The organism is Hahella sp. NS-SX17 (assembly GCF_057367735.1).
This window is the reverse complement of record NZ_CM170632.1, coordinates 1,490,427-1,721,112: the sequence shown is the minus strand read 5'-3', so window position 1 is coordinate 1,721,112 and position 230,686 is coordinate 1,490,427. Positions and strand designations below refer to the sequence as shown.

Sequence of the window (230,686 nt, the reverse complement as noted above, 5' to 3'; positions counted from 1 at the left end):
GTTGGATATGGTGCAATATGTTGAAGAGCCGTACTTTGCCCAGGTATTTGAGCATGCCATGTTCTCAATAAAACTGGTTCCTCCCAGCGGCGAAGCCTGCCCACCAATTTCTATGAAGTGGTTCTAACAAAAAGGACATCCCACACCACTTTTGGCCACGCCAATAAAACTGATCCAAATCACAGCGCTAAAAAGCGGTCAGTGCTACCTTTCCCGCTTATACAAACAAGGAAAACAATAACAATGATAAACGCACATACGCCGCCCCAAAATAGTTAGCCACTTAGTACTCTTGGCTCAAAAAACTGATATCCTTCTCATAACAAATGCATATTTAATGCATAAATACTTATTTTCGCGCCATTAATTCCACATTTAAATTTTACAGACGCATAGAATTAACAATCCGCATTTAGTACGGATGAAGTTAAAAATAACCATGGTATGTTATAGCCCGTCAAAATTTACATAAAATATATTTTGCAATTAAAGGGAGTTATTGTGATTTATTCTTTTTCGTCACTACCAGAAGAAAAAACAGAGGTAGGCGGCAAGGCTTATATGCTGGCGATGATGACGCAAATGGGAATACGCGTCCCCGAAGGTTTTATCTTGGACGCCAAACCCAGCCAGGAAGAGCTTGCAAGCATTCACCAAACGCTGGGAGATCAGTTTTGCGTCGCCGTACGCAGCTCCGCAACCGGAGAGGATTCCAAAGAACACAGCTTCGCCGGACAAAATTCCACGTTTCTATTTATCAGAACTCGGGAAGACCTGGTCACCGCCATTAACAACTGCTTTGACTCTATCCTCAAAGAGTCTTCCACCACTTATCGCAAACACTTCCTCGGCTCCGCCAAAGCCGTCCCCATGAATGTCGTAATCCAACAAATGATCGACGCAAAATACGCTGGCGTCTTCTTCACCAAAGATCCCAGAAATGAAGACAAAGGCTGGCTGCTGGAATATATCAGCGGCGTGGGAGAAGACCTTGTCTCCGGCAAAAAGACGCCCAGGCAGATTCACGAAAATAGCGGCAGCGACGACATCAAACCAGAACAGGTCGAGGAAATCGTCAACGTTTCCCGGCAGCTGGAAGATAAGTACCATCAGGACTTCGATATCGAGTGGGCGATTGACGATAAAGGCGTCGTCTACCTGCTGCAAGCGCGCCCCATTACCGCCAAGAACTCCATTTCACAGATCAAAAAGTTCGGTCTGGAAGAACTGGAGCGCCTGAAAACCCAATACAGCAAAGACACTACCTGGGACGGGCAAACCTTCGCCGAGCTTTCGATCAACCCCAGCATTTTCTCCAGCGAGCTTTGGAGCGACTCATTCAAGAAAAACGCCGCCTTCGACAAAGCGCTGCAGAAGATCGGCTATCTGGGCTTTCGCGACATGAAAGAAGGCGAGTCAATTCTGGATAACGTCTTCGGCAAGAATTACGTCAACCTCACCCGACTGGCGCCGCTCTATTTTGGGCCCATGCCCTACTCCATCGAGCCGCTGCCCAGGCCTCATCTGAAGTTCCATGTCTCCAAGATCAACCTGAAGACCATTCTCTACACTCCCAAAACCGTGTTCAAAATGGTCTCGGCGGGTCTGAGCGTGAACACTCACAGGAAGGAGTTCATCAATCTCGCCAGCAAGGATCTGATAAGTTTTTCCACCGTCATGGACAGGCCTAACGACCTGAGCTACTACCAGTCCTGGAGCGACGACGACCTGAAAGGCCGCTTGTTGAAAGAGATGATTGTTTTCACACGGGATACGTTGGTCTGGCCCTACATTCTGATTTCCCTGACCGAGACCACGATTCAAACCCTGCACTCCCTGCTGGCGAACATCTTCAACGATCAAAAAGCGGCGGAGCTGATACGTCAGTGGACCGGCAACGGCATTAGAACCGAAACCTTTGAGATGGGCCGCTATTTCAAAAAGGCCTGCGCCAAGCCCGAGTTGCGGGGCATGTTTCTGGAGAAATACGGCCATCGCGGCCCCGGTGAGTTGGACCTGATATCCAAACGCTGGATCGAACTGGGCGAAGACGCTTTTTACGATCTCAGCGTGGAGGATTATGAGAAGGGCAAAAACAACCACACCTTTATCGACGTCGAAGAAGAAATAAACCAGTTTAAAACCTTCAAGAAGACCCTGGTTCTGGAAGAATGGCAGCTTCTGAAAGATCTGCTGGAGCTGCGGGAAAAATGGAAAATGGCGATCCTCAAACCCTTCGCCCATTTCCGCTATATCCTGCTGGAATTCGGCAAGCGCTATGAGTTGCCTTCCAATGATATTTTCTGGCTGAACACGGAAGAAATCATTCGCTTCGATAGAGCGGCGTATGCGTCACGCATTGAAGAACGCAAACTCAAATCCAAACTGTTCAAGCATTTCAATTTTTCCGCCGTCACCTCCATTCAGGAAATCGAGAATGTCCTGAATAACCGGCAACCACAGAACGATAACCTGAAGGGCGAAGGCATCTCTCCCGGGCTGGTCAAAGGCGAAGTGCTGGTTATCAACGATCCGAACAAATGGAAGAACATCAAGTGGCCGGCGAACCCGATTGTGGTGGCGGAATCCACTGATCCGGGCTGGACGCCGATCTTCACCAAAGCCAAAGGCATTATTGTTTCAAAAGGCGGCGTGCTGTCGCACTGCGCCATTGTTGCGAGAGAAATGGGAATTCCTGCTGTCAGTGGAATCATCAACTGCCATAACAAATTTAAAGGAGGAGAGAATGTTTGGCTTGACGGAAATGATGGAACTATCCGCATCATCTAATACCCTCAGCGAAGGTTATCAATACGCTATAGTTCCGACGGTATTATTGCCTCTGGCATTTTTGGGAACCGCCCTCAGCGTCGTCGCCACCTTCATTGCAGGGATGTTCGGCGTGAAGCTGAAAGCCGAAGGCCCCAAAAAGCTGCTGGAGCTGCTGCTCAAGCCGAAAGTGCTGTTGGCCGCCGCTGTGCTGAATCTGGCGATTTACGGCGGCTACCTTGGCGTTGATTATGTGAAAAACGGCCCCGTGCCGCAGGCGGTGCAGAAGTTCGCCAACTCGGACACCACCTATCACCAGAAAGCCAAACAGGGCGACCGGGCGCTTTGGAAGCAATCCCTGGAAGGCGAAGGAATATTCGCACGGGGAACCATCGTCAACGGCGAGCTGTTCTTCGGCACCAATGAGGGGTACCTGTACGTCGCTGACGCCGATACCGGCACAATCAAAAACAAACTGTTCTTCGGCAAGTTTCTCTCTCCCAGTCCCACTCTGTATAAGGGCTTTCTGTATTTCGGAGAAGGCTTGCATCAGTCTCACAGTATGGGCGTGTATAAGTTCGACCCTGAGAAAAAGCAGGTTGTTTCGCACTTCAGGACCAACGGTCACACAGAAATTTTTCCCGTATTCGCCAGTAGCGATGGCAAGGATTACCTGCTGCAGACCGCAGGTGAAGACGGCCTTTACGCCATTAATCCAGACACGATGGAGAAGTTCTGGCAGTTCAAAGGCGGTCACATGGACGGTTTCGCTCTGGTGCAAGGCGACTACGTCTATATCGGCAGCGGCATTCCCAGAGAGGGGTTCAGCATAAACAGACCATTCGCGTACAAATTGAACTTGAAAGACGGTTCTATCGTCTGGAAAAAAGAGCTGCCCCTATCCGCCTGGTATGGCCCCGTTCAAGTTCAAGATAATGTCTGCTTTATTCAGGGCGAAATTCATATCGACACCCATGTGGGCGGGCTGTCCTGCTTCACAAAAGCCGGAGAAAGAGCGCACTCTCTCGTTATCAATTACCCCGTGGTGGGCAAACCCATCGTTAAAAACGACACCATCTACTTCAATGACTACTACGGCAATCTTTACGCCTGGAACGCCATCAACAACAAACTCAAATGGGAAATCGAATCGGAAATCAAAAAAGGCACCTACTCCTCCCTGCAATTTTATAACGATAAGGAAATCATCTACGCCAAGCTCACCGGCGGCGTCCTCATCATCAACATGGAAAGCGGCGAAGTCCGGGAAAACGTCGACTTCGCCCAAGACGAACTCATCTACGCAGACCCCCTCGTCAAAGACGACGCCTTCTACCTGTTTGGGATGAAGGGGAGCATTTATAAGTCGGCGAAGATCTAACCCTCTATCTGGAGGAGCTTGACCTGCAAGCTCCTCTTGTCTGCCGACTTGACACTAATCCATTGATTTAAAGACTATTAACGCTCCTTTCATATTTTCTCCGAATAAAACAAGGAGCCGTTTTGACCAAACTTCATAAAGGCATATCACAGGAAGAGTTCGAGAACGGGTATTACTACGCCACGGAATTAAAACAGTTCGCCCAATCTCTGGGGATCAAAACCGGCTCGTTACGCAAGAACGAAATTGAGCAGCATATTAAATCTCACTTGTTCGGGGCCGTTCAGGGTGAGCTGCCAAAAAACGTCGCTAATCGGCAGACCAGCGGCGCTCGCGATAAATTGGCGGCTAACTCCTTCGTCGTTAACTATGTCAGCGACAAAGCCACCAAAGCATTTTTGCGCGAGGAAATCGCCAAGCGCGACCCGCAACTAAAAGACAAATCCGGTCAGTGGTATTGGCTGAACGACTGGCGCAAGGCGCAAATTGGCGCCAACCAGCGCATCACTTATCAGGATCTGGTGGATAAGCTATTTGAGTTAATGACCACACCCGGAAAACTGCCGCGCATTCCTTCCACACGATTCAACAATTTCATCACAGACTTCCTGGCGGACCCGGTGAACGCCAGCGCCACGCGCGCGGACGCCATGGCGGCCTGGGAAACGCTCAAAGCTCTGCCCGCCCGGAAGACGTATCAGGCCTATAAACAGCGCAAAGGTTAAACGCTTCGGCGGCCCGGTGCGAAAGTAACTATCCTGAATAAAGTCCAACCCGCATAGCCAAGGTGAAACAGACGCCCAGGAGGCGCGATGAGTAATCTGACCAAACAGAACGAATATGAATGTGACGTCAAAGACTGTTGCGGCGCTATCCAGTTGATTATCGAGCCCAGGGAAAAAGATCTCGGCGGCTTTTCGGTGCGCAGGACATTGCCTACCGCCAAGCGCAAAATGGTGGGGCCGTGGGTCTTCTTCGATCATATGGGGCCGGCCAACTTCCCCGCAGGGGACGGCGTCAACGTCCGTCCACATCCCCATATTGGCATCGCTACTGTGACCTATCTGTTTGACGGCGAGATACTGCATCGGGATTCTCTGGGAAGCGTTCAGCCAATCCTGCCTGGAGATATAAATCTCATGGTCGCAGGTCGAGGCATCGTCCATTCAGAGCGCGAAAGACCGGAAATTCGCAACAAGGATCATAGCGTACACGGACTGCAACTTTGGCTTGCGCTGCCAGAAGACCAAGAGGAAATCGAGCCGGCTTTTTACCATTATCCCGGCGCAAGTATTCCGCTGGTCACCGTGGACGGCGTCGACGTGCGGGTAATGATGGGAAGCGCATGCGGCGTCGCCTCCCCGGTAAAAGTATTTGCAGAAACCTTATATCTGGCAGCTCACCTGCAACCGGGACAAACCTTCAAACTGCCACAGACGGAAGAACGCGCCGTCTACGTGGCGCAGGGCGAATTGAAAGCCAGGGACAACCTGCTTCCACAATACGCCATGGCGTTCTTCTCCAACGAACCCGACGTCACCCTGGAAGCGACTCAGGACACTCGTCTTGTTCTTATCGGCGGCGAATCTTTCAATAAACGCTTCATCGACTGGAACTTCGTTTCCAGCCGCAAAGAGCGTATTGAACAAGCTAAACAGGACTGGAAAAGCGGACGTTTTCCGAAGGTTCCAGGAGATGAAGATGAATTTATTCCTTTGCCGGAATAGCAAGAAAATAAACTCCGCGGCGTTATAAATTCGCTGCTTTTAGTTCATCAGGAATACGCCACTTCGATCCTTCAGGCTCAGCGCTTTCCTGTGGCGGTTGATAGGGGATCAAGTTGGTAGCGAAATCATTATTGAGTAGGCGCTTTTCAATAGCTTTCAGTAGCCTAAACGCTTTCTTTTGATGACTGTCATCGATGTCTTTCTCTGATGCATACTGGGTGAAATAGTCAGGCGCAAAACCCCAATAGATTTGCAAGGCGCTACCACGGTCCAGCTTCTCGTCTTTAATCAGTCTGGCGAGTTTCCTGTAACCCAACTCTTCTTCCGTATCCCAGTCAATCTCATCAAGCCGCCCCTGCAAGCCATAACAAGGCTGCGAGTGCAGCTGAACAAGTTCCACGATATCAATCCCGAACTCGTCCCTGAGAATTTCCGCCGCCACAAGTGCGGCTTCCGCCTTGCCGCCAATCTCCTTTCTTACTTTGGGTTTGGCTTCCTCCCAAAGATAATCCACGTCGAGCGCTATCGGACCTGGATAACCGTACTTTTTCTGTGTTTCTACAGACCAGATCAAGTAGCTTCGCGCATCTGGATATTTGCTTTTTACGCTAGGGCCTGTTGACGTTTCACATCGGCAGCCATAAATACCCACAAGCCATGGCTACCATACTTTCATAGTTTCTCTTCAACTTGTCATATCTCGTCGCGATGGCCCGGTACTGTTTGAGTCGGGCGAAGGCATTTTCCACCAAATGGCGATACTTGTATAAACCCCAATCCATATCGTCATTACCTTTGACAGAGTTTCGCTTTCTCGGTATCACGGCCCTGGCCCCCTTCCTTTCGATCTGTGCCCGCACTCGTTCACTATCGTAGCCTTTGTCTCCGACAATCGCCTCTGACGAGGGAAGCTTTTCAATCAACTCCGCCGCTGCTGTGCAGTCATTGACCTCGCCTCCAGTGATCTCAAATTCCACTGGAAGACCATAGGCATCCACGGCCAGATGCACTTTCGTGGTATTGCCCGCCCGACTCTTTCCAATCGCCTGAGGCTCTTCCGTACAGGCTCCTGCGCTGTGCTGATGGGCCTTCACATAGCTGCCATCAATGAACCCCCATTCCAAATCCGGCTCGCGGACCAAGCTCCGGAAGATCCTCAACCACTTGCCTTGGGTAGACCAGGAATTGAATTTTTTGAACACCGAATTCCAGTCTCCAAACTGCCCTGGCAAGTCTCGCCAGGGACACCCCGTCCGCATTCGGTACAACATGCCTTCCACCATCATTCGTAGTGTGGGCTTGTTATAGATTCGCTCTTGCAGCATGATCTCTTTCAGCTTCGACCAAAGCTCGTCACTGAGCATCAATCGGGGCATCGCAAACTCGTTTTGTTGTTGGTGTGGGAACCGCAATATGACGAGTTTGCGCCTATCTATCACCTATGACGAAACGTCAACACGCCCTAGGGTTTAGCTTTTCATAGCTTGATATTCGGCTTCGTAAAGAGTGCCTGACCCTGTCAAACCAAGCGTTGGCTTCTGGAGAGTAATCGTTATTCATAAGCACCTTAATCAAGCTATTTTCGGAGGATTAAACCTACTCTATCTCAAACGAATAATTGAAGTCAGCACGCCCGTTTGTAGATACTCAAAACGCCCTTCAAAACGCAATCCTTTATACAAGGCGGGAGTAAGATCCTGGTCCAGTTCGATTTGGAAGCTCCCTTTCCGCTCGTCAATAAACACCATATTGGCCGCGTCAAAACCAAAGTAATATCCCACGTCTGAATACAGCGATTTAAACAGGCTTTCTTTTGCCGAAAAGATCAGGGTGAGCATACGCGGATCAGGATGAGAAGCGCCGCCGACAAACTGGTAATCCGCATCGATGAGAATAGATCCGACAATATCTCCCGCCACTTTCTCGCTGAGCATATTCTCTACATCAATACCCACGCTTTTTACCCGATCACTATCAGCCACAGCGCAAATAGCCATGTCCTGCGCATGACTGATTGATCCGGTGAAGGACTCAGGCCAAACAGGCGCGCGGTTCTCGCCAATCCCGACAGAAAGATCAGTCGCCCCTGACGCCATCAACGCTCGCCGCGCCACATAACGTCCCGCAACAAACTCGGCTCTGCGTTTCGCCACCGCCCGATCCATTGAATCAGGCAAATCCGTCCCAAGAAGATGGTTCACCATGTCATCTGAATAGCGATCCACGGAAAACTCACATTGAAAGCATACCCCTGGAAACCCGGGAATTTTTCGCTCAGAGAGATGCTTGATGTACAGGTCAGTTGAATCGCTCAACACGCGGTCGTCCACTTCCGTGCCCCTTGGCCATACAAAAGCGCCATGATACTAGCCGACTCCATTCATAGCGACTTTCGTTAACGCGACCGGGAAAAACAAGTTGGCCAAGAATTAATCCATATAGCCTAACCCCCATGCCCAATTTCAGAAATCGGTAAATCGAATAGAATTTCATCCAATTTTCCTTAGGGATGAGGCGCCGAACCTGCACAGCCAAGAGCTACCACTGCAATCCCCCCACGGCTGTCTCATCATCTTGTTAATCTTTTGTTTTTATTGATACTTAACAGGAATGTTTGCAGATGAGTTTTGACAGTCAAGCCCGCTTCGGCATCACCCCTTTCGCTCCACAGAAACCCTTGAGACAAGGTGGTCAGCAAGGTGAATTCATAATCTTCAGCAAAGAGACTAACGGCTCGGTTGGACGAAAGGTATTCATTCATACAGGCATAGCTCCCAGCTTCATAGCATTCATTAATCCAACCACTTTTGAAGGAAAAGAAATAATAAAGCATATTACCGAGCTAAGAGGGGTTGCTGGTGGGTTACAAAGTTGCAACAACCTTAATAATGCTTTTGAGCACTTAAGCTTAATTAAGCACGTACAAATCTGCTATAAAATCATTCAAGGTGGAGAAGTCAGCGCAGGCGTATATATCACAGATATTCGCTCCACATTCTCACAAGATCGAAACGCCTGTGGACTTTACTCAGTAAGAAAGGTAGCTGGTTCCGATAAAATATCAGCAACTCCTCGTAATGCAAATTATATAAAGAGCGACTTTAGGTTTGCAGCCATTAATTCTGGGAACAAGCCACTTGAAAATGCTATTGACGAAATATATACAGACTTACTCCCTAAAGATGGCTGGGCAGGTGATAGAAAGTTTTCCTTATTCTACAATCCAAGCCATTTAGTCAACGACCTTGGCGTATGGGTTACTCCAGCACAAAAAAGTCACAATCCAGAAGAAGCGGCTAGAAAGCTTGCAGAAGTATTTATTGAAACTTCAAAACATAGAAAAATAATGGGCGAAAAAGAAAGACTTCGCTGGTTTATTGTCGGAAACGGAATAAAGTTACTGGAAAGAGCTCTGAATAGCGTTCCAGCTGAGCTTTCCGGCAGAAAAGACTTACTAGAGTTACACGCATTTCAAATTGTAGACCCTACCAACGACCCAGGAAGCGTATTAAGGCGGCTGAGCTACTTAGGAGCGGCATTTAGTGACACTCCCGTTAACGCCACGGAGAAAATGTCCAGAGCTGGAGCCATATCTATGGCTATATCACGCAGAAATATATCAAACGAAATAAAGGATCTGGGAAAAAGTCAAAACAAGAACTATAGTGAAGCTGCGAACAAGTTTTTACGTAATACTGAAGATGCCTCAAAAGCGTTTAGCAAAGCCCATACCTCAATGCATACTCCTAGGCATTACACTTTCACAGATATAATCAATCAAGCTAGTGGAATTTACCGATGGTAAACTTAGGTCCCATTACTGGCCCCAGCTACGATAGCTCTCCTATTGTAAATTTTGACCTTTCAGGTACGACGCTAACGCTCAGATTGCCAGAACACCAGCAAGACAATGCTTCATATTTAGCTGCACAAAGTATAGATATTTTTGATACGCAGCTATTTGAGTCATATGAAGAAATGGGTTTCCAATCATTTAGCCTTGCCCGTTCCGCATGGGACTATAACTTTGATAACAACGGGTTAAAGGCCGGCAGCTTTATGTTTTATCTAAGCCTATGGAATGTCTTTACCGATAAAAACCAGCTATCAAGTCTGATAGAAAAGACAGATTATGAGAAGTGGCTTTTAGCCTATTTCAAGGGAGTATATGAAAGCCATGTAGAAGATTCAGACGAAGAAGACGCTACTTTTTGGTGTCCATCGCACAATGAAGATTTGCATATCTTCAAGAAAAATAAAATAACATGGTGGAAAGGTCGCTTCGGTAGTCCCGACATGGACCGCATGTACTACTGGATCAGCACACCAATAACAAAGGAACATTGCCTATTCCTAATTGTTACGATGTCTGGTTTTGTAGAAGACCATATAGCCCCGAAGGAAGAAGTGGACAAAATGCTGGATGGCTATATTGATGACTTCCTCGAACACTTCCACATCCAATACACTCCGGAAACCTTAGCGGAAATGGAGCTATACAAATAGCTCCGCAACGCCACTCAATAGGATGATGAAGTGCTGAATACGTCACAGATATTTGGGCCAGACTATAACGACTGTCCTTTAGTAAGCTTTAGCTTAGCTGACAGTCTGATTACGCTTCGTCTACCTTCGAATGAGTTGAAATCCCCTTCTGTTTTAGCGCCATCAGAAGTGGACACTAAAAACCCTGAAATTTATACGTCAGGAGGGGCTAAAGGCAGTCTCAAGTTTCTATTCCTGGTAAAGCAAGGCTGGTTCTATAAGCTAGCGGGGAGTCCGTTTAATGCTGGCACCCTCAACTTTAGTTTAAAGTTGTCTGAAGTGTCGCTTGATAAGGAAACAGGCGACTCATTACTCTCTCCTGCTGCGTTTGATCAATGGCTGGTTAACTTATTTAGAGATGACTTCGCGCCTCTTGATAAGGACAAACTGGAAGAGCTGACCCTGTATAAGATTGAGCCCAGCCCCGAGCACATGTGGGTTTATCCCAAAAGCAAATCCGATTTCAATCGCTTTCAATTAAACCATTCTCTGTGGCGCTATGCCCAGGCGGGACATCCAAGTGTGAAGCCACACCCATTTTGCTTGGCGACGCCATTAAGCAACAAGCACGCCCTCACTTTAGGGTTCAGCTTTGGCGGATTTTCATTACCCAATGGGAACATGATAGATAACTATAACGATCTTCTACTTTCTTATATCAAAGACTTCCTAGAACACTTCCACATCCAATATTCCCCAGAAACTCTGGCGGAAATGGAGCAGTACAAGTAATTTCAAACGGCGCATTGCTTGATGCGCCGTTTTTCTTTCCTCTCATTACTCGCTCATTGCTACCTCCGCAATCCCTGCCATCTCCCGCCCCCCAGTCCCAGCTCACTTAACCTTTAGTCCGACAGGGTTAATGCTTAGATCATATGTCTAATTATCCGGACAGTTAGCGGGCTTTATAGTGCTTCGACAGCTATTATTTAATCAGGCGACTACTACGTTGATACTTAGAGCATTGCCTGACGTTTTTGAGCAGTTAACAAGGGTAAAGCCATGTCATCGCAAACGACGGATAAACGACAACTGACGCTGCAGTTTCTCGCGGAGCCCACTGACGTCAACTTTGGCGGCAAAGTGCACGGTGGTGTGGTGATGAAATGGATCGACCTCGCCGGCTACGCCTGCGCAGCGGGATGGAGCGGACGTTATTGCGTGACCGCTTATGTGGGCGGCATCCGCTTTATTTGCCCTATCCATATCGGCATGTTGGTGGAAGTGCAGGCCAAGGTGATTTACACCGGCCAGAGCAGCATGCACCTCGCTATCGACGTTTACTGCCGTGACCCCATTGAACAAGAACGCAAGAAAGCCACGCACTGCATCATGATCTTCGTCGCCATTGATCGTGACGGCAAACCAGTGAGAGTGCCGACGTGGGAGCCGAAAACCAAGAAAGACGTCAAGCTGCGCGACTACGCTCTGAAGCTGATGAGTCTGCGCCAGGAAATCGACGAGGAAATGAAGGATTACTTCAACGAGTAACCGCACCGCTCACCACAAGCAGGCCGCTTTGTTATCAGAGACGACCTGCTCGTTGACCAAAAGCTAAAGCAAGCTCTACAAACCCTAACACTTTCGCCTCAATTTTGCTGTTTCGGTCCCCTCGGTTTTCCACTAATATGCCCGCCCGGGCCACACTCCGTCGCAAATTTTGAAACAGGCCGGCCTGTCTGGGTTTGGGCCTCGTTCCATGTTGCGACGCAGGGCTTTGACAAAACATCTTCAACGTCAATATCGCTTAATTTCTCGACAGTTTCGCAAAAATCAAGTATGGATGAGGACTTATCGGCCAAGCATGGCGGGTGGTCGCCACCGAAACAGGAGTTTAAAGACAAAGGGTACACTGACGCGGAATACCGGATTCGGTAGAAAGGTGTTTGTACGTGGTTTCTCAAAACACTTTGCACGAGATTTAAGATGTCATTTGTTATACGGTCCAGCGCCTGTTATCTCCCTCAGGGCAAGGTTTCAGCGGAAGAACTGGATCAACGTTTAAGCCTGGATCCTGGAACCTGCCGTAGACGCTACGGCGTGGATTACCGCCATTACGCCTCCCCGAGCGAAACCGCTCTGTTTATGGGAGCGGAAGCCGCCAGGGCGGCCCTGGACAGAGCAGAATTACAGTGGGCGGACATCGACTTGCTGGTTTGCGCCAGCGGCACCTCCCATCAGGCCCTTCCCTACAACGCCGCCGGAGTGCTGGCGGAGCTGCAGATCGCTGAACCTCTGGCCACAATGGACGTCAACGCCAGTTGCCTGTCATTTCTGGCGGCGCTGGAGTTCAGTCACTGCGCCATCGCCAGCGGTCGCTACCGACGGGTGCTGATCGTCTCCAGCGAAGTGGCCAAAATCGGCGTCCAGGACGTCAAACCTGAAACCGCCACCCTGTTCGCAGACGGCGCCGCCGCCTTTGTACTGGAAGCCTCCAAGAACAGCGCAGGGTTGCTCACCAGTCTGTTTCAGACTTACCCAGAGGGATATTCCCTGTGCCAGATTCGCGCTGGCGGCAGCGGCTTACATCCCACTCGCAACCCAATGGAGGCTGTCGCCGAGGGCAGCTACTTCGAAATGCACGGCAAAGCGCTCTACAAAATGGTTTCCAAACTCGCGCCGGACTTCATCCGCCAGGGCCTGGGAAAAGCGCAGCTGACACTCTCCGACATCGCCCATATCGTACCGCACCAGGCGAGCCACGCCGGCTTGGCGCATTTAGTTCACCGGCTCGGTTTGGATAACGACAAGGTGGTCAACCTGTTTGCGACCATGGGCAACCAAGTCGCTGCGTCTTTACCTATCGCCTTGGACCATCTGCTTCGCAACAAACGCGTCGCCCGCGGCGAGCAGGTGATGTTGTTCGGCTCGGCGGCGGGCCTGTCGCTGGGGCTGGGAGTGTTGAGCCTGTGAAGATTCTGGTGACCGGCGGCACCGGCATGTTAGGCCAGTCTATCGTGCGCAACTATCAGGGCCGCTTCGATATCCGTTTTATGGGCCGGAATCAAACTCTGGGAGCGCGCATCGCCTCGGAAACCGGCGCTGAGTTTTCTCCAGCGGCCCTGCAACAGCAAGCGCTTCTGCATCAAGCCTGCAAAGGCGTGGACGCAGTGATTCACTGCGCGGCGTTATCGAGCCCCTGGGGAGCGCGCGAGGAGTTCGAAACAGCGAATGTCGACGGAACCATTAATATCCTGGCGGCGGCGGAAGCCAACGGCGTGCGGAAGTTCGTGCACATCTCCACCCCCAGCCTGTATTTCCAGTTCTGTGACGCCCAGAATATTCCAGAAACCCAGCCTCTTGGCCCACGTTTCTGTAATGACTACGCCGCCACCAAAGCCCGTGCGGAGCATCTTGTTACCGCCAGTCCGCTGCATACGGTCATCCTGCGTCCACGAGGCATATTCGGCCCCCATGACAACGCCATTCTGCCCCGGATTATCGGCGCTGTGCGCAAAGGCGTTCTCTGGCTGCCTTCCGGCCGTAATCCAGAAATAGACCTTACCTATGTAGACAACGTGGCTGACGCCGCGATGCTGGCGTTGCAACAACCGGTTGAACGCGGCGCCGTCTTCAACATCAGCAACGGCGAGCCAGTGCGCCTACTGGATGTACTAACTCAGCTATTCATCGCCATGGGCCGTCCCACGCCGATCAAAACGCTGCCTTATGGGGCGCTGGCGCCGGTGATCGCCGGCGCCGAGTGGCTGCGCGCCCATCTGCCGGGACGGCCAGAACCCAAGTTGACCCGCTACAGCGCGGGCCTGTTTCACTATCATCAAACCCTGGATATTTCCAAAGCGCGGTCCCAGCTTGGCTATGCGCCCGCCGTATCCATTGCTGAAGGAATTGAGCGCTATGTCCACTGGCGTCAGAGTCAGGCTGTTTGAGGCCGGTCATTGCGTCCATCCCGGCTTTATGGTGAAACCGGGGCTGGGCTTGGCTCCGCGTAAATTTCCCGCCGGCGTCGCCTTGATCGAGCACCCCCAGGAAGGCGTACTGCTGTTCGACACGGGCTACCATCAACGTTTTTCTCAATGCACGCAGCATTACCCTGAGCGCTTTTATGCGCTGGCGACACCCTGTTCGCTGCAACAGGGCGAGAGCCTGAAAGAACAGCTTGCGACTCAGAATATTGCTGCCGATCAGGTCAAACATGTGGTGCTGTCCCACTTTCACGCCGACCACATCGCTGGCGTCTGCGACTTTGAAAAGGCGACCCTGCACTGCCATCCCGCCGGCCATCGCTTTTTGACGCAAACCGGACGACTGCGTCGATTACGCAAAGGCTATCTGAAGGACTTACTGCCCGCCCAGGCGGAAGCACGCCTGTCATTCACGGAGAGTTTTCCGTTGGATCTGGGCGATATCCTGGACATGCCGGCGCAACCTCTCGGGTTGGGCGCCCGCGATCTGTTCGGCGATCAAACGCTGTATCTGGTCGCCCTGCCCGGTCACGCCGCCGGCCAGATGGGATTACTCGTTCGTTTGCAGGACAAGTTCCTGTTTCTACTCGCGGACGCCTGTTGGCTGGTGGACAATCTGCGCGACGGCGTGGATCAACATTGGCTGGCGAACATCATCTGCGACGACCGCAAGGCCTATCGCGACACGCTGCAAAAATTGCGTCGCTGCTATCGCGACATGGCGGATAAAGTCATATTCGCGCCGTCCCATTGCCAGGACACGCTTGGCTCACTGATACAACAAGGCTGGCTCAGTTAAGGCCCATTGATGGAAAAGCTCATCATACTCCGCCACTTTATCGCCAGTCGCTATCGACGCTTTCAGTCTCGAGAGCAGCTGGAGTCCTGGCAAACGCGGCGACTGCGTCGCCATCTGGACTGGGTATGTCGCCATGCGCCATTCTATCAGGGGTATTTAGGCAAGCCGCTGCAGGATTTTCCCATCATGTCCAAAGCGTTGATGATGGACAACTTCGGTCAGTTGAATACACGCGGCTTGCAGCGGGACCATCTGTTCGACATCGCCCTTGAAGCGGAGCAAAGTCGGGACTTCAGCCGATCGCAATTGGGCGACGTCACCGTAGGACTTTCCTCCGGCACGTCCGGCCGACGCGGACTGTTTCTGGCCTCCCGCGCGGAACGTCTGGAATGGGCTGGCGTCATCTTCGCCAAACTCCTGCCGAGCCTGTTGGGACGTCATCGCATCGCACTGTTGTTACGGGCGGACAGTCCGCTGTATCAGACCGTCAATCGAGGGCGCATTCAGTTTCACTATGCCGACCTGACGCAGCCGCAGGAACAATGGCTGGCGGCGCTAGAAGCCTTTCAACCCACCCTGCTGGTTGGCAGCGCCCAAGCGTTGCAGCTATGTGCGCAGTATGGTGAAAGGCTGCAACCGCAATTAATCATTTCCGGCGCGGAAGTGCTCACGCCTTCCGACAGAGCACTGCTGCAAAAACGGTTCGCCTGTCCGATCAAAGAGATTTACCAATGTACGGAAGGTTTCCTCGCCTGCACACAACAGGATGGCGTCTTGCGGTGGAACGAAGATTTTGTCCATATCGAGCCGCATTGGCTGAATCCGGAGAAGACGCACTTTTCCCCCACCGTCACCGACTTCCGCCGCCGCACCCAGCCGATTATTCGTTACCGGCTGGACGACGTGATCGAGGCCAGCGATGAGCCCGGCGTGTTTCGCGCCCTACGCAGCATCGGCGGCCGTACCGGCGATGTACTGCAACTGCCGGGGGCGTCTTCCACGGTGACGGTTTTACCTGACTTATTGTATCGCGCCGCCGCCTTGGCCAGCCCAGAGCCTTTGGACTACCGCATCAGCCAGATTGAGGCCACGCGGTTACGCATTGAAAGCGACCGCCGCCACGTTGATATAGAGCAGGCCATACGCGCCGCACTGACAAAGTTGGGCGTAATCGAAGCGCTCAGTTTTGAACACAGTCCGCGTCCACAATGGACGCCCTCACAGAAACAACGCAGAGTAATCAATTTATGGTCGTCCTGATCACTGGCGCCCGCGCGCCTGTCGCGCTGGATTGGGCCCGCATCGCGATTAAATCCGGTCATCAGGTCTGGCTCGCGGATAACCTGCGCTGGCCCTTGGGGCGTTACCTGCAAGGGGTGCAGGGCTACCTGCGTCTGCCGCCGCCCAAAGGCGATCTGAGCGCTTACGCACGCGAGCTGGAGCGTCTGCTGCGGGAACATAAAGTCGATCTGCTGATCCCTACCTGCGAAGAAATTTTTTATCTGGCCCAGGCGCGTCCCCATGTGCAGGCTGACGCTCATTGGTTTATGCCGGAAACAGAACTGCTTTTTCGCCTACACAGCAAGCTGGACAGTCTGTCGATCATGCACGGACTTGGGGAAGTACAAGCGCCGGAAACCCATCTGCGTTGCAGCCCCGATGAGATAGAGAACAATCCCGACACGATCCTGAAACCCGTGTACTCCCGTTTCGGCCGCCAGGTAATTCGCAATCCGCATCAGGCGGCGCTTACGCCCTCGCAGATCAGCGCCGCCCGCCCTTGGGTGCAGCAGCGCAAAATTGTTGGCCAGGCGATCTGCAACTACGCGCTTTTCGATCAGGGCAAGCTGATCGCGCATCAGGCCTATCTACCGGAATACTGCTTTAATCAGGCCGCCGCCAGTTACTTTGAGCCCTATACGGACCCGCGTCTGGAAGAGTTCGCCCGCCAGTTTGGGCAAAGCACGGGGTATCACGGACAGGCCGCGTTTGATTTCATTGAGGAGGCTGGCCAGTTGTTCGTACTGGAGTGCAACCCGCGCGCCACCAGTGGACTGCATTTGTTGCGGCAGACCCTGCGCATTGATGAACAGGGGGGCATGGAACACACACCCGCTCCGACGCAGCCTTTTCGAATCGGCGCCACGCTGCCTCTGTTTTTTGGCGCGCCGTCGCTACTGCAAGGCAAGTTCGGTCGTTTGCTGCATGACTACCGCCGCGCCCAGGACGCTCTCGCCGATGAGCAGACGCCCTTACTGCAACGTGCGCAATGGCTGGCGCTGACGGAGATGTTTTATCGCTCCGCCCGTTTCCGTCGCCCGTTGACTGACGCCAGCACTTTCGATATTGAGTGGGACGGCCCTGACGCCAATGTCGACGCAGACCCTGCGCAGGACGCCTCATGCTAGAGGCCAATGAGCTGCATCGCCGCTTCGTCGAGCTGATGCAGCAACCCGGACTGATCCGCAATCTCACTACGGATATTGTCGCCTACGAACAAAACGGTGTGGTGGCGCCCGCCAGCGTCAATGACTACCACCCGCAAAACTGTTACGTGGTTTCGCCGCTGACGCAGATTATCTATTACGCCCGCGATGAGTTGCCGAAAGTGGAGTCGGCGCTGTTACGTTATGTCTGCTTCGGCCTCACGCATTTGCTGGAGTGGCCGTTCAGGCTGGCGCGTGTGGATCGATTGCAGGTGCTCAACAATCAATGTCTCTCCACTAATTTTTACAGCGCCAACTGGCGCGAGCTGAACCTACGCGCACTTCGCGAGCAAGCTCTGCGTCGCTTTCCCAAACATGCGCTGATGTTGCGCTCGCTGAATGCGCGACAGCACCCCGACATCATCGCACAGGCGCGCCAGGACGACTGGTTGCCGATTATTAGTCGTCAGGTGTATTTATTTCTTGACCGCGAACACTGGTGGAACCGCAACAACACCCGCGCGGATGATCGTCTGCTGCGCCAGCCCGGCTGGTCGTTCAAAGAGTTGGACCCGGATGACGAAACGCAGATGGCGCGGGCGGAGCAGCTTTACAACCAGCTCTATCTGGAGAAGTACAGCCTCCATAATGTGCGCTTTAGCGCCGACTATCTCAGCGCCTTCAGTCGCAGTGGTTTGCTGAAACTGTTCGGCCTGTTTCATCAGGATGAGCTGTTGGGCGTGGCGGGCCTGTTCGGCGTCGACCAAACCCTGACTGCGCCCGTAGTCGGTTATGACACCCGCTTGCCCGCAAAAATGGCGCTATACCGGCGCATCATGGCGTTCGTGATCCGCTACGCCATGGACAACAATCTGGAACTCAATCTCAGCTCCGGCGCGCCGGACTTCAAAAAGCTGCGAGGGGCTGAAGCGGCGATCGAATACAGTTATGTTTACGTCGCTCATCTTGGGCCTTATCAGCGCGCAGTTTGGCGCGGCTTGTCTCTGCTGACGGAGAAACTCTATCGCCCCATTCTGGAGAAGTTCGAGTTATGAGCGCGCCTGAGGGTTTTCCTTATTCCGGCGTCACTGACGGCTGGTTCCCTTTGCTGCCTGCGGTGAAGTTGCGCAACAAGCCGATAGCGACGAGTTTACTGGGAGAAGCGTTGGTCCTGGCGCGACTGGAAGGCAAAGCCTGCGCATTTCAGGACCGTTGCCCCCATCGTTTGATCCCGTTGTCGCAAGGAAATATCTGCAACAATCGCCTGGCCTGTCGTTATCACGGTTGGGAATTCGACGCAACGGGACGCCTGCGCCACACTCCCGGATCATCGGAATGCGGCGCGCGCGCAACCTTGCAAAGCTATGCTCTGCAGGAGCGGGACGGATTGATATGGTGCAGCTTGAAACCTGCGTCAGCCCAATCTCTGGCCGGCTTTTCCGAGCTGCCCGGCTATGTCTGGACCCAGGCTTATCGCCGCATCCACTGCAGCCTGTTTCACACCATTGAGAATTTTCTCGACCCCTGCCATACCCCTTATATCCATCAAGGCTTGCTGCGCAGTCAGGGGCCTCAGCAAATGCGAATCGAACAGACAGTCTGCGTTGATGGCTTTGAAACCCATTATGCGCTGACGCAAAAGCAGAATGGCTGGATCAACCGGCTGTTCGATCCGGGGGTGGATCAGAACATCGCACGCTTCAAACTTCCCGGTCTGGTGGAACTGGACTATCTCAAAAACGGGCGCCTGCTGTTTCGCTCCGCCCTCTACTTTGTCCCCCACAGCACTGACGTTACCGGTATTTTCGTCAGGCTATACGCTCCCCGTTCGTGGGCGCCCGCCGCACTGCGTTTTGCGCTGTTCAAGCCCTTCGTTCACACGCTTTATGTCCAGGACAAACAGATCCTGGAGCAACAGCAACTCGCGCAACAGACCTATGGCGAGCGCTATCTCTTTTCCCACACGGATGTGGCGGCGCGACCTTTGTGGGCGCTGCTGCATGGCCAGTCTCCCAGCCCCTCCGCAATAAAAGAGTTGAACTTCCAGACGACTCCCTGATCCAAACAACCGTGATCATTGAATAACCTTAACTATCTAATTTCCGCGTGGAGAATTAGCCTGAATTTCGCGGTAATTGCGCAAAAAGACGGGCGTCAAACAAGGGAGATAAAAAGGATGAACTACGATAAGCAGCTGATTATTGTGTTGTTAACTGAGCCCAAGGATAACCTGCGATCTTTCGGGAACAATCTCTATCGAAAACACCCTGACAAATCGGAACTGGTGGAATATGACGTGGCGACCAAAACCCATGTCGTCATCAATAGCGCAAACCTGGGCGCACTGACGGAGAATTCACGTATTCAGATCGTCGGACACGGCGACTTGAACGGTGTGACCTGCGCTGGGAAATACGGCAAAGCGCTGGCGACGTTCATCGCCAATAAAGCCGCGCCGGGGCTGAAGCAAATCAAGAAAATCAGTCTGACCGTGTGTTACGCCGCCGGCAACGCCACCCAGCCCAACTTCGATCCCGTCAACAGCTTCGCGGCGTCGTTTCATAACTTTCTGAAGCAGGAACACGGGGTCATAGCAAATGTCACCGCCCGTCCGGCGACCATGATCGTCAACGCACAGGGGCAGAAGGAAACCCGCTTTAACTACGGCGGATTTGGAGAGCGTTACCAGCATCAAGGCGATAACACCAAATACCTGTTTTCATGGGACGGCGGAAAACAGGTGATTACCAACCTGAGGGAGCCGGCGGATATGATGGAAATTTGTTGAGTCGTTTCTGGTTATTCTCATCAGAACAGTTCAGCCTGCTCAAACTGATTCAGCTTGTCGTCTCTGACGGTAGTATTGATCGGCTGAATAGCATCGCTGCTTTTGTTGGTTGCGGCGCCGATTGAAGGATTAATAGGTATGACTTCCCAATCGCTCAAATCGCGCGGAACCAGCATGGCGCGAACTTCACTCAACGGCGTCGCAGGATCAACCCAGGCGTCGAACTGATCCGGCGATAACAGCGCCGGCATTCTGTCATGGAGCCAGCGGATGGAGTCGCTGGCTTCGGTAGTGATAATGGCGCAGGTCTCCAGATAGTGCTCTTCCTTCAGCCAGACATCCCAAAGTGCGGCGAAATAACAGTTCCCAGAGGGGGGCTTGAGATAGTAGGGCTGCTTAACGCCCTTCTCGGTGCGCCACTCGATAAATCCCGACGCAGGCATAACGCCGCGACGGTATTTAAACGGCCCGCTGAACGCGCGACTTTTCTCCAGCGTTTCCGCCCGGGCATTGAACATGCTGAACTTATTGGAAATTTCCGACGCCCAATTGGGCGTCAACCACCAGCGCATCTCCCGCAAATAGCGCTTGCCGCCTTCCTGAATCGCCACCATCACCGCTTCCGTCGGCGCAATATTAAACATATCGCCAAACCAGCGTTTGCGCAGGCCGGTGGCGTCAAAACCAAAACTTTCCATCGCCGCAACAATTTCAGCGGACGTGGTGGCGTTGAATCTGCCGCACATTGAGTAAGAACTCCTTGTTGGGACTATCCGACAATCGCTCTCCTCAACACAAAGGGAGCAAAATAAATGCTTGAGCTACCTATAACCAAGGTTATTTAAGCCAGGGCAATAACAGCATGGAAAATATAAAGACGATAAAACCTAATACAGCTACGGCAAAAACCCAAGGCTTTACAGACGTCTCAGTGTTTTTGACATACTTTATCTCCTTCCCTGAGACGCTTTTATCCGGCCCCATCCTCCAAAATACAAACAAAATAATTCCGAAAGAGATGATGAGTAAGTAGGCCTTACTTATATATTTCTCAGCAGCCAGATTGATCCAGGGAATAGTCACGAAATATATCAGCAACGCCATCTTGCGTTTGTTGTACTGATGAGGATCAACCACCTTGTCTTCTATTCGAAGGTGCGCACGACAAGCTGGACAGTGGAATGACATGACTTTCCACCACTTTACTTCGATGTTCGCGCCACATTGCGGACACGGGAGGACCTTCATTCACCGCCCCTTCTATCTCTATTACAAGGTCCCATTCAATTTAGCCGCCGCCGTCATAAACACCCCCAGAAAATACATATTGCCGAGTTTAAATTCCCGGTCGAGCCACTTGAGAAACAACCCGACCAGCACAAGGCACGCAGGAAGAATAACGACCCCCGCCAGGAATTTAGAACCTGCGACGGCAAGTATATAATTTGCGTCCTCCGCCCCCCAGGCGACCCTGCATGCCCATGCCAAGGGGAGAGTATGTACGCCAAGCAATAGGATGATTATGAACAGGGGAACATCTGATTCGAATAGCTTTTTGAGCATTCACATCCTCTATTTGTAACGAAATCGCTGATTTTGGTTTAACGTTATTTAGGCCACCAACAACCCCATCAACCACTCCCGAAATTTCTTCACTTTCGGCCAGTCCGCCCGTTCATAAGGGGTGGCGAAGTAGTAGGTGAAGGGAGCGGGAATCGGGTCTGCGTCCAGGGCGATGAGGCTACCGTTGGCGATGGCGTCGGCGACGATGTAGGTGCGGCCGAGCGCTATGCCCTGGCCCGCCTGGGCGGCTTGCAGCACCAGTTCCGTGCGACTGAAATAGATTATATCTTCGCCGACGTCGATGCCTGTACGTCGCGACCATTGCGCCCAACTTTTCATGCAGTTATCCGAGCCGTCATTGGCCGTAGCCAATAAGGTGGCCTGACGCAACATTTCAGCAGCGCTGATATCAGGATACTGCTGAAGCAGCAGAGGGCTGCAAACCGGGAAGATTCGCTCTGTTCCCAGCGCCTGACTGAAAAAACCGCTTGGCGGCGCGGAGGCGAATCGCAGCATGACGTCCGCATCGCTTGATCCTGCGGGACGAATGCTCTCTTCCGTATTCAAATACACGCGAATACCAGGGTGCAATTTGTGAAATTCCGGCAGCCTGGGCAACAGCCAGTACATCCCGAAGGTGGAGAAGGTTTCCACTCGCAGCACGCCCTTTTCCCGTTCGCTATGAATCTGGTCCAGGGCGCCTTTGATCTCGCCAAGCGCCTTACGAACGCCCAACAGCAAACGCTCTCCCTGAGGGGTAAATCGCATGCGTCGTGTGGTTCTCTCCAACAGAGGAAAGCCTAGCTGAGTCTCCATACGCTTGATGCTCTGGCTGATGGCGCTCTGGCTGACGCCCATGGCGGAGGCGGCGGCGGTGAAGCTTTGCTGCTCCGCAATCGCCTCCAGATACAGCAGGTCGGCAAGAAGTTGTTTATCCATCATCAAGAGTCTCAGATTCGATCAAAGCGCCACTCATCATTTATAAGTTGCACTAACAAGTATATCGTTCGATACGGCAGACAGTTCGTCTCATAATCCTCTCAAAACCTGTCAATAAAGCGCAAACGTTTTATTGATCATAACGTCTATAGCGGAGGCGAACCTATGAATCAATCAGTCAAATTAATAAGTTCCTTCGTCGATAACGGCATCGGCGGCAACCCTGCCGGAGTGGTGCTTGAAGCAGGCGGGCTGGCTGAAGCGGACATGCAAAGCATCGCCAGCGCCGCCGGTTACCCTGAGACCGCGTTTTTATCGAACTCGGAAATCGCCACAGTGAAGCTGGATTTCTTCACCCCCACCAAGCGTATCGCTCACTGCGGACACGCCACGGTCGCCGCCTTTTCCGTGCTCGCGCAGCAGGGTAAGGTCGCTCAGGGCAGACACAGTAAAGAAACTGTCGATGGTCTGCGCAATATCCGGGTGGAAGGCGACAAAGCCTATCTGGAGCAAATTCGTCGCCATGTGACGCCGATTACAGCGGAGCAACAGGAAGCCGCCGCCCACGCCCTGGGACTGCAGATGGAGCAGTTAAACGCGCTGGCGACGCCCCATGTGGTCAATGTCGGCGTCTCGTTTCTGGTGATCGCCCTGCCGACCATGTCTGATCTGCGTAATCTGACGCCGAATATGGAGAGCATCTCCGCCTTAAGCGAAGCGCTAGGACTTATCGGTTTCTATGTCATCAGCCCGGAGACGGAAGTGAGCGGACGCACTATCAGCGCCCGCATGTTCGCCCCCTACTTCGGCATCGAGGAAGAGTCCGCCACCGGCATGGGCGCCGGCTGCGCCTCAGTTTATCTGTATGAAGTTCTGGGCCAGAAAAGCGAGCATTACCTCATTGAACAGGGCCGCTTGATGACGCCTCGCTCCCCCAGCCTGATAGAGGCGGAACTGGAAGTCACTGGCGGCTTGCCGCACCGCCTGTGGATCGGCGGCGTCGCTAAAATCATGGAGAGCTGAGTTATGTTGGATGCACTGCTCTCCGCCGAACTGGCGCAGGTTTGCATGATTGCGGTGTTTATGGCGATCAGCCCCGGCGCGGATTTCGCCATGATCACCCGCAACAGCCTGTTCTACTCCCGTCGCGCCGGCCTGTTGGCGGCGCTCGGCGTCGCCAGCGCCACCTGGGTGCATACCGCTTACACCCTCGCAGGACTGGTAGTGCTAATGGCGAGTTCAGTCTGGGTATTTACGGCAGTGAAGTGGATGGGCGGGCTTTATCTGATTTATATCGGCTGGAAGACCTGGAAAAGTCGTCTGGAGATACCTCAGCAAAATGCCCATCCAGACAGCGCAAAATCAGATTGGGCGTATTTCCGGCAAGGCTTCATCACCAACGCCACTAACCCCAAAACCACCCTTTTCTACCTGAGCATCTTCACTCAGGTAGTGAACCCGGACACGTCACTGGCGGTGCAATTGCTTTATGGACTGATCATCAGCCTGGCGCACGGTCTCTGGTTCTCAGCGTTAGCGATCGGTATTACGCACCAGCGTGTGTTAGAGAAATTGCGGGCAGGCGGACGCCATATCGGCCGCGCGCTGGGCGGCGCGCTCATGGCGATGGGCGTAGGCCTGATGGCGTCTCACCGGTAAGCCGTCTCTATCAACCCGGGTGGACAGCTCGGCTGTCCTCCGGCGCCTGCCCCCGGTCCATCATGCCGTAGTCTCTGACCACCGCAGCGACCCGCAGTCGATAATCCGAGAACACATCCGCACGACCACACTGCTGCGCCATACGGTGCTCCACCTGATTGCGCCAGGCTTTCACCGCCTCTTCATCCCGCCAGAAAGACAGGGACAATAGTTTTTCCGGTTGGCTCAGGCTTTGAAAACGCTCAATGGAAATAAATCCGTCGATGGTCTCCAGGAGTGGTTTAAGATCCGCGGCAAGGCGCAAATACTGGGCTTTTCGATCCAGCCTGGGCTCCAGCTCGAAAATAACCGCAAACATCAGCCCACCTTCCCCAGCGCCTGAGCGCTCAACTTCAACAAGGTATCCGGCGCCGCTGTGAGAAACGTCCGACGCTCCTGCAGGATAAACTTATGTCGCTGAGCGAACTGGAAGTTTTCCCGCCCCACAGAATCGCTTTTCAGGCGGGTCCGGTAGGCTTCGTAGGCGGCCAGACTCTCAAAACCAATCAGTCCGTAGGCGACGTAGTTGGTCCCTTCGTGGGGAAGGAAATAGCCGATCAGCTCCCCGCCGCACTCTGGGATGATGCGCCCCCAGTTTTGCGCATAGGTTCGGAATGCGTCCAACTGGAACGGATCGATGTTGTATTCAATAAAGCAGATCAGATTCATGGTCGTTGTCTCTCTTTAGGATTTCCGGCAGTCTAACCGCACCAGAAAACCATGCTTCGACGTTCATCTAAATGTCAGTGGTCCTCATCATGTCGAACGAACCGCACCTCAACCAAGCCCCGAATAAAACCCCGGCGCCGGACTTAGCCCAGGTTCCAGACATAACAAAAATATCGGCCCTTATTGGCGACGCCGCCCGCGCCAACATGCTTATCGCCTTGCTGGGAGGTAAAGCCCTGACGGCGACGGAACTGGCGGCTGAAGCGGACATCACCGCCGCCACCGCCAGCAGTCATCTGAAAAAGCTGACGGACGCCCATTTGGTGATCGCGCAGAAGCAAGGGCGTCATAAATACTTCCAGTTACGCAGCCACGAGATCGCCGAGCTCCTGGAAACGCTGCTGAATGTTTCCGCTGCCGTGGACCATAGTCGCACTCTTACCGGACCGAAAGATCCCGCGCTGCGGTATGCCCGCGTCTGTTACGACCACTTGGCGGGGGAGATCGGCGTCAGCCTGCTCGACGGCCTCAAAAGCAGTGGCGTATTGATCGAACAGGATCAGCAACTGCTCCTGACGCCAAGCGGTCGCAATCTGTTTAACGCATTAGGCGCGGATGTCAGCGGCCTAGAGAAACTGCGTAGACCAGTATGTAAAAACTGTTTGGACTGGAGCGAACGTCGACATCACCTGGCGGGCTCACTTGGGCAATGGGTTCTACAGGATATTCTTAATCGGGGCTGGGCCCGTAAAGATCTGGATTCACGGGCCATCCGGTTTACCCCCGGCGGCCTGCAAGCCTTACGCAAGCGCTACGCGCTGACAAATCAACCTGCCTAAGTGTTCATCCTGGCACAAAGCTTGTAGCAGCTTAAGTGATAATCACATTCATACAAGCCATAGGGAGAAACGCCATGAGCAAGCCAACCAAGGAAAAAGACCCGGATAAAACACCAGATAACGCTGAAAACGACATCGTAGACGAAGTCTCCGATCAGTCTTTCCCCGCCAGCGATCCGCCCTCTTTCACGCCGGTGGATCACTCTGGACCGCCTCAGCATGAAGAAGAGGATAAAGAGAAATCCAAGAAGAAAAAGTCCACGGCGAATGCCGCCGAGTCCTGATGTTCCCACTACGACTGAATTGTAATTCTTACATACATGATCATGAATGATAGAAAAGTCGCTGGAGACGGACCTTGCAAGGTCCGTCCCAGGAGCCAGGGATACGCGGTGTTTTTCATAGTCAGTAGATCGTGATGCTTCTGGGCATCTCCATATAGTTATTGCTTTCAACCGCTTCGGATATCGCATTGTTGGGGTCGACAATAAATCCGAGCCAGTAGGTTCCCGGCGCCACCGTGGTGGGGATATACAAGGTGCGGCTGAATGTGCCGGTGAAGCCTTGAGACCCCCAGGCGCCGTAGTTGGAGCCCAGATAGATGTCTCCCGTACTGATGTAATCATTGGTGGAGAGATAGAAGTTAATATCAAACGTCTTGGTCGCCGTGCTTTGGTTGCTGAACGTGAACTGGATAGTGACGTTCGAGCCGCGATAGGCGTATGTCGGACTGGACACCAGCCCCGATGTGCCTGTACCAGTGCGTTTAAATGCCGAGCCGGCGATATCGGTTTCCGTGGTGCTGTCAGGGTATATCACTCTGGAACCCAGACGATCATCCGCCAGGGGGTCCCATTCCTTGTAGTGGCCCAGCGGGCCGCTGTTCGGGTAATAGGAGTTCATAGTGGCCATCCAGCGGTCTTCATGCAGTAGACCCAGAGCATGTCCAAGCTCGTGCAGAGCAACGCTTTCAAAGCTGAAGGGCGATCCCAGATTAGAATAATTCAGGCTGCCCAGGTTCCAACTGATATTGCTGTTGAAACCGATATCAGTCTCGTCAATACCGTACTGATAACCGAACAGCCAGTAGCAGTGGTAACGGGTCAGGGTCACCGCCAAAGTGCCGCCTCCCAGACTGTTATCCAGATAGACTTCATTACGCCCGTTATTATCGTTATGACTGCCATCCGTATCGCGATTGACGTAGTACAGAAAGCGGGAGCCTTTGACGTTATTCCAATGCCACATGGCGTTCTGCAGCCGCGAATCCCAAGTACTGCCGGCTGGGAATGAAGTGGTGCTGATATACATCGTGGTTTGGTTGGCGTTCCACTTGATCGCATTACCGTCGCAAGTGCGGTAGGTGTAGGCTCCTGCGAAAGGGGTCGCAAAACATAGCGTCGCCAGCAGGATCAGCCGGGCGTCGCTCAGCCCCGATAGAAGTTTGTGAATAGCTTGACGATACATAGAAAGTCCTCCTTCTAAACGTACCTGTCTTCGAATAGCCGCTCGTGACTGGTTAGCGCGTTAACGCATTATCAGTCCCGGTCCATGGACGAGCTTGCCCCTTGATGGGTTCTGCGGGGCAATGCGGAGACGGCGGATTCATCGTTCATGCTGCCGGCGGACGCGCCGGAACCTGCATCGCGGCCTTTACGTTCAAGCGCCTGCCCTACTTTTACAGAACGCAGCTCCTGAGCGAATGCGCGCGATTGCGCTTGCTGCCGCAACATGCCAAGAAAACGGTCTGCGCTCATGGGCGCGCCTTTTATCTCCTGGGGCGCCAGCATGGCCTCACCGCCGTCAGAATGACCAACGCTGGCTTTAGCCGGAGCGCTGCTGGAAGTGGTCAAATGAGCTGACCCGGCGATTTCCGCGCGCTGCGCGTGGCGGTTCGCTTTCAGAACCTCACCTTTCTCACCGACGCCATAAACCTCATTACCCACATCATCAGTGACAATAGCCGCGCCACGCTCATTGTTTTGCAGACGGAAAACACCCTGCCCCCATCCAACCAGAGGCACCATACGCTGACCATTGCCTTCGACAAACAGCACCACACGCTCACCGGCGCTGAATTCAGGGCTGCCTTCGACATGCAGACCATGGCGGCCGTCATACCCGCCGCTCATCATCAGGGTGAGTTCATTGTCGTGATAGACCCCTGCCAGAGTCTCAACGTCCGCCAGGCGGACATAGGTGTACAACTGCCGGTCCTCAGCCCGTTGCGATACCACTTCCTTCACGGTTCCAACCACAATGCCCTGCGCCTCAGCGACCAACGAATTAAAGTCTTTGTAGATTAACGTCGTCGCCTGGGCGCTGGCCGCCAGCATCAACACCGCCAGCCATGGAAGGAGCAACAGACCCGCACCTGAATTTAGGAGTAATTTCTTCATTTCCAATCTCCTTTTTAAGAAATGAGGTGGGAGTGTTTTACAGAGGGTGGACACCCTCAAAGGTGATAATAACTCCCGTATAAACCTTGAAAAGTGCAAAAATTTTGGCGCCCCTGAGCTTTTCCGACAGACGCAATGGCTACTCAACCAAGCTTTTTGAAGTGGTATTGCACCAGTTGGCGGGAGATGCCCAGCAGGCGCCCAAGCCCTTTCTTGGAGCCAGTGATGGCTGTCGCCATTTCAAAAATCAGCGTCTCGATTTCCGCGGTGAGTTTTTTCAAGTCCAGTTCGTTGTAGTCGCTGTATAACAAAGGACTGACAATGCGATTGATACTGGAAGCCAAGGAGGCGGGAGCAGTCACTGTTTGCAGCACCGCCAGCTCAAACGTACCTAAATCAAAGGGTTTGTCGATGACGTAGGAAAAACCGCAACGCATCGCCTGCACGGTATCGGCGCGGGAGGCGTCAGGGGCGATGCCAAGGATAAAAGGCGCGGCGGGAATCAGCTCCGCATCGCCAAGCAGCGGGATAATGTTACCCCCTTCAAGAACGAAATCAATCACCGCCAGTACCGGGCGCCACTCCAGTATTTCCCGGCGGGTTTGCTCTACCGATGCGGAGGTGTGTATGTCCGCATGAGGCGCCATTTGCGCCAGAGTATGCCGCAGCCTGGCGCGTAAAGTCGGACTCTCCTCGGCCAACAATATTCGATTGATTCGCACACTCAGCGTCATCCCAGCCGCTCCTGCCAAAAGCAATGGACTCAGCGGAAAAAAAGCGATCAACCTGTCCCTGTTAACGCCGGGCCTCCCTGTCGCATCCGGAGAGCGCCGCACAACTGTATCTTGGTTACATACCGGTATATCGGTTACACAACGATATATCTGCGGAGCCGCCTCTCCGTTTCGTATAAAATTCGAAATCGCTTACAGGCTTCCCCTCATTTCCAGTCTACGACTGCGCGCCCCTGCATGGACATCCCGCGTTATGGGTAAACGTTGGTTTAGCCACAGCCTCATGCCGAAGCTACTGCCGACTTGCCGGTTTTGTGCGACATAACGTCATTTACTGCTTCCTGTTCAGAGAATGATCCGTAAAATAGCTGTCTTTTCATTCTTGCGCGCGAAGAGAGGTTTTCAGAGCAGCATGAGTCTAATCGGAATAGATCTTGGCACCACTAACAGTCTTATCGCTCATTGGGGCGAGCAAGGCGTGGAAATCATCCCCAACCGCCTGGGCTCAAATCTGACGCCTTCAGCAGTCAGCCTCGACGCCGACGGCGCCGTCATCGTCGGTCAGCCCGCGAAAGACCGTCTGGTCACTCACCCGGATTTGAGCGTCGCCTCTTTCAAACGCAGAATGGGAACCAACGCCACCTACACGCTGGGCAAACAGAGCTTCCGCCCGGAAGAACTTTCCGCGCTGGTGTTGAAACAACTTAAAGAAGACGCGGAAGCCTATTTGAACGCCCCGGTCACTGAAGCCGTCATCAGCGTTCCCGCCTACTTCAACGACAATCAGCGCTCCGCCACCAAGCGCGCGGCTGAACTGGCCGGCCTGAAAGTAGAGCGTCTGATCAATGAGCCGACAGCGGCCGCCGTCGCTTACGGTCTGCATGACCGCGCGGAAGACTGTCATTACCTGATCATTGACCTTGGCGGCGGCACGTTTGATGTATCCGTCCTGGAGTTTTTCGACGGCGTCATGGAAGTACACGCCTCCGCCGGAGACAACTATCTGGGCGGCGATGACTTCTCGGAAATGCTGGTTAACGATTTCTGCAAGACGCACAGCCTCAACATTAAGAAACTGAGCGGCCAGGAAGTGAACCGGATTGAATCCGCCATGGACCGCATCAAACACCGGCTGACCCGCGAGGAAGCCGCCGACGCCGTCATTCAGATCAACGGCAAAGAACTGAATTACCGGATTACGCGCGCTCAATTCGAGGACCTGGCGGCGCCCTTGCTGCATCGATTGAGAAAGCCTATCGAGCGCGCCCTGCGCGATTCCAAGTTGACGCCTTCCGACATCAACGAGGTGATTCTGGTGGGCGGAGCCACCCGCATGCCGGTGATCCGCAGTCTGGTGTCGCGCATATTACGTCGCTTCCCCCTCAGTCATCTGAACCCTGATGAAGTGGTCTGCCATGGCGCCGCCGTTCAAGCCGCCCTGAAGAGCAAACATCAGGCTTTGGACGATGTCGTGCTGACGGATGTTGCGCCCTACACCCTTGGCATCGGCATCTCAATGGCGGTGGAGCGCGGTCAATATGAAAACGGCCACTTCCTGCCCATCATCGAGCGCAACTCCGTCGTGCCCATCAGTCGCATGGAAGTCGTGCATACGCTGCAAGATAAGCAGACCCAACTGGAGGTTGAGATTTACCAGGGCGAAAGCCGTCTCGTTAAGAACAACATTCTACTGGGTAACCTGATGGTGAAAGTTCCGCCTAAAAAAGCGGGCGAAGAGGCGGTGCAAGTCAGATTCACTTACGACGTAAACGGCATTCTGGAAGTCCTGGTGAAGGTGCTGTCTACAGGGGAAGACTATCGAGCGGTCATTGAAAACTCCCCCGGACAAATGTCAGAAAAAGAAATAGAAGCCAGCCTGGAAAAATTAGCCGCGTTGAAAGTCCATCCGCGGGATCAGGCGCAGAATATCGCCCTGCTGGCGCGCGCGGAGCGCTTGTACGAAGAGTCTCTCGGCGACTTGCGCCACACCGTCGCGGACCTGGTCAGACAATTTGAACGCGCGCTGGACACCCAAGATCAAAAACATGCGGAAGAGGCGCGCGAGCAACTGGAAAACATCCTCAGTCGCATCGAAGAAGAGGTTAACCCGCTATGATCTGCTGGGCGGTTCTGGGCATAGAGGCCACACAGGACAAGAAAAGCATCAAGCGCGCCTACGCAAAGCTGCTCAAACAGATAGACGTTTCGCAGGAGCCTGATAGATTTCAGCAACTGCGCGAAGCCTATGATGATGCGCTGTACTACGCGGAAAGCAGCGCAGCGGGCATGGTAGAGACTCGTGAGATGGCAGCTGGATACGCCGACGAATACAGCGCCGACGTCCATCGCCAGACTTCAGTGGAGCCTCAGACGACGGAGCCGACCCAGGACGTCGTCAAGCCGGACAAAACGCATACAGCTTCAGTGGAATCACCGCCCTCATCGCCTCCACAGGAGGTCGAACCGGAATTTGATCCATACAGAGAAGCCCAGTTTATCATGGAGCGCGTGGAGGCGGTTTTCGATAACCCCCAGGCGCGCAAAGACACCGCGCAATGGCGGGAAGCCTTGAGCGTGGACGCAATCGAAGATTTCGAAGTCCGCAACATCGTGCGCTACCACATGTTTTCCTTCGTCGTCTCGAAACTGGATGTCGGCGACTGGAACGCTATTTCCAAAAAGCCGATCACCAGCGATGTGATTCAGTATTTAAATCATGTCTTCCACTGGACTGACTCGGAGCTTGAGCTCTCTCAACACTTCGAGCCTCAGGAGATCAACATGGTGATGTACGAAATACACGGTTTCAAAGGCCTGGCGCTGGACAGGGAGTCCAACGTTGAAAAGCCGCCCCGTCCGATTTGGATGCAGGTTCTCGGCTGGCTGATCGTTATCGGCTGCTTCACTTCTATTTTCGGCATGTTCACCAAGTAAACCACCACTCCTATGCGCGCAGCCGTCCGCAAGCAACGCCGACGGCGCGTGTATGCGCCTCAGAGACACTCACCGACAAGCGTTGAACACGACGCCTTTCGCGCCCGGAAAACCCGGCATACATCCCAGCGTCAATGCATCCTACAACTGTAGGATTATCACGCCGGCGGATGTCAACGAGAATAGTTTCACCTTCGCCTTCACGCAGCGATTGGCGTACGTGAAATAAGCGAAGGGGATAGGACATCCGACAGGAAATTATTCAATATGGAAATAGGGCATATATCATGAATAATAAAACTTTGATCAAGGCATTGACCCTCTCGCTTCCGGCGCTTATCAGCCCCGATGTATTCGGCTTGACCCATTGCGCCAGCGACTTTCAGTTCTCCAGGGATCACAATCTTCCAGATAATGTGGTTTCCCTTCAAATCAGCGCCTCCGAGTTTAGCGCTCTGGCTTCCAAAGACGCGAGAGGCGCGGTGCTTTCAGATATCAACAATAAAGTCTACGAGTGCTTTCAAGACCGTTTTCACTTTATCAATGTAATCAGAAACCTGGATCGAAATGTAAGTGATGGGGCCAATCAGACCAACTACCATCGGCTTGGCGATTCGAACTCTCAACTCGCAACCATTTTTTACCCTAATCGCAGCAACATCGCTTATGGCGCCAGCCTCCATGAAATCGGACATACTTGGTCTAACCACATAGTTGAAGCCAACGATCTGCAAGGCAAATCCGTAGGCAGGCACTGGGGTCTCTCAGACGCTAATGGCGCAGTTGGCGGTTTCGACCCGGACAAACTCACATTCTCATCAGGCGTATATCGCTATGCCGGCTCCAGCATAAACACCCAGTGGGGAACTAACGCCATTCCTTACTCTGAACTTGAGCTGTACATGATGGGCATATCGGAAAAAACCGCCATCGCGCCTCTCAATGTCTACAAAAATCCCCGTGATGTCTCTGTTGGCGCCGACACCATCACCTTCAAGGCCGACAAGCACGTTTACTCTGTCGAGGACATTGAAGAGTTAGCGTTCAGCAACGTCAATGGATTTACAGGATCAAGCGCCAATACATCGTTCAGGTCCATTCATATCGTCGCCACCACCAGCCCACTGACTCAATCAGAATGGGAAGAAGTCAGCACTCAGGTAAGCTGGTTCACTCATCCCGGGGATGACGGCATATTCGCCGATCAACTGGGTGATAGCGCAGTTGAAAGACTCCATAACTTTTGGGAAGCCACCAAAGGAAAAGGGAGAATTAACGCGGGCGACTTAACGGGTTTTCTGCTTGGCCCGGGTGAGACCAACCTTCCTCGAACGTCTCGCAAACCGGTCAATGTATGTTGGACAGGGAACACGAGTGAATATGACGCCTACATCAATGAATCCCTGAGCGAGTTAAATCAAAACTATAACCAGAGGTACGGCTTCAGGCTGGGCTGTGGTCTTGACGGCGACTCATTCGGAGTACTGGAAATCAATGCTGGAGATTCATTTCAGGTATCCCAGGCCACCATGGATAAGGTCAGCATCATCACCAACACAACTAACCCTGGTTGCACTCAAAAATGTTACAAAAATCAGGTGAAAGAACTCATTTTTAAAGGCCTTTCACTTATAGGTTTACTTAAAAATGAAGCGCCTGAAAAAGTGGCCGCCAAGCACTACCACAGTTGCCAGTTAAAAGATGACAACTCTGTTGTGTGCTGGGGAAGCAACTCATTCGGCGGAGCGGATGCGCCTTCAGAGCGCTTCAAGCAGGTGACCGTCGGTAACTTTCACTCTTGCGGAATTAAGTTAAATAACGAAGTGCAATGCTGGGGTTATAACGGTAACGGCCAAACTCAGCCCACTCAGGACGCTTATAAACAAATTATAGGCGGCGACTACGCGACTTGCGGCATTAATAACGATAACGAGACTGTTTGCTGGGGAAGACTAAGTTACCTGCCGCCGCAGAAAACTAAAGTGAAGCAGCTAAAACTGGGCTCTTATCATAGTTGCGCCATTATGTTAGATGACTCTATTCAGTGCTGGGGAAGCAATTCAAGCGGTTCCGCAACGCCACCTGCCGGTAGGTTCTCCAAGCTCAGTACAAACTACTCTCAGAACTGCGCAGTAAGCTTTGAAGGGATAGTCAAATGCTGGGGGCAGAACAATTACGGCCAGACTAACGCCCCAGCCGGAAACTTCGTCGACGTCACCATGGGTTGGGGACACGCATGCGCACTTCGCGCCGACGGCGCCATCAATTGCTGGGGCTTAAATGAAGACGGCCAGGCAACGCCGCCAAACCAGAAGTTCGCGGAAATTCATGCAGGCATGCGACACACCTGTGGCGTAACGTCTGAAAACACAGTCCAATGCTGGGGCAGAAATGCTGATGGAGAGACTGACGTTCCGCTTTAGCGCATAAACACCTTCTCACTCAAAAAAGAAGATCAGTAATAGATGCGGCTGATCTTCTCAAAACAATCCACAATGGAGAACAAGAAGTTGCAACTAATACGGAACATTAGCCTGCTTATCGCCAGCGTCACCATCACGTCGGGATCAATGGCGGCGGAATTAGGCGATGAAGTAAAACTGGTGGATATCACCAGCCAGAGCGTTCTCAGGCACAGTGGTTATTGGCTGTGGCGAACCCCATTGCCGGCTGGCGCCAGTGAGCTGGATATTCAGGACGCCACGTTTGTGTTGAAGGCTGGCCTGGCGGAAAGCAGTTGCTACTCATTTGAGTCAAAAAACTACCCGAATCATTTCATCCGTCACACCGGATCAAGATTGCGTATCTCGCAGAGCGATAACTCACGACTATTCCGAGCAGACGCCACATTTTGCTTTGATTCCGACCAAACCCTCAGCGCGTTTAATTATCCCGACAGCAAGCTGATGGTAAATCGTAATAACGAAGTATGGATCTCCAGCGACTATAGCCGCAGCTCACTCCTTCGGTTAAAAGAAAACCGGGAGTCGCAAGCCTGTTGGAACGGCGTGACCAGCCAGTTCAATAACGCGTCCGGCAATGACGCCCTTCACCAGGCTTGTCAGGCCCAATTCGGCGCAGGCGCCGCCTTGACGACCACCACCGACGCCTCTTCATACTCCTGCGCGACGCCAAGTGGCGCGACGCAATCGATCAACTATCAGCCTTGCTCCTCCCGCTTGTCCGGGTTTCTCTTGCAGGCAGGATGGCGCTCTTACTCGTATCTGGACGATATGTCCAACGATGACATACGCAACACCCTGGTGACAGAGCTATACAAACGCAGCGCCGATGATGTCGTCAGCCTGCAGCGGCGCAGTGACGAAGACCTCATCGCACGTGGTGAAACCTACCTGTCCCTGCTGAACAACGTTGGCTATGGCGACAAAGCCAGAATTGAGCTGCTCACCACTGACCAACAGAATCAGGAGCTCAGCGGCGACCAGGCCAGCTATCTTGCGCAATACCTGCCCATCGCCAGAGTATCGCAACTACCCCTGGCGCAACGTCAGGCTCTGATCCGCGATAACCTGCCGATCTGGATATTGCATGGCTCCGAGGATTACTATCCGAAGGCTTTTCAGCAATATTTATCCGCAGACGTGAAATACGGTCGCGCTGAAGGCAATTACTACGATTTGCGCGCCTGGAAGGACAAACGCCATCACGACAAAAGTGGCTCGGAGAACTCTGTCAGGCCCAATGAAAACAAAATTACCCCCAGTATTTTCGTGGACCGAATGGGGGATAGAGGCGACGTCAATGTCTCTTCCATGGCGCCCCAGGCCGCCCCCACCTATGTGACCTACTTGGAAACTCACAGTGGCGAGATCTGGATCAGATATTTCCTGTTCGCGGGATATAACGATACCTCCGCCACCAACCCAGGCAGCGCGCTGGCGGGTAATCACTTTGCTGACTGGGGGCATATTTCCATCAAGTTAACGAATCAGGGCGGACAATACCTTCCAGCTGAATACTACTTCTCGGCTCACGCAGGCGGCGAGCGTTTCGCGGCGAATGACGGCCGGCTGACCTTTTACGAGGCCAACCTGAACGCAAACTCGCCATCATTGAAAGAAGTGAGCTTCGCCGCGGCGACTCAAAGCAGGCAGCGTCACGTTGGCGTTTATCTCGCGCTGGGAACCCATGAGGCCTATGCCCAGGCGGGCAACCACAGCTTCCTGGATGGGGCCAGCACATTTTGGGATATTACACAGTTCGGCTCCCTCATTATTCCATTCGCCGAAACATTGCCCAATAACTCAAGGCACTCCTATCATCCTTACCCGTCCTGGGATATGGGCAGCCCGATCAGCAACCCTTATTTTCAGACTCGCTCAATGACGCCAGAGCAGGCTCAAATTCATTGGCTACAAATGGTTCCAGAAGCCATATTCGGCTCCAATGACCCCAGCCATCAGGATAGCTTAATGCAGATATTCACTACGAAATATAAGCCGAGCGAAAACGAAAGCAGCCGTAGAGCCATCAGATACAGCGGCCAGAATCACGGGCTGCTTACAGATAGCGGAAACTTTACGGCGAAGAATCCCATTGAAAAGATTTTTGAATGGGGCGGTAATTTCAATAACTAAGACGTTTTCATAACTCCTGGTTCGCCATTAGCTCCCTGAGCCAGCCTTGCAGTGGAGCTAATCGGCGCTTTTTTGAACTACCTTTGCTTCTCCTGTGACGCAACTTCCTGCGTCCAGCGATCCAACAGGCGCTGCCGGTTTCTCCCCGCCCACTCGAAATCCAGTGGCAGCAGTTTTACATCCTGCAATTTAATCTGTTGGCTTTGCTCGCCATACAACGTGCTGTAGGTAGGTATGCGATCGCTGCCCGCGCTTTTTATTAACGACTGCCCCTCCCAGGAAAGCGCAAAGTCGATAAACGCCTGCGCCTTCTGCAAATCCTGGCCGTCGTGTTTGATGATGCTCAGTCCGCCAATTTCATATCCCACGCCTTCAGGAGGAACAATAAACGCCACATCGCCGTCCTCAATGGACTTCACGACCTCATGGTAAAAAGTAATGACGATGCCGATCTGCCCGGTCGAAACGCGATAGGTCTGTCCTTTGCCGTAAAACTCCACGTTCTGATGCAATGCTTTGAAGTAATCGAAGGCGGCGTCTTCTCCCATCAGCGCGACCATGCTGATCAAAGTGGTGAACGCCGTGCCTGAAACCAGAGGGCTTTTCATCCCGATCATGTCACGATACACAGGGTCTGCAAGGTCCTTCCATGTTTTAGGAATCGGCGCGCCCCTCTCCTGCAGGAAGGGTTTGCTCACGACAATTCCCAGAATGCCGCCATACAATCCATTCACCGTTCCCTCCATAAAGGGGCCGCCCAACAAAGGCTCCAGTTTCGTCGTTTCCGGCGAGACATAGGGGACCAGATACCCTTCCGCGCCAGCCTGGATATGCGACCCCAGACTGCCGCCGAACCAGATATCGCCATTACCGGCATGCTGCTCATATTGCAGTCTGGCCATCGCCGCGCCGCTGCCGCGCATCTCAATGATTTCCACTGGTATTCCCGTTTGCCGGGTGAACGCATAACTCACCACGTTTGGGTATTCGGACAGCACGCTATATAAAATCAGAGGCTTGGTCGCAGAACCGGTCTGGCTTGTAACTTCAACAGGAAGGTCGGCGCCTTGCGCGAATGACAGCGGCGCGAGTATAACAGAGAGGGAAAGCAGTCGCCGGAAATGGCGACATCGGTTGGCGAAATCCATTGCATAACCACGTGTATCAACCGTCGAAACTTAACGCTTCCAGAGAGGCTCCAGAAACAACATCCGCCGCTTTCTGCAATACAAATCAGACAGTTAAATGCTGACGCAACAGCAAAAAATACGGGTAAGAAAGGGTAAGGCGCCGGAAAACAGGTTGTCAAAAAGAGGAAAGTGAAAAGGCCAAGCGGTTCTCAATCAATAATGATGCCCCGCTTTTTCGCCGTCATCACCGCCTGCGTGCGGTTCTCCACGCCAAGGTGATCAATAATGTCGGAGACATACTGCCGAACGGTAATATCGGAAATGCCGAGGTTCCTGGCGATTTCCTTATTCGACAGGCCCTGAGTCAGGTACTCCAGAGTTTCAAGATGACGGGGCGAAAACGATGGCAGTTGATCCTGACACTGCGTTACTGTCACCAGCTCTCCGCGCAGTATCGCCAATAAGCCTTCCTGCATTTCATGTTTTTTGGCGGATTTGGCGATAAATCCATTCACCCCCAGCGCCATCACGTTCTGCACGTTAGGCCCCATTTCCAAGGCGGAAACAACCACTATCGGCAACAGCGGATATGCGCCGCGCAACTGCTTCACGCCATCCAGACGTTGCGTGCCGGGCAGTTGAATATCCAGAATCAACAGGGACAGATCCGGGTGCAATATGAGTTGCTCGCTCGCCGTATAGAAGTCAGACGCCTCCACGATCGTGGCGTCCGGAAATATTTCCATGACCAAATGCCGCAAGCCGTCTCGATACAAGTCATGATCTTCGGCGATGAGTATTTTTGAAGCCATCATCAGGTGTGTTCTCAATAGTCCCTTAGCAGGTAGTTACCCGGCGCACGCTCCCCGCCAGGCACAATGCGCGCAGCCTAGTCTAGACCCCGCTCGATTCCTATCCTGCAAATGTAGGATATCCCGCCTGCGCCGAGGAAATCAGTAAAGCGTCTACGGCGTTTCTTATTAAACCGATCAACCCGTAATGGTGTTTATACGCTTTCTGATTGCCGCTGGTTTTGCGCATGCATCAACAAGGATCGCAACTGGGCTGGCGCGACGGGTTTGTAGAGCATTAGCAATCCCATCTTTGCTGCTTCCTGCATGCGCGCCACGGAGGTGTCTCCTGTGATCAATGCGGGCGTAAACGGCGTTTGCAGCCGCTGCGACATCAGCTCAATCGCGGCCAGGCCGCTCTCGCCATTCGCCAACTCCACATCCGCCAGCAGCAGACTCGGCGCGCTGGAGAGCCTGTCCAGTTTATCGTCTAATTCCGCCAGGCTCCGCGCCAGCACAACGTCACAGCCCCACCCTGTCAGCAACGCTTCCATCGCCTGTAGTATCTCCTGATCATCATCCAACACTATGACCAATTGTCGCCCAGGAACGCTCGCCACTTCGGTCTGCGCTTCAACAAGCGTCATTTCCGGTCTGGCGACCCGCGGCGCTTCAAGAGTGAAGATAGAGCCTTTGCCTGATTCCGATTGCAGACTCAACGGGAGCTCCAGTAATTTCGCGGTTTTCTCCACAATGGATAAGCCCAGCCCCAACCCATTGCTGCGCCTATCCAATTGCACAAATGCTTTGAAAACCTCCTGCTGTTGCTCTCGCGTCATGCCCACGCCGTTGTCGCACACCTGAATGAGCAGCCTGCCGCCCCTGCGTCGACACCCCATCAGCACCTTGCCGCCCTCGGCATATCGCAAGGCATTGGTGAGCAGGTTGCGCAGCATGCGCTCCAGCAACAGGGAATCCGTATGGATATAGGCGCCGCAATGTGCGACGCGCAGCCGGACGCCCTGGGCTTTCGCCTGAGCGCGGTACTCGCCCTCCAGTGTGGTGAGCAGAGAGTCTACGCAAAACGTCTCTTTATTCACCGTCACCGCGCAGGCCTCCAGTCGGGCCATGTCCATCAGGGCGTTAAACAGCTTGGTCAGGGAGTCGTGGGACGACTTGAGTCTTCGCATGTGTTTGGCGCCGGTGGCGTCCTCGACATAAGGCTCCAGCGCCGAGATAAACAGTCCCATGGCGTGCAGAGGCTGACGCAAGTCGTGACTGGCTGCGGCCAGAAAGCGGGACTTCGCCTGATTGGACGCCTCCTCCGACAGCATCGCTTCCCGCATCGCATAAAAGTAGCGCTCTATGCGACGGATTTCATCCTGATGCTCGACGGGGTCTCGCCTCGCGCCTTGTTGCTCCAGCAGCTCATCGCCCAGCAATGTCAGTTGTTTGATCGGCTGCGTGATGACGCCGGAATAGTGCCAGGCGACGGCGCCGATGATAAAGATCACGCCAATCACGATAGCCAGCCCAACGCCCAGCGTGGCGTACATCTCATTAAAGATGGGTTGGCTGGGTATCTCCGTCACCAGCGCCCAGGTTTCGCCATAAACATCCACCGGCGTGGAAACCGCAAGCACCTGGGCGCCATCATAAGACGCATACGCTTGTCGCGCGCTCAGTCCCGCCAAGGCTGACTCAATGGCCGGGTTATCGATGCCGTCCGGGCGCCCGCTTATCCGCGTCAAGGCGGAGTGCAGCCGATGATCCGGCGCAACCAGATAGGTTTCGCTGAGGCCAGCCAGATGCGAAAACCCGCCAAGCAACCGGCACACACTTTCATTGCTGTACTGCATCACTACAACGCCAGCCAGCTCGCCGAATTCAAACAAGGGCTTGGCGACATAGTTCACCAAGTGATCACGGCCTGGATAGGGATAAAAGCCGGTAAATACGCTGTCCGTGGCGAGGCTTTCGCTGTCAGCGGTTACTTTCTCGAACATGCTCGCCAAACCGGCGTCAGCGCCGGATGAGTATCTCCCCGATTTAAGATCTTCACCAAAATAGACGCCTTTATTCACCGAGTAGGCCACCCGGCCGCGCCGCTCAATCAAATACATGTCATCAATGGCGAAACGTTCGCTGAACGAACGCAGCCGGGTATGAAAATCGGCGTGGATATTATCGTAGTACGCACGGCGAATAAGGTTGTTTTCAGAACGGGATGACGCCAGCGCGCCAGTATGACCAGAAAATAAAGACTGAAGGCTCGCTGCGCGTTCATTGTCCAGCTTGGTCAAATGCATCGCGCCAATACTGAACTCTTTCAGGTAATGCAGCGCAGGCGTGTTATTTTCGGACATGGCATGGCTGGAGACTTCCCCTACAAACACCTGGGCGGTCGCCATGCGTTCTTTAAACAACTCCGCCACCTGATTACGCTTAACGTCTTGAACAGACGCCAAATGCTCGTACCCCTGCGCCGTCATGCTTTCCGAGAAGGTAAACGCCAGGATCGCCGCAAATAACAACAACGGCAGCACACTCAGGCTAAGGCAGATCAGGATAAGCTTGCTGCGTACGCTCAGGTTTCGCCGAGCAATCAAAGGAAACGCCATCCCAAGCCTACAGCGCCTTGCGCCGCAGACTGGCGCGCGGGATCAGGACTACGGAAAAGGGGGGACATCTCTGTACAAATGAAATGAGTGGCGTCTCTCAACATCTTAAAACTAGTCCATTGTAGTGGTGCGCGCGGTTCCTGCGCTGTTCGACGCAACCAGGATCGACAATCAGACAGACTGTCAGACCATAGCGCCTATCGAATTGATCTTAATCGTTTTTTCTCGCCTCCGGCAACATACCGGCGCCCATGGTGTGACCGGTTATGACAAGTACGCTTTATAATTTTGCAGATAGAACGTCGTCATGCAGGAATCCGATACGGGAAAGCGCTCCGCATTCAATGTATACAGGACATCCGCTATCAGGGAAGGCGCGATGGACATGGTGTGGCCGGTGCTGCGATAGGGTTCCGCACAAGTCAGGGCAAGCAACGCTAGCAGACGCTGCTCTGTCGCCTGGCGAGGGACAGGGTTAGCGAAAAAGAGACCACAGATGGCAGACAGGAACGCGCCCTCTTTTTCAAACAAATTGATGAAGTAGGGTTCGTCCTGATTCTTGCTCTTATTTTTCGCCTCGGCCAGTAGATCGCTGATCACGCCGATTAGTGCGTCATCTATCTGCGGTCGGGCGGCCGCCAGCGCACTTTCATATTTACCAATCAGGTCGGCATGCAGAATCGGTCGGTCTGACCCGGTATACAGGTAGTGGTCAGCGACCTTTTGCAGCAATGCGTCAAAGTCGGACAGGTCCTGCTCGTCCACGGTGATAACTTGAGAAGGTTCGAACACTTTATCGAACAGGTCGTCAGCGATGGTTTGTTTGGCCAGAGCCACACTCTCCGCTTCATCCAAGTCCCAACTCGCCGCGACAAACGCCACAAAGTCATCGACTGTGTTCATCGTGCGCAACTCCGCGCTGACGTCTTTCAGAGCCTCGACGTGCGCCTCAAGGTAGAGATCAGGCAGGAGCGTGAGAAGACGCTCGGCGGTTTCCCGCTCATCCGTTCCTGCATCCGCGTCTTCCGACACATCAAAATAGTCACGACAGAGTTCGTTAAACAATACGCTGAATTCTCCCAGCTCATCATTGCCTTCCGCCCGAATGGAAAAGTCGTCCACATTGAATTTACGTCCGCCAAAACCCAGTAAATCTGCGGCGGAGTGACTTTCACTTTCGGTAAAAGCCTGATAGCCAGCCAGATTATTTACGCCAACCACACAGTAATAGTGATGTATGCGCACATCGATAATGAACGCGTAGATATCTTCGTTATAAGGCGACGGTTTGATTCTTGCGATCAAGTCCAACAAATATCCGCGCAACGCCTGCCGATAGTTTTGCATTGTTTCGCGCAACGCCTGTTCGCTTTGCATGAGTCGCCTCTATAAGTTTCATCTATGCCCTATCGGGCCTTTGCGGAGAATACCGGCTCATCAATAAAAGTGCCTTTGCACTTGGGACATTTGCCTGGCTTTTTGACCCGGGAGCGATCTTCGAATACGTAGTCGCACTTGCCGCAACGGGCAGGTTCAATGTTCAGAGAGCCCGTCTTCTGCAAATGCTCCAGATGACCATAAATCTCCTTTTCGGATTTTCCTATCAGCTTTGATAAGGAGCCGACAGTAAAAGCGCCGTCCTGCAACACGGACATCAGTTCCTGTCTGACCGTTTCATTACGTTCTTGTGGAATGGGGGTCTTTGATTTCATTGGTTCCATGCATTTATTAGCCAAATTCCACTGCGTCCGTCATAAAGTGCAATAAGTCTGTCATGACTTGCGCGGGAACTCAGCGGGCTCAAGTGAGCAATAGCGAATTAGAGAGGCCGTTACTTGGCCTTACCGGCTTCCAGTATCGGCAACCCTGCTTCGGTAGGAATATAAATCCGTTCGCCTTTTCCGTCCTGCAAGCCTTTAATCCAGACGTAGCGCAGATAGGCTTCATTGTCTTTCAGTGATGCGCCGATGATTTTGTTGGCTTCGGCGGCGGCTTTGGCTCTTTCAATATCCGCCTGACCTTCGGCTTTGGCGCGCGCAATCATCGCCTTACCTTCCGCTTCCGCCAACGTGACCTGAGCTTTCGCCTGCAAAAGCGACGCCTGTTCCTTGGCTTTGGCTTCTTCGATCAGGATCTTCTTGGTCCATTCCGCTTCCCGCAGCGCGGCTACGCCGTCCGCCTCCATTTTGTAGATTTTGTATTTTGGCCATCCCCATAGCGCCAGAAGAATGAACGCCACAAATGCCACAGCCAAAAATATCAGAGATCCTAACGCCAGTGCTTGTCGGTTTTGATACATCTTAAAACTCAAGTTCAAAAAGATTTAGGCGTCATGTTAAACAGGAATCAGTCCACGGCCAAATATTTCAGCTCCGCGTATGAGTAGTAGGTTCCACGACCGCCTGTATGGTCGATCCAAACGCCGTCTCCGACTGAATCAAACTCAATGGTGAAACCTGAGCCTTCCGCGCCGTTAACCTGAAGGAGTCCGGTGGCAGGCGCATGGTCAACAACACCCGACACTTGCTGTCTAGTCATAACGCTAAACCTCTTGTCATCAATCATTGAACCGCTGACATAATAGGACTGGCTGTAATTGTATTCGCCATATTCTATGTTCATCGATATTTTGATATCACCGATAGTGACGCTCTTGCCAGTATAGTGGTCACGCAAACTTACACTTCCACTCGTGTTGGAGTTACTCCTTGAGCCATGATCATAAGTGTTGCCAGCAGTCGATAAGGCGCCATTCAAGGTAAAATCGCCGTCGTCACTACAGTTATCAAATGCAAAGGTTCCCGAAAAAGCAGTTGAGACGCCACCGTCGTTTGATATTGAGGTCATATCCATAGTGACCATACCGTTATATTCGCAACTAACAGATAAACCGCCTCCAGTTGTATTGCGCTCAAAACGCCCATCGTCAAGCGCCTCAAAGTACTTCTTTTGCACAGGAATGGCTGCAAAATCAGACGCATCATCAATACCGCTCTCTAAACCACCAGTAAAATCAGCGGCAACTACAATAGCGGCTATCTTCGGCGCGTTTTCACTATTAATTACCAAGGTGTCAGCAGGCTGACTGTTACTGGAGCCGCCACCTCCGCCACAACCAAATAACGAAACAGAGAGCGTAAAAAGGCTGCAAGCTAAAACTTGTTTATTCATAGTTATATCTCTAGAACTCTTGGATTCTTCCACATTGAATTAAAAGATGTGAGAGCTAACAAGAAGGTGGTCAACTCTCATGCCAAGCATTCTAAACAGATACCAAATCGATAAACAAACCTTATAAATAACCCTTGTTCAGCTTACATTCAGATTGCTTTATTAATGTATATACAACACTAACAAACACATTACATTTAGCCTATCAATCTTTCATGAATAATAGAAATAAATGGCTACTCCGCCAAAAAATGACAGTAGCTTCATTCCCAAGAAGCCCAGATACTGAGCCACCCCAACGCCGCCCCGGGTCTTTACCAAGTAGTACGGTAAAGTAAACGGCCACAGAAAGAATATGAATGCATGAAACTCGAATGGCGCTTTAAAGTATTGTCTCTTTGGGTCCTTGGATACCCAAAGAGCAACTAGCGATGCAAACACCAGGCTCCACACAGTGTCTGTTGAGTCCGAGACATCAGCGCCTTGCAGATTCAGATATGCTTGAAACAGCGCGTATAGAACTGATAAGGCAATCAGCAGCGCTAATATCATGTTGTGGATTTTTTTCATTAGACTTCCTGCACGTCTTTAATCCGATCCGTCCCCAGGAGGCGCTCCTACTGGAGTATTCCCACTTGGAGAAAAGCCTCTGGTGCTGACCTTAAAGTCCAAATCGCCAGCGAAAAAACGTTCCGCCAACTCTTTTCGAACTCTCCCGTATTCCAGTGCTGGAAAGTGCTCAGCGAAAACCACTTCAATACTTTCCTGAGCGGCAAACAGCGCGACAGCGTAATGGGTATACTTGCCAGACAAGCCGTATCTGGAAATCGCTGTCGTAATCTGTCCATATGTATATTGAGGACCGCCGCCATAATCCTTACACAATATGGACGGCAGCACCCGCAAGTATTTATTCAGCGCACGATTCTTAAAAAAACTGCTTAACATATTAATCCTTTGGAAGACCAACCTGTTCGAATTATTACTGGATAGCTTCAGCATAATATTTAAGCGCGGACAGTCTACGTTTTGCGCTACGACCAAAGACGACATTGATCACCAGCGTCACAATAGGCCTCAGCCATGTTGGCGCGCCAACAATGCTATATTTGAACGTCACTCTACTGCTTACAGGCGATATTTGCTGGAACGACCAGGAGCCTGCGAATTTTGCAAACGCCCAGGGGCCGTGCACCATTTTTATCGCGACAACGGATGGGCGTTTATAAGAGACATACTCCACGGTCATGGAGAAACCGTTTTTCGCAACGATTTCAAGCTGCAATCCCTTTGCAGGCTGTGTCCCATTTATAAAGCGATAAGATTCTGGAAACGGGTCCCACGCCAGGCGTTTACTGTAATCCTGACTGAGATCAAACAGCATCTCGGGAGACGCCTTTATTTCCAAACTCCGCTCGATCATATTTCACCGCACAAGATTGATGCGTACAGCCCGCTGCTCACCCGTCGCGTCATCGCCTTCCCGGCAATTTTCCTCTGGTCGCAAGCAGCTGTCTCATTTAAAGTAGGAGCGCTTTCCATCATCTCGATAGACTCCTGGCGTCAAAGAGACTCTAGGGAGCGCGTAGTTGTCCACCTGGTGTGGCGAGTGTCGTACGTATAACTATTAATCCTATAGCTTTCAAGAAGATTACTCCTTTAATCAGGCTAAAATCCGAAAAATGGAGCCGCCATGGACGATCAATGGATAAATAGAGAGGAATACCCTTTCGCATCGCACTTTATTGAGCTCGGACCAGGACGTATGCATTACGTCGATGAAGGTCAGGGCAAGCCTATTGTCATGCTGCATGGCAATCCCACTTGGTCCTTTCTCTATCGCAACATGATCAAAGGTTTATCCGGACAGTTTCGCTGCATCGTCCCGGATCACATTGGTTTCGGCCTCTCCGACAAACCTCAGAACTGGTCTTACCTGCCTAAAGACCACGCCAAAAATCTGGAGACGTTGATTGCAAGACTGAACCTGCAGGACGTCACGCTGGTGGTGCAGGACTGGGGTGGTCCTATCGGCCTTTCCTACGCGCTGAATAACCCGCACAACGTACGCCGTCTGGTGATAATGAACACCTGGATGTGGTCCACTCACGGCGACGTCAAGTATGAGACTTTCAGCGCATTGATGGGGGGCTTCCTGGGGCGGCTCATGATCAAGCGCTTCAATGTTTTTGTCAGCGTATTGCTGAAGCAGGCGGTGCAAAAAAAGCTAAGCCCCAATATCTACAAACACTATGCGGAGCCGCTGAAAAATCCCGCAGAGCGTAAAGGTTGCTGGGTATTCCCCAAGCAGATCATCAAAGCGGACGAATGGTTGGAAGAACTCTGGGAGAAGCGCGCCAACATCGCGGATATTCCCGCATTGCTCCTATGGGGCATGAAAGACTTCGCCTTTCAGGAGAGGGAGCTGCGTACATGGATGCAGTTGCTCACCCACCACACTGCGGTGACTTTCGATGACGCCGGCCATTTCCTGCCCGAGGACAAAGGAACGGAAGTCTGCCCGCTCATTGCCGATTTTTTGCGGGATGCGGAGCCAACATTTCTCCGTGAAGCCAGCGCGCCAGCGCCGGCGATCTAAGCCGTAATGCAGAGAAACCGGAGTCAGGGCGGATCTCGCCCTGACTACCCGCGCTTGCCCTGCAATGCTTTTTCCAGTCGATCACAAACCGCCTCCAGCACTGTCACGCGGGCATGACGTTTACTGTTGGCGGGAACCAGGGTCCAGGGCGCATAGTCCGTACTGGTGCGCATAATCATTTCATGAGCCGCCTGCTCATAGGCGGGCCATTTTTCCCGATTCCGCCAATCTTCATCTGTTATTTTATAGCGCTTACGAGGCGTCGCCTTCCGCTCTTCAAAACGACTCAGCTGCTCTTCCTGATCGATATGCAGCCAGAACTTCAGCAAGACATTGCCGTGATCGCAAAGCTGTTCTTCAAAATCATTGATTTCGGTGTATGCGCGCCGCCATTCGTCAATGGTAGCGAAACCTTCCACACGCTCAACCAGCACCCGGCCATACCAGCTGCGATCATAAATCGTGGCGCGTCCGGCTCGTGGTACATGCCTCCAAAAGCGCCAGAGGTAATGATGCGCCTTTTCTTCATCTGTTGGGGCGGCGATGGAGATGACGCGGGCGATGCGGGCGTCGACCGCCTCCATAATGCGTCGGATGGCGCCGCCTTTACCCGCCGCATCCCAGCCTTCAAACAGCATCACCGTGGAAACGCCCTGATGGTAAGCGCGCCAGCTCAGGCTGTTTAAGCGCGCCTGCGCCAGCTCCAGACGAGTATCGTATTCTTCCCGCGAAAGGTCTGCGCTCAGGTCGACCTGGGACAAGACCGTCTCGCTTGGAAAATCGCCGGGGGGCTTCTTGGGAGTGGCGTTTTTTATGGTTTCGAGATCTTCTTGTTTCTCCGCCAGACGCTTTTCAAGCGCCTGCAAAATGTTTTTCGCCACCATGATATTACGAAAATAGTCGTCCTCGGACTCCACCACAATCCAGGGAGTGTCCGCCTGATCTGTCAGGCGCACTGCGCGCTCGGCGGCTTTGATGTAGTCGGAGTAGCGCGCATGAAGAGCCTCGTCTAACTCGGACACCTGCCAGCGGCCATGTTTATCCTTTTTCAGTTCTTTAAATTTACGCCTCTGATAGGCTTTGGAGGTGTGCAGCCAGAATTTCAGAATCAAAGCGCCGTCCTGGGCCAACATGCTTTCCAGGCGATTAATGCGCAGCATATGGCTGTCGAAGTCCGCTTTGCTTTGCTTTTCAAGAGCGCGTGTGATCAGTTCACCGGTGTACCAGGAGCCGTAGAACAGGCCGACGCGGCCGCGGGCGGGAAAGGTGCGCCAGTAACGCCAGAAACGGGGACGCTCCGCTTCCTCATCGGTTTTTGGGCCAAATCCGGTGACTTCGAGGCCACGGGTGTCCAGCCATTGATTCAGCAGGTTGACCACTTCGCCTTTGCAGGTGTTATCGACGCCTTCCAGCAGTATGTAAACCGGAATCCCCGCATTCACGAGGGCGAATTGGGCGAATAGCAGCCTGTCTCTGTAATACGAGGCCTGTTTCTTGTAGTCCTTCTTATCCAGCTTGCGCCCCAGCTCAACTGCTTCAAACATACCACAACCCTCTGATTCCCATACTCTTTACGACGCATAAAGGCCGTCGCCTATGTGTCCTTTAACTATAGTGGATTCAGGGACAGGGAGTCGAAAAAGTCTGCATTCAGGTGGAGGTCGCATTCAGCGGTTCCTCGGTCTGCGTCTGAGGCGGAGCCTCAGATGAAGCCGACTCGGGAGGGCCAAATAACGTCCTTAATCTGCCCCCCGGAGTGAGCCCGGAATCGCACGCGTCACGCCACATGTCACGCCACTCATGAAACGTCAAAAAGAGGGGATTGTGACTGTGCACTGGTTTCACAGTCCCATACTCACAGGGCAAATCATCTTTCTCCGCGACAAAGGTTCCAAACACTTTGTCCCAAACAATGAGAATGCCGGCGAAGTTCTTGTCAATGTATTCCGGATTGCGGGCATGGTGCACCCGGTGATGAGAAGGGGTGTTGAAAACCGTCTCCAACCAGCTCAAGCGGCGCACTGCCTGGGTATGGATAAAAAACTGGAACGCCAGACTCAGCATCACCATCGTCACGGCCTGCTGCGGCGTGAAGCCGACCAATATTATCGGCAGCCAGAACAGCCACATGCCGGAAATCGGATAGGTCAGGCTCTGACGAAATGCAGTGGAAAGGTTAAGGCTCTCGGAGGAATGGTGTACGACATGGGACGCCCACATCCAACGAATGCGATGACTGCCGCGGTGAAACCAGTAGTAACAAAAATCCTGCAGTAAAAACAGCAGAATAAAACTCCACCAGGCAGCGGGAATATCAAACAGGCGCAATGAGAAGACCGCGTCGTAAACATAAATCAGTACGATGGCGGCCACCGCTTCAGACCCCTCATGCATCAGCGCCAACACGGCGTTACTGAGCGTATCCGGCCAAGTATATCGCGCGGTCGGAAAACTCGCGCCCCGGTCTCGCAGATACCAGGCCTCCCAGGCGATAAACCCGAGGAAAACCGGCGCTAACGCCAGCAACAAATATTGAAGTTCAAACTGCATCCGAACACTCCGTTAGGTCCATACATATCCGGCTTGCGCCAGTCTGGACATTTTCAGTTGCGGAGACAGTTTGATTATAGATGTTTCACGCCTGGGTTATTGGCCTGAGGCGACAGCAAACAGTCGTGACTGGTCAACGCGGGATGAGCGAAGCGCGCGACAAGGGCGCGCTACCCTTGCCGCTCCATCACAATATCCTGGCTCGCCGTCCAGTCTGCGACCGAGCCGCCGCCCAGGGCCACCGCCATCAGGTCCGGGAACTGGTCCGGCGTACAAGCGAAGGTGGGCACGTCCAGACTGGCGAACTGTTGCGCCAGACGCTTGTCGAAATACGGCGCGCCGTCATCATTGAGCGCCAGCAAAGTAATGACATTTACGCCCGCGTTTTTCAGCTCCGCCACCCGCTGCACCAGTTGCTTCTGGTCGCCGCCTTCATACAGGTCGGTGATCAGGATGAACGACGTGTCCTGTGGCTTGGTGATTTGCTGCTGGCAATAAGTGACGGCTTTGTTGATATCCGTGCCGCCGCCCAACTGCACGCCAAACAAAACATCCACCGGGTCCTGCAGTTTTTCCGTCAGATCCACCACTGCCGTATCAAACACCACCAGCTGGGTTTTCAATGCAGGAATAGACGCCATCACCGCCGCAAAAATACTGGCGTAGATCACGCTCGACGCCATAGAGCCGGACTGGTCCACACACAGCATCACTTCCTTGAGCGCACTCGGTTGCTTACGGCCGTAGCCGATCAAACGCTCCGGCACGATGGTGCGATACTCCGGCTGATAGTGCTTGAGATTCGCCCGAATGGTGCGCGCCCAGTCGATATCCGCGTGACGCGGACGCTGCTTGCGCATGGCGCGATTAAGGCTGCCGCGAATGGCTTGCTCGGTGCTGCTCTGCAACTTGCGCATCAACTCTTCGACAATCTTGCGCACGACTTGCCGCGCCGTTTCCTTGGAGCGTTCCGGAATCAGATGCCCCAGGGACATCAAATTGGCCACCAGATGAATATCCGGCTGCACCGCTTCCAGCATCTCCGGCTCCAGCAACATGCGCTCCAGATTCAGTCGCTCGAACGCGTCCTTCTGCATCACCCGCACGACGGAGCTGGGAAAACGCTCGCGAATATCTCCCAGCCAACGCGCCACCTTCGGCGCGGACGAGGATAAATCCGCGCCACGTTCGTCGTCAGAACCATACAGCGCATTGAGAATCTGGTCCAGCTGCATATCCTCGGCGCTCATCGAGGCGTTGTCCTGATTATCGCCGCCCAGCAACAACCGCCAGCGTCTTTCTCGTTCGGAAAGCAGAGTCATGAGGATGAGTTCTCCGTGTCGTTATGGGCGCCGATGCCAAGCAGGGTTTCCAGCAAAGGCAGCATGGCGTTCACCCGGCTGTAGTCAAAATCAGGGTCAGCAATAATCCCTGCGGCGGTCGCCGTGGTGGAGCGAGATTTACGCTTCAGGTTCGCCCGCTCGCCATCGGCGAAGCTGGAGAAAGTCCGCCGCAACAACGGCAGCAACAGCATGAAGCGTTCTTCCGTCAGAGCGCATAAATAGGCGTCCAGCACCGACCATAGACGATCATCATGGATGAGCAGCAGACCAGAGCCTTCCAACAGCCCTTCAATCCAGGCCGCTGCGTGAGAAGGCTCTTCCGCGGCGGACAGCGCAAAGGACAGCGCATTCGCCGCTTCGTCGCCACTGATCTGATCCGCCCCCAGCAGCAATCGATAACAGCGCCCCAGAATTACGCCGTTCACCTCAGTTTGCCTCGCCAGACGCCACAACTCACGCCACCACTCGCTCAATCGGTCCGCATCCGCATAGAGCTTAAGCGCATCCGTCATATCCGCGATCAATTTTGCGTGCACTTTAGCGGCGTCCTCATCCACATTGCGGCACTGATACACCAGCCCAACATTGATACGGGCGCAGAAGCCTTCGATGACATGGTGCAATATCGACGTATCCGCACCGCGCACGTCGCCGTAGCGCACGATGTTCACCAGTCGCGGCAGCGCCGCCATCAGCTGATCCACATCACTGACCGTCGCCGCCTGCTGTTGCAGGACCACAATCGCATCCTGAATCGCTTCAGGCAGGTCCGCCAACAACAGCCGATCCACCCAGGCGGTGATATCGCTTAATTTACTGGCGTTGCGCAGCTGTTCCAGAGCGTATCCCATGGCGGCGGTAGCAATGTTATTGCCCCACAGGCTCTGTTCGATCAAGCTGAGCTCAAACTCCGGCTGCCATTGCAGACGCCAGATTTCTTTAAATGTGCCCTTGCCGCTGCGGTCGCTGACCAGACGCGCCCACTTCACTCCCAGCAAATTGAGCCGATGAAATAAAGCCGAGCGCAGTTTGCCGTTGTCTTTACGCAAATCCAGTTCAAGATCTTCCTCGACCGTGGACACTTTCAGACGCAGTGATTTCTGTTGCGCCTGCAAGTCCGCCTGCAACGGCGTCTTGGGCAAGTTTTCCGGCACAACGCCGATGCGGTCGCCCACCAGCAATTTACGCTGCAGCAACGCCAGAGGAGCCGCATCGCCAAAGCAGAACAAGGTCTGGATGGTTTCATTCATCTCATCAAGACTGGGCTGCGGCTTCTCCCGCAGAGCCGCCAGTGTATCCGCCATGCGCACCGCTTCTATTACACTGGAAGGCGCCACATCAAAGCCCTGCTCGCGCAGCTCCCGCGCCGCCCGCGTCAGCCAGGAAGCGGATACGCCATCGCGCACTGGGTCGCCGTTTGCAGCGCTGCGCACCGCGTAACGCCAGATATGCTCGTACCAGCCCGGCGCATCCACGCCCGCGCCGTAGCCGCTGCGGTAACTGATCCGATCATAGGTCCAGGGTATCCAGGTGGCGTTCAGCTTGATTTTAGGCAGCCCCTTGATCAGCGCATTGTCGTCCTTGATCGCAACTTTTTTCACCAGCGCCGGTACGTGCCAGGCGCCGCAAATCACCGCGATGCGTTTAAAGCCTTCTTTCTCGGCCTTGCGCACCATCGAGCGCATCCAGGCCTCGCGGCGCGCTTCACGATCACTGAGTTTTTGTGCGGAGGCTTCCGCGCGCAACGCTCCCATGGCGTCCGCAATCGCAGCAAACACTTCAGCGCCCTGGCTGTGCTGCTCCACCACGTGTTCCCACCAGCGTTCGCCGTCGGTGAATCCCGCCGCGGCCGCCAGCGCGTCCAGCGGATCGCCGCTGAGAGTCAATGAGTCAATACTTGTCTCACTGTCTTTTTCAGAGCAGCCGTTCTCGTCAGTCAGGGCTTCCGCCGCCAGCGCATCAGTGTCCGCCTCATTCTGTCCCGCAAGGCTTTCATCCAGCGCCTCTGCGCTTTGTTGCTGCGCCATCTCCCGCTCGGCCGCTTCCGCAGCCGCCGCGGCTTCTTGTCGAGCTTGCCGAGCGAGAGCAAGACTATGGACCTGCGGCAAATCAAAGAAACGCAACGGCAGGTTGTTGCGTCGCGCAAAATGCATGGCCCGCCATTCCGGCGAAAATTCCGTGAACGGATAGAACACACTGTCGCGGTAGTCATCCCCTGCATAAATCAACTGCGCCACCGGCGGCTGCAATTGCTCACTGTGAAGATGCTCCAGCAGCGGTTCCGCTTCCTGGGGCCCTTCCACCAACAGGATCTCCGGCTGAAAGTCCGCCAGCGCTCTCAGCATACTGGCGGTGGAGCCGGGTCCATGATGGCGAATGCCCAGGTATAAAATCTTGTCGTTGATAAGCATGATTCGCTTGTCGCCCTTTTTTGACGCGCATCCTTGAATAGCAACTCTTCCAACACCGCAAATAGCAACGTTAGTTTATGGCGCGCGTTCGTCAGATCCGATATTTCAGCTCAGTTCGCGACAGGCGCGATACACGTCTTTCCAGCCGTCGCGCTCTTTCACCACCGTTTCCAGATACTCACGCCAAACCACTGCATCCTGCACAGGATCTTTCACCACAGCGCCAATCAAACCTGATGCGAGATCTGAAGCCGATAGCTCGCCATCGCCAAAGTGATGGGCCAGACTGAGGCCACTGTTCATGACCGAGATCGCTTCAGCGGTGCTAAGCGTGGCGCTGGGAGACTTCAGCTTTTCCTTGCCATCCAGGGTCTTGCCCTCGCGCAGTTCGCGGAAAATCGTTACAACGCGCTGAATCTCCGCAATGGCGTTAACTTCCACGGGTAATTCCAGAGCGCGTCCCATATCGCTGACGCGCTTGGAGACGATATTTACTTCTTCTTCAATGGTGGCGGGAGTAGGCAGAATCACGGTATTGAAGCGGCGCTTGAGGGCGCTGGACAGTTCGTTGACGCCACGGTCGCGGTTGTTGGCGGTGGCGATGACGTTGAAGCCGCGCACCGCCTGCACTTCATCATTCAGCTCAGCGATGGGCAGGTGTTTTTCCGACAGCACCGTAATCAGGGTGTCCTGCACGTCAGACGGAATCCGCGTCAGCTCCTCAATGCGACAGATTTTACCCTGCGACATGGCGCGCATCAGCGGCGACTCCACCAGCGCATCCCGGCTGGGGCCGTGCGCTAACAACTGTGCGTAGTTCCAGCCATAACGCATGGCTTCTTCACTGGTGCCGGCCGTGCCCTGCACCACCATGGTGGAATCGCCGGAGATAGCCGCCGCCAGGTGCTCAGAGACCCAGGATTTCGCCGTACCGGGCACACCGTATAGCAGTAGCGCGCGATCGGTTGTCAGCGTCGCCACAGCGATTTCCATCAGCCTGCGGGAACCGATGTACTTGGGCGTCACTTCAAAGCCGTTATCCAGCTTTCCGCCCATCAGATAAGTGCAGACCGCCCAGGGGGACAGCGCCCAGCTCGCGGGACGCTGACGCTTGTCCACTTCACGCAATGCTTCCAGTTCCTGCTGGAACAGTTGTTCCGCGTGCTGTCTTAAAATAGCTTGTTCGGTCATGACTGTAGCTCCTTATGGAATTCAACGCGGTTCTTGTACACCGCCAGCAAAGGGTTGGTTCGGTCGTCTTGCAACGGCTCCAGCAGGGAGCGAATTTTCTCGTAAGAAGTTAGCGAAAACTGATAAGCCAGTTGATCAATTGTCTGGTGTGCATCGTAGTACCAGCTTTCGCCTTCAATGATCTTCGCGCGAATCATGTCCGCAATGGCTTCGGACAGCCTGGGTGTGAGCGAAGAGAATGCTTTAAGTTGATACAGCACCGGCAGCCAGAACTGACTGTCTCTCTTCATCGCCGCCTGCAGCGCCGGCAGTATCAGCGGCTCGACCTTTTCGGCGGCGAAGCCGGCGGCCAGTCCGCCCAGATATTCGGTGCGCTCCACTTCAGACAGCGCAGGAAACAGCGTCTCAAAATACGCCACGTCGCCATGCAACATGGCGCCTTCAGACAACGCCAACAGCGCCGCATCCGCGTAGTCGCTGCGACGATACAAATCTATCGTCTGGTCCAGGGACGTCTGCAGAATCTCAGCGCTGGCGCGCGGCGGCAGCAAAGCCAGCACCTGATAAAACCAGCCCGCCCGCTTACCCACCTTGGTGCGATTCGGCAAGTGCGCCAGATCGTCTTTGAGGCCCCACTTTTCCCATGACTTATCGAACTCTTTGGGCGGCTCGATGTTTAACTGGGATTTCTTTAACAAGGCCTTTTTTAACTGCAACGACTTCGCCAGCCACTCCCGTAAGGGGACCAGCACTGACTCTTCGCCGAGCTGCGCCAAATACCGGGTCGCCTGATAGCGCACCGCCAGACTGCGATCATCCGCGCAGGCAGTTAGAAAAGCGGTGTCACTAGGACTCAGACCAACTTTCATAACCTCCAGCAACACGGCGCGCTCCTTGGCGGGTTCGTCTTTCCAGATCGCGCTCAATTGATCCAAAGCTTCGCCTGGATCATTCTCGCGCAAGCGACGAAAGGCATCCGTTCTGGCCACGCCGCTGAGATGGGCCAGCTCTTCCGGAGCAGGCGCGTCACTGCACAACGTTTTCCACTTGGGATTCAGTCCGCACAGCCAGCGTCCGCGCTCGCCCATGACATGACGCAGGCTGACCTGCAGTCTGCTCTGGCCCAGCGCAGCGTCGAATAAATCCGGCAACGCCGCTGGCGGCGACACGCGCCCGGCGTCAGTCAAAGCAGCCAGGTATTCCGCCAGCAAACGCGCGTCTTTCGTGCGCAAAGCTGCGCGCAGCAGTTCTTCCGCACGCATGCTGCATTGCTCGACGCTTTCATGCTGAGCTGGCTCCAGCGTTAGAGCATGCTGATGTGATTGTCCAACCAGACGCGTAAAGTTAAACATAACGGCCGCTTTCAACAGGCGACGCTCCGCTGGCTCCTGCGCCATTTTATCCAGCGCCGCGCCCAGTTCCGCCGATGGCGCAGCCCAAGGCGCGTCCTGAGCGTCGCAGCCCAATATCAGGCGTCTAACGCTATCGTTCCATTCCTGCATGATGAATCCTGACTTGCGTGAAGTTTTCTGATAGATCCAACGACTCAGGCGCCGCTTACGCAGCAAGCGCCTGACGCGAGGTTAAGTCGAAGTATTGACGTTCAGCCCATACGCCGAGCGGATTGAAACGGTCGCCGCACCACTCGCCAACAACGCGTACGGGGTGTCCGCCGCTGACCGCGAGCAGTTTCCAGACATCACCGTCAGGCTCGGCCAGAGGGACGGCTTTACCACCGGCGTCGACCAGCCAGAAAGCATCGTCCTGGCGCCAGGGGACCACGGCGTCGACGATGAAGGGATAAGGACCAACCCAGGGATTCCGTGCGAGTAATTGTTCATACTGGTTGAACATCGCGTCCAGACTTGTCCCGGCGGGGGTCGCATGCGTATCGCCGACATGCTCCGGCGACAAAGTGGCGGCGTCCGCAAATATCGCCCGCAACGGTGAACCGGAGGGATAAAAGTGGGCTTTCCCCCGGATCAATTGTCCGCCGCGCCATCCCATCACCAGGCTGGCGCGCTGAGTTTCGTGCGCAAAATTAACCACCTTGGCCATGCGCCCGGATTCCAGTCCCACCAAATGAATAACCTGCATCACCAGCCGGTCTTCCTGGGTCTGACTGTGAGACAGCGCCAGCCAGACATCCTCCACCGGCGGCAGCGCAAGCAGATCATCCTGGCTCCATGGCCATCCGACCTGCGTGCGAATGTCCGCCTGCAGATCCTCCGCCAACTGGTCCATTCTACCGTAGGCGCTTAACAGCAAATACAAACGGCTGAGCGCCGCCGCCAGTTCCGACATCCGGTCGCCAGTGATGGCCAGGGAGGCCAACTGACGCACATGATTGGCCAGTCCCGGCGCCTGCGCGTCCACCATGCGCGACTCCAGATTTTTCCAGTACTGGTAATTCTTGTTCTGCAGGTCCGCAAGACCGGTGCGGGCTACGTCTTCAGCCCACAAGGTCAACTCATCCACCCCGGCGCTGACTTTTAGTTCGCGCTGCTCTTTACGCTTTTCCTGCGCGGCGACGTCCACGGGCTTTTTATTCTGCGCGCGCTCTACTTTTTTCTGCTCTCGATCAGCGCGGCTTTCTAGCCACTCAGCCACCCAATCGGGCGCGTCTTGCTGGCGGGTGAAACCATTTTGTTGCTGAGCGTACAGCAGAAACAACGCGAGCCCATGCTTACAGGGAAATTTTCGGCTCGGGCAAGAGCATTTAAATGCAGGACCCGACAGATCAATGCGGGATTGATAAGGCTTCGATCCGCTTCCCTGACAATGTCCCCAGATGGCGTCATCGTTATATTCCAATAACGGCCATTTGCTTGTGCTGGTGAGTTTCTGTGCGGCTTTGACTGAGGCGCTATCCGGCGCCATGGCGATAATTTGTTCTTGATTCCAGGACACGAATTACAACTTTCCAGTATGGGTGGTTGATTAGTGACGAGCGGCGGCTTATTTAAAACAGAATCGGCGGTATTTGTATAGGGCCGTCATTCATAATTCATATTTGCGCTCCACATACAAAGCCTGGTTAGAATATGTTCGGCCGTGAACGCACAAAAACACAAACTCGTTCCAACATGCAGCTCAAAGACGCACCATGATTATTCGAGACAGTCAGATTTCCGCCGCCTATCTCCGCGGACTGGTGGATTATCTCATTATGAAGCGACAGGATACGTCTTTATTCTTACAATCCTTCCAGATATCCGAAAGCGAAATTGGCGAGGCGCAGCAACGGCTGCCGACCCGTTTGTTCGGCGCCATGCTGGAAGCCGCCAGCGCGCTGTTGAATGACGAAAGCATCGGGCTGCATGTCGGCGAACAGATCAAACCCGGGCAATACGGCGTGCTTGGACTCAGCGTCATGAATTGCAAAACGCTACGGGAGGCCATCGTACGGCATGAGCGCTATGAACGCCTGGTATGCGACGTCGGCCATACCACTTACCGTCATTCCGGCGACGAAGTAATTCTGAGCTGGGACAGTTGTTCGCCGGATCTGTCGCGCCACATCGCGGAAGAGAATATCGCCAGTTGGACTACATTCGCCCGCTGGATAACCGGCGCGGACATTTCTCCAACGCTCATCCGCTTTCAGCACCCGCGCCCATCCGACGTTCGGGAATATGAGCGCCTGTTCCAGTGCCCTCTGCAATTCTCCTGCGACAACATTGAAGTCCGTTTTCCCGCCGCTTATCTGGACCTGCCTTTGCGCCAGCACGACCCCGCCATGTTGGCGCTGCTGGACGAATACGCTGACCGGTTACTGTTGAAGCTCAACCCGGAAGCGGACTTCAGCGATAAAGTAAAAGCGGCGCTAACCGATTTGCTGCAGGCTGGGGATATCAGCCTGAAAAAAACGGCGCAAACGCTGGGATTGTCGGAAAGAGCGCTACAGCGGCGGCTGCAGGAAGAAGGGCGCAGCTATCAGCAAATCCTGGACGAGACGCGTCGGGAGTTAGCGATACGGCAAATCGGAGATCGACGTCTGGACTTGTCTGAAATTACTTTCTTTCTCGGCTTCGCTGATCAAAGCGCCTTCCAGCGGGCGTTCAAACGCTGGACCGGGAGGACGCCAGGTCAGTATCGCCGCGAAAAGGAGCTTGCGGGTTAGTCGCCAAGGCCGCTAATGATAACTGATGCGATGCGCATCCAGACGCACGTCTTTCACTCTGCGTCCCAGAGTATCCACTTCGCCGTTATAACGCTCTTCGCCGGTGGAGGAAAACTCAAACGTATAGGCCCGCGCCAAACGCATGGCGCCGCGCGCATCCCGCTGAAAACTCAACTTGCGCAGCGCTACGCTGCCGTCAAGAAATTGCAGATCAAGCTCCTGGCATTGACGCCGAGCGGCGACAAGGGCGATCTCCCGCACCTTCAACGCCTCCCACCACCCCCAGAGCGCGACGGCGCAAAGCGTCAGCCAGAACAAATCGATCAATTGCAGATTCATAAGGTTTCCATCTTTACTATGGAGATATTAATCAGGCAGGCAAAAAGCTTCCTTCTAATTGCCTGCAACGACAGGGCCCGCACATATCAGGCCTTGTCTCCCGCGGCTAACCGCGCAGGCGTATCCATGCGCCTGATTATTAACATGGCGGCATCATCGCCATGTTAATAATTCTCATCATAACGACTTTGCCGTGGAGGACGCCAACCGCCTGGAGCGCTTTGGAGACAGATCACGAAGTTTGAGTAACGACGCAGATTGTTTTTGGGGGCGGGTCAGGCGGAGGTCAAGTGCATCAGCAAATATTCGCCAGTAGGCAAATCCACGCCGCGCTCAATTTCCCGCCAGCCCCGGCGGCGATAAAAAGCAACCGCCGACTCGTTTTGGGCGGCGACTTTCAGCTGCAACGGCGAGGCATAGCGCTGGCGACAAAACTCCAGCAGCGCCGTGCCGACGCCGCGATTTTTATAAGGTTTATCCACATACAGGTTGTGAATGAAACTCTCCGGTTTCCAGATCGAGACAAACCCGATCGCTGCGCCCTCATGAGCGGCGACATACACCTCCTCATCTCGAACGCTCCCGAGAAAATCATGGATCGAGAACATATCAGCTTCAATCCAGTAAAACGTCTCCTTGCGCGACTCAAAAAATATCCTGCTCAAGTCAGGAGTGTCCGCCGCCGTCGCAGCGCGGATGACCAGCTCATTCAGCTTCATCGGATACCAGTTACTCAAACTCTTTCAAACCGTCAACATGGTTCCAGAGCCTCTGAACGAATGCAATGTCGAATCCCCTCTTTTCCCGCATCTCAAAAGTCCGCCGCCTTCCTCTCGCAAGCCGTAATATTCAAAGCCCATCATCGACGTTGGGGATAACCGCTCCGGCGTTAGAAATATTTTTTAATAAATTATTTGTTGACAACCAGTAACAAAGCTATAGACTCACGAAAAGGTAGAAAGTAAGCCTATAGTTTTATTTAACACTCCGCTCGATGTTTTATTCATAATCTTCGTCCTGTAGTTTTAAATTCCAGTCTTGTTTTTCCACTTTAAAACCGCCCGCAAGGCACATTTTTTATTCATTAATTTCAGGAAATTTTTATGTCCGAAGCAGTTAAAGGCACTGTTAAATGGTTCAATGAAACTAAAGGTTTTGGTTTTATTCAACAAGAATCCGGCCCAGACGTATTTGCACACTTCAGCGCTATCGTCAGCAACGGTTTCAAGACCCTGACGGAAGGTCAGCAAGTTGAGTTCACTGTAACTCAAGGGCCAAAAGGGCCACAGGCGGCGAATATTGTCTGCCTGTAAGCTGCAGTAATCGGAGCTATCGGAAATATTATTTCTGTTAGCCCTTTTGCTCGATGCAAGTCCGAGGCGCATATATTGTCGTCTCGGCTGCTTCAGCTTAATTTATGCTTACTTCGCTTTTATCAGCAAAAAGTTAAACTGCCTTTCGTCACCGCCTTCCGTACTCTTATCTGTAAGCGCCTATCGCTTATTTCTAAATTATTTAAAGCATTACCAGCCCATATATCTTGTCGAGTTTTATCTGAACTACACTGAAGCCTCTCTTCATATACTATCCAGAGCAAGTTATCGGCTGTCTTTTCCAAAGAGGAAACATCATGAGCACAGCCTCAATAACTGCAATTAGCGCCCAAGACGCGCAAAAATACGACAATCCAATCCCTAACCGCGACTTCATTCTCAGCGTTCTCAGCCAGAACGGCGGACGACTCAACCGTGAGCAGCTGGCTGAACATCTTGAGTTAAGCAGCGCTCAGGATCTTGAAGCGCTCAGACGCCGCTTGCGAGCGATGGAGCGTGACGGACAGATAACTTTCGACCGCGGAGATTACACGCCAGTCAATCAAAGTGAGTTGATCTGCGGACGTGTCATCGGCCGTCGTGAAGGACACGGATTTCTGGCCAGGGATGAAGGGGGCGATGATTTACTTCTGAGCAAAAGCCAGATGCGCAAAGCGCTGGACGGCGACCGTGTTCAGGTCCGCATCTGCGGCGTTGACCATCGCGGACGCCAGGAAGCTCAGATCATCAAGGTGCTGGAGCACAACACAACGCAGCTGGTGGGGCGCCTGAGCACGAAATCCGGCGATTGCATGCTGATCCCGGATAACGACCGCATCTGCAATGAGATCAGTATTACGCCGGAAAGCGTCGGTGACGCCATTGATGGCCAGTACGTGGTGGTGAATATCATCAAATACGCCAGAAATCGCTCTCCCATGCTTACCGAGGTGGTCGAACTGCTTGGCGACGCCATGGCGCCAGGTATGGAAATCGATGTCGCTATTCGTAATCACGACATTCCCTTCACTTGGCCCCGGGAAACTCTGCAGGCGGCGAAACAGTTGGGGACGGAAGTAGCGGAGGAAGACAAATTGCACCGCTACGATCTGCGGCAGGTTCCTCTGGTAACCATCGATGGCGAGGATTCCAAGGATTTTGACGATGCGCTTTTCTGCCAACCGCGCAGCAATGGCGGATGGCGTCTGTTTGTCGCCATCGCCGACGTATCCCACTATGTAACGCCAGGCGGTCCACTGGATGTCGAAGCCCAGAAACGGGGGACATCCGTTTACTTTCCAGGGCGCGTAGAACCGATGTTGCCTGCCGCCATTTCCGATGGCCTCTGCTCGTTGAACCCTAACGTGGACCGCTTGGCCATGATCTGCGAAATGTTCATCGACGCAGCAGGGAACCTCGGCAAATACCAGTTCTATGAGGGAATTATGCGTTCACACGCCCGCCTGACCTATACGGAGGTCGGCGCATTGCTGGAGCAGCCAGAGTCCAGACTTGGACAACAAGTCCAGCAACGCTATACAGACCTGGTTCCGCATCTGCAGGCCTTACATAAGCTGTATGGGGCTCTGCGCCAGGCTCGCAGTAAACGCGGCGCGATTGACTTTGAAACCACGGAAAGCAAGTTTCAATTCGACGCCAACCGCAAAATCAGCCGGATTGACCCGGTAGTACGCAACGACGCCCACAAGCTGGTGGAAGAATGCATGCTGTGCGCCAACGTCGCGACGGCGCGCTTCCTGCAAAAGCTCAAGCTCCCGGCTCTGTATCGGGTTCATCAAGGCCCGTTGCAGAAAAAACTGGAAAGTCTGCGCGCGTTTCTCGGGGAGCTGGGACTGTCCCTGGGCGGCGGCAAGCGTCCAACCGCCAGTCACTACCGCAACCTGTTGAACAGCATTAACGAGCGTCCGGATGCGGAAGTCATTCAATCCATCATGCTGAGATCGTTGAGCCAGGCGGAATATAGTCCGGAAAACCTTGGCCACTTCGGGCTGGCTTACTCCGCCTATGCTCATTTTACGTCGCCGATCCGGCGTTATTCCGATCTGTTGACGCACCGCGCCATTCGCTCGGTGATTCGGGGCGAAGAAAGCGGGGGTAAACTCAAACGCGCACTCAAATCCTTAACCGGGCTGGGCTCCGATCCAGTGCGGCGCGTTCACAGCGCCGCGCCGTTGACGCCGACTCAAAGTTACCCCTACAGCGCGCAGGACATGGTGAAGCTGGGCGAGCAGTGCTCCCTCACGTCGCGCCGGGCTGATATGGCCAGCTGGGATGTGGAAGCCTGGCTCAAGTGCGAATACATGCAGGATCGCATTGGCGACACCTTTGTCGGAACCGTTTGCGGCGTGACTAATTTCGGTCTTTTCGTAGAGTTGAAAGAGGTCATGGTCGAAGGCTTGATTCATGTATCATCGCTAGCGGGCGACTATTATCAATTCGACGCCGCCAAACAGCGGTTGACCGGTGAGCGCAGTAAAAAGAGCTATGGTTTGGGAGACGCCATCCAGGTGCGAGTGGTCCGCGTAGACCTGGAGCAGCGCAGAATAGAACTTGAAATGGTCAGCCAGGAGCAAGAAGGAAACAGAAAGAGCGCCTCCGGCAAAAAGCGCCGCAGCAAAGACAGAGCTCCCGGACGACGCTCAGGAAAAGCAAAGTCCGGCGGCCAGTATTCGAAAAAGCTTCCCGCCGCAGAGAAAGCGCACTAAACCCAGGTTAATTACATAACAAAGCGCTCAAGATAGGCTGATGGAAAATTGATTGATGAAGGATAAATTCAATGACATTGACCGAAATCGCCAACGCTTATTTTACCGACCTGGACGTTAACCCGAATCGCCCTGTTCTGGAACTGATCCGCGATATGCAGAGCCGGCATATCGCCAAACACAGCTTCAATAATCTGTCGGTGGCGCTGTCCCAGGACATCCCGATAGACAGCGAGTCCGTATTCAACAAGATCGTGCGTCAGGGCTTCGGCGGTTATTGCTTCGAGCATAACAAGCTGACTTTCGACGCGCTATCCGCGCTCGACCTGGATGTACGCATCCTGCTGGCGCGCGTGGTCTATAACTCAGACAACGACGTTCCTCGCACTCACCGCATCACTTTACTTACCCTGGAAGACGCCCAGTACATCGTCGATACCGGTTTCGGTCATTTTGGGGCGCGTTTTCCCATCAAACTCGAAGAAGGCCTGGAGCAGGACCTGGGCGACGCCGTCTATCGCATCGTCAAAAATGCGCGGGGCGATTACTGCTATCAGATTCTGAAAGAGGGAGAGTTTTTCACCCTATATACTTTTGACCTGGGGCGTTATAGCGAAGCGGACTGCCTCACCGGACACTTCTACTCTCACAAACACCCCAACGCCGCCTTCCTGCACAATCTGGTGGTTTGCCGCAAGTACTTCAATGACGTGCACTCATTGCGCAACGGCGAGTTGCATCGCATGCGCAACGGCGAAACCACCATTGAGCCGGTCGCTGACGCAGAGACGCTGCACCATCATCTGACGCAGACATTCGAATTGAATGTGGACGCCGCTGTTTCGGAGTTTCTGTTCAATAAATTTATCGCCGGAAAGTCCGCCTGAGCGCGGACATTCTCCCACATCGCACGAACCTCTTGTTTTTACCCTGATTTTATTTACTAAAGTGGATTCGACTTATGCACGCGCTCGCCAAAGATACGCTGACGCTGTTGCTGTGGGTGGCGCTGATGGCGTCCTCCTTTGTGGTGTCAGCCGACCTGCCCCAATACGCCAGCCCCATCGCCGGAACGGAATTGCGTTTTATTCTCGCGACATTGCTGTTGGCGCCGTTGACGCTGTCCCGTTACCCCTTATTCAGCGATCTTGGTCTGCTGCTGCGTTATGGCGTGATCAGCCTTTTTCTGGTGCTGTTCTTTATCGGACTGTTTGAAGCGTTAAAGACCACTACGGCGCTCAACACTTCCGTTATATACACACTGGTTCCCCTGATGAGCGTGACGATCAGCCGTTTGCTCCTGGGCGCCGCCGTCAATGGCGTCATGCTATGCGGTTTTATTCTAGGCGCAGGCGGCGCACTGTGGGTATTGCTCGCAACGCATGGCGACAGCGCGGACAGCCTCGCCTGGAACGACGGCGACGCTCTATTTCTTCTCGCCTGCGCCAGCCTCGCGCTGCACGTCACACTCGTCAAGAAATGGGGCTCCAATACGCCCCCCATGCAGGGCGCGTTCTACATCATGATGATGGGGGCGATTCTGATGGCGCCGGTTATGGTTCTGGCCGGAGAGGTTGAGCAGGTCGCCTGGAGCGAGTTTGATTTCTGGCGGGTGCTGCTGTATCTGACGTTGTTCGCCACCATCGCCACGTTTTATCTGCAGCAACATTTGGTGCAAAAAGTCGGCCCTAATCGCTTGCTGGCGTTCAGTTATTTGATCCCCACATTCGTCGCCGCCGGACAGGGTTTCATGCAAGGTCCGGAGCTGTGGTACAGTCTGCCGGGCGTCGCTCTGACGCTGCTCGCCCTGCTGCTGATCTCCGGCGTCTGGGCGCCAGCGGCGCGCAAGGTCCATGTCGGCGACACACAGACACAGTAATGCAGTGGTGAGGGGATACGGATGAATCAGCGCGAGATTGAGCGGAGTTTCCTGGACTTTTTGAAGCAATCATACGGCTTGATTGACGCCGACGACTTGGCGGATCTCGGCCTCAAAGGTGAGATCCACTGCTACCGCAAAGGCGAACTGTTGATCCAGCAAGGATGTCCTGCGCCCAAACTGTTCTATTTCGCCAAAGGCTTCGCCCGATACATCTGCGTATCGCCTGAAGGCAAGGAGTTTACTCAGTCCTTCGCCTGTTCGCCCAATATCGCCGGCTCCACTCGCGCCATGGTGCGCGGCGCGCCTGCGCTGTTCAGCATTGAGGCGTTGGACGATGTGCTTTGTCTGGAGTTCGACTGGAGCCATTTCAGCCAGAGCCTGTTGCGTTTTCCAGGTCTGCTCGCCACCTACACTAAAATGCTGGAAGCGCTGTTCATCGGCAAGGAAGAACGAATTTACGGCTTTGTGCAATTGACGGCGGAGCAGCGCTACCTCAACTTCCTGGAGCAGAACCCACAGCTTAAAAACAAAATCCCCCTGCAATACATTGCTTCCTATATCGGCATCACGCCGGTAGCGCTCAGCCGCATCCGCAAGAAGCTGCGCCTCGACTAGGCGCCAACCGACTCGCTGACAGCGCTTCGAATTTGAAAGCAATCATTAGAGTGCAGACGACGGCCTCCATTGCTAAATTCTCCGCCATCAGGTAGACCTTAACCAAGGAGCGCCATCATGAACGCATCGTCAAAGCCCACTCAGATTGACGCCATATTAACTGATCCCCGTTGGCGCGCACTGCTGGCGCGCGACGCTCAGGCGGACGGCAGTTTCTACTATTCGGTGAAAACCACTGGCGTCTACTGTCGTCCGTCCTGCGCCGCCAGAACGCCGCGTCCGGAGAATGTGCGTTTTTATGACAGCCTTGAGGAGGCGGAACAAGCGGGTTTCCGTCCTTGCCGACGCTGCCGCCCCGACGCGCCGTCGCTGGCCGCGCGGCAAGCGGAGAAAATCGCCGCGGCCTGTCGCTTGATCGCCAGCTCGGAAAGCTTCCCCAGCCTGGAGGAACTGGCGCAATCCGCAGGCATGAGCAAATTTCACTTTCATCGCGTATTCAAGCAAGTCACCGGCCTCACCCCGCGTAACTATGCCGCCGCACAGCGTAAGCAGCGTCTTGCCGCCACGCTGCAGCGAAGCGGGTCCGTGACGGACGCCATTTACGACGCCGGTTACAACTCTAATGGCCACTTCTATGGAGAGTCAGATCAGGTTTTGGGCATGACGCCAGGCGACTATCGTCGCGGGGGAGCCAATGCAGAAATCCGCTTCGCAGTGGGCGAGTGCGCGCTGGGTTCCATCCTGGTGGCGCAAAGCGCCCGCGGCGTATGCGCCATTCTACTGGGTGACGACCCGGAAGCCCTGGTGCATGAAATACAGGACCGCTTTCCCAAAGCGCGCCTGATTGGCGGCGACGCCGACTTCGAGCGCTTAATCGCCAAAGTCGTGGGATTTGTGGAAGCGCCTCAGATCGGTCTTGACCTGCCTCTGGACGTGCGCGGAACTGCTTTTCAGCAAAGGGTGTGGCGCGCGCTACAGGAGATTCCCTCAGGCGCGACCGCCAGCTATGCCGATATCGCCCAAAAAATTGACGCTCCCAAGTCGGTCCGAGCCGTGGCGCAAGCCTGCGCCGCCAACATGCTGGCCGTTGCGATTCCCTGCCATCGTGTCGTGCGCAGCAACGGCGCGCTCTCAGGCTATCGCTGGGGCGTCGAGAGGAAGCAGGCGCTGCTGGAGCGGGAGGCGCAGGAATGAGCGGCGATACAGGCGCAGCAAAAACGCAGCCCTCCAGGCAAAGCCTGTCCGCGCGTCTGCAAAGCTATGATTGGAAGCGCGCCGAGCATGAGTTAAACGCCCGGGGAGCCACCATAATTAACGGACTACTGGACGCTCAGGAGTGCGCAGCGCTGATCTCTCTGTATAACGCAGAGGAGCTTTATCGCAGCAAAGTGGTCATGACTCGCCACGGCTTTGGACAAGGCGAATACCAGTATTTCCGTTATCCCCTGCCCCATCTGGTCTCAGAGCTGCGCGCATTGACTTATCCCTACCTTGCGCCTGTGGCGAACCAATGGAACGCCGCTATGAATCAGGATATTCGCTATCCCGAAGCGCACGAAGACTTTATCGCACGCTGTCACGCAGCTGGGCAGACCCGCCCTACACCGCTGATCCTTAAATACCAGGCGGACGACTACAACTGCCTGCATCAGGACTTATACGGCGAGCATGTTTTCCCTCTGCAACTGGCGGTGCAGCTATCTGAGCCAGACGAAGACTTCTGCGGCGGAGAGTTTGTATTGACGGAACAGCGGCCGCGAATGCAGTCCCGCGCAGAAGTCATTCCGCTACGCCGGGGAGATGCGGTAATCTTTGCTGTGCATCATCGCCCAAAGCAAGGCGCTCGCGGAATCTATCGCGTCAACATGCGCCATGGCGTCAGCCGGGTGCGCTCCGGCAGGCGGTATGCGTTAGGGGTGATTTTTCATGACGCCAGATAACTGGCGGAAAGCCAGTTTACCCATAAGCCGCTGAAGATTCATTCATGTCTACTCATACAGAGCTTTATCAATTCCTCGCCGACGCAGTGCTGGTGCTGCATGTGTTTGTGGCCGCTTTTGTCGTCGGCGGCCTGATTTTGATTCTTATCGGCAACTGGCTGCGTTGGCGCTGGGTGAATGACTGGTGGTTCCGAATCGCTCATCTGACAGCGATAGCAGTCATTGTTGCGGAGTCCTGGCTAGGCGTCGCCTGTCCCCTCACCACCCTTGAAGTCTGGTTGCGGGAGCAAGCTAATGTTGGCGCGTACCACGGCGGTTTTATCGAGTATTGGTTCCAGCGCTTGCTCTTCTATGATGCGCCGTCCTGGGCTTTTACACTGGCTTATTCCCTCTTCGGCCTGGCCGTGGCGGCCTCTTGGGTGTATTTTCCTCCTGGAGCCAAACTCCATACGCAGCACCGCTCTCACTGAGGCAAAGTCAGGCGTCAGAATAATTGGCGCCTCTCTCCAACTCTCGTTTTTTCATCGCTCATGCAGGATGAGCGCATCCGACACAGGCTTGGGAACTTTCCCAGCCTCAGGTTTTCCAGACAGTCGCGTCAGGTTACTTTACAACCAGCTCAAATACACATCGCCCAAAAGCTGACAATGACTCGATTTATAAAGACCCTGTGCACTCTGGCTTGAGACTTGCTGCTTGTAACAGTTCATCACATTAGCAGTGGAAGTACGTGATTATAAAAATCAGGGCGCCACTCGCTGTACCCAGGCGCTGCTCCGACAAGATCTACCAAGGAGAAGGGATATATGGTGGACAAGAAGCGCACGATTTCCTTCCTGTATATTGCAGCTCATTTTTTTGTATTTGTGATTGGCTGTCTGTTAATCCAGACATCCTTCGCACAAGAGGATGGCGACGTATGGCCCACGCCGAACGGGTTCTCCGCCCCCTCGATGCTGTTGACTCGCAGCTCACCGTTCGATCCTCCGGACACTGACAGTTTCGTCGCCGACGACGGACCCGGCCTGGATACCGGCTGCACCTTCAACAACAGCCCCGAACATCCGCTCATGATTGATGTCATGATCGACGTCTCGGTGGGCCCTGTGGACGGCGACGGCTATCTGATCGACCCGGCGCCGCTGATCGCACAAGGTGTGATTCCCGCCACCGTGGACATCATCATGCCCGCCTTTGATGTGGACTATAACGGCTCACCGCCTCCGGAGCGGGACGAGGTTGTCTTCAACGGAACCAGTCTGGGACTGTTGACCGGCGACAACAATGTCTGGAAGTTGAGCACCTTCACGGTAGGCGTCGAGAATATTAAGTTCCCGGCGCCGCCCGCGCCTGGCTCCCCCCCTGCTCCTCGCGCCAATCGCGTCCAGATCAATGTCGACACGCTAAGCACTGGACGCTGGTGCACCGCTATCGACTGGGTTGCGTTAATACTGCCGGTAGAGCCAAAAATTGCGTTGACGCTGGAGCCCACGGATTCCAATCCGGTACGCGTCAATAACCTCGCCTCCAACGATTTGATTGATGTGATCTACCAACAATCCAGCGACGCCAGCTGTAATCTGACGGAAGTGATCGGCCCGAAGGATGACTATCCCTTCTCCGGTCCGGTGGAATCCGGCTGGTTCGGCTCCGGCGAAGTCAAGATACGCACCCGCCTGGAGGCCTGTCCGACAGGCAGTCTGCCGTCGGACGCGGAAGTTGAGGCCTCATGGACTATCGTCGGCACAACGTTGCACGGAACAGAAGTATGGACCGGGCCCGAGGGCGATATGACGCTGGCCATGCCTGACGTCATCGGCAGCTATGACGTTGAGTTTGAGTACAAGGTGGACGGCGACTCTCTGCCGACAATTACCCGCAAGCTCTATGTCACCAAAACGACGCCGATAACCGCCGGAGCCCCCCGCATATCCTGGTACGAAAACGCTACTGACTGGGCCAGCGGCCTGATTGACGAGGCCGACGTACTGGAGCACTTGCTCAGCGGCGGTTACGCCTACGGCGGCCTGAACTGGCGCTACGGCTACAGCTTCGGCTCCGCTGTTAAATGCCACTGGACCCAACTCAGCGCCGACCCGATTACTTGTGACTACTCCGATTGTTATGTATTCAGCGATGTGTTTGAAAACATGGCGGCCACGCTGGGAATAGGCGGCCTCAGCGCCATACGCACTGATGGGCGCGGCAATGGCTTCGTCACCACCGGCGCGCCGTCCCTGGATCCCGCTTTTACCGGTAGCGCCAGGCCTTTCGCCGGCGGTGGTTATGATAAGTATGAGTTCTCCAGCCATAGCCTGCGCAAACGCGGATTCTTTTTCCCCGACTACTATGACGCCACCTTCAACGGCATTTACTCGGCTGTGGATGAGTTCATCCTCTGGAATCACAACGGCGCCGTCGATTACGACGCAGACGGCGGGTATCTGGAAACCTACGAAGGGGCCAAGGTGTATCCTGTGCCCGGCGCGAACTCTTACGACTCCTGGGGCGACTTCAAATACAAAGCGCCAGCGCCGTTCGCCTTACTCGCCTCAGCCAGCACCGATCAGGGGGTAATGATGATAGAGCCTGATCTAAGCATTCCCGGCGATGTCGTTTACGTAACGCCGGACTCCAACAGCGATGGCGCTTATGAAGCGTTAATCGCCCAAGTACGCGTGGATGTCATGCGTGCAGACGTCTATCTGGTGATGGCGACGCTGAATAAAAACGGCGAGGTAATCGCCAATATGCCTGAGTTCGAATCAATGAAGTTTACTCAGGACACTGTCGGCGACGCGCCGGGACAATATACCGCCGAGTTGAAGTTTTCCGGCGAGCAGATTCTGCGCGCGGCGAAAGACGGTCCTTACGAGATCAAAGTAATCGCTTTTGCGGAAGGCTCTACGCCTGTGCAGACGACACTGCCGACTCCCGCATACGCCTACACTCAGTTCGGTGAAAAAGGCTCCTACCTGACTGATATGACCGACACGGCGGTGGATACCGACAGCGACGCCCGTTATGACTACCTGGAGGCCGTCGTACAGGCGAAAGTCGCCGTGGCGGGCGAATACATACTGCAAGGAACCCTGATGAAGGCAGGAAAAACCGTCGCCAACACGACGGAGCGCTTCGCTCTGGACAGCGGTTCACACAGCCTGGCCTTACGCTTCTCCGGCTCCACCATATTCCGTTCCGGCGAAGATGGGCCCTACGAGCTGGTGGTTGGCCTGTTTAACTCAGATGGAGAACGTCAGGCGGATATAGGCGCCCTGACCCAGGCTTACCATCACGGTCAGTTCGAAGGACTGCTGGATATCACGGGAGGACTTTCCGACCAAGGCGTGGACACCAATGGCAATGGACTGTTCGAGCAATTGAAAGTTCAGTTCAGCGCCGAACTCAGAGCCGCAGGAACGTTCCTGGTGTCGGCTGCGCTGCGCAACGCCTCGGGTCCCTTGGCGGTCTACATGGATGAAGTCAAGACATTCAGCCGCGGAGAACAAACCGTCACGCTGAATTTCTCCGGTCCCGAAATCAACCAGCTGCAATTAGATGGGCCGTATTTCGTCAGAGTCACGTTGCGCCATCCGGATACGCAGAAGATCGTCGATCAGGCCTCTCACAAAGATGCAACAGCGCCCTACAGTCATAGCGATTTCGAGCCTATCTCAACTCCCGGCGCCATCGTGCTGACCGGCGCCTCCAGCGACGCTGGCGTCGATAACAACGGCAACGGGCTCTTTGACTTACTGCGCATCAGGGTTAGAGTCTCCCTCGCCCGCTCCGACGTTTACACTTGGAGCGCAAGACTGGTGGACGTCAAAGGTAATGAAATCGGCTTTAACGCACAAACCGGCGCGCTCAACAAGGGAGAATCAGAAATTGAGTTCAATTTCGCAGGTCTCCCCATTGGTCAAAACGGCATCGCCGGCCCTTACTATGTCCGCGGTCTACTGATGTACGGCTCCAGCGGCGGCAATCTGGTGGCCAGCAATGTCGCGGCGACTAAAGGCTACGCCGCCAGTGAGTTCGAGGGCTACGTCGGTCCCGTTAAAGGCGATATCGATGGCGACGACGATGTGGACCGGGATGATCTGGACGCCGTTGTCGCCGCTCGCAACACGCCCGCGTCAGGGAGCGACGATCCCAGGGACCTGGACGGCGACGGCATGATCACCAGTCTTGACGCGCGCCAATTGCGGCTGCTTTGCACCCGGCCTTATTGCGCGACGCATTAAGCGCTCTCGTGGTTTTGTCATTTACATTCGTTCATAAGCACTAACCGGAAACCGGAGAGGCGGCGCAAGCCGCCGACTCCGGCCTCAACCCAACAGGGAGAGCTTCTATGTTCACTTCTCGGTTTATGTCTATCACACAGATATTGAAAAGCGTTCTGGCGTCGCTTCTGTTCATTTGCAGCATGCAGGCCCCGGCGGCAGTCATTACGGTTCTGCCTTCGGCCACCACGGCGCTGCCGGGCCAGTTGTTTACCGTGGATATTTCTATCAGCGGACTGGCGCCCGGCGGCGCGCCGTCGTTGTCCACCTTCGACTTGAATCTCAGTTTCGACCCCGGCGCCGTCGCCATTGACGCGACGGACGCGGACGCCAATGGCGTCATGGACAGCGTCGCTTTGGACCCGGATAGTCAGCTGGATGTTCTGGGACTGGGACTTAACCCAATGTCGGCCGAGCTTCTGGCGCCCGGTGAGCTGAACCTGTTTGACCTGTCCCTGGATATTCCTGCGGACCTGGACGCCCACCAGAGCAACTCATTCCTGCTGGCTTCTCTCAGTTTTACCGCCCTGTCGCCTGGGTTCAGTTATTTCTCTGTGGTGGTTAACGCACTGGGAGACTCTCTCGGCAACCCCATCGCGGCGTCCGTCAACAATGGCGGAGTGAATGTGGTGTCTGAGCCCGCCATATTGCAGAGCCTGATTATCTGCGGCCTGATGTGGATCAGTATAGGCTGGTGGCGTAAGCAGGGCGCGCAAAGCGCATAACGGGTCGACTCCAGCTGCGCCACAGCAGAGGTCTGGCCCCGGCTGTGGCGCTAACAGCTTGATTAAGACTACTCAAACACTTCCTTGCGGAAATACGGCGCAGGCCGCTCGTCCATCACTTCAAAAGCTTTGACGCTGGTGAAGATCTGACCCTCGCCGTTACTCACGATGACTCTTAAAAAGTGCGCGCCTAGCTCCAGGTCCGCGGGAATAGCCACAGTCCAGATATGATTAGAGGATTCCGTCCACATGGAGGCGCTTGAGGGTTGCGGATCGGCGGTTCCGAAACGCGCGCCATTAAACAACTCAAACCCCTGCGCCCGCTCTTCCCCTGACTCGCTCTTGGCGGCGTACCGATATACATACATCTGCTTCTTCAGGGCGAAGGGATCAAGACTGTTGATCTTGCCTTCACCGGTTCCACTCTGAGTGCGCACGGCTTCAACCAAGGGGCCATCGTCGATATGCGTCCACACCTGCGTATCCTTGGAGCCATTCCACACATTGATAATCGCCCTGACGCCGCCGGCGAAATCAGCGTCGGTCAGAATGCTGGTGTCCGGTAAATCATTAAGATTCAACGGCGGCGTCGGCGAACGGGAACCCTCGGGAGTCAGCGCCCACTCTTTCAGAGTTTGATACCAGTTCAGAAAAGTCGGCGACAGGAAATCCACAGACATTTGCTCCAGTGGGCCTTTACCGGCGGCTTTGAAAGTACTGGTGAATTGCGCACCCTTAAACTCGAATAGCATATATCCACGCGGCGATCCCATACGCTGGATGGACATCGGCAGGTTGTTGTCGTCAAAGTCGCCGGACCACCACGAGCCCGCCGTGGCCCCGGTGATAATATGCGGAATCGGCGTGGGTCCTGCGCCGACCGCGTCGTCCCAGCCCTGATAGAACTCACCGGCGACGATGTTTTCCAGGTTATGCGTATGCCCCGCCAACGCCACCGCCGGACGCCCCTTCAACAGCTCATACAACCAGACGACGTTATCCGTCTGGTGCTTGGTGGAGTCCATGTCCGAAAAAGACACCAGTGGAATATGCATGTTCAGCACAATTAACTTATGTTCCGGCGTCGCGGCGATATCGTTAGTCAGCCACTCTACCTGAGCTTCATCAATGACGCCGTTATAGGTGGGAGCGGTCGACGGATTGTCGCAATAGCCGTGTTTGCCGTCGGCATTATCCGACTCGGGCGTACAGGGATAGCGCACATTGTCCAGTACGACAAAGTGCACGTCGCCGACGTCAAAAGAGTAATAGGCGGGGCCCCACTCGCGTTTGAATGTATCCAGGCTGTGTTTGTCGCTGGTGGCGTCATTATCGATATCGTGGTTGCCTGGCGTCAGATACACCGGCACGCCGGCGATGCTCATCGTCTTCTTCAGACGGGGATACAGACCCAGATCATCGCCTATGATGTCGCCCTCAATCATCACCAGTTCCAGATCCTGCCGCGCCGCCAGTTCCGCGGCCAGGGAGTCGCGCACGTAACCGACTTCATTGTTGGAATACGGCTGCGTGTCGCCGGATACGGCAATTTTGAAGTGTTTCTTATAAGGGCCGCGCACCATGGGGAAATTCACCGCCTTCGGCTGCGGTCCACTGGCCGGCAGCCCGCCAAAGCGCAGTACCGGTGAGCCGTTGGGAATATGGTGATAGGAAAACTGCGGGACGTTGTCTTCATTGACCGGCAACTCGAAGCCAGCCGGCTTGGTGACGAACAGGGTGAAATCATTCAGGCCCCGGGATTTTGCAGGTAACTTGTAATAACCGCGATGATCCGTCAGCGTCACATCATATCCGTTGGATACCCGCACACGCGGCAATCCGCGCTCGCCACGGTCCAGCTTGCCGTTACGGTTACGATCATTAAAAACACGACCTTCCGCAAACTCCCGCGTGACCTCACCGTTGTCGGAGGGAATCACTTCCACTTCGCCGCGGTACAGTTTCGTATGTCCACCCAGCGCGTTGAAAACGTCCGCTGGACTCGTCGGCGCCGCATCAGCCAGTCCGGCGAACGCCGCGCTCACGCCTATAATGAATGGGGTTATGGTTTTCACAATGTCTCCTTTTGTTGCACGAATTCCTTTGTCCTGAGCTAAGGAGTGTACATCGTAATAGTGCAAAGTGACGTTATAAGGTCATGTTTGTAAAAGTTATTTTGCAGGGATCAAATTAATGACGGATGGGCTGGACGATAGCCCGAATGCGTGCTTCAACAGGCAGGTTAAGGCTCTGGTTAGAGGAACGAGATCAAGCGATGAAATTATCAGGCTTTCTGCGAGGAACTGCCGCAGGACGCGTTGATAGAAACGGCAATTCGAGAAGCCGAGGCGAAGGGCTTTATAGCGCTGCGATCAGGCGCCTCGTCTGCCAATGCGAATTCGCTGACGGCAGACTGCTAAACAAACGGCTGTTGCAAGAGGATTAATGCTGGAGGTCACTCGTCTGAGAACATCGCATCGATTCTCGCTTTGTCATAAGCCAGAATCCAAGCGTTATAGCGAGTGTATATTTCCCGCAGCGCGCTTTTTTCAGTAGCGATTAAGTCCAGGCCGCGGTCGTCATACAAGTGCAGAATCATTCCTCTGGTGCGATTCACAAAATAACACCGGCCTCGAAGTGAAGGTTTCCGCCGGGAGAAGTCGGCATTCAGTATTGATAGGAATATTTCTGCGTAATTAATCTCACTGGAGGTCACTCCGGTTACATACGCGGTTTTCCAGTGTAGCCCCTTAACACTGTCCGCCTTTCTTGACTCAAATATTACTTTTCTATGCTCGGAGCCGCTCACCTGTCGAATGATATGATTCTTCATTTTTATTTTGTGACGGCGGTGGCGAAGCGTCTCGTATACAACATCCACTTTATCTGTCGCTGAAAAAGCCGCATTACAGATCGAGAGCGCGCGATGCAGCGCTTTTTCGAAGTAATGATTATTCAGTACTCCTTTTTCTCTATCTATCCAAGCACTCGCCTCCGGCGCTCCCATTTCGAACCGAATTCCGGTGGGCCACTTGTAGAATAAGGGCGGACTCAAATCCAGTCCCCGAAACGTATTCTTTAAATAGTCAATCAACCACTTTCCTCCAACCCTTTCCCAGTTTTTCCTAGTTCGTTTCCCAACTGAAAGTCCGCACGGGCTGCGCCGGTCTTATACTTTCGGGCCCCACCTAAGCGGCGTTATCACGTTGAGCTATAATAGGTAGGAACACCTATCCTGGAAAGGCTACAATCATTTACCATGTCCATTTGTTGAGAGCGCCGTGACCTCATTAAAAGCAAAACTCGTTTTGGCCCTGATTTCTACCAGTCTGCTAGTCGTAATAATCATCGCTATTATGACGCCCATCATGGTGGAGCATGAATTCGTCGAGCATGCCAAGGACGCGCACTACGGGCGTTTTCAAGCCGCCATTGAACGCTATATCCGCGAGCATGATTCCTGGGGCACGGAAAAAGACGCTCTGCGTTTCGCCATAGCGGAAGAGGATAACCGAAAACGACACCAAAGACGCCGGTTACCGCCAATGGCGAGACAGCCGGGACAGGAGCAGGAGCCTTACTTCGAGGGGCTGCCGCCCCCCAGGCGACAATCCGCTTCCGGCATGGGGGAAGATCCTCCCTTCGCATTCGTTCTCACCGATCCGAAAGGCCATATTCTGCACGCCGGCAAAGACTATAAGATCGGCCAGAAATTATCTGAGGATGAGCTATCCGGCGCCGACTCTATATGGGTGAAAGGCCAGTTGGTGGCCTATGCGCTTTCCAGCGGCGAGCCGGATCTGTCGACAACAGACCTCGCCTATCTGCATACATTGAGAGAGACGCTGTTCTTCTCCGCATTGGGGGCCATCGTGTTCATCATTCCCTTCGGTATTTGGGAAGGGTCCCGCCTCGTGCGCACCCTCAACCAATTGACCTCGGCGGTAAATCGCATGGCGGAGGGCGATTTCAAGCAACAGGTGCCAGTCAAATCCGAGGATGAAGTCGGCGCTCTGGCGAAGGCGTTCAACCTGATGAACACCCAGTTGCACGAGGCTTACAAAAACCTGGAGGATTCTCGCAACAAGGTCGCCAAGCAGGCGGAGCAGCTAAGAGAGCTCAGCATTCGCGATGAACTCACCGGGCTTTATAACCGCCGCTTTTTCAATGAAGAAGTAAAGGTGCTTCACGCCAACGCGCTCCGTTATGGCAACGGTTTCTGTCTGGTGTTGGGAGATATCGATTTCTTTAAACGCATTAACGATGGTTATTCTCACGTCGTGGGCGATGAAGTGCTGAAGCAAGTCGCGAAGATCCTTATGAACAGCATTCGCAACAGCGACATTGTGGCCCGTTACGGCGGCGAGGAAATGGTGCTGGCGTTACCCAACACCTCCCCCCAGGCCGCCATGGAGATGATGGAGAGAATCCGCAAAACGATTGAGCAGTATTCGTGGGATCGAATCGCCGAAGGCATGAAAGTCACCATGAGCTTCGGCATTTGTGATGAGGTCAACGGCGAACATTTTGAGCACATGCTGGCCGTGGCGGATGAGCTGCTTTACAAGGCCAAAAACAATGGCCGCAACCAGGTTTGCAGCCTGAGTTGCTCTCAGGCTCACTGAAGAAAGGGCATCAACAAGGCCACCGCTATGCGACGGCCTTGTCCCTCGCCTAATGCGAATCGCCGCGCTGTGACTCCTGCCTGAGATAACCCGCCGCCGCCTCATCCTGCTCCAACGTCTGCTGGGCAGGAATCGCCCGGGTTTGCTGATTGAGCTGATGAATCTGCGACGCATTGCCCAGATCTCTTGCGCTGGTGATCGCAGCGATGGATTCCCTGTCTTTCAGAAAGGCCACCACGTCATGTTTGATCTCCTGCAACTGCTCGTCATCCCGATGCATCTCCAAAATATGCCTTGGGTGCTCCAGGTTTCTCATACCAGTGGCGGCGAAGGTGGTGGAGACAATACGCGAGACAATCACCCATGGCGTAATACTGCAGCGCACCAGGGTATTTTCTGAACGGGTGCTGTCGTGAATGCCGGTTCCTGTGGAGATTTTCGACTCGGTGAAAGTGCCCTCGCACTTAAAGTAAACCAGCAGCGACTCAAACTGGATTTCCGCAAAGAACAGGTGCGCCGCGCCACTGAGCAGTTTGGCGAATGACTTGAGCAGAAAACCGATCAGGAACAGATGCGCGCAACTCATCAGCAACCCTGCCCACTCTTCAAAGCGCTGCGTTCCCCACAGTTCCTTTAGAGACGAGACGCCGGTCTGCGAGGTAAAAGCATATAGATCCACCAGCGCATACGCCAACATTAACGTATACACAGTCGCCGCGATGAACAGGATATTTCCCATCGCCAACGCCGCCACTCGCAGCTTTTTGAAAAGCTCTCCCAGCTCCAGCGGCCTGACCATCGGCTGCACCTCCTGAATCATCTCGCCCCTGAACCCGCCTTTGCCGTCCACCTGCTCGTCCAGTTTCGGGTCGAGTTCACGATATACGCGGTTCGGCGCTTCTTTATAACGACGGTTCGCCATCACCAGATTGTCGAGATTGATGAAGATTTCATTGGGATGAACGGACTCCTGCCAATTCTCCCGCAGTTCTGACACCTCGGCGACAGGCTCAGCGCTACTCAGCCTCCGCCCCAGCATCAGAAGTACAATCGCACTGCTGACAGCCGCAGCCAACAAGGTGCAGATTATATATACCCCTGCATGCAAATCAGGAAGTTGCGTCAGCCAGCCCTCAACTTCCGTCCGGGAAATCCTCCAATGCGACATGCCCCAGGAAAGCGCCAGTCCAACGACTAAAGGAATGATGAAAGAGAGCGCGATCACCTTGGCGAGCGAACCTCCGCCCAGGGTTTCAACCTGTTTTTCAGCCTTCCGGTCCAAAGATTTTCCTGCGGCTCTCCAGGTAAACAACAGGTAAGCCGTCAATAACGCCGTATAAACCGGAAAGGCCAGTTCGCCAGCCTCACCCGCAAAACCGGCCAGAGACACAAATGCGACAAAGCCGTAGGCAACCAGCATCACCGCCGTGTTGATCCAGGCGCCGAACAAGCGTTGCGACAAGTTCCGGACCGGATACGGCATAAACAGCAGTTTGGGAACAAGGCTGTGAATCAAACGCGCCAGCAAGCCTTTCGGCTCCACAAAGGTAATGTTCTTGCGCCCCATCAGCATCTCTTCCAGTTGCCGGTGGTCATACCCCACATAAGATGCTTCTTCCTGCGCCGTGCTGGCCTGAGACTTACTCCGGTTTATCGCCAGCGAAGTCGGATGGTTGCGCCCGACAAAATAACGCAGCATCGCATAAACGCCGGAAGATAACGCGATGACGCCAATGCTCAGAACCAGCACGCCAAAGCCCATCAGTATCCAGCCTGAAGCCGCGTTGTCTTTGACCACGCCCGCCGCCGTGATGAGCAGGTAAAGTGCGATTAGAACTTGAATGACGCCTCTGCCCGCAGTCACGGCGCCTTCGAGTTTGAAAGGATTTTTCAGCCCCAGGTCGATAGAGCCATAATCAAAAGCCATTCGTTAATCCTTAATTCAGGGATGTATTAGGAGGTGTAGTTAGTTTTTATTGTATTAATGCGCTCTATTATATTCCGAGCCCAGTTGCTTTTGATAAAGAAAAATCGTCTTCCCAATAACGCGCGTCAGCACAGGGAGGTCGACGCCGCTAGGCGACGTCGGGAAAGACAATTGTCGGATAAGAATGCGACAGAACACTGATGCAGTCGTTTTCGCCAATGATCAGGTACTCCTGCAATCCTTCATGATGCTGCGACGCAAATCCCGGCCGTTGCGATTCCTGCTCCAACCAGCCGCCAGTGTGAACCCTGAACGCCCATCCCTGCTTCGAAGTGAGACTTCCCCAGAACTCCAGCAGGTCTCCCTCATCGAGCACTCTGAATCCCACAGGCCGCTCAAAGGTCATAGCAATCCGGCCATCCAGTGTCGGCGACGCCAGATCAACCCGCAAATACCGCAAATCATAGTGAACGCCTACGATTTCCAGTCCCTCGCTATGCTCACTTTCGATAACGTCAAAAATAACCTTTTTATCTTTATCTACATCCATACTCACTTCTGTACCCATATGTTTATCTATCAATCAGCGCCATCAATTTCACGAACAGGAATAGTCGCAAGCACATCCAAAGGCGCCATGTTCATATTAATCGCCAAGATTTCCCCCGGACATTTCGGCGTCGTGACATAGTGAGTGACGCATCCGCAGAGATTGCAGCGATGGAACTCCAGCTCCCTGTCGCCCCATATATAAAAAACCGATTTTTCTTTCTCAAACCCGACCTCAACCTCTTCAGGCGAGTAGTATCCCCATAAAGCAGCATACCTGCGGCAAATAGAACAATTGCACTTTCCAACCTCAGTCGGCGGATGTTCCGTTGAGAGCTTGATGTTGCCGCAATGGCAGGTTATTTCCATTTACTAATTCCTTGAAAAATAATAACAATAAGTATTATTGCAAAACTGGCTGAGCGAGTTTCCGATCTCGGCGATTAGCTTCAGTTAAAATCGCCCGTCCCACAAGCTCAAATTCATAGCCAGATTAAAGCGTCGCACTATTTGTCTACAACGACAGCTAGCCGCACGCAGGCGTTGCATAAACCGGACCCTATATCACCTGTTTGCCGACGGTCGCAGCGAATCTTGTCTATCCTTGCTTAGGGGACAGGAATAATCGCTGGGAATACGCGTATGAAGAACACCCTCTGGGAGCAGTTCAAGGCTGGCCTGTTTCGGGGCAGGTCGGAGCGGGAAACGTTGCATAATGTCGTGGAGTACGCCCCAAACGCCATCGTGCTGATCGATCAGAATGGCATTATTCAAATGGTGAATGCGCAGACTGAATGCGGTTTTGGATACACCCGCCAGGAGCTACTTGGGCAGCCCGTTGAAATATTGGTTCCGCACCGCTTCCGAAACGCCCATCCCGGACAACGCAACAGCTTCTTCGCCCATCCCGCGCGACGCGCGATGGGTTCTGGGCGCGATCTGTTTGGCATGCGTAAAGACGGCACGGAGTTCCCTATCGAGATTGGCCTGACGCCAGTTCCCTCAGGCGGCCGTATAATGGCGCTGGCCAGCATTATTGATATCACTGAGCGCAAACGTGCGGAAAAACGTTTTCGCCAGGTAATCGAGTCTGCGCCGAATGCTATCGTGGTGATCAACAAACATGGCGACGTCACGCTGGTGAACGCGCAAATGGAAGAAATGTTCGGCTACTCTCGAGACGATATTGTCGGTAAACCTTTAGACATACTGATTCCAGAACGTTTTCGTGATCGACACGGCAGCTTTATCAACTCTTTCTTCGCCTACCCAAGCGCTCGTAGCATGGGCGTCGGCCGCGAACTGTATGGGCGCAAACGTGACGGAACTGAATTCCCGGTTGAGATAGGCTTGAACCCTATCGCCTCGGAAGAAGGCTCTCTGGTGCTGGCGAGCATTTTTGATATATCAGAGCGTAAATCAGCCGACGAGAAAGCCAACCAGCTGAGAAAAGAATTGCATGACGTTATTTCCGTGCTCTCGACCGCTAATGAAGAAATCATGTGCTCCGTTAATCAGGCGGTGACCAGCAGTCAGGACACCGCCACGGCCATCAGTGAAATCGCCGCCACCATCGAGCAAGTCAAGCAAACAGCATTGCTCGCGGGCAGAAAAGCCAAAACAGTTGTTGAGAGCGCCGAGCAAACCCGTAAAGTCGCCAAAGAAGGACACGCCGCCGTCAACGACACATTGCAGGGAATGCAACAGATCCGCACGCAGATGGAAGGCATTGGTGAGAGCATCACTCAGTTATGCGACCAGACCCAGACCATTGGCGACGTGGTCGCTGCTGTCAACGATCTGGCGGAGCAATCAAACCTGTTGGGAGTAAACGCCTCAATCGAAGCAGTGAAGGCCGGGGAAATTGGTCGAGGATTCTCCGTTGTCGCCCAGGAAGTGAAGTCATTGGCCGAACAGTCCAAGATAGCGACCAAGCAAGTACGCGCCATTCTGTCGGATATCCAGAAAGCCATGAACAAGACCGTTCTCGTGGCGGAGCAAGGCCACAAAGCCGTGGAAGTTGGCTCGCAACGGGCCCAATTCAGCGGTGAAGCGATCAAAACGTTGATGGACAACGTCACCACCTCCAGTCAGATGGCGATTCAAATCGCCGCAACCAGCCAACAGCAGATCAGCGGCATGGATCAGATCGCCCAGGCGATAGAAAGCATTCGGGAAGCCAGTCAGGGCAACGTCAGCGGCATCCGTCAGGTGGAGGAAACCGTTCGCAATCTGCATCAGTTGGGCGCAAGGCTAAAAGAGTTGGCGGCGCACTTTAAACCTTAAGTAAGCGCCCTGCCCCAAACTCAAGCCCTCATCACCTTTACTAATCAGCGCCATATAAAAGGTCAATTAGTCCTGTTTGAGTTTCATCCTCATTATGGCCTCAGTTACACAGTTTCAGATTTGAGGTGAACCATGAGCGCATTCGTAAAACACATTTCAGATGCGGAATTTAAAGACGCCGTCATCAATTCGGACAAGCCGGTGCTAGTGGACTTTTGGGCGGAGTGGTGCGGGCCATGCCGGGCGATTGCACCGGTCTTGGATGAGCTGGCGGAAGAAATGGCTGATGATATTCAGGTCGTCAAAGTCAATGTTGATGACAATCAGGCGATCGCCAGCGCCATGGGCATTCGCAGCATCCCCACGCTGATCGTGTTCAAAGACGGTAAAGCAGTGGCCAATCATAGTGGCGCCGTAGGTATGGCGCAGTTGAAGAACTTTATTGCGCAAGCGATTTAGTACCCCCTCTTGGAGCAACACCCCGTTGCTCCTTTTTTAACTACCCACTACTTTTTCTCACTTCGCTTACTGGCGGAACGCCTCAGTCAGCGCTGATCAGTACGTCCCATAAACGAAAAAACGCGCCGCCCGGAAGACGCAGGACGAACGCGTAATACTGCTATTAATCAGGCGGACAAATAGCTTCCTTCTATTAGTCTGCAACAACAGGTCCTGCACACATCAGGCCCCGTCGTGGCGGATACAAATAGAAGGAAGCTATTTGTCCGCCTGATTAATAATATGGCAAGATCATCGCCATATTAATACGACTCTTGATGGTTTAATCGACGCGACGCCAGTTAATCTGGATATCTTCCTTACGCGCAAAGCGAACCAGGTGATCGTCCAGAATATACTGAACCACGCCGAGCGCTTCCTCATTCTCCGCCTCGCAAACTATTTCCAGCGTCGCTTGATCGGCTGTCATCACACAGGTCCCGGGCTTGAACTGCACCCGTCCTTCATGCTCATCCCATTCCGCCGGCACTTTATGGCGAAAGTGTTTGCAAAGTTTGTTGAGGTACAGGCTTGCAGATCCTGTAGGTACTGTCGCGACAGATTTAAGCATCGGGTTTTCCTTCTTAAGTTAAGACCATCAACACAGAGAGCTGAGGGTCCCGGGGCTTGCTTTTCGAAGTTCCTCGCAAAGCGCCCCGTCGCCGGAGTCACTGAGAAGCGTCCTTGTTACGCGGGCATTAGAACGAATACGCCAACGTCAATTTGTAGTTACGGCCTGGCTCGTAGTCATTCAACAACAGCTCACCAAATCTAGGGTGATTGCTTATACCAGTACGTGAAGCGTGAGCGGTGTACAGCTCATCAAACAGGTTTTCAATACCGAAAGTCACCGCCACACCATCAAGCTGTCCTTTCGGCAGCCATTGCATGGACACATTATGCACTTGATAACCTTCTTTATTTTCCGAGCCTTCGGCTACGTTGTCTTCTTCGGATACGAATTGAGCGTTCCAGTCAAACGTCAGATCAGCGCGGGGTACATAGTAAGTTACGATAACGCCTATGGTGTCTCCAATTTCTCGATCCAGCGGCGTAATCGAACCATCATGACGACGCACTTCCGAGTCCATGGAAGCGTAGGTCAGCATAAAGGAAAGGTCGGTCAATGAGTACTTAAAGCTGGCTTCATAACCATCGATAACGGCGGTTCCCACATTTTCATCCATGTCGACAGTCTCTGACGCCTGAATCACATCATGAATCTTGGTGCGGTACAAAGTCACGCCAGCGGCGATTGACTTAGCTCCCCATACGTCAGGCTTAAAGTAATTAACGCCAAACTCTTCGTTATGACCGTCTTCTGGTCTGATGTCTGGATTAGGTGTTTTAGTCCCCCCTGCGTTATTGAAGATCTCCGACAACTCAGGCCCTTTAAACGTCTGAGTCGTGGAGACGCGAACACTTAACGCATCCGTTACGGGCATTTCAACCGCTAGCGCGCTGGACAGCTCCGTATAAGTCTTATCTGCATTGGTGGAATCAAGGTTATAGCGGTCAACTCTGACGCCTGGCGTTATAGAAAGGCCACTGTCGAATGTGACGCGATCTTCTGCAAACAGCGCGATATTCAACGCCTTTTCCTTAGTCAACTTTTCTCCATCCTTGTAGGAGATCCCCTGTTGACGCAGAATATCAGAGCCATAAGTGAACAAATGCTCCAAACCAAACGCTTCAGTCAATGTCTGCGCCGTCGCGTTGACTCCCGAATTAATCGCCTCTCCTTCAATGACGCCGCCGGATACGATGGATTCATCGCGCCTTAAGTCCAGTACATTATGAGACAGGCTCACGCGCATATTCAGCAGATCGCCGCGATCCATGTCGTAGTTCAGAGTGTAGGTGTCACGGTTATATTCCGTTGGATAGGGTAATGAGCTACCAGGGATGTTTGTATTCGTCGCAGGCCCCATATCCGGACGGTAGGTATAGTCGCCTTCGTCCCGATAAGCTCCGTAACCAAACTCCAGACGGTCATACTCACCAATGTCGTAACCCAGTTTGATCAGGTGATCTTTGATTTTGCCGTCATTACCAACGTTCTCCACGCCACCGCCATCTTTTGGGTTGTCGCGGTCATTCACCAGCACATAGGCAAGAAAGTCAAAGCTGTCGCCCAGTTTTCCATAGCCGGTTAAAGAGCCCTGATTGGCGTCATTGGTAAAGTGAGAGAAAGACAGTCTACCGCCGAAGTCGCGACCGGGCTTCAACAAATCTTTGGCGTCCTTGGTCTCAAAATTAACACCGCCGCCCAGGCCTCCATGAACGATAGAGTTGGCGCCAACCTGAATATCCACCGCCTTCAGGATATCTGCGTTAATCAGAAGGTTGCCCATGTGGTGGTACATGAAATTGCTTTGGCTGGCCCCGTCGATACGGATGTCCAAATCGGTATCGTCCAGACCGCGAATGTTGATGCGCTGGTTGACGGAGTGAGTGCCGCCCACCTCCACACCAGGCTGGTCCCGTAACAGGTCGCTGAGGTGGTCCGCCTGTTTGATGGAAATGTCTTCTTCACCCAGATACACGGACGAGCTGGATACCTCCGTCCCCCAAACTGTGACCGGCGCCAGATTGGTGCTCTCCTCCGCCTGAGCGACGCCAGCCACTGGCGCCAGAGCGACAGCCAAAGACGCACATCGCAATGCAAGCGGCAGCCTGGCGGGAGGGAAAGGTGCTTGGGCGGAACGCGCTAACCTTCGGACAACATGAAAGGACATTTCAATACCTCTAATTAAGAACCAGCCGGATCGACGCGCAATAACGCCCCAGACAACAAAAAAGCCGTCCGGATGCGATCATTAGACGCCGGAATATATTAATGAGAATTATTATCAATTATATTATCGTTAACATGAGCTGCGATTAAGGCTCAATGCTTATGCAAAATCGTCGAAATGTTATGAGGTATCGCCAAATGGCAAACGCGGCTCAGTCGAGCCCCCCCCGCATTAACGCGGATGAGTTGATCAGACTGGCAAACGACGCCGGCTACCGGCAACAAGTGGAGCACTCAGAGACCAACCATAGCGATGCGATTATGGAAGGACGCTTCGCGCTGACCAGTTATCCGTCCGGTCTTTCCGTGCACCTTAGCGACCTCAAAGAGTTGCAGACGCTGTCCACCAGCATGGAGCTACCGCCCAAGCTGACCTTATCGGTCATACTAAGGGGCAGGCTGGATTTCGCTTTGGGCGACGCCAGCTTTGAAGCCGGAGACGCAGGTCCTGAGTGTTTCGCCTTATGCATTCCCAAACAGCAAACCTTCCACCGCCGGTTGCGCGCCAATCGTTGCCTCACCAAGGTGAATATCTCCGTCAGTCGCGAATGGCTGGAATGTCGCAGTCTGGAAGATGGCGGCGCGGCTCTTGATCTGGAGGAACTGTTTGGGGAGAAGGTGGCGTTCGCCAAATGGCCGGCGTCCGCTCGCTTGATTGGACTGGCGGAGCAGATCCTCAATCCCCCTCCTCTTAGTCATCTACTCATGAGCCTTTATATCGAAAGTCGCGCCATGGAGCTGCTCAGCGATGGCATGCTGATGCTGCCGAAACACGTCAACAAGCCTCGTGTGGAAGCATCTGAAATTCTGAAATCCCAGGACAGCCGCCGAATCGCAACCGCCAGAGAGTTCATAGACGCGCATCTGGACACTATCGATTCTTTGGAGGAAACCGCCGCCGCCGTAGGTATGAGCGTGAGTACGCTACAACGCCGCTTCAAGCTCGCCTACGGACGCACGGTCTTCGAATATGTGCGCCAACGAAAACTGGAGACGGCGCGCGATGCATTGCTGAAAAAAGAGCTGAGTATTGGAGAAGCCGCTTATAGAGCAGGTTATCGCCACCCTTCCAACTTCGTCACGGCCTTTAAACGCGCTTTTGGCGCCACTCCCGGGGAACTGTAGGGAGTCTCTGAGCAGAGTCACTGCAAGACTATTGCGTCTGGTCCAATGGAAAAACTTGTTATAACATAACACGCGTTTCCACGGATCGACGACGCATAGGGACTCGCATAATGCCAACCAAAGAACAGAACGCAGTGCCTAAAAGAATCCCCACCAGTATTATTACCGGCTTTCTGGGAGCCGGAAAAACCACCGCTATTCTTCACCTCCTTGACCAAAAACCCGCCAATGAAACCTGGGCGGTACTGGTGAATGAATTCGGCGAAGTCGGTATAGACGGAGCCATCCTCACCAGCAAAGGCGCGCTGGTGAAAGAAGTTCCCGGCGGCTGTATGTGTTGCGTGAATGGTCTGCCAATGCAGATCGGACTAAACATGCTGCTGGCGCGCAAACCCGATCGCCTGCTGATCGAGCCAACAGGCCTGGGACATCCTGACGAAATTATCGCCACGCTTAACGGCGAACACTATCGGGATGTCGTCTGCATTAAAGCAACCCTGACGCTACTTGACCCTAGAAAAATCAACGATTCGCGGTATAGCGAAAACGAGAATTTCAAGAAGCAGATTCAAGTCGCCGACATCCTTATCGCCAACAAAACAGACCTGTGCACTGAAGAGGATAAGCAGGCGTTTTACGCATGGGTGGAAACAGCCAGGCCAGACTTGCATGCAAACGCTATTGGCTGGGTCAATCACGGGCGCATAGAACCAGACTGGCTGGAGCGCGCCGCCGCTCCCAGCGACTACATCATTCCGGCGTCGCCGGAAAGCAAGCTGCCCTTTATCGACATCGACCTTGCCCCCAAACAGGATATCGTACGCAAAGAAAATCGCGGCGACGGTTATTTCAGTTGCGGCTGGGTTTTCTCTCCCAAGTACCTGTTTGATATGAAAGAGGTGCTGAACCTGATCTACTCTCTGGACGTTGAACGCTGCAAAGGCGTGTTTCGCACATCAGAAGGCGCTGCAGTCATCAATGCAGAGAATGGAGGCGTTACCGTTTACACCGTCACCGAAGCGCCGGATAGCCGCATTGAAGTAATCGACGGCCAACCACTGGATGTAAAGAGCCTGGAAAAACATTTAAATGCGATTCTGGCCAGCCAAACAACGACGTAATCCGCCACTGGCAGGCGTCAGTTCTGCATAAAAAGAAATCAAATCACGCCGATCAGGCTGGAAAGCTCATCCGCGGAAACAGAGACGTGCTTGATCGTCTCACGCCGCCATGAATAAGCGATATGGAGATCGCCGGAGGGAGTCACGCAGGCGCACGGATAAGAGTATTCACCCTCGCCGTTTTCCAGCACATGGACCTGCCGCCATCGCTCTCCATCCGCTGAGGCGGACATGATGAGCATGGAGCGCCCCGCTACGCCGGAGTTATGAAACAAGAGAAACGGACCATCGTTAGCGCGCACCACATCAATGGCGGCGTCCGGCGCAGGTATTTGCGTCAGGCGCAAGTCAGTCCAGCTTCGGCCGTCATCAAACGACCAACATTCTCCCAAAAAGCCTGCCGTCGTACGGCAAAGGCTCTGAATGGCCTGTCCATGAATCAGCAATACAGGCTGAATCGCTTGCACCAGTGAGACGCGCGGCCCCTGCTTACTCCAGGTTGCTCCCCCATCTTCACTACGCTCAAACCATATTCGCCAGGCCTCATTTTCAGTGCTGGTCGGGATGAGCATCGTCCCAGAAGGCAACACGACTGGACGCCCACGCACCGGCCCGACTCTATCGCTATCAAGCAATCTCGGCTGTGACCAGGTAGCGCCCTCGTCCAGAGATTCGATATAGGCTCCCCACCAACGGGAGGGACTCGGCCCCACTTGATAGTACAACAGCAAGCGGCCATTGCCGGTTCTAAAGAAAACAGGATTCCATAATGGATAACGGCGACCGCTTGGCTGACGGGAGTCTACCAGGAGGCGCTGATTGCGCCAGCATCCACCAATATACTCAGCCCCCCAGATTCCTGTTTTCTGCGCCCCTTCTCTGGGACCGGCAAAGCAAGCCAGCAGCAAGCCGCCCTTCACCTCATGAATACATGCCGCGTGAAATTGTCTGGCGTCGTTTATATCGAAAACAAAAGCCTCCCGCATGGTCGGACGTCTCCTCCAAAGCGTTTCTACAAATCGACGCCGGCATCCCCATCACGAAACAGCGCGCGGATAAGGCGGAATGGCAGCATGACCAGTTCGAAGCCGATGTCGATGATGAACTCCAGCCAGCTCAAAGCGTCCAGCCAATCACTATCACGGCGGTGCTTTTTACTTGGCCAGACATAATGAGCGAGGATAAATCCCACAATGGAAGCAGCCAATATCCAGCCATTAAAGCCATGGGTGAACTGGCTGATGACGCCTATCACCGCGCCGACGAATAACGCCAGCGACAACAACACTCTCAGTAAATCCATAACGCCGGATCAGACCTCTACAAACGGTGTGTCAACAGTACGACATTATACGAACAGCCGCACGGGTAACGGCTCATGTTCATTACTGCGCCAAAGGTTAACCCAGTTTAATGCGGAGGGGACGCCCCATCCTAATTGTTTCTGCTAACATACGAGCGCTAGTCGGTGAAGGCGCATAATGAAGGCATGGGGATTTCGAACTATTCAAAACTAATTGCTGCGCTGGCGGTGATCTTGCCCGCGATGGGGCTTGCTTTGTATTTCAAAGCCAACACACGCGGCAATGCGGCTTCGCAGGAGTGTCTGTTCGGCAATATCTACGAATTGCTGGAAACCCAACAAGTCGACAATAACGTCTATGAACTATATCTACATGTAAGCGGCTGGCCGGACAGAATAGAAACGATTTCCCTCTTTAGTCCCCCTGCAACTTTTGACGCCTGCGGACAACCTTTACAGAAGGCGCTGGCTTCTTCGCCTGTGGAGTACGCTCAGGAAGGAAATACCGTTAAATGGCCGATGCGCTTTGTCGTGGAAGGCGGCGCAGTGAAAATCCGCTATTCCAACGACAAAGACGGCAGAATGGCGATGGAAGATGTTCCCGTAGACTGGAAACTCAGCTCAACCACGCAATCTCCTCCACAACTTACTCACTAAAGAGCGCGCATATTCGGCTCTCATCTCATGGGCCCGATTGATGTAGTAGCGATAATCGATGCTTCCGTCCTCTTCAATTCGATAGTCCACTGTACGGGCTTTCTTCGCGGGATCTTCCCGAGCGGCTTCCGTCATCAGAAACACTTGCGCCATAGTCAGAGCTTTCATACTCATACCCTCTTGGATCTGTACTGAACTTTTATTTCATCTTAGTTCGTTCTATGATTCATAAAAATCAATATTTCATGATCATATAGTTCAAGATATTTGATATATGAAACTACCTGATATTTCCACGGAATTACTGCAAACCTTCGTCACCGTCGTGGACAGCGGGGGCGTGCTGCGCGCCAGCGAACGCCTGTTCAAAACCCAATCCACCGTCAGCATGCAGCTTAGCCGCCTGGAAGAACGCCTGGGCGTCGCCTTATTCAAGACCGTGGGCAGGCGCAAAGAGCTGACGCCAGAAGGCGAAACCATGCTGATCTACGCCCGCAAAATTCTGGATCTGCAGAACGAAGCATTGAAAGCCATTCAGGGCGTGCAGTTTGAAGGCGAGCTGACCATCGGCATTTCCCGCTCTTTAGTGGACGGAGACCTGACCAATGAGCTGTCCAAGTTCGCCATGCAGTATCCGCTGATAAAACTTAACGTGCGCTCCGCATCCAGCATGCATTTGCATAACGCGTTCGAGCAGGAAGAGTTTGACTGCATTATTCGCCTGACTCAGGACCCTTCCGCGGACGAGTTAGTCCTCAGCAAAGCGAAGATGGTGTGGGTGGCGTCGGACAAGTATCAGTTCGATCCCAGCGTCCCTTTGCGCATGGCCAACTTCACCACGCCCTGCCAGTTCCGCTCAATCAGTGAAAAGGCGCTCAAGGCCGCCGGCATTGTGTGGCAGGAAGCATACACCACCAACAACCTCAACGCGTTGATGTCGGCGGTGCGAGGCAATCTGGCGGTCAGCGCCCGCACCCAGCACGCATTGCAACCGGGAACCCGGGTGGTGGGACCAGAGGAAGGACTCCCCGAGCTGCCGGAAATTTTTGTCGTGGCGCAAACCCGCGGCAGCTCAAGGCTGGCCGAGTTCTTTATTTCATGGCTGGCGCCCCGTCCTCCGGTCGCGGCTTGAAGTCGGAGGGCGACGGACAGCCCGCGTTTTCGCAGAACTCATTCAGGGGTTGATCCCAATAAGGCGTGCCTTTGAAACGCTCCAGAACGTAATCCACAAAAGTGCGCACCCGGTGAGAAAGGTGGCGGGTATGGGGATAAATCAGATACGCGTTCGATTCCACCAGTTGGTATTCCGTCAGTATGGGCTTCAGGGCGCCGCTGGCGATTTCCTTGTACAAAATGAAGTTAGGCTGCGTCACGATCCCATAGCCGTTGATCGCCGCCTGCCGTAAATAGTCGCCAGCGTTCGCCTGCAGCCAGGGATTCACATTCACCTCGATGCATTCGCCCTTGCTGTTCCAGAAGCGCCAGATGCTGTTGGGCAGATTGGAGTAATGAATCACTCGATGCTGCGTTAATTCTTCCGGGGTTTTGGGTTCGCCGAACGTCTCCAGATAGGCGGGACTGGCGCAGATCACCGTGTGTATTTTGCAGATCGGGCGGGCGATCAAAGTGGAATCCACCAGGCGTCCGATACGAATCGCCAGGTCATACCCTTCCTGCACGATGTCGACCTGACGGTCATTAAAATTGATGTCGAAATTCAGGTTCGGGTGCATTTGCATGAAGTCATTGAAAACGCAGCCCAAATGCATCATCCCGAACGTGAACGGCGCGGCGATCTTCAACTTGCCGCTGAGGGACTTGTGTTCGCTGGTTACCGCTTCTTCCAGTTCAGCCAGATCCTCCAGCAGGCGCAAACAACGCTCGTAATAACTGCGCCCGGTTTCGGTCAGGGTCAACTTGCGGGTCGTTCGCACCAGCAACTGCACGCCCAGACGAGACTCCAGTTCCGCCAGACGGCGACTCACTGCTGACTTGGCGACGTCCAGAACCTGCGCTGCGCGGGTGATGCTGCCAGTCTCCACCACTTTGGCGAAGATCTGCATTTCCTCAAAACGACTCATGCGCTCCCTCCAACTATGTCTCGCTTAATTGTTCTTATTTTAGCAACAGAATTTTCCCTTCAGCCATGTTTATCCCTTTTATCTCAACAAATATAGTGAGCCCATCTAAACGACAGCCAAACTTTCAGGAGATAATCCATGAACCATTCAAACACTCGCATTCTGAAAATCGACAGCAGCGCCCGTGCGGAAAGTTCAATGAGCCGCAAGCTTGCGCAACAACTTACTGAACAACTGGTGGCGGCCAACCCTGGCGCGGAAGTGGTTTCCCGCGATGTATCCGGTGGATTGCCTTTTGTCACGGAAGAATGGATCGGCGCCAGCTACACCCCGGCGGATCAGCGCACTGAAGTGCAAAATCAGGCGCTGGCGCTGTCAGACAACCTGATCGAAGAATTACAGGCGGCCGACACGCTGATTATCGCCGCCCCTATGTATAACTTCAGCGTCCCCGCCACGTTGAAAGCCTATATCGACCAAATCTGCCGCGCGCAGGTGACTTTCCGTTATACCGAGCAGGGCCCTGTTGGACTGCTGGAAAACAAAAAGGCGTATGTAGTGGCTGTCACCGGCGGCACGCCCGTCAACAGCGCGGCAGACTTCGTTTCCGCCTATATGCGTCAGGTGCTGGGCTTCATCGGCATCAAAGATGTGACCTTTATCAACGCCGACCGCATCATGGTTGATCCGGAGTCCATTCTGGCCGACGCGCAACAGCAAATCGCCGCAGCGACGGAAGTCGCCGCCGCTTAAGAGTTCGTCAGCCTCGTCCAGCAAGGAAGCAGGCTGTCGCATTTTCCGCGCTGCGACGCAGGTTGACGGCGGCATCCGCCAGGGCCTGGTCCAGAGTGACCACTCCCGGCGCAATGGGAAAGACAGCGGTCAACCCCATTGTTCGCGCCGCCGTCGCATCGCCTAAGAGCGCGCCAACCAGCGCAATGGTGGGCGCGCCGGCTCTTTGAGCTCTCTGCGCCACGCCCAGTGGCGCTTTACCTCGCAGACTTTGACTGTCCATACAGCCTTCTCCGGTAAACACCAGATCCGTTCCCTTTAGCTTTTCGTCAAATCCACTGAGTTCCAGCACCAAATCAATGCCCTTGCGTCCTTGAGCGCCAAGTACGCCAACAAACGCCATTCCTAATCCTCCCGCCGCACCGCCACCGGGTATCGCCCCCAACTCTCGTCCCAGCGTCTGCTCATTCAACGCCAGCCAATGGGACAACAAGCGATCGAGTTCCTGCACGTCAGCGGACGTAGCGCCTTTTTGCGGACCAAAAACCGCCGACGCGCCCTGTTCCCCGCACAGGGGATTGTCCACATCCAACGCGATGGTGATGTCACATTCGCGCAAACGCGGGTCCAGCCCGCTGTAGTCCAGCGTGACCAGTTCCCTTAGACCCTGCGCGCAGGGAGCGATTAGTTTCCCCTCAGCATTGAGGGCGCGCAGCCCCAGCGCCATCAACATCCCCACTCCGCCATCATTGCTGGCGCTGCCGCCGAGCCCGATCATGAAGCGTCTGGCGCCGGCGTCCAGCGCATCGCGGATGACTTCACCGCTGCCCCAGCTGCCCGCCAGAAAAGGATTACGTTGCTCCCGCTTCAACAAATGCAGCCCCGTCGCTGCGGCGACTTCTATCACCGCCGTGGCGCCATCCTCCAACAGCCCCCACATAGCGGTTACCCGCTCTCCCAGAGGGTTGCGCACCGTCACGCAGCGCTCATGCCCGCCCTTATTGGCGAGAATCGCCGCGACAAAACCTTCGCCGCCATCGGAGATTTGTATCGCTTCGCAATGAGCGTGAGGTACGACGCGAAGTACGCCCTCCATGATAGCGGCGCCAACTTCCCGGGAAGACAGGCATTCTTTGAACGAGTCTGGAGCAATCAGAACTTTCATTATTTGTTTCCGCATAAGAAAAGGTGACCGACTAAGCCTAGCTATTCCCATGCCAGGGCTAAAGGATCAGGTGAACTCGCGGCAGATTTTTTGCGAGTCTTCCGCAGACAGCCCCTCCCCCGTCAACCCACATTGTCCCGTGCCTGCGCCGCCGGGCTGATAGTGTCGACAGGTATGACAAACGCCAAAGCGCTGCCGTTTACGCGCTATCTGCCATTGCGCCAGGATATCGCGCAGATTCCCGAGCAAGACGGCTTCCTCTTGTCCGGAGAAGTTGCGCATGGCGGCGTCGAACCCAGGCGGTGGCGTCAGTTTATCCAGCAGCGCTTGCGCCTTTTCCGTCAGATGCAGGTGCACCATGCGCCGATCCGAGGCGTCCGCCTGCTTTTCCACAAAGCCTTTGGATTCAAGCTGCTTGATGCTCTGGGAGATCGTGCCTTTGGTGATTTCCAGATATTCCGCAACGCCTTGCGGCGTATCCGAATAGCGGTTGCAGGCCGCCAAATAACGCAGCACATCCAGATGCACCGGCTGCAGATCGTACTCCAGCAACGCCTTGCGCCACTCTGTGCGGATGACGTAACCGATACGTTCGATGAATTCAAAAATAAGATTATCAGGCATCCGCAAATACTATCGACACAATACTGCAATCACAACTGCCCCGATAACGCGATTTTTCTGATCAAACCATCTGATATGCAATTTCTATCAAGGTGATAAGAACAATTATACTCTATGGACTCAGACATAGTGTTGACTCGAAACCTTATGCAAAGATAAATTAAATATGTTTCGAGTCAATACTAAAAAGAGGTTTCTATGTTTACGTCCCGATTACTTGCTTGCAGCACTCTGGCGCTCTCCGTTGGCGCCTGCGCCCATACGCCTTCCGACACGAAAATCGAGTCCGCCGCTAATAACGCAGTTAAAGCGCAGTTCGATCTGATTCAAACCCGCGTTTATCGCGAGGGCCCCAACGCTGTTTTTGAACACCGCGTTCGCGATGGCGCAGGCGCGCTGAAACCCAACGCTATCGGACAGTTGGCCGGCAGCGACGTGTTCAGCTATGTCTGGCCAACCTCTCTGAACAGCAGCTCAGTGGGGTTTGCAGCAGACCAGGGTATTCTCGCCTTCGTGCTAACCGCGCATCCAGACTTTGACGACACGCCAAAATTCGACGAGAACGCCGACGGCAAGTTCGATAATGACGGCGATCTCTGGCATAGCCACTGGGTGGTGCTGACGCCAGATGAACAATGCGGACCCGGCGCTTTAAAGGTGAAGGATATTCCCGCCGGCGCTCACCCCGACCTGCCTGCGACCTGGCCTGGACTGCCGTTGTTTATCGATAGCCCGGGTTATGAGCCGGAGCTGAAAGGAGAGCAGGTCCGCGCACGGGTTCCACTCAAAGACATGGGTTTCCCGGAAGCGTTTCAGTATGACGGCGTCACCGCCGCTCTGCGGGTCAACGCCAGCGTGCACAGTCCGTTATTGTGCGTGACTAATGTATGGGATGTGGCCTCCGGCGATTTAAGCCTGCCAGCGACCTACGCTCCGAAGTAGCGAGGGCATGCTAACCGCACAGGCATGTTAAACGTAGGGGTAAGTGAATAACGCCGGTATGAGCATTATGAGAATAGTAAAAGTAAGTTAATTCAACGGCCAGATAGCGCCCTTCTATGTGCTGAAAAACGACAGGGCCTGGACATGCCAGGCCCTGTCTCCCGCGGGTTGCCGCTTTGTAAGCACCCGCCAGTCAGTACAACGGAGCATTCCCGGTGCGACGACGCGCAGGGTCGCCTGACTGGCGAAAGCGGTGTTCTGCTTCTATAAAATTAGTATTGGGTACAAAACTGTATCAGGTGTCTATTCAGACTGTAGGAGGACACGCCATGGCTGAGGAGTTCGAAAAGCTGCATCCGATTCTCAATGAAATCACCCGCACCGTCACGCAACTGTATGAACGGCAAAAAGACGTCGACACGCTTGAAAAGCTCATCAAGCTGGAGGCCATATTGAAAGTCAAACTGGAGGAAATCCAGGCCGTAAGAGCGAAAGTGGAGAACGAGTAACGCGCTCTAAACTTTCTAAAAACGCTGGGTCGCCTGCTGTCGGTACTCTCTGGGCGTAAGCCCTTTCAACTCCTGAAAGCGCCGATTAAAGTTGGCGACATTATTGAAGCCCACCTGAAAACAGATGCTGGCCACCTGTTCATCGGTTTCCGCCAGGAGACAACACGCGCGGCTGACCCGAATGCGATTGAGAAACTCTACAAAACGATTACCGGTGGCCTTGCGGAAAAAGCGCGAGAAGTGACTGTCCGTCATGCCCACCAGATCCGACACCTCCTGCAAGCTGATCGGCGACTCTATATTATTGATCACATACTCCACCACCGTATTGATCTTGCGTTGCATGGTCTCGTTGGCTTTGGAGTTGATCTGCATGGTGGAAAGCATGCGGTAGTTCGGCCAGGCCGCCAGCTCATTCATGAAATCAAAAAACAGCACGATGCGGGTCAGACCGGTGGCGTCGCGGATCTCTGCAAAACGGTTGCGCACCTCATCAAGATCGACGCCGATGAATTCGATGCCGGAGCGGGCGCGCTCCAGCATCGGCAGCAGCTGGCTCAGTTCGGGAATGACCTTGATGCCCTGCTCAATGGTGTCGTGATTGAAGTGGAGCAACATGTCCCGTAGCTCCACTTCAGACTCTGGGTCATTCTTGCTGATCCAGTTATGCGGCAGCCTGGGGCCCGTCAGAATCAACTGTCCCGGCCCGAACAGCCCCACGTAATCACCGATAAAGACTTTGCCGGTGGTGGCGACGATGAAGTGCAGCTCGTACTCCTCGTGCACATGCCAGCGAATCAAATCGCTGGGGAATCCATGCTCGATATAACGCACGGTGCCCGCGCTGCGGTCCGTCAACTCGATTTCCGGCACGCCTTTATTCATCTTCCGCATCGACTTAACCTACTGCTCAGCTCATGACGTTGCCGCCATCCACATTGAATGTCTGCGCCGTAATGTAGTTTGAGGCCGGCGACGCCAGAAACAGCGCCATGCCGCAGATATCCTCCGGCGCGCCCATGCGTCCAAGCGGCACATCCAATCCCACCCGCCTTTTCTTCTCGCCCAGAGGCAGGTTTTCATATTTGGCGAACAACGCGTCCACCTGCTCCCACATAGGAGTATCCACCACCCCGGGGGAGATCCCATTGACGGTGATATTGTGCTTGGCCAGCGCCAGCGCCGCCGACTGCGTATAGCTGATGATCGCCGCTTTGCTCGCGCAATAGTGCGACACTAACGCCTCACCTCTGCGCCCGGCCTGGGACGCCAGATTGATGATTTTGCCCTGCCTTTGCGAGTCTACCATGTGTTGCGCCACTTTCTGCATCGTGAAAAAGGCCCCTTTCACGTTTACGGAAAATATCCGCTCATACATGTCTTCATTGGATTCCAGCAGCGGCGCCAGATCAAATACCGCCGCGTTATTGAACAGGATATCCACGCCGCCGAAACGTTCCACAGACTGCGCCAACAGGCGATCCACCGAGGCCATATTCGTCACGTCCGCCTGCACATAACAGGCTGTTTCGGGATACAGCTCCAATACGGCCGCAGCTTCTTTCGACGGCGTTGCGGGCAAATCGCAGAGCACGCAGGAAGCACCCGCCGCCAGATACGCCTCCGCCACGGCCGCGCCAATACCACCGCCAGCGCCAGTCACCAGCGCGGTTTTGCCCTGCAGGTTGGTCAGGTTTTCAAGGGAGTAACTCACAGTGTCTTTCCTTTCAAATGAGGGAATGTCGTTAAAAGCGCGAGAAGCCGTCTCGATATGGCGGCGCAGCAAGTCGCCGAATGCAGGATAACGTTGCGGTAGATCTCCCCAGAGCTTGGCGTCGGAGATAAAACGCTCCACTGCATCCGGGGCGGATAACAGTTTTTCCAGTCGCGGCCATTCCGGCTCGTAATAAGGAACCGGAGCCTGCCCGGCGCGAACGCGCTGCATGAAAACATACCAATACGCGATGGCTTGCAGTGTTCGCTCCGGCGTACGACCGGCGGCAAAGCCGCCTTGTAATGTCGGCAGAATAAATATCGGGAACTTGCTGCCGCCATCCGCACAAATGCGTTCAATGCGATCACCGATATTGCGGTTGCCAAAGCGGGCCAGCACTTTGCGCCAGTAGGCGTGTAAATCCAGAGGCGAATCGCCTAACACAGGAATCGCCTCCTGCTCTTCAAAGGCTTCGACAAACGCTCTCAACTCAGGATCATGCACCGCCGCGTCGTACGTAGGGAATCCGCGCAAAGCAGCGTAGTAGGACAAGGCGGTATGACCGCCATTGAGGATACGGATTTTCGCTTCCTCATAAGGCTGCACATGCTCCACCAGCGTCACGCCGACGCGCTCCAGCGGCGGACGCCGCCCGGCGAAATCGTCCTCGACCACCCACTGCACAAAGTCTTCCGCCATCACCGTCAGTGCGTCAGCAACGCCGAATCGCTCCCTTACGTCACGGGAATGTTCGGGAGACAGGCGCGGCGTAATACGATCCACCATGCCGTTGGGGAAACTGGCGTTATCACGCAGCCAGGACAACAGTTCGACATCGCCGACCTGCTGCAGGTACTGGGTAAAGCCGGTCTTCAGGGTATCGCCGTTATGGCGCAGGTTGTCGCAGCTCAGCAGGGTGATAGGCCCCTGTCTGGACTGCATTCTCGCTCTTAAACCCGCATGCAGAAACGCATATAACGTATTACGTCCACTGCCCTGCAGATCCGCGGCGATTTCAGGATGGGCGACATCCAGCAGACCATCTTCCTTCAAATAGTAACCGCCCTCCGTCACCGTGATGGTGACCAATTGCGTCTGCGCATCCGCGAGGCATTGATCCACGCTTTGCGGAGACGCCGCGCCGTCCAGCAGACGAACCAGCGCGCCAATTTCTTCATAGTGCGCCTCACCTTCAGGCGAAACAGTTTTCAGCACATAGCTTCCAGACTGCGCCTGCAGCGCAGCGAACGCGGGGCTGTCGGCGGGCCGTAGATTCACGCCGGTAATGCCCCAGTCCAGACAGTCCTCATGGGCCAGCAGCGCATTGAAATAATAAGCCTGATGCGCCCGATGGAAAGCGCCAACGCCAAGATGGACCACCGACGAGCTTACTTGCGAACGATCATAGGACAGCTTGAGCAACCTTGCGTCGTTCGCCCCAGAACGCGTATCAGACATGAGCCGTCTCCCCGCCATTCACATACACCGCCTGATTTTGCGGATTGAATAAACGCATTTCTTCCGCATCAAAGTTCAGGCTCACTTGCTGACCTTCCATCAGGCCGCTGCGCGCGGCGGACTTCACCACCAGATTGCCACAGCCGTTCACCTGCACATGGCAGTAAGCTTCCGAGCCCAGGTTTTCAATCAGTTCAATACGCCCCTGTACCGGACCATCGCCTATTGGAGCGATATGGATATGTTCAGGCCGCACTCCCAGACTCCATCCGGCGCTGACATTGTCCGCCAATACCCGCGCAGGAAGACGCAGATGGGCGTCAGCCGCGCGTACTTCGACGCTTTCGCCGCCGTGAATCACTTGATCGATCGCCAACATATTCATCTTCGGCGTGCCGATAAATTCCGCGACAAAGCGATTCGCCGGCTGCTGGTATAGGTCAATGGGAGAGCCGCATTGTTCGATCTGGCCCTGATTGAGAATGACCACCCGGTCCGCCAGAGTCATCGCCTCCACTTGATCGTGAGTCACGTAAATCATCGTCGTGCCAAGCTGTTTATGCAGACGCGCCAGCTCAAGACGCATCTGCACCCGCAGAGCCGCGTCCAGATTCGATAACGGCTCATCAAACAGGAAAACTTTAGGCTGTCGCACGATGGCGCGACCGATGGCGACCCGCTGCCGCTGTCCGCCGGACAACTCGCGCGGCTTGCGCGCCAACAGTTTATCCAGTTGCAGCGAGGCGGCGACGGAACGCACTTTCTGATCGATTTCCGCCTGCGGCCGTTTCGCCAGACGCAAGGCGAAGGAAAGGTTTTCCGCTACGGTCATGTGCGGATACAGCGCATAGGACTGGAACACCATGGCCAGATCCCGTTTGGAAGACGGCGCTTCGGTGATATCCCGTCCGTCCAGATGGATAGAGCCTTCGGAAACCAGCTCAAGCCCCGCGATCAAACGCAGCAGCGTGGATTTACCGCAGCCGGACGGACCAACGAAAACGATAAACTCCCCTTCCTGGATTTCCAGATTGACGCCGCGAATAGCATGGTACTGATCGTAATGTTTGTGCAGATCTTTAATATTCAGATAACTCATCGGATAAATCCTCGAAAACTATTTCACGGCGCCGAACGTCAGGCCCTGCACCAACTGCTTCTGACACAACCAGCCGAACGCGACGATGGGCGCGCAGGCCAGCGTGGAAGCCGCCGAAAGCTTGGCCCAGAACAGGCCTTCCGGACTGGAGTATGAGGCGATCATGGCGGTCAGCGTGCCGGCGTCCGCCGCAGTCAGGTTGAGAGACCAGAACGCCTCGTTCCAGCACAGCACGATGGATAACAGGCCGGTGGAGGCGATGCCGCCCCAGGCCAGCGGCATGACGATTTTCACCACCTCGCCCATGGGGCTGGCCCCGTCCATCCTGCAGGCTTCCAGGATTTCCCTGGGGATGTCTTTAAAGTAAGAAAACAGCATCCACACCACGATGGGCAGGTTCATCATGGTGAAAATGATGATCAGACCAATACGCGTATCGAGCAGCCCGTAATCACGGAACAGAATGTAAATCGGCACCAATACGCCCACCGCCGGCAGCATCTTGGTAGACAACATCCACAGCAACAGATCCTTGGTGCGCTTTCCGGGATAAAACGCCATGGCGTAAGCGCCGGGAATGGCGATCAGCAGCGCCAGAATAGTCGCGCCGAAGGACGTCACAATCGAGTTGATGGCGTGCTTCAGATAATCGCTGCGCTCCTGCACCAGAGAGAAGTTCTCCAGAGTCGGTTCGAACACGAATGTAGGCGGCGTGGAAATCGCCTGCAGTTCGGTTTTGAATGAGGTCAGGAACATCCACAGAATGGGGAAAAACAGCAGTAACGCGATACCCCAGGCGGAAACGCCTACGATCCAGGTTCGCACTTTATGTTTTTGCTTCAGATTCATAGCCGCCTCACACCGTTAAGTTCTTGCCGATGGCGCGAATCAGGAAAAACGCCACAATGTTGGCCAACACCACCGCAAACAGGCCGCCTGCGGACGCAATGCCCACGTCAAATTGCAGCAACGCCTGGGAATAAATCAGATACGCCAGGTTGGTGCTGTCATAGCCAGGACCGCCGCCGGTGGAAACATAAATCTCAGCGAACACCACCAGCAGAAAAATGGTTTCGATCATGATCACCACGGCGACCGGCCGCGCGAGGTGGGGAATGGTGAGATAGCGGAAAATATGCCAGCTGGTGGCGCCATCCATCCGCGCCGCTTCTTTTTGCTCGGTATCCTGGGACTGCAACGCAGTGACGAACACCAGAATCGCAAACGGCAGCCACTGCCAGCTCACCATGATGATAATGGAAAACAGGGGAGCGTCCGCCAGCCAGTCCATCGGCTCCATTCCCAGCGTTTGGGAAATCCAGGCGAAGACGCCATACACCGGGTTCATCATCATGTTTTTCCAGATCAAGGCGCTGACCGTCGGCATGACAAAAAACGGAGAGATCAACAATACCCGCACGGCGCCGCGCCCAAAGAAAGGCTGATCAATCAGGGCGGACAACGCCACGCCAAGCACCACAGTGATAGCCAGCACCGATCCCAGCAGGATCAGGGTATTGTTCACCGCCGGCCAGAAGCCGGGGTCGGTGACGAAAAATTCGTAGTTCAGCAAGCCGGTAAAATTGTGCTCGCCGGGGTACAGCAGGTTATAACGGATGGTGGAGAAATATATCGTCATCGCCAGGGGCACGATCATCCACAACAACAGTGAGATGACGGACGGAGCGAGTAACGTTCGCGTTACAGCACGTTGCATCGAAATACTCTCTGGTAACTGGGTTCTTAAGATCCGAAGACGGCTTCGCGGTTGGAGTCGCCGCCCGCAGCCCGCCGTGAATGCCCATAAACACGGCGGCGCAGGCGGCCTATCTCATGTCGCGAAGTGCGGATCAGTAATAGCCGGACTGACGCATCTGACGATCCGCCGATACATTGGCGGACTGCAGCGCTTTTTCAACGGACACGCTGCCCGTCAACGCCCCGGTCAACATCTGCCCGGTCGCCATGCCAATCGCCTGAAACTCGGGAATGGCTGCGAACTGCACGCCGATATAGGGCGACGGCTCCAGAGTGTTGTCTTCCGGATTAGCGGAGTTAATGGCCTTGAGTTCCGCTGATGCGAATACCGCCGCTTTCAGGAACTCAGGGTTTTCATAGGTGCTGGTGCGTGTTCCGGTGGGAACCGAGCCCCATCCCTGAGTATCCGCCACCAGTTGGATATAGTCCTTGGAAGTGGCCCAGGTGACGAACTTCTGCGCTGCTTCAGCATGCTTGGTCGCGGCGGGAATAGCGAGCGACCATGCCCACAACCAGTTGGCGCCCTTATCGGTCACAGCGACGGGTGATTGAGCGAAGGCGACTTTATCCGCAACCTTACTCTGTTTGGGATCGCTGACGAATGACGCAGCAATAGTGGCGTCGATCCAGATGCCGCACTTGCCTTCATTGAACAGCGCCAGGATCTCGTTAAAGCTGTTAGAGCTGGAGCCCGGCGGGCCGTAGTTCTTCAGCAGATCGACATAGAAGCTGACGGCGTGAGTCCAGGCTGGAGTGGTCAGCTGCGGTTTCCACTTTTCATCAAACCAGCGCGCGCCAAATGAATTGGCCATGGTGGAGATGAACGCCATGTTGTCGCCCCATCCGGATTTGCCGCGCAGGCAGATGCCGTAGACGCCATCCTTGGGCTTATGCAACGCCGCGGCAACGTCTCTGATATGGCCCCAGGTGGGTCGGTCTTCGATAGTCATGCCCGCTTTTTCCACCAGGTCCTTGCGGTACATGATCATGGAGCTTTCGCCGTAAAAAGGCGCCGCATAGAGTTTGCCGTCAACGGACAGTCCTTTACGAACCGCCGGTAGAATATCGTCCACATCATAGGACGCGTCGGTGTTGATTTCCTTCAACCAACCGCGTTTGCCCCAGATCGGCGTTTCGTACATGCCGATGGTCATCACATCGTACAAGCCGCTCTTATTGGCGATGTCCTGCGTGACGTTCTGGCGCAACACGCCTTCTTCAAGCGTCACCCATTTCAATTTGATGTCTGGGTTGGCCTTTTCGAAATGGCTGCTCAGCTTCTGCATTTCGATCATGTGGCCGTTGTTGACGGTAGCGATTGTGATTTCCTCAACCGCTGACGCGAGAGATGAGATCCCCAGGGAAATGGTCGCCGCCGAAACCAGCGCAGCGCGGGATAGAAACTTCATAGGTTACCTCCGAAGAAGTGTTATTTTTATATTCAAAGGGGGCCTTAATGACTTAAAGCAGAATTACTATGCGTCAATCCAGTTTCCAACTCTAATACCTACCATCGAAAAAATTATACTTTTTTGACAAAATTTCCATGAAATCGGGATAATTTTGTAAATTCAGTACATATATAACGTAGTTCTTCAGGGAATCGGCAAAGTCAGCCGGCGTTGCATAGCGTTTCTTTACTGCAGCCTAGGGTACACCCCAGGTGGCGTGCGGTGATGAGCGTCTATTATGTTTCTGCATCCGGCGCCGACCGGATGCGACAGCGACGCTCAACGCTGACCGAGCCGATTGAGGGAGTTGGAAGAAGACAATGACAAAAGTGGCGGGAAAAATCTGTGGCGTTGGTTGGGAGCTCACTCTGTATTCAGTGAGCGAGTTTGAGGAACGCGCCACCTATCAGGATATCGCACGGCTCACCCGCTTCAAGCTGGTGTACGCCAACGATAATATCGAAGAGGAAGTCTGCGATATTGCGGACCTGAACAATCTGCTGATTCAAAATGGCGTATTCGTCAGCCATTTTTCGCCGTCACAAGCCAAAGGCATGGCGGAAATACTTTGCAAACTCAATCATATGGGAGAGCTGGTGTGCGCCGACTCGCCCTACTGGGCCGGTGTTGAGGCCTACACCGGCCATGGCCCTGACGACATATCCCCACAAGTCGCCTCGGAGTCGATCAGTTTCGTCGTATTCCGTTCCTATCTGATGTTCAAGCGCCACGGGTTCTTCCTGGCCCGGGTGTCAGCTCAGGATATGTCGAAATATGAGTTATGCTGTTTATCAGAACAAACACGCCATTCATTTATGAGACCTGCATTTTCTGGAAGAAAGAATGAATAATCCCATACTGACGCGAGACGATCTGCTGGGCGGCAAGCTGGCGGAAATCATGAGCTACTACATGCTGCAGCAGGACGCGGACAGAAAGGACTTCTTAAACATCGCCCGCAAGCAAAAAGGTAAATTCGAGGACAAAGCCAAACGCGTAGAGGCGCTTTTCGGCTATCCCGTCCCCGCTGAAGTTATCGAAGCCGAAGAGTGTATGACCGCTTACAACAGGTACAGTGGCGTCGCCCAAGACGTCTGGATGCTTGCTGGCGAAATGATGAGCCAGCCTGGCAAAGTCAGCGCCAAGGACATCGCCACCTCTCTCCGTGACTTCAAACTGATTATGCGGCTGCTCACCGGGCTCGAAATTATCGGCCGAGACCCCTGCGGCGATACCTGCTTTCTCAACATGCTCCCCTCTCCTCTCGGTACGGCCCGAGTGATCGTTTATGATCACGAAACCGGAGAGCCATCCTCCGAAGAGTACTTCTCCATCGCCGACTTCATCGCAGACCGTTGGGAGGAGGACTGCCTTAGAGAGCCGGACGACGATGACATGGATGATGAGGACGAAGGTGATGATGAAGAGGATGAAGATGAGTACGAGGAAGACTTCCAGGAAGAAGAATGGTTCAGCAAACACTCCGACGCCGCCAAACAAGCCATTGAAGACTTCAACGCCTTCGCCGAAGCGGAAATAGACCAGCGCCCTTACTACCACGACCCCAAACAATTATTCAGCCGCACAGACTGGCTGCATGGCCATCCCTCCGGCCGGCCCACTTACGCCTTCGCCTCCAAAATGGATCAAGCCCCTACATTTGATGTGTACGAGCAGGAGAAACCATTACTCGATAAAGAACCAGCGCTGGCGAACTATTGGATGCTCGCGCATTTCTTTCTGGGTAATCATTCCGCCTGTCGCGACACGATTAACCAGGTCAAACAGGCCAATGCCCTGGGAAGCATTACGCAAGCGCTGGCGGAAGCCCTGGATGAGACACTGACCTCACTGGAAACCAAGCCGGATTCCGCAACGTTCGGACGTCTTGACCATCAAAAAATAACGGACCTGATAAGCCAGACTCAAGCCAATTGCTCCCCGGAGCACCTAGAGCCAAAGCATCGCACAGCATTGCTGGAAGCCAGAGGCGAAACTCAGATAAAACGATTAAAGCCCGAAGAATGCCAACAGCGTCTCACCAACGGCGTCGACCCGCTTAGTCTGATAGAAGAATACCCCGATGACGTCGCAACACACGACTTAGCGCTGGCCGCCCTGGGAGAACAAGACAGTGAATTCAATAAAATAGTCACCGCCTATTTCAAAGAGCGCACTGGAGACGCGTTTAATGAGTGGCCCTACGAGTGGCAGCCAGAGCTTATAGACAAGCGCTTGTCACAGCCTTTGGCCGCTGCGTTTAAATCCGGGTTGAAGTACGACGCAGATCATAAAAAAGCTTACTCAGGCATCACCCTGACTCTTGGTAAGTATGACGACGACAACGCAATGGCTGCGCTGGAAGCGGCAGTATCACAACTGCCTCCGGACGATGATCGCCTTGAGTATGTCATTCAATGCTTGCAGGACAGCCAGCATCCCCGTCGCAACGAAATGATGGGCAAAGCCGCCTGGCGACTGTTCGATATTCTGGATGTCGCGTTGAAAAATCAGCAGGAGCAGGCCCAGCAGCGCAGAGAGGAAGGCCCGACGCTGGATAATATGATCAATGTGGAAAACCATTATCTAACGGCGGCGCATATATTTTTGCAGGAAGACTCCAGTGAAGCCTTACAGGTCGCCGACAAGCTTCTCGGTAACCGTGAGCATTTCAGGTTGTTCAAGCACATATTGGGAGACGCCTTCAGGCTCGCCGGGAACCACGACCTGACAGAGCACGTGGAATTCGCTAAATATTACGTAACGCGCGTCGCAGCGATTGAAGTTAACGATACTGAAATGACCATCGAAGACCTCACACTGCTGAACTATATTGAGGCCGCCATCGCCTGGTGCAAGTTAGATCCCAAAGCGGCCAAAGCCACCGCTAAAAAACTATTTAAACGTAAAACTGAGAGTGCGTATTTCGACCTGGAAATCAAATCCGGGCAGCTCTACGCCTTGCTGGAGGATGATAAAGATAACGCTGAATTATTGAACTGGGCGCGTCGGCTGCTGGGCAATCGCAGTAACGCCACGCGTATTTGCGGCCCCTTGCGCGCAGCGGGGGAGCTTAAGCTGACGTCGCTGATGGAGGACGTCCGTTATCACCTTTATTCTGCTTACAACAACTTATTTCCTGAACAAGTTCTACTCAAAGAAATCGCCTGGGACAGTTATCGCGCCCTCAATAAAGATGGCGTCGAGGCCCCTGCTCAAAGGAAGAAAGACCAGTTCGCCAGTTATGTCGATGTGGACAAGCTCGTTGACGCCCTGGGTCATCCCGAGAGACACGATCTGAACCATGTATGCAAGCGCATCTACAAGGAAAACCACACCTCTCCGGAAGCCATACCTGCTTTATCCAAATATTTAACAGACCTGTTGCAATACAGTGCTGACGACAGCGATAGAGTCGAAGCAAGGGAAGGACTGCGCGCCTTGCGCATTCAGGGAGTAAACGCTCAGCCTGTATTGGCGAGCCTCCTGCAACTGGAGCATATGGCGACGGACCATTTCAACTCGATTCTCTACACCATGCGTTTCGTCGAGCCTGAAGCCAGCTTACGCGAGTGGTTATACGGCGCAGACTTAACTGAGCTGTTGGCGCAACTCGCCAAACCTGCTCCCCGTTTTCTACCCTGGCTGGATGTAATTGCCGCACGCGCCATCGCCCTTAATCAAAATCAGGATTCGGAGCCGTTGATCAATGCGCTCTCTCAAGCGATGGATCACCGCTTGTCATTTCCCCTGGGGGACTGGAGCGATGAAGAACCGACACTGATCAGGCTGCCGCAGATCCTGTCGCGGTTCAAAGGCGATAAACGCATAGATAGCAGTTTAAAGAAATTCAAGCGCTGTATAGACAAGGCGGATCTGTACCCTCTCAATGCCAGCAGCCTATCCCGCCGCCGCGCCATGCCCGATGCAAATGCGTTCCAAGTCAGCAAAGGCGAAACCATCCGTTTCAAGCAGCCTATTAAAGGCCCCGACGATGACGAAGCCATCTACACCCTGACGATTACCCCCACCAGCAACAGCGTCATGTTTGAGTGCGGCGTGCACAATCTCTACTTCCGCACCTGTATGGAGGACGAGGAGTTGAAGAGCGCGGGACAGATCCCCGTCCAGAATGAAAACGCCGCGCTATCACTGGCGCAATCCATGGCGTTTGAGGCCATGATTCTTGGCTACAGTCAGGAAAAAACAGCGCCTAAAAAAGCGCATAAACGCAGCAAGTAGACTCTTTCATCATTAAGGCGCGTCCCACCGCGCCTTTCAAATCGATATCAGCAAACAGCAAAAGCCAGTCCCACAGAAAAACAGCAACCCGGATAAAACATGAATAATCCCATACTGACGCGCAACGAGCTGCTGGGCGGCAGGCTCGCAGAGATCATGAGCTACTACATGCTGCATCAGGACGCGGATAGAAAGGACTTCCTAGACATCGCCCAGAGACAAAAAGGCCACTTCCACGACAGTGCGAAGGAAACGACAGCTTTGTTTGGCCACCCTGTCCCCGACGAAGTCATTGAGTTGACGGAGTGCCTGGAAGCCTACCATCGCCATAGCGACGCCATTCTTGATACCTGGGTGCTGGAGGGTGAGCCGTTAGGTCACCCCCAAAGTATCAGCCCTGAGGTTATCGCAGCCTCGCTGTCCGATTTTGAGATGATTTTGCGCCTGCTAACCGGTATGGCGATGTTGGGTGAAGATCCCAGCGGAGACGCTTGCTTCGTCAATATGTTGCCGTCTCCCTTGGGAACAGCCCGCGTGATTATCTTTGACCACGAGTGCGGCGAGCCCTCCGAGGAGGAGTATTACTCAATCGCAGACTTCATCGTCAACCGCTGGCCGGAAGGCCCGCACATCTCAGAATCCGGTGAAGAGGAGGAATGGGTCTGTAAACATTCCGACGCCGCCTTGCATGCGATTGAGGACTTTAACGCCTTCGCCGAAGCGGAGATCAAGCAGCGCCCCTATTACCACGATCCCAGGCAACTATTCACCCGCACGGAGTGGATGCATGGCCATCCTTCCGGCGAACCCACCTACGCCTACGCCGCTAAAATGGACAAGGCGCCGGCCTTTGATGTTTACGAACAAGAGAAGCCATTGCTTTCTCAGGAACCCGCGCTGGCGACCTACTGGATGCTCGCGCATTTCTTTCTTGGCAATCACAGCGCTTGCCGCGAAACCATCAATCTGGTCAAGCATGCCAGCGCCTTGGGCGCCATCATCCAGGCCATCGCAGAGGCATTAAGCAAGACGCTAGCGGCCTTGGAGCAAAAAACCGGCTCGGTAAGATTCGGAAGCCTGAACCGTAAAAAAATAAACAACCTGATAGCCCAGACTCAGGCCAATTGCGCGCCGGAGCAGCTTGAACCCAGCTTACGCGCCGCGCTGCTCAAGGCCGGAGGCGAAACCCAGTCCAAACGGCTAACTCCGAAGGCTTTCCAAGAGCAAATAGAAAAAGGCGCAGATCCGTTGGCGTTAATAGCGGAGTACCCCGACGACGTCGCCATGCATGACCTGGCGTTGAAAGCGATCGCCGCCAAGGACGAAAGTTTCGCCAAAATTGTCAAAGCCTACTTCAGCGAAAGAACGGATTACGCCCATAACGAATGGCCATACAGTTGGCGTCCAGATATGCTGGATTCACGCCTGTCGCTGCCCATCGCCGCCGCCTTCCGCTCAGGACTGAAGTTCGATGTTGAGAACAAGAAAGCCTATCCCGGCATTACCCTGACGCTCGGCAAATACGACGATGACAACGCCCTTTCCGCATTGGAAGCCGCCGTACTACAACTGCGTCCAGAGGATGATCGTCTGGAGTATGTCGTTCAATGCCTCCACAGCAGCAAGCATCCTCGCCGTAATGAGGTTCTGCAAAAAGCCGCCTGGCGACTGTTCGATATACTGGAAGTCGCCCGCAAGAACGAAGAAGCCCTTTCACAGAAACGCAAAAAGGAAGGGCTGACCTTGAGCAACATGTCAGACATAGAGAACCACTATCTGGCGGCGGTGCATTGGGTATTGAAAGAACGCATGCCGGCCGCCGAGCAGATTGCAGAAAAAATCCTCGGCTTTCGCGACCTCCCGACATTATTCAAGCGCGCCTTCGGCGACGCTCTGCAAGTAGTTGGCGATCTAGGGTTACAGCAGCACACCGGGTTTATCGCCGACTACGTAACTCGCATTACCCACCTTGACGTTGATGACGCAAACAGCTTCTTAAGAGAGTTCACACTGGTGAGATACACCGAAGCCGTCATCGCCTGGGCCAAACTGGACCCGAATGCGGCGATTCAAGCAGCGAAGTCACTGTTTGAGAGAAAAACCATCGCCCCCTACTACGACCTGGATATCAAATCCGGGCTGCTCTACCCCTTGCTGAAAGATGATCCACAGAACGCACATTGGCGGGAGTGGACACGCCGATTGCTGGGAAATCGTAATAATAACCCCAGAATCTACGGCCCTCTACGAGCTATCGCCGAACTCAAGCTGACAGGTTTTGAAGCAGACATCCGCTACCACATATATTCAGAAGCCAGTATTTTCGAAATTGCACACGCCATCATCAAAGAAACCGCCAGAGAGGCACTATACGCTCTCGGCGTCGCTCCTGAAGCGTTGCCTGAATTTGATGATGAAGACGAGTATGCGACGGATGTGGAGCCGGAAGATCTCCCTGATGCCTTCAAGCACCCTGAAAAATACCTTCCTGAAAGTGTCTGTGAGCGGATTATAAAGGAAGAGTATCGCCACCCTGAGGCCATTGCAGCGCTGTCCTCCTACCTCAAAGAGATGCTGCAGTACAGCATTGATGAGAAAAGCTCCCCCGATGCGTGGAAGGGACTATTAGCATTGCGAATACAGGGAGTTGGGGCTTTGCCTGTATTCGCAGCGCTGATGGAGTTACCCCATATAAAACCTTCGCAGATATCCAAGATCCTCTACCTTATGCGCACCATAGAGCCTGAGGCTGATATCAGGCATTGGCTATATCAAGCAACGGAAGTGGAAATTCTCACCCAGCTACATAACGTAGAGCCGCGCTTTATGCCCTGGTTAGATCTGCTAGCGGCGCGGGCCTGGACACTTAGCGGCGACAAGCCCGCCACCATCTCCGCACTCTGCGCCGCAACTGCGTTCCGGACCCGGGGTTTACCGGGGGGAAAACAGTGCAACGAAGAGCCTATTTTGCGACGCTTACCGCGCATTCTCGCTATTGCAAATACACCTCAAAGCCTGGATTGCCTACAGCGTCTGGACCAGATTGCCCGCTCAGGACACGAATACGGCGACTACAAGCCCATGGATCTGGAGGCTTTAGCCACAAGCAGAGAGCAGTTACCGCCTTTGCACGCCATTTCAGTATCCCAAGAGGAAACCATATGTTTGCAGCAGAGCATGCGTGACGAGGTCAATGGGCCTTTTCATCATCTTAACCTCAAGATAAGCCATACCAGCGTCTTATTCGAATGCTCACTCACGGGCCTCCACTTACATGGCGTTCCTCAAGAAAGAGAAAGCCGGGCTCAAATCGACTGCGCTTCCGAAGCTGAAGCGATCCATCTGGCGAAGTCCATCATTCTGGAGTCTTTGATCCTTGGTTACCATATAGAGAAAAAATGATCCTGAAACCACACCATGGGGGTCGCTAGAATTGAGAGAAACGTCCCCATTCATTGCCGCACGGCTCTCACCCGGATAAAACAATACGCTGTCTGCGCCGAAGCAGCTCAATAAACAACCCTGCCCGGCGCTCCCTAATCCACGCTAAACCTTTGCTTTATACCGGATTTCCCATTGACCTAAACCACATTAAAAGAAGACCATAATCTTTTGATTAAAAAGGTATAGAATTGTGTAATTTTGTCGCTCCACAGGTGCAAAATCACACAATTGGTCTATGCTAGAGCAATAGACCCTGTTTAACGCCTTACACCCGTTTACCGTCGGGGTTCGTGCGGCAAGATACTTTTCAGACCTGACTACAACGTTGCGCCATTTATGAAAAACATCCTGATCGCTCTGTCTCTCTTTTTCTGCTCCTCAGCTGTAATGGCTGACTCTGACATCGCTCCTCTCCCTGAAAGTCTGCAAAATCTGGATACGGCGAATATCAGCCTGGGTTCCGTGAACGCGAAGGTAGTCGACGTGGAGAGCGGCGTCACCTTATTCGCCAAAAACCCGGAAACCGTGGCGCCCATCGCGTCTATCAGCAAGCTGATGACCGCCATGGTGGTGCTGGATGCTGAGCTGCCTCTTGATGAAATGTTGTCGATAACGGAAGACGACATCGACACTTGGAAAAATACTTATTCCAGGATGCGTATTGGCGCAGCGCTCCCCCGTAGCGAACTATTGCTGCTGACGCTGATGTCTTCTGAGAACCGCGCCGCGCTGGCGCTGGGGCGCACTTATCCGGGCGGCATGGCCGCCTTTGTGAGCGCCATGAACGATAAAGCGAGAGCCCTGGGTATGCGCGACACGCGCTTTGTCGAACCCAGCGGGCTGTCCATGGAAAACGTCTCCACCGCGTCAGACCTGGTCAAGATGGTCTCCGCCGCGGCGCGCTATAAACTCATCCGCGACTACACCACCACTCCCAGCCACATGATAAAACTGGGCGAAACGGAAAACGAAATGGAATTCCGCAACACGAATCTATTGGTGCGCCAAGGCGATTGGGGCGTCAATCTGAGTAAAACCGGGTTTATCAATGAAGCAGGCCGTTGCCTGGTGATGCTCGCCAAAGTGGGCGAGCGCCCCGTCGCCATGGTGCTGTTGGATTCTTACGGCAGACGCACTCCCGTAGGTGACGCCAACCGCATCAAACAGTGGATAGTCACGGGCAAAAGCGCGCCCGTCGCCGGCGCTGCGCTCAAGTATGAGCAAGAGAAAAACTCAGGGGTATTTCAAACCGCCGCAATGGACGACGACACTCAGAGTTAAGGTTAGTTGACAGCGGCGCGCATCTCTCGACTGCGCCGCTGTCCCTTCTTTCAGGGAAACAGCTGCACGATGCCGCTTTCCGCCTTCATATCCGCCACCATCCATATCTGCTCGAAAGGATGACTGTCAGGCACCTGAATGCAGTGCTGCAAACCCCGAATTTCATCTGCGCGCCAAGCGGGATGCGCATTGCGAATGACCAGCCACACCCGCTCGCTTTTATAGGTTTTCAACGCTTTGTTGGCGAGTATGCGATTCAGCGCCCGGAGCAGGCGACCATCGGCGCCGGAGGCCTCCAGCGCCTGTAATTCATGCAGGGTATGACTATCCAGATCACGCCCCAGCAGCTGCATGGCTTCTTTTTCCGAGCCATACAGATGGGCGATCTCCAAGTCCAGACGCTCGCCATCCAAAAAGCAGGAAACATCCGGTTTGATTGGCTGGTTATGCCAGATATGCCGAATGGGCGTTCCCGTTAGACGCTCGTAGTGGCGCATAAACAAACGGGCTGCGTCATGTTCCAGTACAAGTTTTTCTGATTCGCCGGGGGTCATCCGCAGTCGCCGTTATCTCAACAAAAATCAAAAATATAAGCGGGATAATGGCATAACCGGCGCAAAAGAAAAACGCTCCTTAGGGCTAACGCCAACGCCGTTGCTCAGACTGAAATAACGCCGCGCAAATACGTCACGGCGGAGCCGGATATCAGCACTCTCTCGCCAACCACTTCACAGTCCAATAGACCGCCGCGCTCCGACAGTTGCGCCGCCGTCAGTTTTGTCTTACCGAGACGGGCGGCCCAATATGGCGCCAGCGAACAGTGGGCGGAACCAGTGACAGGGTCTTCAAAGATATGCGCCTGCGGCGTAAAGAACCGAGAGACAAAATCAACGTCTTGTCCCGGCGCTGTAACGACCACGCCGCCAGGGTCCAGGTTGATGCGGTCCATTAACATACGGTCAGGCCGCAAAGCTCGAATGGCTTGTTCATCCGGATACACCAGAACAATATCGCGGGCGCTCAGGATTTCCAAAGGTTGCAGATTGAGCGACTCCAACACCTCCTGCGGCGCCTCCGCAGAGATTGGCGGTCTAGCGGGAAAATCCAGGGTTAACCGCCCACCTTGCCTGGTCACCCTTAACTCTCCACTCAGGGAGGAAAATACGATGCACTCTTCTTCATAGCCTAAGTGCGACGTCAATACATGAGCGGCGGCGAGAGTCGCGTGGCCGCATAGATCCATCTCTATTTCCGGCGTGAACCAGCGCAAATGAAATCGCCCAGCTTCCTGTACAAAAAAGGCCGTTTCCGCCAGCGCGTTTTCCTGCGCAATCTTCAGTAACAGGGAGTCTGGCAGCCAGACGTCCAGAGGACAAACCGCAGCGGAGTTGCCGCCAAAAACTTCATTCGTAAAGGCGTCAACCTGAAACAGCTTTATATCCATTCTACTCCTCGACTAATAACGTCATTGTTGATACAGGCTCCTCGCCGCAACCATCCTCAGAAGCTCAAATAACCTATTGCGAAACAGCGACTTGAAACTTACTCTTGCAGTACATTTAAGCGATAAAACCGGATGTAATGAGATTAGGGGCGCGCAATATGGAAATCAAACCTTATTCCCCAGTTTATAAGCAGGATTGCCTCAATGTTTTCGACAGCAACCTCGACAAATACTTTGCGCTTCATGAAAGGGAGCAGTTCTGTGAGTTTCTCGATACAGTGACGCAGACCGAAGACAATCTTTATTACGTCATCGTTCAAGAAGAGCAGCTCGTTGGTTGCGGTGGACTGCGCGTTCACAAGGAAACGGTCTATTTATCCTGGGGCATGCTCGCCAGAACAAAGCATAAAACCGGCTTAGGCGAGCAGTTGCTGCGCCACCGGCTGACGCAGGCGAAACGCCTGCATCCAGGCAAAGAGATAATGATTGAGACCTCACAACATACTCAAGGTTTCTTTGCTCGCTATGGTTTTGAAATAGAAAAATCAGAGGTCGACGGATTTGGCGAAGGCATTGATAAAGTCACGATGCGTCTGGATGATCAGATGCACTCGTCCCTGATGAGGTAGAACTACCCGGGTCGGACGCTTTCTCCAAGCTCACTCGAAGCTCATCCGTCCCAAACTTTATCACCTGCGCTTGCAAGCTGGCAGGCGGCGTTTGACCTACCACCAGCCCACACGCCAAACATGCGCATATTCGAGCATCCAGTAACGGAAGCAAGTTAGTTAGCCTTTGGCGTATACCCTCCGCTTTCGCGTCGTCGAGTTCAATCGGAACAGCATGCACATTACGTAGCTCACCACTTAACATGGATGCGTTCGCACACCGGGGACAAACTGAAATGGATAGTTCTGGCAGCGCTTTGATACGTCGATGCTCATAAACATTTCCACCGGGGACAACAGGCTCGCTTTCCTCAATTTCCGTAAAGTACTCCCGCTGGCGCTCAAGCGCTTCCGCCTCTGTTTTCTCGTTAATGACCTCTCCCACCAACTCCGCCTGCGCTCCCGCCGGCAAGGCCTGAAAAATGTCATACAAGCGAGATTTATCCAGACTTTGATAGTGTGCTTTATTCAGCAGGAAAGTATTCTGCAGGTCGCGTAGAAACTCATTCACGGCGGCGGAAGCGCCCAGCTCAATACGCCCCTCAGAGGTAACTAACGCGAGGTTAAAGCCTCGCTTACCAATGTAATAAATATCTTTTGCCTCTAGCGTTCTTTCAGTAATGGGCTCATCAGAAAAGTAGCCGCTATACGTCAGTCGAACCGCACTATCTTGCAACGCAATGCTAGAAATAGCGCCTCGGCGTATAAAACGAAGCAACTGCACCGACCAGACTAATAAGAAAACGACGAAAAGCTCCGCCCCATGCTTATCCAGATAGGGAAGCCACCCCAAAACCTTATTTCGCCATGGTCCAAATAACGCCAACCACACCGCGACCAAAACAAAGGCGTGAAGAAGACAGCGTTTTAATAGCTGATTAACTTGGTTGGATAGGTGGTACTCTTTGGGCATTGCAACGGCTCATTGGCGCATGAGTTCAAGATATTTTAGCCGCTATAGAGAATTTAAGCCTTGCAAATAGACGAGGTGAAACAAATAAAGAGGCCTTTGGCCTCTTTATTGATAAGAAAGGATAAAATCAGGCTCGTTTCAGGCGTCTCGCGACCAGGCCCAAACCGCCCAACAACAACATCGCGTATGTTGCTGGCTCGGGCACCTCTCGGAAAACAAAATAATCGCTGTTATAGGTTGATCCATAGCGGTAAGTCATCTCGCCATCCGCATTATACCCTTCAAGATACATATAATTACCTGAATTAGGGCCATCTCCATCAACTGGAAGAGAAAACAGTGGGCCGGTAATAGTATTTCTTATTCCATCATATCCCTGAAAGCCAATCTTTACTTTATCGCCGCTATCAGTTTCTAACCATGCAGAAAATGACATGTCATAATACTCGGAGTGAAGCACAGTCCCATCTTCTTCCGCGTACTGAACATAGCCATTTATCGTTATGTTATTAGAGCCATCATCACTCAGGTGATAACGATCCCCTCCTAACATAAAGGAAAATTCAGTAAACGCACCATCATAGCTTCCAGAATAATATCTAAAGCCATATTTTTCGTCCTTGTAGCTATAGTCAGAAACTGGTGTGTTTGAGTTGTACTGAAAGAATCCAGAGAATATATCATCATAAGTATGATATGGACCACTTCCAGTCTCTAATGTATCGAAGACACCATTTAAGTCCGTTTCAATAAGAGCAGAATGCGCTGAAAAAGAAGCGCCAAAAGCACAGATAGATGTCAGAAAAACTGTAGTTAATTTCATCAGTTACTCCATTTAAATTTTATACTTTCTAACTACCAAGCCAATCAGGCCAAGGAAAATTGACAAGATAGACGCTGGCTCAGAAACCACTTTAAAGCCATCGCCTTCATTGCATCCAGAACATGAATTTATTTTATACAGCAGCTGTTCGTCCTTATCGTATCCCTCAAAGGACATCCATGCAGAGAAAGGCGCATATCCTCCAGTTGGCAGTGCATGCAGCACACCACTACTCACATCAAAATCTCTATACGCCCCTGCCCCCATATAGCTGACCTTCAGCTTATTACCACCTTCACCTTCAAGCCAGGCAGAGAAAGAAAAGTCATAGTATTCACCTCCAAATACGCCGACATCTTTAACAGAAGTAGCCATTCCGTTTATTGTGACGGTGTTCATCTTATCTTTATCCAGATAAAACCTGTCATCCCCCACTAACAGGCTGAACTGAGACAGGACATTATTATAGGAGCCTAAATAAGTCACTTCCGTTTCTTCGCCACTACCGCCAGGGTATTCGAAGTAATCATAATTGGTGTAGGTAACAGGCGTTAATGAATCAAATTTTACCGATCCAGAGAAAATATAATCGCCCCATAACTCATAGGGTGACTCACCAAATTCCACTTCATGAAAGAAACCTTCAAAATTTGTTTCAATCAACGCAGCGTTAGCTTGAAAAGCCAGACCTAAAACACAAGGAACAGATAAAATAGCCGTAGATATTTTCATTGCCAACCCTATTGAGCGTCCATATGAATAATAAAACTCTGATTTCTCGGAAATAAACCACCCCAGAAAATTCCAGAGCGGAAAACAATCAGGCTACTTCGCCTTTATAAATCGTCTTGCAGTTAATCCTGCAAGCCCTATCAACAACATTGAAGCGGTATAAGGTTCAGGAACCTTCTTAAACTCGTAGCTAGCGCTATCTGAGGATATCGACTTAATCTTATAAGTCATACTTCCACTTGCATCGTACCCTTCAAAGTCAATGCCAGTCATACTGGATGGGCCATATCCACCGATAGGCAAAGCATAAAGAACATCGTCACCAAGGCCCTTCTCTCTATAAGCATCTGACCCCAGATAGCTTATTTTCACTTTTTTACCATCAACCGACTCAAGCCATGCCGAAAATGAAAATGTATAATAGTTGTATCCATACATATTTCCTTCTTCGTCATAATTTACATACCCAGCAATCGTCACATCATTGGAAGCGGCGCCATCAAGATGATACTCATCTCCGCCGATCAGAAAGCTAAAGTCTGTAATTGCATTATTGTACTTCCCTGAGTAATCCACCCATACATCGCCAGAGTGATTAGTAGACTTAGTACTGTATTCAGAAACAGGCGTACGCGAATCAAGCTGAATGGTTCCATAAAAAATATCGCCCCAAGTCTCATAAGGGGAGTCGCCAGATTCCACTTCGCTAAAAACACCTTCGAAGTCCATTTCAACCAGAGCCGCATTGGCTTGAAAGGCCATACCGGCAAATACAGATGCAGATAAAAGAGTAGTAGTAAGCTTCATTATCATTCCTATTGATCTTACGAGAAAACAAACAAAATTATATTTTTGAGGGGACGCCGCTTTGCTGAACGCAAAGCGGCATATACGTCATCTTTTAGACTTTCTTCAAGCGTCGAGCCGCCAGTCCAGCAGCGCCCATCAGCAAGATGGCCGCCGTATAAGGCTCTGGAACCTTTTTGAACTCAGAAGCATTCATATAGCCGAAGCCTGGAGTAAACAATGTGTATAGCAGTTCATCTTCGCCATCGTATGCTTCGGCGGTAAACCATACGCCAGAGCCGCCATAACCACTCTCTGGCAGGGCGTCCAATATATAGTCTGGGTATTCCGGGTAATCGATCATTCCTCTAAATGCATCCGGCGCTTTAAAGGAGACCTTCAGACTCATACCGCTTTCTGCAGTTAACCAAGCTGTAACATCGAAGTTAAAGTTAAGCGCAGCGCTAGTGTCACTTGTCACTTCGATTTGATTTTCTTTCGAAGCATCAAATACAAAGTTATCGCCGTTGATATTCAACTTCATATCCGTCAACGCATTCAGATATAAGCCATGTGTGATTACCACAGGACCTTCCACTACATCAACGGGGTCTAAATCAGGAGAGTTTGAGTCGAACTGGATTTTTCCAGTCACCCAGTCCGCATAAGAATAGGGCGCGCTACCAGCGCCATTGGTCACAGTGTCAACAACGCCTTCAAAGCCCAGCTCAATCAGGGCCGCATTAGCTTGCCCGGCCAATCCTGCAGCCATCGCTGCGCACAGTAAAGTTCTGGAGAGTTTCATTATCAATCCTATTGATCTTCCATATGATCGTGAGACATGCCGACACTCCGTCATTGGACGTTCCTTACGGTGTCAAAAGCAAACTCACGAGGGTTAATAACGCCAACGCCAATACAACCCAAATTTGGCGCGAGACGGTATCTTGCATCGCAATGACGCAGGATTTATTTATTGGCGTGAAGAGAAGTCGATTTGGCTTGTAGAGGGCTCTACAGCCGATAAGTTATTTTGTTATTCCAAACACTATAATGTATCGCCGAGGGACATTCAATGCATTGTTTTAAGGTGAAATTTTGTCACTTTAGGGCTATAGCCAGCGTCATACCAAAGGCCTATTTCCATATAAGTGCAGTGACCATTTTCTTATCTGTAACAGTTATTCGCCTCCTCATTCCCAGCATAACAAGCAGCGCAGTAAACAAAAGCGCGTCCGCAGCTGGCTCCGGGATCACTATCAGCTTTTCGTACCAGCCCGCATCGCTGTTAAGTCCAGACGCATAGTATAAATCCCGCGCGCCTGCACTGCTGCCGAATGAGAAATGGGAGCTTGAAAGCTCTTGCGCTGATAAGGCGGAGCCTGTCATAGCCCAAATCAGATTAGGACGGGCAATATCTCCAGCAAAAGCCGTGTATTGCCATTCATCCATGGCTTGTAAGCGCCCCTCCGTAAGATCATGATGGCTGGCCACCGCCAAGACAGACGCACTATTTAGATTAGGCAAAGCGTAGGTTAGATTAGGCAAAGCGTAGGCGGGCGACGTGAGCCAGGGTAGTAACGCCAGAGCGATTACAGCGACGTATTTCATTTCCTTCTCCATGGTTCCCTTGATTCCTGGTTTGCGTCATCGCTCTTTCCGCAAGGTGCTTTGTTATCAAAGAGCCATCGCAATACCAGACTCTTTATAACGCAAGCGGGCCTCTGCTTTCATGATGGACATCAAACCGACGCGTTAGGTCCGTTGACGCAAACCTCATCTCTTACCGACAACAGTGTCCGGTTTGAGGTTCCTCTGGCGGTGAAGGAAAGTCCGACAGCCTCGTGACATGGCCAAGGCTTATTTATTAATAACTGAACTGCCAATTTAGAGAATATATCGGCGGGCTTCAAGCACGGGTTAGACTATGTTTTCACAGCACAGAGTCCTCATATAGCGGATGTTTATGACCAGACACAACGTGACAGTTGCTATTATTTATTCAACAGAGAAAACCTATAATTCCGTAACTTAATAGCCATTGGAAGTCGGGCTCAAAACTGCCGAGTAGATGTCGCACAGGACTGTTTATATGCACCGTACACTTCAAAATACGATGGGATGTTTCGGGAACCGTCAGGCCCTTCTCTGCTCAATGACGCATGCACTAATGATGTTCATGTCTGTCGCGCTGTTAACGCTTTCTGCATACAGCAGGGCTGAAATATACAAATGGACCGACGCCAAAGGCACTGTCCACTATTCCGACGCAGCGCCAACGGATAAAGACGCACAAGTCATTACCCCCACTTCTGCAATTGACGGCGTCAGATTGCTGTCGGATGAAGCGAAAGAGCGTTACAAGAACCATCAGCCTGAACCTGAACCTGAACCAATAAATCCGCCCGGCGCAAACGCAACACGCCCCGTCGTAAACGCACAGGAACCCAAGCGGACCGAAGATATCTTGTGCGATGACGTCAACGGCGTCTGCTTTACCGAAGAAGACACACGTGTCTGCAAACTCAGATTCGGCAAGCCATGCGAGGAAATTTATCTCTGGAAAGTCTGCGCCTTACAGAAACAATGTACGACGGATCGCTGCGATACCGCGCGCTTTGTTATTGATTGGCGCCCGCCTGTGGTGGGCGTCCGGGATCTTGGGCGTTCACTTCCGCTGCGCGCCAATGTCTCCGAGAAAGACTGGAGCTGTCTGCGACACAGCGGTTTTTATTGCGATGAACTGGCCTTGGAGACGCAATGCCAACAGGATTACAGAGAAAGCTGCGGTGTTGTTAGAGACTGGCTGCTCAATGCGCCGGAGAAGTGTGAGAAGGACAAAAATGTCGACTGCGATGCGCTGGACACCTTGATCAAGTATCGTCCAGTACCAGAAGAAGAGCGTTTGAAAATCGGGGGAACCAACGCCAGCGGCGGCCGTTTTGCTCGCGACTTGCTCATGGAAAAAGTCGAGCAGAAAAAGAATGAACTCACCGACGAGGCCTTGCAGTCGGTGTTAGACAAGCTTCCAGGCGCTGGCCGCCATAGTTTTCGCAGAGATATCAGCTGCTCACTGAAGTCCTGGCGACGCTACCGCTAGCCCAATATGTCGTCGTTCCAGGGCGGCGTATCGCCAAAGCGCTCCACCAAAAAGTCCAGCAGCGTGCGCAAGGTTGCGGGCATGTGCTTGCGGGACTGGTAGACGCCGAACATGCCCAAACGTAAAGCTTCCCAGTCAGTTAATAGGGCTCTTAACTCTCCTCGTCTTACATAATCCGTCACCATATAGGTCGGCAACATAGCGATCCCTGCGCCTGCAATACAGGCATTGGTCAACGCCAACACTTCGTTGGCGCTAAGGTTGCCTGTCACTTCAGCGGCTTCGACTGCGCCGGTTTTCTTATGGGTAAAACGCCACTGGCTTTTGCCAAAGTGCGAATAAGTCAGACAGTTGTGCTCCGTTAACTCTCTTGGCGTTTTTGGGGCGCCCCGCTCCTTTAGATACTGCGGTGAAGCGCAGATCGCGGAGCGACAGTCCGTCAGCTTGCGGGCGATCAGGTTGGGGTCGAGGTCGTTCGTGGTGCGTATGGCCAGATCAATACGCTCTTCAATCAGATTGACGCTGCGGTCAAGCAGTTGCATGTCCACCCTGGTCTTGGGGTAACGCTTGAGATACTCCGCCACGACCGGCGCCAGATGTACTTGCCCAAAAGCCACACTTGTTGTGATTCGGATAAGCCCATAGGGCTCAGTCTCCCGTTTACCCGCGACGGCTTCCACGTCATCGGTCAGGTCCAGAATCTGCCGACAGCGCAACAGACAGGCTTCTCCCGCCTCGGTCAAAGAGATGCGCCGGGTAGAGCGATTTAACAGGCGCGCGCCCAGCCAGCTTTCGAGTTCATTCACATAACGGGTGGTCATCGCCCGCGACATATCCAGATTATCCGCCGCCGCAGTAAAACTTTTACGGGCCGCAACCTCAGCGAACACTTGCATAGCCGTCAGTCTATCCATCTTCAGCGCCTCCCCGGTACGTGAACGGAAATTTTATTTGTTCAATTCAAGCAACAAAGAAGGTCATTTTACTGCATTTATTGGACGCATAAAGAAAATTATAGTGTATCCATCTTTTAGCCAAACCGGCTTTCGCTTAGCAACAGACTTTATGAGGAGCAGACTATGAACACATCGATTCCTTCTACCCGCAAAATCGTTATCACCGGCGCCAGCGGCCGCTTGGGCTCACTGGTTGCAAAAGCTCTGATTAAGGGCGCAAGCGACTCAGAGCAATTGACCTTTTCCGCCCGCGCTCCTGAAAAAATCGCCGCGCTGGCTGCACCGGGCAATGAAATCGTCAAAGCGGACTTCGACCAGCCAGAGACGTTGCTAACCGCTTTCACCGGCGCCGACACCGTGCTGATCATCTCCGGCGACGCACCTGTGGATGTGCGTATTCGTCAACACCGCAACGCCATCGACGCCGCCAGGAAAGCGGGAGTCAAACGCGTGGTTTATACCAGCTTCATCAATCCGACCGCAGAAAGTCTGTTCACTTTCGCTCGCATTCATGGAGACACAGAACAGTATCTGAAGGAGTCCGGGTTGCAGTACAGCATCCTGCGCAACAACCAATATGTCGCCAACTTGAGTTCCGGTCTGGCTCACTCCAAGGAAACCAATCAATTGGCGCAGCCTGGCGCCGCTGGCAAAGTCGCTTTCATCACACATGAGGATATCGCAGACGCTATCGCCGCCGTATTGCTGGAGTCAGGGCATGAAGGCCGCACCTATGAGTTGACCGGTCCAGAGGCTTTGAATCTGTATGATGTCGCAGACATCCTGAGCGAAGCCCGGGGCGCGCAAGTAACGGTTATTGAAGCGGAGCCGGCGGGATTTGGTGAAATACTGCAATCAGTCGGCTTGCCGCCATTCATGGTAGAGGCGTTGCTGGGCATTTACGCCGCCACCAAGCAGAACGAGTATGCAGCGGTATCCGGCGACATTGAGCGCATCCTCGGGCGCAAACCACAGTCTGTGCGCGATTATATCAAGTCCTTCGCATAGGCCATGGCTCATGGGAGCCTCGTCTGGCGACGATAGCTCCCCGGCGTTACGCCTGCCACTTGTTTGAATGTGCGCGTAAAGTGGCTTTGATTGGCGAATCCGCATAGCAAAGCCACTTCCGCCAGATCCACGCCTTGCGCCAATCGCTCCTTTGCCGCGTTAATTCGTAGACGGCGTATGTATTGATGGGGAGACTCCGCCATGGTGACTTTAAACATGCGAGCGAAATGAAAGGGGCTTAGCCCCGCCACCAACGCCAAGCCCTCCAGCGACAGATTTTCGCCGAAGTGCGCCTGTATATACTCCAACACTTTTCTTTTTGTCGCCGGCGCCAACCCGCTTTTGTATGCGGCTTCGGGCTTGCGAAAAACTGCGTATCGTCGCAGCACGTGCGCCATCATTTCATAGCTGATTTGCTGCAACGCCAGATTATCCGCGCCTATCAACCCATCCGGTTGCAGCGCCGCGATATGCCCCAATCTCGTCAGCTCAGGATCGTCCGCATAAGCCAGGTCCGGCAGCTCTACGCGACGAGGGTCCATATCCCATAAACTCAGCGCCATCTGCTTGAAGCTGGCCTCGGAAAAATAGAGATGCGCAAACTCCAGGGGGCCGCTGACCTGCCAGGCAGAGTCATGCTCAGCCGGCATCAGGCAGATTTTTCCCGGGCCGCCGCAACGATCGGGCGCATCGATACGACAGGTTTCCGTCCCGCCACGTAAATAGATGCTCAGCGTATGATGCCCCACCATCTGATAGCGCACCCTGTCCTGCCGGTTCGCCCAACGCGCCAGCGCCAGATCTTCATTCAGCCGTAAATAATCCAGCCGTATTGCGGACGAACGACTCAAAGTGAGATCAACGCTATTGGTGAAGGACTTACGCATAACATGACAACAAGTTGGATTAACCCAGAAATTAACCGGTCGATGACAGCCTGGCAAGCCAGCGATGGTCAGAAATGCGCAAGATTATGCAAAAAGAGCAATTTCAGAAAAGACGCAATCTCTCGGGCTTAATAACCTCTCACGCATCAATGTCATGCATGATGGGAAGCATCTATGAACGCCCTGCTCTATCTGACCACCGTCCTCATTTGGGGAACCACCTGGATCGCCATCCATTTGCAACTGGGTTCAACGCCTGTTTTGACATCAGTGTTCTTTCGCTTTGCGTTGGCGGGGAGTCTGTTACTGCCAATCCTGCTGCTATGCCGTCGCTTACAACCTACGCGGGCGGTGGATCATCTGTTTTTCCTGCTTCAGGGCGCTTGCCTGTTTTCCCTTAACTTCATCTGTTTTTATAACGCCGCTCAGTATGTGGCGAGTGGCGTTATCTCCGTCGTCTTTTCAGCAGCCACCCTCTACAACGCATTCAATAGCTGGCTGATCTGGAAGGAGAAACCTGCTGGACGTGTTTATGTAGCGGGCGTTGTCGGCGTATTGGGACTGTCCTTGTTGTTCTGGCGCGAGTTGGGCGCTAATTCGCTGTCTACAGAAGCGCTGGCTGGTCTGGGACTGGCGGCCGTGGGCGCCTATTTTTTCTCTCTCGGCAATATGATCAGCGTGCGGCACAGCCGTCAGGGACTGACGCCTTTGACCAGCAACGCCTTCGCTATGCTCTATGGCGCCGCAATACTATTAACGCTCATCTGCATCTCCGACACGCCCATCGTCTGGGATGAGCGGCCGGAGTATCTTTACAGCCTGCTCTATCTGGCCATTCCAGGAACAATCGTAGGATTCACCGCTTACCTGATGCTGGTGTCACGCATCGGCGCCAACAATGCCGCCTACGCTACTGTGTTATTTCCTGTGGTCGCACTGAGTCTGTCTTCCGTATATGAAGGGTATGAGTGGGATGGGATGAATATCGCAGGGCTGATTCTCGTGTTGTCAGGCAATCTCATTTTGCAGGGCTCCATCGACAAGATTCGCAAGTTCTTGCGTTCCCGCGACGAAGTCCCCGCCAACCCGCATAGTCCCTGATGGCAGGGGTTGGCGGCGTTCACAGAATTGAGCGTCGCGCGTTAAAAATGATTCGAATTTAAATAAGTTCATTGTATGATCTGCGGTCCAACATTTACTGACAAAATAATAACAATTCGGAACAATTCGCAGGATCGCCGCAATGAATACAACCCACACGCCGCCTTCAGCGGTGGACCCTTTTCGGGTCGAAGAAAAGCTGACGCTGTCAGTCGTCATCGATAATCCCGACGCTGATTGGCGCAAAGGTCAGAACGTCTCTTTCAAACGCGCCCTTGAGGCCAGCGCAGGCTCCGATGTGCTCGAAGTGCGCCTGGATTCAGGAATGCGCCTGGGTCAGATCTGCAATACGCTGATCGCCAGATACTTACAGGCCGGGGGCAAAGCCCGCGCCAAGCTCATCAATCGTCCCGGCTTGCCCTTTCTGTCAGTCAAGAAAGGACAATTGAAGACCGCCCTCATAGAGGTGCGGCCAGATGGATTGGACTGGAGTCTGATCGACCCGATCATCCAGCGGAACAATGAAATCGCCTACAAGATCACGGAGGCGACGCACTTCAGTAAACGCCAGCCCAGCATCGCTCTGGCTTTCTATCAGGACGCCATCAACGACATCATCGATCTGCACTTTGAGAATCCCTTAGCGGATCACTGGCGACGTGTGATATTCCCTGTCAACGAACTCTCCGCACTACTGGAAAGTCAGAAAGAATATAAGCGCGCCTATGAAACCATCCGCGCTTATGAAGCCTTTGACGACAAGCTGGGGTTGCCGCCGGAAGAAATGGCGCAATTGCAAAAACGCAAACGTCGTCTGAAAAGTGAGTTACGTTTGCATGAAGGGGAACTCAAACAAGGTTCTCCGCTTTACTCCAAACAGATGGAAGAAGTTCGGCGTCTGGCGGTGGACAACACGGTGACGAATCTGCATTACTTTTCTAAAAATGAGGGATAGCGTTTCTCGCATCCCTCCTTTGCTCTGATGGATCTCCCCATCATTCTCCAGCAACGCACTGATCAATAATCAGGCAGACAAATAGCTTCCTTCTATCTATTTGTTTGCAACGACAAGTCCTGCTTATCGCGACAGTTCGGGCATGATATGAACTCTTACCTGCTCACGGTCGGCATAACTGTATCGCAACACGTATTCCCGCCAGTATGTGGGCGCCTCCGAAGATAGCTCAACCTGCTCGCGTCCTGCGTCATCAATGATGGTCAGGCCAATCAAGAACTCCGATACACGTTTGTCCGCTCCCAGCGTATCGATAATGTACGCCACTTCGAACTCCATATCCTTATAGCGAAGGGTTTCACCGTAACGTAAAGACAATTCCATCGCGTCTTGCCCCCAGGCTCTATGCATACAGAGAGACAGCATTAGGGTTGCAACAATTAGTGGCTTCACGGTTTAAGTTCGCACCCTGAACAATTTTAGCCGCACGACCGACTCCATCCAATGCGCCCAGATGGCGCGCACGTCGACTGCTTATGTCAACGAATGAGCACTTCGACATCATTATCTGTCAATAATCGCCATACAAAGAAGTGTAATACGCGCGCCTGAAATCAGAAACACCTGAGGCAGGCTATAGGTTAATAGTCAGGCAATGAATAACGACAACGCCTCATCATTAACTACACTTTTTGAGTATATGCGGCGATTTCCATAGAGAGGTCAGTGGAGTGAGATTACAAAGGGTTGTCTTGTTTGGCGTCCTGTTCTGGTTGCTGGCGCCAAACTGGTCGCTGGCGCAGGAGGTCGCCATCTACGCCCGCTCCCATACCCAGTTCGATGAACGCAATGAGTATCCCGTTCGTCTGCTGGAGCTCGCTCTTAAATCCAGCGGCGCAGATGTCAGATTACAGTCCAGCCAGGAGATCATTCTGCAAGGGCGCGCCATTAACCTGATCCGCAATAATCAGGGCGTTCATGTGCTATGGGCGATGACCAGCAACGAGCGCGAACGAGAGCTGTCGCCCATACGCATCCCCATTTACAAAGGCCTGATCGGCTGGCGTATTTGCATCATCAACCCCAACAATATGCAGAGGTTCTCCAATATCTCCTCACTTAGTGACCTGCGCAGCGTTACCTTCGTGCAGGGGCATGACTGGCCAGATCTGGAAATATTCCAGCACAACGACCTGATCGTGGAAAGCAACGCCAATTACCACTCCATGTTCAAAATGATAGAAATGGAACGAGTAGACGCCTTTCCCCGCGCCCTAATCGAAATCTGGCCGGAGCTGAAGACTCACTCCAGTCTGCGGGCGGAGACCCGTTTGTTGATTCGTTATCCTGCGGCGGTGTATTACTTTGTCAGCCGCAAAAACCCAAGCCTGTACTGGGCGATTAAAAACGGACTGGAAAAAATGATGGCGAACGGCGACTTCACCAGTCTGTTTAATGAGTTTTATATGGGGGCGATTGAACAGGCTCGCTTACAGGAACGCACCATTATTGACCTGCAGAATCCCCTGCTACCTGCTGATACGCCTTTAAATAACCCAAGATTATGGTACGCCAATCCATTGCCGCGCAGCGATTCAGGTAATGCTGCAAGCGCCAGCAACACTGACGCTAACGACGGGAGCTAATTTTTACTGGGCGCCAATCCCTTTATCTTTACGCCACTCATTGGCGAGCGCTTCTGCTTTAGAGATTTCTTCCTGAGTCATTTTTGCCCCCAGGAAAGAGACGAACTGAATGGCGCGGGGAAACTTTTTCTCAGCGCTCAACATAGCCCAGCGCAGCGCCTCCACCATATTTTTATCAGTGCCTTCGCCTGTAGCGTAGGAGTACGCCAGATTAAACTGGCCGAAGACATTGTTCTGTTCAGCTGAGCTGCGGTACAGCTCAAACGCCTTGCCCAGATTTTTCTCCACACCCTCGCCTTTGGCGTAACGCAGCGCGAGATTGTATTGCGCAGTGGCGTTGCCGGCGTCAGCGGCTTTGGAGAACCACTTTACCGCCTCTTTATAGTCTTGAGACACGCCGCGCCCCTGATTATAAAGCTGCGCCAGATTATTCTGCGCTGAAGGGTGTCCCTGTTCCGCCGCGGCTTTGTACCATTCCGCCGCTTTTTCCTGATTCTCCTCCGTCCCCCGACCTTTTTCGTACATCATCGCCAGCAGGAATTGAGCGTCAGGATGTTTTTGATTCGCCAACACTTGCAGACCATCAAACGCTTTATCCATGTCGTTCTTTTTGATGGCCTCAGCCACTTCCGTCATGGTGACGGCAAGCACAGCTTGAGAGGAAAACAGTACAACTGCGAATGCGGTGGTGAAGAGCTTGAAGATTCGTCTGACCATGTCTTGTCCCCGAGAAACGACATCATCACCCATGCATGTGTCGCCAGTGATGCAAGGTGACGCAATTTTATACTTCTTGTTCGATAACGCCCAGCGTTGCGCCCGTCCTTCTCCGCCTTGATGTAGCGTCGCGCACTCGGCTATCAGAAAAAGCTAGCAAAGGCGTTTGGTCAGAACAAGCGAAATTCGGCGCAGAACTTAAAGCTGTGATGCATTGCTCAATGAAGAGTAATGAGAGTCGCTTCGCGATAGAAAGACGACGCCAGAACGCAAAAAGGCCGGGGAATCCCGGCCTTTTTCACATCGTTGGCGTAGAAAGGACTACAGCAGCAACTTCCGGATATCGCCCAGCAATTCACCCAGCAAAGAGGTGAAACGCGCAGCGTCGGCGCCGTTAATGGCGCGGTGGTCATAGGACAAGCTCAGTGGCAGCATCAAACGAGGCACGAAGCCGCCGTTCTCATACACAGGCTTCATCTGCGCTTTGGACACGCCCAGAATAGCCACTTCAGGCGTATTCACGATAGGCGTGAAGGCAGTGCCGCCCAAGCTGCCCAGGCTGGAGATAGTGAAGCAGCCGCCCTGCATTTCGTTCGGCTTGAGCTTACGATCTTTGGCCTTGGCCGCCATTTCCGCGCACTCTTGCGCCAGTTCCCACAGACTCTTCTTGTTGACGTCGCGGATAACCGGCACCACCAGACCTGCGGGGGTGTCCACCGCCACGCCGATGTTGATGTAATGCTTCTGAATGACCTCTTTCTTATCCATATCCAACGACACGTTGAACTGCGGATAAGTTTCCAGCGCATAGGCGCACGCCTTCAACAGGAAGGGCAGCGGAGTCAGCTTGACGCCTTTCTTCTCCCCCGCCGTCTTCTGCGCTTTGCGGAAGTCTTCCAAATCGGTGATGTCCGCATCGTCAAACTGCGTGACATGAGGAACCACCAACCAATTGCGCGCCATATTATCAGCGGTCACCTGATGGATCTTGCTCATCGGCAGACGATCAATCTGTCCGAATTGCGAGAAGTCAGGCAGTTTCACTGTCGGCAAGCCAGCGCCAGAGCTGACTGCGCCGCCGGCGGCGCCGGCCTTAAGCTGCTGCATTCCGTTCTTGACGAAGGTTTGCAGGTCCTGCTTCAGGATACGACCTTTCGGACCCGTGCCTTTGACCAGAGCCAGATCAACGCCGAACTCACGCGCCAGACGACGCACTGCAGGGCCTGCATGCACTTTGCCGGACGTCGCAGGAGCTGACTCTTGCTGCGCCGGCGCGCTGACAGGCGCTGAAGCTGGCGCCGCCTTAGCAGGCTCCGCAGACGCTTTGGACGGCGCGGGAGCTTGCTCAGCAGGAGCCGCCGCAGGCGCGGCGCCCTCTACTTCAATTTCCGCCATGGCGTCGCCTTCGTTGACGGAATCGTTGGCTTTGATCAGCAGTTTCTTGATAACGCCAGCGACAGGAGACGGCACTTCCATCGTCGCCTTATCTGATTCCAGCACCAGAATAGGGTCGTCAACTTTAACGGTATCGCCTTCCTTTACGGAGATCTCGATAACCGTTACGCCTTCCGCGCCGCCGATATCCGGTACAGGAATCGTCTGTACGCCGCCGGAGGCCGCAGGAGCCGCTGCAGGCGCAGCGGGTTCCGGTTCTTGCGCTGGGGCCGGGGCTGACTTCTCTTCCTGCGCAGGCGCAGGTTCAGACGCTTCCGCAGCGCCTTCGCCCGCCATCAATAGAATCAGGTCGCCTTCAGATACTTTATCCCCTACCTTGATCTTCAACTCGGCGATTTTACCCGCCTGAGGGGAAGGAATATCCATAGTGGCCTTATCAGACTCCAGAACAATCAGAGAGTCCTCCGCGTTCACCTCATCGCCGGGCTTCACGCAGACTTCAATAACCTCAACATCGGACGCTCCGCCGATGTCAGGAACTTTGACTTCGATATTACTCACGTCAGTCTCCTTCTATCAGGCGTAGATTGGGTTCGGTTTGTTAGGATCGATGCCGTATTTGCGGATCGCTTCAGTCACCACAGAACGTTCGATCTTGTCTTCCCGAGCCAGACAATCCAGCGCAGCCACCGCAACGTAGTAACGGTCGACTTCGAAGTGCTGTCTCAGCTTCTCACGAGTGTCGCTGCGGCCAAACCCGTCTGTGCCCAGCACATGTACGGTCTGCTGTGGGATGAACTGACGCACCTGATCGGCGAACAGACGCATGTAATCGGTAGACGCGATCACCGGGCCTTCACGATCTTTCAGACACTGCTTCACGTAGCTCTCGCGACGCGGTTCTTCCGGATGCAGCATGTTCCAGCGACGTACGTGATGACCTTCGCGAGCCAGCTCGGTGAAGCTAGTGACGGACCAGATATCGCTGTCGATGCTGAAGTCGTCTTTCAGCAGTTTCGCCGCTTCGCGCACTTCATTGAAGATAGCGCCGCAACCCAGCAACTGAACCCGCGCCTTGCCGTCTTTCGCGCCTTCTTCGAACAGATACATCCCTTTCAGGATGCCTTCCTCTGCGCCTTCCGGCATGGCGGGATGCTCGTAGTTTTCGTTCATCAGCGTCAGGTAGTAGTAGACGTTTTCGTTCTCGCCATACATACGACGCAGACCGTCACGAACGATAACCGCCACTTCGTAACCGTAAGTCGGATCATAAGAAACACAGTTCGGGATGGTCGCCGAGATAATGTGGCTGTGGCCATCCTGGTGCTGCAAACCTTCGCCGTTCAGCGTGGTGCGGCCAGCCGTGCCGCCCAGCAGGAAGCCGCGCGCACGCATGTCGCCAGCCGCCCAGGCCAGATCGCCAACGCGCTGGAAGCCGAACATGGAGTAGTAAATGTAGAACGGGATCAACGGGTAATCGTTGGTGCTGTAGGACGTCGCCGCAGCAATCCACGCGGACATGGCGCCCGCCTCGTTGATGCCTTCCTCAAGGATTTGACCTTGCTTGTCTTCCTTGTAGTACATGATCTGGTTGCGGTCGTTCGGCACGTACTTCTGACCTTCGGAAGTATAAATACCCAACTGACGGAACATGCCTTCCATACCGAAAGTACGGGCTTCGTCAGGAACGATCGGAACAACGCGCCCGCCGATCTGCTTGTCTTTAACCAGTGCGTTAAGTACACGTACGAACGCCATGGTGGAGGAGATTTCGCGACCGTCGCTGCCTTTCAGTACAGCCTCAAACGCATCCAGCCCTGGAATCTGCAGCGGCTGGCAATCTTTGCGACGCTTGGGCAGGAAGCCACCCAGGCTTTCACGCATTTTCTTCATGTACAGCGCTTCAGGGGAATCCGGCGCCGGACGGTAGTAAGGCAGGTTCTCGATCTCATCGTCGGAGATCGGCACGCCGAAACGGTCGCGGAATTTCTTGACCGTCTCCATGTCCAGCTTCTTCAACTGGTGCGTAGTGTTCTGGGCTTCGCCCTGCTCGCCAAAACCATAACCCTTAACGGTATGCGCCAGAATAACTGTCGGCTGACCTTTGTGATTCACCGCATTATGGTAGGCGGCATACACTTTGTAGGGGTCGTGACCGCCGCGATTGAGCTTGTAAATGTCCTCGTCGGACATGTTCTCAACCATTTTCTGCAGCTCAGGGTACTTACCAAAGAAGTGCTTACGGGTGTAAGCGCCGCCATTGGATTTGAAGTTCTGCATTTCGCCGTCGACCGCTTCGTCCATACGCGTCTGCATAAGACCGTGGTCGTCTTTTTCGAACAGTGGGTCCCACAGGCGTCCCCAAACGACTTTCAATACGTTCCAGCCCGCCCCGCGGAAAATGCCTTCCAGCTCCTGGATGATCTTGCCGTTGCCACGCACCGGTCCATCCAGACGCTGCAGGTTACAGTTGATGACGAAGATCAGGTTGTCCAGCTTTTCACGGCCGGCCAAACCGATGGCGCCCAGAGTTTCAGGCTCGTCGCACTCACCGTCGCCAACGAAACACCACACTTTGCGGCCTTCCATATTGGTCAGCTCACGGCTGTGCAGGTACTTCATCACGTGCGCCTGATAGATCGCCTGAATCGGGCCCAGCCCCATAGATACAGTCGGGAACTGCCAGTAATCAGGCATCAGCCAGGGGTGCGGATAAGAGGACAGACCGTTACCGTCAACTTCGCTGCGGTAGTTGTCCATCTGCTCTTCAGAGAAGCGGCCTTCCAGGAAAGAACGCGCGTATACGCCAGGGGAAGTGTGGCCCTGGAAGTAAATCAAATCGCCTTCGCGCTTGTCGTCGCCAGCGTGGAAGAAATAGTTGAAGCCCACATCATATAAAGTGGCGATGGAGGAGAACGAGGACAAATGTCCGCCCAGCTCGCCAGGCTTCTTGTTCGCACGCAACACCATCGCCAGGGCGTTCCAGCGCACCAGTGAACGAATGCGGCGCTCCATGAACAGGTCGCCGGGCATACGTGATTCTTTAGTATGCGGAATAGTGTTGCGATAGGGTGTCGTAATGGAATAAGGCAGTTGCGTCCCGTCGCGCGTCGCCCGCTCCGCCAACCGTGTCAGCAGGTAGGTTGCACGCTCGACGCCTTCGGTCTCCAGGACGGATTCCATCGAATCCAACCACTCCTGGGTTTCAATAGGATCGGCATCATCATGCATAGAGGTTACTCCTGTAGAGCTAGATTGATTGTAATTGTGTTACCGGACGCGCCGACGCCTTGTGAGCGCCAGCGCACCATAAAAAAATGTTCCGGAGTCCCCATCGACCCACATCAGGATCTTTTAAAAAGTAGTCGCGCGGCAGGATTTTTTTATTCATCCAGATTTTGCAGGCGCCGCAGGGAGCGCAAGTTTCTGGAATCGGCCTTGCCTTTTTCCAATACGATTTCTTCCACATATGCGAGATGCTCGTGAGCCGCGGCTCGGGCGGCGTTCGGATCTCTCGCCAGTACGGCTTCTTTCAGGCGAAAGTGTTGCTCTTTTATTTTCAGCCGCATCGCCTCTTCTTCGTAGAGGTAATGTAGGTTGCTAACAATATTCTGTTTCAACAAGGTGAACAATGCGCGCATAGTATGAAGCAGCACCACATTGTGGGCGGCTTCCGCGATGGACAGATGAAACTCCGCATCCGCTTTCGCCTCTAGATCAGAGACGCGTTGTTCGTGATAGTTCAGCCAGTCATTGTAGCGTTTTTCAATAATTTTGCGATCCGCCCCCGTCCCGCGAATTGCGGCGTAGTAAGCGGCCACGCCTTCCAGCGCGTGACGGAACTCCAACAGGTCATACTGCGCTTCCGGATGCTGCCCGATCAGGGCGAACAACGGTTCGGTGTAACTGGCGCCCAGTTCCTGGGACACAAAATTGCCCCCGCCCTGACGCCTCACCACCAGCCCTTTGGCCTCCAGTTTCTGGATAGCCTCTCGCACAGAGGGCCTGGATACTTCAAACTGCACCGCCAACGCCCGCTCGGGAGGCAACCGCTGACCTGGTTTCAGGCTGCCTTCCAATATCATTTGCTCCAGGCTGTCGACGATCACATCCGACAACTTGGGTTGTTTAAGGGGCTTCATTACAGGCATTAAAATGTCACCGAGACGGTGTTATGGCTCCAAGCAGACGCTAAACGTTTCACTTTCCGACGCTCCCTTACCTCGCAGTCTGTGGAATCAACTTCCCCGCGGGCGGATGTCAGGACATTTAGCCGCAGGCGCTTGAAAGGCCGAGCATGCGCGCAGCGATGTACGCAAGTAAGCTTAGCACGGGAGGCATATGCGGCCACTTTCCGATAGCCCCGACGCCCCGCGCGCCGTCTGTAATCCTGGTGTATCTTTGGAAACTGCGGCGGATTCGCCGCTGATGGTACGACCAACAAACTGGTATGACCAATCCAAACGACGCGCAGGCTAACACAACTGTTCTGCAAACGCATTATTGCTTAGACCAAAGTATTAACATCCCACCAGCAAGTACATTTATTAGCCACACACTAGGTTTGTCGCCGCTGATTGACACCAGCGGGAACCCCGCGTTATTTTAGCCTCAGCATTTTTGGTAAATTGGTATTACCAATAATTAAAACCACAATCCCTCACGCAAAATCTACGGCAGCCGAGGCTTACCGTTAGATTCAGCTCAGGGGGAGTCAACACAGAGATCAGACATGCAACGAGCCTATCCGGAAAAACCCGAGCAGGTGTATTTTTTCGGCACCTGCCTCATTGATCTGTTCTACCCCGAAGCGGGTATGGCGGGCATTCAATTGCTGGAGCGCGAAGGCGTCAAGGTGATCTATCCGCAACAGCAATCCTGCTGCGGCCAGCCCGCCTATAACTCAGGGTACGACAATGAGGCGCGTAAGGTGGCGGCGGCGCAAATCGCCTGCCTGGGAGAAGAGCTGCCAGTTGTAGTCCCTTCTGCTTCTTGCGCGGATATGTTCCGCCATCACTATCCGGACCTGTTCGCCGGTACGCCCCTGCATAAACAGGCGCTGGATTTGGCTGCGCGCACCTATGAACTCACTGAATTTCTGGTGCATGTCTGTAAAATTTCCCTTGTAGATCACGGGCCTGCCGCCACCGTGGCCATCCACAACTCCTGCAGCGCCCAGCGCGGTACGAAAACAGCGCAAGACGCCATCTCCCTGCTGCGCCAGATGAGCAATGTGGCCATCGTGCAACAGGAGCGCGCCTCCGAATGTTGCGGATTTGGCGGTACGTTCGCCGTGAAAGCGCCGGACATTTCCAATGCGATGGTGCAGGACAAATGCGACAACCTGCTCGCCACTGGCGCCAATGATCTGGTTTCCGGCGACTGCGGCTGTCTGATGAATATCAGCGGCGCTCTGGAAAAGCGCCAAGATAAGCTCCCGGCGCAACATATTGCTTCCTTTATATGGGAGCGTACGCAATGAGCCGTTTCGAGCCCGCCACGGTCAACCTTGAGTTCGACAAACGCGTCGACGACGCCCTGCAAGATCAGGAACTTCGCGCCAATTTCCGCGGCGCCATGGACTTCCTGATGGGCAAACGCGCCGCCATGTTTCCCGACAAAGAGGACCTGGAAGCCTTACGCAGCCAAGGCGAGGCCATCCGCAATCGTTGCCTGAGTCAGCTGCCTGAGCTATTGGAGCAGTTCGAGCAGCGCTGCACGGAAAACGGCATACAGGTGCATTGGGCGGAGACTTCGCAGGAGGCCAACGCCATCATTTTGGAAATCATGCACAAGCATGACGCCACCCACATGGTGAAAGGAAAATCCATGGCGTCGGAGGAGATTGGGCTTAATCATTTTCTGGCCGATCATGGCGTCGAATGCCTGGAAACCGACATGGGCGAATACATTGTCCAACTGGCGGACGAGACGCCCTCGCACATCATCATGCCTGCTATTCACAAGAACAAGCAGCAAATCGCCCGCCTGTTCAACCAGAAAATAGATGGCGTGGAATATAGCGAAGACGTCGACCGCCTGATCGGCATTGGCCGCGACGTATTGAGGCAGAAATTTTTCGAGGCGGAGGTGGGTCTTTCCGGCGTGAACTTCGCCGTGGCGGAGACCGGCACGCTCTGTCTGGTGGAAAATGAAGGCAATGGTCGCATGACCACCACTATTCCGCCTGTGCATATCGCCCTTTGCGGCATTGAAAAAGTGGTTGAGTCGCTACGGGACATTCCTCCCCTGCTGCGCCTGCTTACCCGTTCAGCAACCGGACAGGCCATCACTACTTATTTCAATATGATCAGCGGCCCGCGCAAGCCGGATGAAAAAGACGGCCCACAGGAAGTGCATGTTGTACTGCTGGATAACGGACGTTCGCGTATCTATGCGGATAAGCAACTGCAAGAAACTCTGCGCTGTATTCGCTGCGGCGCCTGTATGAATCACTGCCCTGTATACACACGCATAGGCGGCCACGCATATGGCGCCACTTATCCCGGCCCCATCGGCCAGGTGGTGTCGCCGCAGATTTGGGGTCTGCATACGGCGGGCGCCATCACCAAGGCCTGCTCTCTCAACGGCGCCTGTGGCGAAGCCTGCCCGGTCAAGATTCCATTAGCGGATCTGATTCGTCGCCTGCGTTATGAGTCCAACAACAACGAGCCAACGCCCGTACCCGCCCCAAGAGGCCAGGGTTCACTACGCAAACGCTCGGAAGCGGTTACCTGGAAGTTATGGGCGCTGTTGTCGCGCAAACCTGGACTGTACAAACTGGCGCTACTGCTCGCTACCCGGCTGCGCGCGCTGACGCCCAAAAACATCGGTCCCTGGACCCGCTATCGCAGCGCTCCCAAACCCGCCGCGCGCTCGTTACATGAACTGGCGGCGCAGCGCTCTCAATCAAACGCCTCATCACAGGAGCACGGTCGGCATGAGTAGTCGCGAAGCCATCCTCAACCGTTTACGCACTTATCGGCAGCCGAAACCTTCCCAGCCTCCGCAGGAAACGGCTTCCACCACCGCATCGGCGGAACTCAATATGGCAGAGAAAGTGCGCCTGTTTACCGAAAACCTGCATGCGGCGCACGCTGAAGTGATCACGGCGACGCAAGAGGATTGGACACAGCGCCTTTTATCTCTGTGGCGGGAAACGGGCGTCCATAGCGTGATTTACGCCCCGAACACGCCCCATGGAGAAAGCCTAAAATCTGCAGCGCATGAGTTTCCCGAACTACAGTTACAGGCCTACGAGAACAGCATCGAGAGCTGTAAAGACGCGCTGTTCAACCACATCCAGGGAGGCTTTGGCGCCGCCATGGCGGGCGTCGCCGAGACGGGAACCTTGATGGTGAAAACCGGGCCCGATGAACCTCGCGCTCTGTCTTTGGTTCCCCCTACGCACAGCCTGATTATCCATGCCAAAGACTTGTATTCAGACTTACCCGAAGCGCTTCATCAAACTCAGGTCGAACCCACTTTGTCGACAAACCTGCTGCTGATCTCCGGTCCTTCCAAAACCGCCGATATTCAGCAGACGCTGGCTTACGGCGCACATGGGCCCAAACGCCTGATCGTCGTTCTGATAGTTACGGAGGAAAGCGTCCGTGTCTGAGTCCTTCACCCGCTTCTCTCAGGCGGTGCGCCAGTTCATTCCCCCCGCCAGAGTGATTGACGATCCCCTGCGTCGTCTCGCCTATGGAACGGACGCCAGCTTTTATCGTTTGATTCCGCAACTGGTGTTGCGGGTGGAAAACGAAGACGAAGTCATCCGCTTGTTACAACAGGCCGACGCTCACCGCATCGCGCTAACCTTCAGGGCGGCGGGCACCAGCCTGTCCGGTCAGGCGGTGACAGACTCGGTGCTGGTGCAGCTACAGGGATGGCGAGAGCATCAAATCGAGCAGAATGGAGCCCGTATTCGCCTGCAGCCCGGCGTGATCGGCGCTCACGCCAATCGCTACCTGGCGCCTTTTCAACGCAAAATCGGCCCGGACCCTGCGTCCATCAATGCGGCGAAAATCGGCGGCATCGCAGCCAACAACGCCAGCGGCATGTGCTGCGGAACGCAACAGAACAGCTACCATACTCTGGCGCATATCCGTGCGGTAATGGCGGACGGAACCGTCCTGGATACTGACGACGAGAACTCCCGCAAGGCGTTTGCACAGACACACGCAACACTGTTGCAAGGCATTTCGAGTCTACGTGCGGAGATTCTCGCCAATCCTGAGCTGGCGGCGAAAATTCGACACAAGTATCGCCTGAAAAATACTACCGGCTACGGCATCAATGCGCTTCTGGACTTTACCGACCCGGTGGATATTCTGGCGCACTTGCTAATCGGTTCCGAAGGGACGCTGGGATTCATCTCCTCCATTACTTATAACACCGTGGCGGATCATCCTGACAAAGCCACCGCCCTGGTGTTTTTTCCAGACATCCATGTCGCATGTCAGGCGGTGTCGAAGTTGAAGACATCCCCCGTAGCGGCCGTGGAGCTGATTGATCGACGCGGCCTCACCTCCGTACAAAGCAAGCCCGGCACGCCGGAGTTTGTGAGTGACCTGCCCCCCGGCGCGGCGGCGCTGTTGATTGAAACCCGCGCCGCTGACGCCCTGATGCTGGACAACCAGATCGAACAGATCCAGCAACTGCTCAATGAGTTTTCATTGCTGAACCAGGTTCCGTTCAGCAAAGATCCCCACCATTGCGCGCAACTATGGAATCTGCGTAAAGGGTTGTTTCCCGCATTAGGCGCCGCCCGGGACGTTGGTACGACGGTTATCATCGAAGACATTGCCTTCCCGATTGAACACTTGGCGGAAGGCGTCCTGGAATTGCAGCGCCTGTTCAACGAGTACGATTATCCTGACGCGCTGATTTTTGGCCACGCCCTGGAAGGGAACCTGCACTTTGTGTTTTCCCAGGAGTTTTCCTCCGATCTCGCCATTGAGCGTTATCGCGGATTGATGGACGCCGTGGCGCAATTGGTGGCGGTGCGCTTCGGCGGCTCCCTGAAAGCGGAGCATGGCACAGGCCGTAATATGGCGCCGTTTGTCGAGCTGGAATGGGGTGCGGAAGCTTATGCCGTCATGCGTCGCATCAAAGACCTGTTCGACCCCAAAGGCATTCTGAACCCTGGCGTCATCATCAACGACGACCCAGAGGCGCACTTGCGTCATCTCAAGCCGCTCCCCGCAGCGGACCCGCTGGTGGATAAATGTATCGAATGCGGCTTTTGCGAGCCCGCCTGCCCCTCTCGCGAACTAACCCTAACGCCGCGCCAGCGCATCGTCGCCTCCCGGGAAATCGCCCGCCTGCAGGCAAACGGAGAAGACGCCGAACAATTACGGACATTAATGGACGCTTATGACTACGCCGGTGACGACACTTGCGCCGCGTGCGGTCTATGCGCGCTAAGTTGCCCGGTGAGCATTAATACCGGCGATCTCACCCGCCTGCATCGCAAACAGAAAAACGCCGCGCAAGTTGGTAAAGCCCAATGGGCCGCCGAACACTATTCCACACTGACCAAAGCCACACGCTTAGGCCTCGGCGGCGCCGACGCTATGCACCGGGTTTTGGGCTCAGGGGCGATGACCACGCTAAGCCACGCCGCCCGCAAGCTAAGCAAAGAACGGACGCCGCTCTGGCATCCTTATCTTCCCACCGCCACCCGTTCATGTCGGACAGATGAAAAGACGGCGGACGTGGTGTATTTCAGCAGTTGCGCGTCCCGCACCATGGGGCCCGCCCGGGGCGATGCGGAAACCCGCTCTCTCACGGAAGCCTGTTTGCGCTTGTTGGAAAAGGCAGGCTTTCAGGTTCGCTTCCCGTCCAATATCGATCAACTTTGTTGTGGTTTGCCCTTCGCCAGCAAAGGCTTCCCCAACAGCGCGCAGCAAAAGGCCGAAGAGCTGGCGCAAGCGCTGCTGACTTCCAGCGACAACGGACAGCTCCCCGTCTTTTGCGACGCCAGCCCATGCACACAGAAATTGAAGGAAACGATTGAGCAAACCGAAGCTGGGAGGAAATTAAAGATTTACGACTCCGTCGAATTTATTCACGACTACGTGCTCGATCGCCTGAGCATTCAAAAAGAAGATGCGCCTATCGCCATTCATGTCACTTGCAGCGCGCAAAAAATGGGGATTGGCGACAAACTCCTGGCGATCGCCAAACGCTGCTGTCATGAAGTGGTGACGCCGGAACATATCACCTGCTGCGGTTTCGCCGGCGACAGGGGTTTCAGTCACCCAGAATTGAACGCGTCAGCCTTGGCGCCGCTGAAAGCGCAAGTACAGGAAAAGGGATGCGGAGAAGGCTTCTCCAATAGCCGTAGCTGCGAAATCGGCTTATCGCTGCATGCGGGCGTGCACTATCACAGCATTGTTTATCTGGTGGATAGAGTCAGTGAAAAATTGGAGGGAACGGCGAGAGTATAAAGCTACGCATGTCCGTTGGCGTAATCGTTAAGAAAATGGGCGGTCTCATCGTCGATATCGGTGATCTCCACACCGACCAGATAGGACGATGTGCGCACTACAACGTGTCGAACGATAACTGATGCGATGCTCTCCCAACGCTTGGCGTGGTGCACGATCTCGACTTTCATGATCAGCGTTGCGCCGACCGGCACCGGAACTGGGAACTCAAACAGATAGCCGTGGGCGGACACGTTATCGATTTTGCCCATGTACATCTTTTTGTCGGGGGTCTTGACTATCGTTCGCCAAGACGCGGTCCGCCTGGGACTGCGTCGACCATCATGCTCATGAGCGTCGCTCATCGCATCCTCCGGTTTCGCCAGCTTTATGGGGTGTCCGCAACGCCAGCGCATGGACTCCATTCTCTGGTCTGTCGCTCCAGCCCTTCGAATTGCGCCTTACACATTGTCATGTCGAGCCTGCATATACTAAAGATTAGCAGACCCTACGCCAACGCCAATTCAGTGCTAACTTGATTTGTATCGGGTTTCGCGCCCCGGCGATCGGACACAATGGCCCAAGCGTCATCGACAGACAGATCCGCGCCGGCGACACAGGGGGAGTGGTGAAAAAGGCTTTGGTAACGTTGCTTGTTGTGACATTGATCATTGGGCTGGGCTATTGGAAGTGGCGACCGCAGCCATTGCCGGTTCCCCTGCACTCACTCAGCAAAGGACCGGTGGAAAGCACAGTGGCGAACACCCGCGCCGGCGCCGTACGGGCCTGTCAGCGCTCCAGGCTGTCCATGCCCACCGGCGGCGCCGTGGCCAGGCTCCACGTCAAAGCGGGAGATCGAGTCGAGACTGGCCAATTGTTACTGGAGCTCTGGAACAAGGATCTGCGCGCGCTCTACGACCAGGCGCGCGCCGGGCTGGCCGTCGCCGAGCGCAAAAAGGCGGAAGTCTGCTTCGGCGCAGAACGCGACCAGCGCGAACTGCAACGCCAACAGACCCTCGCTAGTAAAAAGCTGTCATCCGAAGACATTCTGGACGCATCCCGTACTCAAGCGGGCATGTCCTCCCTCGCCTGCAAGGCCGCCGCCGCGCAGATCGAAGAAAGCCAGGCAGTGGTGGCGTTGCAGGCGGCGCAACTGGAACGCAGCGCTTTACGAGCCCCCTTCAGCGGAGTGATCGCGGAAATCAATGGCGAAATCGGGGAGTATGTAACGCCATCTCCCCCCGGCGTACCCACCCCACCCGCTGTAGACTTGATTGACGATAGTTGTCTATACATCCGTGCGCCCATCGATGAAGTCGACACGGCCCGCATCAAGATCGGCATGTCCGCCCGCGTGACCTTGGACGCCTTTCGCGGTCGCGCTCTCCAGGCTGTCGTCACGCGGGTCGCGCCTTACGTGCAGGAATACGAAAAGCAGGCGCGCACTGTCGATGTGGAAGTGGCGATTAGTGAGTTCCCCGAGGACATGAATTTACTGGTCGGGTACAGCGCGGACATCGAAATCATCATCGATAGCCGGGACAGCGTCTTGCGCGTGCCTACGGAAATGATCCTGGAAGGAAACGCAGTCTTGAGATTTGACCCAAGCGACCAGACTCTCCACAAGGTTTCGTTCAAAGGGGGGATCGGCAACTGGGTCTACACCGAAGTTCAAAGCGGCCTGAACGAGGACGACCGCATTCTCTCCGCCCTGGACCAGGAAGGCGCCGAGGATGGTGTGCAGGTGCGTCCGCAGCCATGAGCGCATCCAAACAACCTGTAACGCCCCCGCCGCCGTCAACACAGCTCAAACCCGTCGTCGCTTTGCACGGGATAAATCGCCATTTCCAGCTTGGCGAACAAGTCGTCAAAGCATTGGACGCCGTAAGCCAGGAACTTCTGGCCGGCGACTATGTGTCCGTCATGGGCCCCTCCGGTTCAGGTAAATCAACACTGCTGAATATTCTCGGTCTCCTGGATCGGCCAGATGCAGGCGAATACCTATTGAACGGAGAGCCCACACAGAACCTCAACGAAGAGAAACGAGCGCGCTTGCGACAGCAAAACATCGGCTTTGTATTCCAATCCTACCACCTCATCCCCCGTATGAGCGCACGGGAGAATATTGAGTTGCCGCTGGTTCTCGCCGGAACTGCCGCCAAAACCCGGGCGCGTATGGTGAGCACAATGTTGGAGCGACTGGGCCTGAGCGCCCGCGCGGATCACCTGCCCAATCAGCTCTCGGGCGGTCAACGGCAACGCGTAGCCATCGGCAGAGCCATCATCATGAAGCCCAAGCTGCTGCTCGCGGATGAGCCGACAGGAAACCTGGACACCCAGTCCGGCGCCGATGTCGTTACCTTACTGGAAGAATTGAACGCCCAGGGCATTACCCTGGCGGTGGTCACTCATGATGTCGAGCTGGGCAGGCGCGCCAAGCGTCAGCTTCGTATGGTCGATGGTCGCATTCAGAGTGACGTACGCCAGAGCGGCGTGGACAACTAGCCATGCGCGCCCTGGACTTGGCCCGCTTCAATATCCAGGTCATGGTTGGACATCGCTTTCGCACGCTGATGCTCATGGTCGCCCTTGTCATTGGCGTAGCGGCGGTGAACCTGCTGACGGGACTGGGCGAAGGCGCGCGGTTGTTCGTATTAGGAGAGTTCAGCTTTCTGGGCAAAAACACCCTGATCATCATGCCCGGCAAAAAAGAAACCACTGGCGGCATGCCGCCCATTACCGGAGAAGCGCCTCGTGATCTGACCTTGGAGGATATGCTGGCGCTGACCCGTCTCTCCGCCGTCACCCGCACAGCCCCACTGATCGCGGGTATGGCGGAGCTGTCCTTTGAAAACCGCCTGCGGGAAAGTTTCGTGGTGGGAACTACGCACGACTTCTTCGCGATTCGTAAACTGAGCCTGTTGCAAGGGCGAGCGCTGCCGCCTGGAGACCCGGCTTTCGCCGACGCAGTTTGCGTGCTGGGGCAAACACTGAAGCGCGAACTCTTTGGCCCCGAACCCGCCCTCGGACAATGGGTGCGCGCTGGCGACCGTCGCTTTCGCGTCATCGGCATTCTGGAGAGCAAAGGGGTCGCCATGGGCCTGAACTTCGATGAAGCAATGCTGATCCCCGTCGCCAGCGCCCAGATGCTATTCAACCAGGAAGGATTGTTTCGACTGTTTGCGGAAGTCCGCTCAGAGCGGGAACTGACGCACACTCGCAACGCCATTCTCAGCATCATCAAGGAAAGACACGACGGCGAGGAAGACATCACCCTGATCACGCAAGACGCGTTACTCTCTTCCTTCGATGAGATTCTGCGCACACTGACGCTGGCGGTAGGCGGCATCGCCGGGATCAGTCTGGCCGTGGCGGGGGTGTTGATTATGAACGTTATGCTGATCAGCGTCAGTCAACGCACGGCGGAAATAGGACTGCTGAAAGCGCTTGGCGCCAGCGCCGCGACTGTCCGCCGACTATTTCTGAGCGAGGCGCTATTGCTGGCGATAATCGGCGGTCTGATTGGGCTCTTGATAAGCGAGTCCTTATTGGCGGCGGGCCGCCTTCTCTACGATCAGATTCCACTGGGCTCGCCAATGTGGGTGAAGATTGCGGCGGTGGGCGTAGCGATTATCACGGCTCTGCTTTTCGCCTACCTGCCCGCCCGCAAAGCCGCCGCCCTGGCGCCCGTCGAAGCGCTGACACACAAGCAAGGTCCCTGACATGAAAGCGCCGGACCTACTGAAAATGGTGACCCGCACCATCTACTTTGGCCGCACCCGCGCCGTGCTCACGTCACTCGGCATCACCATCGGCATCGCCGCAGTCGCCTTACTCACGTCTATCGGAGAAGGCGTGCGCAGTTATGTCATGGATGAGTTTTCCCAGTTCGGCGCACGCATTATCGCAATTAACCCGGGTAAAAACGTAACCGGCGGCATGGGAGGCATTCTCAGCACCGTGCGTCCCCTCTCATTACAGGACGCGGAAGCCCTGCGTCAGGCGCCTTATGTGGAATATGTGGCGCCGGTTGTGCAAGGGGCCGGAGCCATAGAATACAAACAGCGCACCCGTAATGTGGATATCTTCGGCGTCAGCGCGGACATGCCCGCGGCCTGGCGTTTCGCCGTGGCGCAGGGTCGTTTTTTGCCCCGTAACAACGATACGCGCTCCAGCCCTTATGCGGTCATCGGCCACAAGGTTAAACAAGAGTTGTTTAAAGGTGAAAGCCCTTTGGGTCAGCTTATCCGCATCGGCGGTATGCGCTTTCGCGTGATTGGGGTGATTGAGCCCAAGGGAGATATGCTGGGGTTCGATCTTGACGACACCGCCTATATCCCCGCCGACCTGGCGCTCGACCTCTTCAATCGCGAGGGCTTGATGGAGATTGACGTCATTTTCTCCCCCGCTACAGATTCCACCTACATGTCCACCCTGATTAAAAAGATGCTGATTCAACGCCATGGCCGGGAGGACTTTACCCTGATTACACAGGATCAGATGCTCACCAGCCTGAACAGCATACTTTCAGTGCTTACGCTGGCGGTGGGACTGCTTGGCTCAATCTCGCTGTTGGTGGGGGGAGTGGGCATACTTACCACCATGACCACCAGCGTTAGAGAACGCACCAGCGAAATCGGTTTATTGCGAGCGTTGGGAGCCACCCGTTCTCAGGTGCTCAGCCTGTTTCTCGCGGAAGCCGTCACCCTGTCCACCATTGGCGGGATATGCGGATTGCTGCTCATGGGCTGCGTCACCGCAGTCGCTTATTTGTTCGCGCCGGATTTCCCCATCCGCCCCCATATTCCATTCCTCTTGATAGCGCTGTCGCTTTCTTCCCTGATCGGGCTTATTGCCGGCGTTGCTCCGGCGCTCCAGGCCTCCCGCCTGAACCCAATTGAGGCGCTCCGGGCGGAGTAATCGCCGTCACAGTTGCGACATCAGGTTCAGGGGGTCATACCAAAGCTCTTTACGTTGAGTCGGCGTTTCTTTGGGCAAAAATGGATTTCTAATCACAAAGGCGCGGCGCTCGGACAAACGCGCCTTGGTGATCGAGTCGCCATGGTGCTTAAAGAAAATCTGGTCAAAGGACTTGTCTGCGATCATGATGTTCAGTCCTTTTTCAATACGTTCAGCCAGCTTGGAGTTGTGCCTGGAGACAAAAAAGTAATAGGGCCAGGGGTAGTAGATCAGTGCGCGCTGCTCAATCTGAATCTGCGAAAGGTAGTCGCGCCGGGCCTGATACTCAGTGAAAATCTCATTCACGCCCCGGGGGAAATGGTCGAACCGGCGTTGCGCCAGCATCTTGAACAGGCCTTCATAACTGCTCGCCGTCACCACATGAAAGCCGTTCTTTTCGTATACCTGAATATCTCCCCAGCCCAACCCCTGACCGACGCTGAGCAAGCGCAGGTCCGAAACGTTCTCAAGGAGATCGAACTTGGCCTGCGTCTCTTCCGTGATCAGGCTTAGGCGATAACCCAGCAGACCTTTTCGCAGAGGAATGCGGATGGGGCGCATCAAACGCTCTTTCTCTTCCGAAGTGGAACTCCAGGCTACATTGAGGACGGATGAGCCCCTGTCCAACTCTGCAAGATAGCGGGCTTCGTTCATCGCCAGAGGGGTCTCCTCCAACAAATAAGGCCCGTATTGCTCAACGGTTTTATCCAGGGAGACTTTCAACATCTCCACCAAGTCGATAAATCGAGTGTCCTGCAGTGATTCTGATGCGGGGAAAACCACTTTGAGCGGCCCGGCCGCCCAGGCAATCTGGCAGAAGAAAAAGACGATTCCAACAAAGATCAACTTCATAACGGAGCCCCATCATGAAATGCAGATGGCGTTTATCCTTAAGCTTAGCAAAGCAAAACCAGCAGTCACGCGCGGCGTTGCTCAGCCCCCTTTTTTACGCAGTTTTTTCTTGGGCGAAAACCCCGCAGGCTTGGACCCAAGCCACTGCGTAAACTCCTGCACTTCAGGCAGCGCCCGCAAGCTCTCAAGGCTGTTATAACGGGCCGCCAGCTCCGATTCGGACTTCAATCCATGAATGAAGCTATGGCAAGGACGACACACCCAAACGATGGCCTTGTTGAGATAATCCCGATCATACTGACGGCGAATATTTTTCTTGCCGTGCAGGGTCTTCGGAATCAAGTGATGGCGAGTCAGAGACGGAACGTCACGACGGCATAACTGGCAGCCGTCGATATTGTCCGGGTAGTTACGCTCTTCACTCAACATTCTCAGGCCTGCTCTCAGTGCTTTGCACCCTCAATGTAATAGCGCATACAGCTTGCGACGATAAGTCCGCACCAATGGGTGCGCAGCGCCCAGCATGTCGAAAAGCTCTATTAGTGTCTTTCTGGCCGCGTCATCGCCATAACTGCGGTCAGATTGCATCAAGTTCAACAACGCCTCCACGGCCTCCTCGAACCGGTTATTCATGATAGCGTGCAGAGCAAGCTGAAAGCGGGCTTCGGCATCCGCTTCATCCGCCTGTAAACGTTGCTGAATATCCGCAAGGGGGGCGATAGCGCCGGCTTTCTCAACAAAGCGAATACGCGCCAGCAACTGCTTGACGTCTGGACGGCCCTGAATGTCCGCCGGCAGACTGGAGAGAATGGTCGCTGCTTCGTCCTTCTCACCCAATGCAACTTTCACTGCGGCGATATCAACCAGGATTTCCATGTTATTGGGGTCAGCCTGATTCGCCTGCGTCAACATCGCCAACGCCTGTTCGGCCTGCCCTTGTTCAACCAGGGCGCGAGCCTGCTCACGCAGTTCGGCGCCCGGGCTTTGAATGTACTGCCCCAGTAACTCGCGGACTTTGGATTCCGGTTGGGCCCCACTGAACTCCCCCGCCAGCTTCCCCTGGTGAACCAGCTTCACCGTCGGCAGACTGCGTACGCCCAAATGCGCCGCCAGTTCCTGCTGCTGATCCGCATTTACCTTGGCCAGAATAAAAGCGCCCTGATATTCCGTCGCCAGTTTTTCCAGAATAGGCATCAGTTGTTTACAAGGAGCGCACCAGTCCGCCCAGAAATCCACCAGTACGGGAACCTGCATGGATTTTTCCAACACTTCCGCCTGAAAATTTTCCAGGGTCGCTTCGATGATATAGGGAGATTCGGCCATGTCAGATATGACTCCGGTTTAAATTAATCAGGCAAACAAATAGCTTCCTTCTGTTTGTCTGCAACGACAGGGTCTGCACAGGCCAGGCCCTGTCTCCCGCGGCTGGCCGCCGCGCAGGCGCATCCATGCGCCTGAGTATTAACATGCCGATATCATTGCCATGTTAATAAAAAAACCAGGCTCGACAGAGAACTCCGTCGGCCTGAATTCAAGGGAAGAAACAATGCTAAAGAATGTGAGGGCGAATCCGCGCAAAAACAAGGCGTCATGGCCCGGCCCCTTATGACAGTCTATAATTTAACCAGCTCCATCAAATGAATGATCAGATGTATAACAGGGCGAGACCGGAATCCGACGGCGAAACGCCAAATGAGCAAATAAGCCGCCACGAGCGACTTCAATGCTGAGGAGGACACACTATGTCTATTTCCAATACACTCCAACGGTTTCTGACCAGCCATAACGTGAATTATGAGGTCATTACCCACCCCTATAGCGAAACATCAATCGCCAGCGCACAAACCGCACATGTTCCCGTAGAGAGAATGGTGAAGGCGGTCGTGCTTAAAGATGAAAAAGGCTACGTGATCGCAGCCATTCCCTCCACCAACCACCTCAACCTGCGCGAGATCAATCAGACGCTGAGGCGTCAATTGTCTCTGGCCAGCGAAGAAGAACTATGCGACCTGTTCGGCGACTGCGCCGCCGGCGCCATTCCCGCTGTCGGCGAAGCATTCGGCATGTCGACTATCTGGGATGAACAACTGGCCTACGAGCCGGATTTCTATCTGGAAGGCGGCGATCATCGAGAGTTAGTGCACGTCTCTCACTATGATTTTATGGAAATGATGAAGAGCTGCCCCCACGGCACATTCAGCGCACATAACTAACGTCGCCAGAGCGCCCGGCCTGTGGGCGCTCGTCTGACTCGCCACTCCGACATTACAGCTTACTCACGTAATTTATTGAGCTGCTTCACTTTAACTCCCGTTATTCATCCCCCATCTATTCGCCATGAGCAAATGATTATTCATTACTGACAAGATCACCGCACATGACAGAAAGTAATTTTGAATCCGATTCGAAACACTCCGAGTACATTGGCAAGGACGAAGCCGAAGATAGCCGCGGCGGCGCACTAGCGCTTCCTGGTCAGGTCATGCCCAAACGCATTTATTTATTGCCCATCAGCAACCGCCCTTACTTCCCGGCCCAAGTTCAACCGCTGGTCATTAACGCCAACTTATGGGAAGAAACACTGAAGCGCGTCGGCAAGACCGAACACCAGATTCTGGGGCTCACATACGTGGAGAAAGTCCCCTCCCCTGATGAGCCGCCGGACACCGATGACTTCGCCCATATCGGGTGTGTGGTGAAAACGCATAATGTGGTTAACGAGCGCAGCAAGCTACAGTTTATCGCCCAGGGCCTGCAACGCTTCCGCATCACCCAGTGGCTACGGCGCACGCCGCCCTATCTGGTGGAAGTCGAATATCCGGAGCCGGCGCAAGAGTCGGAGAAAGAACTCAAGGCTTATGCGATCGCCCTGATTAACACTATCAAGGAGCTGCTGCCGCTTAACCCGCTGTACAGCGAAGAGCTAAAGCAGTACCTGAGCCGGTTCAGCCCGGACGAACCCTCCGCTCTCACCGACTTCGCCGCCGCCATCACGACGGCGGAAGGTCCAGCCCTGCAGGAAGTACTGGATACCGTGCCGCTGCTCCGGCGAATGGAGAAGGTGTTAATCCTGTTAAAGCAGGAACTGGAAGTCGCCAAGCTGCAGACCCAGATCAGCGCGGAGGTGAACCAGAAAATCAACGAACGCCAGCGTGAATTCTTTTTGCGCGAGCAGCTAAAGGTCATCCAGAAAGAACTGGGTCTGGCGAAAGACGATCGCACTGCAGATATAGAGGAATTCCAGCAGCGCATGAGCGAACGCCATCCGCCGGACGACGTACGCAAACGCTTTGACGAAGAAATCAAAAAGCTGTCCATGCTGGAGACCGGTTCGCCGGAGTATGGCGTCACCCGCAACTACCTTGACTGGCTCACTCAGGTTCCTTGGGGCGTGCATACCGAAGATAAGCTCGATATCGCCCGTGCGCGAGAAATACTCGACAAAGAGCACGACGGATTGGATGACGTTAAAGACAGAATCATCGAATTCCTGGCGGAAGGCTCCTTCAAAGGAGAAGTATCCGGCTCGATCTTACTGCTGATTGGCCCTCCAGGCGTCGGTAAAACCTCCATTGGCAAATCCGTCGCCGCTGCGCTGGGTAGAAAGTTTTACCGCTTCAGCCTGGGCGGCATGCGCGACGAGGCGGAAATAAAAGGTCATCGACGCACCTACATCGGCGCGATGCCTGGCAAGATGGTGCAGGCGCTGAAAGATGTGGGTTCCGCCAACCCCGTCATCATGCTCGACGAAATAGACAAGATCGGCGCGTCGTATCAAGGCGATCCTGCAAGCGCATTGCTGGAAACACTAGACCCCGAGCAGAACAGTGAATTTCTGGATCACTATTTGGATGTCAGGCTGGACCTGTCGAAAGTGCTCTTCGTCTGCACCGCCAATCAGCTGGACACGATTCCCGGTCCACTACTGGACCGTATGGATGTGTTGCGTCTTTCCGGGTATATCACGGAAGAGAAAATGGCCATCGCCAAGAACCATCTTTGGCCAAAACTGCTGAAGCGCATGAACCTGAAGAAGAAACAGGTGTCCATCACTGACGCAGCTCTGCGCCAATTGATAGACGGATACGCCAGAGAAGCCGGCGTGCGCAATCTGGAAAAAAGACTGCATCGACTGATCCGCAAGTCCATCGTTCGTTTAATGGAAAAACCGGATGAACCGATAAGGATAGGCGTTAACAACCTTGTCGACTTCCTTGGCCAGCCTCTATTCCGCAAAGAGAAAAATCTACGCGGCGTTGGCGTGGTTACTGGACTGGCCTGGACCGCCATGGGCGGCGCCACACTGCCCGTTGAAGCCCAATTAATCCACTCCACCCAGCGCAGCTTTAAACTCACCGGCAAACTCGGCGACGTCATGCGGGAGTCAGCGGAAATCGCTTACAGTTATGTATCCGCTCACCTGAAAGAGTTTAAGGGCGACCCCGAATTCTTTGAGCGGGCCTTTGTTCATCTACACGTGCCGGAAGGCGCCACGCCCAAGGACGGCCCCAGCGCTGGAGTCACCATGGCGACGGCGTTACTGTCCCTTGCCCGTAATCAATCGCCTAAAAGTAACGTTGCAATGACAGGGGAACTGACCCTGACAGGCCAGGTATTTCCCGTAGGCGGCATTCGCGAAAAAGTGATTGCAGCAAAACGAAGCGGTGTAAATGAAATCATTCTGCCCGAAGCGAATCGACGCGATTACGATGAGCTGCCTGAGCATATTCGCTCGGGATTGACGATGCATTTCGCCAGTACATTTCAGGATGTCTACAAAGTCATGTTTGCTTAAAACCTATCCATCCAACCCATAAAACGGATGTTAAAATCAGGCGAAGGAACGCCTCTTTTCCCTAGGCCGCATACCGTATCGGAAATCACGTATTATGCGACTTTTGGTGGAGTTTTATACTGACAGTTACCAGTTGTGATGATGTTTTGTCCTGTCTTTCTAGTATAGAAAAGCGTTTGAGGTGCTCTCCAAGCACCTTTTTTTTTGCCTTAAATTTTTGCCTCCGAAAAAATGCGCGAAATCCTTATATCCAAGACAAATGCGCATCTTTTCACCGCGACGCTTTGAGGTTAGTATTCCAACTGGTCAATAGGCCAATGGCCTTAAAATAAAAGTCTATTAACGATTAGACCATAATATGCCAGTATGAAGCCCCGTCCGAATAGAGCCTCAGAGCTCACTCCACTCGGCGGCGTCTGAACCTGGGATAACTAATAACTTAAATCGGGAAGACAATAATGAAGAAACAGATCGCTCGGAAAGTATTAGGTGTTGGCGCTTCAGTTTTATTAATGGGCGGCTTGAACCTGGCTAACGCAGAGACTATCAAAATCGCCATCGCCGGCCCACAGACCGGTGACGTTGCTCAGTATGGCGACATGCAGGTAATCGGCGCAGAAATGGCTGTTGAGCAGATCAACGCAGCAGGCGGCGTAAACGGCGACAAGTTTGAGGCGATCAGATACGACGACGCCTGCGAACCCAAGCAAGCGGTGGCCGTAGCCAACAAAATCGTTAATGACGGCATTAAATTTGTAGTGGGCCACTTGTGCTCCAGCTCCACCCAACCGGCTTCCGACGTCTATGAAGACGAAGGCATCATCACTATCACACCGGCTTCCACTAACCCAGACATTACTGAACGCGGCTACCAGATGATATTCCGCACCATCGGTCTGGACAGCCACCAGGGACCGACCGCAGGAAAATTCATCGCTACCGTGGTCAAACCCAAGCGCGTTGCGGTTATTCACGACAAGCAACAATATGGTGAAGGCATCGCGACCGCCGTTAAGAAGACCTTGGAAGAGAAAAGCATCAATGTTGTTCTGTTCGAAGGCGTTAATAAGGGCGACAAAGACTTCTCTCCTCTAATCGCAAAACTGCAGAAAGAGAACGTGGACTTTGTATACTATGGCGGCTACCACCCTGAGCTGGGCCAGATTCTGCGTCAAGCGTCGGAGAAAGGCTTAGGCATCAAATTCATGGGGCCTGAAGGCGTTGGAAACAAAGACATCAGCCAGATCGCAGGCAAAGCATCCGAAGGCCTGTACGTAACCTTGCCCCCTGCTTTCGATCTGAGACCGGAAAACAAAAATCTGGTTGACGCGTTCAAGGCCAAAAGCCAAGACGCCAGCGGCGCATTCGTAATGACGTCCTACGCAGCGGTTCAGGTTATCGCTGACTCAATCAAAGGCGTAGGCTCTACCGATACTGATGCAATTCAAGCTTACCTTCGCAGCCACTCCTTCAAGACCCCCATGGGTGAAATTGCGTTTGACGAAAAAGGCGACTTGAAAGGTTTCGACTTTGAAATCTATACCTGGCACGCAGACGGCTCCAAAACCGTAGTAAAATAAATCGTATCGCTTCATAACAACACCTTCTTTCCGGCTCCCCGGGAGAGGGTGTTTTTATTAGCAAAGCCTGTCAGATTCAAGGCCGGTTCACACCTTCCGGAGTAACACCCATGCTAGAAGTGATTCTTTACTTCATTCAGCAATTAATTAACGGAATTACCATTGGGAGCACGTATGCTCTCATCGCCATAGGCTACACCATGGTCTACGGCATCATCGGAATGATTAACTTCGCCCATGGCGAGGTCTACATGATAGGAACATACGTCGCGTTCATGGCTATTTCAGGAATGGCCATGTTAGGCGTTGAATTCCTCCCATTAATATTCCTCGTCGCCCTGCTATCCAGCATGTTGGTGTCGAGCAGCTTCGGTTGGGCCATTGAGCGCATCGCCTATCGCCCACTACGCGGCGGCAATCGTTTGATCCCTCTTATTTCCGCCATAGGAATGTCCATATTCCTGCAAAACTATGTCCGCTTGGGACAAGGCTCCCGGGATATCGCCATGTCATCTCAAATTAGCGGCGGCTGGAACTTCGGACCGGAAGATGGCTTCCAAGCCTCTCTTTCATATATACAAATTCTGATTTTTGCCGTCACTATCATTTCTATGACCGTACTGACGCTGTTTATCTCCAGATCCAGAATGGGCCGAGCTTGTCGCGCCGTGGCGCAGGATTTAAAAATGGCCAACCTGCTGGGCATCGACACCAACCGCGTTATCGCATCCACATTTGTAATCGGTGCAGCGCTGGCTGCAGTAGCAGGCACATTGCTTGGCATGTATTACGGCGTTGTGAATGCGTTTGTCGGGTTTATCGCTGGCCTCAAGGCCTTCACCGCTGCTGTGCTTGGTGGCATCGGCAGCATCCCTGGAGCCATGTTGGGCGGTATTATCCTCGGAGTTACGGAGAGTATGACAGCGGCCTACTTCAGCACCGAGTACAAAGATGTCGTCTCTTTCGCATTACTGGTATTGATCCTGTTGTTTAAGCCGACGGGCATTCTCGGCAAGCCGGAAGTGGAGAAAATCTAATGCGCAAGAATCTGCCATTCGCTCTATTCACGGCGGTCATTACTCTCATTCTCTCTTTGCCGATACTGGGCTTGAAGCTGACTCACGAAGGCACAAGGCTGGTACTGGAGGGTGCTTCACAGAGCACCTACATATACATGATATTCGCCACGGTAATAGTTTTCTTAAGCCAGCTGTTCCGTGAGCAGGTTCTGTCAGCAAAAGCCGCTCTCAAGCCTAAAGGAGGCTTACTGACCAAGCTTATGCCGCCAGAAGAAAAGCGGAACATGGCCGGTAAGGTCTTTTTTGTCGCTCTGTTGATCGCTGCAGTTCTGATACCGTTCAACACTGGACGCATCTGGTCGGATATCGCCACACTTGCACTGATCTACGTTATTCTTGGCCTCGGCCTCAATATCGTAGTTGGCTTGGCAGGTCTGCTCGACTTGGGCTACGTCGCATTCTATGCGGTGGGAGCTTACAGCTACGCCCTGCTGTCGCAATATTTCGGATGGTCATTCTGGGTGTGCCTGCCTATCGGCGCTCTGCTTGCCGCTGCATTCGGCTTCCTGCTTGGCTTCCCTGTATTGCGGCTACGCGGAGACTACCTGGCTATCGTCACCCTCGGGTTCGGAGAAATTATCCGTATTCTTCTGAATAACCTGACAAGCCTGACCGGCGGCCCTAATGGCATTGGCGGCATCCCCAAGCCGACTATACCTATGGTGCAGTTCGACCCAGAATTCTCCATTGTCAGTCTGGAGTTCAGCCGCAGAGCATCCGAAGGGAATGTTGCATTCCACGAATTTTTTGGCGTGCCTTATGACTCTTCATTAAAAGTAATTGTGCTATACCTCATTGCGTTGGTGCTGGCTTTGGTGACCATATTTATTGTTCGTCGCCTGATTCGCATGCCAGTAGGACGCGCCTGGGAAGCTCTGCGCGAAGATGAAATCGCATGTCGCTCGCTGGGCTTGAACCGTACCGCCATTAAGTTATCCGCCTTTACTATCGGCGCCGCGTTCGCTGGATTCGCTGGCTCTCTGTATGGCGCACGTCAAGGGCACATCAGTCCCGAGTCATTCATTTTCTTCGAGTCAGTTATCATCCTCGCCATTGTTGTATTAGGCGGCATGGGCTCGCAAATTGGCGTAATGGTCGCAGCGGTTCTGGTCGTGCTGCTTCAAGAACTGTCGCGGGAGTTTGACGAGTATCGTCTACTCGCCTTCGGCATGGTCATGGTGCTTATGATGATCTGGTGTCCGCAAGGCCTGATCCCGATGAAGCGCCCACATCTGCAGTTGAAACAGGAGTAGGACAATGCTGTCTGTTCGCGATTTATCCATGAGGTTCGGCGGCCTGCTTGCTGTAAACGGCGTGTCGCTGGACGTCAACGAACGGGAAATCATTTCCATTATCGGCCCCAACGGCGCAGGTAAAACAACTGTATTTAACTGCATATCCGGCTTCTATAAGCCTACTTCGGGCCAGATTACATTCAAAGGCAAGCCTGTCCAGGGCCTGCCTGATTTTAAAATTTCCCGTCTGGGGATGGTGCGCACGTTTCAGCACGTGCGGCTGTTCAACCGTATGACGGTGATCGAAAACCTGTTGGTGGCGCAACACCGGCACGTCAACACCAATCTTCTTTCGGGTCTGTTAAAAACGCCTTCCTATCGCAAGAAGGAAGGCGATGCAATGGAGAAAGCAGCTTACTGGCTGAAGAAAGTAGACCTCCTGCCTCTCGCGAACCGCGAAGCGGGTAACCTGGCCTACGGCCAGCAACGTCGTCTGGAAATCGCTCGCTGTATGGTGACAGGCCCGGATTTGCTGATGCTTGACGAGCCTGCGGCTGGCTTGAACCCGAAAGAAACGCGGGACCTTGACGAGCTGATAGTCAGCCTGAAGCATGACTACAATGTCTCCATCCTGCTGATTGAGCACGATATGGGGCTGGTAATGGGCATTTCTGATCGCATCTACGTCGTCAGCCAAGGCACGCCTTTGGCAAATGGCACGCCTGATGAAATTAAAACGAATGAAGATGTCATCAAGGCGTATCTGGGAGAAGACTAATGCTTACACTCGAGAATGTTTATACCCATTACGGCAAGATCGAGGCCCTACACGGCATCAGCCTGGAAGTAAACCAAGGCGAGATCGTCTCTCTCATCGGTGCAAACGGCGCAGGAAAAACCACTCTGTTAATGACAGTCTGTGGCGACCCCAGAGCCAGTGAAGGTCGCATCACTTTTATGGGCAAGGACATCACAGAAACGCCAACATCCGAGATAATGCGCAGCGGTATCGCCATTGTGCCTGAGGGACGCCGTGTTTTCTCTGGGCTGACAGTGATGGAAAACTTGCAGATGGGTGCGTTCTTCTCCGAGAAGAGCGACTTTGTGCGTACGCTGGAATACGTCTATGACCTGTTTCCGCGGTTGCGTGAGCGCCATAGTCAGCGCGCTGGCACAATGTCCGGGGGAGAGCAGCAGATGCTGGCGATTGGCCGCGCATTGATGAGTCATCCTAAGATGCTGTTTTTGGACGAGCCTTCTCTCGGTTTGGCGCCAATCATTATAAATCAGATATTTGAGATCATCGGCAAGCTTAGAGAGGAAGGCATGACTATCTTCCTGGTGGAACAGAACGCTAATCAAGCGTTGCGTCTGGCTGATCGCGGCTATGTACTGGAAAACGGCAAAGTCGTACTTCAGGATACCGGCGCGAATCTGCTGGTGAACGAAGACGTCCGTAAAGCCTACCTGGGCGGATAAGCCACCTCTTCCGATATACGGCGGCGCCTCAGATTAGTCACTGAACGCCGCCTTTCTTCAAAAATAATACCTGTAGGCTACTCCGGCTTCCCACCTGTCGTCACTGCGATTCCACTCTTGAACCAAGTGCGCCCTGAAAGCATGATTCTGGGCCAAGTCAAAGTTCTGCTCCAATACGCCTCGATAGCGTATTTCATCACTACTGAAATACTCCCCTTCCGCCCGAAAGCTCTGAGCCCCCCATGGCATACCCAATAAATAGCCTGCACTGACGCCCGCCGCAGAGGTCATCCAAGTTTTGTAGTCAGGGTCATGCTCCAGCCGCGCAGTCAGGAAACCAAACAAGCTTAGCCCTTCAAGTAAGTCATAGCTGCGTCCAGCGCCACCGTTAACTTGATAGGCTTTATCCCCCCCCAGATCACTCCATACCCGCTCAAAACCAGCCTGAACTTTCCATGACAGTGGCCGCAGGAACCTGTTAACCGGCGACTGGGAAATAATATTAATAACGTCAAACCGATGCAGCTCCCAGCCGCTATTCTCGTAGCGGCGCAGTTGAGCGTCTCCGGCGATAATCTGGGCGCCCCGAGGATACCCTTCTTGGCGGTCCTGTAAGTCATGATAGCTGTATCTGAATTGAAGTAGAGAGTATCCCTCACTATCAACACCTCCTCCACCAATCGCCAACATTGTGCTGCCATGCCCGGTTTCAGGAGGGGGAGGCGTAGCCGGCGCGACGCTATCCGCTGGAAGCTGGCTTATTTTCTGTAGCAGTTTGAAACTCCGACGCGCCAGTTCAGGGCTCCTTTGCGTCTTTCTCTGTTCGTAGCGTGTATAACTATACGCCGCCTGCGCTATAGCGCCCTGCCGATTGAGCGGTAAGGCATTGAAGTCGTCTGACGCCATCCTTTTCGGATCTTCAGCGACCTCATAAGCCAGCTTTCTTTCTGATTCAGCCAATCGGCTAATTCTTTCCTGTAAAAGCACCGCCTCCGATGGGCGGTAACGCCGCTCCGCCACATAACGCGCGTCAATCACTGCGCGCACAGTATCCGCAGGAATTGCAGTCAAAGGAAACTGCGATGTAAGTGGAGCTGCTGGGCGCGCTATCTCCAGCAACTCAAGGAGCCGGAAAGCGCAGTTCTCATCAAGAAAGTAGTATTTGAAGCGCACATCCTTCAGCTCCCATAGATGCATCAGCATACGCTCCACTTCCCGTGGCGTCAGGTTCAAGCGATATTCCCACATATCCCGATTTTCCATGTAGGTATACTCTTTAATCTTTTCAAAATAACGCATCATGCTGAACTGTCCGGGATACCCACCAGCCAGCCCCCGATACGCAAAGAAAATGGAGTTATCATCGCCATTGATAGTCGCCCCAAAGTTTAACGCCCAGGACAACCATTCCGAGTCTTCTTCAACATTCGCAGGATCAAACCTCAGAAAAGTGTGCCCAAACATGGATGATGGACTATTCAAATAAGCCGCCGGAAAAATCAAAGATACCTTGGCTGCGTTTACTTCTTTTCGCCATTGATCATATTCAGCACATGAGGAAGACGCTTTCAATTCTGGCGCTTGCGGAAACTGCTCTGAGAGCCACTGCTTGCGTAACGGAAAACGACAGTAAACACGGTCTCTGATTAAAGGGTCCTCACTCGATATTGCCTGCCAAGTGGCCTCTAGCTCAGCCTCAGCATCAGTATTCCCTGCTTCTGATAGGAAAAAACCAGAATCGTCGATATAACTGGAATAGCCTGTAGGACTTAAAGTGTCAGGGCGAAAGTGCAACAGCGCTCTCCAGTCAGCAGATGAAGCCAAGGCCTTTAACGACGATCGCAGGTTATTTGATCCTACATCGTCAGCCACCTGAAATTCGGCATACAAGGGACTGCTTAAAAGTAATAAAACAGCAAAGACGGACAGGAAATGCTTCGACAGCATAGGGAGACAAACGCTCACAGAAACGAGGGGTTATTAGAGGAGAATCAACGCCCGGACTCCCGGGCGTCGCTTCATGTTCTGACTTCAAGCGGCGTACTTGGAAAGCCTTTCATCGGTCTTCATTACATCCATGACAGACTGCATCACCTGTTCCGCTGTGACGCTTTCACTTGGGAATAGCTGATTAAAGTTCTCATGCATTATCTGATTAAAGCGAGCACGATCCTCTGGACCAACCTCCAACGCCACCGCAACAGTGGTCAAGGCATCGCCATGGCCACGCGCCACATCTTCAGAAAACTCATCCATGATCGGCGTGAGATTTACCAATGGCGACCCACCATAAGTCAAAACGCCATTTGCCGAGCACCCATTGGTGCCTGACGTCATGCCGAAGGTGTTGTTACCGGAAGTACCGTTGGTTATAGTGGCCAGAAGATGAATAGGCAGTCCGCTTTCCCCTGCAAACAACATATTGCCCCACCCACAATCTGGGCCTCCAGGGGCTTCAGCAAAAGCGCCGGATGTCATCGACAAAAACCCAACAGCGAGCATCATTTTTCTCATAACGATTCCTCTTTCAACGTTAGCTTATTCTCGTCGCATACTATTTTTTGCAAGCATCGGCTCCCATCCTGGCAACAAACGCTAACCAACTCGACGGAGCGAGTCGCAACAAACTCTTTCTGAAATAGACATCAAACAGCTATGCTGAAACAGAAGCGCTTGGTCATTCTCACCAGGGCGTACAGACTTGGCGCCGACACATGGCCCGAGGTAAGCCTAGTTCAGGTATACAGGCAGATCAAATTGTGAACGTCACTTCAGCGAAAATTAATACGCTTGCTCGCCACGCTTTCAAACTTGCATTGTTAGCGGCGCTCTTTCTTCTCACTGCATGCAGTGGACTGCTTTTTTACCCAGACAAGCACATTTACCGGACACCTGACCAAGTACAGGTCAACTATAGGGATGTATACCTTGATACTCCTGATGGCGAACGCCTTCATGGATGGCTGCTCCGCAGCGACAAGCCTTTGCAAGGCGTAATCTACTTCCTGCACGGCAATGCGGAGAATATCAGCACTCACTGTGGTAACGTGATATGGCTTCCACAACAAGGCTATGATGTATTCTGCCTGGATTACAGGGGCTATGGATTATCTACTGGAAAACCTGATATGGCCGGAGCCCTGAGCGATGTCGAAACCGGTTATGAGTGGTTAAGAAAGCAATACCAAAACACACGAATATTTGTTCTTGGACAAAGCATCGGCGCAGTACTCAGCATTAATTTTGTGGGGCGGATATCTCAGGAAGCAAACAAGCCTCATGCCGTCATTGCAGACTCCCCCTTTAGCGACTTAAGAGACATCGCCAGAGAGAAACTCGCAGCCGGGTGGCTGACCTGGGCTTTTCAGTATCCCTTTTCTTACATGCTTCCAGCTAACTATGACCCAATAGATTATGTTAGGAATATATCTCCGATTCCTTTGCTACTTATTCACAGCACAAATGATCAAGTTATTCCGTACCATCATGGCGCAAAAGTGTTTGAACAGGCGAGCCCCCCAAAATACTTGCTAACTACGGATACACTTCATACAGCGACTTTCAACATCCCTGAATATCGACAAGTGTTGATGAACTTCTTAACCACGCCAGAACAGTCTCCATTTTAAAGTATCTAGTCCTGAAATAGGTTGCCACCTTTTTCGTCTCAAAACGCCCGTTTCAGGGCCAGATGAGGCCGCTCTCGGTTAAAAATATCCACGGATTCATCAACCATCGTTCGGGCCTGCCCTAGATTCCATTGTCGCATCAGCAGGAACTCCGTTTTCAAGATCCCGGTCACCTGACTCACGCAGCCCATGCCTGAGCGTGTTGGCAGATAGATGATATCGGCCACCCAGATCTGGTTAGGCCGGCAGGTTGCAACTTGCTCTGGACCTGGCTTGAGCAGGTTTGGGTGACGCCGGAAGCGGTGATGACTGTGCGTGCTCTTGTGGTATGCCCGGCGCCGGGGAACCAGCAGACGCCGGCTACGCAGTACCTGAAGCAGTTGATCATGCCCCAGATGAAGGGTGTGATCCGACTGCTCATGGAGAAGATGCCGGAGCTTGCGAGCGCCGATCCGGGGCTGACGGAGACGAACAGACCGGACAAAGTCCACCACCCGCTGCTCACGATCTTCCCTGGCTCGCTGCGCTCGTTCCGGCTGATACCAAGCTTGCCGGCTAATCCCCAAGAGACGACACGCCCTGCTGACGGTCAATCCGGCGCCGCGTTTTTGCGTGAGGACTTGCCGGGCCGTTTTTTACGGACACCCCGTAATCCTTCTCCATCACATCGACAATCGCTTCCTTTCTGTTCGGCCAGGCGCAGCTTCTCCTCAAGCTCCTTGATCCGCTGTTCCGGGGTAGGTGGGGACTTCGGCAGGGTGGGACTCTTATTCACTCGCTGGGAGGTGACGCCAGGACTCCAGTCCTGGCGGCCATATCGACGCAACTAGGTTAGCACCGTCGAACGGCCTTGGATACCGTAGCGGGCCTGAGTCTGTTTATAAGTCAGCTCACCGCCTTCGATCTGATCCACCACCGCCTGTTTAAAAGTCAGAGTGTAGTCCCGTTGTGTTCGCTTAACTCGCTGATTCATCACATTCTCCCAAAGTTAGGGCTGGAATGTGTCAACTCTATTCAGGACGGGTCACAGGCATAAAAAAAGCCGCATTCGCGGCTTCTTCGTTTCTGGCGGAATTAACCAGCCATTCCCGCTTTCTCGTCTTCAGTCACTTCCTTCATAGAAAGCTTGATTCGACCACGGGCGTCAATATCCAACACCTTAACAACGACTTCCTGGCCTTCTTTCAGGTAGTCAGTCACGTTCTCTACGCGCTCTTGAGCAATCTGAGAGATGTGAACCAAGCCATCCTTACCAGGCAGGATGTTCACGAAGGCGCCAAACTCAACGATACGTTCGACCTTACCGCGATACAACTTACCAACTTCAGCCTCAGCGGTGATTTCAGTTATGCGGTAAATCGCCTCATCGGCCGCCAGCTTACTTTCTGCATAGATGCGTACGGTGCCGTTGTCGTCGATATCAATCGAAGCGCCAGTGTCTTCACAGATAGAACGAATAGTCGCGCCACCTTTACCGATAACATCACGGATTTTATCTGGATCAATCTTGATAGTTTCCATCTTCGGCGCGTTATCAGCGACGGAGTCACGCGGAGCGGAAATTACTTTGTTCATTTCCCCAAGAATATGCAGCCTCGCGTGCAGAGCCTGCTCCAGTGCAATCTCCATGATCTCGTCGGTAATGCCGTTGATCTTGATATCCATTTGCAGAGCAGTAACGCCTTTCTCGGTTCCCGCCACTTTAAAATCCATGTCGCCCAAATGATCTTCATCACCCAGGATATCAGTCAGGACTGCAAAGCTTTCGCCTTCTTTCACCAAGCCCATCGCGATACCCGCAACCGGCGCTTTCACAGGAATACCTGCATCCATCAGCGCCAAGCTGCTACCGCACACACTGGCCATGGAGCTAGAGCCGTTTGACTCAGTGATTTCAGACACACAGCGCACCGCATACGGAAATTCTTCCAGGTTAGGCATCAACGCTTGAACACCACGACGCGCCAAACGTCCGTGCCCAATTTCGCGGCGACCTACGCCACCAACCCGAGAGGCTTCACCCACAGAGTAAGGAGGAAAGTTGTAGTGGAACAAGAATGAGTCTTTCTTCTCCCCCTCAAGCGCATCCACCATCAATACATCACGCATAGTCCCCAGAGTCGCCGTTACCAGAGCCTGAGTCTCTCCACGAGTAAATAATGCAGAGCCATGAGTATTCGGCAATACGCCAACTTCAATTTTCAGGTCGCGAACAGTTTTTGTATCACGACCATCAATGCGAGGTTCGCCCTTCAATATGCTCTGGCGCACACACGCCTTTTCGAGCTTACTGAAGTATTTCTTAACCAGTTCAGAATCGAACTTGCCGTCTTCTTCACCAGCCAGCTCTTCCACCGCCTGCTGGCGCAACTCGCCCAACTTAGCATAGCGGTCTGCTTTAACTCTAATACCATAGGCTTCGCTGATAGAGCCTGCGAACTTGGCTTTTAACGCATCCAACAGTCCTGCGTTAACTTCAGGCGCCTGCCAGTCCCACTTAGGCTTGCCGGCTTCCTGAGCAAACTCTTTAATCGCCTGTACCGCCACCTGCATTTCCTGGTGAGCGAACAGCACCGCGCCTAACATCTGGTCTTCCGTCAACTCTTTCGCTTCAGACTCGACCATTAAAACAGCGTCTTCGGTGCCAGCAACAACCATGTCCAGCTTAGAGTTTTCAATTGCTTTGAAGCCAGGATTCAGCAGGTAGCCCTCTTCGTCGTTGTAGCCAACGCGCGCAGCAGCCAAAGGCCCCTGGAAAGGAACGCCCGAGACCTCCAACGCCGCCGCGGCGCCAATAATGGAGGCGATATCTGGATCGACATCTTTATTTGCTGACATAACTGTACAGATGATTTGCACTTCGTTCATAAAACCATCTGGGAACAGGGGACGAATTGGGCGGTCAATCAGCCGGGAAGTCAGAGTTTCTTTCTCTGAGGGACGGCCCTCACGCTTGAAGTAACCGCCAGGAATACGTCCTGCGGCATAGGTTTTTTCCTGGTAGTGAACAGAGAGAGGGAAGAAGTCACGACCTGGAACGGCTTCTTTTTCTGCAACAGCGGTGACCAAAACAACAGTATCGTCCATTGTCACCAACACGGCTCCGGTAGCCTGGCGAGCTACACGACCAGTTTCCAGAGTGACTGTTGAGCTGCCGTATTGAAATGTTTTACGAACTGGGTTCACTTTGACTCCTTACGAGTGTTTTTAATTTTTACGCTTAAGTTTAATCCGGAATCAGCTGCTACATACCGATTCGAGCCTTAGATACCCAACAAAGGAACCTTTGATTTATTCGATCTCTTTAACAAGACCGCAAACTTCTCCAACACCTATGAACAGGCTTTCACGAAAAGCTCGTTACACCCACTCATCTTGCTTCATTTCTTGAGCATAAAGCCCTTTGAAAATCATCAAGTATCGAATAAATCGGAGGTTCCTCAAAAAGTAACGGGGTATCAAACATTTGATACCCCGGATACTAAAGCAATACCTTTGTCTTCTTAGCGACGCAGACCCAGCTTCTGGATCAGGTCAACATAACGTTGGGTATCTTTGCCTTTCAGATAATCAAGCAACTTACGGCGCTGGTTAACCATACGGATCAACCCGCGACGAGAATGGTGGTCATGCTTGTTCGCCTGGAAGTGATCTTGCAGCTTGTTGATATTTGCCGTCAACAGAGCAACTTGTACTTCAGGAGAACCAGTGTCCCCTTCCTTTACTTGATGTTCCTTAACAATAGCCGACTTTTCGGTAGCAGATAATGCCATGATTTTTCTCCAAATATGCAAATAATGCGGAAACGACCGTGCATATTAACAGCCGCCCCATTCATTCAGCGCTTAGCGCGCTCACGTTGAGCAACCGAACAGGTTTAACCGTTCCATCGCTCATCACTTCTCCCAGGCCGATAAACTGACGCCTGCTAGTGTACAGACGCACTCTACCCTTGCTCGAGAGAGGCGATATTTTAACCGTTTGCCCCTGGATAATCGAGCCTGTATTAAGCTCATCGAGAATTATTTCGGAGAACTGCTGAACAGACGAATCGATAGGCAGCAAACGTTGTTTGTATTCTTCCGCCGCAATTTGACGCCCGCTTTCATCATTAAACGAAACAAACTCAGCGCTGTTCGCTAATGAAAACGGTCCGCAACGAGTGCGGCGCAATTCCGCTACATGCGCACCACACCCTAGAACTTGTCCGATGTCCTCCACAAGGTTACGGACATAAGTCCCTTTACTACAGAGAACCCGAAGGCGTAAAAGCGGTGGGGTATAGTCTAAAAGCTCAAGCTCATGAATTACGATATCCCTGGCTTTTCGCTCCACTTCTAAACCCTGTCTGGCAAGCTTATATAGAGGAGTCCCTTTATGTTTTAACGCCGAAAACATTGACGGTATCTGCTTAAGACCCCCTCTGAACTGGGCCAGAACACTCTCCAAGTCAGAATCAGATAAGTCAGGGACGGGCGACTCTGTAACAACATCACCGTCAGCATCAGAAGTAGTGGTAGTACGGCCAAGATATGCGCACGTCACATACTCTTTGTCGGAGTCCAATAGCAGCTGGCTAAACTTGGTAGCTTCACCAAAGCAAAGAGGTAATACACCTGTTGCTAAAGGGTCTAGAGCGCCTGTATGACCTGCTTTCTGCGCGCTCAAAGCATACTTGACTTTTTGCAGAACCGCATTGGACGTCCAACCTTGCGGTTTATCGACCACCACCACGCCGTCTATTGGCACGCCTTTCTTACGTCTCGCCACCGTCGACAATACCTTCAGTCGTCACTGGAGTCAGAGACGCCACTATCTTTAGCCCGCGCCTTTTGAATCAACGCCCCTAAACGTTGAGCATTACTAACAGATGCGTCGTAATGGAAACGAAGTTGAGGCATCACTCTAAGTTTGATCGCACGCCCCAATTCAGAGCGCAAAAATCCTGCGGCGCTTTCTAAGACTTTTAAAGACGCTTTGGACGATGTATCTCCATCTTCCACGTCTTTCAGATTTAGAACGGTTACGTATACATCCGCATAAGAGAGGTCCTTGCTCACTTTAACGCTATTTACAGTAACCATTCCTAAGCGTGGGTCCTTCAGCTCCCTCTGTATCAGTTGCGCTAGTTCTTTTTGGATCTGTTCCGCAACTCTGTCTAATCGACTGAACTCTCGAGCCATCTATATATTTACTCTTAATTACCTGCACGCAGCGATTGTCAAGAAAGGAGGGAGCGTTACAGAGAACGCTCAACTCTTACCTTGTCGAACACTTCAATAATATCGCCGACTTTAACTTCATAATTACGTACGCCAATACCACATTCAGTACCTGCGCGAACTTCTGATACGTCATCTTTGAAACGGCGTAGAGACTCAAGCTCACCTTCAAAAATAACTACATTGTCTCGCAGAACACGTATTGGCTTGTTGCGATATACACCGCCTTCCAGAACCATACAACCCGCAACCTGTCCGAATTTTGGGCTCTTGAATGTATCACGCACCTCTGCGGTACCGACGATATCCTCGCGGAATTCAGGCGCCAGCATACCAGTCAACGCCTTCTTAACATCATCGATAATGTTATAGATGACACTATAGTAACGAAGCTCGATGCCTTCTCTTTCAACAATCCTACGAGCACTTGCGTCCGCACGAACGTTAAAACCGACGACAATCGCCTGAGTGGAAAGCGCAAGGTTAGCGTCCGTCTCGGTGATACCGCCAACACCACTGGCCACAATCTTGACCTGCACTTCTTCATTGCCGATTTCGGTCAAAGCGCCAATCAATGCTTCCAAAGAGCCACGCACATCGGTCTTTAAAACGATGTTCAACTCTTTTACGCCGCCTTTACCCATATTTTCAAACAGGTTTTCAAGGCTGGCAGCCTGTTGACGCTGGAGACGCGTTTGACGTTCTTTGTTTTGACGAAACTCAGCAACTTCACGGGCTTTTTTCTCGTCAGGAACGACAATAAACTCGTCACCCGCATCAGGAGTGCCGTTTAATCCAAGAATTTCTACAGGTATAGAAGGGCCTGCATCTTGAACATTCTGACCATTTTCATTCACCATGGCCCTTACACGACCATAGTACTCCCCAGCCAAAACAATATCGCCATGGCGCAAAGTTCCATTTTGTACGAGAACGGTTGCGACTGAGCCGCGACCACGGTCCAGGCTGGATTCAATTACCACCCCTTTACCTGGAGCATCAGGTACTGCAGTCAACTCCAACATTTCGGACTGCAACAGAATCGCCTCTAACAGATCGTCGATACCATCGCCTGTATGGGCAGAGACTGGCACAAATTGCACATCGCCACCCCACTCTTCTGGGATAACGTCAAGAGCAGAGAGTTCGTTCTTAACACGATCAGGGTCAGCTTGTTCTTTATCCATTTTGTTCACAGCCACAACCAGCGGCACGCCAGCTGCTTTTGCGTGTTGCACAGCTTCTTGCGTTTGCGGCATTACGCCATCATCCGCAGCGACCACCAGAATGACTATATCAGTACATTGGGCTCCGCGAGCTCGCATGGCGGTAAATGCCGCATGCCCAGGAGTATCCAAAAACGAGACCATGCCTCTAGGCGTTTCAACATGGTATGCGCCGATATGCTGTGTAATTCCACCCGACTCTTGAGCAGCCACTTTAGCGCGACGAATATAGTCGAGCAGAGAGGTTTTACCATGATCAACATGCCCCATTACACTGACAACAGGCGCTCGGGGTTTTGATTCGCCTTCGAAAGAAATGGATTCCAGCACTTCCGTCTCTACGGCATCTTCCTGAAGCAGTTTGACTTTATGTCCCATTTCCTCAGCAACCAGCTGAGCAACATCCTGATCAATTGGCTGATTTAAAGTCGCCATAACTCCCATTCCCATCAGGCGTTTGATAACCTCAACGCCTTTCACTGACATTTTCTGGGCCAGTTCTGCGACTGTAATAGTATCCGGAATCACAACCTCCCGAACAATTGGCTGGGCCGAACGGTCCTGAACCACCTTGCTCTTCTTTTTACGTTGGCGAGCCCGTCTTGGGGCATCTTCACTGGAGTCTTCTTCTTCGGTGGCAATGACCTTTGAAGACTTAAGTTGAGGCGCAGGTTTTGGTTTGTGCTTCTCGCGACGCTTCAAATCTTCAGCGTCAACCGGCTCCCGACGCTCCTCCGAGTCCTCTTTATTACGCCTATGCTTTGACGTTTTTCTTGCCTCGGATTTTTTCTCATCATCCTCTGCCTGAGCAGCCGCCCCGGCAGCTTTTTCCTGGCTATTGCCAGATGCTTCTGCACCAGCTGACTCACCAGCGTCTACATCAGCTACCGTCTCGACATTTTGAGTCTCTGGGCCCGTCACTTCTTGTTGCGCGCTTTCAACAGCTCCCACAACGACTTCTGGAGCCAGATCACTCTGATCAATGACTTCCGCCTCAACTTCTCTTTCTTTCATTGCAGCTTCTTCAACTGCTCTCTGAATATCCTGCTGCTTCTGCGCTTCTACGTCACTGGCAGCTTCACTGCGCTTGATATAAGTCCGCTTCTTCCGCACTTCGACATTGATTGAGCGGTTAACCCCTGTCCCAGAGGCTTTAAGCGTAGTGGTCGTTTTACGTTTTAAAGTGATCTTTTTCGGTTCAGAAAAAGACTCTCCGTGACTTTGCTTCAAAAACGCCAATAACTTCTGCTTCTCTGAATCCGTAACAATATCGCCTTCACCACGCTTCTCCAGCCCCGCGTCAACCATCTGCTTTAACAGACGCTCAACGGGAGCCCCGACGTCTTCGGCAAGCTGCTTAATAGTAACTTCTGCCATGCTTGTCTCCTGTATGCCCCCGAATTACTGTTGTTCCTCAAACCATGGTTTACGCGCAGTCATGATTAATTGCGCAGCTCGTTCTTCATCAACTTCGTCGATATCGAGGAGATCATCAACAGATTGTTCAGCCAGGTCTTCCATAGTGACAATACCTTTGCTTGCGAGTACAAACGCCAAGTGCCGGTCCATCCCTTCCATGTTTAACAGGTCTTCCGCTGGCTCCGCCTTCTCTAACTGCTCTTCGTTCGCCAGAGCTTGATTAATCAGAACATTTTTAGCCCGTTTGCGCAGTTCACTCACCAGATCTTCATCAAAACCTTCGATAGCGAGCATCTCTTCCATCGGAACATACGCAACTTCTTCCAACGATGTAAAACCTTCGGAGGCCAGCACCTCAGCCAAATCTTCCTCAACGCCTAACTGGTCGATAAAGCCATCGACATAGCGTCTGAACTCTTCTTCTTGCTGCTGCCCTGCCTGCTCTTCCGTCAGTACATTAATTTCCCAGCCCGTAAGCTCTGAAGCTAGCTTGACGTTCTGCCCACTACGTCCTATCGCCATCGCCAAATTATCTTCTGAAACAGCCACCTGCATAGTGTGGCTGTCCTCATCAATGATAATCGACGCAACCTCCGCCGGAGCCATCGCATTAATGACCAGCTGAGCAGGATTATCATCCCAAAGCACAATATCAATACGCTCGTTGCCTAACTCGCTAGACACGGCTTGAACGCGCGAGCCCCGCATGCCGACGCAAGCACCAACAGGATCAATACGTCCATCATTGGTTTTAACCGCTATTTTGGCTCTCGAGCCTGGATCACGCGCCGCCGCTTTAATTTCGATAACTTCTTCTGCAATTTCAGGGACTTCAATGCGAAAAAGCTCAATCAACATCTGTGAGCATGCGCGGCTCAATATTAACTGAGGTCCACGATTGTCCATTCTGATATCTAATAACAGCGCACGAACCCGGTCACCTACACGATATGTTTCTCTGCTGATTAATTGATCTTTTGGCAACAAAGCTTCTGCGTTTGCACCTAAGTCAACAATAATATTGTCCCGGGTAACTTTCTTGACAACGCCATTAACCAAGTCGCCAACCTTTTCACGATAACTGTCAACTATTTTTGTACGCTCAGCTTCACGCACTTTCTGAACAATAATCTGCTTAGCGGCTTGGGCGCCAATGCGTCCAAAAGCAACAGCTTCGACTTCCTCTTCATGAATATCGCCGGGGTTAAGGTCCAAGCCACTCTCATGGATCTCTTCTAGAGTAAGCTCGGTTCCCAAAGCTGGAACAGCGTCATTATCAACAACTAACCAGCGGCGAAAAGCCTGGTACTCACCAGTCTTTCTGTCGATATCCACTCGAATATCAGCTTCTTCATCTTCGTAGCGCTTTTTTGTCGCGGTGGCCAAAGCCAACTCAATAGCCTCGAAAATGACGTCTTTATCTACCCCTTTTTCGTTGGAGACCGCTTCCACAACCAACAAGATTTCTTTGTTCATCTTTACCCCGTAATCCCATCAATACTGCGGCACAACATTCGCTTTATCTATCGTTTCCACAGGAAATATAAATTCTTCCGCGTCCACTTGGAGCACTATTTCATCATTTTCAACAGCCACCAAAAGGCCCTTGAATTTACGCCGCCCATTAAAAGGCGCCTGCAGCCTGACTTCAATGAGAGAACCAACATATGCTTTATATTGCTCAACATTAAAAAGCGGCCGATCCCACCCGGGTGAAGACACTTCCAAGGTATATTCACCCTTTATCGGATCTTCAACATCTAAAATAGCGCTAATCTGACGACTCACTTTCTCACAATCGTCAACTAACACCCCGGACTCTTTGTCTATATAGATTCGTAACAAACTCCTCTTTCCTTGGGCGTGGAAGTCCAGCCCCCAAAAACTACAGCCCATACCTTCCACAACAGGCCTGAGAAGTTGGTAAAGATCATCTTTACGAGCCAATAGATTATCTCCGATAGGAAGCATACTTAGTGCATATACGCCAAGTCGCCAAACAAAAAATGGGCATTACGCCCATCCTCCGACTACACCATAGTGCAGTTAATAAAAAACCCCTTAAAAGGGGTTTTACAACGTGCATCCCAAAAAATACAGCAGCAGAATTATAGTTGCTGCAAAGAAGGCGGGCAATGGACCCGCCTTCTTTAATATGGTGCCGAAGGCCGGACTTGAACCGGCACAGCCATAGGCTACTACCCCCTCAAGATAGCGTGTCTACCAATTTCACCACTTCGGCATAAACCTTATTCTAACTCAGGCTGGACATCGGAAGGAGCTTCCGGTGCTTTCTGAGTCTCACTGGAGCCTGCAGAGCTTGCATCAATTGAAGGGGAATCAGACTCTGAGGAAGAGCCAGGAACCGTTTCAACCACAGGAACTCCACTCGCAGTAACCTGACCAGCTTTTTGCTTGGCAACATAAGCCAAAGCAAAACTACTCAGGAAGAAAACAATGGCTAGAGTAGTCGTCATTTTTGTCAAAAAAGAACCACTACCGCTAGAGCCAAAAACCGTTTGAGAAGCACCGCCGCCAAAGGAAGCCCCCATGTCAGCGCCTTTACCCTGCTGAATAAGCACCAAGCCAATAACACCAGCTGCAACAATCACATGAACTACTACAATCAGGGTTTCAAACAGTTCCATTTAATTCTACCTTACTCTACCGCAGCCTCGATAATAGAGACAAATTCTTCCGAGACCAGCGAGGCCCCACCAACAAGCGCCCCATCTATATCCGGCATGGAGAATAACTCTTTAGCATTTGACGACTTAACACTGCCGCCATATAAAATTCTAATTTTTTCCGCCATTTGCGGAAAGTGCCTGCGAATACTATCCCGCAACGCTTTATGCATCTTTTGCGCATCAACAGGGGATGCAGTTTTACCTGTACCGATAGCCCAGACCGGCTCATAGGCAACGACCCATGAAGCTTTGGGCTCAACAGACAAAAACACTGCCTCAAGTTGCTTCAACGTTATCTCTTCAGCAGAGCCAGACTCACGCTCTTCGAGTGTTTCGCCCACACATAATATCGGGCTTAGACCCGATTCAGCAGCACATCTAACTTTATCCGCAACAACCCGGTCGCACTCACCGTATAGCGCTCTCCGCTCTGAGTGTCCAAGTATGACCCAGGAACACTTCATCTCAGCACACATTTCAGCGCCAACTTCTCCAGTATAAGCGCCATCTTTCGTTGCGGAGCAGTTCTGAGCGCCCAACTCGACCGAGGAGCCTGAAATCATATCTGCGACACTTTGCAGATATGGAAAAGGAGGACAGACCACAACATCAACTGAGCCAAGCGCACTTGCGCTCACTATGCCTTCCAACAGCTCTTTATTACGAGCTAATCTGCCATTGGATTTCCAGTTACCGGCAATCAGTTTTTTTCGCATTCAACCCTCCAGTTCGCGCGAGGCGCACATACTAACCAAACTGCCAACCAGTTACAAGTAGCGCGCCCCAAATATCTACGCCTAGCAAGCTCCCAATAACAGGAGGAAGGAATTCACACTGACTCTTCGACAATTTTGGCAAGTTCCGCCACGATGTACCTGACTTTAGCTTCATCTTCGCCTTCAGCCATTACCCTGATAACCGGCTCTGTACCTGATGGCCGCAGCAATACTCGCCCTTTGCCAGCAAATTGCTTTTCAGCATATGCGATCGCGGACTGAATTGTTGCATGCCCTTTAATATCAACCCTCTGACTCACCCTTACGTTAATCATATGCTGCGGCAATTTGCTCATTCCCTTCTTGGCTTCATGCAGCGTAATTCCCAGATCAGACAGCGCCGCCAAGACTTGCAGGGAGGATATAATTCCATCTCCCGTTGTTGTACGGTCGAGACAAACAATATGCCCAGACCCCTCGCCTCCCAGACACCAATCGTTTCGCAACAGCGCCTCCATTACATATCTATCTCCCACATTAGCGCGCTCAAAAGGAATCCCCAGATCGCCAAACGCCAGTTCTGCGCCAAAATTTGTCATTAGCGTCCCAACTACGCCGCCTTTCAGGCGCCCCTTGCGCATTTTATCGCGCGCAATGATGTAAAGGATCTCATCTCCATCGACGACCTCCCCTTTGTGATCAACCATTACGACACGATCACCATCTCCATCAAAAGCAACCCCTAAATCAGCACCGGTCTCAAGCACCTTGGCAGCCAGTTGCTCAGGATGAGTTGAACCAATTTCGTGATTAATATTCAAGCCATCCGGCGTCACACCAATTGTTTCAACTTTGGCGCCCAGCTCTTTAAACACGCTAGGCGCAACTTGATAAGTCGCCCCCTGAGCGCAGTCCAAGACAACGCGCATTCCAGCAAATGACATATGAAACGGAACGGTGCTCTTACAAAATTCGATATAACGGCCTTTTGCATCTTCAAACCGCGCAGCCTTTCCGAGCTGATTGGACGGAACAATTTCCATCGGCTGTCTAATGAAGTGCTCTATCTGCTCTTCAGTAGAGTCAGGAAGCTTCGTTCCTTCCGCCGAGAAAAATTTAACGCCATTGTCATTGAAAGGATTATGAGACGCACTGATTACAATGCCAGCACAAGCACGAAACGTACGGGTGAGATAAGCAATAGCCGGTGTTGGCATTGGCCCCAGCATCGCAACATCTACTCCTGCCGCAGCCAACCCAGACTCCAGCGCGGACTCAAAAATATAGCCAGATATACGAGTATCCTTACCGATAAGAACGCGATTACGACGCCCCTCCTGACGGAAAACACGCCCAGCCGCCCAGCCCAACTTCAACATAAACTCAGGCGTAATAGGGCCCTCACCCACTCTTCCCCGTATCCCATCGGTTCCAAAATACTCTTTACTCATATCTGTTTAGACTCCTCTAATCGCAGCAGCCACTTTAATTGCATCAACAGTGGCTCCGACGTCATGCGCCCGGATTATGCGGGCGCCGTTATATATAGCGATAGCGGCTGCGGATGCGCTTGCGACCAGGCGCTCCTCAACCGCTTTACCTGTAATCACCCCAAGCATGCTTTTACGAGACACGCCAACCAAAACTGGAGCCCCCATTTCCACGAATACTTGCAGGTGTTTCATCAAAACAAGGTTATGCTCAAGCGTTTTACCAAATCCGAACCCTGGGTCCAACATAACCCGATCCATACCAATTCCCGCCTGTAACGCAGCTGAACGCCTCTCACCCAAAAAAGATGACACTTCCTTAACAATATCAGTATAGGTTGGATTATCCTGCATAGCTCCGGGCTCGCCCTTCATATGCATGAGACAGACTGCAGCCCCCGAAGAAGCAGCCGCCTCCAACGCCCCATCCCGGGTCAAAGCGCGAACATCGTTAATTAAATCCGCTCCACACGCCACTGACTCACGCATCACCTCTGGAGTACTGGTGTCCACTGATATACTGACATCAAAACGGGCGCGCACAGCTTCAACCAGCGGACAAACTCTATCCAACTCTTCGTTTACTGTGACAGGAGCAGCGCCAGGCCTAGTTGACTCTCCACCGATATCTATAAAGGTCGCACCTTCAGACACCATCTTTTCAACTTGGCTTAAAGCGACATCTAGAGACAAAAACCGTCCCCCATCAGAAAAAGAATCAGGAGTAACATTCAACACCCCCATAACAGCTGGGGCAGTTAAATCCAATACGGAGTTTGGAAGCATCAACTTCATCAATTAGCTCTTTATAAATCAGGTGAGGGTTATACAAAATAAAAAGACCCGGAAAAACCGGGTCATTTAACTAGACTGAAATGCTTATTGAAACTAATGCGACCCAGCTGGCCCACCAATCTCACCGCCTTTCGGTGGGTTTGCGCTAGCTTCAACATCCTTTACAGGCTGCGCGCCACCGGGAGGATTAGAATCCCCCCAACCTTTAGGTGGCGGAGGCTCCTGGCCAGCCATAATTGCGTCGATCTGCTCTGAGTCGATTGTTTCATACTTCATCAGAGCATCCGCCATCATGTGCAGCTTACTCATGTTTTCAACAAGCAGCTTGCGCGCATGCTCATAACAATCATCAATGATAGTTCTTACTTCGTCATCGATACGCTGAGCAGTTTCTGGAGAATAGACTTTTGGCGCATGCCCCGCCGAACGTCCCAGAAACACCTCTTCATTATCGTCATCATAAAGCAAAGGTCCCAGCTTATCTGAAAGCCCCCACTTCGTAACCATGTTACGAGCAAGGCCAGTCGCACGTTTAATATCGTTGGACGCGCCGGTTGTCACCCCTTCAGTTCCTAGCGTCAACTCTTCTGCAATACGACCACCGAACAAGCTACAGATATTGCTGATCAAATACTGCCGACTATGGCTGTAACGATCCTCTTCCGGCAAAAACATAGTCACACCCAGAGCGCGACCTCGCGGAATAATACTTACCTTATAAACAGGGTCATGTTCAGGCACGAGCCGCCCAACGATGGCGTGCCCCGCCTCATGGTAGGCTGTGTTGCGTTTTTCTTTCTCCGACATGACCATAGATTTGCGCTCAGCGCCCATCATGATTTTGTCTTTAGCCAACTCCATTTCATGCATACCAACAGTACGCTTATTGGCGCGCGCTGAGAATAGAGCCGCTTCATTGACCAAGTTAGCAAGATCAGCCCCAGAAAAGCCTGGCGTTCCCCGCGCAATAACCGAAGCATTCACATCATCCTCAAGCGGCACTTTACGGAGATGCACTTTCAAGATTTGCTCACGCCCGACAATATCAGGAAGCCCAACAACCACCTGACGGTCAAAGCGACCAGGACGCAATAACGCAGGGTCAAGAACATCTGGACGGTTAGTCGCAGCGATCACAATTACGCCTTCATTACCTTCAAATCCGTCCATTTCCACCAACAACTGGTTCAGTGTCTGCTCACGCTCATCGTGACCGCCACCCAAACCTGCGCCACGATGACGACCAACTGCGTCAATTTCGTCAATAAAGATGATACAAGGAGCCTGCTTTTTAGCTTGATCGAACATATCTCTAACACGCGAAGCGCCAACTCCCACGAACATCTCAACAAAGTCCGAGCCAGAGATAGAAAAGAAAGGCACCTTAGCTTCCCCTGCGATGGCTTTGGCCAACAGGGTCTTACCAGTACCAGGATTGCCCACCATCAACACGCCGCGAGGAATCCTCCCCCCCAAGCGCTGGAACTTGCTAGGATCACGCAAGAAGTCTACGATTTCTTTAACTTCTTCCTTAGCCTCATCAACACCCGCCACATCAGCAAAAGTCGTTTTAATTTGATCCTCGCCCATAAGTCGGGCTTTACTCTTGCCAAATGACATCGGCCCCTTACCGCCAGCCCCTCCTTGCATTTGCCGCATGAAGAACATAAAGACAGCGATAATGACTAATATCGGAAACGAGGCGACCAGTAGCTGCGTCCAGATGCTCTGGGTTTCTGGTTCGCGGCCTTCGACCACCACCTCATTTTTCATGAGGTCGCCAATTAAGCCTAAGTCGGGAATCTCGGGTCGGATAGTTGAGAATCTGGACCCGTCTTGCCTTTCCCCGTCAATCGCCACACCGTCTATGACTACTTTTTTCACCTGGCCATTATTGACCATCTGTAGAAATTCAGAGTAATTGAGCTTTTGTGCGGACGAGGGGACATTGAAGTTGTTAAATACCGTCAGCAGCACAGCTGCGATAATCAACCAAAGTAATAAATTTTTAGCCATATCGTTCAAGGGCCATCCCTCTTTTCTTACAGACTCGAATAGTAATTTGTCGCTCGGTTCAGTGCATTCGTAGGGTTTAGATAACACCAAACCATACTATATGTCCATTATCGCCACTATTTACATTAATTATACTAAATAGGGCGATTACGAAAGTTTATCCTCGAAACCCCTTGGCAACTAGGTAAATCTCACGTGACCGGGCACGGGACGCGTCAGGTTTGCGTATATTTACGCCACTAAACCTGCCCCTGGACTCCTGCAAAATCTGGTCGAAGCCTTCCCCCTGGAAGACCTTGGCGACAAAACATCCATTTTTTTTCAGGACTCGACACGCCAAATCAAGCGCTAACTCAACCAGATACATCGCTTTTGGTATATCGACCGATTTCATCCCACTCATATTGGGGGCCATATCAGAAATTACAAGGTCAACCGGCCGACCGTTTACTTCGTTAAGAATCGCATCCAACATTTCATCCTCAGTGAAGTCTCCCTGGAAAAACGTCACGCCAGCAATGCTATCCATAGACAGCAAATCGCAAGCGATGACTTTGCCCTGATCCCCCACCACATCAGCAACGACTTGAGACCATCCTCCCGGCGCAGCCCCGAGATCTATCACGGTCATCCCCGACTTCAACAGTTTGTCTTGCCGGTCTAGCTCAATCAACTTATAACTGGCTCTTGAGCGAAACCCGTCATCTTTGGATTTTTTTACATAGACATCGCTATGATGCTCATTCAGCCATCGCGAGCTGGATTTAGAACGTCCCACTTTTTTGCCTCTGACACGATTATTTTAGTATAGGCACATTTGCTGATACTGTGTTTTTTTGTTCAGAAAGTGCGCCATAGTGCGCTACTATACACGCTTTTCATACGCAAGAAGGTTTCCACACAGACATGACTCTACCTATGGAGCAACGCAAACAGTACCGCGCTATCGCACACCACTTGAAGCCAATAGTTACTATCGCTGGCGCGGGTATTACCGAAGGCGTTATCAACGAGCTTGAGCGCGCATTGAACGACCATGAGCTGATCAAAGTTAAGATCGCCGCTGGCGAAAAGGAAGAGAGAGCCATGGTTATCAAAGAGATTTGCGAAATGACCCGCTCGGAGTTAGTTCAAGTGATAGGGCGAACCGCTATTTTGCTTCGCAAAAACCCCAGACCTAACCCGAAGCTTTCCAACCTTTTACGCCACCAGTCTGGCGCAGGCAGATAAATCAAAAAAGCCGGCCAACGCCGGCTTTTTTAATGCTCAAACTCAGCTAAATATGCTGCACGCCATCAATTTCATATTCAACCATACCGCTTGGCACCTGCACCACAACTACATCGCCAACAGTTTTCCCAATCAATGCGCGCGCAATTGGCGAAGACACTGAGATTTTTCCTTTCTTAATGTCCGCCTCGTCATCACCCACGATCTGATAAGAGCTGGCGTCGTCTGTATCCAGATTAATGATATTCACGGTTACGCCAAAAATGACCTTACCTGTATTCTCGATAGAGGTAACGTCAATGACTTGAGACATGGACAGCTTACTTTCAATTTCCGCAATACGGCCCTCAATGAAGCTCTGCTGTTCACGCGCGGCGTGATACTCGGCGTTCTCTTTTAAGTCTCCGTGCTCTCTGGCTTCCGCGATGGCCGTGATTACTCGCGGCCGATCCACAGTCTTCAGACGATTCAACTCTTCACGCAGGGCTTGCTCCCCTGCTTTTGTCATAGGTATTTTGCTCATTTGTCGCCTTGAATGGTTGCATGAATATCCTGAAGACGATTCACAGCGTGATCCTGCCCAACCTTGATAGCACGGCAGAATGCCTCACCTCCCGTCAGGGTGGTGGTATAGGTCACCTTGTATTGTAGGGCCGACTTACGAATTTCCGCAGAATCCGCAATCGCCTTCCGGCCTTCCGTAGTATTGATAATCAAATCTACTTCTTCATTTTTTATGGCGTCTACAATATGAGGCCTGCCTTCTCGCACTTTATTGATTCGTTTCACGGGAATGCCCGCGTCTTCGATCGATTTCGCAGTCCCTGCAGTCGCCATAATCTCGAAGCCTACAGCATTTAACTCCTTAGCTAAAGACACCGCTCCCGCTTTATCCGCATCTCTGACACTCAGAAACACAGTACCCCCTGTCGGCAAAAAGTCGCCGCCAGCCGCTGCCGCCTTCGCAAAAGCCTCATCAAAGCTTTTTCCCACCCCCATGACTTCACCCGTGGACTTCATTTCCGGACCAAGTATCGGGTCTACGCCAGGAAACTTATTAAACGGGAACACAGACTCTTTGACATTGTAGAAGCTAGGAATGATTTCCTTGGTAAAGCCCTGCGCTTCAAGCGATTTGCCAGCCATGCATAAAGCAGCCACTTTAGCAAGCGAGACGCCAATCGCCTTGGAAACGAACGGGACCGTACGCGACGCTCTAGGGTTCACCTCAATCACATAAATTTCGCCATCCTGGTACGCCAACTGCACGTTCATCAAACCGACAACTTGTAACTCAAGAGCCATTTTGATAACCGTTTCACGCATCTTATCCTGAACGTCCGCAGACAGACTGTAGGGAGGCAGAGAGCAGGCGGAATCACCAGAGTGAACCCCAGCCTGCTCAATGTGCTGCATAATTGCGCCAATCACCACTTTCTCGCCGTCGGAAACCGCATCAATATCGACTTCAATAGCTGCATTCAGGAAGTGATCCAACAGCACAGGACTATCGTTGGAAACTCGCACTGCATCACGCATATAACGCTGCAGCTCTACTTCGTCGTAGACGATTTCCATAGCGCGACCGCCCAAAACATAAGAGGGACGAACAACCAATGGATAACCGATTTCCTTCGCTTTACTCAGAGCCTCTTCCTGACTGCGAGCCGTGGCGTTCGGCGGCTGCCGCAACCCCAATCGAACAACCATCTGCTGGAAACGCTCTCGGTCTTCAGCCCGGTCAATAGCGTCGGGAGTTGTTCCAATAATTGGTACGCCCGCCTCTTCCAGCCCTCTCGCCAATTTAAGCGGAGTCTGGCCGCCATAGTGAACGATTACGCCACGCGGTTTTTCCAGGTGAACAATTGCAAGAACGTCTTCCAAGGTAATAGGCTCGAAATACAGCCTGTCAGAAGTGTCGTAATCCGTTGAAACCGTCTCAGGGTTACAGTTGATCATGATGGTTTCATAGCCGTCATCGCGCAATGCAAAGGCAGCGTGAACGCAGCAATAATCGAACTCAATCCCCTGACCAATTCTGTTAGGACCGCCGCCAATCACAATAATTTTTTCACGATCGCTCGGTTGCGCCTCACACTCTTCGTCGTAAGAGGAATACATGTAAGCTGTCGAGGAAGCAAATTCCGCCGCACAGGTATCTACACGCTTAAATACCGGCTTGATGCCGTACTCCAAACGCTGCTTACGCAACGCCTTTTCATTGATGCCCAGCAGCTCGGCAAGACGCTGGTCAGAGAAGCCTTTACGTTTCAGTCGACGCAAACGGTCCGCGGTCAAGTCGGACAGCGCCATATTGCCGAGCGCCACTTCATCTTTGATCAAATCTTCGATCTGCACCAAGTACCATGGGTCAACCTTGGTGTACTCATAGACTTCCTTGACACTCATTCCTGCTCTAAACGCGTCGCCAATGAACCACATCCGCTCGGCGCCAGGCACTTTCAAACCACGAGTTAAAACATCACTAGCGTCTTCAGACCCTAGATCAACTATGGGCTCAAAGCCAGCCGAACCGACTTCCAAACCGCGCAGCGCCTTATGGAGCGACTCCTGGAAGTTACGACCAATAGCCATCACCTCGCCCACTGACTTCATTTGCGTCGTCAGTGTCGCATTGGCTTGCGGAAACTTTTCGAATGTGAACCGCGGCACCTTGGTGACCACGTAGTCGATGCTCGGTTCAAAAGAAGCAGGAGTGACGCCACCCGTGATGTCATTGCTCAACTCATCCAGGGTATATCCTACCGCTAGTTTCGCGGCGACTTTTGCTATTGGAAAACCCGTCGCCTTGGACGCCAACGCTGATGAACGGGACACACGGGGGTTCATCTCAATAACCACCATGCGGCCAGTTTCGGGGTCCATACCAAACTGAACGTTGGAGCCACCTGTCTCCACGCCAATTTCACGCAACACCGCTACCGAGGCGTTACGCATGATCTGGTACTCTTTATCCGTCAACGTCTGCGCAGGCGCGACGGTAATGGAATCACCAGTGTGCACGCCCATTGCGTCAAAGTTTTCTATAGCGCAGATGATAATGCAGTTGTCCTTCTTATCACGAACAACCTCCATCTCATACTCTTTCCAACCGATTAACGATTCGTCAATCAGCAGCTCACGTGTCGGCGACAACTCCAGACCTCGCTCGCAAATCTCAATAAACTCTTCCTTGTTATAAGCAATGCCGCCGCCAGAGCCGCCCATTGTGAAGGAGGGGCGAATAATAGCGGGGAAGCCGATCTGGTCCAGCACTTGCTGAGCTTCTTCCATACTATGCGCAATAGCGGAACGAGGAGTCTCCAGACCAATGGCCTTCATCGCCTTGTCAAAACGCTCACGATCTTCCGCTTTATCAATGGCGTCCTGTGTGGCGCCAATCATCTCTACGCCATATTGTTCAAGGACGCCTTCACGAGCCAAGTCGAGCGCACAATTCAAAGCGGTTTGCCCACCCATGGTTGGCAACAGCGCGTCTGGGCGTTCTTTTTCAATGATTTTCGCGACTGTGCGCCAGTTAATCGGCTCGATGTAAGTGGCGTCGGCCATGGCCGGGTCAGTCATGATGGTGGCGGGGTTAGAGTTCACCAGGATAACGCGGTATCCCTCCTCTCTCAGTGCTTTACACGCCTGCGCCCCGGAATAGTCAAATTCACAGGCTTGTCCGATGACGATAGGACCGGCCCCAATAATCAGGATACTATTGATGTCTGTACGTTTTGGCATGTGTGCTCTTCTACTCGCTCGAATCTTGCGACGCCCCGCAGGCCGCCGGCATCACCCAGAATTACGCCTGTTTCGGTTCAGACGCGGCGCCGCCGGGCGCCGACGCTGAAATCCGAGTATTAGACTGATCGGTATTTGACTTCCCGCATGGAGTCAATGAACTGGTCAAATAAGGGAGCCACATCATGCGGGCCTGGGCTCGCTTCAGGGTGCCCCTGAAAACTGAAGGCAGCAACGTCAGTCCGTCGAATCCCTTGCAATGAGCCGTCAAATAAAGACTTATGTGTAGTCTCCAAGTTGGCGGGCAACGAGGACTCATCCACTGCAAAACCATGGTTTTGGCTAGTGATCATCACTTGCCCCGTGCGCAGGTCTTGCACCGGATGGTTGGCGCCGTGATGCCCGAACTTCATCTTCTCTGTACGCGCGCCGCTGGCCAGCGCCAGTAACTGATGCCCCAAGCAGATGCCGAATACAGGCGTCCGGGATTTTAAAACCTCCGCAATAGCCTCTATAGCGTAATCACAGGGCTCAGGATCGCCAGGACCATTAGACAGGAACACGCCATCGGGAGACATCGCCAATACATCTTGCGCAGGCGTTTTCGCCGGCACCACGGTTACGCGGCAGCCGCGCTCAGCGAGCATACGCAAAATGTTCTTTTTCACGCCGAAGTCGTACGCGACAACATGAAACTCGGCTTCCCCCAGGATCTGATACCCTTCCCCAAGAACCCAAGTTGACTCGGTCCAATTCAGAACATCCGTACGAGTCACTTCTTTAGCGAGATCCATCCCTTTAAGGCCTGGAAATGCTTTAGCCGCCGCCAGTGCAGCTTCCGCCGAAGCCCCTTCGCCCGCCATGATACATCCGTTCTGCGCGCCCTTTTCCCTTAAGATACGGGTCAGGCGACGGGTGTCGATGTCAGCGATGGCGACAATACCGTTTTCCCGGAGATACTCCGACAAACTCTTTTGGCTGCGCCAGTTGCTAACTGTCATGGAAAGATCGCGAATCACCAGACCTGCCGCCCAGACTTGATCTGATTCGACATCTTCTTCGTTGATTCCGGTGTTGCCTATGTGGGGGTATGTGAGAGTGACAATTTGTTTTGCGTAGGAAGGATCGGTAAGAATTTCCTGGTATCCGGTCATCGCAGTATTGAAAACCACTTCGCCGATGGTTTCGCCGGCTGCGCCGATAGATATCCCATGAAATATGCTTCCGTCTTCAAGTGCTAGTATTGCGGGTGTAGTCAATTCCATAGCTCGCCAGTTGAAAACGTCTAATCAAACACTTATGAAGGTGGACTCAACTTGCAAAAAAGCGAGAGGGAGATTTAAACTCCGTCCCGCTTTTTAGTGATGTCCGATGTGTATGGGCAACTTGCGCACAAACCCCAATATTCTAGTGGATTTGACTAAAGCTGTCTATTTATTTTCCAGCCACGCTGGCAATTTCATGATCACACCCGCCTTTAACGCCACCAAGGCAGGCCCACCAATTAAGAAGCTACTTCAACCCCAGCACGTCTTGCATGTCATACATCCCCGGAGCCACCCCATGCAACCATAAGGCAGCCTTCACAGCGCCTTTAGCAAAGGTCATTCTACTGCTCGCCTTGTGAGTAATCTCGATGCGCTCACCCATCGTCGCAAACATCACCGTATGCTCACCAACAACATCGCCCGCGCGGATCGTCTCAAAACCAATCGTTTTCTTATCCCGCTCCCCAGTAATGCCCTCACGGCCATAGACTGCGCATTCATTCAAGTCGCGCCCCAAAGCCTCAGCCACAACCTCCCCCAATCTCAACGCAGTGCCTGATGGCGCATCCTTCTTAAAACGGTGGTGCGCTTCGATAACCTCCACATCGTAATCATCACCAAGGGTTTTTGCTGTCAGCGCAAGTATGTTCAACAGCAGATTTACGCCAACACTCATATTGGGCGCAAACACCACCGGACACTCCTGCGCAGCTTCCGCCAACATCACCTTTTGCCGATCACTAAACCCAGTCGTACCAATGACTATGGCCTTCCCCTCTTTTCGACACAGCGCCAGCAGCTCAAGCGTCGTTTCAGGCGAAGTGAAGTCAATTATCACGTCAAAATCGTCAACCACCTGAGCCAGATCATCAACGCAAACCACGCCTTTTTTGCCCAAGCCTGCGATTTCCCCCACATCAACCCCAACAAGAGAGCTGCCAACTCGCACCGAAGCCGCCCCCAAAGAAGCATCCGGGTTATCGCAGACCGCTTCAACCAACACTTTGCCCATGCGCCCGGAAGCGCCCACTATCGCTACTCTGGTCATGCTTATTCCTTAGTTTTCTCTGGAATATTACTATTACAGGTCTTCCGCCACAGCCCCAATACAAAAAAACCGGCGTTCGCCGGTTTTTCGTTGCTCATGCAGATTACTAGAACTTCATGTCGTCAAAAAAGCTTTTAACCCCCTCGAACCAGCTATGCTTTTTTGGCGCTTGCTGCCCGCCACTCTCCTCCATTGAGGATTGAAACTCGCGCAGCAAATCCTTCTGCTTTTTGGTCAGATTAACAGGCGTTTCCACCACCACCCGACACAATAAATCCCCAGGCGCACCGCCACGAACCGGCATAACCCCCTTCCCACGCAGACGAAACAGTCTACCGGTCTGAGTTTCCTCAGGAATCTTCAGCTTTACACGCCCATCGAGCGTAGGCACTTCAAGCTCTCCACCCAATGCCGCATCAACGAAAGAAATCGGAACTTCGCAGTAAAGGTTTCTTCCATCGCGCGTAAATATCTTATGCTCACGTACAGCCACCTGGACATACAAATCACCAGGCGGCCCGCCATTTACACCCGGTTCGCCTTCGCCGGATAAACGAATACGGTCCCCCGTATCCACACCAGCGGGAACTTTAACCGAAAGCGTCTTCTGTTCTTCCACATAGCCGCTGCCGTGACAGGAGCGACATGGATTGCGAACAATTTTTCCAGCGCCGCGACAACGGGGGCAAGTCTGCTGAATAGAGAAGAAGCCTTGCTGCATTCGCACCTGGCCGGCGCCGTTACAAGTGCCGCAGGTTTCCGGCTGCGTGCCTTTTTCCGCACCGCTTCCGCCGCAACCTTTACATTCCACCTGAGAAGGAACACGAATTTTCACGGTGGTGCCGCGAACCGCTTCCTCTAAGTCAAGGTCCAGGGTATATCTTAAATCAGAGCCGCGATTGGCCCGAGAGCGACCTCCGCCCCCTCCGCCAAAAATATCGCCAAATACGTCGCCGAATATGTCACTGAAACTGGCTCCGCCACCGAACCCGCCAGCGCCAGCATTGCCGTCCACTCCTGCGTGACCAAACTGGTCATACGCCGCTCTTTTCTGATCGTCCGAGAGAACGTCATAGGCTTCAGTGGCCTCTTTGAACATCTCTTCAGCCGAAGCGTCTCCGGGGTTTCTGTCCGGGTGATATTTCATCGCCAAACGCCGGTAAGCCTTCTTGACCTCTTTACCGTCTACGTCCCGCGAAACGCCCAACACTTCGTAATAATCGCGTTTTGCCATAACTTAATCTTATGCGCCAACTGCAAAAAAACCGGATTATAACCTAAACACAATAAGGCAGTGCGGTTTAATTCCGCACTGCCTTGTGAAGGCAAGGAGCCGGACTATTTCTTATCGCCGTCCTTAACTTCTTCAAACTCGGCGTCGACTGCGTCATCCGCCGGCTTGCCAGCTGCGTCTTCAGCTTGAGCGCCAGCGTCTCCGCCTTGCTGGGCGGCCTGCTCAGCATACATCTTCTGCGCCATGGAAGAAGACGCTTCGCTCAGCTTCTGCATTCTGTCTTCAATAGCTTCTTTATCGTCGCCTTTGATCGCTTCTTCCAGCTCTTTGATAGCTGCTTCAATGGCCACTTTTTCTTCAGCAGTCACTTTATCGCCAGCATCTTTAAGCGTTTTTTGAGTAGCGTGAACCAGAGCGTCAGCCTGGTTGCGCGAAGACGCCAACTCTTCAAACTTCTTATCTTCCGCTGCATGCGCTTCCGCGTCCTGCACCATCTTATCGATTTCGTCCTCACTCAGACCAGAAGAGGCTTTAATGACGATAGACTGTTCTTTACCAGTCGCTTTATCCTTCGCCGATACGTGCATGATGCCGTTAGCGTCGATATCAAAGGTCACCTCTACCTGAGGCACCCCACGTGGCGCAGGAGGCAGACCAGCCAAATCGAAACGCCCCAAAGACTTGTTCAACTGCGCCTGCTTACGCTCGCCCTGCAGAACATGAATAGTTACCGCAGTCTGATTATCTTCCGCTGTCGAGAACACCTGCGACTTCTTGGTCGGAATAGTTGTGTTCTTCTCGATAATCGGCGTGGAAACGCCACCCATGGTTTCAATGCTCAAAGACAACGGAGTTACATCCAGCAGCAGCACGTCTTTCACGTCACCGGACAAAACTGCGCCCTGAATAGCTGCACCAATCGCAACCGCTTCATCAGGGTTAACGTCTTTACGCGCTTCTTTACCAAAGAAGTCTGCTACTTTGCTTTGCACCAACGGCATACGAGTCTGACCGCCGACCAGAATCACTTCGTCGATTTCTGAAGAGCTGCAACCGGAATCTTTCAATGCAATGCGGCATGGCTCAAGGCTGCGCTCAACCAGTTCTTCCACCAGACTTTCCAGTTTGGCGCGAGTCACTTTTACGTTAAGGTGCTTAGGACCGCTTGCATCAGCAGTAATGTAGGGCAGATTCACATCCGTCTGCTGACTGCTGGAAAGCTCGATCTTAGCTTTCTCTGCAGCTTCTTTCAGGCGCTGCATCGCCAATGGGTCGCCTTTCAGGTCGATACCGGAATCTTTCTTGAATTCCTGCGCCAGATAATCGATCAAGCGCAAGTCGAAGTCTTCACCGCCCAGGAAAGTGTCGCCGTTGGTGGCCAGCACTTCAAACTGCATCTCGCCGTCTACATCAGCAATTTCGATGATGGAAATATCGAAGGTTCCACCGCCCAGGTCATAAACGGCCACTTTACGGTCGCCGCCCTTTTTGTCCATACCGTACGCCAACGCAGCCGCAGTCGGCTCGTTGATAATACGCTTAACTTCCAGACCGGCGATTCTGCCTGCATCTTTGGTCGCCTGGCGCTGTGCGTCGTTGAAATAAGCAGGCACGGTGATAACCGCTTCCGTCACCTTCTCACCCAAGAAATCTTCCGCCGTTTTCTTCATCTTTTTCAGAACTTCGGCAGATATCTGAGGGGGAGCCATTTTCTTGCCTTTCACATCAACCCAGGCGTCACCGTTGTCGGCCTTGGCGATAGTGTAAGGCACCATTTTGATGTCTTTTTGCACCACATCGTCTTCAAAACGTCTACCGATCAGACGCTTGATGGCGAAAAGAGTATTCGTGGGGTTGGTGACAGCTTGACGCTTGGCGGATTGGCCTACCAGCGTTTCATCGTCAGTGTAAGCAACGATGGAAGGCGTAGTGCGTCCGCCTTCAGAGTTTTCAATAACGCGTGGCTTATCGCCTTCAAGAATCGCTACACAGGAGTTTGTAGTCCCCAGGTCGATCCCGATAATTTTACCCATAATTTTCTACTCCTGAAAAAATCTCGCTAATTGATTACCAGCTAATATTGGAGTTGATCTCAATTTTTCAACCCACAACCGCTGGGATTTTGTACGTTTTCAACCGGCTCGAAGCGCTTGCGATAAGCGATCAGACGCCTTTCGACACCATAACCATGGCGGGTCTGATCAAACGCCCGCTCAGCAGATAACCTTTCTGCAATACCGCAATAACAGTATTCGGCTCTACATCAGCCTGCGGCACCATGGACATGGCCTCATGAAATTCCGGGTTGAAGGGCTGTCCCACAGGGTCAACTATCTCCACTTCGAATTTTTTCAGGCCAGAATTGAACAGCGACAGCGTCATTTCCACGCCATCTTTCAAGGTAGCAACCTGTGAGTCGGCGGAGTCGGTAGCGCCACAGGCCTCCACCGCCTTCTCCAGACTATCCACCACGGGCAGCAGCTCTTTTACAAAACGCTCCAGAGCAAACTTGCGCGCCTTCTCAACATCATTTTCCGCACGGCGGCGCACGTTCTGCATCTCTGCGTGAACACGCAACACTTGCTCTTTTTGCTCACCGAGCTCCTGCTGCAATTGCTCAATTAACTCATCACGATCAGCCGTTTCGCCAGTCGCTTGCGTCGTTTCAGATTGCTCCGCCGCCGCGGTTTGCGCCTGTTCGTTTACGGCGACTTGTTCTTCTATTTGACTCTTAGAATCTTCAGACATTAGATCGAATCTCCCAAAATCCATCCGATACTTTTGAATTGCCCTCAATATGGGGTCGATCAAACCGGTTTCAACCTGAAAAACCCCGACAATCTCCAGGAAATGACATGAGTCACCCTCCATTAAATTACGCAACCGCCAAACACGAGCTCCACTAACACTTAAAAATACCCTGCATACCCTCTTGTTGCGCTTTGAGATTCGCTGTATAAATACGTAAATAACTGTATGTATAAACAGTCAATATCTATAGGACTACGCCCTATGCTCACTCATTTGTCGATACGAAATCTCGCCATCGCCAGCCATCTGGAACTGGACTTCGCGGAAGGTATGACGGCTATCAGCGGGGAAACTGGGGCCGGTAAGTCCATTGTACTGGATGCCCTAGGCCTCACTCTGGGCGATCGCAGTTCAGCAGACGTAGTAAGGCATGGTTGCGAGCGAGCGGAGGTCAGCGCGGTCTTTGATTTGAGAAAGCTGCCCGAAGCCCTGGCCTGGCTCAAGTCCCGAGAGTTGGATAACGGCGCTGAATGCATCTTGCGGCGAACCGTCACCAGCGAAGGCCGGTCCCGAGGTTATTTAAATGGACAGCCCGTCACCATGCAGGACCTTCGCGAACTTGGCGAAACGCTCATGGATATTCACAGCCAACATGAGCACCAATCCCTGCTGAAAAAGGAAACCCATCTGAAAATGGTGGACGACTTTGGCGGACACGCCAATCAAGTTCAGCAAGTAGGGGACCTTTACCAATCCTGGCGCCGGGTCGCAACTAAACTGAAAGAAAGACTCAGCCGCAGTGAAGAACAGGAAGCGCGCGTGCAACTGCTCACCTATCAAGTGGAGGAGCTGGACGCCCTGGCTATACAGGAAGGCGAAATTGAGCAGCTGGAGCAGGAACAAGAGCAGCTCGCCAACGCAGAAAGCATCATCATGAAAGTTCAGCAGGTCGGCGAAGGTTGCCTGGAGGCGGATGGAGGCTGTATCGACCAATTACGACGAGCCATCCATCTGCTGGAAGAAGTCAATATCAGCAACGCCTCCCTGCAAACCGCTCGCCAGATGTTGAACGAAGCCATGATTCAGCTAGATGAAGCCAATGGGGAGCTACGGCATGTATTGGATAGCGTGGAAATTAATCCCGAGCGCCTGCAAGAAGTAGAAACGCGACTTACCGCCATCTATGATCTTGCGCGCAAACATCGTGTTGCGCCGGAAAATTTAATGGCACGCCACGTCGAGCTCGCGAGTGAGCTCAGCAGTTTGACCGATGGAGAAGAAAACCTGGAGAAGCTTGAAGCCCAATCGAATGAACTGGAGCAGAAATATAGTCATGCTGCGCAAAAACTTACGGCAATGCGCACCAAGGCTGGAGAAAAACTACAGGGCGCAGTGAAAAAGCAACTGATAAAACTGGGCCTGAACCCTGAATTCATTATCCAGTTTTCCCCACTGAAGTCTCCTTCTGCACTGGGGGGCGAAGAAGCGGAAATGCTAATCAGCATGAACCCAGGACAACCACCCAAGCCTTTGCAAAAAATTGCTTCTGGCGGGGAGCTGTCACGCATCAGTCTTGCAATTCAGGTTGTCGCCGCAGCCTCATCCGATACGCCTACATTAGTGTTTGACGAAGTGGATGTCGGTATCGGCGGCGGTACAGCGGAAATTGTCGGCCGTATGCTTAGAGAGCTTGGAGCGAAAGCGCAAATTCTCTGCGTCACGCACTTGGCTCAAGTGGCCTCTCAAGCTCACAACCACCTTTTCGTCACCAAGCATGTAAGCAATGGCCAGACGCAATCGGCCATACTCAGACTGGAAGGCAGCGACCGCATACACGAAATCGCCAGAATGCTGGGCGGTGTGGACATCACGGAGCACAGTCTGGCCCATGCGCATGAAATGCTGACATCCAGCCAGCTACAATAGGGGGAACCATTACAAGCGGGTTTACCTGGGACCTTATATTCCGCTTTCGCCGTAACGCTGCCTGTCGTTGTCTATAAATCTGTAATTATCTATATAAAGGAAGGAGATATGAGCTTGAGACAATATCTGGCGGTATGAACTTCTAGATTTGAATATAGGATAGCGCCCGGAGTTTACTCTGCGCTATCCCGACAAAACAGAGGCTATTTCTTCTTTGGCTTCACGTACAGCGTTAGGCTATGGTCAACAATTTCATAACCATGCTCTTCCGCAATTTCCTTTTGACGCTTTTCAATAACCGGATCAAAGAACTCGATGACTTCGCCAGTTTCCGCACAAACCATGTGATCATGATGCTCATCGTGATTAAGTTCAAACACCGCATGAGCACCTTCAAAGTTATGGCGAAGAATTAACCCTGCGGATTCAAACTGCGTCAAAACCCGATAGACCGTGGCCAAACCTACGTCGTCTCCCGCCTCCAGCAGCGCTTTATAAACATCTTCCGCACTCATGTGCCGGTTATCAGCGTTTTCCAGAATACTGAGAATCTTTACCCGCGGAAGGGTTACTTTCAGGCCTGCTTTCTTCAGTTCTACGTTTTCGTTCGTCATTTTACCGGGAAACCCAATACCAGTATCGTTGGCAATCAGTTATCATTCCACGTCACGCCAAGATAGTTTAAAAATATCCATGATGCAAAAGTTACGATCCCTTGTAATCCTCCTTATTATACACACTCTCACAGCCTGCACCTTCCCAGGCGTCTACAAAATAGATGTCCAGCAGGGAAACATCGTAGAGAAAGAAGCTGTGGATCAACTCAAGGTCGGCATGAACCGTCGTCAAGTCCAGTATCTTCTAGGCTCCCCTGTTTTGGAAAGTACGCTCGATCCCAGCTACGACACTTACTTTTACTCCATTCAATTGTCAGGTGGCCAGATTCATCGTCAAAACATAACCTTAGAGTATGAGAACGATATTCTAGTCAATATCGCCAAAGCGAAATTACTGCCAGCAGACCTTGCAAACCCAGGCAGGGCCTATAAGTTACGCGGCCAAGCTGAGCCTTCCGAGACAGTCGAGGAAACGGACGTTTATAAAACCACCAAGTAAGAGTTCCATAAAAGCTTCAGCTTGATTAGCCTTTTCTGGCCCGATTCAGTCGAGCCTGTTTCGGGTCTATCTTGAGTGGTCGGTACACCTCCACTCGATCCCCTTCTCTTAAAACATGAGACTTTGGGTCAGGGATGGCCTTACCGAATATCCCCATCTTTGCTGAATCCAGCTCAATTTGCGGAAAATAATGAGTAATGCCTGACATTTGGGCTGCCTCAAAGGCAGTTGTTCCCTCCACTACGGCCAGAGGAATGATTTTCTGCTGGTCAGGTAAAGCGTAGGCCACCTCCACCTGAATTTTTAGTTTATCCATGCCCACGCTCGCTTCTACGCACCAGCATCTCGTCAACCATCAGAAAGCCCACCTTATGTTAGTCAGGCAGACAAATAGCTTCCTTCTATTCATCTGCAACGACAGGGGCCGCTACATGTCAGGCCCTGTCACTCGCGGCCAGCCGCCGCACAGGCGCACCCATACGCCAATGTCATTGCCATGTTTTAACTAAAAACGCCCTAGCGATATATCGCCTGGGCGCGCTTGCAGAAAGCATCCACCATTGTGCCCGCGGCCTGGGAGAATACAGGACCAAGCGCCACTCCCGTTAACGCTCCTGACAGTTCATATTCCAGCGCCAAAGCTACTTTACAGGCTTTTTCATCCAAGGCGAGAAAGCTCCAGCGGCCTTGCAGCTTTCGAAAAGGACCGTCTACCAATGTCAGGACAATTTCCGAGGGGCGCACCAGACTGTTACGGGTGGTGAAAGCATGCCTCACAGCCCCCTTACTGACCTGAATGCGGGCGACCATTTCATCAGTACTCTCCTGAATAACTTCCGTCATCCCACACCAAGGTAAAAATTCGGGATAAGCGCGCACGTCATTCACCAGATCATACATGCGCTCAGCAGAGTATGTGACCAGCGCACTACGACTAATCTGGGGCAACCTCGTTCTCCTCTTTTATATTTTCAACATCACTTTCAACGTTCACTTCCGGGTTCACTGGCGTAGACTTGACCAATTCCACCTCTTCCTGATCGACCTCTTCCAAAACCTCTCTACCGCCAGCCACCACTTCTTCTGAGCATAGCCCACCATTTTTCGGGGTGGTGAATTCGCAACTATGCAGCAGCAAATCAAAAACCATAGAGATTTGTATGACAATCAATACAGGAACACAAAAGTACCTCAGCAACGGGTACCCCCAGCGAAACAATCTCTGCTCAGGACTGAGGCGCAAAGCCTGAGCAAGCCGTTCGTAGGGCAGTACATACCCACATAACACTGTTAGCAGACAACCTGCGACCGGCAATAAAATAGTGGAAACGGCAAACTGCAGCAGACTGAACAACGGAATGCCCGCCAGTTGCCACTGCCGATGCCCCGCCATAGACATGACCAGCAAAGCGCCCAGCCCCCATACCACGACATGCGCAATAGACGCAGCGTTCACCCTGGAGAAAGAATATCTTTCCTGTAGCCAAGCAACGCCAGGCTCAATCAGAAAAAGAACAGAACTCCAGGCGGCCAGTGTGAAAAATACAAAGAATAAAACGCCAAACACAGACCCCATCGGCAGCTGCCCCAACGCCAAAGGGAGTGACTGAAAGACCAGGGAAAATCCTTGATCCGGAGGCAGTTCCGCTTTTAACAGCCAAGACAACACCACCAGCCCAGCAATGGCGCCAACCAACAAGTCAGTAAAAGAAATGATCAACACCGAACGCCCTACTTTGCCATGATTGGGCATGTAGGCGCCCAGTGCCATCATGACGCCTGCGCCGATAGACAGAGAGAAAAAGGCGTATTTGTAGGCGGCCAACACGCCCGCCCAGGAAAAAGAAACGGATTCAAATGAAAACAGATAGCTGAGGGCCCCACCCAAGTCGCCATAACGCCCGCTATAAACTAGCATCAACGCCAGCATCGCGAACATCAATGGAACGATGTACAACATCGCTTTTTCCAAACCGTGATAAACGCCTTTCACTGAAATGAGAAACACCAGCCCAATGAACACGCTCAACCATATGATCATAACGGTGGTGTTTTGTTGCAGAGCGCTCAACACGGCTGGCATGGCGCCGGGCTCAATACCTTGAAACCCACTGAACGCGGACTTTAGTGCGTAAGACAGCCCCATCCCGGCCACCAGGGAATAAATCACTACCGTCAAGAGGGCGGCAATCACCATAAGCGCCCCGGTCCAGCGCCACAGAGAAAAGCCTGAAGTTTGTCCGCCCACGCTCTGTAAAACGTCAACAGGGTTACGTCGCACGGAACGTCCCAAGCCAATTTCCAAGACCGCCAAGGGCAACGTCAGCGTCAACAGCGCTAACGCGTAGGCGACAAGAAACGCCAGTCCGCCGTATTCCGCCATCAGGGAAGGAAATGTCCAGATGTTGGCGAACCCTACGACGGCGCCCACGCCCGCCATGACGAACGTGCGCTGCCTGACCCAGCGGTCACGGCCTTGCAACACCATTCCAACTTTTGAATTCAAAGGCACTCAGACATCCGTTAATTCACAGCAATTGAGAGATTCGACGGAATTCTACGTCGACGACGATGGCGCATTGTAGCGGATTATGCGGACCCAAGTCAGGAGACCTTAGCCATATGGATCAGGTTAATTTACAATAGCCGACTTTGTCCGAGAATCTTAAGGAAATATGAGTCAAGCCAAAAACAAAAATACCGGGTCCACCATCGCCCTGAATAAGAAGGCCCGCTTCGACTATCACATCGTTGAAAAGTTCGAGGCTGGCCTCGTGCTGACCGGTTGGGAAGTCAAAAGCCTGCGCGCCGGCAAGTGTCAGTTGGTGGATTCCTATGTATTACTTAAAGACAGTGAAGCCTGGTTGTTAGGCGCCCATATCACGCCGTTGAAGGAGGCCTCCACACACGTCATCGCAGACCCCACCCGCACTCGTAAACTACTGCTGAATCGTCGTGAGCTCAACAAGCTGATCGGCGCAGTGTCTCAGACCGGCCACACTTGCGTGCCTTTGGCCCTTTACTGGAAAGGCAATAAAGTGAAATGCGAAATTGCCCTGGTGAAAGGCAAGAAGGATTTCGACAAGCGCGAGACCGAAAAAGAGCGCGACTGGAATCGTCAGAAACAACGCGTTATCCGCGATCATGTTAAGCAGTGACACCGTCAGGATAGGAAAGTCGTTCTTATCCTGACTCTCTTCTTTCTCACACTTCAGTGCCGTATCAGGTTGAGCTAACGCCACTCCCCAACCATACTTATCCGTCAAAGTAAGCGTCTGCGCACGCCTCGACTATGTCGGCGACGCATAACGCCACACCTAACCTCAATCAACCTTTGACAGCTTTGACGAGGCGGTTATGAAACAACATGGAGAGCCGATGTCAGCGGTGGACACCGCCTGGTTGCGCATGGAGCGTCCCGCTAACCTGATGATGATCTGTATCGTGCTGGTAATGGAGAGCCCTGTCCACGCCAGTGAACTCAAGCAATTATTCACCACCCGTTTAGTCCCTCTTCCCCGTTTTCGACAAACAGTGCATAAGTCCGAGCATGGCTGCTTCTGGCGCGACGACGCCAACTTTAATATCGACAATCATGTGCATTTAGTCGGACTGCCTGGCGCTGGAAATCAGCAGGATTTGCAAAACTTCGCCAGCGATATCAGCAGCACGCCGTTAGATTTCAGTAAACCTCTCTGGCAAGTGCATTTGGTCGACCGCTATAAAAGCGGCTCAGCAATGATCATTCGCGTACACCACTGCATCGCAGACGGCATCGCCCTGACCCGGGTTCTATTGTCTTTAGCCGATAACAACAGCGAACGTGCTGCGCCACCGCAGACGCCGCCAATATCAAAGTCGACCTCTTGGGGAGCCTCAGCTACGAAAGCCTTACATAACGCGATGCATCTCGGGCAGGAGCTGATCGAGGAAGGTAAAGCCTTAGCGCGCCATCCTGAGCAACTGTTGGCTATTGCGCGCCAAGGCGTCGCAATGGGTTCAGAAGTCGCCCGCGTCGCAGCGTTACCGGCAGACCCCGCAACCTGCTTCAAAGGCGAGCTAAGCGGCAGAAAACGTCTGGCGTGGGCGCAGCCACTGAGCTTTTTACATATAAAACAGACCGCTAAAGCACTGAAGGCGACAATCAATGATGTATTGCTATGCGCCGCCACCGGCGCGCTGAGACATTATCTGGTGGAGCGTTGCATTGAACTGGATGTGGAGACAATTCACGCCGCCGTGCCTTTCAACCTGCGCCCTTTGGATGAACCAACCGCCGCTCTGGGCAACCAGTTTGGTCTGGTGATAGCGCCTTTACCCATAGGAATTCATGACCTGTCCGAACGCTTCGAGACCGTGCGCCGCGATATGCTGGCGCTGAAGCACTCGCAACAGGCGAAAGCGTTTTACGGATTATTAGGACTGCTTGGAAAAGGCCCTGACTTTCTGGAGCAGACTGCGCTGGAAACGCTAAGCAGCAAGGCGTCCGTAGTCATCACCAATGTGCCCGGCCCCAAACAGGCGCTGTATCTGGCTGGCAGCAAGTTGCTGGCGCCCATGATCTGGGCTCCACAATCAGGAGAAGTGGGCGTCAGCCTCAGCGTTATCAGCTATAACGGCGCCATACAATTCGGCGTCGCCGTGGATCAGGCCTTAATGCCTGACCCAGACAGACTGGCGGGCCACTTTGTCAGCGCCTTTAAAGAGCTGCAAGAGCTGGCTGAAGCCAAGCCCGGCGCTCAATCAAGCTTCTCGGCGAAGCCCCCGCCCAGCGCCTGATACAGCGCCATCATATTCTGCAGTTGCGCCAGGCGATTTGCAGTGAGCTGCAGTTGCGCCGAGCGCCGCGTTTCCTGCTGATCCAACCAGGCTTGCACGCCAGTGGCGCCGGAGCGGTAACGCACCTCCGCCAGACGCTCGGCCTCAGAGGCCAGCGAGAACGACGTGCGTAATGCGTCTTCCTGAGCCATCAGCTGTGTTCTGGCGGAAAGTTTGTTTTCCACTTCCGCCAACGACGAATAGAGTTTCTGGCGGAACTCAATCACCGCCTGTTCATAGGCCGCCTCGGAGACTTGAATATTCAATCGCGTCTGCCGCCACTGGATAAAGGGCAGACTCAACCCTGCGCCCAGGGACGCAACGGGGTTGCGCAATATATCCGCCAGCTCTGAACCGCCCGTCGCCAGCGAACCAGTCAAGCTGAAACTGGGATAATAACTGGCGCGGCTGTGATCCGTATCCGCCAGAGCGCTGCGTAGACGCATCTCCGCCGCCTGCATGTCCGGCCTTCGCGCCAGTAACGCAGCGGGAGTCGCCAAAGGTAAGGCAGGCATCGCCATTCCCGGCAGGGTTTGCGGATCTGGCACGGCGTTCTCCGGCGCCTGATCAAACAGAATCGCCAGCGCATTCTGGGCTTCCACCTTGTCCTGTAGCAGTGTTGTCAACGAAGCGCGCTGACTCGCCAGATTCTGCTCCGCCTGGATCAAGTCCAGATTGGAGACTGCGCCGCTACGCTGTTTGACCTGGGCCAACTCCAGTGCTTTGGCCGTGTATGCCAACGACGCCTCGCTGGCGGCGATGGATTCATTCAGATAGGCCAGCCGCCAATACAGATTCGCAGTGGTCCCGATCAACGTCAGCGTAGCGCCAGCCCGGTCCTGTTCTGTCGCCATCGCTTCCCAATGAGCCGAGTCGCGGGCGCTGGACAATTTCCCCCAGAGATCAATTTCATAGCTCAATCCCAGAGAAGCGCCAAAGGATTTACTGCTGGTATGGGCGTCAATATTACGCTCACGGGAAGCACTGAACTGCGCGCTGACGTCTGGCGTCAGATTGCCATCGGCGATGCCGGCGCGCAGCCGGGCCTGCCGTACTTTCAACGCCGCCAGCGCCATGTCGCTGTTGTCTTGCAGCGCCCGCTCAATCAGGCTGTTCAACTCCTCGTCCTGAAACGCTCGCCACCACTGCTCGGACGCCAACGCTTGCCCCCCACTCACTGGCGCATAGCTCCAGGATGCAGGCAGTTCCAGTTGCGGTTGAACATATTGCGAACGCGCCAGCCCTTCGCATCCCGTCAACAACAATGAGGACAATAATAAAAGAGCTACGTGTTTTTTCCTGCTCACGCCCATGAGACTTACCCGCTTTACTCCAAACTTCATGCGATTAGCGTACATCAATCACTCCCGCGCCAAGGCTTCAATCGGATCAAGTCGCGCCGCATTGCGCGCAGGTAAAAAGCCGAACAACACGCCAATCAGGGAGGAGCAAACCACCGCCGATACAATGGCGGTCACGGAAAATGACATTTGCATATCCTGAACCAGCATGGAGAACAAAGCGCCCACGCCGAATGACAACAAAATACCGATGCCGCCGCCGATCAGACACACCATCACCGCTTCAATCAGGAACTGCTGCAATATGTCACTTTGTCGCGCGCCGACCGCCATGCGAATGCCAATCTCACGGGTGCGCTCGGTAACGGACACCAGCATGATATTCATGACGCCAATGCCGCCGACGATCAAAGAAATGACAGCAATGGAGGACACCAATAAGGTCAAGGTTGTCGTGGTTTTCTCAACCGCCTTCAAAATGCTGTCGGTGCTGAAGGTGAAAAAGTCCTTCACGCCATGGCGTACGGTCAACAAGCGAATAATACCCTGCTCCGCCACTGCGCTGGAGAGACCATCCGGCGTGCGGACGATGATAGAGCTGAAATTCTGCCTGCCAATCAGGCGAGTCGTGGCGGAGCTGTATGGCATCCACACTGACAGATTGCCGCCGCCTCCGAACATATCGCTTTTATCCTCCGCCACACCGATGACAGTCCAGGGCGAAGCGCCGATCAAGATCACTTTACCTATGGGATCATCGCTGGCTGCGAACAGTTTTCCACGAGTGTTACTGTCAATCACTACTACTTGCGCCTGGGTGCGAATATCTTCCCGCAGGAGGGGCCGACCTTCCGCAACCACTAGCCCTTTTACACGGAAATACTGCTCGCCGACCGCATTGATGTTCACATTGACGGCGACATTGCGGTAACGAAGTTGCTGACTGTTAACGATACTGGGCGTCACGCTGTCGACAAAAGGCTGCGCCTGCAGCGCCTCCACATCGGCGGCCACCAAGGTATCAATGGCGGCGGCCCGCTCATCCCCCCAGTCCTTACCGGGGAAAATCTCAATGGTGTTAACGCCAATGGAATTGATATCGCTGATGACTTTCTGCTTGGCGCCCTCGCCAATGGCGACAATACTCACCACAGCAGTAATACCAATAATGATGCCGAGCATGGTCAGCAGCGTTCGCAAACGATGAGACGTCATGGCGACCCACGCCATTTTGAAGGCCTCAGAGAAACGCCCCAGCCAGGCGCCTCGCGGCTCCTTACGACTTGTCGCTGACACAGAGTCCGTTGCAGACTTCTCCGATTCCGAAGTCTCGTTCGTGCGATCCGCGATAATTTCGCCATCCTGAATCTCGATGATGCGCTCCGCTTTCGCCGCCACTAGCGGATCATGCGTAACGATAATGACCGTGTGCCCTTGCTGATGCAGCTCCCGCAACACCGCCATCACTTCCTGACCACTGCGCGTATCCAGCGCCCCAGTGGGCTCATCCGCCAGAATGACTTCACCGCCGTTCATCAGCGCTCGGGCGATGCTCACCCGCTGTTGCTGACCGCCGGACAGCTGACTGGGTTTGTGCTCACAGCGCTCCTCCAACCCCAGGCGCGACAACAGCATGTGCGCCCGTTCTCGGCGTGAGTTTTTGGAGACGCCGGCGTATACCGCCGCCAGCTCTGCGTTGCCTAAAGCATCGAGGTGCGACAATAGATGATAACGCTGAAAGATAAAGCCGAAGTGGTTACGGCGCAGAGCGGCCAGTTCGTCATCGTCCAGCTCCCGGGTCTCCCGGCCGCTGATTTTATAGCTGCCGCCACTGGGGCGATCCAGGCACCCCAGGATATTCATCAATGTCGACTTTCCGGAGCCCGAGGTCCCCATAATGGCGACCATTTCCCCCGGATAAATTTTCAGGTCGATGTCCTTAAGCACCGCGACCTGCTGCTCCCCTGCCTGAAAAATACGGTTCAGGGCGCTGATTTCAATCAAAGGCTCCTTCATACGGCGACATCAGCCCCCAATTACGACAGATGTTTCACCATCAACCGGAACTGACAGGCTGTCGCCGAGGATCACATTGTCCCCGTCATTCAAGCCGGACAGCACTTGCACATACACATTGTCGCGGATGCCGGTCTCGATTGTTCTGTCTTCCGGCTGGCCGTTCACCAGCACACGCACCTTATGTTGCGCGCCGCTGATCTCCTGCTCCGGATCTAATGCGGAAATGGGAATACTCAGTGTCTGCGCCTGGCGATTAATAATGACGGACACCTGCGCGGTCATGGCCACTCGCAGGGAGTAATCGGGATTAGGCGCTTCCAATACGCCACTGTAGTAAACAGCAGTGGTGGAGTTACTAACGGAGCCGTTATCGGAAATATTGTCCGGCGCCAGCTTGATAGTGCGCAGGACACCGTTGTATTGACGGTCCGGGTCACCAAGAACAGTAAAGTTCGCTTCCTGGCCTGACTTCACTTTGGTGACGTCCGCCTCTGATATTTGCGCCTTCACCGTCATCGTATCCAGGTTGGCGAGAATCAGCAGCGTCGGCGCTTCCTGGGTCGAAACAAGGGTTTGTCCCTGCTCGAACTTGGTGGCGATCACCACGCCATCCATCGGCGCCACGATCTTGGTGAAACCAAGGTTGGCCTTTGCAGTTTCAACCTGGATTTCCGCCTGACTGATCTGGGCCTCCAGCGCTTCAATTTCGGCCTTGGCGCTTTCCAACTGAGCGCGCGCGTTTTCCAGCTCAGACACCGAGGCCGCCGCCTGCGCATTCATTTCGCGCTGGCGTTTGAACTCCAGCTCGTAGTAGCGCAACATCGCCTCACGGGCGCGCCGCGAAGCCTTGACGTTTTTCAGTTCCGCCATCGCCCGGTTCAGATCGTTACGCTGTAAAACAGGATCGATTTCCGCCAGCAGTTGGCCTTTGGTTACTTTGTCGCCGACGGAGACATTCATAGACTTCAACTGACCAGTAACCTGAGCGCCCACCGCCACCTGCTTGGCGCCTTCCAATACACCGGTGGCCAGCACCGTTTCCTCTATGTCCCGCTTTTCCACGGGAGCGGTGATGTACTCAACGGGCTCGGGCTCGAACCAACTCTGAGCGTTCCAGCCGACAGCGGCCAAAACAACAAGAATGACCACTCCCACCAAAGCAGGACGACGCGTTTTCTTTGCCATGCGAATTACACAAGAAGTTAATTAATGAACACAGATAGGTTGAAGCCGTCGCGAACCCAGTATCCGCCAAGGGCGACGTTGATCAGAGAGGTTGCTCCAAAGTAGAGCACTCTAGCGAATTTTGCCTAGGACTTCTAACAAAAACACAAAACATGGACAAGCTTTATGAAAACCGCAATGCGCCGGTCATCAAAGCCAAAAACAGTTTTAAAAATAACAAAAAAAAGGGGCGCAAATTGCGCCCCGGAAAATAGCCCGGACTTAAATACCGGACCCTCTCATGCATTCCTTAATAACGTAGCAGGTACGTCGAATTACTCCGCAGACCAGTTGAACAGTTGCTCAACGATAGTAGTCAGAGGCTGACTGTAACCTGCCGCATTTTTCGCGTTGGTTTTCCAGCTGGAAGGAATAGGTTGCCCTTTCGCCCAGCCAGAACCGCCCTGGGTGTACTGAATGTTCAGTTTGTAGTTAGAGCTGTTGTTATAGCCTTTAACGCCAACGTAGTAAGTTCCCGCTTCGTTTGCAGAGCACTCCTCGCTAGTGCCTTCCAGATATGGACGGCACTGATAAGTAGTGTCGTTTGGCTGAGCGCCTTTGTTCACGTACAGGTCAGCGTCGCTGTCGCCAGTCATGGTGACTTTGAAAGAGCCAGTGGTCGTGAACGGACCGTAGAACGCCCACTTGTTCTGCTCAATGACGCCCGCTTTCTGCTCAGACTTGGTCTCGCTGGAAGAACCGGTCGGATTGTAATAGGAAACAGCATGCGCGCCAGGAGCCGGGGTCCACAGGAAGTCCGGATGACGGTTGTTGTACCACTCGCCGCCGATGATGTCGCCGTTGGAGTCCAGCTCCAGGTCGTACACATAACGAACGGTGTAGGCGCGGTCATAGGACGGATAATCTTTGTCTCTGTGAGTCGGGCTGGTTTCCACAATGTAAGTCAGCTTCATTTGAACGCCGACCACCTGAGTGGCTTGCTGCGCGCGATACTTGGAGAACTTGTCCTGGGTGTAATCGCCCATCGCGATGATCGCTTCTTGCGCAGTGTTGTATGAGGCGCCGGTTTGCGGGTTGAAGTAGTTATACTCGTACTTCACTACCGGCTGGTTCCATACTTCATAGTCAAAGGTCGCGTCGATAACGAAGCTGCGCTTGCTCACGCCGATCTGGTTGACCACCGCTTTGTGCCAGCTGCCTGGGTTGCTGTCGAAACACGCTTGATCCAGGATACGGCCGTTTTCATCCTTGCCGGGATCTTTGGAGTTACAACGTCCGCCGATGAAGCGTACGCCAGGAGACGCTTCCGCCCACAACAGCGTACCCAACGCTTTGATGTCGGATGGGAAGAACTTGATGTCCTTTCCTTCTGGCGACTTAACCGTAATGGAGTTAGCGGGACGCGGCAGCATGTACGCAGCGGGCGCCCAGCCGTGGCACAGCCCCATCCAGGCCTCAACGGAGCCGTAACGATCCCAGTAACCTTTACCGGACTCCCACATTTTCTGAGTCAGAGTGAAGTTGGAGTCGCCCACCAATAAGTCGTACTTTTCAGATGGGGACAGGTTATCGATTTCACCTGCGTCGATATACTCTTGCGGCTTGTGAGTGCTGGTGGCGAAAATCCAATGGTCGTACCAATTGGCTGGCCAGGAATCATTCAGCTTGGGGTCGGCGTAACGGATGCCCAGAGCGCCTTTGTAAAGTGCCCAGTAATCGTCGGACCAGGGCTGAACGTCCAGGGAAGCTTGCGTCAGGCTGGCGTTGTCCATTTCGTGAACGTTGCCGATCAGTTGATCGCCGTTGTCCACCAGGCGCGCAGCATTGTCATTGCTGAGCTCCATGGAGCGCATCATCATGAAGCCGTTGCCGCCAGTGCTGTTCAGCAGATCTCTACGCAGCTCATCTTTGTCTTCCACGAACTCGCCGGAGAGAATCGCTTCATCGCTGAATAGCGGCATCGCCAGATCGCCATTGACCGCTTCTTTGACTGGAACTTCGTCCATGACAGCTGCGGTGTCGGCGTGGAAGCGCTCCAGATAATCGCGAACATACTGCGCGTCCTGACCGGAAACTTGCGCCAAAGTGACGGCGGATACGCCTAGCGCCAAAGTGGAGACAGAAAATGTAATAGCCCGTTTAAGCGTGTTTTTCATCACGGTTATAACTCCTTTTAACCTTAATTGATCAGTATTTATATCTTTCCGTTTAACTGTTCAGATATTATGCGTAGCCATTGTTTTATATGTATAAAAGGCGGGGATCAGGCATATACATCAACTTATAAATATAAGCCTATGCCAGACCAAACAACGTATCTCCTTATATGCGGATCGTTCCATATCCTTTTACCGGCTAGGTTAGCCGGGCGGCAATCTATCAGGATTAGTCCATTTGGTCAAGCGTTTGAAACACTGCATCTCACCTTACTCAATAATCACGTAACACAATGAAATAAATCAAAAAAATTAAAAGCCACCTATTTTCTTCGTGTAAAAAAAGAGCTGTCGAGTCAATGTTTTGAGCTAAGTCAATACAATCGACTTAATTCTCAATTCACGAAATTCTCAGCCTTTTTTTATGAATACCTTTTCATGGCTACAATCCCCTAAAAGGCGAGCCCATTTTAATACTCGCGCATTATATTAATATCGGTATGGAATACTGTTGACGCAGATTTAAATTGATTAGAGTCAATAAGTTTATGGGTGGAGCCGCGCGGTGAAATAATTGAATTTTGAGTTGAGCCTTGTGATTTATCCGGCCGAAAATCTATCGGGGAAGTGTTCAGAAAGTTGGCCCTCATCAAACGCCGACATGGCCGACAAAAAAGAGCCATCCACACGCCTGCTAAAGCTATCGCATGTGAAAAGGTTGTCAGACGCTCCTCTCGGCAAGGATATCTTCGCCCCTCGAACCTCTATATTAAACTCGTTCCTGTCCGTTTTTGTTCACCATTTTTCTGTTTCTCCAGATTATCGAAGCTCGAGCCAATTATTGTCCCGTCTGTTTGGTATTGCGTATCGCTTGGGCATCGTCGGTGACGCCATCCCTTGTGAAGTTCCGTCTTTCCTGCTCCGTTTGACGCTTCCGCATATCGATACAATACTTTAAACATCTACTGTCGGCGCCGCGGAGGTTCTGGCTTGGCGCTGGCGTTCGCCTTCGAAGCAGGTGGCGTTCTGATGTTCAGATTAAAGAAGTTGAAGTGGCGGAGCCTGCTCCCCGTATTCGCATTCTTGTTGGCGCCTGATTTTATCATGGCCGCGGACCCCGCCGCCGGGCTCAAATTCGTCACGGAAGAGTCGCCCCCTTACAATTACACCGAGAGCGGCGAACTCATGGGAAGCTCCGTGGATTTACTGGAAGCAGTGCTGAACATTATTGGTTCCGAAAAGACGCGTGAGGACATCCAGGTGCATCCATGGGCGAGAGGATACCGCATGGCCTTGAACGAGCGGAACACGATGCTGTTCAGCACCCGCCGCAACCCAGACCGCGAGGATTCATTTCGCTGGGTAGGACCGGTCGCCTCTTCGCCGGTTGTGCTGATGGCGAGAAAGCGCAGGGATTTTGAGGTAAAACAGTTATCGGATCTGGACGCACTCTCAGTCGTCGCGGTCGCCAGCGATATGGGAGAGCAGGTGCTGGATGCTTATCAGATTCCGAAAAATATCCGCCAGACTGTCTCACATCCTGACATCGCCGCCCGCATGCTGATTTTTCGCCGTATTCACTTGTGGTCATATGGGCGAAGAACCGCTCTATGGCTCCTCAAACAGCAAGGCGCCAAGCTGGAGGACTATGAGCCAGTCTGGAGTTTCGGCTCAGCGGGAGATCTCTATTTCGCCTTCCACAAAGATACGCCTGAAGAGACGGTCCAACTCTTTCAGCATGTCTTGGACCAATTGAAAAATGATTACGGCGACGATGGACTTTCAACTTATGAAAGAGTGTTGAAGTCCTACATCGAGTAACCTTTTCCCATTACTGTCATCAGCGTGTAAAAAACATCCTGATCATAAAATACAAAAATCCCCGAAAACCCTACGGAATAAAGGGATTCCAGCGTTTTCCAAAGAGATATCCACAGGTTGTGTGGATATCTGAAGGGGAAAATCTGCGCAACTCAGGGAGGGGTGGAGCAGAAATCACTCTAACGTCGCCACCAGACGACGTGCGGCGTCAAGCGCGGAGTCGCGGTAGCGGTCCGCCATCTGTAAAGGCTGCATGGAGTCTACATTGAAATACACAGAGGCGATGCCAAAAGCGACGGACTGCAGAGCATCGTCGTCAGTATCGGGATAATCCCGTCTAAGAATCTCAGCGATATCGCCATAAAACCGCTCTGTCCATGAGCGCATGGCGTCGCTGATCGCCGCATCCCGGCTTGCGGCGAAGATCAAGGCTGACTCCAATTGCATACGCTCTCTGTCATCGTCTTCATATTCAAACAGCATGCGCAGAAATGCTGGCGCGACTTCCGTCGCCGGCAGGTCACTCAGCATTTCTCTCCACTCACGATCATACTGCGCCGCCATTTGCTCGATCAGTTGCAGGGTTAAATCCTCGCGGTTGCCGACATAATGACGCACTAGGCTGCGCTGCAATCCTGACTCTTCCGCAATACGCTCCAGCGTGCTCCCTTCCAGACCATATCTAGCCACGCAACGCCGAAAGGCCTGCATGATTTCTTCCGTTCTTTCCGACTTTTTGCTTGGCCGCGCCATATAGCCCCTCATATAAATTATCAGTATTGACAATTTATTCTCACCCACATAGATTGTCAACAATGATAATTTACCTGTTTAACCAACCTGAAACGATGAAACCGATAAAAAATCTGCACGCTGGACTCACCTGCGTGATGAGCAACAAGATGAACAACAAAGAGCGACGCAATGAACGCCACACCTGAAATAGGCTTACGCAGAATATTAAAAGAGTTCCGCTGGCGCGTTGGACTCACCTGGCTATTGGTGTTTCTCGAATATGCTCTGGACGCGGCCATCCCTCTACTGATCGGACTGGCGATAGACGACATGCTGTCCGGCGGTTCGACCCAAATGGCCTGGCTGGTTTGCGCCTTCGTTTTGATCACAGCCATCGCGGTCCTGCGTCGTTTCTATGACACCCGCGCCTATAGCAAAATACGCGTCAAACTGGGCTCAGAATTAGATCAACGACAGCAGGCGTTGTCCGTCTCCATTCGCAATGCGCGTTTGCATATGGCGACGGAGCTGGTCGACTTTATTGAAAAGGACACGCCGGAACTATTCGCGGCCGTCATCACACTGGTTGCTTCCGCCATGATTCTATCGTCCTTCTCAATGGACTTGGCGATGAGCGCCTTTGGGTTATTAGTCGCCATGCTGACGATTTACCTGTGTTTCCATCAGCGTTTTTTCCGACTCAATGGCGGCCTTAACTCGCAGATGGAACGCCAAGTCAGCATATTAAGCGCCCGCCAGCCGGGACAGTTGCTGAAGCATCTGCACGCCATTCGTCATTGGCAGGTGCGCCTGTCCGATGCGGAGTCCATCGTCTACGGTCTGATTTTTTTGCTGATCACCGCCTTCGTCGTGCTCAATCTTTGGCTCTGTAGCGGCTATGTCGGCATAACGACAGGCGCCCTGTTCTCAATTGTCACCTATTCCTGGCAGTTTGGAGACGCGGCAGTCTCACTGCCGACGACATTACAGAGCTGGTCGCGCCTGCATGAGATAACGATACGTCTGAATAACCCGGAAGCTCATGGCGCCGCCTGATGTATATTCAATCGCCCTTCCCCTGGGCGATTGACTCCAGCCGATCAAGCCGCTAGCTTACCCAGACTAACGCTATTCGCCTCAGGCGCGCCAGACAAACCCGGTAGCGTAGCTTACTCCTGCCTAAAAGCAGTCTGCTCAAAGGATGACAATGACAACTCAACACTGTTCCCACGCCAACCCACACATTTGCGTCTGCCCGCATATTTACGACAAGTCTGTTCAAAATGGCGTTAAGCGCTTTATCGGAGTTGGAGAGCAAGCGGAGTATCTTTGTTCGGAGTGCGCTAACGCAGAAAGCTTCAACCGCTGCTATTGGTGCGATGACTGTTTTGCCGCCGCGGACGCCGATTGTTATTGGTCGATAGCTGGCATGCTGGAAATCAAAAGGGAACCGAAAGCATTCCATTTTACCCGGCGGAAAATTCATCTCGACTTACTGAGCAAGCGCCGCCTTCTCGCCCTAGAGCCGCTACAAAGCCATCCCACGGACGCCATGCTTTTCACCGATGATGGCGGATTGTGGCGCGTGAATCTCCAGAATGGCGAATCCGTCCAGGTCGCAACCTTACCTGTTGAGCAGATCCATCCCGCTGGGGCAATTACCCTGAAGATCAGTCCTGACAATCTGTTTCTGGCCATCACCTCTTTGCTATACCGGCATGCAGACGAAGGCTCTTCCAATAAAGGCTTAGTGCTGGACCTCAGCTCTGGCGAGATCCTCATGCAGCTTGACGCTGGCGACTACCATATGGAAGAAGCGGACTTCCCCGTTGCTTTTTTTGAGCAAGATGGGAAAACCTTATTAGTCTGCGCCACCGACTGGAATCAACTGGATATCTTCGACCCGAGAACGGGAGAATGCCTAACCCCGCGCCATTCCGACACGCCGCCAGAACATGATGAAGACGCTACTTTTATGAGTGAATGGAGCGGCGCCCTCGTTATCTCGCCGAACGGCCAACGCATCGCCACGATCGGCTGGGTATGGCACCCTGTCGGCGTCGCCTACAGCTGGGACTTGCAACACTGGCTTAACCACAACCCCTGGGAACCGGACATCGGCGAATCCAAGGTCATGTACGCCAGCTGGGATTACTTCTGGTCCTCGCCCTTTTTCTGGGTCGACGAAGACCGCATCTGTATTTGGGGATGCCAGGACCTGCATACCGACTACGACGTCCCCCTCGCCAGCGCCGCCATCTTCGACGTCAAAAGCGGCGACCAAATCAAATGGTTCGCCGGCCCCACCATGAATGCCTTTTACTTCGACCAATACCTGTTCTCAACCACGGAAAAAGGCGACGCCATCACCATCTGGGACCTGGAAAGCGGCGCACTGCTTTACGAATACCCGTGCGACCTTCCTGTTAACTACCTGCCTGGGAGTAGGGAATTTGTTTGTGATGAGGGTAATGGGGTGTTGGCGCTGTATGGGTGGAGTTTGTAGGCAATTAAATTAATAGCTTGACGCTCAATACACCTAACCTAAGTTTGCTATCTCAAATAAATTCTCACAATTATTCGATTCAAATGAGCAAAAATACAAAGCAATACTTTGCCGTCTTCGGGGATATCCATGGAAGGGTCGCGTTAATGTACGCCGCGTCGCTATTATGGCAGAAAGAAACGGGAATTCAGCTCACAGGCATTCTGCAGGTGGGCGATATGGGCGCTTTCCCAGATCCCCTTAATGTCGACGACGCAACCAGACAGCACGCAAAAGTTGATCCAGATGAATTAGGCTTCAGTCAGTTCTGTGCACACAGCCAAGACGCCGAACTGTTCCTTAAGCCTGCTAACTCTCCTCCAACATACTTTGTCAGGGGTAATCACGAAGACTTTGATTATCTATCACAGTTTAAGTCTCCTGCACATGTAGACAAATATGGAAAAATAAACTTTATCCCTGATGGACATTGGGTACATCTGGCTTCGCACACTACAATTGGAGCATTTGGAGGAATCCCTCCTGTTATTGAAACAAAACGAAGAGGAAAAAAGAGCAAGAAGACCTATAAGAAGTCAAAATTAAAGTCGTTGAATGATCCAAAGCTTTTCACTGAAGAGTTTGCTAGAACAGCTTTCAATAAAGAAAACAAGCTGGATATTCTATTAACTCATGCAGGGCCTAAATGCGCTTCTCTTTCGGAAGGTTCACTTCTTTTGACAGAACTAACGGAAAGGATAAAGCCTAAAATTCATATCTTTGGACACCACCACAAAGTCATTCCACCCTGTGAAGGGCCTGCAGGCAGCATATTGATTGGGCTGGAGCACTTCAAGTTTGACGCGTCCAAGGAAAAAATTATTAAGGGTTCATGGGGCATACTCGTCTTGGACGGATGCTCAGCGGAGTTTACATTTATCGACAGTGAAGCTCCTTTTCTTTCATGCATAAATTACTTCGACTATAGAAGCTTCCTAACTTTATAATCTTAGTGCAACGTCGGCTCGACAATAACCTCTCTATTGCACACCACCCGACATTCTTTATTCATTCTTTTAAATGCGATCATCACATCTCTAATTTCTGGTCGAACATCTCTAACATCAAAATAATCAAGAAGCTTCAACTCCGAAAAGCTTAAAATACTCTCTGCTGAAATAGAGCTATCATCCAGCACCAGACTAGATATATTTTCGTACCCGGTAGTTTTTTTAATGTAGCGCAGCAGTTTATCATCAGAAGCATCTCCCATAATCGCCAAGCGATCAGATATGCTTTGCATTTCAAACCACTCCCGCCCCCTCCATAAATCAAAGCCAACCCTCCCCTGTAAAGAGTTTGCTTTTTCGAAGTAGTTGCCTGTCGCTAGGATAGCGTATACTCTCCCAGTATCACCAAGCCCAATTCGATAATTAAAATTATCTTTACTATGCAACTCCAATGACACAGGCAAACCATTCCGCCACTCATATTCTTGTGAAAGATCATTTTCTTGAAGCATAAGAAACTCTATACTTCCAAAAAATGTCCAGTTAGCTTCATGAAGAAGAGCGCCTTCATAATAATATTTCTCTTCAACACAGAAACCTTTTTCAAAATAAAAAACGGTGCCTGACAATGGCTTACCCTTATAACAAACAGGTTCTTCATCCGTTTCTAAAACACTCATATCCAGGTATAAATCTGAAGACGCCAGATTAGACCAATATAAATTCTTATACCCTGTTTCTATTCTTCCATTTACTACCACATCCCCTTTAACACTTCCATCCGGTAATCGGATAAACGCAACACCCGAAAACACTTCGTCTTTATAGAGTAAGACTCCATCTTTTTCAGTTAGCCTATCGATTAAAACTCTTAGCATTACCCACCTAATGAAACGATATGAGTTCTCAAAACAGCCTCCTACGCGCCATTTACTCCAGCGGAAAGCCTTATCGCCACCTCCGCGCCAGCACTTTCAAGCATAATGGAGTCTAATATAAGCGGTCTCTTTCCACCTTTCGACACTACAACAGGCTCCTCTTTCAAGAGGTTCTTAACTTCCACCGTAGACATGCCGGTCAGACGTTTAATTGCAGTCACAAACTTTCCGATACTCTCACCAACAGCTTCTATCACTAGAACATACCCATCATCAACCTCCTCACTGCTCTTTATTTATTCGTCCATAAAGTTACTGATAAATCTCATCTTTTCCCCAAAATCCTGGAGTATAATTAATTTTATATTCTGAGCTATTAACCTCAGCAAGGAGCCCAGCTAAAGCGACTCTTGCATCTGTTGTAAGACTATCCATAGAGAAACCCGGATAGGCCAATTCAACCATATCTTCAACCATTGCGCTTTTTAAAAATTCATCGCGCCCTATTAAAAAGCATCTATAGAACCTATATGCTATATATCGTCTAGCTGAAGCTACCACGTCATCGACAAATACGGGAGAAAGTTCTCGATAACGCATTGTAAATCTAACATTCTCCGAACGATAGCTTAAACTTTCATCATATAAAGCCAAAGAACCAGCAACAGTATCTGCGTCATCATATGACAGATTAGGCCTAATCTGAACAAATACTCCATATCCTCTATCAATCAATGGCCACTCCTTCACAGGCGTACGTAACATATTTTCAACTGATATGGATATCACTCTGCAGTTTGCGCGCCGCCATTCGGCAGCCTCCACTTTTCCTCCGACAACATCGCGAAAGAATGCCATCAAATATCTTCGTTGGCTCTCATCAACAACACTTTCCAAGTACCGGTATGCTGAAAATTTATCTTCCCGCATAATTCTTCTTATTTTATCCAGCAGGAAATCTGGAAATTCATTTAAGTTACTTATTTTTCCAATCACATATACCCCTAATCTTCTCAGGTTGTAGTAATCAGTATTCCCGGCTTGATAATCGCTCTAGTAGCGCCATCACCTTGTACCATACAGGCCCTAGCCAAATACAAACGCCTACTACGACCAATACCTGTTCTCAACCACGGAAAAAGGCGACGCCATCACTATCTGGGACCTGGAAAGCGGTGCACTGCTATAGGATATCCGTGTGACCTTCCTGTTAACTATCTGCCGGGAAGTAGAGAATTTGTTTGCAACGAGGGCAATTGAGTGTTGGGGGTGTATGGGTGGAGTTTGTAGTCAATAAAATTAATAGTTTGCTGCTCGTTACACCTATGGAACCTTTGAAAAACTATCTGCGGCGTCAAAAGTCGGCTCAAAATACTCACTTATTCACGATAAATTGCGCATTTCGCCAAATTCTAACGAGTACTTCAAAGCCAGCTCCTTATACAATCCTCCAGACAAATTAATACAGCCAACAAGCAACCCTTCACCTAAAAAATCACATATAAATCTTAATCTGAGTGCATCACTGTACCTCTCCATCTCTGTGGCTTGCATCCTAAAGACGCTAACAACGTCAATAAAAGTATCAAATAGCGCACACTCCAATGCAAAAATACTATTGAATTTGTTGATAACTTCAACATTAACCATTATGCGGTCATCGAATCTACTCGAAATAAGTTTAAACCTGCGGTCTTCATCAAATACTGCAGACAACTCGTCAAGAAATCTCAGATACAATCCCTGATTAACATCCGCACTCAAGCTTTTATTAATCCGGCATCGATATAGGCATTCTATGCCGCATATTTGATGCTTGGGTGGTTAAAGTATTTTTTCACCCTCGAAGGCTTCTTTTGTAACATACACATATGGGATCGAACTTTCTTTTTGAGATCCCCTTTCTTTCGTGCCGGCTTACCACTGTGAACTCCCGCTTTTAAGTCACAATTCAAGTATTCGTCCGGGTTCAATTCCGGGGAATAGGCGGGTAAATAGAACACTTCTATACGATCCTCATTCTCCTCAAGCCAAGCCTTCACAACCTTGGCGTGATGGACTCTCAAATTGTCCAGTATCAGGAAGACCTTCCGTTGGGCGTCTTGGATCAGCCGCTTCATGAACCCTATCAACCGGTCTGCGTCCATTGAGCCGTCATAGATTTGAAACCGCACTTTGCCCTGGTTGCTGATCGCTGAGATCATATTGACCGACTCACGCTTGGCGTTCAGGCGAATCACCGGTGTTCTCCCTTTCGGCGCATAGCCCCGCCCATGTTGAGCGTCGCTTCGCAGCCCCGTTTCATCCCCCCAATAGATCTCCGCCCCTTCCGCCTTCGCTCGTCCGCTGATGACCGGGTATTCCTCCTTCAGCCACTTATCGACTTGATACGGGTTTTGCTCATACGCTTTCTTCACCGGCTTCTGCGGCGTGAAACCCCAGGCGGTCAGATAACTGCCAACCGTTCGGATCGCCAAGTGCTCTCCCGTCTCCTGCGCAATAAGCTGTTGCACCGTCTTACGGGTCCAGAGCGCATACTCCAGCTTGAGCTGGTCCGGGCTTTTATCGACAATCAAACATCTGATTCGGTTCTCCTGGCTTGGCGTCAATCGCTGTCCCGAACCGGGCTCTCGTCCCCGGGGCTTGGATTTAATCCCGCTAACCCCTTGCGCTTCATAAGCTCTAATCCACTTTCCCACCGTCAGGTTATGGACACCGACCTTATCGGCTATTTCCTGATAGCTATACCCCTGCTTGCGCAGTCGCACGGCCTGTTTTCTTTTTTCTTCCTGCGCTGCGGCAGGTAATGAGCGAGCGTCTTCTATAATCATATGGGCATTGTATCATGCCTATATCGATGCCAGGTTAATAGCTAACAAGTCCAACATTTTATCTCGTCCTCAATGCTCTATTCATAAAGATAAAGAATCACTATTCTCCGCTGCTACATAAGATCGGCATTCTGTCTAACCTAACGCGCAACATACCGCCCATTAGCCGCATCGTCCAACAGCTGCTCCAGCAGGCCGTTTTCCTGGACTATTTTGAGTCCCTTATTGAAGGCGTTGCGCATTTTTTCTCCCCGTGGATTTTTGGTGAAGATGAGTCGGTAGGGCCAGGATTCGATGGGGGTGGGGTTGTAGGTGATGAGGTTGGATTCCCGGGGAAAGTTTTTGTGCAGGATATACAGGCCGACGTACTTATCCAGGGAGAAGGCGTCTATGCGGCCGGTGAGTAGTTTGGCGAAGTTGAGACGTTCGTCGGATACGACTTCCATTTCCAGGTTGATTCCCTGTTCTTTGGCGGCTTCAAACCAGGGGTAGCTGGCGCTCATCAGGCCACCGAATTTGAGTCCCACCAGATCCTTGTAGTCGCGCCACTGCATAGGTTGCGCTTTGGCGTAAAAGAAAACAGCGGAGCCTTCAAAAATCACATCGGAGAACAGGTAAATTTTTTCCCGTTCTTCGGTTTTCACCCAAAGGATAGAAGTGTCCCAAAGTCCGTTTTCCACAAACAACGCCACCCGATTCCAGGGGAAGAAGCCAACTTCTACATCAACATTCGCGGCCTTGAAGCAGACTTCCGCAATATGCGCCGCCATACCGTAATGCTGCAGTTCTTCAGAAAGATAAGGCGGCCATTCGCCAATAGCGATGCGAGCCGTCTCAGCGGCGGATGAGGTATACCCGGCGAAAATGAGCGCCAATGCCAGGACTACGCCACGAGTTCGCACCATAAGCTACTGAGACTCTGCAGAGGTTATTTCTGTCTAAAAAGCATAAACAGCGACACTCAAGGGGGCAAGTTGGCGCGCTTGCGGGCGTCGACTATGAGGTCAGCGACGAGGCCCAGTCAGATAGTTCATCAATGTATATTGCCTCGGAGCGCCCCAGCTCATAGGCCTCGCTCAATGCCGTCTCTTCATCCAGGATAAAAAGCAAGTGAGGAGAGTCACAGTGCTCATTGGCGTAAAAGTAAAAGGGGCGATCAACAGACAGCGCCTTGAAACGCTCTGACCGCGTCACGTTCGCCAACGCAATATGCAGGCAGTAAAACACGCGGCGTTCATAAAGTTGGTAAATCGCTTCATATTCTTCTTCAGGAAAATTCTCATCGTCCCGGTGAGCTTCGTAGAACTCATATAGAGGGAAGCAGGCTTCCGGCAGCTCAAACCCGCAGGAGCCGTCAATCAGTCGGACGCCGAAGTCAGGGTCTTCGTCCATGGCGTTTTTCACAGAGGCATAGACATAACCAAGCGCTTCCGGCGGGTCGTTTCCATCGTAATACCACTCAATGCACGCGGCTTTGATCGGGGCCTGCGGCTCACTCCACTGCTCTGGGTTACGCCAGTAATCAAAAGCCTCCAGCAGATCTACCGCCAGCTTCCCGGCGATATCCGCATTTTTCTGCGCATCGAAGTACTGCACCAGTGGCGCAAGAAATTCCGAAGGAGCCGCCAGGTTCCGCCGCGCCTCATTCAACTCCGCCGTCAACTGACTTCTGATTTGTTCATTATCGATCAAGGTCTTCCCCTTGTTATTAATATGGCAATGATATTGGCATGTTAATAATCAGGCGCAGGGATGCGTCTGCGCGGCGGCTAGCCGCGGAAGAAAAATAGAAGAAATCTATTTGTCTGCCTAATTAATACCACCTGACTTCAACTACACTAAAACCATTATGATGACATCCATTAATGCATAAAAGCGCAGCGAAATGCCCAGTTCTATGACAACCCTATTGCGTAAACTCCAAACCGTCTGGCGGCTTCCGCGCCAAGAGAAGTTGTGGCTAGCGTTTTTGTTTCCGTACAGCGCAATGGTGCGTGTGATGATTTGGGGGTTACCGTTTCGGCGTTTCGCCTGGGTTTTGGGGCGCGCGTCTGCGAATCATGAGGCGCTGTTTTACACCCCTGCGGAGCAACAATTATTGGCGCGACGCATCGGGGCCGTTTGCCGTTTGGTCGCCCGCTATACGCCGTGGGAGTGTATGTGTCTGGCGCAGGCGATTATGGCCAGAACGCTGCTGGGGTTTTACAAGACGCCTTACGTTATCCATCTGGGCGTTCTTAAAGAAAACGGTTCTGACAGTAGCTTGAAAGCACATGCCTGGCTCAGAGTGGATCGCGCCATCATTACAGGCGGCGCCGACAGCGAGAGCTATGTGAAGGCTTCCACCTACCTGCCGCGATTTTTATCAGCCGAGTAATTGGCGATGAGACTGCAGGCGCGAATAAACCTCTTGCAGGGCAATTTTCATGGCTGGGTAGTGTTGCTCAAGCTGCACATCCAGACGTTTTAACTCCCCCCTTGTGTCATGCGGTTCGTATACAGAGTCGCCTTTCGAATAGCGCTGGGTCGCTTCCCGCATATCCTGCTCTAAACCTGAATATGACTCCAAGCCGAAATGCTCAGCCAGCGCTGCTGAAGCGTCCGCAATAGATTCATACCCCATCGCCCGCACTGACGCATCAGACGCCAACGCCGCCAGCATCGCCTGGGCGAACCCCAGGTATGTCCCTGCCGCGGCGCCAAGCAATCTTATATCCGCCGATGGGACTTCAGATTGTTGCGGCGTCAGCAAGGATGCATCCGGCAATAGCTCCGCGTTGGCGCCGGTAAATGGCGGTGGCGGCCAGTCTGCGGTGAGCCATTTGGGCGTCCCCCGCAACAGAGACTCCAGCACGGATAGATAATCGCGATAAAGACAAAGCGACGGACAATGAAATGCGCGCTGATAGAGATCAATATGCATCAGGTTCCAGGAAGACAACTTGATCACCAATCGCCGCCCCATCTCCGCCGCCCATTGCGCCCATAGGCCAACGCAACGGCGTAGCGCGTCTACTTTGAGCGAGGGGGATAGACGCTGATGGCGAACAATCTGGTTCAGCAGAAACGGCTCCCCCAGCACCAATGCCTGCGGATGCTGCTTCAACATCTGACACGCCAAGGTGGAGCCACATCGGCTGGTATGAAAAATCAGGCCCGCTGGCGGCGTCTCCACGCCCACCCCGTTCAGCCGTTCCTCAAAGTGGGTCAACCCGGCGCATTGTTCCTCTTGCGGCAGCGCCTCCACCGCCTCATGAAAAAATCCCGGCCGCAGCTCCAGTCGGTCGGGATTGATCCATCGTAACAGCAAACGCTCGTTCACCGTGGTTAGTTCATAGGGGATCAGCATCGACACCTATCCTTGTTTGCATTTGACAACCCCATGGATATTAACGGGTTCCTCCCTGCAGGATCGAGACTCTCGCTCTTCTACGCCTGCATTTCCATATCAAATACCAGCACTTCCGCATTCTCCGCGTTAGTGAAGTTGAGCTGACTGACGTTTTCCAGCGCCGCGCCATCGCCTCCCGTCAGCGCTTCCCCGTTCAGCGCCACACTCCCTTTGACGACCTGCACCCACACGCCTCGCTGCGGGTCAATATCAAGAGACACAGACTCTGCGCCATCAAGGCGGGCGGCGTACAGGTTGACATCCTGATGGATCGTCACCGAGTCTTGCGCACCATCGCGACTGCCTATCAGGCGAAAGGCGCCGGTCATGGAATCTGGCGCAAACGCCTTCTGTTCGTAACCCGGTTTGAGCCCTTTCTGCTCCGGGTAAATCCAGATCTGCAGGAACTCCACGCCCTCTGTCCGCGACTGGTTGTATTCGCTATGACGAATGCCGGTTCCCGCAGTCATCCGTTGCAGTTCTCCAGGGACGATAACCGAGCCGTTGCCGATGCTGTCTTTGTGCTCCAAAGCGCCGGACACGACATAGGAAATGATCTCCATATCGCTATGCCCATGCGTGTCGAAACCTGCGCCTGGCGTCACTTGATCCTGATTGATCACGCGCAAAGGACCAAAGCCCATATGCGCTGGGTCGAAGTAATGTCCAAACGAAAACGTATGCTTTGAGTGCAGCCAACCGAAATTGGCGACGCCACGCTCGTGTGATCTGCGAATATTCATACTGTCTCCTCCTGTATTCGTTGCATGGAGACAGTATAAACCTCTCATATTAGTAAACAATTAGTCACAAATGAGCCATAGTGTCGCCATATATGCGACAATTTTTAAGGGCGTACGCTAATACTTGAGCGCGTACGCCAATATTTGTGTACGCACACCAGTATTTGTACACGCAAAACAAAGACTGAACCGAAAACGGCAATTGAGAGGAAACCATGGACAAACTGGCGGGGCTTACAGCCTTCGTAAAGGTGGCGGAAGCTGAGAGCTTCGCCAAGGCGGCGCGAGAGATGGGACTGTCGCGCTCGCAGGTGAATCGACAGGTGATTGCGCTGGAGGACGAACTGGGCGTCACCCTGCTGGCCCGCACGACGCGTCAAGTCTCTCTCACCCCGACCGGACAGGCGTTTTATCTGCGCGCCAAATCCATTCTTAACGATCTGCAGGAAGCGGAAACCGCCATTCAATCCGATCATGCGGAGCCGCAGGGCGATTTGAAAATCAACGCGCCCATGTCCTTCGGCACCCTGCATTTGAGTTCCGCCCTGGCGGACTTCATGACGCGCTACCCCAACATCCGCGTACACCTGGTGTTGGACGACCGTTTTGTCGACCCAGTTTCGGAAGGCTTCGACATTACGGTGAGAGTAGCGGAAACCCGCGAAGCGCCTTCGTTGATTGAGCACACCATCGTTGAAGCAAAACGCCTGTTGTGCGCGTCGCCGGGATATCTGCAACAGCATGGTCGCCCTCGCACCATCAAAGAACTCGCCAGTCGCCCTTGCCTGCATTACGGCAACCTCGCCTCCGGCTATACCTGGCGGCTGCGTCGCGGCGACGCCCCGGAAACCAGCGTCCGGGTGAACGGGGTGCTGTGCTGCAATAACGCGGAAGCCCTGCGCGACGCCGCCGTGGCGGGGCTTGGCGTCGCCTTGTTGCCCACGTTTATCGCCGGCCCGGAATTGCAGACGGGACGTCTGGTGACCGTGCTGCCGGAGTATCAGGCGCCGCCGGTTTATCTGAGCCTGTTATACCCGCCTAACCGGCATTTGGCGGCCCGGGTTCGCGTCTTCGTCAAGTTCATGCAGGACCGTTTTGGCGATCCGCCCTATTGGGATCTGATTTCGTGACGATTCGCACAAGTTTCTGAAATAAGCCCGAATTTTCTAGCAAAATTAAATATTTATGTAACATTATCCCTCTATCTTCCGCGCGACTTTCACAAGCAGGACAGAGAAAGGAATAATGAAAAGAATAAGCAGACGCGACTTTATCAAAGTCACCGCCGCCGGCATGGGGGCGTTGGCCATATCCACTGGTCTGATGGGATGCAGCTCCGATGACGACGGCAATGCGCCCTATCAGGTAAGCTTCAGCCATGGCGTCGCCAGCGGCGACCCGCTCAGCGACCGGGTGATCATCTGGACCCGCGCCCTCCCTGACGATGCCGGCGCCGAGGTGTCGGTATCCTGGGAAGTGGCGGACGACGCAGGCTTCACCAACCTGCTCCACACAGGAACCACGCAGACCTCCGCCGCTCAGGACTTCACCGTCAAAGTAGACGTGTTGAACCTACAACCCGGAGCAACTTACTACTACCGCTTCACCGCAAACGGCGCGACCTCACCGCCGGGCGTCACCAAAACCTTACCGACGGTCAGCCCGGAACAGGTGAAGTTCGCCGTATTCTCCTGCGCCAATTACCCCGCCGGACACTTCAACGTATACGCGGAGGCGGCGTTGCATGACGACCTGGACGCCGTCATACATCTGGGAGACTACATTTACGAATACGGCGCCGGCGGTTATGCGACGGAAGACGCCGCCGCGATAGGACGCACGTTGCCGGACGACAACGCCAACGAAATCCTGACCCTCGCAGACTACCGTAAGCGCTATGCGCTATATCGCAGCGACGCCAACCTGCAGGCGCTGCATCACAAAACGCCGTTCATCACCGTCTGGGACGATCATGAGGTCGCCGACGACACCTGGAAGTCCGGCGCCAAAAACCACGATGAGGGCGAAGGCGAGTTTGAGGATCGCAAAATAGCGGCGCTGCAGGCTTACTTCGAGTGGATGCCGATTCGACCTGTTGTGGAGGATAATCAGGAAATCATCTATCGCCAGTTTCAGTTCGGCGATCTGGTGTCCCTCTACATGCTCGACACCCGGGTGCTCGCCCGCGACAAACAGCTGGATTATCTCGACTATCTGGACCCGGTCAGCGGGAACTTCAACGCGCCTCAGTTCAGCGCAGACGTCAGCGACGCCAACCGCACGCTGCTGGGCGCGGAACAGCGCAACTGGCTGCAGAACGCCATGGCCGCGTCCAACGCCACCTGGCAGGTGCTGGGCCAGCAAATACTGATGGGACGCATGCTGCTGCCCGCGGAACTGCTGACGCAACTGCTGGACCCAGACCCCAACACCATCCTGCCGGCTTTCGCCGAGCTGGCGAATATCAAGGGCCGTATCCTGATGGGCGATCCCAGCGTGACGGATGCGAAACGCGCAAGAGTGGAAACCGTACTGCCTTACAACCTGAACGCCTGGGACGGCTACGCGGCAGAGCGGGAAGTTTTGTTTGAGACGGCGAAAGCCATGAACAAGAATCTGGTGGCGTTGGCGGGAGACACTCACAACGCCTGGGCCAGCGATCTGAAAACCCTGTCCGGCGACCATGTCGGCGTGGAGTTCGCCACCGCCTCGGTGTCCTCTCCCGGTCTGGAAACTTACCTTTCCCTGCCCGATGACGCGACCACGATTGCCCAGACCGAACTGGGCGTGACCACGCTGGTGAGCGATTTGCGGTATCTGAACGTCAATCAGCGCGGCTACCTGCTGACGACATTCACCGCAGACGAAGCCAGGGCGGACTGGCGTTTTGTCGACACCGTGAAGAGCCCGACCTACCAGCTGGCCGCCGCGCGTTCCGTCAGTTATAAAACGCTGCCGGGGCAAAATGACCGCAAGTTGATTAAAGTCTGATGAATTAATCAGGCCCTGTCTCCCGCGGCTAGACGATACGCCGGCCTCACAGGCCGGCTTCGCTGTTTACGAACTCGCCCAGATAATCCATAAACGCCTTTACGCAGGCTGGCGTGTACTTACGGCTGGGGTAGATCATCTGCAGCCCCACTGCGCCCGTGTCTGCGCCATGCAGGCCGACAACCTGATCCGGCAACAGTTGGAGCAGCCGTCCTTCCGTTATATCCCGACTCACATCGCACCAGGATTTCAGCGCGATACCCAACCCCGCCAATGCCCATTGGCGGATCAGCGCGCCATCGTTGCTCGCCAGAAAGGCCTCCACGGTCAGCGTTCGCCAGCCTGAGTCGGATTGAAAGCGCCACTCCGTCAACATTTCCCCAAAACGCGTCATCACCAGACAACGATGCCCCAGCAGATCTTCCGGCGTTTGCGGCTGGCCAAATGACGCCACATACGCAGGCGACGCGCAAAGCACGCGCCGATTGTCAGCCACCAGAGGGCGCACAATGAGATTACTGTCCGGCAGGTTGCCGTAACGAATGGCGAGATCAAAACCTTCTTCAATCAGATTCACCACCCCGTCATGTAGATGCAAAGTGGGTCGCACTTGGGGATGCAGGCTGACAAACTGCGCCAGCGCCGGGGCCACATACTGCCGGCCAAAATCTGAGGTGCCGGTGACGCGCAGTGAGCCGCGCAGCTCCCCTTCTTTCTCCCGCAGAGCCGCTTCCGCCTGCGCCATTTCCGTCACAACCCGCTGACCCGCCTCGTAAAAACGCGCGCCCGCCTCGGTCAATGCGATGCTGCGGGTGCTGCGCTGCAATAGCCGGGTCTGATAACGGGCCTCCAGCGCATTCATGCGCGCCGTCATACTCGCCGGCGACAGGCCCACTTCCCGTCCGGCAGCCGCCAGTCCGCCTGCGCGCACCACTCTGACAAACAGCTCAATGTCGTCAATCTTGCTCATATTATTCAGCTTTTACGAAAACAGATTACACATATACGACGATTATCAACTTTTTCTATAAGCATTAGGCTGCATTACATCAGCTTCCGTCAACAGAGTGACTCCCATGTATATCAATCATGTTCTGATTCGCACACAAGACCTGACGGCCATGACGACGTTTCTCGTAGAGGTTATCGGGCTCAGGAACGGCGACCGTCCCGGCTTCCGCTTTCCCGGCGCCTGGCTGTACAGCGACGACCGTCCCATCGTTCATTTGGTCGGCGCGGATGCGTCGGACGAAGAGCAGGCCGCCTATCTTGGCGATAACACATTGGAAGGACCCGGCGCCGTTGATCATGTGGCGCTGGCGGGCGCCGATTACGAGCAACTCTTATCCCGTTTACGGCATCACGGCGCGACGTATAGCGAGCGCACCGCGCCCGCTTCACGGGAACATCAGGTTTTTGTGGAAGGTCCGGAGGGACTGAAGCTGGAACTGTTGTTCGCCGAAGACAAAACCCCTTATCCCTCTTGAGCGGAGTATTCCCATGCATTACCCATTACTGTTTAACCCGGGCGTTATTGGCGCACTGGACATCGCCAACCGCATTGTCATGGCGCCGATGACCCGCGCCCGCACGGCTCAACCTGAAGACGCGCCTCGCGATCTCATGGCGATCTATTACGCCCAGCGGGCGCGAGCCGGCTTGATCGTCAGCGAAGCCACGCAGATTTCCGCACACGGCAAGGGCTACTCCTTCACGCCAGGGATCTACACCAACGCGCAGATCGCCGGCTGGCGCAAAGTTACCGATGCCGTCCACGCCGCCGGCGGACGGATTTTTTGCCAGCTCTGGCATGTCGGCAGAATGTCGCACGCCTCATTGCATGAAGACGGCATGCCGGTTGCGCCTTCCGCCATCGCCCCTGACGCCAAAGTCTGGATCGTAGGCGAGGACGGAGTGGGTCAGATGCTGGATTGCCCCACTCCCCGCGCCCTCACTCAGGCGGACATCCAGGCGATTATCCGAGACTACCGACAGGCGGCGCTTAACGCCATGGAGGCGGGATTTGATGGCGTGGAGATTCACGGCGCCAATGGCTACCTAATCGACCAGTTCCTGCGCGCCACCGCCAACCAGCGCGACGACGATTATGGCGGCAGCCTCGACAAGCGTATCCGTTTCGTGCAGGAGGTGGCGCGTACGGTATGCGACGCCATCGGCGCGCATCGGGTTGGCATCCGTTTATCGCCGTTCATCACTCAGAGAGGCATGGACGATCCGGAAGCGCCTGTGGCCATCCTGACGGCGGCGAAAACTTTCAACGAGCTGGGCATGGCGTATATCCATCTGGCGGAAGCGGACTGGGACGACGCCCCTCCCGTGCCGGACAGTTTCCGCCGCCATCTACGGGAAGTCTACAGCGGCGCGGTGATCGTGGCGGGCAATTACAACGCCGACAAAGCCAACGCGATCCTCAAAGCGGGCCACGCTGACTATGTCGCTTTCGGACGCATGTTCCTAGCGAATCCAGACCTGCCCTACCGTCTGCAGCACAACCTGGAGCTGAACGCCATCACCGATCCCTCCACCCTGTTTGGGGGCGATGCGGCGGGGTATACGGACTACCCCGCCTATAGCGGCGTCGCGCAAGCAACATGAAACTAAGTGGGTTTAAAAACGGTTAAGTCAGCGAGTCGAGATATAAACAGGCCGCCATCGGCCTGTTTATCCTGAAAAGCAGGCTTAATTTGGATTCAACTGAACATCCGCCGGTACGAGAGCAGGTCCAGCCAGGACAGGAATATCATGGTCCGAAACGTTATTCTGCTCTATAGGGTCGTTTGTCGCCGCGCCCACGGTGAGCGACATGGGCAAGCTCCCTTCCTGGCTGGGCCTGAAAGACAATACGAATTCTTTCTCCGCGCCCGCTTCGAGTTCGCCAGCGAAACAAGTGATCAGGCCGCCTGCGCGTTCGCATCCGGCAGGTGTGGACAGGGTGCGGGCGCTTACCGGTAAAGTCAGTTTCGCATGTGCGCCCACCGCCTTATAAGAGCCCAGATTAGTGATATTGAATTTAACCTCAGTGTCGGCGTTGACTACCGTTTCCACCGGAGCGGCGAACGCCGCTTCCAGGTCCGTCGCCTCGCCGGCATGCATGCCCGTCAATAACAAATCTCCCCAGTCTCTGCCGTCGTAGCCAAACTTGCTGACGCCAAATTGCTGGAAGCGTATTTTGAAGTCGGGCCCGTATTCAAAGGTCGAATCCAGCGTGGCGCGAATACGCTCGATCTCAGCGTCCAGATCAACGTCAATCCGCCCGCCGACAGCGCCAAGGTCGAGCCGGTCTGCATTGACGACCGGATACCAATCCACGCCATTGTTGCTGATGCTGACGCCATCTCCCTCCACTGAGCCGGAAAAGCTCTCGGGAAGCATCGCGGCTTCATCGCTGGTTTCAGCCTGATAAAAGCTCAGGGTGACTTGTGAGGCGTTACTGAGGTCCACCGACCAGTCCATTTCATTCGCCGTTGGCGTGGAGAAATAGTTAGTCTGATCCATCCGCAAACGGCCATTGACGACGCTCACGCGCCCGCCTCGGTTGCTGCTTCGGAACTGAAAACCCTCGTCCTGGGAAGGCATTCCCCAATCAAAATGGCGCTGGAACAATACATTGTCGGGAGTGTAGGGCGCGCCGGGTTCATCGTTCATAAAGAAGCGAACGCCTTTGAATACATTGCTGTTGCTCGGGTATCCCGGAAAAAAGATTTCATCGTCGTAGGTGTTATCCCTTTTACCCTCGTTGGTGGAGCGAATATTTACGCCGAGATAGCGTTTCCCTTCAGCCTTCAACTGGCGCGCATAGCGGCTCAAGTCCACCCGCCAAATGCCCGTGTTATCAATGGCCTGAGTCGCAAGCAATGCCTCTCCTCTTTCCGCATCGGATAAATCCAGCGCGCCGTCGCCGCGGTATCCCCAAAACCCTACATTCGGCTTATTGCTGTATCCCTTCAGATCAAACTCAAGCCACGCATGCTCCAGTTGACGATCGTCCGGAAACGCGCTCAGATCTATCTCGATGACCGCGCGCCGTGTATAACGTTGATTCAGGTAGTTAACGTTGCGCCAGTGCGCGTATAGATAACTGGTGGAATAAATGGATTCAAAACGCCCATCGACGTCGTTATCGGAAAAGGTTGCATTGCCCACTATCGGCGCACTGATTTCCATTGCAAAACCCAGGGCCGGACAGCTCAACAAACCCGCCGCTATTAACTTCTTCATCACAGTAATTTCCTTATAAGACCAATACAAACCATCGCTTCCCGTCTCGCTTGAGAGCGGTTGCGCGCTATTCAGAATAGGAACCGAAACGTCTGATAATGGTTGCAACGGGCGTCCTTGCCCGGATAGATGAATGTCTCAGGAACAGCCGTCAGGCGTACAGAAGGGCGCATCATCCGTGTCGTCTTTCTGCGTCTTGCTTCCTATCAACGCTTCCAGATGAGCGACGAAGGCGTCCGGTTTGCCGAGATGGGGACCGACGGCGACCGGAACCACTGAGCCGTCGATAATCAGCGCCAGTGAGGGATAGCCGCGCAGGCTCAGGCGCGTCATCTCCCGTCGCGTCGCCTGAATATGCGCGGCGGCGGAGCTGGCGTTGACGGACATCTGCGCGGTGAAGCGTTCGCCGTCGAGGCCGATGTTTTGCGCCAGCCGGGTCAAGGTCGCCAGATCGGCGATGCGCTCGCCTTCGACATAATGCGCCCGCTGCAGGCGGTGCAGCATCGCCAGTGCGTCGCCGCCCAGGCTTTCCGCCGCCAGCACCGCGCGGATCGGCGGTTCGGAATCGAATACGGCATCCTGATCCCGCAACAGGCCATTGAAGTAGGCGTCTCCAAAAGGCTGACCTGTCAGCGCCTGAATCCGTTGGTCATGGGGCATGACATAACGCCGCAGCGATTCATTCACCGGTTGTCGATTGGCGCCAATCATCAACCCGCCGGCGCGCAGATTAACCGGCATCATTTCCCGAGCCTTGCTGATCAGCGGAGCGGCGCCGTAGCACCACCCGCAGATAGGGTCGTAGAAATAGTCGAGTTCTACCACTTCATCTCCCCTTTCTCGACTTTCGCACTGATTTCCAGAGCAATGCCGGTTTCCAGCTTCGGATACGCCTGCTCCATCGCCTGCATCAGTGCGTCTGCGTTTTTAGCGTCCTTGGCTTCTTCTTCAAAGCGCTTCAGGTAAGTGCGGGTGAAATCGATGGCGCTCACGTCCATATCGGAATCCGGCAGCATGTGTCCGGGCACCACGATAGCCGGGTGCAGCGCTTTCATTTCGTCCAGTTGCGCAACCCAGGCGTCGCGTTCGCTTTGCTTCTGCGTATCCGCCATCCACACATGCATGTCCGCCAGCACGCCGACATTACCGACAATCGCCCGCAAAGAAGGCACCCATACGTATGGACGGTGCGCCAGCTCGCCCTGCATACCCCGCACTTCCAGTTTCTCTCCGTCCACGGTGATAAAGGTCCCTTTCAACGGCGCGGGAACAACCGGATTGCGCGGCGCGTTAGCGCCCATTTTCGGGCCCCAGAATTCCACTTTGAACGGCAGTTTGGCCTTGATGTGCTCCAGCACCGCAGGCGGCGCCACGACGTCGGCTTGCGGAAAGATTTCCTTCAGCACTTCCACGCCAAAGTAATAGTCCGGATCGGCGTTGCTGACCAAGATGGTTTTCAGCGTTTTACCGGAGTCCAGCACATTAGCGGCGATGCGATAGGCGTCGGCGCGGGTGAATCCAGCGTCCACCACGACCGCTTCGGTTTCTCCGCTGATGACGGTGGAAGTGACGTTGAAACTGTTGTCGTCAGCGTTGTAAACCTTCAATTGCAGCGGTTCTTTCGCTTCAACGGCGGCAGTGAATGAAACGGCGACGGATGCGGCTAAAAGCAGTTTGCGAAACATGATCAGTGACTCCTCATATGAATAATTGATGGGAGCACTATAATTTCCAGATAAGCGCGGAAAAACGGGCATATCCGCACAACTTTGTTGCACAGATTAAGCGAATCTATGATGAACCCAGCTTGTATGGTTGCGCTAAGTCGCTGATGCAGGTACAAAATAACAGACATGACGTCCTTGAGATTTCATCTTTGTTCCGCACCAAGGGATATGACAAATAATCCATGAACTTTGAATTGACGCTCCTGCTGTTCGGCGCCGCAGTCATTACTTTCGCGCTGATGTCCCGCTGGTCGCAACAAAGCCCCCTGACCGCCCCCCTGTTCTTTACTCTGACTGGACTGCTGCTCAGCGATCGCGGTCTGGGACTGCTCGACGCCGACCCAGAGTGGAGTCTGGCGCACTGGTTGGCGGAGGTGACCCTGGTATGGGTGTTGTTTACCGACGCATCGCGCATCAATCTCCGTCAGCTCAAGGAAGGGCATAATATTCCTCTGCGCCTGCTCGGTTTGGGGTTGCCGTTATGTATCGGCCTCGGCGCATTGATCGCTTATCCGATGTTTCCCGAACTGGGCTGGGCGGGCGCTTTCACCCTGGCGGTGATCCTGGCGCCGACGGATGCGGCGCTGGGGCAGGCGGTCATTAATAACGAACGCGTGCCGGTGCGCATCCGTCAGGCGTTCAATGTGGAAAGCGGACTCAATGACGGCATGGCGCTGCCTTTGCTGGTTATCGGCCTGTCCTGGCTGATCGGTGAAAACCATAGCGCAAGCCATTGGCTGGAGCTGGCGGCGATGCAGTTGTTACTGGGCCCCGTCTTCGGCATTGCGGTTGGATTGGTCGCAGGGCGCGCCCTGGATATAGGCGTGCGGCGGCGCTGGGTCAGCCCCACTTATCAACGCCTGGGCCTGCTGGCTACCGCCATGGCGTCATACGGCCTGGCGGAGCTGTGCGGCGGCAACGGCTTTATCGCCGCCTTCTGCGCGGGCGCGGCGGTAGGCACGCGCACCCATATTTTCTGCGCGCCGCTGCATCGTTTTGCGGAAACCGAAGGCCAGTTGCTCAGCCTGATCAATTTCCTCCTGTTCGGCGCCATCATGATTCCTCACGCCTTACCGAACCTGACCTGGATGCACTTTTTCTATGCCTTGTCGAGTCTGACGGTCATTCGCATTCTCCCTGTGATCATCAGTCTGACCGGCACCCGGTTGCGGTTCACCAGCAAGCTGTTTCTAGGCTGGTTCGGGCCGCGGGGGCTGGCGTCTTTGCTCTATGTGCTGCTGGTCATGCAGGAGGATCATGCCCCCGGCAAGGACCAGTTATTCAGCGTCGCCGTGCTGACTATCCTGCTCAGCATATTGCTGCATGGCGTCACCGCCGCGCCGCTGGCGCAGCGATACAGCCGTTACATCCAACGCAACCGCGACGAGACCAACGCGGAGCAGAAACAGACCTCCACGTTCCCAACCCGGCGCCCTTTTGGGCATGAGGAAACCTGAGCCTCGCCGGACAACGCTCAACGCTGACCGGCTCTAGCCACGCCACTCCGCGTCACGGGCCATGGCGACGAAGGACGCCAGATAGCCCGTCGCGGCGTCCTCTTCACGCACGCCGAGAAATATCTGTTTGGAGATGCCCTTGGGGCCCAGTCGCACCGGACACACAGGAATCTTCTGCGCATACTCCGCCACCAGCCATTTCGGCAGCGCCGCCACGCCCCGGCCCGCCGCCACCATTTGCAGCATGATGTCGGTGGTCTCGATCGTCTTGTGTTGCCTGGGATTACAGTTGGCGGGCAACAGGAACTGGTTATAGATATCCAGACGATCAATGTCCACGGGATAAGAAATCAGAGTCTCCTGCAGCAAATGGACGGGTTCGACGAACGGCGCCTGCGCCAGCGGATGATTCTCGCCGACCACCAGCACCTGCTCGTAATCGAACACCGGCTGAAACGATAATCCATCCTTGCGCACCGGGTCAGGGGTCACCAGCACATCGATTTCATACCCGACCAACGCTCCGATACCGCCGAACTGGAACTTCTGTTTAACGTCCACATCCACATCCGGCCAGCGCTGCAGATAGGGGGCTACGACTTTCAGCAGCCATTGGTAACAAGGGTGGCACTCCATGCCAATGCGCAAAGCGCCCCGCTGCCCTTGGGAAAACTGACTCATCACCAACTCTGCGTGCTCGAATTGCGGCAACAGACGCTTGGCCAACGCCAACAGATATTCTCCAGCCTGAGTAAAACGCAGATTGCGGCCTTCCTTAGTCCAGACCGCCGCGCCCAATTGCTGCTCCAGTTTTTTCACCGCATGACTGAGGGCGGATTGCGTCAGGCACAGACTTTCCGCGGCGGCGGTCAGTGACCCCAGGCGGTCCACTTCGCGCAGGATGGCGAGATGATTACGTTCCAACATGCTGGCAACCTATGAATTCATTTAATAGATAGATGAAATCTTAACATTATTTTTCATAATTCGGAGTCTCTATGATTGAAGTCACCGACATAGGAGGCACGACATGATTACCACTCACAACCTGGGATTTCCTCGCATTGGCGCCAAACGGGAACTGAAATTCGCCCAGGAAGATTTTTGGAAAGGACGCATTTCCCAGGAAGAGCTGCTAAAAGTCGGCGCGGAGCTGCGGCAGCGCCATTGGCGTAATCAGTCCCAACTGGACCTGGCTCCGGTGGGCGACTTCTCCTTCTACGATCAGGTCTTGGATATGAGTTTCACGCTCGGCGTCATTCCCGAGCGAGTCAGCCGTCTGCAAGGCGACGAGCTGGACAACTACTTCCGGGTCGCCCGCGGCCGTTCGGCGCAGGACAGCGATTGCCATTGCGTGCATGCCGGTGAAATGACCAAGTGGTTCGACACCAACTATCACTACATCGTGCCGGAGTTCACCGCGGACACCGCGTTTTCGCTCAATCCTTCACGCCTGCTGGCGGAGATTGCTGAAGCCAAGCAGACCGGCGCCAGCGTCAAGCCTGTCATTATCGGCCCAGTGACCTATTTATGGCTGGGCAAGAGCAAAGACGCCTCCAATAAACTCGACCTGCTGGAGCGTTTGTTGCCGGTCTACGCCGCGCTGCTGGACGTGCTGGCGAGCCAGGGCGTGGAATGGGTGCAGATCGACGAACCTATTTTAGTCACTGAGCTGGACGCCGATTGGAAATATGCGCTCAATCTCGCGTATCACACTTTGAAGTCCAGCAAAGCAAAACTGCTGCTGGCGACTTATTTCGGACAACTGCAGGATAACCTGCAACTGACCTGCGAGTTGCCTGTAGGCGGCCTGCATGTGGACGCCATCAATGGACGTGCGGAAATCGGTAAACTGATCGACTGGCTGCCCAGCCATAAAGTGTTGTCTCTGGGCGTGGTGAACGGGCGCAATATCTGGAAGACCGACCTCAATCAAACCCTGGACTGGCTGCAACCGGTTTACGATAAGCTGCAATCGCGTTTATGGCTGGCGCCGTCCTGCTCTCTGCTGCACTCTCCCGTGGACCTGGACAGCGAGGAGAAGATGGATGCGGAGATTAAATCCTGGCTGGCGTTCGCCCTGCAAAAACTGGATGAAGTAAAGATTCTGGCGACGGCGCTCAGCGAAGGCCGCAATACCGTAGCGGATGCTCTGGCGGATAACCAGGCCTGTGTCGACCGCCGTAAAGGCTCTCCCCGCGTGCACAATCCGGCGGTGAAAGAAGCGGTAGAAGCCATTACTGCGGAAATGGGCGATCGTCGCAGCGATTATCAGACCCGGGCCGCTAAACAGGCGCAAAGACTGCAGTTACCCGCGTTCCCGACCACCACTATCGGTTCGTTTCCACAAACTGCGGACATTCGTAATGCGCGCCGCCGTTTCCGTCAGGGCGAATTGCAGGAAACCGAATACCGCACCCTGATGCAGCAGGAAATCGAGCGTTGTGTGAGAGAGCAGGAAGGGCTGGGCCTGGATGTGCTGGTGCACGGCGAAGCGGAACGCAACGACATGGTGGAATACTTCGGCGAGCAGTTGGACGGCTATGTATTCAGCCAGTTCGGCTGGGTGCAGTCCTACGGCTCCCGCTGCGTCAAACCGCCCATTATTTTCGGCGATATCAGCCGTCCACAGGCAATGACTGTGGAGTGGATCCAATACGCTCAGTCTCTTACCGACCGCCCGATGAAAGGCATGTTGACCGGTCCGGTGACGATACTGAACTGGTCTTTCGTACGAGACGACCAGCCCCGCGCCCTCACCTGCTATCAACTGGCGCTGGCTATCCGCAACGAAGTACAGGATCTGGAGCGCGCCGGCGTCCGCATCATTCAGATCGATGAGGCGGCGTTACGGGAAGGCTTGCCATTGAGGCGCGCGCAATGGCGGGAGTATCTGCAATGGGCGGTCAGCTCCTTCCGTATCGCCGCCAACGGCGTCGCGGATGAAACACAGATTCATACCCATATGTGCTATTCCGAATTTAACGACATTATCGAAGCCATCGCCGGCATGGACGCGGACGTCATCACCATCGAGACCTCCCGTTCCGACATGGAGTTGCTGGACGCCTTCGATAACTTCAAATACCCGAACGAAATCGGCCCTGGCGTGTATGACATCCATTCGCCGAACATCCCCAGTGAAACGCACATCGTACAGTTGATGCGTAAAGCCGCCGAGCGCATTCCCGCACACCGCCTCTGGGTGAACCCGGACTGCGGTCTGAAGACCCGCAACTGGGAGGAAGTGCGGCCAGCTCTGCAAAACATGGTGAATGCGGCCAAGCAGTTGCGAACTGACGCCGCCGTCGCCTGATATTCCCTAACCACCCCAACGCGCAAGCGTATTCAGAGGACCGAAGCCATCGCCGGTCCTCTCCTTTTTTCCGCGTTTCAAGGACGATCAACCGTCACTATCCTCACCAGCGACAAGCTCCACTGTGAGTGCGCCATTGGCGCGATAAGCGGTGGATTGATGCTGCGCGCCGAAAAAAATCAAACCCTCTCCGGCGCCGGTGAACTTCACTTCGTCCAGCCCCAAATCCATCTGCGTCGACGGCCCAAAGAACAAACGCACGCATTGCACATGGCGCAAATCCACGCCCTGGGCGGCGAAATCAGCAAGCGGAATTTCCACCGTGCTCCAGACCGACCCGACGCTGAGGTAGTCGTTCAACGACACGCCCAGGTCTTTCCTCACCTGCGTATCCCATAACTGCACGTACCATTGCGACGGCGCGGCGCCGCTCAGCGCCCTGAAGGACAGCGACAGTTTATCCAGCCCCATGGCGGGCAAGTCGAACTCTCCGCTCCACAGGGCGCTTTCAAACAGGCGAAATTGATCCCACTGCACATCCTCTCCGTGCAGACGCAGATACAGGCCGTCTCCCTCTCCCGGCTGCGGGTCTGGATCGGGAGGCGCGCCGGCGTCTTTGCTAAAGCTCAGCAGCCAGTGAAACAGGACATGGCGGCCAAATTCGTTGTAGTGATAATAATACCCATCGCCACCGTAGGCCCCGGCGGCGTCGACATTAGGATCGTTATGGTCATAGGCCAGCTCAAGATAGTAATTTTTGCTATCCACAACCTGGCCATCGCTGTTTCTAAATGTGTGATTAAGCTTCAGACCATAAGCGCCATCCCAGGAGTTGTGCCCAACACCCGCGAAGCTGGTCAGCTTGGCGGGATACATCGGCGGATAATCCGGGTCGCCACAGCCGTTCAGTTTTTTATCCACGGCGTTTTTACCGGAGTTATGACCGATAACCGCGTCTTCATCGCCATGAAACGCCCAGACGGCGACGTGATGAATGGCTTCACAGTCGAATTCCTGTGCATACCAGGCGGCGATGGGGGCGGCGGCGGCGATAGTGTCCGGCCGATCCCGCAGCACATTGTAGGTTCCATTGCCGCCCTGACTATAGCCGGTGACATAAACACGATTCAGGTCTATGTTGTAGTTGGCCACTGCATGGTTATAGATTTGTTCATAGCGGCTTTTATGCATACCGCAGATTCCCGATCCGCCCGCCGGCAACTGCGGCGCCAGCACGATCAACGGAGACGACGCCTCCCACAGGCCATCCCGTATCATCCTGGGGACACCGGCGCCCGACACCTTGTTGAGAATTTGCATGTTCAAGGAATAGGTTCCATCACCGTTATTCACAGTGGCGTCGCCGCATTCGCCCAGTCCATGCAAAGAAATCAGCAGAGGATAACCCTCTTCGCGCTGAGGGTCATAATCAGCAGGAAAGTGTACGAAGCCATTCAGAGTTTGCGGGGTTTCCATTTTTCCGTTGACGGGCGTCAACGCCGCGGAGACGGCGGACGCCAGGAACAGCGTCGCCGCGAGAAGTAGAGACATTGAGATTTTCATGGCGATTCCTTTGCGCTTGCAACATAGCTCTATGACTATAGCCAAGGCAGTGGAGCAAAGCGGTTCCTGGATCATGAAACCAGGTAACGCCTTTCATCTTTCCGTAGTGAAATGTAATCCTCAAAGGAGCGCCTATACTTACTAAGACAGCTCTAACGTCGCAGGTGCATGCTCATGTCCGCGTTTTCCCCGACCGCCCTCGCCAGCTTTTTCAGCCTGATGTTGATCGCCACGCCGGTCGCCTCGGAAACACTGACCGTCGCCACTGGCGACTGGCCTCCCTACGTGTCGCCGCAACTAAAGCACTATGGCGTCACCGCTCGCATTGTCAAAGAGGCGTTCGCAGCGGCGGGAGATGAAGTCGTGTTTCAATTCTTTCCCTGGAAACGCACTTTACTGATGTCGGAACAGGGATTGGCGGACGCGTCCTTTCCCTGGAGCCACAAACCAGAGCGGGAAGCGAATCACTACTACAGCGATTCTATCGGCAGGTACGGCTATGTGTTTTTTCACCTCAAAACCAGGGCGTTTGAGTGGAGCGACTTAAACGACTTACGCTCCCTGAAAGTCGGCGGCACCAACAGTTATCACTACGGTGAAGAGTTTGTAAACGCATCCAAAGAAGGGGTGTTTGAAATTGAGTGGGTGCACTCCGACGAGCTGAACTGGCGTAAACTGCTGGCGGGGCGGCTCGATATTTTCCCCTCCGACGTGGAAGTAGGCTACGCCGAGCTTCGCGACCTGTTCCCAACGGAGCAGGCCAAGAGAATCACTCACCACCCGCATCCGCTAAAACCGCTGACCACCATGCATCTCTTGTTCTCCATGGAAAAACCGGAAAGCGTCGAACGCCTGAAGCGTTTCAATGATGGGCTGCAGCAACTGCATGCAGAGGGTAAAATTGAGCAATACCTCCGCGAATCCCGAGAAGGACAATATCGTTTAGTCAGCGAGGAAGTGCGGGAGGAAGGGTTATAGCCATAGCCCTACTTTTTACAGAACACTCCCACACATTCGAATCAATGTTCCGATATATTGGTCGAAACACTTCGTACTCCGGTCCAATTCATCAAAAGCTT

At 53.3% G+C, this 230,686-nt stretch carries 206 protein-coding genes, 1 tRNA gene and 1 pseudogene (2 of these 208 only partly in view); 91 read left to right on the top strand and 117 right to left on the bottom strand.

Annotated elements, in window-relative coordinates:
- The 5 genes from AC2IBB_RS07775 to AC2IBB_RS07755 form a co-directional block, all read left to right on the top strand.
- Positions 1 to 127, top strand: the 3' end of a protein-coding gene (locus tag AC2IBB_RS07775; protein WP_486332321.1) for a hypothetical protein. It extends 737 nt beyond the left edge of the window; the window shows 127 of its 864 coding nt (coding positions 738–864); its start codon lies beyond the left edge, outside the window; its stop codon occupies positions 125 to 127.
- Between the two features lie 374 nt (positions 128 to 501).
- Positions 502 to 2,790 carry a PEP/pyruvate-binding domain-containing protein gene (locus AC2IBB_RS07770; protein WP_486332320.1) on the top strand — a complete coding sequence of 763 codons (2,289 nt, stop codon included), beginning with the start codon at positions 502 to 504 and terminating at the stop codon, positions 2,788 to 2,790.
- Entirely contained in the window at positions 2,747 to 4,150 is a 1,404-nt protein-coding gene (locus AC2IBB_RS07765; RefSeq protein WP_486332319.1) for an outer membrane protein assembly factor BamB family protein, read from the top strand. Before AC2IBB_RS07770 ends, AC2IBB_RS07765 begins: the two co-directional genes overlap by 44 nt.
- Before the next feature lie 122 nt (positions 4,151 to 4,272).
- Positions 4,273 to 4,875, top strand: coding sequence for a hypothetical protein (locus AC2IBB_RS07760; RefSeq protein ID WP_486332318.1), 603 nt, complete (start codon positions 4,273 to 4,275; stop codon positions 4,873 to 4,875).
- An 87-nt stretch (positions 4,876 to 4,962) separates the two neighbouring features.
- Positions 4,963 to 5,877, top strand: coding sequence for a pirin family protein (locus tag AC2IBB_RS07755; protein ID WP_486332317.1), 915 nt, complete (start codon positions 4,963 to 4,965; stop codon positions 5,875 to 5,877).
- A gap of 22 nt (positions 5,878 to 5,899) precedes the next feature.
- Here the strand turns inward: AC2IBB_RS07755 and AC2IBB_RS07750 are convergent, their stop codons facing one another.
- The 3 genes from AC2IBB_RS07750 to AC2IBB_RS07740 all read right to left on the bottom strand — a co-directional run bounded on the left by AC2IBB_RS07750 (position 5,900) and on the right by AC2IBB_RS07740 (position 8,207).
- Positions 5,900 to 6,391 carry a DUF4274 domain-containing protein gene (locus AC2IBB_RS07750; RefSeq protein WP_486332316.1) on the bottom strand — a complete coding sequence of 164 codons (492 nt, stop codon included), beginning with the start codon at positions 6,389 to 6,391 and terminating at the stop codon, positions 5,900 to 5,902.
- A gap of 112 nt (positions 6,392 to 6,503) precedes the next feature.
- A complete protein-coding gene (locus AC2IBB_RS07745) occupies positions 6,504 to 7,253 on the bottom strand; it encodes an IS5 family transposase (protein WP_486328406.1) in 750 nt (249 codons plus the stop codon).
- Positions 7,254 to 7,478: 225 nt separating this feature from the next.
- Positions 7,479 to 8,207 (bottom strand): 4'-phosphopantetheinyl transferase family protein, encoded by a 729-nt coding sequence (locus AC2IBB_RS07740; protein ID WP_486332315.1) that lies wholly within the window; start codon positions 8,205 to 8,207, stop codon positions 7,479 to 7,481.
- A gap of 290 nt (positions 8,208 to 8,497) precedes the next feature.
- On the opposite strand from AC2IBB_RS07740, the gene AC2IBB_RS07735 reads away from it, so the two are divergent.
- From AC2IBB_RS07735 to AC2IBB_RS07680, 12 genes are all read left to right on the top strand, one after another.
- Positions 8,498 to 9,682, top strand: a complete 1,185-nt coding sequence (locus tag AC2IBB_RS07735) for a hypothetical protein (protein ID WP_486332314.1) — start codon at positions 8,498 to 8,500, stop codon at positions 9,680 to 9,682.
- Entirely contained in the window at positions 9,676 to 10,383 is a 708-nt protein-coding gene (locus tag AC2IBB_RS07730; protein WP_486332313.1) for a hypothetical protein, read from the top strand. Before AC2IBB_RS07735 ends, AC2IBB_RS07730 begins: the two co-directional genes overlap by 7 nt.
- Before the next feature lie 30 nt (positions 10,384 to 10,413).
- Positions 10,414 to 11,154 carry a hypothetical protein gene (locus tag AC2IBB_RS07725; protein ID WP_486332312.1) on the top strand — a complete coding sequence of 247 codons (741 nt, stop codon included), beginning with the start codon at positions 10,414 to 10,416 and terminating at the stop codon, positions 11,152 to 11,154.
- A gap of 270 nt (positions 11,155 to 11,424) precedes the next feature.
- The gene (locus AC2IBB_RS07720) at positions 11,425 to 11,913 is read left to right on the top strand and encodes an acyl-CoA thioesterase (RefSeq protein WP_011399241.1); all 489 of its coding nucleotides are present in this window, start codon (positions 11,425 to 11,427) and stop codon (positions 11,911 to 11,913) included.
- 435 nt (positions 11,914 to 12,348) lie between these two features.
- Positions 12,349 to 13,335: a 3-oxoacyl-[acyl-carrier-protein] synthase III C-terminal domain-containing protein gene (locus tag AC2IBB_RS07715; RefSeq protein ID WP_486332311.1), complete on the top strand. Its 987-nt coding sequence runs from the start codon at positions 12,349 to 12,351 to the stop codon at positions 13,333 to 13,335.
- Positions 13,332 to 14,312, top strand: coding sequence for an NAD-dependent epimerase/dehydratase family protein (locus AC2IBB_RS07710; RefSeq protein ID WP_486332310.1), 981 nt, complete (start codon positions 13,332 to 13,334; stop codon positions 14,310 to 14,312). The genes AC2IBB_RS07715 and AC2IBB_RS07710 overlap by 4 nt, the downstream gene beginning before the upstream one ends.
- Positions 14,281 to 15,147 carry an MBL fold metallo-hydrolase gene (locus AC2IBB_RS07705; RefSeq protein ID WP_486332309.1) on the top strand — a complete coding sequence of 289 codons (867 nt, stop codon included), beginning with the start codon at positions 14,281 to 14,283 and terminating at the stop codon, positions 15,145 to 15,147. Before AC2IBB_RS07710 ends, AC2IBB_RS07705 begins: the two co-directional genes overlap by 32 nt.
- Before the next feature lie 9 nt (positions 15,148 to 15,156).
- Positions 15,157 to 16,407 (top strand): F390 synthetase-related protein, encoded by a 1,251-nt coding sequence (locus AC2IBB_RS07700; protein WP_486332308.1) that lies wholly within the window; start codon positions 15,157 to 15,159, stop codon positions 16,405 to 16,407.
- Positions 16,395 to 17,555 carry an ATP-grasp domain-containing protein gene (locus tag AC2IBB_RS07695; RefSeq protein WP_486332307.1) on the top strand — a complete coding sequence of 387 codons (1,161 nt, stop codon included), beginning with the start codon at positions 16,395 to 16,397 and terminating at the stop codon, positions 17,553 to 17,555. Before AC2IBB_RS07700 ends, AC2IBB_RS07695 begins: the two co-directional genes overlap by 13 nt.
- Entirely contained in the window at positions 17,549 to 18,628 is a 1,080-nt protein-coding gene (locus AC2IBB_RS07690; protein ID WP_486332306.1) for a GNAT family N-acetyltransferase, read from the top strand. The genes AC2IBB_RS07695 and AC2IBB_RS07690 overlap by 7 nt, the downstream gene beginning before the upstream one ends.
- Complete coding sequence (locus AC2IBB_RS07685) at positions 18,625 to 19,632, top strand: Rieske 2Fe-2S domain-containing protein (RefSeq protein ID WP_486332305.1); 1,008 nt, start codon at positions 18,625 to 18,627, stop codon at positions 19,630 to 19,632. Before AC2IBB_RS07690 ends, AC2IBB_RS07685 begins: the two co-directional genes overlap by 4 nt.
- Positions 19,633 to 19,749: 117 nt before the next feature.
- Positions 19,750 to 20,361 (top strand): C80 family cysteine peptidase, encoded by a 612-nt coding sequence (locus AC2IBB_RS07680; protein ID WP_486332304.1) that lies wholly within the window; start codon positions 19,750 to 19,752, stop codon positions 20,359 to 20,361.
- Positions 20,362 to 20,381: 20 nt separating this feature from the next.
- On the opposite strand, the gene AC2IBB_RS07675 is transcribed toward AC2IBB_RS07680, so the two are convergent.
- The 4 genes from AC2IBB_RS07675 to AC2IBB_RS07660 form a co-directional block, all read right to left on the bottom strand.
- The gene (locus AC2IBB_RS07675; RefSeq protein ID WP_486332303.1) at positions 20,382 to 21,107 is read right to left on the bottom strand and encodes an SOS response-associated peptidase; all 726 of its coding nucleotides are present in this window, start codon (positions 21,105 to 21,107) and stop codon (positions 20,382 to 20,384) included.
- A gap of 91 nt (positions 21,108 to 21,198) precedes the next feature.
- Entirely contained in the window at positions 21,199 to 21,498 is a 300-nt protein-coding gene (locus AC2IBB_RS07670) for a hypothetical protein (protein WP_486332302.1), read from the bottom strand.
- A gap of 132 nt (positions 21,499 to 21,630) precedes the next feature.
- Complete coding sequence (locus AC2IBB_RS07665; RefSeq protein WP_486332301.1) at positions 21,631 to 21,924, bottom strand: hypothetical protein; 294 nt, start codon at positions 21,922 to 21,924, stop codon at positions 21,631 to 21,633.
- A gap of 48 nt (positions 21,925 to 21,972) precedes the next feature.
- Positions 21,973 to 22,866 carry a LysR substrate-binding domain-containing protein gene (locus AC2IBB_RS07660; protein ID WP_486332300.1) on the bottom strand — a complete coding sequence of 298 codons (894 nt, stop codon included), beginning with the start codon at positions 22,864 to 22,866 and terminating at the stop codon, positions 21,973 to 21,975.
- Positions 22,867 to 23,028: 162 nt separating this feature from the next.
- Here AC2IBB_RS07660 and AC2IBB_RS07655 point away from each other — a divergent pair, with 162 nt between their 5' ends.
- A complete protein-coding gene (locus AC2IBB_RS07655; RefSeq protein WP_486332299.1) occupies positions 23,029 to 23,886 on the top strand; it encodes a PhzF family phenazine biosynthesis protein in 858 nt (285 codons plus the stop codon).
- Between the two features lie 3 nt (positions 23,887 to 23,889).
- The gene (locus AC2IBB_RS07650; protein ID WP_486332298.1) at positions 23,890 to 24,522 is read left to right on the top strand and encodes a LysE family translocator; all 633 of its coding nucleotides are present in this window, start codon (positions 23,890 to 23,892) and stop codon (positions 24,520 to 24,522) included.
- Positions 24,523 to 24,532: 10 nt separating this feature from the next.
- Here the strand turns inward: AC2IBB_RS07650 and AC2IBB_RS07645 are convergent, their stop codons facing one another.
- Together AC2IBB_RS07645 and AC2IBB_RS07640 are read right to left on the bottom strand one after the other, a co-directional pair.
- Entirely contained in the window at positions 24,533 to 24,880 is a 348-nt protein-coding gene (locus AC2IBB_RS07645) for an antibiotic biosynthesis monooxygenase family protein (protein WP_486332297.1), read from the bottom strand.
- A complete protein-coding gene (locus AC2IBB_RS07640; RefSeq protein ID WP_486332296.1) occupies positions 24,880 to 25,230 on the bottom strand; it encodes an NIPSNAP family protein in 351 nt (116 codons plus the stop codon). Before AC2IBB_RS07640 ends, AC2IBB_RS07645 begins: the two co-directional genes overlap by 1 nt.
- Positions 25,231 to 25,319: 89 nt before the next feature.
- Between AC2IBB_RS07640 and AC2IBB_RS07635 the strand changes: the two genes are divergently transcribed.
- Positions 25,320 to 26,069, top strand: a complete 750-nt coding sequence (locus AC2IBB_RS07635) for an ArsR/SmtB family transcription factor (protein WP_486332295.1) — start codon at positions 25,320 to 25,322, stop codon at positions 26,067 to 26,069.
- A gap of 74 nt (positions 26,070 to 26,143) precedes the next feature.
- Entirely contained in the window at positions 26,144 to 26,353 is a 210-nt protein-coding gene (locus AC2IBB_RS07630; RefSeq protein WP_486332294.1) for a hypothetical protein, read from the top strand.
- A 121-nt stretch (positions 26,354 to 26,474) separates the two neighbouring features.
- Here the strand turns inward: AC2IBB_RS07630 and AC2IBB_RS07625 are convergent, their stop codons facing one another.
- From AC2IBB_RS07625 to AC2IBB_RS07615, 3 genes are all read right to left on the bottom strand, one after another.
- On the bottom strand, positions 26,475 to 27,536 hold the full coding sequence (locus tag AC2IBB_RS07625; RefSeq protein ID WP_486332293.1) for a matrixin family metalloprotease: 1,062 nt from the start codon (positions 27,534 to 27,536) through the stop codon (positions 26,475 to 26,477).
- Positions 27,537 to 27,607: 71 nt separating this feature from the next.
- On the bottom strand, positions 27,608 to 28,468 hold the full coding sequence (locus tag AC2IBB_RS07620; RefSeq protein ID WP_486332292.1) for a hypothetical protein: 861 nt from the start codon (positions 28,466 to 28,468) through the stop codon (positions 27,608 to 27,610).
- 143 nt (positions 28,469 to 28,611) lie between these two features.
- Positions 28,612 to 29,202, bottom strand: a complete 591-nt coding sequence (locus AC2IBB_RS07615; RefSeq protein ID WP_486332291.1) for a response regulator — start codon at positions 29,200 to 29,202, stop codon at positions 28,612 to 28,614.
- A 412-nt stretch (positions 29,203 to 29,614) separates the two neighbouring features.
- Here AC2IBB_RS07615 and AC2IBB_RS07610 point away from each other — a divergent pair, with 412 nt between their 5' ends.
- From AC2IBB_RS07610 to AC2IBB_RS07590, 5 genes are all read left to right on the top strand, one after another.
- A complete protein-coding gene (locus tag AC2IBB_RS07610; protein WP_486332290.1) occupies positions 29,615 to 31,318 on the top strand; it encodes a molecular chaperone HscC in 1,704 nt (567 codons plus the stop codon).
- Positions 31,315 to 32,136, top strand: coding sequence for a hypothetical protein (locus AC2IBB_RS07605; protein WP_486332289.1), 822 nt, complete (start codon positions 31,315 to 31,317; stop codon positions 32,134 to 32,136). Before AC2IBB_RS07610 ends, AC2IBB_RS07605 begins: the two co-directional genes overlap by 4 nt.
- 52 nt (positions 32,137 to 32,188) lie before the next feature.
- Positions 32,189 to 32,365: a hypothetical protein gene (locus tag AC2IBB_RS07600; RefSeq protein ID WP_486332288.1), complete on the top strand. Its 177-nt coding sequence runs from the start codon at positions 32,189 to 32,191 to the stop codon at positions 32,363 to 32,365.
- Between the two features lie 58 nt (positions 32,366 to 32,423).
- Entirely contained in the window at positions 32,424 to 34,559 is a 2,136-nt protein-coding gene (locus tag AC2IBB_RS07595; protein WP_486332287.1) for an RCC1 domain-containing protein, read from the top strand.
- An 87-nt stretch (positions 34,560 to 34,646) separates the two neighbouring features.
- The gene (locus AC2IBB_RS07590) at positions 34,647 to 36,734 is read left to right on the top strand and encodes an AbfB domain-containing protein (RefSeq protein ID WP_486332286.1); all 2,088 of its coding nucleotides are present in this window, start codon (positions 34,647 to 34,649) and stop codon (positions 36,732 to 36,734) included.
- Between the two features lie 77 nt (positions 36,735 to 36,811).
- On the opposite strand, the gene AC2IBB_RS07585 is transcribed toward AC2IBB_RS07590, so the two are convergent.
- The 10 genes from AC2IBB_RS07585 to AC2IBB_RS07540 all read right to left on the bottom strand — a co-directional run bounded on the left by AC2IBB_RS07585 (position 36,812) and on the right by AC2IBB_RS07540 (position 45,870).
- The gene (locus AC2IBB_RS07585; protein WP_486332285.1) at positions 36,812 to 37,882 is read right to left on the bottom strand and encodes an ABC transporter substrate-binding protein; all 1,071 of its coding nucleotides are present in this window, start codon (positions 37,880 to 37,882) and stop codon (positions 36,812 to 36,814) included.
- 191 nt (positions 37,883 to 38,073) lie between these two features.
- Positions 38,074 to 38,679, bottom strand: a complete 606-nt coding sequence (locus AC2IBB_RS07580; RefSeq protein WP_486332284.1) for a LuxR C-terminal-related transcriptional regulator — start codon at positions 38,677 to 38,679, stop codon at positions 38,074 to 38,076.
- A gap of 191 nt (positions 38,680 to 38,870) precedes the next feature.
- Positions 38,871 to 41,276: an ATP-binding protein gene (locus AC2IBB_RS07575; protein ID WP_486332283.1), complete on the bottom strand. Its 2,406-nt coding sequence runs from the start codon at positions 41,274 to 41,276 to the stop codon at positions 38,871 to 38,873.
- A gap of 264 nt (positions 41,277 to 41,540) precedes the next feature.
- Positions 41,541 to 42,653, bottom strand: coding sequence for a hypothetical protein (locus AC2IBB_RS07570; RefSeq protein ID WP_486332282.1), 1,113 nt, complete (start codon positions 42,651 to 42,653; stop codon positions 41,541 to 41,543).
- Between the two features lie 29 nt (positions 42,654 to 42,682).
- The gene (locus AC2IBB_RS07565) at positions 42,683 to 42,988 is read right to left on the bottom strand and encodes a transcriptional regulator (protein WP_486332281.1); all 306 of its coding nucleotides are present in this window, start codon (positions 42,986 to 42,988) and stop codon (positions 42,683 to 42,685) included.
- Between the two features lie 119 nt (positions 42,989 to 43,107).
- Positions 43,108 to 43,524: an SPFH domain-containing protein gene (locus tag AC2IBB_RS07560; RefSeq protein WP_486333930.1), complete on the bottom strand. Its 417-nt coding sequence runs from the start codon at positions 43,522 to 43,524 to the stop codon at positions 43,108 to 43,110.
- 98 nt (positions 43,525 to 43,622) lie between these two features.
- Positions 43,623 to 44,447, bottom strand: a complete 825-nt coding sequence (locus AC2IBB_RS07555) for a hypothetical protein (protein ID WP_486332280.1) — start codon at positions 44,445 to 44,447, stop codon at positions 43,623 to 43,625.
- A gap of 213 nt (positions 44,448 to 44,660) precedes the next feature.
- Positions 44,661 to 45,017: a hypothetical protein gene (locus tag AC2IBB_RS07550; RefSeq protein ID WP_486332279.1), complete on the bottom strand. Its 357-nt coding sequence runs from the start codon at positions 45,015 to 45,017 to the stop codon at positions 44,661 to 44,663.
- Between the two features lie 18 nt (positions 45,018 to 45,035).
- On the bottom strand, positions 45,036 to 45,395 hold the full coding sequence (locus tag AC2IBB_RS07545; RefSeq protein WP_486332278.1) for a DUF6559 family protein: 360 nt from the start codon (positions 45,393 to 45,395) through the stop codon (positions 45,036 to 45,038).
- 34 nt (positions 45,396 to 45,429) lie between these two features.
- On the bottom strand, positions 45,430 to 45,870 hold the full coding sequence (locus AC2IBB_RS07540) for a type II toxin-antitoxin system RatA family toxin (RefSeq protein ID WP_486332277.1): 441 nt from the start codon (positions 45,868 to 45,870) through the stop codon (positions 45,430 to 45,432).
- A gap of 270 nt (positions 45,871 to 46,140) precedes the next feature.
- Between AC2IBB_RS07540 and AC2IBB_RS07535 the strand changes: the two genes are divergently transcribed.
- On the top strand, positions 46,141 to 47,046 hold the full coding sequence (locus tag AC2IBB_RS07535) for an alpha/beta fold hydrolase (protein WP_486332276.1): 906 nt from the start codon (positions 46,141 to 46,143) through the stop codon (positions 47,044 to 47,046).
- Positions 47,047 to 47,090: 44 nt separating this feature from the next.
- Here AC2IBB_RS07535 and pap read toward each other — a convergent pair whose 3' ends face one another.
- The 7 genes from pap to AC2IBB_RS07500 form a co-directional block, all read right to left on the bottom strand.
- A complete protein-coding gene (gene pap / locus AC2IBB_RS07530; protein ID WP_486332275.1) occupies positions 47,091 to 48,590 on the bottom strand; it encodes a polyphosphate:AMP phosphotransferase in 1,500 nt (499 codons plus the stop codon).
- A gap of 106 nt (positions 48,591 to 48,696) precedes the next feature.
- On the bottom strand, positions 48,697 to 49,596 hold the full coding sequence (locus tag AC2IBB_RS07525) for a sterol desaturase family protein (protein ID WP_486332274.1): 900 nt from the start codon (positions 49,594 to 49,596) through the stop codon (positions 48,697 to 48,699).
- 170 nt (positions 49,597 to 49,766) lie between these two features.
- Positions 49,767 to 50,918, bottom strand: coding sequence for a VWA domain-containing protein (locus AC2IBB_RS07520; protein WP_486332273.1), 1,152 nt, complete (start codon positions 50,916 to 50,918; stop codon positions 49,767 to 49,769).
- Positions 50,915 to 53,350, bottom strand: a complete 2,436-nt coding sequence (locus tag AC2IBB_RS07515; RefSeq protein ID WP_486332272.1) for a DUF5682 family protein — start codon at positions 53,348 to 53,350, stop codon at positions 50,915 to 50,917. The genes AC2IBB_RS07520 and AC2IBB_RS07515 overlap by 4 nt, the downstream gene beginning before the upstream one ends.
- Before the next feature lie 105 nt (positions 53,351 to 53,455).
- Positions 53,456 to 54,541: an ATP-binding protein gene (locus AC2IBB_RS07510; RefSeq protein WP_486332271.1), complete on the bottom strand. Its 1,086-nt coding sequence runs from the start codon at positions 54,539 to 54,541 to the stop codon at positions 53,456 to 53,458.
- Entirely contained in the window at positions 54,538 to 56,043 is a 1,506-nt protein-coding gene (locus AC2IBB_RS07505) for a DUF5691 domain-containing protein (RefSeq protein WP_486332270.1), read from the bottom strand. Before AC2IBB_RS07505 ends, AC2IBB_RS07510 begins: the two co-directional genes overlap by 4 nt.
- Before the next feature lie 55 nt (positions 56,044 to 56,098).
- Entirely contained in the window at positions 56,099 to 57,451 is a 1,353-nt protein-coding gene (locus AC2IBB_RS07500; protein ID WP_486332269.1) for an SWIM zinc finger family protein, read from the bottom strand.
- Positions 57,452 to 57,647: 196 nt separating this feature from the next.
- Between AC2IBB_RS07500 and AC2IBB_RS07495 the strand changes: the two genes are divergently transcribed.
- Positions 57,648 to 58,664, top strand: a complete 1,017-nt coding sequence (locus AC2IBB_RS07495) for an AraC family transcriptional regulator (protein WP_486332268.1) — start codon at positions 57,648 to 57,650, stop codon at positions 58,662 to 58,664.
- A 12-nt stretch (positions 58,665 to 58,676) separates the two neighbouring features.
- On the opposite strand, the gene AC2IBB_RS07490 is transcribed toward AC2IBB_RS07495, so the two are convergent.
- Together AC2IBB_RS07490 and AC2IBB_RS07485 are read right to left on the bottom strand one after the other, a co-directional pair.
- Positions 58,677 to 59,003 carry a DUF3301 domain-containing protein gene (locus tag AC2IBB_RS07490; protein WP_486332267.1) on the bottom strand — a complete coding sequence of 109 codons (327 nt, stop codon included), beginning with the start codon at positions 59,001 to 59,003 and terminating at the stop codon, positions 58,677 to 58,679.
- Positions 59,004 to 59,278: 275 nt separating this feature from the next.
- On the bottom strand, positions 59,279 to 59,740 hold the full coding sequence (locus tag AC2IBB_RS07485) for a GNAT family N-acetyltransferase (RefSeq protein ID WP_486332266.1): 462 nt from the start codon (positions 59,738 to 59,740) through the stop codon (positions 59,279 to 59,281).
- A 366-nt stretch (positions 59,741 to 60,106) separates the two neighbouring features.
- Here AC2IBB_RS07485 and AC2IBB_RS07480 point away from each other — a divergent pair, with 366 nt between their 5' ends.
- The 10 genes from AC2IBB_RS07480 (at position 60,107) to AC2IBB_RS07435 (ending at position 72,487) form a co-directional block, all read left to right on the top strand.
- Positions 60,107 to 60,316, top strand: coding sequence for a cold-shock protein (locus AC2IBB_RS07480; protein ID WP_486332265.1), 210 nt, complete (start codon positions 60,107 to 60,109; stop codon positions 60,314 to 60,316).
- 317 nt (positions 60,317 to 60,633) lie between these two features.
- Entirely contained in the window at positions 60,634 to 63,042 is a 2,409-nt protein-coding gene (gene rnr, locus AC2IBB_RS07475; protein ID WP_486332264.1) for a ribonuclease R, read from the top strand.
- Between the two features lie 71 nt (positions 63,043 to 63,113).
- Entirely contained in the window at positions 63,114 to 63,929 is an 816-nt protein-coding gene (locus AC2IBB_RS07470; RefSeq protein ID WP_486332263.1) for an arylamine N-acetyltransferase family protein, read from the top strand.
- Between the two features lie 74 nt (positions 63,930 to 64,003).
- The gene (locus AC2IBB_RS07465; protein WP_486332262.1) at positions 64,004 to 64,921 is read left to right on the top strand and encodes a DMT family transporter; all 918 of its coding nucleotides are present in this window, start codon (positions 64,004 to 64,006) and stop codon (positions 64,919 to 64,921) included.
- A 21-nt stretch (positions 64,922 to 64,942) separates the two neighbouring features.
- Complete coding sequence (locus AC2IBB_RS07460; RefSeq protein ID WP_486332261.1) at positions 64,943 to 65,539, top strand: Crp/Fnr family transcriptional regulator; 597 nt, start codon at positions 64,943 to 64,945, stop codon at positions 65,537 to 65,539.
- 117 nt (positions 65,540 to 65,656) lie between these two features.
- Positions 65,657 to 66,733, top strand: a complete 1,077-nt coding sequence (gene ada, locus AC2IBB_RS07455) for a bifunctional DNA-binding transcriptional regulator/O6-methylguanine-DNA methyltransferase Ada (protein WP_486332260.1) — start codon at positions 65,657 to 65,659, stop codon at positions 66,731 to 66,733.
- Entirely contained in the window at positions 66,730 to 67,479 is a 750-nt protein-coding gene (locus tag AC2IBB_RS07450) for a 2OG-Fe(II) oxygenase (protein WP_486332259.1), read from the top strand. The genes ada and AC2IBB_RS07450 overlap by 4 nt, the downstream gene beginning before the upstream one ends.
- A 44-nt stretch (positions 67,480 to 67,523) precedes the next feature.
- Complete coding sequence (locus tag AC2IBB_RS07445) at positions 67,524 to 67,949, top strand: DUF2784 domain-containing protein (protein WP_486332258.1); 426 nt, start codon at positions 67,524 to 67,526, stop codon at positions 67,947 to 67,949.
- A 336-nt stretch (positions 67,950 to 68,285) separates the two neighbouring features.
- Complete coding sequence (locus AC2IBB_RS07440) at positions 68,286 to 71,723, top strand: hypothetical protein (RefSeq protein WP_486332257.1); 3,438 nt, start codon at positions 68,286 to 68,288, stop codon at positions 71,721 to 71,723.
- Positions 71,724 to 71,830: 107 nt separating this feature from the next.
- The gene (locus tag AC2IBB_RS07435) at positions 71,831 to 72,487 is read left to right on the top strand and encodes a hypothetical protein (RefSeq protein ID WP_486332256.1); all 657 of its coding nucleotides are present in this window, start codon (positions 71,831 to 71,833) and stop codon (positions 72,485 to 72,487) included.
- Positions 72,488 to 72,555: 68 nt separating this feature from the next.
- Here the strand turns inward: AC2IBB_RS07435 and AC2IBB_RS07430 are convergent, their stop codons facing one another.
- Positions 72,556 to 74,562, bottom strand: coding sequence for a calcineurin-like phosphoesterase C-terminal domain-containing protein (locus AC2IBB_RS07430; RefSeq protein ID WP_486332255.1), 2,007 nt, complete (start codon positions 74,560 to 74,562; stop codon positions 72,556 to 72,558).
- A gap of 380 nt (positions 74,563 to 74,942) precedes the next feature.
- Entirely contained in the window at positions 74,943 to 75,542 is a 600-nt protein-coding gene (locus AC2IBB_RS07425; protein ID WP_486333929.1) for a DUF3885 domain-containing protein, read from the bottom strand.
- Positions 75,543 to 75,795: 253 nt separating this feature from the next.
- On the opposite strand from AC2IBB_RS07425, the gene AC2IBB_RS07420 reads away from it, so the two are divergent.
- Entirely contained in the window at positions 75,796 to 77,112 is a 1,317-nt protein-coding gene (locus AC2IBB_RS07420; protein WP_486332254.1) for a diguanylate cyclase, read from the top strand.
- A gap of 49 nt (positions 77,113 to 77,161) precedes the next feature.
- Here the strand turns inward: AC2IBB_RS07420 and AC2IBB_RS07415 are convergent, their stop codons facing one another.
- The 3 genes from AC2IBB_RS07415 to AC2IBB_RS07405 all read right to left on the bottom strand — a co-directional run bounded on the left by AC2IBB_RS07415 (position 77,162) and on the right by AC2IBB_RS07405 (position 79,957).
- Entirely contained in the window at positions 77,162 to 79,039 is a 1,878-nt protein-coding gene (locus AC2IBB_RS07415; protein ID WP_486332253.1) for a hypothetical protein, read from the bottom strand.
- A 148-nt stretch (positions 79,040 to 79,187) separates the two neighbouring features.
- On the bottom strand, positions 79,188 to 79,607 hold the full coding sequence (locus tag AC2IBB_RS07410) for a hypothetical protein (RefSeq protein WP_486332252.1): 420 nt from the start codon (positions 79,605 to 79,607) through the stop codon (positions 79,188 to 79,190).
- Between the two features lie 11 nt (positions 79,608 to 79,618).
- Positions 79,619 to 79,957, bottom strand: coding sequence for a GFA family protein (locus tag AC2IBB_RS07405; RefSeq protein WP_486332251.1), 339 nt, complete (start codon positions 79,955 to 79,957; stop codon positions 79,619 to 79,621).
- Between the two features lie 273 nt (positions 79,958 to 80,230).
- On the opposite strand from AC2IBB_RS07405, the gene AC2IBB_RS07400 reads away from it, so the two are divergent.
- Complete coding sequence (locus AC2IBB_RS07400) at positions 80,231 to 81,874, top strand: methyl-accepting chemotaxis protein (protein ID WP_486332250.1); 1,644 nt, start codon at positions 80,231 to 80,233, stop codon at positions 81,872 to 81,874.
- A 132-nt stretch (positions 81,875 to 82,006) separates the two neighbouring features.
- The gene (gene trxA, locus AC2IBB_RS07395) at positions 82,007 to 82,333 is read left to right on the top strand and encodes a thioredoxin (protein WP_486332249.1); all 327 of its coding nucleotides are present in this window, start codon (positions 82,007 to 82,009) and stop codon (positions 82,331 to 82,333) included.
- A gap of 322 nt (positions 82,334 to 82,655) precedes the next feature.
- On the opposite strand, the gene AC2IBB_RS07390 is transcribed toward trxA, so the two are convergent.
- Together AC2IBB_RS07390 and AC2IBB_RS07385 are read right to left on the bottom strand one after the other, a co-directional pair.
- Positions 82,656 to 82,943 (bottom strand): DUF2218 domain-containing protein, encoded by a 288-nt coding sequence (locus tag AC2IBB_RS07390; protein WP_486332248.1) that lies wholly within the window; start codon positions 82,941 to 82,943, stop codon positions 82,656 to 82,658.
- Between the two features lie 127 nt (positions 82,944 to 83,070).
- Positions 83,071 to 85,020 carry a TonB-dependent receptor domain-containing protein gene (locus AC2IBB_RS07385; protein ID WP_486332247.1) on the bottom strand — a complete coding sequence of 650 codons (1,950 nt, stop codon included), beginning with the start codon at positions 85,018 to 85,020 and terminating at the stop codon, positions 83,071 to 83,073.
- Positions 85,021 to 85,307: 287 nt separating this feature from the next.
- Between AC2IBB_RS07385 and AC2IBB_RS07380 the strand changes: the two genes are divergently transcribed.
- The gene (locus tag AC2IBB_RS07380; protein WP_486332246.1) at positions 85,308 to 86,294 is read left to right on the top strand and encodes an AraC family transcriptional regulator; all 987 of its coding nucleotides are present in this window, start codon (positions 85,308 to 85,310) and stop codon (positions 86,292 to 86,294) included.
- Positions 86,295 to 86,404: 110 nt separating this feature from the next.
- Entirely contained in the window at positions 86,405 to 87,415 is a 1,011-nt protein-coding gene (locus AC2IBB_RS07375) for a CobW family GTP-binding protein (protein ID WP_486332245.1), read from the top strand.
- Between the two features lie 38 nt (positions 87,416 to 87,453).
- On the opposite strand, the gene AC2IBB_RS07370 is transcribed toward AC2IBB_RS07375, so the two are convergent.
- Together AC2IBB_RS07370 and AC2IBB_RS07365 are read right to left on the bottom strand one after the other, a co-directional pair.
- Complete coding sequence (locus AC2IBB_RS07370; RefSeq protein ID WP_486332244.1) at positions 87,454 to 88,401, bottom strand: sialidase family protein; 948 nt, start codon at positions 88,399 to 88,401, stop codon at positions 87,454 to 87,456.
- A gap of 26 nt (positions 88,402 to 88,427) precedes the next feature.
- Positions 88,428 to 88,718 (bottom strand): hypothetical protein, encoded by a 291-nt coding sequence (locus AC2IBB_RS07365; protein ID WP_486332243.1) that lies wholly within the window; start codon positions 88,716 to 88,718, stop codon positions 88,428 to 88,430.
- Positions 88,719 to 88,883: 165 nt separating this feature from the next.
- Between AC2IBB_RS07365 and AC2IBB_RS07360 the strand changes: the two genes are divergently transcribed.
- Entirely contained in the window at positions 88,884 to 89,375 is a 492-nt protein-coding gene (locus AC2IBB_RS07360) for a hypothetical protein (RefSeq protein ID WP_486332242.1), read from the top strand.
- On the opposite strand, the gene AC2IBB_RS07355 is transcribed toward AC2IBB_RS07360, so the two are convergent.
- A complete protein-coding gene (locus AC2IBB_RS07355) occupies positions 89,340 to 89,543 on the bottom strand; it encodes an RSP_7527 family protein (RefSeq protein ID WP_148212490.1) in 204 nt (67 codons plus the stop codon). The genes AC2IBB_RS07360 and AC2IBB_RS07355 overlap by 36 nt on opposite strands.
- A 106-nt stretch (positions 89,544 to 89,649) precedes the next feature.
- On the opposite strand from AC2IBB_RS07355, the gene AC2IBB_RS07350 reads away from it, so the two are divergent.
- Positions 89,650 to 90,507: a LysR substrate-binding domain-containing protein gene (locus AC2IBB_RS07350; RefSeq protein WP_486332241.1), complete on the top strand. Its 858-nt coding sequence runs from the start codon at positions 89,650 to 89,652 to the stop codon at positions 90,505 to 90,507.
- Here AC2IBB_RS07350 and AC2IBB_RS07345 read toward each other — a convergent pair.
- Positions 90,467 to 91,456 (bottom strand): LysR family transcriptional regulator, encoded by a 990-nt coding sequence (locus tag AC2IBB_RS07345; protein WP_486332240.1) that lies wholly within the window; start codon positions 91,454 to 91,456, stop codon positions 90,467 to 90,469. The genes AC2IBB_RS07350 and AC2IBB_RS07345 overlap by 41 nt on opposite strands.
- Positions 91,457 to 91,594: 138 nt before the next feature.
- On the opposite strand from AC2IBB_RS07345, the gene AC2IBB_RS07340 reads away from it, so the two are divergent.
- Complete coding sequence (locus AC2IBB_RS07340) at positions 91,595 to 92,209, top strand: FMN-dependent NADH-azoreductase (RefSeq protein WP_486332239.1); 615 nt, start codon at positions 91,595 to 91,597, stop codon at positions 92,207 to 92,209.
- A gap of 7 nt (positions 92,210 to 92,216) precedes the next feature.
- Here AC2IBB_RS07340 and AC2IBB_RS07335 read toward each other — a convergent pair whose 3' ends face one another.
- Both AC2IBB_RS07335 and AC2IBB_RS07330 read right to left on the bottom strand, forming a co-directional pair.
- Entirely contained in the window at positions 92,217 to 93,353 is a 1,137-nt protein-coding gene (locus AC2IBB_RS07335; RefSeq protein ID WP_486332238.1) for a glycerate kinase, read from the bottom strand.
- Between the two features lie 66 nt (positions 93,354 to 93,419).
- Entirely contained in the window at positions 93,420 to 93,977 is a 558-nt protein-coding gene (locus AC2IBB_RS07330; RefSeq protein ID WP_486332237.1) for a MarR family winged helix-turn-helix transcriptional regulator, read from the bottom strand.
- 198 nt (positions 93,978 to 94,175) lie between these two features.
- Between AC2IBB_RS07330 and AC2IBB_RS07325 the strand changes: the two genes are divergently transcribed.
- Both AC2IBB_RS07325 and AC2IBB_RS07320 read left to right on the top strand, forming a co-directional pair.
- Positions 94,176 to 94,919 carry a hypothetical protein gene (locus tag AC2IBB_RS07325; protein ID WP_486332236.1) on the top strand — a complete coding sequence of 248 codons (744 nt, stop codon included), beginning with the start codon at positions 94,176 to 94,178 and terminating at the stop codon, positions 94,917 to 94,919.
- A 329-nt stretch (positions 94,920 to 95,248) separates the two neighbouring features.
- On the top strand, positions 95,249 to 95,428 hold the full coding sequence (locus AC2IBB_RS07320; RefSeq protein ID WP_011395240.1) for a hypothetical protein: 180 nt from the start codon (positions 95,249 to 95,251) through the stop codon (positions 95,426 to 95,428).
- 15 nt (positions 95,429 to 95,443) lie between these two features.
- Here AC2IBB_RS07320 and AC2IBB_RS07315 read toward each other — a convergent pair whose 3' ends face one another.
- From AC2IBB_RS07315 to AC2IBB_RS07290, 6 genes are all read right to left on the bottom strand, one after another.
- A complete protein-coding gene (locus tag AC2IBB_RS07315; protein ID WP_486332235.1) occupies positions 95,444 to 96,322 on the bottom strand; it encodes a cupin domain-containing protein in 879 nt (292 codons plus the stop codon).
- Between the two features lie 16 nt (positions 96,323 to 96,338).
- Entirely contained in the window at positions 96,339 to 98,600 is a 2,262-nt protein-coding gene (locus AC2IBB_RS07310; RefSeq protein WP_486332234.1) for an L-iditol 2-dehydrogenase, read from the bottom strand.
- Positions 98,593 to 99,699, bottom strand: coding sequence for an ABC transporter ATP-binding protein (locus AC2IBB_RS07305; protein WP_216736962.1), 1,107 nt, complete (start codon positions 99,697 to 99,699; stop codon positions 98,593 to 98,595). The genes AC2IBB_RS07310 and AC2IBB_RS07305 overlap by 8 nt, the downstream gene beginning before the upstream one ends.
- A gap of 18 nt (positions 99,700 to 99,717) precedes the next feature.
- The gene (locus tag AC2IBB_RS07300) at positions 99,718 to 100,548 is read right to left on the bottom strand and encodes a carbohydrate ABC transporter permease (RefSeq protein ID WP_486332233.1); all 831 of its coding nucleotides are present in this window, start codon (positions 100,546 to 100,548) and stop codon (positions 99,718 to 99,720) included.
- A 7-nt stretch (positions 100,549 to 100,555) separates the two neighbouring features.
- Positions 100,556 to 101,416 carry a carbohydrate ABC transporter permease gene (locus AC2IBB_RS07295; protein WP_486332232.1) on the bottom strand — a complete coding sequence of 287 codons (861 nt, stop codon included), beginning with the start codon at positions 101,414 to 101,416 and terminating at the stop codon, positions 100,556 to 100,558.
- A 133-nt stretch (positions 101,417 to 101,549) separates the two neighbouring features.
- A complete protein-coding gene (locus AC2IBB_RS07290) occupies positions 101,550 to 102,866 on the bottom strand; it encodes an ABC transporter substrate-binding protein (protein WP_486332231.1) in 1,317 nt (438 codons plus the stop codon).
- 362 nt (positions 102,867 to 103,228) lie between these two features.
- Between AC2IBB_RS07290 and AC2IBB_RS07285 the strand changes: the two genes are divergently transcribed.
- From AC2IBB_RS07285 to pbpG, 4 genes are all read left to right on the top strand, one after another.
- Positions 103,229 to 103,759 (top strand): hypothetical protein, encoded by a 531-nt coding sequence (locus AC2IBB_RS07285; RefSeq protein ID WP_486332230.1) that lies wholly within the window; start codon positions 103,229 to 103,231, stop codon positions 103,757 to 103,759.
- The gene (locus AC2IBB_RS07280; RefSeq protein WP_486332229.1) at positions 103,752 to 107,150 is read left to right on the top strand and encodes a hypothetical protein; all 3,399 of its coding nucleotides are present in this window, start codon (positions 103,752 to 103,754) and stop codon (positions 107,148 to 107,150) included. Before AC2IBB_RS07285 ends, AC2IBB_RS07280 begins: the two co-directional genes overlap by 8 nt.
- 99 nt (positions 107,151 to 107,249) lie before the next feature.
- Positions 107,250 to 110,552, top strand: a complete 3,303-nt coding sequence (locus AC2IBB_RS07275) for a hypothetical protein (protein ID WP_486332228.1) — start codon at positions 107,250 to 107,252, stop codon at positions 110,550 to 110,552.
- Positions 110,553 to 110,930: 378 nt separating this feature from the next.
- Positions 110,931 to 111,875 carry a D-alanyl-D-alanine endopeptidase gene (gene pbpG / locus AC2IBB_RS07270; protein ID WP_486332227.1) on the top strand — a complete coding sequence of 315 codons (945 nt, stop codon included), beginning with the start codon at positions 110,931 to 110,933 and terminating at the stop codon, positions 111,873 to 111,875.
- A gap of 50 nt (positions 111,876 to 111,925) precedes the next feature.
- Here pbpG and AC2IBB_RS07265 read toward each other — a convergent pair whose 3' ends face one another.
- Both AC2IBB_RS07265 and AC2IBB_RS07260 read right to left on the bottom strand, forming a co-directional pair.
- Complete coding sequence (locus tag AC2IBB_RS07265) at positions 111,926 to 112,429, bottom strand: hypothetical protein (RefSeq protein ID WP_486332226.1); 504 nt, start codon at positions 112,427 to 112,429, stop codon at positions 111,926 to 111,928.
- 104 nt (positions 112,430 to 112,533) lie between these two features.
- On the bottom strand, positions 112,534 to 113,319 hold the full coding sequence (locus AC2IBB_RS07260; protein ID WP_486332225.1) for a PhzF family phenazine biosynthesis protein: 786 nt from the start codon (positions 113,317 to 113,319) through the stop codon (positions 112,534 to 112,536).
- Positions 113,320 to 113,477: 158 nt separating this feature from the next.
- On the opposite strand from AC2IBB_RS07260, the gene AC2IBB_RS07255 reads away from it, so the two are divergent.
- Positions 113,478 to 113,948: a GNAT family N-acetyltransferase gene (locus AC2IBB_RS07255; protein ID WP_486332224.1), complete on the top strand. Its 471-nt coding sequence runs from the start codon at positions 113,478 to 113,480 to the stop codon at positions 113,946 to 113,948.
- Here the strand turns inward: AC2IBB_RS07255 and AC2IBB_RS07250 are convergent.
- The 6 genes from AC2IBB_RS07250 to AC2IBB_RS07225 all read right to left on the bottom strand — a co-directional run bounded on the left by AC2IBB_RS07250 (position 113,902) and on the right by AC2IBB_RS07225 (position 118,852).
- Positions 113,902 to 114,900, bottom strand: a complete 999-nt coding sequence (locus tag AC2IBB_RS07250) for a hypothetical protein (protein WP_486332223.1) — start codon at positions 114,898 to 114,900, stop codon at positions 113,902 to 113,904. The two genes, AC2IBB_RS07255 and AC2IBB_RS07250, sit on opposite strands and share 47 nt — an antisense overlap.
- Positions 114,901 to 115,027: 127 nt before the next feature.
- On the bottom strand, positions 115,028 to 115,723 hold the full coding sequence (locus AC2IBB_RS07245) for a PEP-CTERM sorting domain-containing protein (RefSeq protein ID WP_486332222.1): 696 nt from the start codon (positions 115,721 to 115,723) through the stop codon (positions 115,028 to 115,030).
- 12 nt (positions 115,724 to 115,735) lie between these two features.
- Positions 115,736 to 116,455, bottom strand: coding sequence for a hypothetical protein (locus AC2IBB_RS07240; protein WP_486332221.1), 720 nt, complete (start codon positions 116,453 to 116,455; stop codon positions 115,736 to 115,738).
- Positions 116,456 to 116,548: 93 nt separating this feature from the next.
- The gene (locus AC2IBB_RS07235; RefSeq protein WP_486332220.1) at positions 116,549 to 117,262 is read right to left on the bottom strand and encodes a PEP-CTERM sorting domain-containing protein; all 714 of its coding nucleotides are present in this window, start codon (positions 117,260 to 117,262) and stop codon (positions 116,549 to 116,551) included.
- 94 nt (positions 117,263 to 117,356) lie between these two features.
- On the bottom strand, positions 117,357 to 118,046 hold the full coding sequence (locus tag AC2IBB_RS07230; RefSeq protein ID WP_486332219.1) for a PEP-CTERM sorting domain-containing protein: 690 nt from the start codon (positions 118,044 to 118,046) through the stop codon (positions 117,357 to 117,359).
- A 332-nt stretch (positions 118,047 to 118,378) separates the two neighbouring features.
- Positions 118,379 to 118,852 carry a hypothetical protein gene (locus AC2IBB_RS07225; protein WP_486332218.1) on the bottom strand — a complete coding sequence of 158 codons (474 nt, stop codon included), beginning with the start codon at positions 118,850 to 118,852 and terminating at the stop codon, positions 118,379 to 118,381.
- Between the two features lie 544 nt (positions 118,853 to 119,396).
- Here AC2IBB_RS07225 and AC2IBB_RS07220 point away from each other — a divergent pair.
- Positions 119,397 to 120,341 carry a DUF4124 domain-containing protein gene (locus tag AC2IBB_RS07220; protein ID WP_486332217.1) on the top strand — a complete coding sequence of 315 codons (945 nt, stop codon included), beginning with the start codon at positions 119,397 to 119,399 and terminating at the stop codon, positions 120,339 to 120,341.
- Here the strand turns inward: AC2IBB_RS07220 and AC2IBB_RS07215 are convergent.
- Positions 120,338 to 121,255: a LysR family transcriptional regulator gene (locus tag AC2IBB_RS07215; protein WP_486332216.1), complete on the bottom strand. Its 918-nt coding sequence runs from the start codon at positions 121,253 to 121,255 to the stop codon at positions 120,338 to 120,340. The genes AC2IBB_RS07220 and AC2IBB_RS07215 overlap by 4 nt on opposite strands.
- A 165-nt stretch (positions 121,256 to 121,420) precedes the next feature.
- Here AC2IBB_RS07215 and AC2IBB_RS07210 point away from each other — a divergent pair, with 165 nt between their 5' ends.
- Complete coding sequence (locus AC2IBB_RS07210) at positions 121,421 to 122,305, top strand: SDR family oxidoreductase (protein ID WP_486332215.1); 885 nt, start codon at positions 121,421 to 121,423, stop codon at positions 122,303 to 122,305.
- Positions 122,306 to 122,313: 8 nt separating this feature from the next.
- On the opposite strand, the gene AC2IBB_RS07205 is transcribed toward AC2IBB_RS07210, so the two are convergent.
- A complete protein-coding gene (locus AC2IBB_RS07205; RefSeq protein ID WP_486332214.1) occupies positions 122,314 to 123,192 on the bottom strand; it encodes a helix-turn-helix domain-containing protein in 879 nt (292 codons plus the stop codon).
- 174 nt (positions 123,193 to 123,366) lie between these two features.
- Between AC2IBB_RS07205 and AC2IBB_RS07200 the strand changes: the two genes are divergently transcribed.
- Positions 123,367 to 124,293, top strand: a complete 927-nt coding sequence (locus AC2IBB_RS07200) for a DMT family transporter (protein WP_486332213.1) — start codon at positions 123,367 to 123,369, stop codon at positions 124,291 to 124,293.
- Between the two features lie 142 nt (positions 124,294 to 124,435).
- On the top strand, positions 124,436 to 125,248 hold the full coding sequence (locus tag AC2IBB_RS07195) for a hypothetical protein (RefSeq protein ID WP_486332212.1): 813 nt from the start codon (positions 124,436 to 124,438) through the stop codon (positions 125,246 to 125,248).
- Positions 125,249 to 125,371: 123 nt separating this feature from the next.
- On the opposite strand, the gene AC2IBB_RS07190 is transcribed toward AC2IBB_RS07195, so the two are convergent.
- Complete coding sequence (locus AC2IBB_RS07190; RefSeq protein ID WP_486332211.1) at positions 125,372 to 125,632, bottom strand: hypothetical protein; 261 nt, start codon at positions 125,630 to 125,632, stop codon at positions 125,372 to 125,374.
- Positions 125,633 to 125,979: 347 nt separating this feature from the next.
- Between AC2IBB_RS07190 and AC2IBB_RS07185 the strand changes: the two genes are divergently transcribed.
- Complete coding sequence (locus AC2IBB_RS07185; RefSeq protein WP_486332210.1) at positions 125,980 to 126,894, top strand: substrate-binding periplasmic protein; 915 nt, start codon at positions 125,980 to 125,982, stop codon at positions 126,892 to 126,894.
- A gap of 3 nt (positions 126,895 to 126,897) precedes the next feature.
- Here the strand turns inward: AC2IBB_RS07185 and AC2IBB_RS07180 are convergent, their stop codons facing one another.
- The 4 genes from AC2IBB_RS07180 to pdhR all read right to left on the bottom strand — a co-directional run bounded on the left by AC2IBB_RS07180 (position 126,898) and on the right by pdhR (position 133,157).
- Positions 126,898 to 127,611: a tetratricopeptide repeat protein gene (locus AC2IBB_RS07180; RefSeq protein WP_486332209.1), complete on the bottom strand. Its 714-nt coding sequence runs from the start codon at positions 127,609 to 127,611 to the stop codon at positions 126,898 to 126,900.
- 321 nt (positions 127,612 to 127,932) lie between these two features.
- On the bottom strand, positions 127,933 to 129,567 hold the full coding sequence (aceF, locus tag AC2IBB_RS07175; RefSeq protein ID WP_486332208.1) for a dihydrolipoyllysine-residue acetyltransferase: 1,635 nt from the start codon (positions 129,565 to 129,567) through the stop codon (positions 127,933 to 127,935).
- Positions 129,568 to 129,582: 15 nt separating this feature from the next.
- Positions 129,583 to 132,237, bottom strand: a complete 2,655-nt coding sequence (gene aceE, locus AC2IBB_RS07170) for a pyruvate dehydrogenase (acetyl-transferring), homodimeric type (protein WP_486332207.1) — start codon at positions 132,235 to 132,237, stop codon at positions 129,583 to 129,585.
- Positions 132,238 to 132,389: 152 nt separating this feature from the next.
- Positions 132,390 to 133,157: a pyruvate dehydrogenase complex transcriptional repressor PdhR gene (gene pdhR / locus AC2IBB_RS07165; RefSeq protein WP_486332206.1), complete on the bottom strand. Its 768-nt coding sequence runs from the start codon at positions 133,155 to 133,157 to the stop codon at positions 132,390 to 132,392.
- A gap of 581 nt (positions 133,158 to 133,738) precedes the next feature.
- Between pdhR and AC2IBB_RS07160 the strand changes: the two genes are divergently transcribed.
- Genes AC2IBB_RS07160 through AC2IBB_RS07145 form a run of 4 tightly spaced genes read left to right on the top strand, consistent with a single transcriptional unit; the run spans position 133,739 to position 139,460 of the window.
- The gene (locus AC2IBB_RS07160; protein WP_486332205.1) at positions 133,739 to 134,488 is read left to right on the top strand and encodes a (Fe-S)-binding protein; all 750 of its coding nucleotides are present in this window, start codon (positions 133,739 to 133,741) and stop codon (positions 134,486 to 134,488) included.
- Entirely contained in the window at positions 134,485 to 135,954 is a 1,470-nt protein-coding gene (locus AC2IBB_RS07155; RefSeq protein ID WP_486332204.1) for a LutB/LldF family L-lactate oxidation iron-sulfur protein, read from the top strand. Before AC2IBB_RS07160 ends, AC2IBB_RS07155 begins: the two co-directional genes overlap by 4 nt.
- Positions 135,947 to 136,627, top strand: a complete 681-nt coding sequence (locus tag AC2IBB_RS07150; RefSeq protein ID WP_486332203.1) for a LutC/YkgG family protein — start codon at positions 135,947 to 135,949, stop codon at positions 136,625 to 136,627. Before AC2IBB_RS07155 ends, AC2IBB_RS07150 begins: the two co-directional genes overlap by 8 nt.
- Positions 136,620 to 139,460: an FAD-binding and (Fe-S)-binding domain-containing protein gene (locus tag AC2IBB_RS07145; RefSeq protein WP_486332202.1), complete on the top strand. Its 2,841-nt coding sequence runs from the start codon at positions 136,620 to 136,622 to the stop codon at positions 139,458 to 139,460. Before AC2IBB_RS07150 ends, AC2IBB_RS07145 begins: the two co-directional genes overlap by 8 nt.
- 2 nt (positions 139,461 to 139,462) lie before the next feature.
- Here the strand turns inward: AC2IBB_RS07145 and AC2IBB_RS07140 are convergent, their stop codons facing one another.
- A complete protein-coding gene (locus tag AC2IBB_RS07140; RefSeq protein WP_486332201.1) occupies positions 139,463 to 139,864 on the bottom strand; it encodes a PilZ domain-containing protein in 402 nt (133 codons plus the stop codon).
- Between the two features lie 203 nt (positions 139,865 to 140,067).
- Between AC2IBB_RS07140 and AC2IBB_RS07135 the strand changes: the two genes are divergently transcribed.
- The 4 genes from AC2IBB_RS07135 to AC2IBB_RS07120 are packed head-to-tail and all read left to right on the top strand — an operon-like array spanning position 140,068 to position 144,359.
- Positions 140,068 to 141,201 (top strand): efflux RND transporter periplasmic adaptor subunit, encoded by a 1,134-nt coding sequence (locus AC2IBB_RS07135; protein WP_486332200.1) that lies wholly within the window; start codon positions 140,068 to 140,070, stop codon positions 141,199 to 141,201.
- Complete coding sequence (locus AC2IBB_RS07130; protein ID WP_486332199.1) at positions 141,198 to 141,944, top strand: ABC transporter ATP-binding protein; 747 nt, start codon at positions 141,198 to 141,200, stop codon at positions 141,942 to 141,944. Before AC2IBB_RS07135 ends, AC2IBB_RS07130 begins: the two co-directional genes overlap by 4 nt.
- 2 nt (positions 141,945 to 141,946) lie before the next feature.
- On the top strand, positions 141,947 to 143,161 hold the full coding sequence (locus AC2IBB_RS07125) for an ABC transporter permease (protein WP_486332198.1): 1,215 nt from the start codon (positions 141,947 to 141,949) through the stop codon (positions 143,159 to 143,161).
- A 1-nt stretch (position 143,162) separates the two neighbouring features.
- A complete protein-coding gene (locus AC2IBB_RS07120; protein WP_486332197.1) occupies positions 143,163 to 144,359 on the top strand; it encodes an ABC transporter permease in 1,197 nt (398 codons plus the stop codon).
- 6 nt (positions 144,360 to 144,365) lie between these two features.
- Here the strand turns inward: AC2IBB_RS07120 and AC2IBB_RS07115 are convergent, their stop codons facing one another.
- From AC2IBB_RS07115 to AC2IBB_RS07105, 3 genes are all read right to left on the bottom strand, one after another.
- Positions 144,366 to 145,250 carry a substrate-binding periplasmic protein gene (locus AC2IBB_RS07115; RefSeq protein ID WP_486332196.1) on the bottom strand — a complete coding sequence of 295 codons (885 nt, stop codon included), beginning with the start codon at positions 145,248 to 145,250 and terminating at the stop codon, positions 144,366 to 144,368.
- Positions 145,251 to 145,331: 81 nt separating this feature from the next.
- Positions 145,332 to 145,679, bottom strand: coding sequence for a hypothetical protein (locus AC2IBB_RS07110; RefSeq protein ID WP_486332195.1), 348 nt, complete (start codon positions 145,677 to 145,679; stop codon positions 145,332 to 145,334).
- Between the two features lie 30 nt (positions 145,680 to 145,709).
- Entirely contained in the window at positions 145,710 to 146,573 is an 864-nt protein-coding gene (locus AC2IBB_RS07105; RefSeq protein WP_486332194.1) for a tetratricopeptide repeat protein, read from the bottom strand.
- Between the two features lie 419 nt (positions 146,574 to 146,992).
- Here AC2IBB_RS07105 and AC2IBB_RS07100 point away from each other — a divergent pair, with 419 nt between their 5' ends.
- The 7 genes from AC2IBB_RS07100 to AC2IBB_RS07070 all read left to right on the top strand — a co-directional run bounded on the left by AC2IBB_RS07100 (position 146,993) and on the right by AC2IBB_RS07070 (position 155,418).
- Positions 146,993 to 147,463, top strand: coding sequence for an aminoacyl-tRNA deacylase (locus AC2IBB_RS07100; protein WP_486332193.1), 471 nt, complete (start codon positions 146,993 to 146,995; stop codon positions 147,461 to 147,463).
- 164 nt (positions 147,464 to 147,627) lie between these two features.
- The gene (gene lon, locus AC2IBB_RS07095; protein ID WP_486332192.1) at positions 147,628 to 150,045 is read left to right on the top strand and encodes an endopeptidase La; all 2,418 of its coding nucleotides are present in this window, start codon (positions 147,628 to 147,630) and stop codon (positions 150,043 to 150,045) included.
- A 458-nt stretch (positions 150,046 to 150,503) separates the two neighbouring features.
- Entirely contained in the window at positions 150,504 to 151,625 is a 1,122-nt protein-coding gene (locus AC2IBB_RS07090; RefSeq protein ID WP_486332191.1) for a branched-chain amino acid ABC transporter substrate-binding protein, read from the top strand.
- A 110-nt stretch (positions 151,626 to 151,735) separates the two neighbouring features.
- A complete protein-coding gene (livH, locus tag AC2IBB_RS07085; RefSeq protein WP_486332190.1) occupies positions 151,736 to 152,662 on the top strand; it encodes a high-affinity branched-chain amino acid ABC transporter permease LivH in 927 nt (308 codons plus the stop codon).
- A complete protein-coding gene (locus AC2IBB_RS07080; RefSeq protein ID WP_486332189.1) occupies positions 152,662 to 153,957 on the top strand; it encodes a high-affinity branched-chain amino acid ABC transporter permease LivM in 1,296 nt (431 codons plus the stop codon). Before livH ends, AC2IBB_RS07080 begins: the two co-directional genes overlap by 1 nt.
- 4 nt (positions 153,958 to 153,961) lie before the next feature.
- Positions 153,962 to 154,717: a high-affinity branched-chain amino acid ABC transporter ATP-binding protein LivG gene (livG, locus tag AC2IBB_RS07075; RefSeq protein ID WP_486332188.1), complete on the top strand. Its 756-nt coding sequence runs from the start codon at positions 153,962 to 153,964 to the stop codon at positions 154,715 to 154,717.
- On the top strand, positions 154,717 to 155,418 hold the full coding sequence (locus tag AC2IBB_RS07070) for an ABC transporter ATP-binding protein (RefSeq protein WP_486332187.1): 702 nt from the start codon (positions 154,717 to 154,719) through the stop codon (positions 155,416 to 155,418). The genes livG and AC2IBB_RS07070 overlap by 1 nt, the downstream gene beginning before the upstream one ends.
- A gap of 57 nt (positions 155,419 to 155,475) precedes the next feature.
- On the opposite strand, the gene AC2IBB_RS07065 is transcribed toward AC2IBB_RS07070, so the two are convergent.
- Positions 155,476 to 157,365, bottom strand: coding sequence for an Lnb N-terminal periplasmic domain-containing protein (locus tag AC2IBB_RS07065; RefSeq protein WP_486332186.1), 1,890 nt, complete (start codon positions 157,363 to 157,365; stop codon positions 155,476 to 155,478).
- A gap of 84 nt (positions 157,366 to 157,449) precedes the next feature.
- Positions 157,450 to 157,932 carry a DUF3015 domain-containing protein gene (locus tag AC2IBB_RS07060; protein WP_486332185.1) on the bottom strand — a complete coding sequence of 161 codons (483 nt, stop codon included), beginning with the start codon at positions 157,930 to 157,932 and terminating at the stop codon, positions 157,450 to 157,452.
- Between the two features lie 200 nt (positions 157,933 to 158,132).
- On the opposite strand from AC2IBB_RS07060, the gene AC2IBB_RS07055 reads away from it, so the two are divergent.
- Positions 158,133 to 159,047 carry an alpha/beta hydrolase gene (locus tag AC2IBB_RS07055; protein ID WP_486332184.1) on the top strand — a complete coding sequence of 305 codons (915 nt, stop codon included), beginning with the start codon at positions 158,133 to 158,135 and terminating at the stop codon, positions 159,045 to 159,047.
- Positions 159,048 to 159,085: 38 nt separating this feature from the next.
- Here the strand turns inward: AC2IBB_RS07055 and AC2IBB_RS07050 are convergent.
- The 15 genes and pseudogenes from AC2IBB_RS07050 to rlmE form a co-directional block, all read right to left on the bottom strand.
- Positions 159,086 to 160,020: pseudogene (locus AC2IBB_RS07050) on the bottom strand (transposase family protein).
- Between the two features lie 101 nt (positions 160,021 to 160,121).
- Positions 160,122 to 162,233 carry a polyribonucleotide nucleotidyltransferase gene (gene pnp / locus AC2IBB_RS07045; RefSeq protein ID WP_486332183.1) on the bottom strand — a complete coding sequence of 704 codons (2,112 nt, stop codon included), beginning with the start codon at positions 162,231 to 162,233 and terminating at the stop codon, positions 160,122 to 160,124.
- Positions 162,234 to 162,550: 317 nt separating this feature from the next.
- Complete coding sequence (gene rpsO, locus AC2IBB_RS07040) at positions 162,551 to 162,820, bottom strand: 30S ribosomal protein S15 (RefSeq protein ID WP_486332182.1); 270 nt, start codon at positions 162,818 to 162,820, stop codon at positions 162,551 to 162,553.
- A gap of 61 nt (positions 162,821 to 162,881) precedes the next feature.
- The gene (truB, locus tag AC2IBB_RS07035) at positions 162,882 to 163,817 is read right to left on the bottom strand and encodes a tRNA pseudouridine(55) synthase TruB (RefSeq protein WP_486332181.1); all 936 of its coding nucleotides are present in this window, start codon (positions 163,815 to 163,817) and stop codon (positions 162,882 to 162,884) included.
- Between the two features lie 14 nt (positions 163,818 to 163,831).
- Positions 163,832 to 164,230: a 30S ribosome-binding factor RbfA gene (gene rbfA / locus AC2IBB_RS07030; protein ID WP_486332180.1), complete on the bottom strand. Its 399-nt coding sequence runs from the start codon at positions 164,228 to 164,230 to the stop codon at positions 163,832 to 163,834.
- A gap of 56 nt (positions 164,231 to 164,286) precedes the next feature.
- Positions 164,287 to 166,872 (bottom strand): translation initiation factor IF-2, encoded by a 2,586-nt coding sequence (gene infB, locus AC2IBB_RS07025; RefSeq protein ID WP_486332179.1) that lies wholly within the window; start codon positions 166,870 to 166,872, stop codon positions 164,287 to 164,289.
- 24 nt (positions 166,873 to 166,896) lie between these two features.
- A complete protein-coding gene (gene nusA / locus AC2IBB_RS07020; RefSeq protein WP_486332178.1) occupies positions 166,897 to 168,390 on the bottom strand; it encodes a transcription termination factor NusA in 1,494 nt (497 codons plus the stop codon).
- An 18-nt stretch (positions 168,391 to 168,408) separates the two neighbouring features.
- The gene (gene rimP / locus AC2IBB_RS07015; RefSeq protein WP_486332177.1) at positions 168,409 to 168,861 is read right to left on the bottom strand and encodes a ribosome maturation factor RimP; all 453 of its coding nucleotides are present in this window, start codon (positions 168,859 to 168,861) and stop codon (positions 168,409 to 168,411) included.
- Positions 168,862 to 169,070: 209 nt separating this feature from the next.
- Positions 169,071 to 169,156: transfer RNA gene (locus tag AC2IBB_RS07010), tRNA-Leu, on the bottom strand.
- 7 nt (positions 169,157 to 169,163) lie between these two features.
- On the bottom strand, positions 169,164 to 169,562 hold the full coding sequence (gene secG / locus AC2IBB_RS07005; protein ID WP_486332176.1) for a preprotein translocase subunit SecG: 399 nt from the start codon (positions 169,560 to 169,562) through the stop codon (positions 169,164 to 169,166).
- A gap of 11 nt (positions 169,563 to 169,573) precedes the next feature.
- Positions 169,574 to 170,320: a triose-phosphate isomerase gene (gene tpiA / locus AC2IBB_RS07000; RefSeq protein ID WP_486332175.1), complete on the bottom strand. Its 747-nt coding sequence runs from the start codon at positions 170,318 to 170,320 to the stop codon at positions 169,574 to 169,576.
- A gap of 113 nt (positions 170,321 to 170,433) precedes the next feature.
- On the bottom strand, positions 170,434 to 171,771 hold the full coding sequence (glmM, locus tag AC2IBB_RS06995) for a phosphoglucosamine mutase (protein ID WP_486332174.1): 1,338 nt from the start codon (positions 171,769 to 171,771) through the stop codon (positions 170,434 to 170,436).
- Between the two features lie 6 nt (positions 171,772 to 171,777).
- Positions 171,778 to 172,605: a dihydropteroate synthase gene (folP, locus tag AC2IBB_RS06990; RefSeq protein WP_486332173.1), complete on the bottom strand. Its 828-nt coding sequence runs from the start codon at positions 172,603 to 172,605 to the stop codon at positions 171,778 to 171,780.
- 93 nt (positions 172,606 to 172,698) lie between these two features.
- A complete protein-coding gene (gene ftsH / locus AC2IBB_RS06985; protein ID WP_486332172.1) occupies positions 172,699 to 174,630 on the bottom strand; it encodes an ATP-dependent zinc metalloprotease FtsH in 1,932 nt (643 codons plus the stop codon).
- Between the two features lie 148 nt (positions 174,631 to 174,778).
- The gene (gene rlmE / locus AC2IBB_RS06980; protein ID WP_486332171.1) at positions 174,779 to 175,399 is read right to left on the bottom strand and encodes a 23S rRNA (uridine(2552)-2'-O)-methyltransferase RlmE; all 621 of its coding nucleotides are present in this window, start codon (positions 175,397 to 175,399) and stop codon (positions 174,779 to 174,781) included.
- Between the two features lie 128 nt (positions 175,400 to 175,527).
- Here rlmE and yhbY point away from each other — a divergent pair, with 128 nt between their 5' ends.
- Complete coding sequence (yhbY, locus tag AC2IBB_RS06975; RefSeq protein ID WP_486332170.1) at positions 175,528 to 175,851, top strand: ribosome assembly RNA-binding protein YhbY; 324 nt, start codon at positions 175,528 to 175,530, stop codon at positions 175,849 to 175,851.
- A 46-nt stretch (positions 175,852 to 175,897) separates the two neighbouring features.
- On the opposite strand, the gene greA is transcribed toward yhbY, so the two are convergent.
- The 7 genes from greA to grpE all read right to left on the bottom strand — a co-directional run bounded on the left by greA (position 175,898) and on the right by grpE (position 185,896).
- Positions 175,898 to 176,374, bottom strand: a complete 477-nt coding sequence (greA, locus tag AC2IBB_RS06970; RefSeq protein ID WP_486332169.1) for a transcription elongation factor GreA — start codon at positions 176,372 to 176,374, stop codon at positions 175,898 to 175,900.
- The gene (gene carB / locus AC2IBB_RS06965; protein ID WP_486332168.1) at positions 176,371 to 179,598 is read right to left on the bottom strand and encodes a carbamoyl-phosphate synthase large subunit; all 3,228 of its coding nucleotides are present in this window, start codon (positions 179,596 to 179,598) and stop codon (positions 176,371 to 176,373) included. The genes greA and carB overlap by 4 nt, the downstream gene beginning before the upstream one ends.
- A 119-nt stretch (positions 179,599 to 179,717) precedes the next feature.
- Entirely contained in the window at positions 179,718 to 180,857 is a 1,140-nt protein-coding gene (gene carA, locus AC2IBB_RS06960) for a glutamine-hydrolyzing carbamoyl-phosphate synthase small subunit (protein ID WP_486333928.1), read from the bottom strand.
- 253 nt (positions 180,858 to 181,110) lie between these two features.
- A complete protein-coding gene (gene dapB / locus AC2IBB_RS06955; protein ID WP_486332167.1) occupies positions 181,111 to 181,914 on the bottom strand; it encodes a 4-hydroxy-tetrahydrodipicolinate reductase in 804 nt (267 codons plus the stop codon).
- Positions 181,915 to 182,020: 106 nt separating this feature from the next.
- Complete coding sequence (gene dnaJ, locus AC2IBB_RS06950) at positions 182,021 to 183,148, bottom strand: molecular chaperone DnaJ (protein ID WP_486332166.1); 1,128 nt, start codon at positions 183,146 to 183,148, stop codon at positions 182,021 to 182,023.
- 104 nt (positions 183,149 to 183,252) lie between these two features.
- The gene (gene dnaK / locus AC2IBB_RS06945) at positions 183,253 to 185,181 is read right to left on the bottom strand and encodes a molecular chaperone DnaK (protein WP_486332165.1); all 1,929 of its coding nucleotides are present in this window, start codon (positions 185,179 to 185,181) and stop codon (positions 183,253 to 183,255) included.
- A 130-nt stretch (positions 185,182 to 185,311) separates the two neighbouring features.
- On the bottom strand, positions 185,312 to 185,896 hold the full coding sequence (gene grpE, locus AC2IBB_RS06940) for a nucleotide exchange factor GrpE (protein ID WP_486332164.1): 585 nt from the start codon (positions 185,894 to 185,896) through the stop codon (positions 185,312 to 185,314).
- 264 nt (positions 185,897 to 186,160) lie between these two features.
- Between grpE and recN the strand changes: the two genes are divergently transcribed.
- On the top strand, positions 186,161 to 187,825 hold the full coding sequence (gene recN, locus AC2IBB_RS06935; protein ID WP_486332163.1) for a DNA repair protein RecN: 1,665 nt from the start codon (positions 186,161 to 186,163) through the stop codon (positions 187,823 to 187,825).
- A gap of 203 nt (positions 187,826 to 188,028) precedes the next feature.
- Here recN and fur read toward each other — a convergent pair whose 3' ends face one another.
- The gene (fur, locus tag AC2IBB_RS06930; protein ID WP_486332162.1) at positions 188,029 to 188,439 is read right to left on the bottom strand and encodes a ferric iron uptake transcriptional regulator; all 411 of its coding nucleotides are present in this window, start codon (positions 188,437 to 188,439) and stop codon (positions 188,029 to 188,031) included.
- A 199-nt stretch (positions 188,440 to 188,638) separates the two neighbouring features.
- On the opposite strand from fur, the gene AC2IBB_RS06925 reads away from it, so the two are divergent.
- Positions 188,639 to 188,941: an outer membrane protein assembly factor BamE gene (locus tag AC2IBB_RS06925; protein WP_486332161.1), complete on the top strand. Its 303-nt coding sequence runs from the start codon at positions 188,639 to 188,641 to the stop codon at positions 188,939 to 188,941.
- Between the two features lie 25 nt (positions 188,942 to 188,966).
- On the opposite strand, the gene AC2IBB_RS06920 is transcribed toward AC2IBB_RS06925, so the two are convergent.
- The 3 genes from AC2IBB_RS06920 to AC2IBB_RS06910 form a co-directional block, all read right to left on the bottom strand.
- Positions 188,967 to 189,257, bottom strand: a complete 291-nt coding sequence (locus AC2IBB_RS06920) for an RnfH family protein (protein ID WP_486332160.1) — start codon at positions 189,255 to 189,257, stop codon at positions 188,967 to 188,969.
- Between the two features lie 200 nt (positions 189,258 to 189,457).
- Complete coding sequence (locus AC2IBB_RS06915) at positions 189,458 to 189,889, bottom strand: type II toxin-antitoxin system RatA family toxin (RefSeq protein WP_486332159.1); 432 nt, start codon at positions 189,887 to 189,889, stop codon at positions 189,458 to 189,460.
- Positions 189,876 to 191,453 carry a sodium-dependent transporter gene (locus AC2IBB_RS06910; RefSeq protein WP_486332158.1) on the bottom strand — a complete coding sequence of 526 codons (1,578 nt, stop codon included), beginning with the start codon at positions 191,451 to 191,453 and terminating at the stop codon, positions 189,876 to 189,878. Before AC2IBB_RS06910 ends, AC2IBB_RS06915 begins: the two co-directional genes overlap by 14 nt.
- A 163-nt stretch (positions 191,454 to 191,616) precedes the next feature.
- Here AC2IBB_RS06910 and smpB point away from each other — a divergent pair, with 163 nt between their 5' ends.
- Positions 191,617 to 192,099, top strand: a complete 483-nt coding sequence (gene smpB, locus AC2IBB_RS06905; RefSeq protein ID WP_279505742.1) for an SsrA-binding protein SmpB — start codon at positions 191,617 to 191,619, stop codon at positions 192,097 to 192,099.
- Between the two features lie 199 nt (positions 192,100 to 192,298).
- Complete coding sequence (locus AC2IBB_RS06900) at positions 192,299 to 193,720, top strand: WS/DGAT/MGAT family O-acyltransferase (RefSeq protein WP_486332157.1); 1,422 nt, start codon at positions 192,299 to 192,301, stop codon at positions 193,718 to 193,720.
- On the opposite strand, the gene AC2IBB_RS06895 is transcribed toward AC2IBB_RS06900, so the two are convergent.
- From AC2IBB_RS06895 to AC2IBB_RS06880, 4 genes are all read right to left on the bottom strand, one after another.
- Complete coding sequence (locus AC2IBB_RS06895; RefSeq protein ID WP_486332156.1) at positions 193,681 to 195,117, bottom strand: efflux transporter outer membrane subunit; 1,437 nt, start codon at positions 195,115 to 195,117, stop codon at positions 193,681 to 193,683. The genes AC2IBB_RS06900 and AC2IBB_RS06895 overlap by 40 nt on opposite strands.
- 3 nt (positions 195,118 to 195,120) lie before the next feature.
- Positions 195,121 to 197,076: a MacB family efflux pump subunit gene (locus AC2IBB_RS06890; protein ID WP_486332155.1), complete on the bottom strand. Its 1,956-nt coding sequence runs from the start codon at positions 197,074 to 197,076 to the stop codon at positions 195,121 to 195,123.
- Between the two features lie 9 nt (positions 197,077 to 197,085).
- The gene (locus AC2IBB_RS06885; RefSeq protein ID WP_486332154.1) at positions 197,086 to 198,264 is read right to left on the bottom strand and encodes an efflux RND transporter periplasmic adaptor subunit; all 1,179 of its coding nucleotides are present in this window, start codon (positions 198,262 to 198,264) and stop codon (positions 197,086 to 197,088) included.
- 314 nt (positions 198,265 to 198,578) lie between these two features.
- Entirely contained in the window at positions 198,579 to 200,420 is a 1,842-nt protein-coding gene (locus AC2IBB_RS06880; protein WP_486332153.1) for a pre-peptidase C-terminal domain-containing protein, read from the bottom strand.
- 1,029 nt (positions 200,421 to 201,449) lie between these two features.
- Here AC2IBB_RS06880 and AC2IBB_RS06875 point away from each other — a divergent pair.
- Positions 201,450 to 202,241, top strand: a complete 792-nt coding sequence (locus tag AC2IBB_RS06875; protein WP_486332152.1) for a substrate-binding periplasmic protein — start codon at positions 201,450 to 201,452, stop codon at positions 202,239 to 202,241.
- A 174-nt stretch (positions 202,242 to 202,415) separates the two neighbouring features.
- Here AC2IBB_RS06875 and AC2IBB_RS06870 read toward each other — a convergent pair whose 3' ends face one another.
- Entirely contained in the window at positions 202,416 to 202,994 is a 579-nt protein-coding gene (locus AC2IBB_RS06870; RefSeq protein WP_486332151.1) for a TetR/AcrR family transcriptional regulator, read from the bottom strand.
- 171 nt (positions 202,995 to 203,165) lie between these two features.
- Here AC2IBB_RS06870 and AC2IBB_RS06865 point away from each other — a divergent pair, with 171 nt between their 5' ends.
- The 3 genes from AC2IBB_RS06865 (at position 203,166) to AC2IBB_RS06855 (ending at position 206,468) form a co-directional block, all read left to right on the top strand.
- Positions 203,166 to 204,032 carry an ABC transporter six-transmembrane domain-containing protein gene (locus AC2IBB_RS06865; RefSeq protein ID WP_486332150.1) on the top strand — a complete coding sequence of 289 codons (867 nt, stop codon included), beginning with the start codon at positions 203,166 to 203,168 and terminating at the stop codon, positions 204,030 to 204,032.
- Positions 204,033 to 204,183: 151 nt separating this feature from the next.
- A complete protein-coding gene (locus AC2IBB_RS06860) occupies positions 204,184 to 205,482 on the top strand; it encodes a WD40 repeat domain-containing protein (RefSeq protein ID WP_486332149.1) in 1,299 nt (432 codons plus the stop codon).
- 83 nt (positions 205,483 to 205,565) lie between these two features.
- The gene (locus AC2IBB_RS06855) at positions 205,566 to 206,468 is read left to right on the top strand and encodes a metallophosphoesterase family protein (protein WP_486332148.1); all 903 of its coding nucleotides are present in this window, start codon (positions 205,566 to 205,568) and stop codon (positions 206,466 to 206,468) included.
- Between the two features lie 2 nt (positions 206,469 to 206,470).
- On the opposite strand, the gene AC2IBB_RS06850 is transcribed toward AC2IBB_RS06855, so the two are convergent.
- The 6 genes from AC2IBB_RS06850 to AC2IBB_RS06825 all read right to left on the bottom strand — a co-directional run bounded on the left by AC2IBB_RS06850 (position 206,471) and on the right by AC2IBB_RS06825 (position 211,872).
- A complete protein-coding gene (locus tag AC2IBB_RS06850; RefSeq protein WP_486332147.1) occupies positions 206,471 to 207,349 on the bottom strand; it encodes a hypothetical protein in 879 nt (292 codons plus the stop codon).
- 312 nt (positions 207,350 to 207,661) lie between these two features.
- Positions 207,662 to 208,345, bottom strand: coding sequence for a hypothetical protein (locus AC2IBB_RS06845; RefSeq protein ID WP_486332146.1), 684 nt, complete (start codon positions 208,343 to 208,345; stop codon positions 207,662 to 207,664).
- Positions 208,346 to 208,732: 387 nt separating this feature from the next.
- The gene (locus AC2IBB_RS06840) at positions 208,733 to 209,113 is read right to left on the bottom strand and encodes a hypothetical protein (RefSeq protein WP_486332145.1); all 381 of its coding nucleotides are present in this window, start codon (positions 209,111 to 209,113) and stop codon (positions 208,733 to 208,735) included.
- A gap of 32 nt (positions 209,114 to 209,145) precedes the next feature.
- Positions 209,146 to 210,180 carry an IS630 family transposase gene (locus AC2IBB_RS06835; protein WP_486332144.1) on the bottom strand — a complete coding sequence of 345 codons (1,035 nt, stop codon included), beginning with the start codon at positions 210,178 to 210,180 and terminating at the stop codon, positions 209,146 to 209,148.
- Positions 210,181 to 210,320: 140 nt separating this feature from the next.
- Entirely contained in the window at positions 210,321 to 211,085 is a 765-nt protein-coding gene (locus AC2IBB_RS06830; protein ID WP_486332143.1) for a substrate-binding periplasmic protein, read from the bottom strand.
- Between the two features lie 91 nt (positions 211,086 to 211,176).
- On the bottom strand, positions 211,177 to 211,872 hold the full coding sequence (locus AC2IBB_RS06825) for a hypothetical protein (RefSeq protein WP_486332142.1): 696 nt from the start codon (positions 211,870 to 211,872) through the stop codon (positions 211,177 to 211,179).
- Positions 211,873 to 212,179: 307 nt separating this feature from the next.
- Between AC2IBB_RS06825 and AC2IBB_RS06820 the strand changes: the two genes are divergently transcribed.
- Positions 212,180 to 212,557, top strand: a complete 378-nt coding sequence (locus AC2IBB_RS06820; RefSeq protein WP_486332141.1) for a lasso peptide biosynthesis B2 protein — start codon at positions 212,180 to 212,182, stop codon at positions 212,555 to 212,557.
- Here the strand turns inward: AC2IBB_RS06820 and AC2IBB_RS06815 are convergent.
- Entirely contained in the window at positions 212,546 to 213,529 is a 984-nt protein-coding gene (locus AC2IBB_RS06815; protein WP_486332140.1) for a hypothetical protein, read from the bottom strand. The genes AC2IBB_RS06820 and AC2IBB_RS06815 overlap by 12 nt on opposite strands.
- Before the next feature lie 80 nt (positions 213,530 to 213,609).
- Entirely contained in the window at positions 213,610 to 214,314 is a 705-nt protein-coding gene (locus tag AC2IBB_RS06810; protein ID WP_486332139.1) for a pirin family protein, read from the bottom strand.
- Positions 214,315 to 214,529: 215 nt separating this feature from the next.
- Here AC2IBB_RS06810 and AC2IBB_RS06805 point away from each other — a divergent pair, with 215 nt between their 5' ends.
- Positions 214,530 to 215,444: a LysR family transcriptional regulator gene (locus AC2IBB_RS06805; RefSeq protein WP_486332138.1), complete on the top strand. Its 915-nt coding sequence runs from the start codon at positions 214,530 to 214,532 to the stop codon at positions 215,442 to 215,444.
- Between the two features lie 115 nt (positions 215,445 to 215,559).
- On the top strand, positions 215,560 to 217,305 hold the full coding sequence (locus AC2IBB_RS06800) for an alkaline phosphatase D family protein (protein ID WP_486332137.1): 1,746 nt from the start codon (positions 215,560 to 215,562) through the stop codon (positions 217,303 to 217,305).
- Positions 217,306 to 217,351: 46 nt separating this feature from the next.
- On the opposite strand, the gene AC2IBB_RS06795 is transcribed toward AC2IBB_RS06800, so the two are convergent.
- Positions 217,352 to 218,275 carry a LysR family transcriptional regulator gene (locus AC2IBB_RS06795; RefSeq protein ID WP_486332136.1) on the bottom strand — a complete coding sequence of 308 codons (924 nt, stop codon included), beginning with the start codon at positions 218,273 to 218,275 and terminating at the stop codon, positions 217,352 to 217,354.
- A gap of 106 nt (positions 218,276 to 218,381) precedes the next feature.
- On the opposite strand from AC2IBB_RS06795, the gene AC2IBB_RS06790 reads away from it, so the two are divergent.
- Together AC2IBB_RS06790 and AC2IBB_RS06785 are read left to right on the top strand one after the other, a co-directional pair.
- Positions 218,382 to 218,792, top strand: a complete 411-nt coding sequence (locus AC2IBB_RS06790; RefSeq protein WP_486332135.1) for a VOC family protein — start codon at positions 218,382 to 218,384, stop codon at positions 218,790 to 218,792.
- 13 nt (positions 218,793 to 218,805) lie between these two features.
- The gene (locus AC2IBB_RS06785) at positions 218,806 to 219,921 is read left to right on the top strand and encodes an alkene reductase (RefSeq protein ID WP_486332134.1); all 1,116 of its coding nucleotides are present in this window, start codon (positions 218,806 to 218,808) and stop codon (positions 219,919 to 219,921) included.
- An 84-nt stretch (positions 219,922 to 220,005) separates the two neighbouring features.
- Here AC2IBB_RS06785 and AC2IBB_RS06780 read toward each other — a convergent pair whose 3' ends face one another.
- The 3 genes from AC2IBB_RS06780 to AC2IBB_RS06770 all read right to left on the bottom strand — a co-directional run bounded on the left by AC2IBB_RS06780 (position 220,006) and on the right by AC2IBB_RS06770 (position 223,229).
- On the bottom strand, positions 220,006 to 221,544 hold the full coding sequence (locus AC2IBB_RS06780) for a hypothetical protein (RefSeq protein ID WP_486332133.1): 1,539 nt from the start codon (positions 221,542 to 221,544) through the stop codon (positions 220,006 to 220,008).
- A 138-nt stretch (positions 221,545 to 221,682) separates the two neighbouring features.
- The gene (locus tag AC2IBB_RS06775; protein ID WP_486332132.1) at positions 221,683 to 222,369 is read right to left on the bottom strand and encodes a DsbA family protein; all 687 of its coding nucleotides are present in this window, start codon (positions 222,367 to 222,369) and stop codon (positions 221,683 to 221,685) included.
- Complete coding sequence (locus AC2IBB_RS06770; RefSeq protein WP_486332131.1) at positions 222,363 to 223,229, bottom strand: MBL fold metallo-hydrolase; 867 nt, start codon at positions 223,227 to 223,229, stop codon at positions 222,363 to 222,365. Before AC2IBB_RS06770 ends, AC2IBB_RS06775 begins: the two co-directional genes overlap by 7 nt.
- A gap of 224 nt (positions 223,230 to 223,453) precedes the next feature.
- Between AC2IBB_RS06770 and AC2IBB_RS06765 the strand changes: the two genes are divergently transcribed.
- Positions 223,454 to 224,728: a cation:proton antiporter gene (locus AC2IBB_RS06765; protein WP_486332130.1), complete on the top strand. Its 1,275-nt coding sequence runs from the start codon at positions 223,454 to 223,456 to the stop codon at positions 224,726 to 224,728.
- A gap of 33 nt (positions 224,729 to 224,761) precedes the next feature.
- Here the strand turns inward: AC2IBB_RS06765 and AC2IBB_RS06760 are convergent, their stop codons facing one another.
- Positions 224,762 to 225,655, bottom strand: a complete 894-nt coding sequence (locus AC2IBB_RS06760) for a LysR family transcriptional regulator (RefSeq protein WP_486332129.1) — start codon at positions 225,653 to 225,655, stop codon at positions 224,762 to 224,764.
- 103 nt (positions 225,656 to 225,758) lie between these two features.
- Between AC2IBB_RS06760 and metE the strand changes: the two genes are divergently transcribed.
- Positions 225,759 to 228,044, top strand: a complete 2,286-nt coding sequence (gene metE / locus AC2IBB_RS06755; RefSeq protein WP_486332128.1) for a 5-methyltetrahydropteroyltriglutamate--homocysteine S-methyltransferase — start codon at positions 225,759 to 225,761, stop codon at positions 228,042 to 228,044.
- A gap of 87 nt (positions 228,045 to 228,131) precedes the next feature.
- On the opposite strand, the gene AC2IBB_RS06750 is transcribed toward metE, so the two are convergent.
- Positions 228,132 to 229,607 carry a carboxylesterase family protein gene (locus AC2IBB_RS06750; protein WP_486332127.1) on the bottom strand — a complete coding sequence of 492 codons (1,476 nt, stop codon included), beginning with the start codon at positions 229,605 to 229,607 and terminating at the stop codon, positions 228,132 to 228,134.
- Positions 229,608 to 229,781: 174 nt separating this feature from the next.
- Between AC2IBB_RS06750 and AC2IBB_RS06745 the strand changes: the two genes are divergently transcribed.
- A complete protein-coding gene (locus AC2IBB_RS06745) occupies positions 229,782 to 230,585 on the top strand; it encodes a substrate-binding periplasmic protein (protein WP_486332126.1) in 804 nt (267 codons plus the stop codon).
- A 15-nt stretch (positions 230,586 to 230,600) separates the two neighbouring features.
- Here AC2IBB_RS06745 and AC2IBB_RS06740 read toward each other — a convergent pair whose 3' ends face one another.
- Positions 230,601 to 230,686 carry the end of a hypothetical protein gene (locus tag AC2IBB_RS06740; protein WP_486332125.1) on the bottom strand. It continues 370 nt past the right edge of the window, so only the last 86 of its 456 coding nucleotides appear in the window; its start codon lies beyond the right edge, outside the window — the gene reads right to left on this strand; its stop codon occupies positions 230,601 to 230,603.

Coding starts and splice junctions, on each gene's coding strand:
- AC2IBB_RS07765 (WP_486332319.1), top strand. CDS start 2,747: ATGTTTGGCTTGACGGAAATGATGGAACTATCCGCATCATCTAATACC.
- AC2IBB_RS07755 (WP_486332317.1), top strand. CDS start 4,963: ATGAGTAATCTGACCAAACAGAACGAATATGAATGTGACGTCAAAGAC.
- AC2IBB_RS07745 (WP_486328406.1), bottom strand. CDS start 7,253: ATGCCCCGATTGATGCTCAGTGACGAGCTTTGGTCGAAGCTGAAAGAG.
- AC2IBB_RS07735 (WP_486332314.1), top strand. CDS start 8,498: ATGAGTTTTGACAGTCAAGCCCGCTTCGGCATCACCCCTTTCGCTCCA.
- AC2IBB_RS07730 (WP_486332313.1), top strand. CDS start 9,676: ATGGTAAACTTAGGTCCCATTACTGGCCCCAGCTACGATAGCTCTCCT.
- AC2IBB_RS07720 (WP_011399241.1), top strand. CDS start 11,425: ATGTCATCGCAAACGACGGATAAACGACAACTGACGCTGCAGTTTCTC.
- AC2IBB_RS07715 (WP_486332311.1), top strand. CDS start 12,349: ATGTCATTTGTTATACGGTCCAGCGCCTGTTATCTCCCTCAGGGCAAG.
- AC2IBB_RS07705 (WP_486332309.1), top strand. CDS start 14,281: ATGTCCACTGGCGTCAGAGTCAGGCTGTTTGAGGCCGGTCATTGCGTC.
- AC2IBB_RS07700 (WP_486332308.1), top strand. CDS start 15,157: ATGGAAAAGCTCATCATACTCCGCCACTTTATCGCCAGTCGCTATCGA.
- AC2IBB_RS07695 (WP_486332307.1), top strand. CDS start 16,395: ATGGTCGTCCTGATCACTGGCGCCCGCGCGCCTGTCGCGCTGGATTGG.
- AC2IBB_RS07690 (WP_486332306.1), top strand. CDS start 17,549: ATGCTAGAGGCCAATGAGCTGCATCGCCGCTTCGTCGAGCTGATGCAG.
- AC2IBB_RS07685 (WP_486332305.1), top strand. CDS start 18,625: ATGAGCGCGCCTGAGGGTTTTCCTTATTCCGGCGTCACTGACGGCTGG.
- AC2IBB_RS07680 (WP_486332304.1), top strand. CDS start 19,750: ATGAACTACGATAAGCAGCTGATTATTGTGTTGTTAACTGAGCCCAAG.
- AC2IBB_RS07675 (WP_486332303.1), bottom strand. CDS start 21,107: ATGTGCGGCAGATTCAACGCCACCACGTCCGCTGAAATTGTTGCGGCG.
- AC2IBB_RS07665 (WP_486332301.1), bottom strand. CDS start 21,924: ATGCTCAAAAAGCTATTCGAATCAGATGTTCCCCTGTTCATAATCATC.
- AC2IBB_RS07660 (WP_486332300.1), bottom strand. CDS start 22,866: ATGATGGATAAACAACTTCTTGCCGACCTGCTGTATCTGGAGGCGATT.
- AC2IBB_RS07655 (WP_486332299.1), top strand. CDS start 23,029: ATGAATCAATCAGTCAAATTAATAAGTTCCTTCGTCGATAACGGCATC.
- AC2IBB_RS07650 (WP_486332298.1), top strand. CDS start 23,890: ATGTTGGATGCACTGCTCTCCGCCGAACTGGCGCAGGTTTGCATGATT.
- AC2IBB_RS07645 (WP_486332297.1), bottom strand. CDS start 24,880: ATGTTTGCGGTTATTTTCGAGCTGGAGCCCAGGCTGGATCGAAAAGCC.
- AC2IBB_RS07640 (WP_486332296.1), bottom strand. CDS start 25,230: ATGAATCTGATCTGCTTTATTGAATACAACATCGATCCGTTCCAGTTG.
- AC2IBB_RS07635 (WP_486332295.1), top strand. CDS start 25,320: ATGTCGAACGAACCGCACCTCAACCAAGCCCCGAATAAAACCCCGGCG.
- AC2IBB_RS07630 (WP_486332294.1), top strand. CDS start 26,144: ATGAGCAAGCCAACCAAGGAAAAAGACCCGGATAAAACACCAGATAAC.
- AC2IBB_RS07625 (WP_486332293.1), bottom strand. CDS start 27,536: ATGTATCGTCAAGCTATTCACAAACTTCTATCGGGGCTGAGCGACGCC.
- AC2IBB_RS07620 (WP_486332292.1), bottom strand. CDS start 28,468: ATGAAGAAATTACTCCTAAATTCAGGTGCGGGTCTGTTGCTCCTTCCA.
- AC2IBB_RS07615 (WP_486332291.1), bottom strand. CDS start 29,202: ATGACGCTGAGTGTGCGAATCAATCGAATATTGTTGGCCGAGGAGAGT.
- AC2IBB_RS07610 (WP_486332290.1), top strand. CDS start 29,615: ATGAGTCTAATCGGAATAGATCTTGGCACCACTAACAGTCTTATCGCT.
- AC2IBB_RS07605 (WP_486332289.1), top strand. CDS start 31,315: ATGATCTGCTGGGCGGTTCTGGGCATAGAGGCCACACAGGACAAGAAA.
- AC2IBB_RS07600 (WP_486332288.1), top strand. CDS start 32,189: ATGCGCCTCAGAGACACTCACCGACAAGCGTTGAACACGACGCCTTTC.
- AC2IBB_RS07595 (WP_486332287.1), top strand. CDS start 32,424: ATGAATAATAAAACTTTGATCAAGGCATTGACCCTCTCGCTTCCGGCG.
- AC2IBB_RS07585 (WP_486332285.1), bottom strand. CDS start 37,882: ATGGATTTCGCCAACCGATGTCGCCATTTCCGGCGACTGCTTTCCCTC.
- AC2IBB_RS07580 (WP_486332284.1), bottom strand. CDS start 38,679: ATGATGGCTTCAAAAATACTCATCGCCGAAGATCATGACTTGTATCGA.
- AC2IBB_RS07575 (WP_486332283.1), bottom strand. CDS start 41,276: ATGGCGTTTCCTTTGATTGCTCGGCGAAACCTGAGCGTACGCAGCAAG.
- AC2IBB_RS07570 (WP_486332282.1), bottom strand. CDS start 42,653: ATGCAAAGCGAACAGGCGTTGCGCGAAACAATGCAAAACTATCGGCAG.
- AC2IBB_RS07565 (WP_486332281.1), bottom strand. CDS start 42,988: ATGAAATCAAAGACCCCCATTCCACAAGAACGTAATGAAACGGTCAGA.
- AC2IBB_RS07555 (WP_486332280.1), bottom strand. CDS start 44,447: ATGAATAAACAAGTTTTAGCTTGCAGCCTTTTTACGCTCTCTGTTTCG.
- AC2IBB_RS07550 (WP_486332279.1), bottom strand. CDS start 45,017: ATGAAAAAAATCCACAACATGATATTAGCGCTGCTGATTGCCTTATCA.
- AC2IBB_RS07545 (WP_486332278.1), bottom strand. CDS start 45,395: ATGTTAAGCAGTTTTTTTAAGAATCGTGCGCTGAATAAATACTTGCGG.
- AC2IBB_RS07540 (WP_486332277.1), bottom strand. CDS start 45,870: ATGATCGAGCGGAGTTTGGAAATAAAGGCGTCTCCCGAGATGCTGTTT.
- AC2IBB_RS07535 (WP_486332276.1), top strand. CDS start 46,141: ATGGACGATCAATGGATAAATAGAGAGGAATACCCTTTCGCATCGCAC.
- pap (WP_486332275.1), bottom strand. CDS start 48,590: ATGTTTGAAGCAGTTGAGCTGGGGCGCAAGCTGGATAAGAAGGACTAC.
- AC2IBB_RS07525 (WP_486332274.1), bottom strand. CDS start 49,596: ATGCAGTTTGAACTTCAATATTTGTTGCTGGCGTTAGCGCCGGTTTTC.
- AC2IBB_RS07520 (WP_486332273.1), bottom strand. CDS start 50,918: ATGACTCTGCTTTCCGAACGAGAAAGACGCTGGCGGTTGTTGCTGGGC.
- AC2IBB_RS07515 (WP_486332272.1), bottom strand. CDS start 53,350: ATGCTTATCAACGACAAGATTTTATACCTGGGCATTCGCCATCATGGA.
- AC2IBB_RS07510 (WP_486332271.1), bottom strand. CDS start 54,541: ATGACCGAACAAGCTATTTTAAGACAGCACGCGGAACAACTGTTCCAG.
- AC2IBB_RS07505 (WP_486332270.1), bottom strand. CDS start 56,043: ATGCAGGAATGGAACGATAGCGTTAGACGCCTGATATTGGGCTGCGAC.
- AC2IBB_RS07495 (WP_486332268.1), top strand. CDS start 57,648: ATGATTATTCGAGACAGTCAGATTTCCGCCGCCTATCTCCGCGGACTG.
- AC2IBB_RS07490 (WP_486332267.1), bottom strand. CDS start 59,003: ATGAATCTGCAATTGATCGATTTGTTCTGGCTGACGCTTTGCGCCGTC.
- AC2IBB_RS07480 (WP_486332265.1), top strand. CDS start 60,107: ATGTCCGAAGCAGTTAAAGGCACTGTTAAATGGTTCAATGAAACTAAA.
- rnr (WP_486332264.1), top strand. CDS start 60,634: ATGAGCACAGCCTCAATAACTGCAATTAGCGCCCAAGACGCGCAAAAA.
- AC2IBB_RS07470 (WP_486332263.1), top strand. CDS start 63,114: ATGACATTGACCGAAATCGCCAACGCTTATTTTACCGACCTGGACGTT.
- AC2IBB_RS07465 (WP_486332262.1), top strand. CDS start 64,004: ATGCACGCGCTCGCCAAAGATACGCTGACGCTGTTGCTGTGGGTGGCG.
- AC2IBB_RS07460 (WP_486332261.1), top strand. CDS start 64,943: ATGAATCAGCGCGAGATTGAGCGGAGTTTCCTGGACTTTTTGAAGCAA.
- ada (WP_486332260.1), top strand. CDS start 65,657: ATGAACGCATCGTCAAAGCCCACTCAGATTGACGCCATATTAACTGAT.
- AC2IBB_RS07450 (WP_486332259.1), top strand. CDS start 66,730: ATGAGCGGCGATACAGGCGCAGCAAAAACGCAGCCCTCCAGGCAAAGC.
- AC2IBB_RS07445 (WP_486332258.1), top strand. CDS start 67,524: ATGTCTACTCATACAGAGCTTTATCAATTCCTCGCCGACGCAGTGCTG.
- AC2IBB_RS07440 (WP_486332257.1), top strand. CDS start 68,286: ATGGTGGACAAGAAGCGCACGATTTCCTTCCTGTATATTGCAGCTCAT.
- AC2IBB_RS07435 (WP_486332256.1), top strand. CDS start 71,831: ATGTTCACTTCTCGGTTTATGTCTATCACACAGATATTGAAAAGCGTT.
- AC2IBB_RS07415 (WP_486332253.1), bottom strand. CDS start 79,039: ATGGCTTTTGATTATGGCTCTATCGACCTGGGGCTGAAAAATCCTTTC.
- AC2IBB_RS07410 (WP_486332252.1), bottom strand. CDS start 79,607: ATGGGTACAGAAGTGAGTATGGATGTAGATAAAGATAAAAAGGTTATT.
- AC2IBB_RS07405 (WP_486332251.1), bottom strand. CDS start 79,957: ATGGAAATAACCTGCCATTGCGGCAACATCAAGCTCTCAACGGAACAT.
- AC2IBB_RS07400 (WP_486332250.1), top strand. CDS start 80,231: ATGAAGAACACCCTCTGGGAGCAGTTCAAGGCTGGCCTGTTTCGGGGC.
- trxA (WP_486332249.1), top strand. CDS start 82,007: ATGAGCGCATTCGTAAAACACATTTCAGATGCGGAATTTAAAGACGCC.
- AC2IBB_RS07390 (WP_486332248.1), bottom strand. CDS start 82,943: ATGCTTAAATCTGTCGCGACAGTACCTACAGGATCTGCAAGCCTGTAC.
- AC2IBB_RS07380 (WP_486332246.1), top strand. CDS start 85,308: ATGGCAAACGCGGCTCAGTCGAGCCCCCCCCGCATTAACGCGGATGAG.
- AC2IBB_RS07375 (WP_486332245.1), top strand. CDS start 86,405: ATGCCAACCAAAGAACAGAACGCAGTGCCTAAAAGAATCCCCACCAGT.
- AC2IBB_RS07370 (WP_486332244.1), bottom strand. CDS start 88,401: ATGCGGGAGGCTTTTGTTTTCGATATAAACGACGCCAGACAATTTCAC.
- AC2IBB_RS07365 (WP_486332243.1), bottom strand. CDS start 88,718: ATGGATTTACTGAGAGTGTTGTTGTCGCTGGCGTTATTCGTCGGCGCG.
- AC2IBB_RS07355 (WP_148212490.1), bottom strand. CDS start 89,543: ATGAAAGCTCTGACTATGGCGCAAGTGTTTCTGATGACGGAAGCCGCT.
- AC2IBB_RS07350 (WP_486332241.1), top strand. CDS start 89,650: ATGAAACTACCTGATATTTCCACGGAATTACTGCAAACCTTCGTCACC.
- AC2IBB_RS07345 (WP_486332240.1), bottom strand. CDS start 91,456: ATGAGTCGTTTTGAGGAAATGCAGATCTTCGCCAAAGTGGTGGAGACT.
- AC2IBB_RS07340 (WP_486332239.1), top strand. CDS start 91,595: ATGAACCATTCAAACACTCGCATTCTGAAAATCGACAGCAGCGCCCGT.
- AC2IBB_RS07335 (WP_486332238.1), bottom strand. CDS start 93,353: ATGAAAGTTCTGATTGCTCCAGACTCGTTCAAAGAATGCCTGTCTTCC.
- AC2IBB_RS07330 (WP_486332237.1), bottom strand. CDS start 93,977: ATGCCTGATAATCTTATTTTTGAATTCATCGAACGTATCGGTTACGTC.
- AC2IBB_RS07325 (WP_486332236.1), top strand. CDS start 94,176: ATGTTTACGTCCCGATTACTTGCTTGCAGCACTCTGGCGCTCTCCGTT.
- AC2IBB_RS07320 (WP_011395240.1), top strand. CDS start 95,249: ATGGCTGAGGAGTTCGAAAAGCTGCATCCGATTCTCAATGAAATCACC.
- AC2IBB_RS07315 (WP_486332235.1), bottom strand. CDS start 96,322: ATGCGGAAGATGAATAAAGGCGTGCCGGAAATCGAGTTGACGGACCGC.
- AC2IBB_RS07310 (WP_486332234.1), bottom strand. CDS start 98,600: ATGTCTGATACGCGTTCTGGGGCGAACGACGCAAGGTTGCTCAAGCTG.
- AC2IBB_RS07305 (WP_216736962.1), bottom strand. CDS start 99,699: ATGAGTTATCTGAATATTAAAGATCTGCACAAACATTACGATCAGTAC.
- AC2IBB_RS07300 (WP_486332233.1), bottom strand. CDS start 100,548: ATGAATCTGAAGCAAAAACATAAAGTGCGAACCTGGATCGTAGGCGTT.
- AC2IBB_RS07295 (WP_486332232.1), bottom strand. CDS start 101,416: ATGCAACGTGCTGTAACGCGAACGTTACTCGCTCCGTCCGTCATCTCA.
- AC2IBB_RS07290 (WP_486332231.1), bottom strand. CDS start 102,866: ATGAAGTTTCTATCCCGCGCTGCGCTGGTTTCGGCGGCGACCATTTCC.
- AC2IBB_RS07285 (WP_486332230.1), top strand. CDS start 103,229: ATGACAAAAGTGGCGGGAAAAATCTGTGGCGTTGGTTGGGAGCTCACT.
- AC2IBB_RS07280 (WP_486332229.1), top strand. CDS start 103,752: ATGAATAATCCCATACTGACGCGAGACGATCTGCTGGGCGGCAAGCTG.
- AC2IBB_RS07275 (WP_486332228.1), top strand. CDS start 107,250: ATGAATAATCCCATACTGACGCGCAACGAGCTGCTGGGCGGCAGGCTC.
- pbpG (WP_486332227.1), top strand. CDS start 110,931: ATGAAAAACATCCTGATCGCTCTGTCTCTCTTTTTCTGCTCCTCAGCT.
- AC2IBB_RS07265 (WP_486332226.1), bottom strand. CDS start 112,429: ATGACCCCCGGCGAATCAGAAAAACTTGTACTGGAACATGACGCAGCC.
- AC2IBB_RS07260 (WP_486332225.1), bottom strand. CDS start 113,319: ATGGATATAAAGCTGTTTCAGGTTGACGCCTTTACGAATGAAGTTTTT.
- AC2IBB_RS07255 (WP_486332224.1), top strand. CDS start 113,478: ATGGAAATCAAACCTTATTCCCCAGTTTATAAGCAGGATTGCCTCAAT.
- AC2IBB_RS07250 (WP_486332223.1), bottom strand. CDS start 114,900: ATGCCCAAAGAGTACCACCTATCCAACCAAGTTAATCAGCTATTAAAA.
- AC2IBB_RS07245 (WP_486332222.1), bottom strand. CDS start 115,723: ATGAAATTAACTACAGTTTTTCTGACATCTATCTGTGCTTTTGGCGCT.
- AC2IBB_RS07240 (WP_486332221.1), bottom strand. CDS start 116,455: ATGAAAATATCTACGGCTATTTTATCTGTTCCTTGTGTTTTAGGTCTG.
- AC2IBB_RS07235 (WP_486332220.1), bottom strand. CDS start 117,262: ATGAAGCTTACTACTACTCTTTTATCTGCATCTGTATTTGCCGGTATG.
- AC2IBB_RS07230 (WP_486332219.1), bottom strand. CDS start 118,046: ATGAAACTCTCCAGAACTTTACTGTGCGCAGCGATGGCTGCAGGATTG.
- AC2IBB_RS07225 (WP_486332218.1), bottom strand. CDS start 118,852: ATGAAATACGTCGCTGTAATCGCTCTGGCGTTACTACCCTGGCTCACG.
- AC2IBB_RS07220 (WP_486332217.1), top strand. CDS start 119,397: ATGACGCATGCACTAATGATGTTCATGTCTGTCGCGCTGTTAACGCTT.
- AC2IBB_RS07215 (WP_486332216.1), bottom strand. CDS start 121,255: ATGGATAGACTGACGGCTATGCAAGTGTTCGCTGAGGTTGCGGCCCGT.
- AC2IBB_RS07210 (WP_486332215.1), top strand. CDS start 121,421: ATGAACACATCGATTCCTTCTACCCGCAAAATCGTTATCACCGGCGCC.
- AC2IBB_RS07205 (WP_486332214.1), bottom strand. CDS start 123,192: ATGCGTAAGTCCTTCACCAATAGCGTTGATCTCACTTTGAGTCGTTCG.
- AC2IBB_RS07200 (WP_486332213.1), top strand. CDS start 123,367: ATGAACGCCCTGCTCTATCTGACCACCGTCCTCATTTGGGGAACCACC.
- AC2IBB_RS07195 (WP_486332212.1), top strand. CDS start 124,436: ATGAATACAACCCACACGCCGCCTTCAGCGGTGGACCCTTTTCGGGTC.
- AC2IBB_RS07190 (WP_486332211.1), bottom strand. CDS start 125,632: ATGGAATTGTCTTTACGTTACGGTGAAACCCTTCGCTATAAGGATATG.
- AC2IBB_RS07180 (WP_486332209.1), bottom strand. CDS start 127,611: ATGGTCAGACGAATCTTCAAGCTCTTCACCACCGCATTCGCAGTTGTA.
- aceE (WP_486332207.1), bottom strand. CDS start 132,237: ATGCATGATGATGCCGATCCTATTGAAACCCAGGAGTGGTTGGATTCG.
- pdhR (WP_486332206.1), bottom strand. CDS start 133,157: ATGCCTGTAATGAAGCCCCTTAAACAACCCAAGTTGTCGGATGTGATC.
- AC2IBB_RS07160 (WP_486332205.1), top strand. CDS start 133,739: ATGCAACGAGCCTATCCGGAAAAACCCGAGCAGGTGTATTTTTTCGGC.
- AC2IBB_RS07155 (WP_486332204.1), top strand. CDS start 134,485: ATGAGCCGTTTCGAGCCCGCCACGGTCAACCTTGAGTTCGACAAACGC.
- AC2IBB_RS07150 (WP_486332203.1), top strand. CDS start 135,947: ATGAGTAGTCGCGAAGCCATCCTCAACCGTTTACGCACTTATCGGCAG.
- AC2IBB_RS07140 (WP_486332201.1), bottom strand. CDS start 139,864: ATGGAGTCCATGCGCTGGCGTTGCGGACACCCCATAAAGCTGGCGAAA.
- AC2IBB_RS07130 (WP_486332199.1), top strand. CDS start 141,198: ATGAGCGCATCCAAACAACCTGTAACGCCCCCGCCGCCGTCAACACAG.
- AC2IBB_RS07125 (WP_486332198.1), top strand. CDS start 141,947: ATGCGCGCCCTGGACTTGGCCCGCTTCAATATCCAGGTCATGGTTGGA.
- AC2IBB_RS07120 (WP_486332197.1), top strand. CDS start 143,163: ATGAAAGCGCCGGACCTACTGAAAATGGTGACCCGCACCATCTACTTT.
- AC2IBB_RS07115 (WP_486332196.1), bottom strand. CDS start 145,250: ATGAAGTTGATCTTTGTTGGAATCGTCTTTTTCTTCTGCCAGATTGCC.
- AC2IBB_RS07110 (WP_486332195.1), bottom strand. CDS start 145,679: ATGTTGAGTGAAGAGCGTAACTACCCGGACAATATCGACGGCTGCCAG.
- AC2IBB_RS07105 (WP_486332194.1), bottom strand. CDS start 146,573: ATGGCCGAATCTCCCTATATCATCGAAGCGACCCTGGAAAATTTTCAG.
- AC2IBB_RS07100 (WP_486332193.1), top strand. CDS start 146,993: ATGTCTATTTCCAATACACTCCAACGGTTTCTGACCAGCCATAACGTG.
- lon (WP_486332192.1), top strand. CDS start 147,628: ATGACAGAAAGTAATTTTGAATCCGATTCGAAACACTCCGAGTACATT.
- AC2IBB_RS07090 (WP_486332191.1), top strand. CDS start 150,504: ATGAAGAAACAGATCGCTCGGAAAGTATTAGGTGTTGGCGCTTCAGTT.
- livH (WP_486332190.1), top strand. CDS start 151,736: ATGCTAGAAGTGATTCTTTACTTCATTCAGCAATTAATTAACGGAATT.
- AC2IBB_RS07080 (WP_486332189.1), top strand. CDS start 152,662: ATGCGCAAGAATCTGCCATTCGCTCTATTCACGGCGGTCATTACTCTC.
- livG (WP_486332188.1), top strand. CDS start 153,962: ATGCTGTCTGTTCGCGATTTATCCATGAGGTTCGGCGGCCTGCTTGCT.
- AC2IBB_RS07070 (WP_486332187.1), top strand. CDS start 154,717: ATGCTTACACTCGAGAATGTTTATACCCATTACGGCAAGATCGAGGCC.
- AC2IBB_RS07065 (WP_486332186.1), bottom strand. CDS start 157,365: ATGCTGTCGAAGCATTTCCTGTCCGTCTTTGCTGTTTTATTACTTTTA.
- AC2IBB_RS07060 (WP_486332185.1), bottom strand. CDS start 157,932: ATGAGAAAAATGATGCTCGCTGTTGGGTTTTTGTCGATGACATCCGGC.
- AC2IBB_RS07055 (WP_486332184.1), top strand. CDS start 158,133: ATGGCCCGAGGTAAGCCTAGTTCAGGTATACAGGCAGATCAAATTGTG.
- rpsO (WP_486332182.1), bottom strand. CDS start 162,820: ATGGCATTATCTGCTACCGAAAAGTCGGCTATTGTTAAGGAACATCAA.
- rbfA (WP_486332180.1), bottom strand. CDS start 164,230: ATGGCTCGAGAGTTCAGTCGATTAGACAGAGTTGCGGAACAGATCCAA.
- infB (WP_486332179.1), bottom strand. CDS start 166,872: ATGGCAGAAGTTACTATTAAGCAGCTTGCCGAAGACGTCGGGGCTCCC.
- nusA (WP_486332178.1), bottom strand. CDS start 168,390: ATGAACAAAGAAATCTTGTTGGTTGTGGAAGCGGTCTCCAACGAAAAA.
- secG (WP_486332176.1), bottom strand. CDS start 169,562: ATGGAACTGTTTGAAACCCTGATTGTAGTAGTTCATGTGATTGTTGCA.
- tpiA (WP_486332175.1), bottom strand. CDS start 170,320: ATGCGAAAAAAACTGATTGCCGGTAACTGGAAATCCAATGGCAGATTA.
- glmM (WP_486332174.1), bottom strand. CDS start 171,771: ATGAGTAAAGAGTATTTTGGAACCGATGGGATACGGGGAAGAGTGGGT.
- folP (WP_486332173.1), bottom strand. CDS start 172,605: ATGAAGTTGATGCTTCCAAACTCCGTATTGGATTTAACTGCCCCAGCT.
- yhbY (WP_486332170.1), top strand. CDS start 175,528: ATGACTCTACCTATGGAGCAACGCAAACAGTACCGCGCTATCGCACAC.
- greA (WP_486332169.1), bottom strand. CDS start 176,374: ATGAGCAAAATACCTATGACAAAAGCAGGGGAGCAAGCCCTGCGTGAA.
- carB (WP_486332168.1), bottom strand. CDS start 179,598: ATGCCAAAACGTACAGACATCAATAGTATCCTGATTATTGGGGCCGGT.
- dapB (WP_486332167.1), bottom strand. CDS start 181,914: ATGACCAGAGTAGCGATAGTGGGCGCTTCCGGGCGCATGGGCAAAGTG.
- dnaJ (WP_486332166.1), bottom strand. CDS start 183,148: ATGGCAAAACGCGATTATTACGAAGTGTTGGGCGTTTCGCGGGACGTA.
- dnaK (WP_486332165.1), bottom strand. CDS start 185,181: ATGGGTAAAATTATCGGGATCGACCTGGGGACTACAAACTCCTGTGTA.
- grpE (WP_486332164.1), bottom strand. CDS start 185,896: ATGTCTGAAGATTCTAAGAGTCAAATAGAAGAACAAGTCGCCGTAAAC.
- recN (WP_486332163.1), top strand. CDS start 186,161: ATGCTCACTCATTTGTCGATACGAAATCTCGCCATCGCCAGCCATCTG.
- fur (WP_486332162.1), bottom strand. CDS start 188,439: ATGACGAACGAAAACGTAGAACTGAAGAAAGCAGGCCTGAAAGTAACC.
- AC2IBB_RS06920 (WP_486332160.1), bottom strand. CDS start 189,257: ATGGATAAACTAAAAATTCAGGTGGAGGTGGCCTACGCTTTACCTGAC.
- smpB (WP_279505742.1), top strand. CDS start 191,617: ATGAGTCAAGCCAAAAACAAAAATACCGGGTCCACCATCGCCCTGAAT.
- AC2IBB_RS06900 (WP_486332157.1), top strand. CDS start 192,299: ATGAAACAACATGGAGAGCCGATGTCAGCGGTGGACACCGCCTGGTTG.
- AC2IBB_RS06895 (WP_486332156.1), bottom strand. CDS start 195,117: ATGTACGCTAATCGCATGAAGTTTGGAGTAAAGCGGGTAAGTCTCATG.
- AC2IBB_RS06890 (WP_486332155.1), bottom strand. CDS start 197,076: ATGAAGGAGCCTTTGATTGAAATCAGCGCCCTGAACCGTATTTTTCAG.
- AC2IBB_RS06885 (WP_486332154.1), bottom strand. CDS start 198,264: ATGGCAAAGAAAACGCGTCGTCCTGCTTTGGTGGGAGTGGTCATTCTT.
- AC2IBB_RS06880 (WP_486332153.1), bottom strand. CDS start 200,420: ATGAAAAACACGCTTAAACGGGCTATTACATTTTCTGTCTCCACTTTG.
- AC2IBB_RS06875 (WP_486332152.1), top strand. CDS start 201,450: ATGTTCAGATTAAAGAAGTTGAAGTGGCGGAGCCTGCTCCCCGTATTC.
- AC2IBB_RS06870 (WP_486332151.1), bottom strand. CDS start 202,994: ATGGCGCGGCCAAGCAAAAAGTCGGAAAGAACGGAAGAAATCATGCAG.
- AC2IBB_RS06865 (WP_486332150.1), top strand. CDS start 203,166: ATGAACGCCACACCTGAAATAGGCTTACGCAGAATATTAAAAGAGTTC.
- AC2IBB_RS06860 (WP_486332149.1), top strand. CDS start 204,184: ATGACAACTCAACACTGTTCCCACGCCAACCCACACATTTGCGTCTGC.
- AC2IBB_RS06855 (WP_486332148.1), top strand. CDS start 205,566: ATGAGCAAAAATACAAAGCAATACTTTGCCGTCTTCGGGGATATCCAT.
- AC2IBB_RS06850 (WP_486332147.1), bottom strand. CDS start 207,349: ATGCTAAGAGTTTTAATCGATAGGCTAACTGAAAAAGATGGAGTCTTA.
- AC2IBB_RS06835 (WP_486332144.1), bottom strand. CDS start 210,180: ATGATTATAGAAGACGCTCGCTCATTACCTGCCGCAGCGCAGGAAGAA.
- AC2IBB_RS06830 (WP_486332143.1), bottom strand. CDS start 211,085: ATGGTGCGAACTCGTGGCGTAGTCCTGGCATTGGCGCTCATTTTCGCC.
- AC2IBB_RS06820 (WP_486332141.1), top strand. CDS start 212,180: ATGATTTGGGGGTTACCGTTTCGGCGTTTCGCCTGGGTTTTGGGGCGC.
- AC2IBB_RS06815 (WP_486332140.1), bottom strand. CDS start 213,529: ATGCTGATCCCCTATGAACTAACCACGGTGAACGAGCGTTTGCTGTTA.
- AC2IBB_RS06810 (WP_486332139.1), bottom strand. CDS start 214,314: ATGAATATTCGCAGATCACACGAGCGTGGCGTCGCCAATTTCGGTTGG.
- AC2IBB_RS06805 (WP_486332138.1), top strand. CDS start 214,530: ATGGACAAACTGGCGGGGCTTACAGCCTTCGTAAAGGTGGCGGAAGCT.
- AC2IBB_RS06800 (WP_486332137.1), top strand. CDS start 215,560: ATGAAAAGAATAAGCAGACGCGACTTTATCAAAGTCACCGCCGCCGGC.
- AC2IBB_RS06795 (WP_486332136.1), bottom strand. CDS start 218,275: ATGAGCAAGATTGACGACATTGAGCTGTTTGTCAGAGTGGTGCGCGCA.
- AC2IBB_RS06790 (WP_486332135.1), top strand. CDS start 218,382: ATGTATATCAATCATGTTCTGATTCGCACACAAGACCTGACGGCCATG.
- AC2IBB_RS06785 (WP_486332134.1), top strand. CDS start 218,806: ATGCATTACCCATTACTGTTTAACCCGGGCGTTATTGGCGCACTGGAC.
- AC2IBB_RS06780 (WP_486332133.1), bottom strand. CDS start 221,544: ATGAAGAAGTTAATAGCGGCGGGTTTGTTGAGCTGTCCGGCCCTGGGT.
- AC2IBB_RS06770 (WP_486332131.1), bottom strand. CDS start 223,229: ATGTTTCGCAAACTGCTTTTAGCCGCATCCGTCGCCGTTTCATTCACT.
- AC2IBB_RS06765 (WP_486332130.1), top strand. CDS start 223,454: ATGAACTTTGAATTGACGCTCCTGCTGTTCGGCGCCGCAGTCATTACT.
- AC2IBB_RS06760 (WP_486332129.1), bottom strand. CDS start 225,655: ATGTTGGAACGTAATCATCTCGCCATCCTGCGCGAAGTGGACCGCCTG.
- metE (WP_486332128.1), top strand. CDS start 225,759: ATGATTACCACTCACAACCTGGGATTTCCTCGCATTGGCGCCAAACGG.
- AC2IBB_RS06750 (WP_486332127.1), bottom strand. CDS start 229,607: ATGAAAATCTCAATGTCTCTACTTCTCGCGGCGACGCTGTTCCTGGCG.
- AC2IBB_RS06745 (WP_486332126.1), top strand. CDS start 229,782: ATGTCCGCGTTTTCCCCGACCGCCCTCGCCAGCTTTTTCAGCCTGATG.